At 64.8% G+C, this 230686-nt stretch carries 202 protein-coding genes, 2 tRNA genes, 1 other RNA gene and 21 pseudogenes (2 of these 226 cut by a window edge); 112 read left to right on the forward strand and 114 right to left on the reverse strand.

Going from position 1 to position 230686, the window contains the following annotated elements:
* The 3 genes from AADZ55_RS13860 to AADZ55_RS13870 form a co-directional block, all read left to right on the forward strand.
* Positions 1 to 722, forward strand: partial view of an adenylate/guanylate cyclase domain-containing protein gene (locus tag AADZ55_RS13860; protein ID WP_085324273.1) — the 3' portion only. It extends 415 nt beyond the left edge of the window; only the last 722 of its 1137 coding nucleotides appear in the window; its start codon lies beyond the left edge, outside the window; its stop codon occupies positions 720 to 722.
* A gap of 11 nt (positions 723 to 733) precedes the next feature.
* Positions 734 to 2287, forward strand: coding sequence for a leucyl aminopeptidase (locus AADZ55_RS13865; protein WP_085324274.1), 1554 nt, complete (start codon positions 734 to 736; stop codon positions 2285 to 2287).
* A gap of 74 nt (positions 2288 to 2361) precedes the next feature.
* Positions 2362 to 2709: an aminopeptidase gene (locus AADZ55_RS13870; RefSeq protein ID WP_085324275.1), complete on the forward strand. Its 348-nt coding sequence runs from the start codon at positions 2362 to 2364 to the stop codon at positions 2707 to 2709.
* Here the strand turns inward: AADZ55_RS13870 and AADZ55_RS13875 are convergent.
* Entirely contained in the window at positions 2706 to 4490 is a 1785-nt protein-coding gene (locus AADZ55_RS13875) for an SDR family oxidoreductase (RefSeq protein ID WP_085324276.1), read from the reverse strand. The two genes, AADZ55_RS13870 and AADZ55_RS13875, sit on opposite strands and share 4 nt — an antisense overlap.
* Before the next feature lie 267 nt (positions 4491 to 4757).
* On the opposite strand from AADZ55_RS13875, the gene sucB reads away from it, so the two are divergent.
* The 6 genes from sucB to AADZ55_RS13905 all read left to right on the forward strand — a co-directional run bounded on the left by sucB (position 4758) and on the right by AADZ55_RS13905 (position 11090).
* On the forward strand, positions 4758 to 6533 hold the full coding sequence (sucB, locus tag AADZ55_RS13880; protein ID WP_085324277.1) for a 2-oxoglutarate dehydrogenase, E2 component, dihydrolipoamide succinyltransferase: 1776 nt from the start codon (positions 4758 to 4760) through the stop codon (positions 6531 to 6533).
* Positions 6533 to 7444, forward strand: a complete 912-nt coding sequence (locus AADZ55_RS13885; RefSeq protein ID WP_085324278.1) for a TIGR01777 family oxidoreductase — start codon at positions 6533 to 6535, stop codon at positions 7442 to 7444. The genes sucB and AADZ55_RS13885 overlap by 1 nt, the downstream gene beginning before the upstream one ends.
* Before the next feature lie 323 nt (positions 7445 to 7767).
* Positions 7768 to 8427, forward strand: a complete 660-nt coding sequence (locus tag AADZ55_RS13890; protein ID WP_085324368.1) for an RraA family protein — start codon at positions 7768 to 7770, stop codon at positions 8425 to 8427.
* Between the two features lie 145 nt (positions 8428 to 8572).
* The gene (gene lipB / locus AADZ55_RS13895; protein ID WP_085324279.1) at positions 8573 to 9349 is read left to right on the forward strand and encodes a lipoyl(octanoyl) transferase LipB; all 777 of its coding nucleotides are present in this window, start codon (positions 8573 to 8575) and stop codon (positions 9347 to 9349) included.
* Entirely contained in the window at positions 9346 to 10311 is a 966-nt protein-coding gene (gene lipA / locus AADZ55_RS13900) for a lipoyl synthase (protein WP_085324280.1), read from the forward strand. The genes lipB and lipA overlap by 4 nt, the downstream gene beginning before the upstream one ends.
* Positions 10312 to 10337: 26 nt before the next feature.
* A complete protein-coding gene (locus AADZ55_RS13905) occupies positions 10338 to 11090 on the forward strand; it encodes a DUF4191 domain-containing protein (RefSeq protein ID WP_085324281.1) in 753 nt (250 codons plus the stop codon).
* 204 nt (positions 11091 to 11294) lie between these two features.
* Here the strand turns inward: AADZ55_RS13905 and AADZ55_RS13910 are convergent, their stop codons facing one another.
* The gene (locus tag AADZ55_RS13910) at positions 11295 to 11717 is read right to left on the reverse strand and encodes an RDD family protein (RefSeq protein ID WP_085324282.1); all 423 of its coding nucleotides are present in this window, start codon (positions 11715 to 11717) and stop codon (positions 11295 to 11297) included.
* A 250-nt stretch (positions 11718 to 11967) separates the two neighbouring features.
* Here AADZ55_RS13910 and glnA point away from each other — a divergent pair, with 250 nt between their 5' ends.
* Complete coding sequence (glnA, locus tag AADZ55_RS13915; RefSeq protein WP_085324283.1) at positions 11968 to 13404, forward strand: type I glutamate--ammonia ligase; 1437 nt, start codon at positions 11968 to 11970, stop codon at positions 13402 to 13404.
* A gap of 129 nt (positions 13405 to 13533) precedes the next feature.
* On the opposite strand, the gene AADZ55_RS13920 is transcribed toward glnA, so the two are convergent.
* From AADZ55_RS13920 to AADZ55_RS13940, 5 genes are all read right to left on the reverse strand, one after another.
* Entirely contained in the window at positions 13534 to 14394 is an 861-nt protein-coding gene (locus AADZ55_RS13920) for a TIGR03619 family F420-dependent LLM class oxidoreductase (RefSeq protein WP_085324284.1), read from the reverse strand.
* Positions 14391 to 15017 carry a PaaI family thioesterase gene (locus AADZ55_RS13925; RefSeq protein ID WP_085324285.1) on the reverse strand — a complete coding sequence of 209 codons (627 nt, stop codon included), beginning with the start codon at positions 15015 to 15017 and terminating at the stop codon, positions 14391 to 14393. The genes AADZ55_RS13920 and AADZ55_RS13925 overlap by 4 nt, the downstream gene beginning before the upstream one ends.
* 18 nt (positions 15018 to 15035) lie before the next feature.
* Positions 15036 to 18020, reverse strand: a complete 2985-nt coding sequence (locus AADZ55_RS13930; protein ID WP_085324286.1) for a bifunctional [glutamine synthetase] adenylyltransferase/[glutamine synthetase]-adenylyl-L-tyrosine phosphorylase — start codon at positions 18018 to 18020, stop codon at positions 15036 to 15038.
* 48 nt (positions 18021 to 18068) lie between these two features.
* Positions 18069 to 19409: a glutamine synthetase family protein gene (locus AADZ55_RS13935; protein WP_085324287.1), complete on the reverse strand. Its 1341-nt coding sequence runs from the start codon at positions 19407 to 19409 to the stop codon at positions 18069 to 18071.
* Positions 19410 to 19503: 94 nt separating this feature from the next.
* On the reverse strand, positions 19504 to 21072 hold the full coding sequence (locus tag AADZ55_RS13940; protein ID WP_085324288.1) for an alpha/beta hydrolase: 1569 nt from the start codon (positions 21070 to 21072) through the stop codon (positions 19504 to 19506).
* A 629-nt stretch (positions 21073 to 21701) separates the two neighbouring features.
* Here AADZ55_RS13940 and AADZ55_RS13945 point away from each other — a divergent pair.
* Complete coding sequence (locus AADZ55_RS13945) at positions 21702 to 22289, forward strand: SRPBCC family protein (protein WP_165759351.1); 588 nt, start codon at positions 21702 to 21704, stop codon at positions 22287 to 22289.
* Between the two features lie 38 nt (positions 22290 to 22327).
* On the opposite strand, the gene AADZ55_RS13950 is transcribed toward AADZ55_RS13945, so the two are convergent.
* Complete coding sequence (locus tag AADZ55_RS13950) at positions 22328 to 23890, reverse strand: alpha/beta hydrolase (RefSeq protein ID WP_085324289.1); 1563 nt, start codon at positions 23888 to 23890, stop codon at positions 22328 to 22330.
* A gap of 31 nt (positions 23891 to 23921) precedes the next feature.
* The gene (locus AADZ55_RS13955; protein ID WP_423202311.1) at positions 23922 to 25364 is read right to left on the reverse strand and encodes a WS/DGAT/MGAT family O-acyltransferase; all 1443 of its coding nucleotides are present in this window, start codon (positions 25362 to 25364) and stop codon (positions 23922 to 23924) included.
* 103 nt (positions 25365 to 25467) lie between these two features.
* Here AADZ55_RS13955 and panB point away from each other — a divergent pair, with 103 nt between their 5' ends.
* The gene (gene panB, locus AADZ55_RS13960) at positions 25468 to 26313 is read left to right on the forward strand and encodes a 3-methyl-2-oxobutanoate hydroxymethyltransferase (protein WP_085324291.1); all 846 of its coding nucleotides are present in this window, start codon (positions 25468 to 25470) and stop codon (positions 26311 to 26313) included.
* A 182-nt stretch (positions 26314 to 26495) separates the two neighbouring features.
* Complete coding sequence (locus AADZ55_RS13965; RefSeq protein WP_085324292.1) at positions 26496 to 28064, forward strand: CYTH and CHAD domain-containing protein; 1569 nt, start codon at positions 26496 to 26498, stop codon at positions 28062 to 28064.
* Between the two features lie 13 nt (positions 28065 to 28077).
* On the opposite strand, the gene rnpB is transcribed toward AADZ55_RS13965, so the two are convergent.
* The 6 genes and pseudogenes from rnpB to AADZ55_RS13995 form a co-directional block, all read right to left on the reverse strand.
* An RNA gene (gene rnpB / locus AADZ55_RS13970) (RNase P RNA component class A) lies at positions 28078 to 28494 on the reverse strand.
* Between the two features lie 22 nt (positions 28495 to 28516).
* Positions 28517 to 29674, reverse strand: a complete 1158-nt coding sequence (locus tag AADZ55_RS13975; protein WP_085324293.1) for an FAD-dependent oxidoreductase — start codon at positions 29672 to 29674, stop codon at positions 28517 to 28519.
* Positions 29671 to 30606: a Gfo/Idh/MocA family protein gene (locus AADZ55_RS13980; RefSeq protein ID WP_085324294.1), complete on the reverse strand. Its 936-nt coding sequence runs from the start codon at positions 30604 to 30606 to the stop codon at positions 29671 to 29673. Before AADZ55_RS13980 ends, AADZ55_RS13975 begins: the two co-directional genes overlap by 4 nt.
* Positions 30606 to 31928 (reverse strand): UDP-glucose dehydrogenase family protein, encoded by a 1323-nt coding sequence (locus tag AADZ55_RS13985; protein WP_085324295.1) that lies wholly within the window; start codon positions 31926 to 31928, stop codon positions 30606 to 30608. Before AADZ55_RS13985 ends, AADZ55_RS13980 begins: the two co-directional genes overlap by 1 nt.
* A 7-nt stretch (positions 31929 to 31935) precedes the next feature.
* Positions 31936 to 32886: an NAD-dependent epimerase/dehydratase family protein gene (locus AADZ55_RS13990; protein ID WP_085324296.1), complete on the reverse strand. Its 951-nt coding sequence runs from the start codon at positions 32884 to 32886 to the stop codon at positions 31936 to 31938.
* Positions 32887 to 33137: 251 nt separating this feature from the next.
* Positions 33138 to 34370 (reverse strand): annotated as a pseudogene (locus AADZ55_RS13995) (MDR family MFS transporter); the annotation flags it as partial.
* Positions 34371 to 35200: 830 nt separating this feature from the next.
* On the opposite strand from AADZ55_RS13995, the gene AADZ55_RS14000 reads away from it, so the two are divergent.
* Both AADZ55_RS14000 and AADZ55_RS14005 read left to right on the forward strand, forming a co-directional pair.
* Positions 35201 to 35911, forward strand: coding sequence for a 2OG-Fe(II) oxygenase (locus tag AADZ55_RS14000; RefSeq protein WP_119184917.1), 711 nt, complete (start codon positions 35201 to 35203; stop codon positions 35909 to 35911).
* Positions 35912 to 36097: 186 nt separating this feature from the next.
* A complete protein-coding gene (locus AADZ55_RS14005) occupies positions 36098 to 37663 on the forward strand; it encodes a phospholipase C (RefSeq protein WP_085324297.1) in 1566 nt (521 codons plus the stop codon).
* Positions 37664 to 37746: 83 nt separating this feature from the next.
* Here AADZ55_RS14005 and AADZ55_RS14010 read toward each other — a convergent pair whose 3' ends face one another.
* Positions 37747 to 40620, reverse strand: a complete 2874-nt coding sequence (locus AADZ55_RS14010) for an RND family transporter (protein ID WP_085324372.1) — start codon at positions 40618 to 40620, stop codon at positions 37747 to 37749.
* Positions 40621 to 40634: 14 nt separating this feature from the next.
* The gene (locus AADZ55_RS14015) at positions 40635 to 41057 is read right to left on the reverse strand and encodes an MmpS family transport accessory protein (protein WP_085324298.1); all 423 of its coding nucleotides are present in this window, start codon (positions 41055 to 41057) and stop codon (positions 40635 to 40637) included.
* Positions 41058 to 41195: 138 nt separating this feature from the next.
* Here AADZ55_RS14015 and AADZ55_RS14020 point away from each other — a divergent pair, with 138 nt between their 5' ends.
* Positions 41196 to 41438, forward strand: a complete 243-nt coding sequence (locus tag AADZ55_RS14020) for a hypothetical protein (RefSeq protein WP_133056400.1) — start codon at positions 41196 to 41198, stop codon at positions 41436 to 41438.
* 142 nt (positions 41439 to 41580) lie between these two features.
* Here the strand turns inward: AADZ55_RS14020 and AADZ55_RS14025 are convergent.
* Positions 41581 to 42098: pseudogene (locus tag AADZ55_RS14025) on the reverse strand (transposase); the annotation flags it as partial.
* Between the two features lie 528 nt (positions 42099 to 42626).
* On the opposite strand from AADZ55_RS14025, the gene AADZ55_RS14030 reads away from it, so the two are divergent.
* The 6 genes from AADZ55_RS14030 to AADZ55_RS14055 all read left to right on the forward strand — a co-directional run bounded on the left by AADZ55_RS14030 (position 42627) and on the right by AADZ55_RS14055 (position 48473).
* Positions 42627 to 42845: a hypothetical protein gene (locus AADZ55_RS14030; protein WP_133056401.1), complete on the forward strand. Its 219-nt coding sequence runs from the start codon at positions 42627 to 42629 to the stop codon at positions 42843 to 42845.
* A 177-nt stretch (positions 42846 to 43022) separates the two neighbouring features.
* On the forward strand, positions 43023 to 44144 hold the full coding sequence (locus AADZ55_RS14035; RefSeq protein WP_165759352.1) for a hypothetical protein: 1122 nt from the start codon (positions 43023 to 43025) through the stop codon (positions 44142 to 44144).
* Between the two features lie 170 nt (positions 44145 to 44314).
* Entirely contained in the window at positions 44315 to 45370 is a 1056-nt protein-coding gene (locus tag AADZ55_RS14040) for a hypothetical protein (RefSeq protein ID WP_133056402.1), read from the forward strand.
* A gap of 38 nt (positions 45371 to 45408) precedes the next feature.
* Positions 45409 to 46803, forward strand: a complete 1395-nt coding sequence (gene tyrS / locus AADZ55_RS14045; protein WP_085324302.1) for a tyrosine--tRNA ligase — start codon at positions 45409 to 45411, stop codon at positions 46801 to 46803.
* A 3-nt stretch (positions 46804 to 46806) separates the two neighbouring features.
* On the forward strand, positions 46807 to 47499 hold the full coding sequence (locus tag AADZ55_RS14050; RefSeq protein WP_085324303.1) for an HAD family hydrolase: 693 nt from the start codon (positions 46807 to 46809) through the stop codon (positions 47497 to 47499).
* A complete protein-coding gene (locus AADZ55_RS14055; protein ID WP_085324304.1) occupies positions 47496 to 48473 on the forward strand; it encodes an alcohol dehydrogenase catalytic domain-containing protein in 978 nt (325 codons plus the stop codon). Before AADZ55_RS14050 ends, AADZ55_RS14055 begins: the two co-directional genes overlap by 4 nt.
* An 84-nt stretch (positions 48474 to 48557) precedes the next feature.
* Here the strand turns inward: AADZ55_RS14055 and AADZ55_RS14060 are convergent, their stop codons facing one another.
* From AADZ55_RS14060 to AADZ55_RS14085, 6 genes are all read right to left on the reverse strand, one after another.
* Positions 48558 to 49880, reverse strand: a complete 1323-nt coding sequence (locus AADZ55_RS14060; RefSeq protein ID WP_085324305.1) for an MFS transporter — start codon at positions 49878 to 49880, stop codon at positions 48558 to 48560.
* A 53-nt stretch (positions 49881 to 49933) separates the two neighbouring features.
* Positions 49934 to 51052 carry a bifunctional RNase H/acid phosphatase gene (locus AADZ55_RS14065; RefSeq protein ID WP_085324306.1) on the reverse strand — a complete coding sequence of 373 codons (1119 nt, stop codon included), beginning with the start codon at positions 51050 to 51052 and terminating at the stop codon, positions 49934 to 49936.
* Positions 51052 to 51786, reverse strand: a complete 735-nt coding sequence (locus AADZ55_RS14070; RefSeq protein WP_085324307.1) for a zinc ribbon domain-containing protein — start codon at positions 51784 to 51786, stop codon at positions 51052 to 51054. The genes AADZ55_RS14065 and AADZ55_RS14070 overlap by 1 nt, the downstream gene beginning before the upstream one ends.
* On the reverse strand, positions 51783 to 52922 hold the full coding sequence (locus AADZ55_RS14075) for a Nif3-like dinuclear metal center hexameric protein (RefSeq protein WP_085324308.1): 1140 nt from the start codon (positions 52920 to 52922) through the stop codon (positions 51783 to 51785). The genes AADZ55_RS14070 and AADZ55_RS14075 overlap by 4 nt, the downstream gene beginning before the upstream one ends.
* Positions 52919 to 53974, reverse strand: a complete 1056-nt coding sequence (cobC, locus tag AADZ55_RS14080) for an Rv2231c family pyridoxal phosphate-dependent protein CobC (protein ID WP_085324309.1) — start codon at positions 53972 to 53974, stop codon at positions 52919 to 52921. Before cobC ends, AADZ55_RS14075 begins: the two co-directional genes overlap by 4 nt.
* A gap of 150 nt (positions 53975 to 54124) precedes the next feature.
* Entirely contained in the window at positions 54125 to 54559 is a 435-nt protein-coding gene (locus AADZ55_RS14085; protein ID WP_165759353.1) for a hypothetical protein, read from the reverse strand.
* Here AADZ55_RS14085 and AADZ55_RS14090 point away from each other — a divergent pair.
* A pseudogene (locus tag AADZ55_RS14090) lies at positions 54462 to 54689 on the forward strand (PE family protein). The gene AADZ55_RS14085 and the pseudogene AADZ55_RS14090 sit on opposite strands and share 98 nt — an antisense overlap.
* Positions 54686 to 56095: a PPE family protein gene (locus AADZ55_RS14095; RefSeq protein WP_085324310.1), complete on the forward strand. Its 1410-nt coding sequence runs from the start codon at positions 54686 to 54688 to the stop codon at positions 56093 to 56095. The pseudogene AADZ55_RS14090 and the gene AADZ55_RS14095 overlap by 4 nt, the downstream one beginning before the upstream one ends.
* A gap of 49 nt (positions 56096 to 56144) precedes the next feature.
* Here the strand turns inward: AADZ55_RS14095 and AADZ55_RS14100 are convergent, their stop codons facing one another.
* Positions 56145 to 56987: an MlaE family ABC transporter permease gene (locus AADZ55_RS14100; RefSeq protein ID WP_085324311.1), complete on the reverse strand. Its 843-nt coding sequence runs from the start codon at positions 56985 to 56987 to the stop codon at positions 56145 to 56147.
* 558 nt (positions 56988 to 57545) lie between these two features.
* Between AADZ55_RS14100 and AADZ55_RS14105 the strand changes: the two genes are divergently transcribed.
* Genes AADZ55_RS14105 through AADZ55_RS14115 form a run of 3 tightly spaced genes read left to right on the forward strand, consistent with a single transcriptional unit; the run spans position 57546 to position 59567 of the window.
* Entirely contained in the window at positions 57546 to 58217 is a 672-nt protein-coding gene (locus AADZ55_RS14105; protein ID WP_242670021.1) for an HAD-IA family hydrolase, read from the forward strand.
* Positions 58218 to 58257: 40 nt separating this feature from the next.
* Positions 58258 to 58740, forward strand: a complete 483-nt coding sequence (locus AADZ55_RS14110; protein WP_085324374.1) for a low molecular weight protein-tyrosine-phosphatase — start codon at positions 58258 to 58260, stop codon at positions 58738 to 58740.
* 11 nt (positions 58741 to 58751) lie between these two features.
* Positions 58752 to 59567: an SURF1 family protein gene (locus AADZ55_RS14115; protein WP_085324375.1), complete on the forward strand. Its 816-nt coding sequence runs from the start codon at positions 58752 to 58754 to the stop codon at positions 59565 to 59567.
* Here AADZ55_RS14115 and AADZ55_RS14120 read toward each other — a convergent pair.
* Positions 59549 to 60502 carry a cobalamin biosynthesis protein gene (locus tag AADZ55_RS14120; protein ID WP_085324312.1) on the reverse strand — a complete coding sequence of 318 codons (954 nt, stop codon included), beginning with the start codon at positions 60500 to 60502 and terminating at the stop codon, positions 59549 to 59551. The genes AADZ55_RS14115 and AADZ55_RS14120 overlap by 19 nt on opposite strands.
* 49 nt (positions 60503 to 60551) lie before the next feature.
* Between AADZ55_RS14120 and AADZ55_RS14125 the strand changes: the two genes are divergently transcribed.
* On the forward strand, positions 60552 to 61367 hold the full coding sequence (locus AADZ55_RS14125) for an oxygenase MpaB family protein (RefSeq protein WP_207569043.1): 816 nt from the start codon (positions 60552 to 60554) through the stop codon (positions 61365 to 61367).
* Positions 61368 to 61428: 61 nt separating this feature from the next.
* Here the strand turns inward: AADZ55_RS14125 and AADZ55_RS14130 are convergent, their stop codons facing one another.
* The 9 genes from AADZ55_RS14130 to AADZ55_RS14175 form a co-directional block, all read right to left on the reverse strand.
* Positions 61429 to 61938, reverse strand: a complete 510-nt coding sequence (locus AADZ55_RS14130; protein ID WP_085324377.1) for a putative immunity protein — start codon at positions 61936 to 61938, stop codon at positions 61429 to 61431.
* Positions 61939 to 62096: 158 nt separating this feature from the next.
* Complete coding sequence (locus AADZ55_RS14135) at positions 62097 to 62234, reverse strand: hypothetical protein (protein WP_165759354.1); 138 nt, start codon at positions 62232 to 62234, stop codon at positions 62097 to 62099.
* Positions 62235 to 62589: 355 nt separating this feature from the next.
* Positions 62590 to 63723: an epoxide hydrolase family protein gene (locus tag AADZ55_RS14145; protein ID WP_085324313.1), complete on the reverse strand. Its 1134-nt coding sequence runs from the start codon at positions 63721 to 63723 to the stop codon at positions 62590 to 62592.
* Positions 63724 to 63755: 32 nt separating this feature from the next.
* Complete coding sequence (locus tag AADZ55_RS14150) at positions 63756 to 63950, reverse strand: hypothetical protein (protein WP_133056403.1); 195 nt, start codon at positions 63948 to 63950, stop codon at positions 63756 to 63758.
* A gap of 132 nt (positions 63951 to 64082) precedes the next feature.
* Positions 64083 to 64364: a hypothetical protein gene (locus AADZ55_RS14155; protein ID WP_119184918.1), complete on the reverse strand. Its 282-nt coding sequence runs from the start codon at positions 64362 to 64364 to the stop codon at positions 64083 to 64085.
* 341 nt (positions 64365 to 64705) lie between these two features.
* Positions 64706 to 64780 (reverse strand) — tRNA-Val (locus tag AADZ55_RS14160).
* A gap of 48 nt (positions 64781 to 64828) precedes the next feature.
* Positions 64829 to 65299 (reverse strand): peroxiredoxin, encoded by a 471-nt coding sequence (locus AADZ55_RS14165; protein WP_085324315.1) that lies wholly within the window; start codon positions 65297 to 65299, stop codon positions 64829 to 64831.
* On the reverse strand, positions 65299 to 65721 hold the full coding sequence (locus AADZ55_RS14170; RefSeq protein ID WP_085324316.1) for a DUF3052 domain-containing protein: 423 nt from the start codon (positions 65719 to 65721) through the stop codon (positions 65299 to 65301). The genes AADZ55_RS14165 and AADZ55_RS14170 overlap by 1 nt, the downstream gene beginning before the upstream one ends.
* Positions 65722 to 65802: 81 nt before the next feature.
* On the reverse strand, positions 65803 to 66393 hold the full coding sequence (locus AADZ55_RS14175; RefSeq protein ID WP_085324317.1) for a hypothetical protein: 591 nt from the start codon (positions 66391 to 66393) through the stop codon (positions 65803 to 65805).
* Between the two features lie 152 nt (positions 66394 to 66545).
* Between AADZ55_RS14175 and aceE the strand changes: the two genes are divergently transcribed.
* From aceE to AADZ55_RS14215, 8 genes are all read left to right on the forward strand, one after another.
* Complete coding sequence (gene aceE, locus AADZ55_RS14180) at positions 66546 to 69338, forward strand: pyruvate dehydrogenase (acetyl-transferring), homodimeric type (protein WP_085324378.1); 2793 nt, start codon at positions 66546 to 66548, stop codon at positions 69336 to 69338.
* Positions 69339 to 69413: 75 nt separating this feature from the next.
* Positions 69414 to 70658: a PucR family transcriptional regulator gene (locus tag AADZ55_RS14185; RefSeq protein ID WP_085324318.1), complete on the forward strand. Its 1245-nt coding sequence runs from the start codon at positions 69414 to 69416 to the stop codon at positions 70656 to 70658.
* A gap of 271 nt (positions 70659 to 70929) precedes the next feature.
* Positions 70930 to 71838: an ACP S-malonyltransferase gene (locus tag AADZ55_RS14190; RefSeq protein WP_085324319.1), complete on the forward strand. Its 909-nt coding sequence runs from the start codon at positions 70930 to 70932 to the stop codon at positions 71836 to 71838.
* A 75-nt stretch (positions 71839 to 71913) separates the two neighbouring features.
* Positions 71914 to 72261 (forward strand): meromycolate extension acyl carrier protein AcpM, encoded by a 348-nt coding sequence (acpM, locus tag AADZ55_RS14195; RefSeq protein ID WP_085324320.1) that lies wholly within the window; start codon positions 71914 to 71916, stop codon positions 72259 to 72261.
* Positions 72258 to 73508: a 3-oxoacyl-ACP synthase KasA gene (kasA, locus tag AADZ55_RS14200; RefSeq protein ID WP_085324321.1), complete on the forward strand. Its 1251-nt coding sequence runs from the start codon at positions 72258 to 72260 to the stop codon at positions 73506 to 73508. Before acpM ends, kasA begins: the two co-directional genes overlap by 4 nt.
* Before the next feature lie 26 nt (positions 73509 to 73534).
* A complete protein-coding gene (gene kasB, locus AADZ55_RS14205; protein ID WP_207569044.1) occupies positions 73535 to 74788 on the forward strand; it encodes a 3-oxoacyl-ACP synthase KasB in 1254 nt (417 codons plus the stop codon).
* 30 nt (positions 74789 to 74818) lie between these two features.
* Positions 74819 to 76240 carry an acyl-CoA carboxylase subunit beta gene (locus AADZ55_RS14210; RefSeq protein WP_085324323.1) on the forward strand — a complete coding sequence of 474 codons (1422 nt, stop codon included), beginning with the start codon at positions 74819 to 74821 and terminating at the stop codon, positions 76238 to 76240.
* A 128-nt stretch (positions 76241 to 76368) separates the two neighbouring features.
* Complete coding sequence (locus AADZ55_RS14215) at positions 76369 to 77256, forward strand: hypothetical protein (RefSeq protein WP_207569045.1); 888 nt, start codon at positions 76369 to 76371, stop codon at positions 77254 to 77256.
* Between the two features lie 68 nt (positions 77257 to 77324).
* Here AADZ55_RS14215 and AADZ55_RS14220 read toward each other — a convergent pair whose 3' ends face one another.
* Together AADZ55_RS14220 and AADZ55_RS14225 are read right to left on the reverse strand one after the other, a co-directional pair.
* The gene (locus tag AADZ55_RS14220) at positions 77325 to 78887 is read right to left on the reverse strand and encodes a glycerol-3-phosphate dehydrogenase/oxidase (protein WP_085324324.1); all 1563 of its coding nucleotides are present in this window, start codon (positions 78885 to 78887) and stop codon (positions 77325 to 77327) included.
* Entirely contained in the window at positions 78887 to 79456 is a 570-nt protein-coding gene (locus tag AADZ55_RS14225; RefSeq protein WP_085324325.1) for a TetR/AcrR family transcriptional regulator, read from the reverse strand. The genes AADZ55_RS14220 and AADZ55_RS14225 overlap by 1 nt, the downstream gene beginning before the upstream one ends.
* Positions 79457 to 79503: 47 nt before the next feature.
* Here AADZ55_RS14225 and AADZ55_RS14230 point away from each other — a divergent pair, with 47 nt between their 5' ends.
* From AADZ55_RS14230 to AADZ55_RS14240, 3 genes are all read left to right on the forward strand, one after another.
* Complete coding sequence (locus AADZ55_RS14230; RefSeq protein WP_085324380.1) at positions 79504 to 81093, forward strand: FAD-binding oxidoreductase; 1590 nt, start codon at positions 79504 to 79506, stop codon at positions 81091 to 81093.
* Complete coding sequence (locus tag AADZ55_RS14235; protein WP_085324326.1) at positions 81090 to 82043, forward strand: diacylglycerol kinase; 954 nt, start codon at positions 81090 to 81092, stop codon at positions 82041 to 82043. Before AADZ55_RS14230 ends, AADZ55_RS14235 begins: the two co-directional genes overlap by 4 nt.
* A 66-nt stretch (positions 82044 to 82109) precedes the next feature.
* A complete protein-coding gene (locus AADZ55_RS14240; protein ID WP_085324381.1) occupies positions 82110 to 82631 on the forward strand; it encodes a hypothetical protein in 522 nt (173 codons plus the stop codon).
* Between the two features lie 6 nt (positions 82632 to 82637).
* On the opposite strand, the gene AADZ55_RS14245 is transcribed toward AADZ55_RS14240, so the two are convergent.
* The 3 genes from AADZ55_RS14245 to AADZ55_RS14255 all read right to left on the reverse strand — a co-directional run bounded on the left by AADZ55_RS14245 (position 82638) and on the right by AADZ55_RS14255 (position 85185).
* Complete coding sequence (locus AADZ55_RS14245) at positions 82638 to 83150, reverse strand: DUF3145 domain-containing protein (protein ID WP_085324382.1); 513 nt, start codon at positions 83148 to 83150, stop codon at positions 82638 to 82640.
* 126 nt (positions 83151 to 83276) lie between these two features.
* Positions 83277 to 84113: a serine hydrolase domain-containing protein gene (locus AADZ55_RS14250; RefSeq protein WP_085324327.1), complete on the reverse strand. Its 837-nt coding sequence runs from the start codon at positions 84111 to 84113 to the stop codon at positions 83277 to 83279.
* Positions 84114 to 84126: 13 nt separating this feature from the next.
* Complete coding sequence (locus AADZ55_RS14255; RefSeq protein ID WP_085324328.1) at positions 84127 to 85185, reverse strand: class I SAM-dependent methyltransferase; 1059 nt, start codon at positions 85183 to 85185, stop codon at positions 84127 to 84129.
* A gap of 62 nt (positions 85186 to 85247) precedes the next feature.
* Between AADZ55_RS14255 and AADZ55_RS14260 the strand changes: the two genes are divergently transcribed.
* On the forward strand, positions 85248 to 86333 hold the full coding sequence (locus AADZ55_RS14260; protein WP_085324329.1) for an S-(hydroxymethyl)mycothiol dehydrogenase: 1086 nt from the start codon (positions 85248 to 85250) through the stop codon (positions 86331 to 86333).
* Complete coding sequence (locus AADZ55_RS14265) at positions 86333 to 86956, forward strand: MBL fold metallo-hydrolase (RefSeq protein ID WP_085324330.1); 624 nt, start codon at positions 86333 to 86335, stop codon at positions 86954 to 86956. Before AADZ55_RS14260 ends, AADZ55_RS14265 begins: the two co-directional genes overlap by 1 nt.
* Positions 86957 to 87030: 74 nt before the next feature.
* Here the strand turns inward: AADZ55_RS14265 and AADZ55_RS14270 are convergent, their stop codons facing one another.
* Together AADZ55_RS14270 and lnt are read right to left on the reverse strand one after the other, a co-directional pair.
* A complete protein-coding gene (locus AADZ55_RS14270; RefSeq protein WP_085324331.1) occupies positions 87031 to 87747 on the reverse strand; it encodes an SHOCT domain-containing protein in 717 nt (238 codons plus the stop codon).
* Positions 87740 to 89248 (reverse strand): apolipoprotein N-acyltransferase, encoded by a 1509-nt coding sequence (gene lnt, locus AADZ55_RS14275; RefSeq protein ID WP_085324383.1) that lies wholly within the window; start codon positions 89246 to 89248, stop codon positions 87740 to 87742. Before lnt ends, AADZ55_RS14270 begins: the two co-directional genes overlap by 8 nt.
* A 105-nt stretch (positions 89249 to 89353) precedes the next feature.
* On the opposite strand from lnt, the gene AADZ55_RS14280 reads away from it, so the two are divergent.
* The gene (locus tag AADZ55_RS14280; RefSeq protein ID WP_085324332.1) at positions 89354 to 90346 is read left to right on the forward strand and encodes an SDR family oxidoreductase; all 993 of its coding nucleotides are present in this window, start codon (positions 89354 to 89356) and stop codon (positions 90344 to 90346) included.
* Here the strand turns inward: AADZ55_RS14280 and AADZ55_RS14285 are convergent.
* Together AADZ55_RS14285 and AADZ55_RS14290 are read right to left on the reverse strand one after the other, a co-directional pair.
* Entirely contained in the window at positions 90305 to 92140 is a 1836-nt protein-coding gene (locus AADZ55_RS14285) for an Hsp70 family protein (RefSeq protein WP_207569046.1), read from the reverse strand. The genes AADZ55_RS14280 and AADZ55_RS14285 overlap by 42 nt on opposite strands.
* A gap of 131 nt (positions 92141 to 92271) precedes the next feature.
* Positions 92272 to 93381 (reverse strand): dihydrodipicolinate reductase, encoded by a 1110-nt coding sequence (locus tag AADZ55_RS14290; RefSeq protein ID WP_119184919.1) that lies wholly within the window; start codon positions 93379 to 93381, stop codon positions 92272 to 92274.
* Between the two features lie 72 nt (positions 93382 to 93453).
* Between AADZ55_RS14290 and AADZ55_RS14295 the strand changes: the two genes are divergently transcribed.
* The 5 genes from AADZ55_RS14295 (at position 93454) to AADZ55_RS14315 (ending at position 98401) form a co-directional block, all read left to right on the forward strand.
* Entirely contained in the window at positions 93454 to 94683 is a 1230-nt protein-coding gene (locus tag AADZ55_RS14295; RefSeq protein ID WP_085324333.1) for an MFS transporter, read from the forward strand.
* Between the two features lie 50 nt (positions 94684 to 94733).
* Positions 94734 to 95183 (forward strand): MmpS family transport accessory protein, encoded by a 450-nt coding sequence (locus AADZ55_RS14300; RefSeq protein WP_085324385.1) that lies wholly within the window; start codon positions 94734 to 94736, stop codon positions 95181 to 95183.
* A gap of 78 nt (positions 95184 to 95261) precedes the next feature.
* Positions 95262 to 96548, forward strand: coding sequence for a cytochrome P450 (locus AADZ55_RS14305; RefSeq protein WP_085324334.1), 1287 nt, complete (start codon positions 95262 to 95264; stop codon positions 96546 to 96548).
* 46 nt (positions 96549 to 96594) lie between these two features.
* Positions 96595 to 97959, forward strand: a complete 1365-nt coding sequence (locus AADZ55_RS14310) for a flavin monoamine oxidase family protein (protein ID WP_085324335.1) — start codon at positions 96595 to 96597, stop codon at positions 97957 to 97959.
* Position 97960: 1 nt separating this feature from the next.
* Positions 97961 to 98401 (forward strand): hypothetical protein, encoded by a 441-nt coding sequence (locus AADZ55_RS14315; protein ID WP_085324336.1) that lies wholly within the window; start codon positions 97961 to 97963, stop codon positions 98399 to 98401.
* A gap of 2 nt (positions 98402 to 98403) precedes the next feature.
* On the opposite strand, the gene AADZ55_RS14320 is transcribed toward AADZ55_RS14315, so the two are convergent.
* Positions 98404 to 99039 carry a class I SAM-dependent methyltransferase gene (locus AADZ55_RS14320; protein ID WP_085324337.1) on the reverse strand — a complete coding sequence of 212 codons (636 nt, stop codon included), beginning with the start codon at positions 99037 to 99039 and terminating at the stop codon, positions 98404 to 98406.
* A gap of 105 nt (positions 99040 to 99144) precedes the next feature.
* Between AADZ55_RS14320 and AADZ55_RS14325 the strand changes: the two are divergent.
* From AADZ55_RS14325 to AADZ55_RS14345, 5 genes and pseudogenes are all read left to right on the forward strand, one after another.
* Positions 99145 to 99560 (forward strand): annotated as a pseudogene (locus AADZ55_RS14325) (hypothetical protein).
* 61 nt (positions 99561 to 99621) lie between these two features.
* The gene (locus AADZ55_RS14330; protein ID WP_085324386.1) at positions 99622 to 99972 is read left to right on the forward strand and encodes a hypothetical protein; all 351 of its coding nucleotides are present in this window, start codon (positions 99622 to 99624) and stop codon (positions 99970 to 99972) included.
* A 130-nt stretch (positions 99973 to 100102) separates the two neighbouring features.
* On the forward strand, positions 100103 to 100609 hold the full coding sequence (locus tag AADZ55_RS14335) for a hypothetical protein (protein ID WP_085324338.1): 507 nt from the start codon (positions 100103 to 100105) through the stop codon (positions 100607 to 100609).
* Positions 100610 to 100772: 163 nt separating this feature from the next.
* Complete coding sequence (locus tag AADZ55_RS14340) at positions 100773 to 101141, forward strand: YidH family protein (RefSeq protein ID WP_085324339.1); 369 nt, start codon at positions 100773 to 100775, stop codon at positions 101139 to 101141.
* Entirely contained in the window at positions 101138 to 101464 is a 327-nt protein-coding gene (locus AADZ55_RS14345; protein WP_085324340.1) for a DUF202 domain-containing protein, read from the forward strand. The genes AADZ55_RS14340 and AADZ55_RS14345 overlap by 4 nt, the downstream gene beginning before the upstream one ends.
* Positions 101465 to 101483: 19 nt before the next feature.
* On the opposite strand, the gene AADZ55_RS14350 is transcribed toward AADZ55_RS14345, so the two are convergent.
* Entirely contained in the window at positions 101484 to 102218 is a 735-nt protein-coding gene (locus tag AADZ55_RS14350; protein ID WP_085324341.1) for a potassium channel family protein, read from the reverse strand.
* Between the two features lie 301 nt (positions 102219 to 102519).
* On the opposite strand from AADZ55_RS14350, the gene AADZ55_RS14355 reads away from it, so the two are divergent.
* The 3 genes and pseudogenes from AADZ55_RS14355 to AADZ55_RS14365 form a co-directional block, all read left to right on the forward strand.
* Complete coding sequence (locus tag AADZ55_RS14355; protein WP_119184920.1) at positions 102520 to 105552, forward strand: ATP-binding protein; 3033 nt, start codon at positions 102520 to 102522, stop codon at positions 105550 to 105552.
* A gap of 196 nt (positions 105553 to 105748) precedes the next feature.
* The gene (locus tag AADZ55_RS14360) at positions 105749 to 105886 is read left to right on the forward strand and encodes an excalibur calcium-binding domain-containing protein (protein WP_341286312.1); all 138 of its coding nucleotides are present in this window, start codon (positions 105749 to 105751) and stop codon (positions 105884 to 105886) included.
* A gap of 91 nt (positions 105887 to 105977) precedes the next feature.
* Positions 105978 to 106161 (forward strand): annotated as a pseudogene (locus AADZ55_RS14365) (serine/threonine protein kinase); the annotation flags it as partial.
* 404 nt (positions 106162 to 106565) lie between these two features.
* Here the strand turns inward: AADZ55_RS14365 and AADZ55_RS14370 are convergent.
* Both AADZ55_RS14370 and AADZ55_RS14375 read right to left on the reverse strand, forming a co-directional pair.
* Positions 106566 to 107291, reverse strand: coding sequence for a DUF6338 family protein (locus tag AADZ55_RS14370; protein ID WP_085324344.1), 726 nt, complete (start codon positions 107289 to 107291; stop codon positions 106566 to 106568).
* Positions 107292 to 107768: 477 nt separating this feature from the next.
* Positions 107769 to 108306, reverse strand: a pseudogene (locus AADZ55_RS14375) (LLM class flavin-dependent oxidoreductase); the annotation flags it as partial.
* Between the two features lie 88 nt (positions 108307 to 108394).
* On the opposite strand from AADZ55_RS14375, the pseudogene AADZ55_RS14380 reads away from it, so the two are divergent.
* A pseudogene (locus AADZ55_RS14380) lies at positions 108395 to 109047 on the forward strand (transposase).
* A gap of 170 nt (positions 109048 to 109217) precedes the next feature.
* On the opposite strand, the gene AADZ55_RS14385 reads toward AADZ55_RS14380, so the two are convergent.
* The 3 genes from AADZ55_RS14385 to AADZ55_RS14395 form a co-directional block, all read right to left on the reverse strand.
* Entirely contained in the window at positions 109218 to 112121 is a 2904-nt protein-coding gene (locus AADZ55_RS14385; RefSeq protein ID WP_085324345.1) for an RND family transporter, read from the reverse strand.
* Positions 112118 to 112555 (reverse strand): MmpS family transport accessory protein, encoded by a 438-nt coding sequence (locus AADZ55_RS14390; protein WP_085324346.1) that lies wholly within the window; start codon positions 112553 to 112555, stop codon positions 112118 to 112120. Before AADZ55_RS14390 ends, AADZ55_RS14385 begins: the two co-directional genes overlap by 4 nt.
* Positions 112556 to 113504: 949 nt before the next feature.
* The gene (locus AADZ55_RS14395) at positions 113505 to 113693 is read right to left on the reverse strand and encodes a hypothetical protein (protein WP_133056404.1); all 189 of its coding nucleotides are present in this window, start codon (positions 113691 to 113693) and stop codon (positions 113505 to 113507) included.
* Positions 113694 to 113852: 159 nt separating this feature from the next.
* Between AADZ55_RS14395 and AADZ55_RS14400 the strand changes: the two are divergent.
* The 3 genes and pseudogenes from AADZ55_RS14400 to arr all read left to right on the forward strand — a co-directional run.
* Positions 113853 to 115226 (forward strand): annotated as a pseudogene (locus AADZ55_RS14400) (MFS transporter); the annotation flags it as partial.
* 218 nt (positions 115227 to 115444) lie between these two features.
* Positions 115445 to 116600, forward strand: a pseudogene (locus AADZ55_RS14405) (IS256 family transposase).
* A 144-nt stretch (positions 116601 to 116744) separates the two neighbouring features.
* Positions 116745 to 117200 (forward strand): NAD(+)--rifampin ADP-ribosyltransferase, encoded by a 456-nt coding sequence (gene arr, locus AADZ55_RS14410; protein ID WP_423202312.1) that lies wholly within the window; start codon positions 116745 to 116747, stop codon positions 117198 to 117200.
* Between the two features lie 1308 nt (positions 117201 to 118508).
* Here the strand turns inward: arr and AADZ55_RS14415 are convergent.
* Positions 118509 to 119387, reverse strand: a complete 879-nt coding sequence (locus AADZ55_RS14415) for a glycerophosphodiester phosphodiesterase family protein (protein WP_165759357.1) — start codon at positions 119385 to 119387, stop codon at positions 118509 to 118511.
* Between the two features lie 96 nt (positions 119388 to 119483).
* Positions 119484 to 120196: pseudogene (locus tag AADZ55_RS14420) on the reverse strand (IS5 family transposase); the annotation flags it as partial.
* A 106-nt stretch (positions 120197 to 120302) separates the two neighbouring features.
* Between AADZ55_RS14420 and AADZ55_RS14425 the strand changes: the two are divergent.
* Positions 120303 to 120662: pseudogene (locus AADZ55_RS14425) on the forward strand (MaoC family dehydratase); the annotation flags it as partial.
* Between the two features lie 66 nt (positions 120663 to 120728).
* Here the strand turns inward: AADZ55_RS14425 and AADZ55_RS14430 are convergent.
* Positions 120729 to 121030: pseudogene (locus AADZ55_RS14430) on the reverse strand (hypothetical protein); the annotation flags it as partial.
* 111 nt (positions 121031 to 121141) lie between these two features.
* Between AADZ55_RS14430 and AADZ55_RS14435 the strand changes: the two are divergent.
* The 7 genes and pseudogenes from AADZ55_RS14435 to AADZ55_RS14465 all read left to right on the forward strand — a co-directional run bounded on the left by AADZ55_RS14435 (position 121142) and on the right by AADZ55_RS14465 (position 128913).
* Positions 121142 to 122527 (forward strand): FAD-binding oxidoreductase, encoded by a 1386-nt coding sequence (locus AADZ55_RS14435; protein WP_085324351.1) that lies wholly within the window; start codon positions 121142 to 121144, stop codon positions 122525 to 122527.
* A 187-nt stretch (positions 122528 to 122714) separates the two neighbouring features.
* A pseudogene (locus AADZ55_RS14440) lies at positions 122715 to 122957 on the forward strand (alpha/beta hydrolase); the annotation flags it as partial.
* Positions 122958 to 123207: 250 nt separating this feature from the next.
* A complete protein-coding gene (locus AADZ55_RS14445; protein ID WP_341286319.1) occupies positions 123208 to 123477 on the forward strand; it encodes a hypothetical protein in 270 nt (89 codons plus the stop codon).
* A 304-nt stretch (positions 123478 to 123781) separates the two neighbouring features.
* The gene (locus tag AADZ55_RS14450) at positions 123782 to 125449 is read left to right on the forward strand and encodes an inorganic phosphate transporter (RefSeq protein ID WP_242670022.1); all 1668 of its coding nucleotides are present in this window, start codon (positions 123782 to 123784) and stop codon (positions 125447 to 125449) included.
* A gap of 273 nt (positions 125450 to 125722) precedes the next feature.
* Positions 125723 to 127402, forward strand: a complete 1680-nt coding sequence (locus AADZ55_RS14455; RefSeq protein WP_341286201.1) for a nitrite/sulfite reductase — start codon at positions 125723 to 125725, stop codon at positions 127400 to 127402.
* Positions 127403 to 127456: 54 nt separating this feature from the next.
* Positions 127457 to 128200: a phosphoadenylyl-sulfate reductase gene (locus AADZ55_RS14460; protein ID WP_085327233.1), complete on the forward strand. Its 744-nt coding sequence runs from the start codon at positions 127457 to 127459 to the stop codon at positions 128198 to 128200.
* On the forward strand, positions 128197 to 128913 hold the full coding sequence (locus AADZ55_RS14465) for a sirohydrochlorin chelatase (RefSeq protein ID WP_085327232.1): 717 nt from the start codon (positions 128197 to 128199) through the stop codon (positions 128911 to 128913). The genes AADZ55_RS14460 and AADZ55_RS14465 overlap by 4 nt, the downstream gene beginning before the upstream one ends.
* A gap of 11 nt (positions 128914 to 128924) precedes the next feature.
* Here the strand turns inward: AADZ55_RS14465 and AADZ55_RS14470 are convergent, their stop codons facing one another.
* Positions 128925 to 129863, reverse strand: a complete 939-nt coding sequence (locus AADZ55_RS14470; RefSeq protein WP_085327231.1) for a LysR family transcriptional regulator — start codon at positions 129861 to 129863, stop codon at positions 128925 to 128927.
* A 120-nt stretch (positions 129864 to 129983) separates the two neighbouring features.
* Entirely contained in the window at positions 129984 to 130415 is a 432-nt protein-coding gene (locus tag AADZ55_RS14475; protein ID WP_242670356.1) for a cupin domain-containing protein, read from the reverse strand.
* A 313-nt stretch (positions 130416 to 130728) separates the two neighbouring features.
* Here AADZ55_RS14475 and AADZ55_RS14480 point away from each other — a divergent pair, with 313 nt between their 5' ends.
* Positions 130729 to 132096: an FAD-dependent oxidoreductase gene (locus tag AADZ55_RS14480; RefSeq protein WP_085327230.1), complete on the forward strand. Its 1368-nt coding sequence runs from the start codon at positions 130729 to 130731 to the stop codon at positions 132094 to 132096.
* Positions 132097 to 132128: 32 nt separating this feature from the next.
* On the forward strand, positions 132129 to 132455 hold the full coding sequence (fdxA, locus tag AADZ55_RS14485; RefSeq protein WP_085327229.1) for a ferredoxin: 327 nt from the start codon (positions 132129 to 132131) through the stop codon (positions 132453 to 132455).
* 8 nt (positions 132456 to 132463) lie between these two features.
* Here fdxA and AADZ55_RS14490 read toward each other — a convergent pair whose 3' ends face one another.
* Positions 132464 to 132832 carry a ClpX C4-type zinc finger protein gene (locus AADZ55_RS14490; protein ID WP_085327228.1) on the reverse strand — a complete coding sequence of 123 codons (369 nt, stop codon included), beginning with the start codon at positions 132830 to 132832 and terminating at the stop codon, positions 132464 to 132466.
* A 129-nt stretch (positions 132833 to 132961) separates the two neighbouring features.
* Between AADZ55_RS14490 and AADZ55_RS14495 the strand changes: the two genes are divergently transcribed.
* On the forward strand, positions 132962 to 134263 hold the full coding sequence (locus tag AADZ55_RS14495) for an alpha/beta hydrolase (RefSeq protein ID WP_085327227.1): 1302 nt from the start codon (positions 132962 to 132964) through the stop codon (positions 134261 to 134263).
* Positions 134264 to 134302: 39 nt separating this feature from the next.
* Here the strand turns inward: AADZ55_RS14495 and AADZ55_RS14500 are convergent, their stop codons facing one another.
* A complete protein-coding gene (locus AADZ55_RS14500) occupies positions 134303 to 134995 on the reverse strand; it encodes a DsbA family protein (RefSeq protein ID WP_085327226.1) in 693 nt (230 codons plus the stop codon).
* 50 nt (positions 134996 to 135045) lie between these two features.
* Entirely contained in the window at positions 135046 to 135456 is a 411-nt protein-coding gene (locus AADZ55_RS14505) for a protease inhibitor I42 family protein (protein WP_423202314.1), read from the reverse strand.
* A 117-nt stretch (positions 135457 to 135573) separates the two neighbouring features.
* Here AADZ55_RS14505 and AADZ55_RS14510 point away from each other — a divergent pair, with 117 nt between their 5' ends.
* A complete protein-coding gene (locus AADZ55_RS14510; protein WP_085327224.1) occupies positions 135574 to 137034 on the forward strand; it encodes a MauE/DoxX family redox-associated membrane protein in 1461 nt (486 codons plus the stop codon).
* 106 nt (positions 137035 to 137140) lie between these two features.
* Complete coding sequence (locus AADZ55_RS14515) at positions 137141 to 138733, forward strand: Na+/H+ antiporter (protein ID WP_085327223.1); 1593 nt, start codon at positions 137141 to 137143, stop codon at positions 138731 to 138733.
* Here the strand turns inward: AADZ55_RS14515 and AADZ55_RS14520 are convergent.
* Together AADZ55_RS14520 and AADZ55_RS14525 are read right to left on the reverse strand one after the other, a co-directional pair.
* Complete coding sequence (locus AADZ55_RS14520; RefSeq protein ID WP_085327222.1) at positions 138707 to 139993, reverse strand: cytochrome P450; 1287 nt, start codon at positions 139991 to 139993, stop codon at positions 138707 to 138709. The genes AADZ55_RS14515 and AADZ55_RS14520 overlap by 27 nt on opposite strands.
* Complete coding sequence (locus AADZ55_RS14525; protein ID WP_085327221.1) at positions 139990 to 140556, reverse strand: TetR/AcrR family transcriptional regulator; 567 nt, start codon at positions 140554 to 140556, stop codon at positions 139990 to 139992. Before AADZ55_RS14525 ends, AADZ55_RS14520 begins: the two co-directional genes overlap by 4 nt.
* Before the next feature lie 471 nt (positions 140557 to 141027).
* Here AADZ55_RS14525 and AADZ55_RS14530 point away from each other — a divergent pair, with 471 nt between their 5' ends.
* From AADZ55_RS14530 to AADZ55_RS14540, 3 genes are all read left to right on the forward strand, one after another.
* The gene (locus tag AADZ55_RS14530; protein ID WP_119185087.1) at positions 141028 to 141813 is read left to right on the forward strand and encodes a CDP-diacylglycerol diphosphatase; all 786 of its coding nucleotides are present in this window, start codon (positions 141028 to 141030) and stop codon (positions 141811 to 141813) included.
* Between the two features lie 164 nt (positions 141814 to 141977).
* Positions 141978 to 142493: a lipoprotein LpqH gene (locus AADZ55_RS14535; protein WP_085327220.1), complete on the forward strand. Its 516-nt coding sequence runs from the start codon at positions 141978 to 141980 to the stop codon at positions 142491 to 142493.
* A 47-nt stretch (positions 142494 to 142540) separates the two neighbouring features.
* A complete protein-coding gene (locus AADZ55_RS14540; protein WP_085327219.1) occupies positions 142541 to 143392 on the forward strand; it encodes a sulfurtransferase in 852 nt (283 codons plus the stop codon).
* Positions 143393 to 143598: 206 nt separating this feature from the next.
* Here the strand turns inward: AADZ55_RS14540 and AADZ55_RS14545 are convergent, their stop codons facing one another.
* Positions 143599 to 143925 (reverse strand): hypothetical protein, encoded by a 327-nt coding sequence (locus AADZ55_RS14545; protein WP_133056459.1) that lies wholly within the window; start codon positions 143923 to 143925, stop codon positions 143599 to 143601.
* 1874 nt (positions 143926 to 145799) lie between these two features.
* Here AADZ55_RS14545 and AADZ55_RS14550 point away from each other — a divergent pair.
* The 6 genes from AADZ55_RS14550 to AADZ55_RS14575 all read left to right on the forward strand — a co-directional run bounded on the left by AADZ55_RS14550 (position 145800) and on the right by AADZ55_RS14575 (position 152852).
* Positions 145800 to 147014: a PPE family protein gene (locus AADZ55_RS14550; RefSeq protein WP_085327235.1), complete on the forward strand. Its 1215-nt coding sequence runs from the start codon at positions 145800 to 145802 to the stop codon at positions 147012 to 147014.
* A 107-nt stretch (positions 147015 to 147121) separates the two neighbouring features.
* Positions 147122 to 148222: a PPE family protein gene (locus AADZ55_RS14555; RefSeq protein WP_085327218.1), complete on the forward strand. Its 1101-nt coding sequence runs from the start codon at positions 147122 to 147124 to the stop codon at positions 148220 to 148222.
* Positions 148223 to 148410: 188 nt separating this feature from the next.
* Complete coding sequence (locus AADZ55_RS14560) at positions 148411 to 149712, forward strand: M23 family metallopeptidase (RefSeq protein WP_278248631.1); 1302 nt, start codon at positions 148411 to 148413, stop codon at positions 149710 to 149712.
* Positions 149713 to 149733: 21 nt separating this feature from the next.
* Entirely contained in the window at positions 149734 to 150726 is a 993-nt protein-coding gene (locus AADZ55_RS14565; protein ID WP_085327216.1) for an alpha/beta fold hydrolase, read from the forward strand.
* A 148-nt stretch (positions 150727 to 150874) separates the two neighbouring features.
* Positions 150875 to 151570 carry a M15 family metallopeptidase gene (locus tag AADZ55_RS14570; protein ID WP_085327234.1) on the forward strand — a complete coding sequence of 232 codons (696 nt, stop codon included), beginning with the start codon at positions 150875 to 150877 and terminating at the stop codon, positions 151568 to 151570.
* A gap of 67 nt (positions 151571 to 151637) precedes the next feature.
* The gene (locus tag AADZ55_RS14575) at positions 151638 to 152852 is read left to right on the forward strand and encodes a MalY/PatB family protein (RefSeq protein ID WP_085327215.1); all 1215 of its coding nucleotides are present in this window, start codon (positions 151638 to 151640) and stop codon (positions 152850 to 152852) included.
* Positions 152853 to 152861: 9 nt separating this feature from the next.
* Here AADZ55_RS14575 and AADZ55_RS14580 read toward each other — a convergent pair whose 3' ends face one another.
* Together AADZ55_RS14580 and AADZ55_RS14585 are read right to left on the reverse strand one after the other, a co-directional pair.
* Positions 152862 to 153119, reverse strand: a complete 258-nt coding sequence (locus tag AADZ55_RS14580; RefSeq protein WP_085327214.1) for a DUF7218 family protein — start codon at positions 153117 to 153119, stop codon at positions 152862 to 152864.
* Positions 153120 to 153197: 78 nt separating this feature from the next.
* The gene (locus AADZ55_RS14585; RefSeq protein WP_085327213.1) at positions 153198 to 154370 is read right to left on the reverse strand and encodes a TetR/AcrR family transcriptional regulator; all 1173 of its coding nucleotides are present in this window, start codon (positions 154368 to 154370) and stop codon (positions 153198 to 153200) included.
* A gap of 139 nt (positions 154371 to 154509) precedes the next feature.
* On the opposite strand from AADZ55_RS14585, the gene AADZ55_RS14590 reads away from it, so the two are divergent.
* Positions 154510 to 156285 (forward strand): acyl-CoA dehydrogenase family protein, encoded by a 1776-nt coding sequence (locus AADZ55_RS14590; RefSeq protein WP_085327212.1) that lies wholly within the window; start codon positions 154510 to 154512, stop codon positions 156283 to 156285.
* 3 nt (positions 156286 to 156288) lie between these two features.
* Here the strand turns inward: AADZ55_RS14590 and AADZ55_RS14595 are convergent, their stop codons facing one another.
* Both AADZ55_RS14595 and AADZ55_RS14600 read right to left on the reverse strand, forming a co-directional pair.
* The gene (locus tag AADZ55_RS14595; RefSeq protein WP_085327211.1) at positions 156289 to 157473 is read right to left on the reverse strand and encodes an acyl-CoA dehydrogenase family protein; all 1185 of its coding nucleotides are present in this window, start codon (positions 157471 to 157473) and stop codon (positions 156289 to 156291) included.
* Positions 157474 to 157491: 18 nt separating this feature from the next.
* On the reverse strand, positions 157492 to 158280 hold the full coding sequence (locus AADZ55_RS14600; RefSeq protein ID WP_242670355.1) for an SDR family NAD(P)-dependent oxidoreductase: 789 nt from the start codon (positions 158278 to 158280) through the stop codon (positions 157492 to 157494).
* 314 nt (positions 158281 to 158594) lie between these two features.
* On the opposite strand from AADZ55_RS14600, the gene AADZ55_RS14605 reads away from it, so the two are divergent.
* Positions 158595 to 161243, forward strand: coding sequence for a helix-turn-helix transcriptional regulator (locus AADZ55_RS14605; RefSeq protein WP_085327209.1), 2649 nt, complete (start codon positions 158595 to 158597; stop codon positions 161241 to 161243).
* Between the two features lie 107 nt (positions 161244 to 161350).
* Here the strand turns inward: AADZ55_RS14605 and AADZ55_RS14610 are convergent, their stop codons facing one another.
* The 11 genes and pseudogenes from AADZ55_RS14610 to AADZ55_RS14660 all read right to left on the reverse strand — a co-directional run bounded on the left by AADZ55_RS14610 (position 161351) and on the right by AADZ55_RS14660 (position 166442).
* Positions 161351 to 162256 carry an ESX secretion-associated protein EspG gene (locus AADZ55_RS14610; protein WP_341286313.1) on the reverse strand — a complete coding sequence of 302 codons (906 nt, stop codon included), beginning with the start codon at positions 162254 to 162256 and terminating at the stop codon, positions 161351 to 161353.
* Positions 162257 to 162320: 64 nt separating this feature from the next.
* A pseudogene (locus tag AADZ55_RS14615) lies at positions 162321 to 162455 on the reverse strand (WXG100 family type VII secretion target); the annotation flags it as partial.
* A complete protein-coding gene (locus AADZ55_RS14620) occupies positions 162416 to 162703 on the reverse strand; it encodes a PE family protein (RefSeq protein ID WP_423202400.1) in 288 nt (95 codons plus the stop codon). The pseudogene AADZ55_RS14615 and the gene AADZ55_RS14620, both read right to left, overlap by 40 nt.
* A 371-nt stretch (positions 162704 to 163074) precedes the next feature.
* Entirely contained in the window at positions 163075 to 163986 is a 912-nt protein-coding gene (locus tag AADZ55_RS14625; protein ID WP_341286314.1) for an ESX secretion-associated protein EspG, read from the reverse strand.
* A 64-nt stretch (positions 163987 to 164050) separates the two neighbouring features.
* A pseudogene (locus AADZ55_RS14630) lies at positions 164051 to 164173 on the reverse strand (WXG100 family type VII secretion target); the annotation flags it as partial.
* 27 nt (positions 164174 to 164200) lie between these two features.
* On the reverse strand, positions 164201 to 164332 hold the full coding sequence (locus tag AADZ55_RS14635) for a hypothetical protein (RefSeq protein ID WP_423202316.1): 132 nt from the start codon (positions 164330 to 164332) through the stop codon (positions 164201 to 164203).
* A 56-nt stretch (positions 164333 to 164388) separates the two neighbouring features.
* The gene (locus AADZ55_RS14640; protein ID WP_242670338.1) at positions 164389 to 164859 is read right to left on the reverse strand and encodes a hypothetical protein; all 471 of its coding nucleotides are present in this window, start codon (positions 164857 to 164859) and stop codon (positions 164389 to 164391) included.
* On the reverse strand, positions 164843 to 165310 hold the full coding sequence (locus AADZ55_RS23585) for a PPE family protein (RefSeq protein WP_423202317.1): 468 nt from the start codon (positions 165308 to 165310) through the stop codon (positions 164843 to 164845). The genes AADZ55_RS14640 and AADZ55_RS23585 overlap by 17 nt, the downstream gene beginning before the upstream one ends.
* A gap of 113 nt (positions 165311 to 165423) precedes the next feature.
* A pseudogene (locus tag AADZ55_RS14650) lies at positions 165424 to 165534 on the reverse strand (PE domain-containing protein); the annotation flags it as partial.
* A 150-nt stretch (positions 165535 to 165684) separates the two neighbouring features.
* Positions 165685 to 165846: pseudogene (locus AADZ55_RS14655) on the reverse strand (PPE domain-containing protein); the annotation flags it as partial.
* A gap of 161 nt (positions 165847 to 166007) precedes the next feature.
* The gene (locus AADZ55_RS14660; RefSeq protein ID WP_085327040.1) at positions 166008 to 166442 is read right to left on the reverse strand and encodes an SRPBCC family protein; all 435 of its coding nucleotides are present in this window, start codon (positions 166440 to 166442) and stop codon (positions 166008 to 166010) included.
* A gap of 65 nt (positions 166443 to 166507) precedes the next feature.
* Between AADZ55_RS14660 and AADZ55_RS14665 the strand changes: the two are divergent.
* From AADZ55_RS14665 to AADZ55_RS14680, 4 genes and pseudogenes are all read left to right on the forward strand, one after another.
* Positions 166508 to 167108, forward strand: a pseudogene (locus AADZ55_RS14665) (CbrC family protein).
* Positions 167105 to 167725: a class I SAM-dependent DNA methyltransferase gene (locus AADZ55_RS14670; RefSeq protein ID WP_242670341.1), complete on the forward strand. Its 621-nt coding sequence runs from the start codon at positions 167105 to 167107 to the stop codon at positions 167723 to 167725. The pseudogene AADZ55_RS14665 and the gene AADZ55_RS14670 overlap by 4 nt, the downstream one beginning before the upstream one ends.
* A 9-nt stretch (positions 167726 to 167734) precedes the next feature.
* The gene (locus tag AADZ55_RS14675) at positions 167735 to 168640 is read left to right on the forward strand and encodes a haloalkane dehalogenase (protein WP_085327042.1); all 906 of its coding nucleotides are present in this window, start codon (positions 167735 to 167737) and stop codon (positions 168638 to 168640) included.
* 81 nt (positions 168641 to 168721) lie between these two features.
* The gene (locus AADZ55_RS14680; RefSeq protein ID WP_085327043.1) at positions 168722 to 169183 is read left to right on the forward strand and encodes a hypothetical protein; all 462 of its coding nucleotides are present in this window, start codon (positions 168722 to 168724) and stop codon (positions 169181 to 169183) included.
* Between the two features lie 21 nt (positions 169184 to 169204).
* On the opposite strand, the gene AADZ55_RS14685 is transcribed toward AADZ55_RS14680, so the two are convergent.
* Positions 169205 to 170041 (reverse strand): hypothetical protein, encoded by an 837-nt coding sequence (locus AADZ55_RS14685; protein ID WP_085327044.1) that lies wholly within the window; start codon positions 170039 to 170041, stop codon positions 169205 to 169207.
* A gap of 13 nt (positions 170042 to 170054) precedes the next feature.
* Between AADZ55_RS14685 and AADZ55_RS14690 the strand changes: the two genes are divergently transcribed.
* On the forward strand, positions 170055 to 170999 hold the full coding sequence (locus tag AADZ55_RS14690) for a helix-turn-helix domain-containing protein (protein WP_119185075.1): 945 nt from the start codon (positions 170055 to 170057) through the stop codon (positions 170997 to 170999).
* Between the two features lie 64 nt (positions 171000 to 171063).
* Complete coding sequence (locus AADZ55_RS14695) at positions 171064 to 171561, forward strand: hypothetical protein (protein WP_085327077.1); 498 nt, start codon at positions 171064 to 171066, stop codon at positions 171559 to 171561.
* A 3-nt stretch (positions 171562 to 171564) separates the two neighbouring features.
* Here the strand turns inward: AADZ55_RS14695 and AADZ55_RS14700 are convergent, their stop codons facing one another.
* Together AADZ55_RS14700 and AADZ55_RS14705 are read right to left on the reverse strand one after the other, a co-directional pair.
* Positions 171565 to 172272 (reverse strand): YoaK family protein, encoded by a 708-nt coding sequence (locus AADZ55_RS14700; RefSeq protein ID WP_423202318.1) that lies wholly within the window; start codon positions 172270 to 172272, stop codon positions 171565 to 171567.
* A 67-nt stretch (positions 172273 to 172339) separates the two neighbouring features.
* Positions 172340 to 173119, reverse strand: coding sequence for an SDR family oxidoreductase (locus AADZ55_RS14705; RefSeq protein WP_085327045.1), 780 nt, complete (start codon positions 173117 to 173119; stop codon positions 172340 to 172342).
* Positions 173120 to 173223: 104 nt separating this feature from the next.
* On the opposite strand from AADZ55_RS14705, the gene AADZ55_RS14710 reads away from it, so the two are divergent.
* The gene (locus AADZ55_RS14710) at positions 173224 to 174213 is read left to right on the forward strand and encodes an aldo/keto reductase (protein ID WP_085327046.1); all 990 of its coding nucleotides are present in this window, start codon (positions 173224 to 173226) and stop codon (positions 174211 to 174213) included.
* On the opposite strand, the gene htpG is transcribed toward AADZ55_RS14710, so the two are convergent.
* Positions 174196 to 176139 carry a molecular chaperone HtpG gene (htpG, locus tag AADZ55_RS14715; RefSeq protein WP_085327047.1) on the reverse strand — a complete coding sequence of 648 codons (1944 nt, stop codon included), beginning with the start codon at positions 176137 to 176139 and terminating at the stop codon, positions 174196 to 174198. The genes AADZ55_RS14710 and htpG overlap by 18 nt on opposite strands.
* Positions 176140 to 176203: 64 nt before the next feature.
* On the opposite strand from htpG, the gene AADZ55_RS14720 reads away from it, so the two are divergent.
* From AADZ55_RS14720 to AADZ55_RS14730, 3 genes are all read left to right on the forward strand, one after another.
* Entirely contained in the window at positions 176204 to 176563 is a 360-nt protein-coding gene (locus AADZ55_RS14720) for a hypothetical protein (RefSeq protein ID WP_085327048.1), read from the forward strand.
* A 59-nt stretch (positions 176564 to 176622) separates the two neighbouring features.
* A complete protein-coding gene (locus tag AADZ55_RS14725) occupies positions 176623 to 177315 on the forward strand; it encodes a cutinase family protein (protein ID WP_085327049.1) in 693 nt (230 codons plus the stop codon).
* A 106-nt stretch (positions 177316 to 177421) separates the two neighbouring features.
* Complete coding sequence (locus AADZ55_RS14730) at positions 177422 to 177664, forward strand: DUF1918 domain-containing protein (RefSeq protein ID WP_085327050.1); 243 nt, start codon at positions 177422 to 177424, stop codon at positions 177662 to 177664.
* A gap of 23 nt (positions 177665 to 177687) precedes the next feature.
* Here the strand turns inward: AADZ55_RS14730 and AADZ55_RS14735 are convergent, their stop codons facing one another.
* From AADZ55_RS14735 to AADZ55_RS14755, 5 genes are all read right to left on the reverse strand, one after another.
* Positions 177688 to 178611, reverse strand: a complete 924-nt coding sequence (locus tag AADZ55_RS14735; protein ID WP_085327051.1) for an amidohydrolase family protein — start codon at positions 178609 to 178611, stop codon at positions 177688 to 177690.
* Positions 178608 to 178799, reverse strand: a complete 192-nt coding sequence (locus AADZ55_RS14740; RefSeq protein WP_133056453.1) for a hypothetical protein — start codon at positions 178797 to 178799, stop codon at positions 178608 to 178610. The genes AADZ55_RS14735 and AADZ55_RS14740 overlap by 4 nt, the downstream gene beginning before the upstream one ends.
* Positions 178800 to 179713: 914 nt before the next feature.
* On the reverse strand, positions 179714 to 180313 hold the full coding sequence (locus AADZ55_RS14745; RefSeq protein WP_085327054.1) for a class I SAM-dependent methyltransferase: 600 nt from the start codon (positions 180311 to 180313) through the stop codon (positions 179714 to 179716).
* A 203-nt stretch (positions 180314 to 180516) separates the two neighbouring features.
* A complete protein-coding gene (locus AADZ55_RS14750) occupies positions 180517 to 181848 on the reverse strand; it encodes a hypothetical protein (protein WP_085327055.1) in 1332 nt (443 codons plus the stop codon).
* Positions 181841 to 183952, reverse strand: a complete 2112-nt coding sequence (locus tag AADZ55_RS14755; RefSeq protein WP_085327056.1) for a hypothetical protein — start codon at positions 183950 to 183952, stop codon at positions 181841 to 181843. Before AADZ55_RS14755 ends, AADZ55_RS14750 begins: the two co-directional genes overlap by 8 nt.
* Positions 183953 to 184083: 131 nt before the next feature.
* Here AADZ55_RS14755 and AADZ55_RS14760 point away from each other — a divergent pair, with 131 nt between their 5' ends.
* Positions 184084 to 184812 carry a ribonuclease T2 family protein gene (locus AADZ55_RS14760; RefSeq protein ID WP_085327079.1) on the forward strand — a complete coding sequence of 243 codons (729 nt, stop codon included), beginning with the start codon at positions 184084 to 184086 and terminating at the stop codon, positions 184810 to 184812.
* A 94-nt stretch (positions 184813 to 184906) separates the two neighbouring features.
* Entirely contained in the window at positions 184907 to 185707 is an 801-nt protein-coding gene (locus AADZ55_RS14765) for an SDR family NAD(P)-dependent oxidoreductase (protein ID WP_085327057.1), read from the forward strand.
* A gap of 42 nt (positions 185708 to 185749) precedes the next feature.
* Here the strand turns inward: AADZ55_RS14765 and AADZ55_RS14770 are convergent, their stop codons facing one another.
* The 5 genes and pseudogenes from AADZ55_RS14770 to AADZ55_RS14790 all read right to left on the reverse strand — a co-directional run bounded on the left by AADZ55_RS14770 (position 185750) and on the right by AADZ55_RS14790 (position 191846).
* A complete protein-coding gene (locus AADZ55_RS14770) occupies positions 185750 to 186595 on the reverse strand; it encodes an alpha/beta hydrolase (RefSeq protein WP_085327058.1) in 846 nt (281 codons plus the stop codon).
* A complete protein-coding gene (locus tag AADZ55_RS14775) occupies positions 186596 to 189412 on the reverse strand; it encodes a DUF4349 domain-containing protein (protein WP_085327059.1) in 2817 nt (938 codons plus the stop codon).
* Positions 189409 to 190023 carry a MerR family transcriptional regulator gene (locus AADZ55_RS14780; protein WP_085327060.1) on the reverse strand — a complete coding sequence of 205 codons (615 nt, stop codon included), beginning with the start codon at positions 190021 to 190023 and terminating at the stop codon, positions 189409 to 189411. The genes AADZ55_RS14775 and AADZ55_RS14780 overlap by 4 nt, the downstream gene beginning before the upstream one ends.
* 74 nt (positions 190024 to 190097) lie before the next feature.
* A pseudogene (locus AADZ55_RS14785) lies at positions 190098 to 190211 on the reverse strand (VapC toxin family PIN domain ribonuclease); the annotation flags it as partial.
* Positions 190212 to 190235: 24 nt separating this feature from the next.
* Positions 190236 to 191846, reverse strand: coding sequence for a PE family protein (locus tag AADZ55_RS14790; RefSeq protein ID WP_085327061.1), 1611 nt, complete (start codon positions 191844 to 191846; stop codon positions 190236 to 190238).
* A 150-nt stretch (positions 191847 to 191996) separates the two neighbouring features.
* Here AADZ55_RS14790 and AADZ55_RS14795 point away from each other — a divergent pair, with 150 nt between their 5' ends.
* Positions 191997 to 193064, forward strand: coding sequence for a zinc-binding metallopeptidase family protein (locus AADZ55_RS14795; RefSeq protein ID WP_085327080.1), 1068 nt, complete (start codon positions 191997 to 191999; stop codon positions 193062 to 193064).
* Positions 193065 to 193153: 89 nt separating this feature from the next.
* The gene (locus tag AADZ55_RS14800; protein WP_133056454.1) at positions 193154 to 193378 is read left to right on the forward strand and encodes a hypothetical protein; all 225 of its coding nucleotides are present in this window, start codon (positions 193154 to 193156) and stop codon (positions 193376 to 193378) included.
* Positions 193379 to 193407: 29 nt separating this feature from the next.
* On the opposite strand, the gene AADZ55_RS14805 is transcribed toward AADZ55_RS14800, so the two are convergent.
* The 3 genes from AADZ55_RS14805 to AADZ55_RS14815 form a co-directional block, all read right to left on the reverse strand.
* The gene (locus AADZ55_RS14805) at positions 193408 to 194340 is read right to left on the reverse strand and encodes a L,D-transpeptidase (RefSeq protein WP_085327081.1); all 933 of its coding nucleotides are present in this window, start codon (positions 194338 to 194340) and stop codon (positions 193408 to 193410) included.
* Between the two features lie 441 nt (positions 194341 to 194781).
* Positions 194782 to 195135 carry a hypothetical protein gene (locus AADZ55_RS14810; RefSeq protein WP_085327063.1) on the reverse strand — a complete coding sequence of 118 codons (354 nt, stop codon included), beginning with the start codon at positions 195133 to 195135 and terminating at the stop codon, positions 194782 to 194784.
* Between the two features lie 73 nt (positions 195136 to 195208).
* Complete coding sequence (locus AADZ55_RS14815; protein WP_085327064.1) at positions 195209 to 196576, reverse strand: PE family protein; 1368 nt, start codon at positions 196574 to 196576, stop codon at positions 195209 to 195211.
* A gap of 813 nt (positions 196577 to 197389) precedes the next feature.
* Between AADZ55_RS14815 and AADZ55_RS14820 the strand changes: the two genes are divergently transcribed.
* Entirely contained in the window at positions 197390 to 198412 is a 1023-nt protein-coding gene (locus tag AADZ55_RS14820; protein WP_165759447.1) for a NucA/NucB deoxyribonuclease domain-containing protein, read from the forward strand.
* A gap of 5 nt (positions 198413 to 198417) precedes the next feature.
* On the forward strand, positions 198418 to 198984 hold the full coding sequence (locus AADZ55_RS14825) for a hypothetical protein (protein ID WP_085327067.1): 567 nt from the start codon (positions 198418 to 198420) through the stop codon (positions 198982 to 198984).
* Positions 198985 to 199060: 76 nt separating this feature from the next.
* Here AADZ55_RS14825 and AADZ55_RS14830 read toward each other — a convergent pair whose 3' ends face one another.
* Together AADZ55_RS14830 and AADZ55_RS14835 are read right to left on the reverse strand one after the other, a co-directional pair.
* Positions 199061 to 200074: an ABC transporter substrate-binding protein gene (locus AADZ55_RS14830; protein ID WP_085327068.1), complete on the reverse strand. Its 1014-nt coding sequence runs from the start codon at positions 200072 to 200074 to the stop codon at positions 199061 to 199063.
* A gap of 89 nt (positions 200075 to 200163) precedes the next feature.
* Positions 200164 to 200355, reverse strand: coding sequence for a hypothetical protein (locus tag AADZ55_RS14835; RefSeq protein WP_133056455.1), 192 nt, complete (start codon positions 200353 to 200355; stop codon positions 200164 to 200166).
* 3 nt (positions 200356 to 200358) lie between these two features.
* Between AADZ55_RS14835 and AADZ55_RS14840 the strand changes: the two genes are divergently transcribed.
* Both AADZ55_RS14840 and AADZ55_RS14845 read left to right on the forward strand, forming a co-directional pair.
* Positions 200359 to 201993 (forward strand): acyl-CoA synthetase, encoded by a 1635-nt coding sequence (locus AADZ55_RS14840; RefSeq protein WP_085327082.1) that lies wholly within the window; start codon positions 200359 to 200361, stop codon positions 201991 to 201993.
* On the forward strand, positions 201990 to 202796 hold the full coding sequence (locus tag AADZ55_RS14845; protein WP_085327069.1) for an enoyl-CoA hydratase: 807 nt from the start codon (positions 201990 to 201992) through the stop codon (positions 202794 to 202796). The genes AADZ55_RS14840 and AADZ55_RS14845 overlap by 4 nt, the downstream gene beginning before the upstream one ends.
* A 23-nt stretch (positions 202797 to 202819) precedes the next feature.
* Here AADZ55_RS14845 and AADZ55_RS14850 read toward each other — a convergent pair whose 3' ends face one another.
* From AADZ55_RS14850 to AADZ55_RS14865, 4 genes and pseudogenes are all read right to left on the reverse strand, one after another.
* Positions 202820 to 203074, reverse strand: a complete 255-nt coding sequence (locus tag AADZ55_RS14850) for a hypothetical protein (protein WP_207569155.1) — start codon at positions 203072 to 203074, stop codon at positions 202820 to 202822.
* A gap of 65 nt (positions 203075 to 203139) precedes the next feature.
* Positions 203140 to 203403 carry a hypothetical protein gene (locus AADZ55_RS14855; RefSeq protein WP_085327070.1) on the reverse strand — a complete coding sequence of 88 codons (264 nt, stop codon included), beginning with the start codon at positions 203401 to 203403 and terminating at the stop codon, positions 203140 to 203142.
* Positions 203400 to 204053, reverse strand: a pseudogene (locus AADZ55_RS14860) (hypothetical protein); the annotation flags it as partial. The gene AADZ55_RS14855 and the pseudogene AADZ55_RS14860, both read right to left, overlap by 4 nt.
* A 369-nt stretch (positions 204054 to 204422) precedes the next feature.
* Positions 204423 to 204713, reverse strand: coding sequence for a hypothetical protein (locus AADZ55_RS14865; RefSeq protein ID WP_085327072.1), 291 nt, complete (start codon positions 204711 to 204713; stop codon positions 204423 to 204425).
* 669 nt (positions 204714 to 205382) lie between these two features.
* Here AADZ55_RS14865 and AADZ55_RS14870 point away from each other — a divergent pair.
* A pseudogene (locus AADZ55_RS14870) lies at positions 205383 to 205538 on the forward strand (nucleotidyl transferase AbiEii/AbiGii toxin family protein); the annotation flags it as partial.
* Positions 205539 to 205651: 113 nt separating this feature from the next.
* Here the strand turns inward: AADZ55_RS14870 and AADZ55_RS14875 are convergent.
* Positions 205652 to 205725: transfer RNA gene (locus AADZ55_RS14875), tRNA-Ile, on the reverse strand.
* 142 nt (positions 205726 to 205867) lie between these two features.
* On the opposite strand from AADZ55_RS14875, the gene AADZ55_RS23590 reads away from it, so the two are divergent.
* Positions 205868 to 206197 carry a DUF6545 domain-containing protein gene (locus tag AADZ55_RS23590; RefSeq protein ID WP_423202401.1) on the forward strand — a complete coding sequence of 110 codons (330 nt, stop codon included), beginning with the start codon at positions 205868 to 205870 and terminating at the stop codon, positions 206195 to 206197.
* The gene (locus tag AADZ55_RS14880; RefSeq protein ID WP_085327143.1) at positions 206194 to 207573 is read left to right on the forward strand and encodes a cytochrome P450; all 1380 of its coding nucleotides are present in this window, start codon (positions 206194 to 206196) and stop codon (positions 207571 to 207573) included. Before AADZ55_RS23590 ends, AADZ55_RS14880 begins: the two co-directional genes overlap by 4 nt.
* Positions 207574 to 207607: 34 nt before the next feature.
* On the opposite strand, the gene AADZ55_RS14885 is transcribed toward AADZ55_RS14880, so the two are convergent.
* Genes AADZ55_RS14885 through AADZ55_RS14910 form a run of 6 tightly spaced genes read right to left on the reverse strand, consistent with a single transcriptional unit; the run spans position 207608 to position 213574 of the window.
* Complete coding sequence (locus AADZ55_RS14885) at positions 207608 to 208474, reverse strand: SCO6745 family protein (RefSeq protein WP_085327142.1); 867 nt, start codon at positions 208472 to 208474, stop codon at positions 207608 to 207610.
* A complete protein-coding gene (locus AADZ55_RS14890) occupies positions 208471 to 208992 on the reverse strand; it encodes a nitroreductase family deazaflavin-dependent oxidoreductase (RefSeq protein WP_207569158.1) in 522 nt (173 codons plus the stop codon). Before AADZ55_RS14890 ends, AADZ55_RS14885 begins: the two co-directional genes overlap by 4 nt.
* A gap of 37 nt (positions 208993 to 209029) precedes the next feature.
* Positions 209030 to 209782, reverse strand: a complete 753-nt coding sequence (locus AADZ55_RS14895) for a hypothetical protein (protein ID WP_242670351.1) — start codon at positions 209780 to 209782, stop codon at positions 209030 to 209032.
* Positions 209779 to 210645, reverse strand: a complete 867-nt coding sequence (locus AADZ55_RS14900) for a carboxymuconolactone decarboxylase family protein (RefSeq protein ID WP_085327141.1) — start codon at positions 210643 to 210645, stop codon at positions 209779 to 209781. The genes AADZ55_RS14895 and AADZ55_RS14900 overlap by 4 nt, the downstream gene beginning before the upstream one ends.
* A gap of 41 nt (positions 210646 to 210686) precedes the next feature.
* Positions 210687 to 212060, reverse strand: a complete 1374-nt coding sequence (locus AADZ55_RS14905; protein ID WP_085327140.1) for a TldD/PmbA family protein — start codon at positions 212058 to 212060, stop codon at positions 210687 to 210689.
* Positions 212057 to 213574 carry a TldD/PmbA family protein gene (locus tag AADZ55_RS14910; RefSeq protein WP_085327139.1) on the reverse strand — a complete coding sequence of 506 codons (1518 nt, stop codon included), beginning with the start codon at positions 213572 to 213574 and terminating at the stop codon, positions 212057 to 212059. Before AADZ55_RS14910 ends, AADZ55_RS14905 begins: the two co-directional genes overlap by 4 nt.
* Before the next feature lie 34 nt (positions 213575 to 213608).
* On the opposite strand from AADZ55_RS14910, the gene AADZ55_RS14915 reads away from it, so the two are divergent.
* Genes AADZ55_RS14915 through AADZ55_RS14925 form a run of 3 tightly spaced genes read left to right on the forward strand, consistent with a single transcriptional unit; the run spans position 213609 to position 216614 of the window.
* Complete coding sequence (locus AADZ55_RS14915; RefSeq protein ID WP_085327138.1) at positions 213609 to 214481, forward strand: carbohydrate ABC transporter permease; 873 nt, start codon at positions 213609 to 213611, stop codon at positions 214479 to 214481.
* Positions 214468 to 215295 carry a carbohydrate ABC transporter permease gene (locus AADZ55_RS14920; protein WP_085327137.1) on the forward strand — a complete coding sequence of 276 codons (828 nt, stop codon included), beginning with the start codon at positions 214468 to 214470 and terminating at the stop codon, positions 215293 to 215295. The genes AADZ55_RS14915 and AADZ55_RS14920 overlap by 14 nt, the downstream gene beginning before the upstream one ends.
* Positions 215292 to 216614: an ABC transporter substrate-binding protein gene (locus tag AADZ55_RS14925; protein ID WP_085327136.1), complete on the forward strand. Its 1323-nt coding sequence runs from the start codon at positions 215292 to 215294 to the stop codon at positions 216612 to 216614. Before AADZ55_RS14920 ends, AADZ55_RS14925 begins: the two co-directional genes overlap by 4 nt.
* 7 nt (positions 216615 to 216621) lie before the next feature.
* On the opposite strand, the gene AADZ55_RS14930 is transcribed toward AADZ55_RS14925, so the two are convergent.
* The 4 genes from AADZ55_RS14930 to ddaH are packed head-to-tail and all read right to left on the reverse strand — an operon-like array spanning position 216622 to position 221028.
* On the reverse strand, positions 216622 to 217500 hold the full coding sequence (locus AADZ55_RS14930; RefSeq protein WP_085327135.1) for a universal stress protein: 879 nt from the start codon (positions 217498 to 217500) through the stop codon (positions 216622 to 216624).
* Entirely contained in the window at positions 217497 to 218927 is a 1431-nt protein-coding gene (locus tag AADZ55_RS14935; protein WP_085327134.1) for an amino acid permease, read from the reverse strand. Before AADZ55_RS14935 ends, AADZ55_RS14930 begins: the two co-directional genes overlap by 4 nt.
* 29 nt (positions 218928 to 218956) lie before the next feature.
* The gene (gene rocD / locus AADZ55_RS14940; protein WP_085327133.1) at positions 218957 to 220180 is read right to left on the reverse strand and encodes an ornithine--oxo-acid transaminase; all 1224 of its coding nucleotides are present in this window, start codon (positions 220178 to 220180) and stop codon (positions 218957 to 218959) included.
* Positions 220177 to 221028: a dimethylargininase gene (ddaH, locus tag AADZ55_RS14945; protein ID WP_207569157.1), complete on the reverse strand. Its 852-nt coding sequence runs from the start codon at positions 221026 to 221028 to the stop codon at positions 220177 to 220179. The genes rocD and ddaH overlap by 4 nt, the downstream gene beginning before the upstream one ends.
* A gap of 144 nt (positions 221029 to 221172) precedes the next feature.
* Between ddaH and AADZ55_RS14950 the strand changes: the two genes are divergently transcribed.
* Complete coding sequence (locus AADZ55_RS14950) at positions 221173 to 221619, forward strand: Lrp/AsnC family transcriptional regulator (RefSeq protein ID WP_085327145.1); 447 nt, start codon at positions 221173 to 221175, stop codon at positions 221617 to 221619.
* Between the two features lie 1013 nt (positions 221620 to 222632).
* Positions 222633 to 222839 (forward strand): AMP-binding protein, encoded by a 207-nt coding sequence (locus AADZ55_RS14955; RefSeq protein WP_085327131.1) that lies wholly within the window; start codon positions 222633 to 222635, stop codon positions 222837 to 222839.
* Positions 222840 to 222885: 46 nt separating this feature from the next.
* On the opposite strand, the gene AADZ55_RS14960 is transcribed toward AADZ55_RS14955, so the two are convergent.
* Positions 222886 to 223734, reverse strand: a complete 849-nt coding sequence (locus AADZ55_RS14960; RefSeq protein WP_085327130.1) for an energy-coupling factor transporter transmembrane component T family protein — start codon at positions 223732 to 223734, stop codon at positions 222886 to 222888.
* The gene (locus AADZ55_RS14965) at positions 223731 to 225722 is read right to left on the reverse strand and encodes a DUF2232 domain-containing protein (RefSeq protein WP_207569159.1); all 1992 of its coding nucleotides are present in this window, start codon (positions 225720 to 225722) and stop codon (positions 223731 to 223733) included. The genes AADZ55_RS14960 and AADZ55_RS14965 overlap by 4 nt, the downstream gene beginning before the upstream one ends.
* A gap of 195 nt (positions 225723 to 225917) precedes the next feature.
* Between AADZ55_RS14965 and AADZ55_RS14970 the strand changes: the two genes are divergently transcribed.
* The gene (locus tag AADZ55_RS14970; protein ID WP_085327128.1) at positions 225918 to 226406 is read left to right on the forward strand and encodes a MarR family winged helix-turn-helix transcriptional regulator; all 489 of its coding nucleotides are present in this window, start codon (positions 225918 to 225920) and stop codon (positions 226404 to 226406) included.
* 17 nt (positions 226407 to 226423) lie between these two features.
* The gene (locus AADZ55_RS14975) at positions 226424 to 228643 is read left to right on the forward strand and encodes an ATP-binding cassette domain-containing protein (protein WP_085327127.1); all 2220 of its coding nucleotides are present in this window, start codon (positions 226424 to 226426) and stop codon (positions 228641 to 228643) included.
* Here the strand turns inward: AADZ55_RS14975 and AADZ55_RS14980 are convergent.
* A complete protein-coding gene (locus tag AADZ55_RS14980) occupies positions 228615 to 229736 on the reverse strand; it encodes an esterase-like activity of phytase family protein (RefSeq protein ID WP_085327126.1) in 1122 nt (373 codons plus the stop codon). The genes AADZ55_RS14975 and AADZ55_RS14980 overlap by 29 nt on opposite strands.
* A 59-nt stretch (positions 229737 to 229795) precedes the next feature.
* Between AADZ55_RS14980 and AADZ55_RS14985 the strand changes: the two genes are divergently transcribed.
* Positions 229796 to 230686 carry the start of an acyl-CoA dehydrogenase gene (locus AADZ55_RS14985; protein WP_085327125.1) on the forward strand. 1050 nt of this gene lie beyond the right edge of the window, so the window shows 891 of its 1941 coding nt (coding positions 1-891); its start codon is at positions 229796 to 229798; its stop codon lies off the right edge, out of view.

Raw genomic sequence — 230686 nt, forward strand, 5'->3', positions numbered from 1 at the left:
AGTCGACGATGATCCGCGCCTCGTCACCGAACATCCAAATGACGCACACCCACAACGAACTCGCCACGGCACGGGCGTATCGCACCGCCGCGGAGTTCGTCCCCCGGATCGGGGCCCTGATCGACACCGTCCACCGCCACCACCTGACTAGCGCACGAACGTACTTCGAGGGCGTCATTCGCGACACGTCGGCAAGCGTGACGTGCGGCATCGGCTTTGCGGACCTGTCCAGCTTCACGGTATTGACCCAGGCGCTCACCCCAGCGCAGTTGCAGGACCTGCTCAACGAATTCGGCGCCGCCGTCGCGGACGTGGTGCATGCCGACGGCGGCCGGGTGGTGAAATTCATCGGCGACGCCGTGATGTGGGTGAGTTCGTCACCCGAGCGGCTGGTGCGGGTCGCGGTGGATCTCGTCAATCATCCGAGCGCGCACGAGGCCCAAATGCAGGTCCGTGCCGGTCTCGCGTATGGCACGGTGCTGGCCATCAACGGGGACTACTTCGGCAACCCGGTCAACCTGGCCGCGCGACTCGTGGCGGCCGCAGCACCGGGGCAGATCCTTGCCGCAGCCGAACTCCGCGGCAAACTGCCAGACTGGCCCGCGACCGCCCATGGCCCGTTGCCGCTGAAGGGCTTTAATGCCCCAGTGCCGGCCTTTGAGCTGCACCACAACCCGCATTCGAAGGACACTGACGAGCCAGCCACCACCCGCAGTGATTAGGGTGGTTGCCCGTGACCACCGAACCGGGTTACCTATCCCCCTCCATTCACGTCGCCACATCGATACCCAAACGCGGGGTGGATTCTGCGGTGCTGATCGTGCCGGTCTTTTCGACCGGCGACGACGATCGGCCCGGCGCGGTCCTCGCCTCGGCCGAACCCTTCTTGCCCGCCGATGCGGTCGCTGAAATCGAGGCCGGCCTGCGGGCGCTGGACGCCACCGGCGCCAGTGAACAGGTGCACCGGCTGGCGGTGCCGTCGTTGCCGGTGGGCAGCGTGCTGACGGTCGGCCTGGGCAAACCCCGGTACGAGTGGCCGGCCGATACCATCCGTCGCGCCGCCGGTGTGGCCGCGCGGGCACTCGGCAGTTCGGAGGCGGTGCTCACCACGCTGACCGGATTGCCTGGTGACGGTGTCTGCTCGGCCACCGTTGAGGGCCTGATCCTGGGCAGCTACCGGTTCAGCGCCTTCCGCAGTGACAAGACGGCGCCGAAAGACGCTGGACTGCGCAAGATCACCGTGCTCTGCAGTGCCAAAGACGCCAAGAAGCAGAGCGCGCACGGTGCGGCCGTCGCGGCCGCGGTCGCCACCGCACGCGACTTCGTCAACACTCCCCCAAGCCACCTGTTCCCCGACGAGTTCGCTAAGCGTGCAAGGGCTTTAGGCGAATCAGTCGGCCTCGAAGTGGAGGTTCTCGACGACAAGGCACTGAAGAAGGCCGGTTACGGCGGCGTGATCGGTGTCGGCCAGGGCTCGTCGCGGCCGCCACGACTGGTGCGGTTGATCCATCGGGGATCACGGCTGGCCAAAGCCAAACAGGCCAAGCAGGCCAAGAAGGTGGCGCTGGTCGGCAAGGGGATAACCTTCGATACCGGCGGGATCTCGATCAAACCGGCAGCGTCAATGCACCACATGACCTCGGATATGGGCGGTGCGGCCGCGGTCATCGCGACCGTGTCGCTGGCGGCGCGACTGGAGCTTCCGATCGACGTCATCGCCACGGTGCCGATGGCCGAGAACATGCCGTCGGCGACGGCGCAGCGTCCGGGCGACGTGCTGACTCAGTACGGCGGTACGACGGTCGAAGTGCTCAACACCGACGCGGAGGGCCGGCTCATCCTGGCCGACGCCATCGTTCGGGCTTGCGAGGACAACCCGGACTACTTGATCGAGACGTCCACGCTGACCGGTGCTCAGACGGTGGCGCTGGGTGCCCGCATACCGGGCGTGATGGGCAGCGACGAGTTTCGCGACCGGGTGGCTGCGATCTCGCAGCGGGTGGGTGAGAACGGCTGGCCCATGCCGCTACCCGACGAACTCAAGGACGATCTGAAGTCCACGGTGGCCGACCTGGCCAACGTGAGCGGGCAGCGCTTCGCCGGCATGTTGGTGGCCGGGGTGTTCTTGCGTGAGTTCGTCGCCGACTCGGTGGATTGGGCGCACATCGATGTGGCCGGCCCGGCCTACAACACCAGCGGCGCCTGGGGCTACACGCCCAAAGGGGCTACCGGCGTGCCGACCCGCACCATGTTCGCGGTCCTCGAGGACATCGCGACGAACGGATAGGCGGCTGCCACCAGGTTTAAGCCGACCGTGTCACGGCTAACCCCTTACAGATTGAAAGTACAGGGAGGCAAGTTGTGACTGTGCGAAGGTTGATCATCGCGATGGGGGCCTTGCTTCTGCTGGCCGGTGTGATCGGGCTATTGGTGCCGGTGTCGGTGTCCGACGGCGATCGCGGTTCGGTTTCCTGCGGAAACGGGATCGCTGTGGATCTTTCGGCGGCACGGAACGCCAACGATAAGAGCGTGGCCAACATTCCGATCCTCAACCAACTTATCCCCCATACCGACTTTGTGGCTCAGTGCCAGTCGGCGGTGACCAGCCGGCGCACGTGGACCATACCGTTGACGGTCATCGGGGTAGTCGTGATCGGCGGGGCGCTGCTGGCTCGACGGACCGAAGGAGCGCCGGCGGGGACGGGTTAGATCACCCGCATGCGCGCGGTGCTGCGCAGTGCCTGCGGCAGCACCCGGGAAACGCCGTAGAGCGCATATGCCTCCGGCGCGACCGGTCGGATCGGTTTGTTCTTCTTGACCGCCGACACGATCGCGTCGGCGACCTTGTCCGGCCCGTAACGGCGCAGCGCGAACATCCTGTCGAGCTGCCCCCGCCGGCCGTCCACCTTTTCATCGTCCTTCCCGGGCGCGTGAAAGCCGGTGGTGGCGATGATGTTGGTGTTGATGACACCGGGGCAGACCGTGGTCAGTCCGACCCCCGCGGCATCGAGTTCGGCCCGCAGGCAGTCAGAGAACATGTAGGTCGCTGCCTTGGAGGTGCAGTACGCGCTGAGCGACTGCAGCGGCGCGTAAGCGGCCATCGACGACACATTGACGATGTGCCCGCCGGTCCCGCGCTCCACCAAACGCCGGCCAAAAGCCCGGCAGCCATTTACCACGCCGCCAAGGTTGACATCCAACACCCGGTTGAACTGTTCGGCCGGGGTGTCCAGGAACCGCCCGGCCTGCCCGATGCCGGCGTTGTTGACCACGATGTCCGGGATGCCGTGTTCGGCGCTGACCCGCTCGGCGAAGGCCTCGACCGCGTCGGGGTCGGACACGTCGAGCACATAGGCGTGCGCGACGCCGCCGCGGGCGGCAATTTCGGCCGCGGTGTCCTTGACGGTGGCCTCGTCGATGTCGCTGATCACGACCTCCGCGCCGTCGGCCGCGAAGGCAATCGCGGTCTCTCGGCCGATGCCGCTGCCCGCCCCGGTAACCGCCACGAGGGTGTCGCCGAAGTACCCGCGGGGCCGGCCGATCTGCGCGCGCAGCAGTGCGCGGCTCGGCGGGCGGCCTTCGGCCAGGTCGGCGAAGTCGTGCACCGCGGCCGCCATCACCTGCGGGTGTGACATCGGCGAAAAGTGGCCAGCTCTGATGTCACGCCGCCACAGCCGTGGCACCCAGCGCGCCGTCTCGTCGTATCCGTAGGGCCGAACGTAGGGATCGTTGGTGTTGACGATGAGCTGCACCGGCACGTCGACAATCTGAATAGCGCCGCTACGGCGTCGTTTACCGGAGAATGCACGAAAGTAGTTGGCGGGGTAAGTCTTCACCGCGTGGGCGGCGTCGCTGGCCAGCTTGTTCGAGTGATGGATCTGGTGGGCGGGGATGTTGTCGACCATGTTGCGCCGGACGGCCGCGCTCGACAGCGCCACCCGAAGCAGCAGCGGCGTCAGCACGGGTATCGAGAACAATGCCATGTAGCTCAACCGCAGTGCCTGGCTGATCGACCGCACAAAGGTTCGCGGACGCCAGGGCCGCCGCAGACCGCCGTACACGTAGTTGACCAAGTGGTCCTGACTGGGCCCCGACACCGACGTGAACGAGGCGACCCGATCGCTGGCACCGGGCCGGGTCAGGTACTCCCACACCCCCACCGAACCCCAATCGTGGGCCAGCACATGCACCGGCTCACCGGGACTCAGCTCGCCGATGATCGCGGCGAAGTCGTCGGCGAAATGGGCCATGGTGTAGGCCGACACGGGTTTGGGCACCGACGAGCCGCCGACACCACGGTTGTCGTAGCGAACGATCCGGAACCGGTCGGCCAGCCGCGGAACGACACCGTCCCACAGCACATGCGAGTCCGGAAACCCATGCACCAGCACGACGGTCGGGCCCTCGGGGTTGCCTTCTTCGTACACCGCGAGGCGAACGCCATCCGGGCTGTCGACGAACCCCTGGGATATCTGTTGTGTTGCCGGCATCGGACCTCCGCCCACCCGCGACTTAGATGTTGCTACCAGTCGCCCAAACCGTAGCAAGGGCGGTCGACTGCCCCGATTTCCCTGCTGGGCTATCGGCGGCGGCCGCCCAGCCCCCCAACCCGCCGCGCCCTGGATGCGGGGCGCCCCGAGCGCAGTGACAGGATAGGTTTTCGACATCTAACCGGGTCCCCCGCCCGGTGTACGTGCGCGTGATAAAGCCCTAGGTCGACTTGTGCCGACCGACGACCGATCCAGGAGTCAACAGAGATGGCCTTCTCAGTCCAGATGCCGGCACTCGGTGAGAGCGTCACCGAGGGAACGGTAACCCGCTGGCTCAAACAAGAAGGCGACACGGTCGAACTCGACGAGCCCCTCGTGGAGGTGTCCACCGACAAGGTCGACACCGAAATCCCGTCACCGGCCGCGGGTGTGCTGACCAAGATCGTCGCCCAGGAGGACGACACGGTCGAGGTCGGCGGTGAACTCGCCGTCATTGGCGACACCAAGGATGGCGAGGAGGAGGCGGCCCCGGCAGCCGAGAAGGAACCTGAGGCCCGGGCTCAGCCGACGTCGCAGCCGAAGCCGGAGGCCCAGCCCGAGCCCGAACCCGAAGCAGCGCCGGCCCGAGCGGCAGCCGGAGCGCCTGCTGGTGGCGATGCGAAACCGGTGCTGATGCCAGAGCTCGGCGAGTCGGTGACCGAGGGGACGGTGACTCGGTGGCTGAAGAAGGTTGGGGATTCGGTTCAGATTGACGAGCCCCTGGTGGAGGTGTCCACCGACAAGGTGGACACGGAGATCCCGTCACCAGTTGCCGGGGTCCTGGTCAGCATTACCGCCGATGAGGACGCCACGGTCCAGGTCGGCGGCGAGTTGGCCCGGATCGGTGCCGCTGCCGACAGCAGCGCCGCGCCTGGCCCCAAGCCCAAGCCCGAGTCCCAGCCAGAGCCCGAACCGAAACACGAGCCCGCGGCCAAGGCGGCTCCCGCAGCCAAGCCCGCACCCGAGCCGGCGCCAGCCGGCAAGACCGAACCCGCACAACCCCAGCCGGCGGCCCGGCCAAGCGGTGCAGCCGAGGGCGCGCCGTACGTGACGCCGCTGGTACGAAAGCTGGCCTCCGAGAACAACATCGACCTCGCTGAGGTGACCGGCACCGGCGTGGGGGGTCGGATCCGCAAACAGGACGTGCTAGCTGCCGCGGACCGAAAGAAGCGGCAGAAAGAAGGCGTTGGGAAGGCACCCGCCGACGCACCATCTGGCGCGGCCCCCGCCGCTGCGCCGGCTCCGAAAGCGCCGCCCACCCCTGCGCCAGCGATGGCGCATCTGCGGGGAACCACGCAGAAGGCCAACCGGATCCGTCAGATCACCGCCAACAAGACCCGCGAATCTCTGCAGGCCACCGCACAGCTCACCCAGACCCACGAAGTCGACATGACCAAGATCGTGGGCCTGCGGGCCCGGGCCAAGGCGACATTCGCCGAGCGCGAGGGCGTGAACCTGACCTTCCTGCCGTTCTTCGCCAAAGCCGTGATCGACGCCCTCAAGATTCACCCGAACATCAACGCCAGCTACAACGAGGACACCAAAGAGATCACCTACTACGACGCCGAGCACCTGGGATTCGCGGTCGACACCGAGCAGGGCCTGCTCTCCCCGGTCATCCACGACGCAGGCGACCTGTCACTGGCCGGCCTGGCGCGTGCCATCGCCGATATCGCGGCCCGTGCCCGGTCGGCCAACCTGAAGCCCGACGAATTGTCGGGCGGCACCTTCACCATCACCAATATCGGCAGCCAGGGCGCGTTGTTCGACACCCCGATCCTGGTTCCGCCGCAGGCCGCGATGCTAGGCACCGGCGCCATCGTCAAACGGCCCCGGGTGGTCGTCGATGACAGCGGCAACGAGTCGATCGGGGTGCGCTCAGTGTGCTACCTCCCGCTGACCTATGACCATCGACTCATCGACGGCGCCGATGCCGGACGTTTCCTGACCACGATTAAGCACCGCCTCGAGGAGGGAGCGTTCGAGGCCGATTTGGGACTGTGATGGCCAAAGCCGTTGTCGCGATAGCGGGTTCGTCCGGCCTGATCGGTTCTGCTCTGACCGCGGCCCTGCGTGCGGCCGACCACACGGTACTGCGCATTGTGCGCCGGGCACCTGCGAATTCCGAAGAACTGCATTGGAATCCCGAGAGCGGCGAGTTCGATCCGCACACGCTGACCGATGTCGACGCCGTCGTCAACTTGTGCGGCGTCAACATCGCCGAGCGTCGGTGGTCGGGGGCTTTCAAGCAGAGCCTGCGAGACAGCCGGATCGGACCCACCGAGGTGCTGTCCGCCGCGGTCGCCGACGCCGGCGTCGGTACTCTGATCAACGCCAGCGCGGTGGGCTACTACGGAAACACCAAGGACCGTGTGGTCGACGAAAACGACTCGGCGGGAACAGGTTTCCTTGCCCAGCTGTGCGCGGACTGGGAAGCCGCCACGCTGCCGGCCCAATACAGCGGTACCCGCGTGGTGCTGGCCCGCATCGGGGTGGTGCTGGCCCCGGTGGGGGGTATGTTGCGGCGCATGCGGCCCCTTTTCTCGGTGGGCTTGGGCGCGCGGCTGGGCAGCGGCCGCCAATATATGTCGTGGATCAGCCTTGAGGACGAGGTGCGGGCACTACAGTTCACGATCGCGCACCCCACCCTGTCCGGCCCAGTGAACTTGACCGGGCCGGCACCCGTCACCAACGCCGAGTTCACCACCGCCTTCGGCCGCGCCGCCAACCGCCCTACCCCGCTGATGTTGCCAAGCTTCGCGGTACGCGCGGCGTTTGGCGAGTTCGCCGACGAGGGGTTGCTCATTGGCCAGCGCGCCATCCCCTCAGCGCTGGAGCAAGCCGGATTTCAGTTCCACCACAACACCATTGGCGAAGCACTCGGCTACGCCACCACGCGGTCCGGCCACGATTGACCGAGTCTGCCGGAGCCGACTGCCGTCTCAACACAGGAGAAAACGCGTGGCATTCTCGATATTCCACCAGATGAAGCGGGAAGGGCCTCTGTACGCGCTCTTTCTGAACTGCACCCTGAAAAAGGGACCGGAAGTCTCGAACACCGAGGCGCTCTGCGATCTGCTTGTCGACCGGCTAAAGGCCCATGAGCCGGACATTGAAACAGAGGTCGTCCGGGTAGTCGACTACGACGTCAAGCCTGGAATCCGAAACGATGAAGGTGATGGCGACGAATGGCCATCAATCCTAGAAAAGGTCAAGCGGTGCAAGGGTGGACGAACACATGCAACTGGTGGAGCTAGTGAATGGCCTGGGCGTCGCCGACGTCGTCGACGCCATGATGATGACGCACGCGCATCGCGCGCACATCGTCGAACTCGACAGCCCAGACCCGAAGCGGGTACTCATCGGTCCGGCGCTGACCATTTCCTTTTTGCCAGTGCGCAAAGATCTGATGGATCCACAGAAACACAGCCTCGGTCCAGCGATTTATCGCGCCATCGACGAGCGTGACCCGAAAGGCGCCGTGCTGGTGATGGCGTCCAACGGCTACAACCGGACCTCGCTGGGTGGCGGAACGAAGCTCAGCCGCGTCGAAAACCTTGGCATGGCAGGCATTCTCGCCGACGGCATGCTGCGCGACTACGAGGAACTGAACAGCTACGGCTTCGCAACCTACTGCCATGGGGAGACGGTGCACGGGGGCGGCAACGAGATCCAACCCTATCTGGCCGATGTTCCGGTTGCGGTCGGCGGCGTCACCGTGGTTCCGAACGATGTGATCTTCGCCAAAGGCTCGACGGCCGTTGTAATCCCGGGCGCCGAAGCCGAGGCGATCTTGACCAAGGCGCGCTACCTAATGGCGAAGATGGACCAGATCAAAGCAAGCCTGAAAACGGAAGACCCGGAGACAGTCCTTCGCCAGGGCAGCGGTGAGCTATGAGCGCGCCGGCCGACACCAACTGCCAAGCAGGGCCATCTGATCGCTACGCTGCGCGAGATCAGGCGGCCGCGGCGGGCGCGGTGCTAGATGGGGTCGGTGGACTGCGGTCAGCTGCTGACCTCCGGTGCCCGGTAGCCTCGTCGGTATGACGGGTTCTATCCGGTCAAGCCTGGCCGCGGTCGAGATTCGCCAGCTGGGGACGGTCGGCTACGGGGCCGCTTGGCAGCTGCAGCGAGAGCTCGCCGACGCCAGGGTCGCCGGCAGCACCGACACGCTGCTGCTGCTGGAACACCCCGCGGTCTACACCGCTGGACGGCGGACCCAACCGCATGAACGACCGACCGACGGCACCCCCGTCGTCGACACCGACCGCGGCGGCAAGATCACCTGGCATGGTCCAGGGCAACTAGTCGGCTATCCGATCATTGGGCTGGTCGAGCCCCTCGATGTGGTCAATTACGTTCGGCGTCTTGAGGAATCGCTGATCGCGGTGTGCACAGACCTGGGCCTGGACGCCGGCCGGGTCGACGGCCGGTCAGGCGTGTGGCTACCGGCCTGCGCCGGGCAGCCGGCACGCAAGGTCGCCGCCATCGGTGTGCGGGTGTCGCGGGCGACGACGCTGCACGGGTTTGCGCTCAACTGCGATTGCGATCTGAGCGCGTTCGCCGCCATCGTGCCGTGCGGCATCGCCGATGCCGGGGTGACGTCGCTGTCCGCCGAACTCGGACGCACCGTTTCCGTCGCCGAGGTCCGCTCCGCGGTCGCCGACGCCGTCTGCGCCGCACTGGATGATGTCCTGGCAGTCCGAGACCACGTACCCGGCGCTCCCCCGCGAACGGGCGGCGCCCCCACCGTCCGCCGTTCCGGCGCACCTCGCCGCCAAACGGAGCATCCCGTCGCCCGCGTAGCATCAGCGCTGTGACTGTCGCTCGGAAGCCCGATGTCGCCGGCCCTGCGGCTCCGTCAGGCCGGCGTTTGCTGCGCCTGGAGGTGCGCAATGCGCAGACCCCGATCGAGCGCAAACCGCCGTGGATCCGTACCCGAGCACGGATGGGACCGGAGTACACCGAGCTGAAGAACCTGGTCCGGCGAGAGGGCCTGCACACCGTCTGCGAAGCGGCCGGCTGCCCCAACATCTTCGAATGCTGGGAGGACCGCGAAGCCACCTTCCTGATCGGCGGTGACCAGTGCACCCGCCGCTGCGACTTCTGCCAGATCGATACCGGAAAGCCCGCCGAGCTGGACCGCGACGAGCCACGCCGGGTCGCCGAGAGCGTGCGGACGATGGGCCTGCGCTATGCCACCGTCACCGGTGTCGCCCGCGACGACCTGCCCGACGGCGGGGCCTGGCTGTACGCCGCGACCGTGCGCGCCATCAAGGAACTCAACCCCTCGACCGGCGTCGAGCTGCTGATTCCCGACTTCAACGGCGAGCCCACCCGGCTGGCCGAGGTCTTCGAGTCCCACCCGGAAGTATTGGCACACAACGTCGAAACCGTGCCCCGCATCTTCAAGCGAATCCGGCCGGCCTTCACCTACCAGCGCAGCCTGGGTGTGCTCACCGCGGCGCGCGACTTCGGCCTGGTCACCAAGAGCAACCTCATCCTCGGCCTGGGTGAAACCCCCGACGAGGTGCGCACCGCCCTGGCCGAGCTGCATGATGCCGGCTGCGACATCATCACCATCACCCAGTACCTGCGGCCGTCGGCACGCCACCACCCCGTCGAGCGCTGGGTCAAGCCCGAGGAGTTCGTCGAGTTCGCGCAATTCGCCGAGGGGCTGGGCTTCGCCGGAGTGTTGGCCGGGCCCCTGGTTAGATCGTCATACCGCGCGGGCCGGCTCTACGAGCAGGCGCGTACCTCACGAGCCTCGGCCGCCCGCTAGCCAGCGTTTACGTATTCTTGAAGATTATGGCGAAACCCCGAAATTCCGCTGAAAACAAGGCCGCCAAAGCGCAGGCAAACGCCGCGCGCAGGGCTGCCGCTCGCCAACGCCGCAAACAGCTGTGGCAGGCGTTCACCTTGCAGCGCAAGGAGGACAAGCGCCTGCTGCCCTACATGATTGGTGCTTTCTTGCTGATCGTGGGCGCGTCGGTGGCGGTCGGCGTGTGGGCTGGCGGGTTCACCACATTCACGCTAATCCCGCTGGGTGTGTTGCTGGGCGCGCTGGTGGCGTTCGTCATCTTCGGCCGGCGTGCCCAGCGAACGGTCTACCGCAAAGCCGAAGGCCAAACCGGCGCGGCCGCCTGGGCGCTGGAAAACCTGCGGGGCAAGTGGCGGGTGACGCCCGGTGTGGCCGCCACCGGCCACCTCGACGCCGTGCACCGGGTGATCGGACGGCCCGGTGTAATCTTCGTCGCCGAGGGATCGGCCGCCCGGATCAAACCCCTGCTGGCCCAGGAAAAAAAGCGCACCGCGCGACTGGTCGGGGACGTACCGATTTACGACGTAATCGTCGGCAACGGCGACGGCGAGATTCCGCTGGCCAAGTTGGAGCGCCACCTCACCCGCCTTCCGGCCAATATAACCGCCAAGCAGATGGACGCACTGGAGTCTCGACTGGCCGCGCTGGGTTCGCGGGCCGGGGCGGGCGTCATTCCGAAGGGACCGCTCCCCACCACCGCCAAGATGCGCAGCGTTCAGCGCACGGTCCGCCGCAAGTAGCGCCATACCGACGCGCCGGCGACGATGCAGCCCGCGCAGCGGGCTGAGGAGAAGCGGCGCAAAATTGGACCGCCGGCGACGATGCAGCCCGCGCAGCGGGCTGAGGAGAAGCGGCGCAAAATTGGACCGCCGGCGACGATGCAGCCCGCGCAGCGGGCTGAGGAGAAGCGGCGCAATACCGACCCGCCGGCGACAATGCAGACGTCAGCGTCGCACCACCGCCGTGCCGGTAAGCCGATCGTGCAAACCGCGCCCGTCCGAGTCGGTGAACAGCGGCGGGACCACCAGCCCGATCAGCAGGCCCCGCGCCACCAAGCGGCCGATCCCCACCGGCAGCCGGCCGTCCACCGGCACCACCACGAGACCCAGCACCAACTGGCCGGGTGTGAATCCGAACAGGCGCACCGCCGCCACCCCGAGCACCAGCCAAATCACCAGGATGACCGTCGACAGCATGGCCGCCGACAAGACGCCGAATTTCACGCCCAGCAACGCCAGACCGTAGGCGATCAGCCAGTCGATCAACAATGCTGCCAGCCGGCGCCCCATTGCAGCCAGCGAACCCGGCCCCTGGTGCGGTAGGCCAAGCTCCTTGCCGGGATACCCGGTAGGTGATTGCGCGGTCATCGTCCTGGTCCGACGGCCCGGCTCGGCTTGCCGTCCCACGATCTACGGGACGGCCTACGGGACGGCCCCCAGGGCCCCAATCGCCCACCAGTTACGATTTTGCCGACCATGGCCCCACAATAGGCCCGGGGGTGACCCGGCGACGGCCGTGGGCGGCATGGTCAGTAACGTCTGCGCAACACGGGGTTGACTGACGGGCAATATCGGCTCCATAGCGTCGGCCGCGGATCACCAAGTAAAGGAGCATTCTGTGACGGAAAAGACGCCCGACGACGTCTTCAGGCTCGCCAAGGACGAGAAGGTCGAATACATCGACGTCCGGTTCTGTGACCTGCCCGGCATCATGCAGCACTTCACGATTCCGGCCTCGGCGTTTGACCAGAGCGTGTTCGACGACGGCTTGGCCTTTGACGGCTCGTCGATTCGCGGGTTCCAATCGATCCACGAGTCCGACATGCTGCTGCTTCCCGATCCCGCCACCGCGCGCATCGACCCGTTCCGTGAGGCGAAGACGCTGAACATCAACTTCTTCGTGCACGACCCGTTCACCCTAGAGCCGTACTCCCGCGATCCGCGCAACATCGCCCGCAAGGCCGAGAACTACCTGATCAGTACCGGCATCGCCGACACCGCATACTTCGGCGCCGAGGCCGAGTTCTACATCTTCGACTCGGTGACCTTCGACTCGAGTGCCAACAGCTCGTTCTACGAGGTGGACGCGATCTCGGGGTGGTGGAACACTGGCTCGCCGACTGAGGCCGACGGTAGCCCGAACCGGGGCTACAAGGTCCGCCACAAGGGCGGGTACTTCCCGGTGGCCCCCAACGACCAGTACGTTGATCTGCGCGACAAGATGCTCACCCACCTGATCAACGCCGGCTTCATCTTGGAGAAGGGCCACCATGAGGTGGGCAGCGGCGGGCAGGCCGAGATCAACTACAAGTTCAACTCGCTGCTACATGCGGCCGACGATATGCAGCTGTACAAATACATCGTCAAGAACACCGCGTGGCAGAACGGCAAGACCGTCACGTTCATGCCCAAGCCGCTCTTCGGCGACAACGGGTCTGGGATGCACTGCCACCAGTCGCTGTGGAAGGACGGCAGTCCGCTGATGTACGACGAGACAGGCTATGCCGGTCTGTCGGATACGGCCCGCCACTATATCGGCGGCCTGCTGCACCACGCGCCGTCGCTGCTGGCCTTCACCAACCCGACGGTGAACTCCTACAAGCGGCTGGTTCCCGGCTACGAGGCCCCGATCAACCTGGTCTACAGCCAGCGCAACCGGTCGGCGTGTGTGCGCATCCCGATCACCGGCAGCAATCCGAAGGCCAAGCGGCTCGAGTTCCGCTGCCCGGACGCCTCGGGCAACCCGTACCTGGCCTTCTCCGCCATGCTGATGGCGGGCCTGGACGGCATCAAGAACAAGATCGAGCCGCAGGCGCCGGTCGACAAGGACCTCTACGAGCTGCCGCCGGAAGAGGCCGCGAACATCCCGCAGGCCCCGACCTCGCTGACCGCGGTGATCGACCGGCTGGAGGCGGACCACGAATACCTCACCGAGGGAGGCGTGTTCACCAACGACCTGATCGAGACGTGGATCAGTTTCAAGCGCGAGAACGAGATCGAGCCGGTCAACATCCGGCCGCACCCGTACGAGTTCGCGCTCTACTACGATGTTTAATGACGTTTAGGAACGTCTAGACCGGGTGCAGCAACCCGCTTGGCGATCATTTCACCGATCACCGAGCGGGTTGTCTGTTTCATGCGCCGTTCTGCTTTTCGGCGTGTTATCGCCGACGTGCGCCATCGGCTAGCCGTCCGGCGCGAGGTTCTTGCGAAAGCGCCGCATGCCGTCGATCTTTTCGGCCAAGGTAGCCCCCGGCCCGGCATAGAACATCCATGGCATGGTGAGGACGCCGGTGATACCCGCCTTTTCGGCGCGCCGATAGTCGGCGACGTTGAAGGCGTCGGTGAGCGGCACCAGAATGGTGAAACCTTCTAGTGGCAAACCGTTTTCCAGGCGCAACTCACGGAGCCGGCCGGCCGCCGCGATGGCGCGATCGGTCTTGATCAAGTCCCCGATCCAGCCGTCATGGCGGGCAGCACGGCGCAACGCGATATCGCTGAGCCCACCGACATAGATCGGTATCGGCGGCGGGGTGGGCTGCATCTCCAGCCGCGGCGTCCGGTAGAACTCGCCGTCGAATTCCGTCCAACCCGGTTCCCACAGCGCCCGCATCAACTCGACAATCTCGTCCGTGCGTTTCCCGCGGGCCGTGAACTGCTCGCCCATCAAGGCGAACTCCTCCTGGCACCAGCCGACGCCGATACCGAGCTCCACCCGGCCATGGGCCAAGACTGCCGCGGTACCAATCGCTTTCGCGGCCGAGTATGGGTTGCGCATCGCGGGAATGTAGACGGTGGTAACGAACCGCAGCCGCGTGGTGAGCTGGGCAAGCGCGCCGACCATCACCCAAGGATCGGGCCAGTCGGTGAAGGGCTGCCACCGTCGTTGCCCGTCCTTGGTGTAGGGATACGGGGTGGTTAGGGTCTCCAGATTGACGACGTGGTCGGGTATCCCGATGCCGTCGTAACCGAGATCGTCGGCGGCCTTGGCGATCTCGATGATCTCGGAGGTGTTCAGGAAGGCGCTGCTGATGTAGAACTTCATTCGACATTCCGTGCCCACGCCGGCTTGATGAAGACCCCCTCCGCTTCGACGGTGACCCCCGCTGCGTCCGAGAGATGGCCGCGCGCAAAGGCCTTGACGCCATCGATGCGTTCGACAAATGCTTCGGCGCGAATCGGTCCCAGCGGAGTGCCGCGCAGGTATCTACCCGTGAGGGTTCCGGTGAACAGCGGTTTGGTCAGGCCCTGACTGGCCGCCTCGCCCAGCATGTGGTCAAGCACCAGAGCACACACACCGCCGTGCACCAGGCCAGGCGGACCTTCGTAGGGCACGCCCAGGGTGAACTCGCTCCAGCACCGCCCGTCCTCTTCGTGATGGACAACCAACGGTGGGGCTATCGGGTTGCATTGGCCAGCCGCGGCGTTGCCCAATGGCAACGGACGGCCGTCAACGTGATAGCTCACGCCGAGGGGCCGAACCCGTTGACTGCGCAGTGATCGGGTCACCGCTTCGATCGCGGTCGTCGCGTCCCGGACGACATCATCGTCAGCCTGCGTCCTGATGGTGGCTTCAATGAGGTCCCGAACTGCCTCGGTCAACGGGGCATAGGACGCCATCACCCGGCCGAGCTCCGCTTCGCTTAAGGCCTCGAACGTGGCGTCCAAGCAAACCAGCCTCCTGACTCAGCTCCCGAACACTTTGCGCACGACCGCCTTTGCGCGCCGCGTCACCCGCAGATAGTTGTCCAGGAACTCCCCACCGTCGTCGCTTCGCCAGCCCGCGGCGACCGCGACCGCATTGAGCTGGCGTCCGGGTCCCGGCAGCTGGTCGGTGGCTTTGCCGCGGACCAACACCAACGCGTTGCGGGCCCGGGTGGCGGTCAGCCAGGCCTGCCGGAGCAAGTCCACGTCGGCCGCCGGAACCAGGTCGGCGGCGGCGATGGCATCCAGGGATTGCAGCGTCGAGGTGTTATGCAGCGTCGGAAGCTCATGCGCGTGCCGCAGTTGCACCAGTTGCACGGTCCATTCGATGTCGGCCAGTCCCCCGCGACCCAGTTTGGTGTGGGTGTTGGGGTCGGCGCCGCGCGGCAACCGCTCGGACTCGATGCGGGCCTTGATGCGGCGAATCTCGTGCACCGCCTCTGCGGACACGCCGTCGGGCGGATACCGCGTCTTGTCGACCATCAGCAGGAACCGCTGGCCCAGGTCGGCATCACCGGCGACCGCGTGTGCGCGCAGCAGTGCCTGGATCTCCCATGGCTGTGCCCACTGCTGGTAGTACGCGGCGTAGGACCCGAGCGTCCGGACCAGCGGACCGTTACGGCCCTCGGGACGCAGGTTGATGTCGAGCTCCAACGGCGGGTCAACGCTGGGTGTACCCAGCAGTGCCCGAACCTGCTCGGCGATCGATGTCGACCATTTCACCGCCTGCGCATCTTCGAAACCGCTGGCCGGCTCGCAGACGAACATCACGTCGGCATCCGACCCGTAGCCCAACTCGGCACCACCCAGCCGGCCCATGCCGATGACCGCGATGACCGCCGGGGCGCGACCGTCGTCGGGGAGGTTGGCCCGGATCATCGCGTCCAGCGCGGCCTGCAGCACGGCCACCCACACCGACGTCAACGCCCGGCACACCTCGGTGACCTCGAGCAAGCCGAGCAGATCCGCCGAAGCGATACGGGCCAGCTCGCGACGGCGCAGCGTGCGCGCGCCGGCAATAGCCCGCTTCGGGTCGGGGTAGCGGCTCGCGGAGGCGATCAGCGCCCGAGCCACCGCAGCGGGCTCGGTCTCCAGCAGCTTGGGGCCCACCGGCCCGTCCCCGTACTGCTGGATGACCCGCGGCGCGCGCATCAACAGCTCCGGCACGTACGCCGAGGTACCCAGCACGTGCATGAGGCGCTTGGCCACCGCGGGCTTGTCGCGCAGCGTGGCCAGGTACCAGCTTTCGGCGGCCAGCGCCTCGCTGAGCCGCCGGTAAGCCAGCAGACCGCCGTCGGGGTCCGGGGAATATGACATCCAGTCCAGCAGTCTCGGCAGCAGCACCGACTGCACCCGTCCGCGCCGGCCGCTTTGATTGACCAGCGCCGACATGTGCTTCAACGCGGTCTGCGGCCCCTCGTAGCCCAGCGCGGCCAGCCGGCGCTCCGCGGCCTCCAACGTCATGCCGTGGGCGATTTCCAGCCCGGTCGGGCCGATCGACTCCAGCAACGGCTGATAGAAGAGCTTGGCGTGTAGCCGGGATACGCGCACGTTCTGCTTTTTGAGCTCGTCGCGCAACACCCCGGCCGCATCATTTCGACCGTCGGGCCGGATATGGGCGGCGCGCGCCAGCCAGCGCACCGCCTCTTCGTCTTCGGGATCGGGAAGCAGATGGGTGCGCTTGAGGCGCTGCAACTGCAGGCGATGCTCGAGCAGCCTGAGGAACTCATAGGAAGCGGTCATGTTCGCGGCGTCCTCCCGCCCGATGTAACCGCCTTCGCCCAGCGCCGCCAACGCGTCCACCGTGGACGCCACCCGAAGCGACTCGTCGCTGCGCGCGTGGACCAGCTGCAGGAGCTGCACGGCGAACTCCACGTCCCGCAATCCGCCGCTGCCGAGTTTGAGTTCGCGGCCACGGACATCTGCGGGCACCAACCGCTCCACGCGCCGCCGCATGGCCTGCACCTCAACCACGAAGTCTTCGCGCTCGCAGGCCCTCCACACCATCGGCATCAAGGCGGCCAGGTAACGCTCGCCGAGTTCCGCGTCGCCTACAACTGGGCGTGCTTTCAGCAGTGCCTGGAACTCCCAGGTCTTGGCCCAGCGCTGGTAGTAGGCGATGTGCGACTCGAGCGTGCGGACCAGCTCGCCGTTGCGGCCCTCCGGGCGCAGGGCGGCGTCCACGTCGAAAAAGGCCGCCGAGGCCACCCGCATCATCTCGCTAGCAACGCGCGCGTTGAGGGGGTCGGCGCGCTCGGCGACGAAGATAACATCGACGTCGCTGACGTAGTTCAGTTCGCGCGCACCGCACTTGCCCATCGCGATGACCGCCAGACGCGGTGGCGGCTGGTGTCCGCACACGGTCGCCTCGGCCGCTCGCAGCGCCGCCGCCAGTGCGGCGTCCGCCGCGTCCGCCAGGCAGGCGGCCACCACGGTGAATGGCAACACCGGTTCGTCCTCGACCGTCGCGGCCAGGTCCAGGGCGGCCAGCACCAACATGTAGTTGCGGTACAGGGTGCGCAATCCGTGCACGTACGAGCCCGGCGTACCCGCCGATTCCTCGACGCACTCGACGAACGACTGCTGCAGCTGATCATGGGAAGGCAGCGTGACCTTGCCCCGCAGCAATTTCCAAGACTGCGGATGGGCGACCAGGTGATCGCCCAACGTCAGCGACGAGCCCAGCACCGCGAACAGCCGCCCACGCAGACCACGTTCGCGCAGCAGAGCCGCGTTGAGCTCGTCCCATCCGGTGTCTGGATTCTCCGACAACCGGACCAACGCGCGTAGCGCGGCGTCGGCGTCCGGGGCGCGCGACAACGCCCACAGCAGGTCGACATGCGCCTGATCGTCTTGCTGATCCCAACCCAGCTGAGCCAGTCGTTCACCCGCGGGGGGGTCGATCAATCCGAGCCGGCCGACGCTGGGCAACTTCGGTCGCTGCGTCGCGGGTTTGGCCACGAACACGACCGTAGCGCAAAGCCCGCCGAGGTCAGAGGATCCGGCAGATCTGGACTAGAGCGACAGGTAGGTGCTCAGCTCGTACGGCGTGACGTGGCTACGGTAGTTCGCCCACTCTCGGCGCTTGTTTCGCAGGAAGAAGTCAAATACGTGCTCCCCCAAGGCCTCCGCGACGAGCTCGGAGGCCTCCATCGCGCGAAGCGCGCTATCCAGACTCGACGGCAGTTCGCGGTACCCCATCGCTCGGCGTTCCTCGGGTGTGAGGTCCCATACGTTGTCCTCAGCCTGCGGGCCCAGCACGTAGCCTTTCTCCACCCCCCGCAATCCGGCAGCCAACAGCACGGCGAACGTCAGGTAGGGGTTGCACGCCGAGTCGGGGCTGCGCACCTCGACCCGTCGCGATGAGGTCTTATGCGGCGTGTACATCGGCACCCGCACCAAAGCGGATCGGTTGGCAGCCCCCCACGATGCTGCGGTGGGTGCCTCGCCGCCCTGCACCAGCCGCTTGTAAGAGTTGACCCACTGGTTGGTGACCGCGCTGATCTCAGAGGCGTGCTCAAGGATCCCCGCGATGAAGGATTTGCCCACTTCGGACAGCTGCAGCGGATCGTCATCGCTGTGGAACGCATTGACGTCACCCTCGAACAGGCTCATGTGGGTGTGCATCGCCGAGCCCGGGTGCTGGCCGAACGGCTTGGGCATGAATGACGCCCGCGCACCCTCTTCCAGCGCGACTTCTTTGATGACGTAGCGGAAGGTCATCACGTTGTCGGCCATCGACAGCGCGTCGGCGAACCGCAGGTCGATCTCCTGCTGGCCGGGGGCACCCTCGTGATGGCTGAACTCCACCGAGATACCCATGAATTCCAGGGCATCGATCGCGTGGCGGCGAAAGTTCAAGGCGGAGTCGTGCACCGCTTGGTCGAAGTAGCCGGCGTTGTCGACCGGGACGGGCACGGACCCGTCCTCGGGTCCGGGCTTGAGCAGAAAGAACTCGATCTCGGGATGCACGTAGCAGGAGAAGCCCAGTTCGCCGGCTTTCGTCAGCTGACGCCGCAGCACGTGCCGCGGGTCCGCCCACGACGGCGAGCCGTCCGGCATGGTGATGTCGCAGAACATCCGGGCCGAGTGGTGGTGACCAGAGTTGGTGGCCCAGGGCAGCACCTGGAAGGTCGACGGATCCGGGTGCGCCACCGTATCGGATTCCGAGACCCGTGCGAAACCCTCGATCGAGGATCCGTCGAAGCCGATCCCTTCCTCAAAGGCGCCCTCGAGTTCGGCTGGGGCGATGGCAACCGACTTGAGGAAACCCAGCACGTCTGTGAACCAGAGTCGAACGAAGCGGATGTCCCGTTCTTCCAGGGTGCGGAGGACGAATTCCTTCTGTCGATCCATAACTCGAACACTATGCAACACCTGTTAATTCCGTGTTACCGATGCCCGGCCGGAGCGTTGCGGCCTGCCCGAAGAAAGCAGCTGCGCGGCCGGGTCAGGACGCACAGCGCAGGCTCGCCGACGGCAAGGTCCCGTCGAGGAAATAGCGCATCACCGCGGAGTCCACACACTGGTTGCCGGCGAATACGGCGGTGTGTTGGGTTCCGTCGAAGGTGATCAGCGGGGCGCCCAGCTGACGCGCCAGGCCCAGCCCGGCCTGGAAGGGAGTGGCCGGGTCGTGGGTGGTGGACACCACGACGACCTTGCCTGCCGCGGCCGGCGCGGCCGGGTGTGGCGTCGACGTTGCCGGCACCGGCCACAGCGCGCACAGATCGCGCGGGGCGGATCCGGTGAACTGTCGATAGCTCAGGAACGGAGCGACCTGACGCATCCGTTGATCGGCACGGACCCAGGCCGCCGGGTCGGCCGGCGTCGGCGCATCGACGCAGCGAATCGCGTTAAACGCGTCCTGGTCGTTGCGGTAGTGCCCGTCGCGGTTGCGGCCTTCGTAGTCGTCGGCAAGCAACAGCAGGTCACCGGCGTCGGTGCCGCGCTGCAGCCCGAGCAGGCCACTGGTCAAGTACTTCCAGCGCTGCGGGGTGTAGAGCGCGTTGATGGTGCCCGTCGTCGCGTCGGCGTAGCTCAGGCCGCGCGGATCCGACGTGCGACCCGGCTTCTCGACCAGCGGGTCGAGAAGCGCGTGGTAGCGGTTGACCGCCTGCGCCGGGTCGGTGCCCAGCGGGCAGGCCGCCGAGCGTGCGCAGTCGGCGGCGTAGTCGTTGAAGGCGGTCTGGAATCCCGCCATTTGATTGATGTTCTCCTCGATTGGGCTGACGGTCGGATCGATGGCGCCGTCGAGCACCATCGCCCGCACGTGAGCGCCGAACCGTTCCAGGTAGGCGGTGCCCAACTCGGTGCCATAGCTGAATCCGAGGTAGTCGATCTGATCGTCACCCAGCGCCTGGCGGACCACGTCCATGTCGCGCGCAGCGGACGCGGTACCGATGTTGGCCAAGAAGCTGGAGCCCATCCGGTCAACACAGGCCTGGGCAAACCGCCGGTAGACCTGTTCGATGTGGGCGACACCGGTCGGGGTGTAGTCGACCATCGGATCGCGGCGGTAGTCGTCAAACTCGGCATCGGTACGGCACCGCAACGTTGGGGTCGAGTGGCCGACCCCCCGTGGATCGAAGCCCACCAGATCGAAATGACGGGTGATGTCGGAGTCCTTCATCGTGGGTGCCATCGCGGCGACCGTGTCGACCGCGGACGCCCCGGGCCCGCCCGGATTGACCAGCAGCGCTCCCATCCGCTGACCGGTCGCGGGGATGCGGATCACCGCCAACTTGGCTTGTGCCCCACCGGGTTTGTCGTAGTCGACCGGGACCGACACCGTCGCACATCGTGCTGTGGGAATTCCGCTGGTGTTGTCGATGAACTCGCCGCAGCCGTTCCAGTTCTGCTGCGGTACCGCGACCGGCGCCCCCGGACCCGGGGTTTGACCGGCATCGGGTTCCGGAGTCGCGCCGGCAACCGGCGGCGTTACTGCAGGTTGCCCGCCGAGCAGCAGCCCAAACGACAGCAGCGCCGAGCTCAACGGTCTCAGACGCAACATGGCCGCCATCGTCTCACCCCCGAATACCCGTGGCGGCGCAAAATGGTCACGCCTTGATTTCGTATCGCCCTTGGCGGCCCCGGATCGACGACCGGCACCGGTCCCGCGACGCGCCAACTCGCGAACAAGTTCCACAGGAGCGCCAGCGCCAAGAAAGCACGAATGAACACCCCCAGCGTAAAGACACGATTGAGCGTTTGCAGCAGCGGAGGCCTGATACTCTGCACACGGCGCGACATCCGAGAATCGTCCAGCAAGCAAGGGCCCGGCCGCCGCTCGTCTAGCGGATACACGGTCCGAAAATTGGCCTCAGCCGGCCCCCGACCGCTTTTTCTTTACCCAAGACTCGCGGTTCAACTCCAATTCGGTGACTCCTTTTGCGCAGTCGGTCCAGCTTCGCCCGCTAACCGCCATTGAGCACCGATAGGATGCATCATCGATCCCGCAGTCGTGCGAGCCGACTCCAATTTTCGCGGCGACACCGAGCAACCGGGCATACCCGGACCTCCATTGGGCCGGACCAGCACGGATTGCACATCGGATAGCATCGCCAGCACAAGCAAGCCGAACCTGCCCCAAGCCAATGTTGCACCGCACCTGGGGCGCCACCTGTTGCGCACAGCCAGCTGCCATCACCGGTGGGCGATCCGGTCGGGAGACCAGCAGAGAATCCCGCAATAGATACATATGAAAATTGGCCGGAACGAAATCGTCCCGAAAATGTGAAGGCCTACGTCAAGGATGAAATAAATATTGACGCCCCCAAAAGCACTGTTTGGTCACGGCTCTCACGCCCAGCATTGTATCCCCACTGGTACAGAGAATGGTCCAGAGTGCGTTTTCACACCGAAAAGGGCGCTCAATTAGAGCTGGGGGATGCCTTTGTTACCTACGTTAAGGACATCAGAAGTCCGATTGAAGTAATTGATATCGAGCACGAGGACACCCTAGCATGGACCGGGAAAAGATTTGGCGTTCGCGGAGTACACAGCTGGAGATTGATAGGAAGTGCCGGCGCGACTCTGGTTGTAACCGAAGAAACGCTTCGAGGTGTACTTCCGAACTTGTTTCCCAAGCCATTTATCAATGCGGGCCATCAGATGCATCAGCACTGGTTAAAGCAGTTGAAGACGATCTCCGAAATTACTGCCTATAATCCCGCTCTGTCGGTGGAAGATATTTATCAATTGTCCTATGTGCCGAAGCAAATGTACGGCAAGAGTTGATCAAGCCACCGGCTGGTTGCCCGGGCTCCACGCTGGCGCTAACACTTGGCGCCGCTCGGCGGCGTAGTGCCGCCGATCAGATACGCCGTCACGTAATCGTCGATGCAGCTGTCGCCCTGGAAGACCACCGTGTGTTGGGTGCCGTTGAAGGTCAGCAACGAGCCGCGCAGCTGGTTGGCCAGGTCGACACCGGCCAGGTACGGCGTCGCCGGGTCATGGGTGGTGGACACCACCACCGTCGGCACCAGGCCGGGGGCCGAGACGGCGTGCGGCTTGCTGGTTGGCGGCACCGGCCAGAAGGCGCAGGTGCCCAGCGGCGCATCACCGGTGAACTTCCCGTAGCTCATGAATGGTGCGATCTCCCGCGACCGGCGGTCCTCGTCAATGATCTTTTTGCGATCTGTAATCGGGGGCTGATCAACGCAATTGATCGCCACCCGCGCATCGGTGGCATTGGTGTAGTGGCCCTTCGAGTCGCGACGCATGTACATGTCGGCCAGGGCCAGCAGGGTGTCTCCGCGATGGTTGGCGAGCTCGGACAGACCGTCGGTCAGGTGGTGCCACAGGTTGGGTGAATACAGCGCCATGATGGTGCCCACGATCGCGTCGCTATAGCTCAGCCCGCGCGGGTCGCTGGTGTGCGCCGGCCTGCTGACCATCAGATTGGCCGGGTCGACCAGTGGGTCGACCAGGCTGTGGTAGACCTCGACGGCTTTGGCCGGGTCGGTGCCCAGCGGACAGCTCTCGTCCTCGGCGCAGTCGGCAGCATAGTCGTTGAACGCATCCTGGAATCCCTTGGCCTGGCGCAGGTCCGCCTCGATGGGATCGGCGTTGGGGTCGACCGCGCCGTCGAGGATCATTGCCCGCACCCGCTGCGGGAAGGCCTCCGCGTAGGCGGAGCCGATCCGGGTGCCGTACGAGTAACCCAGGTACGTCAGTTTGTCGTCGCCCAGCGCCGCGCGAATGAGATCCAGATCCTTGGCCACGTTGACCGTCCCGACATTCGCCAGAAAGTTCTTGCCCATCTTGTCGACACAACGACCAACGAATTGCTTGGTCTCGTCCTCGATGTGCGCCACACCCGCCGGGCTGTAATCAACCTGCGGCTCGGCGCGCAGCCGGTCGTTGTCGGCATCGGAGTTGCACCAGATCGCCGGCCGGGACGACGCCACCCCGCGTGGGTCGAACCCGACCAGGTCGAACCGTTCGTGCACCCGCTTCGGCAGTGTCTGAAAGACACCCAAAGCGGCCTCGATACCGGATTCGCCGGGTCCGCCGGGATTGATGACCAGCGAACCGATTTTGTCTCCGGTCGCGGGAAAGCGAATCATCGCCAGCGCGGCCACGGCACCGTCGGGGTGGTCGTAGCTGACCGGTACGGCGAGCTTGCCGCACAGCGCGCCGCCGGGGATCGTCACTTTCGGGTTTGAGGATCGGCACGGAGTCCACTCCACCGGCTGGCCCAGCTTCGGTTCAGCCATGCGAGCGCGCCCGCCGACCACGCGGATGCAGCCCGCGAGGACCAACGCCACGACGGCGAGCGCGGTCCAGATCAGCAGCAAGCGCGCGACCTTGTCGCGGCGAGACAGGCTCATGCCCACCTATGCTGCCAGAGAGGACCCCAGGTCCTGGTCAGCGGCCGTCACTGGGCGACCGGCCGACCGCTGCCAGCAGTTCTTCCATCCCAATGGCGAATTCGTCGGCCATTTCCCAAAGGTCCGGTAGCAGATCCGGGCAAGAGACCAACCCGACGTCCAGCGTGCCGTGCAGCGACATCACGGTGATGTTGAGACCCGAACCGTGAAAGATCGGCCCCAGCGGATACATGGCCTTGACCTCACAACCAAGCATGTACAGCGGGATCTGTGGCCCCGGCACATTGGAGACCACCAGGTTGTGCACCGGCAGGCTCTCGGTCAACCGGGTTCTGGCATAGACCCGCATCGCGACCCCGAAGACCGCCGGCGCGGCAAACTGCGACCAATCCTGCAGCAGCGTGGCACCGATGGCCGAACTATGTTGCTTGGCAACCGAATTCGCTTGCGCGATGGCTTTCAAACGCTCCACCGGATCTGCGATCTGGGTTGCCAGGCTGGAGAACATGCCCGAAACCTGGTTGCGCCCGGGTCGATCGGATTTGCCGTGCACCGACACCGGCACCATTGCCACCAGCGACGAGTCAGGCAACGAGTCGCGCTCGACCAGGTATTGGCGAAGCACCCCGGAAACCAAGGCCATCACCACGTCGTTGACCTTGACGCCGAAGTGGTTCTTCACCGTCTTGATGTCCTCGAGATCCAGCTGTGCGTAAGCGATGTTGCGCCGACCGCTGATGTTGGCGTTGAACACGGTTCGCGGCGCGGTGAAGGGACGCGCCATGGTCAGGCCGTCGCGGGCCCGTAGCACGGTTCCGACCACCGACGACACGGTGTCCGGCAGCACAGTGGCCAGCTGCAATGGCCGGCTGACGAACCTGACCAATCCACCCGCGGCGATCTGCCAGCTGCTGCCGCCGCCGACGCCGTCCACCGGATCCGGCGCGGGGGCGTCGGCTTCGGTAGTGCACAGCTGCGACATAAGGTTGGCGCCGGTCACCCCGTCCACGCCGGCATGATGCACCTTGGCCATCACCCCAAGGCGGCCTTTGCGATGGCAATCGGTGCCAGCCACCCCTTCGATGACCCACATCTCCCACAGCGGTCGCCTGCGGTCCAGCGGCAGCGATGCGATATGCCCGCAGATCTCCGAGAGTTCGGCCCGCCCGCCCGGAGTCGGCAACCCAATGCGATGCAAGTGACGATCGATATGGAAGTTCTCGTCATCCACCCAGACCGGGTGGTCAAGGTTTAGCGAACTGTTGGCGAGCTTTTCACGAAACTGCGGCATCGCCTTGATCCGGAGCGAAAACGCGTCGCGCAACCGGTCAAAGGTGTAGCCGCCCGGCATCGTCGACGTGTCCAACTCCATGATCGAGCAAACATGCATGGGCTGCGAGGAGGTTTCCAGATACAGGAAACTGGCGTCGAGACCACTGAGCCGCTGCATGCGCCGATGGTATGCCGATGAGGGGCCCATGGCGCATAGGAACAAAAGAAATGGCAGACTGTCAGGGTCAGACGAACCCGGGGACCCCGATGGGGCCACGAGGATCGACCCGACCACACCACTAAGGACAGTGATGTCTGCGCACAATATCTATGGGGCTACTGCCCCCAGAGTCACCGAGCAGCGCCCCCAGATCCGCACCCACCACCTGCAGAGATGGAAGGCCGAAGGCCACAAGTGGGCCATGCTCACCGCCTACGACTACTCGACCGCCCGGGTCTTCGACGAGGCCGGCATCCCGGTACTGCTGGTCGGCGACTCGGCCGCCAACGTCGTGTACGGCTACGACACCACCGTGCCGATCTCCATCGACGAGCTGATCCCGCTGGTCCGTGGCGTCGCGCGGGGTGCCCCGCACGCACTGGTCGTCGCGGACCTGCCGTTCGGCAGCTACGAGGCGGGACCCACCGCGGCGCTGACTGCCGCGACCCGGTTCATGAAGGAAGCCGGCGCGCACGCGGTCAAGCTCGAGGGCGGTGAGCGGGTCGCCGAGCAGATTGCGCGCCTGACCGCGGCCGGCATCCCCGTGATGGCGCACATCGGATTCACCCCGCAAAGCGTCAACACCCTCGGCGGCTTCCGGGTGCAGGGGCGCGGCGACGCCGCCGAACAAACCATCGCCGACGCGATCGCTGTCGCCGAAGCCGGAGCGTTTTCGGTTGTCATGGAGATGGTGCCGGCCGAGTTGGCCACCCAGATCACCGGCAAGCTGACCATTCCGACCGTGGGGATCGGAGCCGGGCCCAACTGCGACGCCCAGGTCCTGGTCTGGCAGGACATGACCGGACTCAGCGGCGGCAAGGCCGCCCGCTTCGTCAAACGGTATGCCGACATCGGGAACGAATTGCGCCGGGCCGCAATGCAATACGCAGAAGAGGTAGCCAGCGGGGTGTTCCCCGCTGACGAGCACAGCTTCTGACCAAGCCGGATCAGCCGGAAGCACCGGGCTTAGGCCCGGGCGCTGCCATGAAGCCACCGCGCACACCAGAAGGCGTAGCAGTCACTGGCATTCGCTGGGAGCCGGGTAAGCATGTGGCACTCTATGGGGGCCCGTCCACGACTAGCCACGACCGCGGCGAAGCAGTATGACCGGAGGCGAAGATGCCAGTAGAGGCGCCCAGACCAGCGCGCCACCGGGAGGTCGAGCGCAAGTTCGACGTCGTCGAGTCGACGGTGTCGCCGTCTTTCGAGGGCATCGCCGCGGTGGCTCGCGTCGAGAAATCGCCGACCCAGGAGCTGGACGCGGTGTACTTCGACACGTCGGCGCACGATCTGGCGCGCAACCAGATCACCCTGCGCCGTCGCACCGGCGGCCTCGACGCCGGCTGGCATCTGAAACTGCCGGCCGGACCCGACGAGCGCACCGAGATCCGAGCGCCGCTCGCCGCATCGGCCGGCGCAACCGGGGACGCCGTGCCAGGCGAGTTGCTGGACGTGGTGCTGGCAATCGTTCGCGACCGTCCGGTCGAGCCGGTCGCGCGAATCACCACCCACCGCGAAAGCCAGACCCTGTACGGCACCGAGGGCGACGCCCTGGCGGAGTTCTGCAACGACCACGTCACCGCCTGGTCGGCCGCGACATCCGACGCCGCCCATTCAGCGGACGGAGGCCCGGCCGAGCAACAGTGGCGCGAGTGGGAACTGGAGCTCCTCGGAACGGATGGGGAGATGCCTGAGACCGGCGATACCGAGCTACTGGACCGGCTGGCCAACCGGCTGCTCGATGCCGGCGCCGCACCGGCCGGCCACGGCTCCAAACTGGCGCGGGTACTCGGCGCGACCTCCACTCCTAGTGGGCCACCCGATGGCGCACAACCGCCCGAGGACCCGATACACCGCGCGGTAGCCGAGCAAGTTGACCAGCTGCTGCTGTGGGATCGGGCCGTGCGCGCCGACGCCCATGATGCCGTGCACCAGATGCGCGTCACCACCCGCAAAATTCGCAGCCTGCTAAGGGATTCCCAGGAGTCGTTTGGCTCGGAGGAAAGCGGATGGGTCATCGATGAACTGCGTGAGCTCGCCAGTGTCCTGGGCGTGGCGCGTGATGCCGAGGTGCTCGGTGAGCGCTATCAGCACGAACTGGACCGGCTGGCGCCGGAGCAGGTGCGTGGGCCGGTGCGTGAGCGCCTGGTCGGCGGGGCGCGGCGGCGATACCAGACCGGGCTGCGACGGTCACTGAATGCATTGCGGTCGCAACGGTACTTCCGCCTGCTCGACGCCCTCGATGCACTGGTGTCCGAACGAGCCGGTCCCAGTTCCGGCGAGGAACCGGCGCCGGTAACCATTGACGCGGCCTACAAGCGGGTCCGGAAGGCCGCCAAGGCCGCAAAGACCGCAGGCGACCAGGAGGTCGACCACGACCGCGACGAGGCACTGCACCGGATCCGCAAGCGCGCGAAGCGATTGCGCTACACCGCGGCGGCTACCGGGGCGGACCAGGTGTCGCAGAAGGCCAAGGTCATCCAGACGTTGCTAGGCGATCATCAGGACAGCGTGGTCAGCCGGGAACACCTGCTTCAGCAGTCCATAGCCGCGCACGCCGCCGGAGAGGACACCTTCACCTACGGTCTGCTCTACCAACAGGAATCCGATTTGGCCGACGGTTGCCGGGAGCAGGTCGACGCTGCCCTGCGCAAACTCAACAAGGCGGTGCGCAAAGCACGACGCTAAGCCCCGCGAAGGGCGGACGAGTTGGCCTGTAAGCCGGATTCTGTTCCACACCGCCGCGGCTTAAGCAACGGCGGCACGGCGGCGACCATCCATCTGGACACACCGTTGCCGGGTGCCTCGAGCGGCCTACCCGCAGGCTCGGGCGAGCAACCCTCAGGCGCCTGCGCGGCCGCACCTTTCGGTGTGGCCTTCTTGGCCTTGCTTCGGGTGGGGTTTGCCTAGCCACCCCGGTCACCCGGAGTGCTGGTGCGCTCTTACCGCACCGTTTCACCCTTACCACCCGAGGGTGGCGGTCTGTTTTCTGTGGCACTTTCCCGCGAGTCACCTCGGATTGCCGTTAGCAATCACCCCGCTCTGTGAAGTCCGGACTTTCCTCGACTCGTGACGGGCCTTTCGGACCAACACGAGCCGCGGCCGCCCGACCAACTCATCCGCGACGATCACGCTACCCGCTAGGCGATGTCGGGGCCACAACCGGTAATCGTTGCCTTCCGTGCAGCCCAAGCGGCTGAACTACAGGTGATTGTCTTGCCGAAACCCGGTTCGGTACGCGAACGCAACGCCGCAGCCACTGCTCGGCCGGCCGCCACCGCGGTCACGATCTTTCCTGAGAGTATCGACAACGTGGTTTCGGTGTGCCATTCAACGATGGTCGGCCGCTCATCGGTGCGATCCACGTCGGGCAGGACGGTTCGCACGCTAACCAGCGAACCGACGTATCGCGCGTGCCGCAGCCCTCTCACGAACCGCGACGCGGTGTCCAGCATTGCCGCAACGGCGCTGTCGGGCACCGGCACCGGTGCGCCACTGGCCAATGCCGCGGAGAATTCGTTGGGCGGCTCGAACACGGTCGAGACAGCGCGGTGCCGGACGCTGTGCTCCACGTCGTAGAGCAGGAACCGCCCGGTGTTGCGACCGTAGGGCGAGAGCGAAACGAACGGACCGTCCATCACCACGATGTCGGTATCGCCGACCTCGACGCCCTCCAGCACCGCCACCTCGCAGACCTCGAACTGCCTGCGCCGGACCGGAATTCCCAACCCGGCCAGCACCCCGTTGTTGCTGTGGTTGGCGGCCAGCACCACGAAGTCATAGCTGGCGGTCAGGCTAGCATCCGCCGGTGTGCCCGTGCGCACCCTGACTCCGGCGGCACGCAGCTTGGCGCGAGCGGTTATGGCCAGGCGCTCCGGATCGATCCGGGACTCCTTGGCCGACACCAACAATTCCACCGCGGACCGTCTGACGTTGGGATGATTCACCGTCTCCACGGGCAGGGCTGCCGCGGCGCAGTGGGCCAGAAACTCAGCACCGCTGACCAAGCTTTGTTGTGCTGCGATCGCGTACAGATGGTGACTGTCGTCGATTACCGCTTCGTTGTACTCGGCCCGGAAGGATCGCTCGCAGTCCCGGGATTCGACGGCGGTCGCCAGACTACGTGGATAGTGGTATCCGCGATGCAGCCGAAAGATGTTGCAGCCGGAGGCGCCCGTCAATACGTCGGGGCTGCGTTCCACTAGGTCGACTCGCCAGCCGTCGCGGGCCAGCGCCACCGCCGCAGACACGCCGAAGATGCCGCCGCCGACGACACAAACCGTATGCCGTCGAGTCACTCGAGCTCGCTCCGACCTGGCACCGCGGCCGCTAGTGCATCATCAATCAGCGTGGTAATCGCGACCGACCGATCGATCTCCTTCCGCACCGCCTCCGGATAGTGACGGTGGGCGAAGAACCACTCCACCTCGCGGCGCAGCGGTTCGGCCGGTCCGAACGTCGTGCGCCGCAGCGCTGTCTCGGGCGATTTCCGGTCGTAGCGCACCAGCTCGTGGTCGGTCCACTTCCAGACCTCGCCTGCGACGGTTCGCAATGCAACCGCCTTACGTTTGCTAATTCCCGCCCGGCCGTCGAGGCTGATCTCGATCCGCGTCCCGGCGGTGGATGTCCATCGGCAGCGGCACAGCTCGCCGTCCACATCGAGCGATACCGCCTGCGGCAACTCGCCGAGCAACACCGACGCGATGGCAAGCTCGTGCGGCAGCAGTTCCCACGCGGGCGGTCCCGCCAGTGCGGGCCGTGCCCAGGTGAACCTCACTTCGGCGAGGTTCTCCGTGGCCAGTGCGCGCCGCAATGCCACGACGGCGGGGTGATACAGATAGACGAACCCGGTGAACAGGGCCTTGCCCCGAACGCGCGCGCTAGCCGCCAGCGCGCGCGCCTCGACGGGATCGGTGCACAGTGGCTTTTCGACGAAGACGTCACAACCCTGATGGAGCCCGAACTGCGCCAACCGGCTGTGAGTCTCCGTTGGGGTTGCAACGACGACGACGTCCGCGTGGGTCCCAGCCAGCAGCCGTTCGGCGTCGGTGTCGACCGGAACGTGCGGATATTCGGCCGCCAGCCATTGCATCGTCGGATTCGATCGCACGACGAATCCCGCCGGGACGGCGCCATGGGCCAGGAAGGCCCGGATCAGTTTCCTCCCCCAGCGACCGGCGCCGCAGAAGATCACCCGCTCCGGAGCTCGTCGTGGCGCGCGACGCAACATCACTTGCACGACCGTCCGAACGCGATCCAGCGGAGACCGGCGTCGGCAAGGACATCGGGATCTAGCAAATTGCGGCTGTCGACGACGGTACGCCGTGACACCCCAGCGGCCGCCCGCGCCCACTCCAACTTCTGCAACTCCGGCCATTCGGTAAGTACCACTAACACCGCGACGTCCGCGCAGGCGTCGTAGGGAGAGTCGACGAGGGTCAGTGCGTTCACCCAGCCCGACGCCGGCGTCGAAACCGTTGGATCGTAGGCCCGCACCGGCGCTCCTTCCGCGACCAAGTGGTCGATGACGGCCAGCGCGGGTGAACAGCGAACGTCGTCGGTGCCTGCGTTGGAGGTCAGCCCAAGAACTCCGATCGCAGATCCGGTCAGGGTGTCACCGGCCGCCTCGCGCACCTTGTCCACCACCAACCGTGGTTGCCGGGCATTCGTCTCGATTGCGCCATCCGGCAGCGAGGACGCCGTCGCGACCGACCGCGCCATGCGACGCAGCGCCGCGGTGGCCTTGGGTAGGCATGAACCGCCCCAACCCGGGCCGGGACTCAGGTAGCCAGCACCAATCCGTGGGTCGCGCGCGACTGCGTCGAGAACCGCCACGGGCTCGGCGTCTAGGAACTCGGCGAGCTCGGCCATCGCATTCGCATCGCACAGCTTCAGGGCAAGAAAACCGTTTGCCGCGTATTTGGCCAACTCCGCGGTGGGCGCGTCGGTGAACACGACGTCACTGGCGATCCCGTCGTAGAGGGCGAGCACCCGCTGCGCCGCACGCGAATCGTCAGCACCGATCACGATCGTGGACGGGTGGAAGACGTCGAAGACCGCGCTGTCCTCGCTCAGGAATTCCGGATTGCTCACCGCCGCGAAATACGAGCGACCGATCAGCGCCGCGATGCGCCGTGCGGTGCCGACCGGCACCGTCGATTCGGTCACGACAACGCATTCGCCGGGCAACAACGAACCAAGTTCACGCACCACGGCCCATACCGCGGCCAGATCCGCGCCACCATCCGCGCCGATGGGCGTAGGCAGGCACAGGACGACGTCGCCCGCGTCGACGACTGCCGCTGCCAAATCGCTTCGCAATCGCAGATCCCCCAACGACATGCCTTGCTGAACCCGTTCCGGCAGCCCCTGCTCGACGATCGGCACCAATCCGGTGGTCAGCTCGGCGATTGTCACCTCGTCGATGTCGACGCAGTCGACCTTATGGCCCAACGATGCCAGGCACGCCGCCGTGGTGAGACCCACATAGTCCGCACCGACAACTACCACCTTGTCGCGCACGGAGGCGGATCCGAAACCACTACCGGTCATCGTGGTCCTATTTCGCGATTCGCAATGACGATTGGAACCAGTCAACGGTGCGGCTCAAGCCCTCGCGGAGCGCGATTTCCGGATTCCAGTTCAGCAGTTCGCGTGCGCGAGAAAGTTCCGGGCGACGCTGCGTCGGATCGTCAACCGGCAACGGCAGACACACCTTGGAGTTTCCAATGCCAGTGATGTCGCAAATCAGGATGGCAAGTTCGGCGATGGTGATCTCCTCCGGAGTGCCGAGATTGACCGGACCCAGTTCTCCAGTTAGCCGCGCGAAATCCAAGATCCCCCGAATCATGTCGTCGACATAGCAGAACGACCGGGTCTGCTTTCCGTCGCCGTAGACAGTCAGTGCGGCATCCGACAACGCCTGCCACACAAAGTTCGACACCACCCGCCCATCGCCAGGATTCAGTCTGGGGCCGTAGGTGTTGAAGATTCGCACGATGCCGCCGTCCAGCCCGTGGGCCCGGACATGGGCCGCGATCAGCGCCTCCGCGTACCGTTTCGACTCGTCGTAGACGCTGCGTGGGCCGATCGGGTTCACATTGCCCCAGTACTCCTCCGGCTGCGGATGCACGAGTGGGTCGCCGTACACCTCGCTGGTCGAGGCGTGCACCAACCTGGCGCCCTTATCTAGCGCCAAATCGATCACATTCTGGGTACCGACCGATCCGGTATGCAGCGTCTCGATCGGCCGCTTTATGTACTGCGGGGGCGACGCCACACACGCGAAATTCAGGACGAGATCCACCGGACCGTCCACCGTCCAGTCAGAACAGATGTTGGTGACCATCAGCTCGAAATAGGAACAACCCAAATGCTGCGTGAGATTCCGCGACGAACCGGTGGATAGATCGTCTACCACCACCACATGCCAGGAGTCCGAAACCAGCGCGTCTACCAGGTGCGAACCCAGGAATCCTGCCCCACCGGTCACTACGGCGCGTCGATTCATCGACTTAGGTTTCAGCATTCGTCTTCTCTCAATCACATGCGTTGGGTAGTGAGCGGGGGTGTCGACAACAGCGCCGAAAGGACCAACGGTGCGCCAGGTCTTGGACCCCGAGCAGATCCGTTGCGATCTGTGGATCGATTACCCCGACGCTGAGTCGATGAGCCTCGGGACCGTTCGAGCATTCCCATACTTGCCTTCAGCCTGATCATCGCCGCCGCCATCCGTCGGATGCAGGCGCTGGACGGGCGCGGCGATCCAGGGACGCGGTGTTCCAACCAATACAACCCTGCCGCTGCGACCAAACCCACGAGAATCAGTGCACCCCAGACGATTTCATCGGAATCGAAGCGGTGCGCGACGCTCATCAGCGATCCGACTCCAAGGTTTCCGACGAGCACTCCGATTCCCATGATGGTGCTGTAAAACCCTTGATGAGTCGCCACCAGCCGCTCATCCGACAGTGCGACGACGGTGCGCATCTCGAAAGGAAACATCACCGCCGAAGCGGCGGTAAGCAAAACCGCGGAGACTAACAATGCGGTTATGGCGGCCGCGGCGCCGAACCTCTCGCAGTTCGGCGCAAGCTCAAGTGGCACAAACGATCCAGCCATGACCATCGCTCCGACAACCAGGCTGCGGGTAGGCCCCCAGCGCGAGGCGAACCAGCGGGTGACGCGCAGCTGGGCGGTGACGGCCACCAGACCCGATAGCGCGAACATTCCTGCCACCAAGAAAGACTGGCGATCTGGCGCCAAGACCGACGCCTGGATCGGAAGTGCCATATAGACCTGGAACGACAGCACATAGCGCCCAGTCATCGCGGCGGCAAACCAAAGAAGAGATCGGTTGCCAACTACTATCCGCCAATCCTTCAGGACGGAGCGCCTTTTCGTGCTTACCGGATGCGGATCGGCTACGTGCTGGGGCAGCGCCAGCAGCTGCGCGACGGTCAATGCCGCGAAGACACCCGCGGCCCCCACGATGGCAATCCTGAAATTCAAGGCCAACAGCACCGATCCAACCAGCGGGCCGACCAGGATTCCCGCCTGGTAGAAGACGTTGAACACCGCGAACGCTTCGATCTTCCGGTCACCGGAATCAGCCGCAAGATAGGCGCGGACCGCGGGGCTGAACAGAGCCGAAGCCAATCCTGTTGCAGCCGCGGCGATCAACAAGCTGGGTAGCGAATGTGCGACTGTCAACAACGCGAAGCCGCCAGTTTGTATCAGACATCCGGCCACGATGGGTGGCTTATAGCCAAATCGATCGGCAATCGTGCCACCCACGAAGAACATGCCCTGTTGGGAAAAGTTGCGCACGCCCGTGACCAGACCCACCGCCCACACGGCCAACCCAAGTGGACCGTTCAGGTAGTCCGCCAGGTACGGCATCAGCATGAAGAAGCCGACGTTGATGCAGAAATGGTTGATCATCAGGACGCGACTCGGATAGTTGAAGCTGCGGAACTGAGCCAGTAGCGCCATCAGCGCGCCACCTCGGTTGCGCTCGCCATTGTGGTTTCGGTCGAGGCCAGCAACCAAATGCGTTTCACAACGCTGGCAACCGGAATCATTCTCATCCTCGCATCTCGCCAGCGGGTCACAAGATTGCCTGCTCGGCCGAGGGTTCCGACCACGGAGCTACCAGCCCCAGCGAAAAGCAATTAACCCGCAAGCGGAACCAAGCCGCCGTCGCTGGTCAGCATGCCTGCCGCAATTTTCGCTTCATGGTCGAGCATGCTTTTCCAACTGCCGTCGAAGCAAAATCCATGCCACGGCAAGTCAGCAATCAAGTTTCCGCAGAATTTTTCTCAGACTTGTGCAAATCCCCACGATGGGATCGGCACCTATGCCCAAGGTCAAACGACCACTTCCGCGTCGGTCCGTTGACGCACACCGGAGCTCTTATATGGCGCTTCCGATGCCCGGCCCGGTCCTCGCGACTGCCGCGTCGTCGACGTGCTCATCAGCATGGCCAAGAGCTAGAAAGAGCCCTTCCATCCGGACAGCACACGATCTCATGCGGCGCGTGGCGTTCACCACCTCTTCGTTGATAGTTGGTTTACTGACGCGAAAGATATTATCGGATAATACCCCCATAGGGTAGGTGACCTCGCATACACCGAGTGAAAGGATGTTGGCGCGGTTACACCTCTGCGGATATGTGACACCACTCACAGAAGTGGGCGTCCGACGAAGAGGTCGTCCACGGCGCTGTCACGCGGGCGGTCCTATCGTGGACAGCGCAAGCCAAGAGGCTCGAGAGATCGCAGAAGGACGCCGATGACGTTCGAGTACACCGTCGAGGCCTGCTGATGGCCCGGTGGGACAAACGCGTCGACTCCGGCGATTGGGACGCCATCACTGCCGGAATGAACGAGTACGGCGGTGCACTGCTACCACAGTTGATTACCCCCAGCGAGGCAGCCCGGCTGCGCAAGCTGTACGCCGACGACGGCTTGTTTCGCTCGACCGTCGACATGGCACCGAAGCGGTACGGCGCCGGGCAGTACCGATATTTCCACGCCCCCTATCCCGAGCCCATCGAACGCCTAAAGCAGGCGCTGTATCCCCGACTGCTGCCGATAGCGCGCGACTGGTGGGCCAAACTGGGCCGTGGGACGCCCTGGCCAGACAGACTTGATGACTGGTTGGCTACCTGCCACGCCGCTGGCCAGACCCGATCCACCGCGTTGATGTTGAAGTACGGCACCAACGACTGGAACGCCCTACACCAAGATCTGTACGGCGAGTTGGTGTTTCCGCTTCAGGTGGTGATCAACCTGAGCGATCCCGACACCGACTACACGGGCGGCGAGTTCTTGCTCGTCGAACAGCGGCCGCGTGCCCAATCCCGCGGCACCGCAACGCAACTTCCGCAGGGACATGGCTACCTGTTCACCACCCGTGATCGGCCCGTGCGGACTACCCGAGGCTGGTCCGCATCGCCGGTGCGCCATGGTCTTTCGACTATTCGGTCCGGTGAACGCTATGCCATGGGGCTGATCTTTCACGACGCGGCGTAATTACCGTCCCCAGCCCGGTGCGGCACGGTAAACGGGGGAAGTACAGACCGTGTCTTCTTAGCAATCGGCGAAACATCCAAACCGACACGCCGCGTGGCGTGCCGGGGTTAATCGCCTGCACAAGCATAGCGTGAGCTGAAATGCGAGATAGGAGGCATAGCGGTGAGCAAAGGCCCAATCGGCGGAATGTCACGCCGAGAGTTTTTGGCCAAAGCCGCCGCAGGCGGCACCGGGGCTCTGATGTCCTTTGCTGGCCCGGTAATAGAAAAGGCCTATGGAGCGGGGCCATGTTCCGGTCATTTGACCGACATTGAGCACTTTGTATTGTTCCTGATGGAGAATCGATCATTCGATCACTACTTCGGCACACTCTCCGGCACCGATGGATTCGACACCCCGTCGCTGTTATTCCAGCAAAAGGGCTGGAACCCACAGACGCAGTCACTCGACCCCGCTGGTGTCACGATTCCCTACCGTTTCGACACCACCCGGTTCCTCCTTGACGGCCAGTGCCTCAGTGACCCCGACCACTCCTGGAAGGCGATGCACGACTCCTGGAACGGAGGCGCCAACGACAACTGGCTTCCCGCGCAGATCGGCCACAGTCGAGTGCCGCACAACGCCAACGTCCCCGTGACGATGGGCTATCACACCCGCAAGGACATCCCGATCCACTACCTGCTGGCGGACACGTTCACGGTGTGCGACCGATACTTCTCATCGGTATTGGGGCCCACCCTGCCCAACCGGCTGTACTGGTTGAGCGCCAACCTCGGGGCCGATGGCACCCAGGGGGGGCCGCAGCTCACGAGCCCCCCCACCGACCCGATTGGTCAGTTCAGCTGGACCACGATGCCGGAGAACCTAAGCGCCGCCGGCATCAGCTGGAAGCTATATCGCAACAAGACACTCGGGCCAATCGTCAATCAGTACCTCAACTACACCTATGACGACATAGTGATGTTCTTCAAGCAAGCACAGGACCCACGCTCAGATTTGGCTCGCTTCGGCATCTCCCCGAGCTACCCCTTCGACTTTGCTGCCGACGTCAAAGCCAACAGGCTGCCGCAGGTGTCCTGGGTTGTTCCGAACACCCCCCAGTCCGAACATCCCGCATTCCCGCCGGCCGTCGGTGCCATCAGCATTGTGAACCTGCTAAGAATATTGCTTTCCAATCCGGCGGTATGGGAAAAGTCCGCGCTGATCGTCTCCTATGACGAGAATGGCGGTTTCTTCGACCACGTCACACCGCCCACCGCACCACCGGGAACCCCCGGCGAATATCTCACGGTGCCTGACATCAACTCCGTCTCGGGGTCCGCCGGCATACGCGGGCCGATCGGCTTGGGATTTCGGGTCCCGTGCATCGTCATTTCCCCATATAGCCGCGGCCCGCTGATGGTGCATGACGTGCTCGACCACACCTCACAGCTGAAGTTGATCAGCAAGCGGTTTTCGGTGCCGGTTCCCAACCTCAGCACCTGGCGCGATGGCACGGTCGGCGACATGACATCGACGTTCAACTTCGCCGTCCCGCCCAACCCTTCGCGACCCAATTTGAGTCACCCGGTACTTGACGCCTTGCCCAAACTGCCGCAATGCGTGCCCAACGTGTACTTGGGGACTATCGGATTGGATCCGAATCCGTATACCGGGTCGCCACAGGGAATCCCTTACCGAGTGCCCTTCCCACAGACGATGCCGACTCAGGAAACCACGCCCGCACGCGGAATTCCCAGCGGTCTCTGCTAACTTCGCAACACCGCGCAAGCAGCGCCACCTGGTCCACCAAGTGGACTCCGCGGAATGGCATCATATGGCACCGAATCCGGCGGCTACTCCGTTGTCCGGCTAGGACGTTGGCGAGGGTCCATCAGCAATGCGCGGACCAACGGTCTAGGCCCGACCGATCGAAGCATTTGACTGGCCGGGCGGGTGCGGACGATCTTGGGCCACCAGAACCACCGTCCCAGCAACGTGGCGATCGAGGGTGTGATGAGCGAACGGACCACGAGCGTGTCGAACAGCAAACCGATACCGATCGTCGTGCCGAACTGACCGACTGAGCGCAGGTCGCTGGTGATCATCGATCCCATCGTGAACGCGAACACCAAACCTGCGGCCGTCACCACCGGGCCGGTGCTAGCCATTCCTCGGATGATCCCGGTCTTGAGCCCGGCGCCGATTTCTTCCTCGAAACGAGAAACGAGCATCAAGTTGTAGTCGGAGCCGACTGCCAACAGCACAATCAACGCGAATACCAAAGCAACCCAGTGTATTTGGAAGTGAAAAACGTGCTGCCATAACAGGGTCGAGAAGCCGAAGGCGGCACCCAGCGACATCACAATGGTCCCGACAATGACAAGCGCCGCGACCAGAGCTCGTGTGATAAGAATCATGATGATGAAGATCAACGTGATCGCGGCAACCGCGGCAATCATGAAGTCGAATTTCGCCGCGTCCCTGATGTCCTTGAAAGTTGCTGCTGTGCCGCCAAGTACGATGTCGGCGTCCGACAGCGAGGTCAACTTCAATGCCTGCCGCGCCGCCTCGCGCTCGGCTTCGACGGTCGCGATACCCGCGCTGGTCGCGGGGTCGCCGTCATGCGTGATGATGAACCGGGCCGCTTTCCCGTCCGGCGAAACCATCAGGTTCAGACCGATCTGAAAGTCTGGATTGTTGAAGACCTCCGGAGGCAGGTAGAACGAGTCGTCGACTTTTGAATCGTCGAACGCTTGTCCGATGACGTAGTTGGTGTCCGTCATGCGATCCAACTGTTTGACCATGCTGTCGAAAGTGCTGTACATCGTCATCGTCGTGTTCCGTATCGACTTGGATGTGGCGATCATCGGCGGGATCAATGTGAGCATCTGGTGCGTGGCTAAAGCCGTGTGAGTGAGGTCCTCGGTGAGGTTGTGGAACTGCTCGGAGAGCTGGTCGAATCCGTCCAAGCCGTCGAACAGCGACCGGAATGACCAGCAGATCGGGATATCGAAGCAGTGCTTCTCCCAGTAGAAGAAACTGCGCATCGGTCTCCAGAAGTCATCGAAATCAGCTAGGTGATTCCGCAATTCGTCGGTGATGGCCGCCGTGGACGCCACCGTGTTGGCGCTGTCGTCAGCGGCATCGGCCAGGTGCTGAGTCACCGTGTACATGCGCTCCATGATGGAAATCAGGGTGTTGAGGTCATGAATGGTCTTCAGCATGTCAGCCATCCGATCATTGAGATACTGCAGGTTGTCTCTGATCGGGACGCTTTGCACGCTGAGCTGAAATGCCACCGACCCATGTTCGATGGGCGGACCGAGCGGTCTGGTGATGCTTTGCACGCGTTCGATGCCGGGCAACCGAAAGATGTTCTTGGCCACCCTGTCCAACACAAGTAGATCGGTCGGATTACGCAGATCGTGATCGGTCTCGATCATCAGCACATCCGGGTTCAGTCGGGCCTCGGCGAAATGGGCGCCGGCCGCGTCGTACGCCTTTTTCGATGAAACCCGACTCGGGAGGTAGTAGCGCTCGTTGTAGAGCGGCTGGAAACCCTCCAGCCCCAACGCGCCGACAATGGTGAGCGTGAGCGCGGTCGCCAAAATTGGGCCAGGCCAACGGACGATAGCGGTCCCGATACGGCGCCATCGCCGATAGTTGGACTCGCGCTTGGGATCAAGCAGACCGAAACGGCTCGCCACGGTGAGAACGGCTGGCCCCAGCGTAAGTGCGGCACCAACCAGCACGAGCAACCCGATCGAACACGGAACACCCAGCGAATTGAAGTAGGGCAACCTGGTGAAGCGCAGACAATATGTTGCGCCGACAATGGTCAACCCGGAACCCAAGATGACCTTTGAAACGCCGCTGAAAGTGTCGAAGTACGCGGCTTCGCGATCCATGCCGGTGCTTCGGCCTTCGTGGTACCGGCCAATGACAAATATTGCGTAGTCCGTCCCCGCCGCGATAGACAACGCCGTAAGCAGATTTACGGCAAATGTCGACAGTCCTATCAGGCCATGAAGTCCAAGGAACGCGATTACCCCTCGGCTGACGAAAAGCTCGACAAAGACAATGAACAACATGAGCAGCACGGTGACAATCGACCGATAGAAGAAAAGCAGCATGATCGTGATGACGATGATCGCGATCACCGTCATTCTGGCCATACTCTCGTCGCCGGCCTCGATCGTGTCGGCGGTCAGAGCGCCCTCGCCGGCTACATATGCCTTGACGCCCTTCGGCGGTTGTGAACGCTCGACGATCTTTCGGACTCCGTGTACGGACTTGTTACCCCGCGCCCCGCCCTGATTACCGACCAAGTTGACCTGAACATATGCGGCCTTGTGGTCAAAGCTCTCGACGCCGGACGCCGTGAAACGATGGCCCCAAAAGTCCAGCACGTGTTCAACGTCTTCTTTGTCTTGCCGCAGCTGACGAACCAAGCCGTCGTAGTACCGGTGAGCATCATCGCCCAGCTTGTTGTCACCGACAATAGTGACCAGGACGAGGTTGTCGGAATCATATTCTTTGAATTTTTCGCCGATTTTCTTCATTCCGGAAACCGACGGCGCCTCGACGGGCGCCAATGGAACCGCGTGCGCCGCCGCAATCTTTTCTAACTGCGGTACGAAAACGTTAAGAACGACGGCAAGCGCCAGCCAGATGAGAATGATTGGTATCGAAAACTGGCGGATCCTACGGGCTATGGACACCGACATCTCCTTGGTGTCGCTCACGCGGATTTATCTAAGCAGGAGGTCTGAGCGTTGTGATAATCGGCGCGCTGTTCGTCTACCAATTTGCCGTCGACGGTTATCCGACAACCGATGTAGTTGCTATTACCCTGCGCGACAACGTAAGCAAAGATTCCGGGCAGCCTGGCGGTGATCGTGCGCGACCAGGGCAGCGTTGAAAAATTCGCTTGCTGAGGTTTCGCGTTTTCGTCCATCCAGTTGACGACTCCGACCGTCCCGGGGGGCCCAAAGACCTCGTAGGTAGCGCTCTTGGCGGCGTAAGGCGGGGTCTGCGCCCGCGGATCAAGCTTTGACGGACTGGTGAGCGGAAAGAATCCATGAAGCCGCTCAACGGCAAATCCACCGACGCCGAGCGCCACAACAACAACCAATGGTATCCATGCCCGCCTGAGGATGTTCAATCGTTGACTCCCTCCTGGCCGCGCGCTACAGCCTGCACAACACCACCCCGTCGTGGGTGCCTTGCACGGTCACATCAGAATGTGATCTCCGGCGGATAAAGATCCACACCGACATGTACAGTACCTGGCATTTTCCCCGTGATTAAGACCGAAGAGATTTTAGAGTCCGGTGGCCCGATGTTGAGCTTGGCAGGGAGGATCAAACACATGGCTGCTCGCAACCACCGTTCCGCGGAGAACGTCGTGCGCAAGCGCCGCACGGATGTACCGGCTGCTGGAGAAGAAATTGGTGAAGAGATCGCCGTCGAGCTGGGGTCGCAGCAGCCACGGCGCACAACTGGCGGCGATGGCGTCCCGCGAAGCGGTGAACTGCGGACCTAGACGCGGTTCGCGCGCGCTGATCAACGAGTCATGTTGAATGACTAGGTGACTTGGTGTTGTTTGGCAAGCGCCGCTTGGGCGCCCTCGAGCCACGCCCCTTCCTCACTCTGGTTCTGGCCCAGCCCAACACTGGAGCAATAGTCAGCGCGCCGTCTCCAACGGCCAGTACCGAGGCGGTCATGCCGCGGCGGCGGCAGTCGCGCAGCAGGTCAGCCCACGACTCGGTTGACTCACGGTAGCCGTCGGTGATCGCGACCAGTTCCTTGCATCCGTCGGCCCGCACGCCCAGCATCACCAGCACGCACAGTTTCTGCTGATCCAGCCGGACCTTGAGATGGATCCCGTCGACTCACAGGTACAGGTGGTCGGTGCCCGACATATCACGCGCGGCTAACCTTGGCTTCGTGGTGCCACTGGCCGGTGTGCCGAGTAATCGTGGTCGCTGACAACCGGCCCCGAACCCAGGAACTGCTCCAAGACTGACCCAAAATCCCCGCTGGACAGCCCGGACAGGGTACAGCAACGGCAACATCTCGGCCATCTGCGCGACTTGCGCGCCCAGGCGGGCGCGATCGCCGAGGAGAACCGCTGCCGCTCACCGGAATCCGGGTCGACGTGTTTGTCGTTGACCCGCGGCGCAGTGCCCACATTCACGCCACCTCATCGAAGCTCATCCACAGGTTTCGATCATTCCTACCAACACTGTCAACAACACCCCAGGCCCCTTGAGCCGGTCGGCATCGCCCCGAAATCCCGATCACCACAGGGGGACATATTCCTGGCACTGTGGTCGCTCAGCCACCGGGCGGGCATCCGGTATACCGGCCACCCTTCCGCCGCGTGCAGTCCAATCACCGCCTGCCCGTGTGCAACCCCACTTCCGCTCGGACAAACGTCGCTAGGTGATCTTGAACACGTTTACTCATCAAGCAGTACACAATCCGTTCATCGCTCAGTGCACACTGCAGCACCGATCGCCATCGAGGTGTTCGCGGACAACACCGCCGGCGGCCGAGCACAGCATCCCAACCCGAAAGCCCGGGCCGCCCAAATCGCCACGCTCACAAACCGGTTCCCGTGGTCGATCAGCTCGGGTATGCCCAGCGCGGGGGCTATTCGATGACTCTCGGATGCGCGGCCGCGCCACACTGCGGACCGGGACAGGGACCAGTCCCGCCAGCTGCCCAAGTGAACGAGATGACCGAAACCTACGTGACCGTTACCTATACCTACGTAACCGTAGGTATTAGCAATTGCCAACAGTTGACAAATGCAACAGTCCATGACATGTATGGTTTGGAGCGCTTTGTGTTGCGCTGCTTCATGATTCGACACGAGCGTTGGGCCGAGCAGGTCGGCGCAACACCTGGGAGGGATATCAGTAGTGATGTTGCGCGTGGTGTCTGAAGGCTTGGCGGCGGCCAATGCGGCGGTGGAGCGCTGACCGCTCGGTTCGCTAACCGGGTGGACCATTTCTGGTGGTGATACCTGACCTGCTTGCGTCGCTGTTAGCAGCAAGTTCGACTCATTTGCCATTGTCAATCCCCAACAAGGAGTTTGGAAGTTATGATCGCTTGCACGCAGATGCCCCTTGTCCGACCGGATATCACCACGCAGCATGGTGTGCAAGGAGATGTACCGGTCGCGGTCCGGTCGGTGCTCGTGAAACTAGCCCTGCGCGAACGTATCCCGTCAACAGAGCTCGGCGAGGCATTCGCCGCGTGCCTCGAATTGCCGGTGCCTGTACGCGACGTTGTGATGGGTTCTGTCATGACGGCGGTCATGTTGACTGGTCCGGACGTGGATGCCGTCGAGACCCTGCTCCGCATCGCCCTGTCTCTAGATGGGCTTGCGGCAGAGCAGATTCCGCACGAGGGGATCAACCGTCCCATTATTGTCCTGGCAGGCAGCGGCAAAAAGGGCGAGCGCACCCTGAACGTATCGACGCCGGCGGCGCTGTTGGCCGCGGCTGCGGGAGCTGCCGTCGTCAAAGTGGGCTCGACCGCGACATCTTCGGCGCTGGGGTCACGGGATCTGATGCGATCGCTAGGGATCATCGAGGACGAGTCCACGACGGAGGTTCAGCGGAGCCTGCAAACGTGCGGGTTTTCCTTCGTCGCGATCGAGCCACGGATACCACAACTGGACCAGGTCTACGGCAGTCGGTTCTATGCGCCCAACCCGTTCTCGTTCGGGCTGGCCGCGTTGGTGAGCCCGGTCAGGGGCGATCTCATGCTGTTCGGGCTGGCTCATCCCCGCGTTGATGTCTCGGCGCAGGTACTTTACCGCTTCGGCCTGGATAACGTCGACGTCATCTCGACCCGCACGGCCGCCGGGCGCTACATTGATGAGCTTGGACCTGCTGGGCAGGTGCTCCTGGCTCGGGTGGACCGCGGCATACTTTCTGACGCACAGGCGATGCCGGCGCTATCGTTCACACGCCGCGGATTCGACGAACATCTACTGCCGGCGCCAGAAGATGCGGATACGGCCGTTGAGCGGACGCTGGACCTGCTGGCGGGTAACGGTCTGGCCAGTCACCGCCGGGTGGTCACGCTCAACGCCGGCTATCTGCTGACGCGTTCGCGAATCACCGCCACATTGCCCGACGGGATCGACCTTGCCGAAGAGGTGCTGCGAAGCGGAGCCGTCTCAGACCTTGTGCGACTCCTGGGAAGCGTTGACCGCCAAGAGCAGACGGCCTAGTCGATGACTCGGGCCCCCGACGATGCCGGTATGCGAGGCCCGTTCCGCACACCATGATCCAAAGCGGCTGGACGGCAACGAATCCAGCAAGATTCACAAAGTATCGCAAGCCCGGGCACAACGATGTGCGAGAGGCTTGCGCATGTATATAGCAGGGTGGAGGCCGGATAGTGACTGAGCCAGTATTGTTTTCAGAGGCGTATTACCAAAAGACGTTGGCAGAGTTTGGCTACAGCCCATTCGAACTGCGGAAATTCGACTTCCCGCTAGCCGGGATAGACACCGATACGCTCAATGCACGCTACCTGTGTAACTATCGCGGCGATCAGCACCTCAACTTTGCACCCGAACGCCGGATCATCACCACGGGATTCGGCATGTCTGGCGTTCCGCATCTCGCCACGGTCGCGCAGATCCTGAAAATTATTGAGCTGCAGCGCGGCGGGGAAAGGTGCCAAATCGTGCTCGGCGACCTCGACGCCTACAACGGCAAGGTTCGGTCGTTCAGCCAGGTCCGCGCGCTTGCCGACGACTTCGAGGAGTACGTGCTGCGTCTGGGGTTTGATCCCGCCCGCGGCACGGTCCGGGCACAAGACGGACACCATGCCGCGTTGGAAGCGATGTATCTCATCGGACGCTACGTCGACCAGCGGGATTTCGACCGGGCTGAGGAGGACAACCACTCCTACTATGCCGCCCAGGGTGTGGTCGACTCCTCGATGACGTTTCGGCGAGCGTTGTCACTTTGCCTGATGGCTGCCGATTTTATTGCGCTCGGGCAGACCCACGACGCCGTGCTCGTCACGCTGGGGATCGATGAGCACAAATATGTCCGGTTCGCCACCGACGTATGCCGGCGGCTGGACGAAGAATCGCCGCTCCGTACGGGTTTCACGATATCGGCGGCCTATACGCGAATGGTGCGTGGCTTCGGCGGTCATCCGAAGTTCTCCAAGAGCATCCCAGGGTCGGCCATCGATATGACTTCGACGGCCGATCAGGTCCGCACACAGCTGCTCGGCGAACCGCCTCTGCCGGCCGTGTCCGCCACGTACCAGCTAATGTGCGAACTGCCGTGCTACACGGTCGAGGACCTTCGTGACCTCCACAAATGGTGCATTGAGGGTGGGCGCGCCTGGCAACTGGCGGTGCTGGACCTCGCCGACTATGTGATCGACCTCATCGGCAAGTGGCCTGCAACTGCAACAGCACGCAACGGCGAATGATGTCGAACAAGATGGAGATATCTCCGCGAAAGGCGTGTATGAGCCGACTGGACCAATCCGTCAAGAGTGCGACGGACTTGCTGCGAGGCGCCGACCTGTCGTCGGATGAGGCCGTACGCACCTTGTTGGAAATCACGACCGCGCGTCGCCGGCTGGACCTCTCGGACCTGCCCCCACATGAGCAGGCGCAGCTGATAGCGTCCCGGTCCCAGCAGGTGCAACCCGCTAGGGAAGCTCTGGCGGAAAGGATCGCCAAGGCCACTAACGACGGCCGTCCATTCGTGGCGAAGTTCGGCATCGATCCGACCGGCAGCGAAGTCCACCTCGGCCATGCGGTGCCCATGCTGATTCTGTCCCGCATTCAGCGGATGGGTCACCACGTGGTGTTCATCGTCGGCGACTTGACGGCCAAGGTGGGCGATCCCACCGGCCGCTCGGACGAACGTCCGCTGCTGACCGACGAGGATATCGCGCGCAACCTCGCCACCTACCGGCACCAGGTCGCGCCATTCTTCGACTTCGCCCACGCGGAGTTCCGGTTCAACGGCGACTGGCTCGAGCGGATCACCCTGCCGCGGCTGCTGGAGGTCGCGTCCCACATTCCGATATCGATGCCGCTTCAGCGCGAGGACTTCCGCAACCGCCTTGAGGCCGGGCATGGGCTGTCACTGGCCGAGCTGCTGTATTCGGTGACGATGGCACTCGATTCAGTTGAGATCAACTGCGACCTTGAAGTGGGTGGCATCGACCAGTACCTCAATATGCAGATGTGCCGCAAGGTCATGGACATCTGCGGTCAAGTCCCAGAGTTGGTCGTTGCCACCAAACTGATCGAAGGTACAGACGGCACCGGCGCGAAGATGTCCAAGTCCAAGGGGAACTACGTCGCGATCGCTGCACCCGCGGGCGAGATCTACGGCAAGCTGATGTCGGTGGCCGATCAAGCCGTCGACTCGTACTACCTCGCCTTGACCGAATGGCTCGACAGCGAGGTGTCGATAGCCCAGACGCGACGCGCGGACGGCACGCTTCACCCACTGGACCTCAAGAAAATCCTGGCAGGCGAGATGACCGCTGCGATCTACGGCGTCGACACGGCGATGAAGGCGCGCGAGGAGTTCGCCGCGCAATTTGCGACGCGTCGTTTCGGCAATCTAGCAGATCTACCAATAATCACCGATCCGAGCAGAGTCGTGTTTGACGTGGTTAGGGAGCTGGGGTTTGCAAAAAGCAACAGCGACGTCCGCCGTTTGGCCGCACAACGGGCGCTTCGGTTGGTCGTTGAATGCGCCGAAGGCCAGCAGCAAGTCGTGCTCGCCGTTGACGACGTCTTCATGCCGCTTAATGCCGTCGCCGAGGTGAGTGGTCCGGACAGCTACTTCCTTAAGGCGGGACGAAAGCTCGCGCGGATCAAGCCACCGTCGTCTCGCTGACTCGTGAAGGCCATACCGAACGCGGTGGTTCTAGATTTGTTCGGGACCCTGGTCGGCGCGCCCGCGGCTGCCGATCGGCGTCGCGCGTCGACTCGACTGGCCCACCGTATCGGCTCGAGCCCGGGCCAGGTCGAGGATTATTTTCTGTCAACCTGGACGACGCGGCATGACGGCACGCTGCCGACGGTGTCCGCGCTTGCCGAACACCTTGTCCGATGGGTTGGCGCGTCGGCTGTTGACGCAGATCTCGTCGCCGACGAACTTCGGGCCATTGGCAGCGATCGGCTGGTTGCTGACGAATCCGTAGTCCAGACATTGGTATTGCTGCGGCAGATGGGCTTGAAAGTGGGTGTGCTCAGCGACGCGACCGCTGAGATCTCGGAATGCTGGGAAACCAGTTGCCTGGCACCGCTTGTCGACGCAGCGGTCTTCAGTTGCACAGCCGGAGCGACGAAGCCGGATCGACGGCTGTACCAAGCGATCTGCGAGCGACTTGGCGCAACCGCAAACTCCATCGTCTACTGCGGCGATGGGGGCGGCAATGAACTGTGCGGCGCGCACGACGCAGGCATGCAAGCACTCGGCGTCGTTCGCCGGGGCGGTCCGGATGCTCTCGTGTTCGGCGAAAAAGAGTGGAATGGTGCGCGGATCTCACGCATTGAGCGTCTTCCGACCTATGTGGCGTCCCTGGTATGAGGGCCTGGGAGTACTGCGACGGCGAGCTGCGACTGCGAACGGTCGATCCCCCTGAACCAGTCGACGACGAAATCGTCGTCGATGTACGTTACAGCGGCATCTGTGGCAGTGACATAGCTAAAATCCTTAATCCACAGCACTTTTCGCTTCCCACCCGGTGGCGCCCGGGCCACGAGGTGGTCGGCACAGACCAGACGGGGCAATGGGTTGCGATCGACCCACTCGTCGCGTGCGGTCACTGCGCGGACTGCGCCGCACGCAGCAACCACCTTTGTCGGGACCTGAAACGCCTGGGATGGGACATGCCGGGCGGGTTTGCTGAGCAGGTGAGCGTCCCGCTTGGGCAGATTCACCCGCTGCCTAGCGACCTCGATCCGCGAGTCGCTACCCTGGCCGACCCGGCCGCCGTGGCCATCCACGGCCTGCGCTGCACACCGCTCCACGCCTCCGGGCGGCTGGCGGTAATCGGTGCTGGGACGGTAGGGCTACTTACCGGGCTCTACGCGGCATCCGCGGGCTGGGATGTCACGGTGATTCACCGAAACGGAAAGCGCCCTGCGGCGGCCGCCTTCGCCGACATGCTCACCTTCCAGCCAGAAGCAACCGCCAGCGGGCCGGACCACTTCCAGGTCGTGGTCGACGCGGCGAGCGGGGCCACCTCAACGCCGCTAGAACAGGCGCTGCGACTCGTCGCCGATGGTGGATCGGTCGTCGTGGTCAATGCATACGCCCCTGCGGTCACGCTGCGAACCCCGTTACGCGACATCTTTCGACGCTCGATCCAGCTGATCGGGTCGTTCTCGTACTGCCGACGCAGCGAATACGGCGACTTCGTGGCGGCTCTTGGGCTGCTGCGCGCACATCATCATCGGCTTGAACTGCTGGTCGGCGAGGTTGGCGGCCTGGCGGACCTTCCGGCCGCGATTTCCGGCAACGCCATGTCGGGCACCCGACGGGTGATGCGGTGCGGCTGAAGCCCCGACGACAATTCGGTGTTCGTGTAGTCGTTATCGCGACGGAGCGCCTGCCCGGGGTCGGGTCTGCGGATCCCTCGGCGATCAGGTAGGCGCCGATCCGTCGTCGCGCACAGTGGCACTCGGCACCCGGTAGCGGATGAACGCCGGCGCAGCCAGCGAGACGGCCAACATCCCGACCACGACGAGCACCCCGCCGCCGGCCACGGCCGCGGACGTGCCGATCACGGCCCCCGCAGCGCCGTGTAGTGCGTCGGCCAGCCGGGGCCCGCCGGCGATCACCACGACCAGCACGCCCTGCAGCCGCCCAACCAATTCGGCGGAGGCCGCTTGCTGGCGGATGGTCTGCTTGAGCGCGACCGCCACCATGGTCGCCGCACCCCCGACAGCCAAGAAGGCCAGTGCCGCCCACAGCATCGGGCCCGCCCGCCCGTGGGCCTGCCCGCTGACCAATCCGAAGCCCACGATTGCCAAACCCCACGCGGTGATCGACGCGACGATCGCCAGTCCTTGACGCCGGATCCGCGGCAACCAGCCCGAGAACACGCCACCGATCATTGACCCGACCGCCATCGCAGCCGATAGCAACGCCATCGCGGTACCGCCGCCGAGCGGGCCGCCGAAACTGTCGTGCGCAATCTGCGGGAACAGCGCTCGCGGCAGGCCCAGGACCATGGCAATCAAGTCGACCACAAATGACATCAGCACGACGGTGTTGCCGGCCAGATAGCGGAACCCGTCCAGCACCGCGCGCACTCCCCAGCGCGACGTCCCGTCGGCGTCGGCAATATCGACGGCTGGGATGGGCGCCAGCCGAAACGTCGCCCAGATCGGCACCAGGCAGGTCAGGGTGTCGACCAGATACAGCGCCGACAGGTCAAGCCAGCGCAGCAGCACCCCACCGGCCAGTGCCGGCCCGAAAATCGCGCCGAACTGAACCAGAGTCATGTTCAGCGAGTTGGCGGCGGGCAACTGATCGCCGCTCAGAATCCGGGGAAACGCGGCTGACCGCGCTGGCGAGTTCACCGCGTAGCAGGCTTGCTGCAGCGACAGCAGGCACAGCACGACCCAGGCGTTGTTGAGTGCCAGCGCAGCCTGCAGCCAGAGCAACAGTGACGCCGCCACCAGGCCCCATGAGGTGACGATCAGGAGCGTGCGCCGGTCCATCGCATCGGCCCAGGCCCCGCCCCAAAGTCCGAAAACAACCACCGGTACCAGCGCAAACAAGCCGCTGAGGCCTATGTATGCAGAATTTTGGGTCAGCTCAAACAGCTGCACGGGAACCGCGAACACGGTCAGGTTGGCACCGATGACCGTGGGTATGCCAGCAAGCCAGAGCCTGCGGAAGTCTGGGGTCCGCAGCGGAGTGGTGTCGGCGAGAAGCCGCAAAGCCAAAGATCTACGCATTGGGGTGCTCACGAGAAAGCACCAGCTCACTGGTTGGGTGCATCGTGGCCGAGCTAGAGATAGCCCGTCTGGTTCACCAGCCGCACCGACGACGCTCCATCGGAATAGAACTCGGCGATGCTCAGCGATGCCAGATCAAGATGCAACCGGTACAGCACGCCCGCCCCGGCATCCAACGCGAGCTGCAGCACCATTTTGATCGGCGTCACATGCGACACCACAAGCACCGTCGTGCCTTCGTATCCGACGATGATCCGGTCCCGTCCCCGCCGAACCCGCTGCAGCACGTCGTCGAAGCTTTCCCCACCAGGCGGCGCGGTGCTGGTGTCGCGCAGCCACCGACGATGCAACTCGGGGTCGCGTTCGGCGGCCTCCGCGAACGTCAGACCCTCCCAAGCACCGAAGTCCGTCTCGACCAGGTCGTCATCGACGATCACCTCCAGACCCAGGGCCCTGGCGGCGGTCACCGCGGTGTCGTAGGCGCGCTGCAACGGCGAGGAGACCACTGCGGCGATCCCGCCGCGCTGCGCCAGATACCCGGCCGCCGCACCAACCTGGCGCCACCCCACCTCACTGAGTCCCGGGTTGCCGCGCCCGGAATAACGGCGCTGCACCGACAACTCCGTCTGCCCGTGACGTAACAAGAGCAGCCGGGTCGGTGTACCGCGCGCACCGGTCCAGCCGGGAGCTGTCGGAGACTCCGTCGCAACGATTTTCGCGGGCTCGGCAGCAACCGGAACCGCGGTTTTCTCCCCTGCGCGATTGGCGCGGGCGGCGGCGTCCATCGCGTCATTGGCCAACCGGTCTGCGTGGGAGTTCCGCTCGCGCGGAACCCAGGAATAGCCGATCCGGTGAAACCGCGAAGCCAGTGCTTGAGCCTGAGCATGTAGCTTCACCAGGTCTGGGTGCTTGACTTTCCATCGCCCAGACATCTGCTCCACCACCAGCTTGGAATCCATCAGCACCGCGGCCTCGGTGGCACCCAGTTTCACGGCGTCGTCCAAACCGGCTATCAAGCCCCGATATTCAGCGACGTTGTTCGTCGCCCGGCCGATCGCCTGCTTGGATTCGGCCAGCACGGTCGAGCGATCGGCGGTCCACACCACCGCGCCATATCCGGCCGGTCCGGGGTTGCCCCGCGACCCGCCGTCCGCTTCGATGACAACTTTCACTACTCAAATCCTTTGACCCGCAACAAGATCGCCCCGCATTCCGGGCAACGTACCACCTCATCTGCGGCGGCCGCCGAGATCCGGGCCAGCTCGCCACGGCCAATCTCGATCCGGCAGGCACCACACCGATGTCCCTGCAACGGCCCGGCCCCCGGCCCTCCCCCGGCCCGCTGTCTTTCGTAGAGCGCCGAAAGCTCGGGATCAAGTGTCGCGGTCAGCATGTCGCGTTGCGATGAATGCTGATGTCGGGCCTGGTCGATCTCGGCGACTGCGGCGTCCAAAGCCTGCTCGGCGCTGACCAGGTCGGCCCGCAACACGTCGAGCGCCCCCGACTCGGCGGTTTGTTGAGCCTGCAGTTCTTCGCGGCGCTCCAGCACCTCCAGCAGGGCATCTTCCAGACTGGCCTGACGGCGTTGCAAGCTGTCGAGTTCGTGCTGCAGGTCAGCCAATTGTTTGGCGTCCGTTGCGCCGGAACTGAGCATTGACCGGTCCCGGTCTTCTCGCTTGCGCACCGCATCGATCTCCGATTCGTAGCGTGACACCTGGGCGTCCAAGTCCTCCAACGCGATTCGCAGGGCTGCCATCCTGTCATTGGCGTCATTGTGCTCGGCCTGCACCCGCTGGAAGGCCTCCCGCTGCGGCAAATGAGTGGCCCGATGCGCGATCCGGGACAGCTCAGCATCCAGCTTCGCTAATTCCAGTAGCGACCGTTGCTGTGCTACTTCGGCTTTCATGTCCGATCACTCCCAGTCTCGTATTCAAGATTCCACGGGTCAGTGCGGATGGTGCACACACGCACCGGCAGCGACGCGCCGAAGCGTGACCGCAGCACGTCAGCGGCTTGGCCGCACCACGGGAATTCGCTCGCCCAATGCGCGACGTCGATCAAGGCCACTTGCGAAGCCCGGCAATGCTCGTCGGCCGGATGGTGTCGCAGATCGGCCGTGACATACGCTTGCACGTCCGCAGTGGCCGCGGTGGCGAGCAATGAGTCCCCGGCACCACCGCAGACCGCAACCCGCGACACGAGTGTGTCGGGATCCCCCGCCGCGCGCACGCCGCAGGACGTCCGCGGCAATGCGGCCCCGACGCGGGAGACGAAGGCGCGCAGCGGCTCGGGTTGTGGCAGTGTGCCAATCCGGCCCAATCCGGTGCCGGACGGCGGTGGCACCAGCGCGAAGATGTCGAATGCCGGCTCCTCGTAAGGATGCGCGGCGCGCATCGCCGCCAACACGGCGGCGCGCGCTCGGGTGGGCGCGACGACCTCGACCCGGTCCTCGGCCACCCGTTCAACGGTCCCAACGCTTCCTATTGCGGGCGACGCGCCGCCGTGCGCCAGAAACTGTCCGGTACCCGAGACCCTCCAACTGCAGTGCGAATAGTCGCCAATCTGTCCAGCACCGGCATTAAAGACTGCTTCTTGCACAGCTTCTGAGTTCTCGCGCGGCACGTAGATGACCCACTTGTCCAGATCGGCCACACTTGGCAGCGGGTCGAGAACAGCGTCAACTCTCAGCCCAAGAGCGTGTGCCAGCGCGTCGGACACACCCGGCGATGCCGAATCGGCGTTGGTGTGCGCGGTGAACAGTGAACGCCCACTTCGGATCAAGCGGTGCACAAGCGCACCCTTCGGCGTGCTGGCCGCGACCGTATCGACCCCACGCAACAACAACGGATGGTGAGCCAGTAGCAAGCCGGCCCCGGGAACCTCGTCCACCACCGCCGGCGTCGCGTCCACCGCGACCGTCACCGAGTCCACCACATCGTCAGGATCGCCACACACCAGGCCCACCGAATCCCACGACTGGGCAAGCCGCGGCGGATACGCCTTGTCCAGCACCTCGATGATGTCGGCCAGCCGCACACTCATCGGCGCCTCCCGTTCTGCACACCCGCAGTCGTCTGCGCGATGGCTTGGACTAGTTGCGGCCACTCCGGGCGCACGGCAGCCCGCAGATACCGCGCGTCCAGGCCAATGAACGTGTCACCACGCCGTACCGCAATTCCCTTGTTCTGTAGATGATTTCGGATCAGATCGGCGCCCGGCGCACTGAACAACACGAACGGGGCCCGGCCATCGACCACTGCGACACCCACCGATTCCAGACCGGACACCATCTCGGCGCGCAACGCCACCAACCGCACGGCATCCGCTGCGGCGTCGGCCACGGCCCCCGGTGTGCAACACGCCGCGATGGCCGCCAATTGCAGCGTGCCCACCGGCCAGTGCGCTCGCTGAGCGGTCAATCGGGCGAGCACCTCTGGCGAGCCAAGGGCATAACCCACCCGCAATCCGGCCAGCGACCACGTCTTTGTCAAACTACGTAGCACCAGAACGTCAGGCAGCGAGTCACCGGCAAGCGATTCGTTCTCGCCGGGAACCGAATCGGCAAACGCTTCGTCGACCACAAGAATCCGCCCCGGTCGGCGCAACGCGAGCAGCTGCTCACGGGTGTGCAGCACCGAGGTGGGGTTGGTCGGATTGCCCACCACGACCAAGTCGGCGTCGTCGGGCACTTGCGCGTGGTCGAGGCCAAACGGCGGCTCTAGCACGACATGGTGCACCGCGATTCCGGCCGCGCCTAACGCTGCGGCCGGCTCGGTGAACGCGGGCGCGACAATTGCGGCCCGCACCGGACGCAGATTGGACAACAACGCGAACCCTTCTGCCGCCCCGGCGAGCGGCACCACTTCGTCGCGGGTTCTGCAGTGGCGTTCGGCGACCGCGTCTTGCGCCCGCTGCACATCGTCGATGCTCGGGTACCGGGCCAGATCCGGCAGCCGTGCCGCGAGCTGCCGGACCAACCACTCGGGGGGTCGGTCATGACGGACATTGACAGCGAAGTCCAGCATGCCGGGCGCGACGTCCTGATCACCGTGGTACCGCGCCGCCGAAAGCGGGCTCGTGTTCAGACTCGCCACAGCGTCAAACAGTAGTAGTCCGACGCGTTAGCCAGGAAACCAGAGCGCTATCGCATCAGCTGAGCACTCGAACGGGATGCGTTTATGGGCGGCCCACTCGCCGCGCGGCAATGTGGTGGCACATCTACCACCGCACGTGCAGCAGGCGAATCAGGGCCCGCGTGTCTGGTGCGTGCATGGCGAACCGCTGGCGATCAACAGATTTCGATCAAAGTTGGTTGGCCGAATAACCTCTGGACCTAAAATTCCGAACGTCAGATCGTCGCTGTCATACTTTCGGATTGCAGCAACGCGCCCACCCGGCATGAGCAGTTTGCACCAAATGTTCAAACGCAGCCCGCATTTTAGTTGCCAATAGCTGCAATTTCCACACGCAATGTTTTGTCCAGACGGATTTTTTGGTTGCAGAGCCATGGCGGGAATGCGAATGGTGACGTTGCCGGCGGTTTCTGAGGTTTTCGTATGGACGAGTGCGGCGGCGAAAACATTGACGGCTCGACCGGCCCCGGCGCATGCTGCGACGGCGCCGGCGATCACGACGGTAGTTGTTCGGCCGGCGGCTAATCCGATGCCGTTGCGGAGCATGGCGGGGTAGCTCCCGAAAGGAGTTGAGCAATTGGGTAATTCCGAGGCTGGCGTGGGCGAGTCCGGCGACACGTATGCCGCTGGCGATGGTGCGGCGAGGGCAACCTACACCGTCTGTGGTCTGTTATGACGACGCCGGTGTGGTTTGCCTCGCCGCCGGAGGTGCATTCGGCAATGCTGAGCGCCGGTGCCGGCCCTGGCCCAATGGTGGCGGCTGCCGAATCGTGGCGATCGCTGGGTGCTGCCTATGCCGAGGAGGCCGAAGAACTCGGTGCGCTGTTGGCCGAGGTACAGGCCGGGGCGTGGCAGGGGCCCAGCGCGGCCAGTTTCGCCGCCGCATATGGGCCTTATCTGGCGTGGCTGACGCAGACCAGCGCTGATTGCATGGCGGTGGCTTCAAGGTTGGAGACCACCGCAGCGGGACACGTCAGCGCGTTGGCGGCGATGCCGACGTTGGTGGAGTTGGAAGCCAACCACGTCATTCATGGGGCGTTGTTGGCGACCAATTTCTTTGGCATCAACACAATCCCGATCGCGCTCAACGAGGCCGATTACGTTCGGATGTGGATCGAGGCCGCGACCACGATGGGTGGCTACGACGCCGTCAGCGCCGCAGCCCTGGCCACAGCACCACACACCACGCCGGCCCCACCGATACTCAAATCCGGGGTCAGCCAGGTCAGCAGCCTTCCTCCGCCTCCGAATCCGCCTTGGTGGAGCATAATGTGGCACCTCCTCGAGGCGGTGGCGCAAGTGCTAAGCCAGGCCGTCTCCCAGCTGGTCAGCGAAGTGTTCCATTTCGCGTGGGAATTCATCTACGACTTGCTCCAGCTCGTAGTGGCATACGCGGTCCTCGTGGCCGGCTATCTGCTTCAAATGATGAAGATACTGAACCTACTGATCGCCGACCTGCTCGTTTTGCTGTTGGACCAAGTTCAACTCGTGCTTGAATTTCTGTACATCACGCTGCGTGCGACTATCGCATTGGGCACGCTGCTAGCCCAGTTCTTGGGCAAGGTGCTAGAAACGCTGAGTTGGGCGGTCGAGCAGACAATTGCGGCGATAGCTCAGGCGATACGCGAGCTGCTGGGGGGTGCGGCTATTGCTGTGGAAATGGTGGGCATTTCGCCCGTTTTGCCGCAAGCCGGTGTGGCAAGTTCTGTCCCGGTCGGCGAAATCGCCACCGCTCCAGTCGCGCTGCCGGCCGGCGTCGCCACGGCTGCCAGTCCCACCGCGAATACAGCTATTGCGGTAAACACCGTCCAGCCACAACCCGGTGATGCTTCAGCCATGTTGCCGCAAACAAGATTGGTTTCTACCGTAGGGGCCCCCTCGGGCGGCTCGATGGCCGTAGCCCCCGAGCAAGGCGCTGATGTGCTGGGATTTGCCGGGACCGCGCCCACTTCGGCAATCGGGTCGCCCGCCGGATTGTCGATCTCAAGTGGCAGTGACTTTGGGAGCAACCTGCAAGTGCCGATGTTGCCCGCTAGCTGGGACGCTAGTGCACACCTTGGGACGCTGAGCACGCCCAGATAGGTTCGTAGGTCGTAGTCGGCCAGCCTGACACGTTTCGTCTGCGAGTGCGCTAGCCCGAGAGGTTGAAGTTGCCGGACGCGCCGTAGACAGCGAGCGAGATGACCAGGGTTATGAGCACCACGACCACCAGCGAGGTCCGCACGGCCTGCCCGACCGCGACACCGACACCGACCGACCCGCCGCTCGCGTTGTAGCCGTAATAGGTGTGCACCAGCATCACCGCGATAGCCATCACGATGGCCTGCAGGAACGACCACAGCAGATCGGATGGGACGAGGAAGGTGTTGAAGTAGTGGTCGTACAGGCCCGCGGACTGCCCGCTGACAAACACCGTGGTGAAGCGGGCCGCGAAGAACGCCGCGAGCACCGACAGCGAATACAGCGGAACGATCGCGACCAGGCCCGCGAGCAGCCGGGTTGACACCAAGTACGACATCGAGTGCACCGCCATGCACTCGACGGCGTCGATCTCCTCGGAGACCCGCATGGCGCCCAGTTGCGCGGTGGCGCCGGCGCCGACGGTGGCCGCCAACGCGATGCCAGCATTGACTGGCGCGACTACACGCACGTTGAGGAACGCCGACAGGAACCCAGTGAACGCCTGAGCACCGATATTGCCCAGCGAGGAGTAGCCCTGCACGGCGAGCACCCCGCCGCCCGCCATAGTCAGCAACGCCGCGACCCCCACCGTGCCGCCGATCATGACAAGCGCTCCCGAACCCAGTGCCATCTCGGCTACCAGCCGAATCGTCTCCTTGCGGTAGCGGGTGATGGCATTGGGGAGGTAGCGAATGGTTTCGCCGTAGAACAGCGCCTGCTCGCCGAAGCTGTCGACCGGCCCCCACAACCTCGCCATCATCCTGCGGAACTGAGTAATGATGATGTAGCTCATCACACACTCACCATCGCTCGCTCACTAACACTCATTTTCGTTCTGAGCGGCTTCTGGCAAACTAGCCGTGCGCATCATGGAACGATTGATATGTCTGGCCCGATCGCCTTCATGGCTAAGTTCCTCCCATCCAGTCCCGCATCGTCAAGCGCCCCGAGTCACTCCCGAGAAGCCTAGCCCCACGACACTGAAAGTAGCTACTAGCCAAGTTTGCGGCACCAGTCCAGGCTGGCACATTAAAGTCATTTGACCACAGTTCGCCTTGAAGCACCCACAAGCGAGTTGGGAGATTGCTGAACGTGGTTTGTAAATATTTTTGACAAAGCAGGTGAACGATTGCACCGGCGTTACCGTGGCAAAAATCACCCACACAATTGCGATTAGATGAAACAAAATGCCCGCAGTATCGATCGCCTATGCGAAATTGCCGCCACCAGCCGATGTGAGGCGGTACCCGATGGCATCAATGAGGTTGCCCGGCGCAAACCCGCGCTCGGACAGACCGGCGCTGAGATGCCTCACAGTTTGTCCAACCGCTCCATCAACGACAATGGAATCGTGACCGATACGACCGCGAGCCGGACCGACCGCCCCCAGCTGGTGATCTTCGATCTGGATGGCACGCTGACCGACTCGGCCCGCGGGATCGTGTCCAGCTTCCGCCATGCGCTCGACCACATCGGTGCCGCCGTACCCGAGGGTGATCTGACCGCCCATATCGTCGGACCGCCCATGCACGACACGCTGCGCGGCATGGAACTCGGCGAATTCGCCGAGGAGGCCATCGCGGCATACCGAGCTCACTACAGCGCCCACGGCTGGGCGATGAACAATTTGTTCGACGGGATCGAGCCACTACTGGCCGACCTGCACGCCGCCCGAGTCCGGCTGGCCGTCGCCACCTCCAAGGCAGAGCCGACCGCACGGCGCATCCTCAATCACTTCGGAATCGAGCAGTACTTCGAGGTCATCGCGGGCGCCAGCACCGACGGCACGCGCAGCAGCAAGGTCGACGTGCTGGCCCACGCACTCACGCAGCTGCAACCGCTACCCGATCGTGTGCTCATGGTCGGCGACCGCAGCCATGACGTCGACGGCGCGGCCGCGCACGGCATCGACACGGTGGTGGTCGGCTGGGGATACGGGCGGGCCGATTTCACCGACAAGACCCCCTTCACCGTCACGCATACCGCGACTATCGACGAGCTGCGCGAGGCGCTCGGTGTCTGATCCGCTGGCCTCCTCGAATCGTCACGAGAGCGAGAATGCGCTGCACGTCACATTCGTCTGTTCGGGCAACATCTGCCGTTCGCCGATGGCCGAGAAGATGTTCGCCCAACAGCTCCGCCGGCGCGGCCTGAGCGACGCGGTGGTGCGGGTGACCAGTGCGGGCACCGGCAACTGGCATGTAGGCGATTGCGCCGACGAGCGGGCGGCACGGGTGTTGCGGGCCCACGGTTACCCTACCGACCACCGGGCCGCACAGGTCGGCACCGAACACCTGGCGGCAGACCTGTTGGTGGCGTTGGGCCGCAATCATGCTCGGCTGTTGCGGCAGCTGGGCGTCGAAGCCGCCCGGATACGGATACTGCGATCATTCGATCCTCGCTCGGGGGCCTATGCGCTCGACGTCGAGGATCCCTACTACGGCGATCACGATGACTTCGAGGCGGCCTTCGCCGTGATCGATTCCGCCCTCCCCGGCCTGCACGACTGGGTGGACGAACAACTCGCGCGGAACGGACCCGGCTGATGCCCCGGCTCCTGCCCCGCTTGGCGTTCCTGCTGCGGCCGGGCTGGCTGGCGTTAGCCCTGGTCGTCATCGCGTTCACCTACCTATGCTTTACCGTGCTCGCACCATGGCAGCTGGGCAAGAATACAAAAACGTCGCGAGAAAACCACCAGATCGAGTATTCCCTCAACACCCCACCGGTTCCGTTGAAAACCGTGCTACCGCAGCAGGATTCGTCGGCTCCTGAGGCACAGTGGCGCCGGGTGACGGCAACCGGGCGGTACCTTCCGGACCTGCAGGTGCTGGCTCGACTGCGGGTGGTCGAGGGCGACCAGGCGTTTGAGGTGCTGGTTCCATTCGTCGTCGACGGCGGACCAACCGTGCTGGTCGACCGAGGCTACGTGCGGCCGGAGCCGGGCTCTCACGTACCGCCGATCCCCCACCCGCCGGTGCAGACGGTCACCATCACCGCGCGGCTCCGCGACTCCGAACCGACCATGGCGGGCAAAGATCCGTTCTCCAGAGACGGTTTCCAGCAGGTGTATTCGATCAATACCGCACAGGTCGCCGCACTGACCAGAGTCCCGCTGACCGGGTCCTATCTGCAATTGATCGAAGACCAACCCGGCGGGCTCGGCGTGCTCGGCATTCCGCACCTGGATCCCGGGCCGTTCCTGTCCTACGGCATCCAGTGGATCTCGTTCGGCATTCTGGCACCGATCGGACTGGGCTATTTCGCCTACGCCGAGATCCGTGCCCGCCGCCGAGAAAAGCCGGGGTCACCACGGCCGGACAGGCCGATGACGGTCGAGGAGAAACTGGCCGACCGCTATGGGCGCCAGCGGTAGACAAGCATCCCAGCCAATACCGCGGCCCCCGTCTGCACCACCCGCGATAGCGCTACAGCGCGGCGTAGATCGGCCACCGTGGGCTGGCGACCGTCGCCCAAACTGGGCCGGATCTGCAACTCATGCTGGTACCGGGTCGGCCCGCCCAGCCGCACGTCGAGTGCCCCGGCAAAGGCCGCCTCCACGACACCGGCATTGGGGCTGGGATGCCGGTTCGCGTCGCGGCGCCACGCCCGTAACGCACCGCCCGGAGAGCCACCGATGATCGGTGCGCAGATCACCACCAGCGCCGCCGTCACCCGCGCGCCAATGTAGTTGGCCAGGTCATCCAATCGTGCCGCTGCCCAGCCGAAACGGTGATAACGCGGCGAGCGGTATCCGATCATCGAGTCCAAGGTGTTGATGGCGCGATATCCCAGCACCGCGGGTACGCCGCCCGTCGCCGCCCAGAGCAGCGGCACCACCTGGGCGTCGGAGGTGTTTTCGGCCACCGACTCCAGCGCGGCACGCGTCAGGCCCGGCCGGTCGAGCTTGGCCGGATCGCGCCCGCACAGCGACGGCAGCAGCCGTCGCGCCGCCTCGACGTCGTCACGCTCCAACAGTTCCGACATCTGTAGGCCGGTGCGCGCCAGTGAAGTTCCGCCAAGTGATATCCAGGTGGCCGTTGCGATGGCCGCGACAGACCCACGCCTGCCGGCCAGCAGCTGCAAAACCGCGCCCAGTAGGCCCACCGCCCCGACGAGCAGGCTCACGTGTACCGCTCCGGCCACCCTGGTATCGCGGTACGTCATCTGCTCCAAGTTGGCTGCCGCTCGGCCGAACACCGCCACGGGATGACGTCGTTTGGGATCGCCCAACACGACGTCGACCAGGTAGCCGGCCACCGCGCCGACGATCCGGGTCCGCCGAGTCCGCGTAGAGAACCCCGCAAACACCCCGGCAGCGTCTCACACGTGGTTCACTCGATCCCATGGGGCAGGATCCATGAAGCGGCCCGCGACCCGGGTCGCCGACCTGTTGAACCCGGCGGCGATGTTGTTGCCGGCCGCGAACGTCATCATGCAGCTGTCGTTGCCGGGCGTCGGGTATGGCGTGCTGGAAAGTCCGGTGGACAGCGGCAATGTCTATAAGCATCCGTTCAAGCGGGCCCGCACCACCGGTACCTACCTGGCGGTGGCGACCATTGGGACCCAGTCCGACCGCGCGCTGATCCGGGGTGCCGTGGATGGCGCCCACCGGCAGGTGCGGTCGACGTCGTCGAGCCCGGTGTCCTACAACGCCTTCGATCCGAAGCTGCAGCTGTGGGTAGCCGCCTGCCTGTACCGCTATTTTGTGGACCAGCACGAATTCCTGCACGGCCCACTCGAAGACGCCGCCGCCGACGCGGTCTACCAGGACGGCAAGCGGTTGGGGACCACGCTGCAGGTGCCGGAGGGAATGTGGCCACCCGACCGGGTCGCCTTCGACGAATACTGGAAGCGCTCGCTTGATGAGCTGCAGATTGATCCGCCGGTGCGCGAGCATCTTCGGGGGGTGGCCTCGGTGGCGTTTCTACCGTTGCCGTTGCGTGCGGTGGCGGGGCCGTTCAACCTGTTCGCGACGACGGGGTTCTTGGCACCCGAGTTTCGCGCGATGATGCGGTTGGACTGGTCGCTTGGCCAGCAGCGTCGCTTCCAGTGGCTACTTTCCGCGCTGCGGCTAGCCGACCGGCTGATTCCGCATCGGGCCTGGATCTTCGTCTATCAGCTCTACCTCTGGGACATGCGGTTCCGCGCACGACGCGGGTGGCGAATCGTCTAGCACTGAGGTTCTTCGGGCCGCCGCCGGGCGTGTTCGTCGAGTCGCGGCGGAGGGGGCCGCTTCACTGAGTCGCGCGTAATGTTAAGTCCAATGTCGTCATGAGTTGCGCGGTACGGCTTTTGCCCGCTGGCGCTTGCGGATATCGACGCAGGACGGCGATCAACGCCGGGGTGGCAAGCTGGCACGCCCGTTGGATCGCTGCTTGAGCCGCCGCTGCGGGCACGGACGGGGCACTGATCTCGGCTACGCGTGCCGCGTTGGCGGCGGCGCGCAAGATGTGGCCGACCTGGTGGGCTTTGGCGATGGGATGTAGATAAGCTGCGGAGGCGGCGTCGCCAGCTGCTTGCGCGGCCAGGCGAGGCGCTTCGGCGGGGGCTGCCGTCGCGGCGCGGTGTGCGTCCATCGATGTGATCCGCTGAAGTCTGGTCCGGGGCGCACCGTGCACGAACTCCCATGCTGCCGCCACGGCCGTTCTCGGGCGCGGATCGTCTGGGCATGCGAGTTCGAAAATTGGAAGCAGACCGTCAGCCAGCTCGGCTCCATATCGGGCGACAATGCGTAGTTCGTCCATGTCCAATACGAAGTCGGCGGTCACCGCCGCTGTGTGGTCAGAACTCACCGAACGCCTCGCTGTCCACGAATCTTATAGGGCAATCGCCATTTGGGAGATCGAGCGGTTCAGACCGGCCGATACCACCGATGAGTTCGTGCAGTGGAGCATAGGTCCACTTAAGCAGACAAGCAGTACATGTGTTCGATTACCGCTCCGGTGGAGGTGGCCGCCGCGTTCGACGCGCTGGATGCCGCGGTGACAGCCATCGGCGAGCTGAACTTCCAGCGCCTGGAGCCGGCCGTGCGACTGCGCACGCTGCAGCGCCTAGAAACCGCACGCCGACGCCAAATCGCAGTCGGCCACGACGTGATCGCCGGGCTGGGGTGCGAGGATCCCGCCCGCGATCGGCGGGCCGGCCCACAGGTGATCGCCGATTGGCTACCGATCAGCTGTGGCCAGCGGCCGGCAAACCAACATCGACAAACTCACCTTCCCCTGCACACCCAACCACCAACTCGCCGCAAAAGGCTGGCACACAAGCAAACTCCCCAACAGCCAAACGCATGGATCCCCCACCACACCTCGACCACGGCCAACCCCGCACCGACAGCTACCACCACCCCGAACGCCTCTTCCACAACAACGAACGAGCCGGACCCTAGCTCGCGCCTAACGCGCTCCCCGCACTGTCGCAAAGAACTCACGTACGTCCTCGACGAACAGCTCCGGTTGTTCGAATGCGGCAAAGTGCCCACCGCGCGGCATGGTCGTCCAGTGGGTGATGTTGTAGTTCGGCTCGCACCACGTCCGCGAGGCGCGCAGGATCTCCTTGGGGAAGGACGCGACCCCGGTCGGCACTTCGACACGGCCCGTCGGCTCAAAGCTCTTCATGCTTTCCCAGTACAACCGGGCTGAGGAAGCGGCGGTGCCGGTCACCCAATACATCATCACGTTGTCCAGCAGCTCGTCCCGGCTGAGCACATTCTCGGGGTATCCGTCGCAGTCCATCCACGCCCAGAACTTCTCGACGATCCACGCCAGTTGGCCCACCGGCGAATCGACCAGGCCGTAGCCCACCGTCTGCGGCCGAGTGGATTGCAGCTTGGAATAGCCGGTGCCCCACTTCCGGTGGTAGGCCAACGCGGCCAGGGCCTGTTGCTCCTCCTCGGTGGGATTGTTGAGGGCCTCGGGCGTGGGCCAGGCGATCGGCATATTCAGATGAATTGCTACGCAGTGACCGCCGTTGCGGCCAATCTGGGTGGTGACCGCGGCGCCCCAGTCGCCGCCCTGGGCACCGTAGCGCTGGTAGCCAAGGCGCAGCATGAGCGTCTCCCAGGCCTGCGCGATCTTTTCGACGCCCCACCCCGTCCCGGTGGGCTTGCCGGAAAAGCCGTACCCGGGCAATGCCGGACAGATGACGTGGAAGGCGTCTTCGGCACGTCCACCATGGGCCGTCGGATCGGTCAGCGGCTCGATCACCTTGTGGAATTCCACGATCGAACCAGGCCAACCGTGCGTGATCAGCAATGGGAAAGCGTTCTCGTGAGCGGACCGCTGGTGGATGAAATGGAGGTCCAATCCATCGATTTCGGTGATGAACTGGTCGAAACGGTTCAGCGCGGCCTCCCGCGACCGCCAGTCGTATTCGTTGGCCCAGTACGCGGCCAGCTCGCGGGTATAGCCCAATGGGACGCCCTGGCTCCAGTCGTCCACGCATTCGGCTTCCGGCCACCGAGTGCGCGCCAAACGCGAATTCAGGTCGTCGAGAACGTCGTTGGGAACGTCGATGCGAAACGGCCTCATCCGCTCATAGTGCCGCGGTGTGGGCCGAAACCCTATTTCTGGGTCGACTCCCGAATCAGGGTGCTGATCTGGTCGAGCAGCTCACGCATATCGGCGCGCATGGCATCCACCGCGGCATACAGGTCGGCCTTGGTCGCCGGCAGCTGGTCCGACGTCGTTGGCCGCACTGGCGGTGTCGCCCGTCCCGTCGCAGCGCGGTCGCTTGGTAAACCGGATGGCTTGTCCACGCCCACACACTGCCATACCAGCCCATGACCGACAACGAAGGGCGCTGACTCCCCGCAGTTGTGGCCCGATCATGCTGAAATCAATCGCAAGCAGGCCCGAAGAGGTCGCCGGCGCAACCGCGGCACTGTCGCTCAGCGCGTTGGCCGGCAGGCGCGCTTCAGGCCTGAGCGAATCTGTTGCGGGCCGGCCTGAGATGATGCCCTCGCGGCGGGCGCACCGCTCGGATCGCGCCATCCCTCCTGATAGGCGACGGTCGGATTGAATCCGAGGACATCGCGAGCCTTGCCGTTGGAGACGACGTAGCGGCGATTGAGCATGTGCACCAGCGCCGGGCCCAGCTCGCTCTTCATGCCGAGCCGACGCTGCACGCGGCCGCTAGCGCCCAGGGCTGGCGTGCCGATGCGGATCGGCACGCCGTGGTGAACTTTCCGTCGCCGAACGTGTACCCAGTGCGGAAAAATCGCTAAAACTTCGCCCTGAGTGCACGCTGGGCGTGCATCACATGGTCCCGACGAACTCGCGGCAGCCACGAAGTCCAAGATGGCGGCCTGCATCGCCGACGCTTTCGAAAAGGAGCTCGATCTGTTGAAGCAAAGCGTTGCAGGGCAACAAGACCGTGCACGCGCGGCGAGCAGCGCAAAAGTGAGACGGCTCAGCAGCGTTGACGCCCAATTCCTCGCGATCGAGCAGGGCCGAAACCTGCAGGCACCGCGCAATCCCGGCCAAGCCCTCGACAAGGCTAGCGCTCGCCGACTGGTGGGCGCGGACGGTATCGAACCGCCGACCGCTGGTGTGTAAAACCAGAGCTCTACCACTGAGCTACGCGCCCCATGCCCGCCGCAGGCTACACCGCCGAGCGCCAACCTCCCAAACGCCCTCAGGCCCGTAGCGCCACCAGCGCGTCCGTCCACAGCCGCTGGTCGCGAACTTCACCCGGCTGCTTCATCTCGGCGAACCGAATGATCCCCGACCGGTCGACCACAAAAGTGCCACGGTTGGCGATGCCGGCCTGGTCATTGAACACGCCGTAGGCCTGGCTGACCGCGCCGTGCGGCCAGAAGTCCGATAGCACCGGAAACGTGAATCCGCTCTGGGTGGCCCAAATTTTGTGAGTGGGCGGCGGGCCCACCGATATCGCCAGCACCGCACTGTCGTCGTTCTCGAATGCGGGCTGGTGATCCCGCAACTGGTCCAGCTCGCCCTGGCAGATGCCGGTGAACGCCAACGGGAAGAACACCAGCAGCACGTTCTTGGCGCCCTCAGCGCCCCGGTAGCCGCTGAGCGTGACGTGCTGCTGATTCTGGTCACGCAGCGTGAAGTCAGGGGCGGTGGTTCCCACGTCCAACATCAGCGTTTGCCGGCCCGCGATTTCGGCTGTACCAAGCGGCTGGCGCTCCAGTTACCGAGGTTGACCGATGAGGTCGGCATCAGCCCGGCGGTCGGGGCCGCTTCGGCGATCTCCGCGGGCAGGACGTGGCCGGGCTGGCCGGTCTTGGGAGTCAGCACCCAAATGACACCGTCCTCGGCGAGCGGGCCGATCGCATCCATCAGTGTGTCCACCAAATCGCCGTCGCCGTCACGCCACCAGAGCAGCACGACGTCGATTACCTCGTCGGTGTCTTCATCGAGCAACTCGCCCGCGCATGCTTCTTCGACGGCTACGCGGATGTCGTCGTCGGTGTCTTCGTCCCAGCCCCATTCCTGGACAACTTGGTCTCGTTGGATGCCCAGTTTGCGGGCGTAGTTCGAGGCGTGATCCGCCGCGACCACCGTGGAACCTCCTTTAACCAGCCGCACAACGTGCGATGGGCATTATCGTCGCACAGCCAGAACCCGGTCCGACCGCCCGCCTCAGAAGGCGGCCAGGCACATTTTCAATGCCTGCGTCTTGGTGTCGTTGAGCTCATCGACCCGCCGGTTGAACTCCGCTGTCGACGCGTGGGTGCCGATGGCACTTGCTACCGCCCGGGCCGCGTCGATATACGCGTTGAGCGCATCCCCCAGCTGCGATGACAACGCCCCGCTCAAACTGCCCGAGACCGCCGAGGCGCTGTCGTTGAGCGCATCAATGGCCGGGCCTTCGGTGGGGCCCGTGCTGCGGCCCTGATTGAACGCCGCCACAAAGGCGTTCACCTTGTCGATCGCGTCCTTGCTCGTGGTCGCCAGCGCATCACATGAGGTGTGAATCGCCTTGGTCGTCAGCGATTGTTGTCGCTGCGACTCCCGGATACTCGACGTCACCGACGAAGCCGACACGGACGCAGACACCGACGATCGGTAGGCCGGTGCGACGTTGGTGTCGGGCGTGGCCGTACCTCCGGTGACGGTGCTACATCCGACGATCCCCATCAACAGCACCGCGATACAGCCGAGCGCCAGGGCGCCTCGCCTGGGGAACTCCCCCCCGTGCCTGCGAGGGACGGCACGCCATCCGATGAGCACGACATGTGACGTTACCGGGTCGCGGGCGCGACCGCGCTGGCCGCACCCGACCCGACCGCGGCTATCCGCCCGCAAACACGGTGCGGCACGATAGAGAGACGATCATCCAAACAGCACCCAAGTGGAAGCCCGCCAACTACAGGAGTAGTGCGTTGACTACCGATTTCGCCCGCCACGATCTGGCCCAAAACTCAAACAGCGCAAGCGAACCCGACCGTGTTCGGGTGATCCGCGAAGGCGTGGCGTCGTACCTGCCCGACATCGATCCCGAGGAGACCTCGGAGTGGCTGGAGTCTTTCGACACGTTGCTGGAACGCTCCGGGCCGTCGCGGGCCCGCTACCTGATGCTGCGGCTGCTGGAGCGGGCCGGCGAGCAGCGGGTGGCGATCCCGGCATTGACGTCGACCGACTATGTCAACACCATCCCGACCGAGCTGGAGCCGTGGTTCCCCGGCGACGAGGACGTCGAGCGTCGGTATCGGGCGTGGATCAGATGGAACGCGGCGATCATGGTGCACCGCGCGCAACGGCCGGGTGTCGGCGTCGGTGGTCATATCTCCACCTATGCCTCGTCTGCTGCCCTCTATGAGGTCGGTTTCAACCACTTCTTCCGCGGCAAGTCGCATTCCGGCGGCGGGGATCAGGTGTTCATCCAAGGCCACGCCTCCCCGGGCATCTACGCGCGCGCCTTCTTAGAAGGTCGACTCAGCGCAGATCAGCTTGATGGCTTCCGCCAGGAGCACAGCCACGCCGGCGGCGGGTTGCCGTCCTATCCGCACCCCCGGTTAATGCCCGACTTCTGGGAGTTCCCCACCGTGTCGATGGGTCTGGGCCCACTCAACGCCATCTACCAAGCACGGTTCAACCACTACCTGCATGACCGAGGTATCAAAGACACCTCCGACCAGCACGTGTGGTGCTTTTTGGGCGACGGCGAGATGGACGAGCCCGAGAGCCGTGGGCTGGCCCACGTCGGGGCACTGGAAGGCCTGGACAATCTGACCTTCGTGATCAACTGCAACCTGCAGCGCCTCGACGGCCCGGTGCGCGGCAACGGCAAAATCATTCAGGAGTTGGAGTCGTTCTTCCGCGGGGCCGGCTGGAACGTCATCAAGGTGGTGTGGGGCCGCGAATGGGATGCCTTGCTGCACGCCGACCGCGATGGCGCGCTGGTGAACTTGATGAACACAACCCCCGATGGTGATTACCAGACCTACAAGGCCAACGACGGCGGCTACGTGCGCGACCACTTCTTCGGCCGCGACCCGCGCACCAAGGCGCTGGTGAAGAACATGAGCGACCAGGAGATCTGGAACCTCAAGCGTGGCGGCCACGACTACCGCAAGGTTTACGCCGCCTACCGCGCCGCCGTCGACCACAAGGGACAGCCGACGGTGATTCTGGCCAAGACCATCAAGGGCTACGCGCTGGGTAAGCATTTTGAAGGCCGCAACGCCACGCACCAGATGAAAAAGCTTGCGCTGGAAGACCTTAAGGAGTTTCGCGATACACAGCGGATTCCGATTTCGGATGCTCAGCTCGAAGAGAACCCGTACCTGCCGCCGTACTATCACCCCGGCCCGGACGCCCCGGAGATCCGCTATCTGCTCGACCGGCGTCGCGCCCTCGGCGGCTTCCTCCCCGAGCGCCGGACCAAGTCCAAGGCGCTGACCCTTCCTGGTCGCGACATCTACGCACCACTGAAAAAGGGCTCCGGAAACCAGGAGGTCGCCACCACCATGGCGACAGTGCGCACGTTTAAAGAAGTGTTGCGCGACAAAGAGATCGGCCCGCGGATAGTCCCGATCATTCCCGACGAGGCGCGCACCTTCGGGATGGACTCCTGGTTCCCGTCACTGAAGATCTACAACCGCAACGGTCAGCTGTATACCGCGGTCGACGCCGACCTGATGCTGGCGTACAAGGAGAGCGAAGTCGGGCAGATCCTGCACGAGGGCATCAACGAAGCCGGATCGGTGGGCTCGTTCATCGCGGCCGGCACGTCCTATGCGACGCACAACGAGCCGATGATCCCGATCTACATCTTCTACTCGATGTTCGGCTTCCAGCGCACCGGCGACAGCTTCTGGTCCGCGGCCGACCAGATGGCTCGCGGGTTCGTGCTCGGCGCCACCGCCGGGCGCACCACGCTGACCGGTGAGGGCCTGCAACACGCCGACGGCCACTCGTTGCTGCTGGCCAGCACCAATCCGGCGGTGATCGCCTACGACCCGGCCTTCGCCTACGAAGTCGCCTACATCGTGGAAAGCGGACTGTCCAGGATGTTCGGGGACAACCCGGAGAACGTGTTCTTCTACATAACCGTCTACAACGAGCCGTACGTTCAGCCGCCGGAGCCGGAGAACTTCGATCCCGAAGGCGTGCTGCGTGGCATTTACCGGTACCACACCGCCACGGAGCAGCGCGTTAGCAAGGCACAGATCCTGGCCTCCGGGGTGTCGATGCCCGCTGCGCTGAAGGCGGCACAGATGCTGGCCGCCGAGTGGGACGTGGCCGCCGATGTGTGGTCGGTGACCAGTTGGGGCGAGCTGAACCGCGACGGGGTTTCCATCGAGACGCAGCGGCTGCGCCACCCCGACCGGCCGCCCGGCGTCCCGTACGTAACGCAGGCCCTGGAAGGGGCCAGCGGCCCGGTGATCGCCGTCTCGGACTGGATGCGCGCGGTCCCCGAACAGATCCGGCCGTGGGTGCCCGGCACGTATCTCACACTGGGCACCGACGGGTTCGGATTTTCCGACACCCGGCCCGCTGCTCGTCGCTACTTCAACACCGACGCCGAATCCCAGGTTGTCGCGGTACTCGAGGCACTGGCCCGCGACGGTGAAATTGACCCGTCCGTGCCGGTCACGGCGGCCCGGCAGTACCGGATCGACGACGTGGCGGCCGCACCCGAGCAGACCACCGATTCCGGCCCCGGGGCCTAAACCCGGCGGGCCGACTGGACAACTCGCGGGACACCTTTGGCGGATACTTCCAGAAATCTGGCGTAGCTTTTAGGGGTGAACGACAACCAGTTGGCTCCACTTGCCCGCCCGCGGTCACCGCTCGAACTGCTGGACACGGTGCCCGATTCGCTGCTGCGGCGGTTGAAGCAATACTCCGGCCGGCTGGCCACCGAGGCGGTCTCGGCCATGCAAGAACGGTTGCCGTTCTTCGCCGACCTGGAAGCGTCCCAACGCGCCAGTGTGGCGCTGGTGGTGCAGACGGCCGTGGTGAACTTCGTTGAGTGGATGCACGAACCGCATAGTGACGTCAGCTATACGGCGCAGGCATTCGAGCTGGTGCCCCAGGACCTGACCCGACGAATCGCGCTGCGCCAGACCGTGGACATGGTGCGGGTCACCATGGAGTTCTTCGAAGAGGTCGTGCCCCTGCTCGCCCGTTCCGAAGAGCAGTTGACCGCCCTCACCGTGGGCATTTTGAAGTACAGCCGCGACCTGGCATTCACCGCCGCCACGGCCTACGCCGACGCGGCCGAGGCACGTGGCACCTGGGACAGCCGGATGGAGGCCAGCGTGGTCGACGCGGTGGTACGCGGCGACACCGGTCCCGAGCTGCTGTCCCGGGCGGCCGCACTGAACTGGGACACCACCGCACCGGCAACCGTTGTGGTGGGAACTCCGGCACCCGGCCGAAACGGCTCCACCAACAACGGTGACAGCGATCGGGCCAGCCAGGATGTCCGCGATATCGCGATGCGCAACGGCCGCGCAGCGCTCACCGACGTGCACGGCACCTGGTTGGTGGCCATCGTCTCCGGCCAGCTATCGCCGACCGAGAAGTTCCTCAAAGATCTGCTGGAGGCGTTCGCCGATGCTCCGGTGGTCATTGGGCCGACGGCGCCCATGCTCACCGCGGCCTACCACAGCGCGAGCGAGGCCATCTCCGGGATGAACGCCGTCGCCGGGTGGCGCGGAGCGCCACGGCCCGTGCTGGCCAGAGAACTCCTGCCCGAACGCGCCCTGATGGGCGATGCGTCGGCGATTGTGGCGCTGCACACCGACGTGATGCGGCCACTGGCCGATGCCGGACCGACGCTCATCGAGACACTGGACGCCTACCTGGATTGTGGCGGAGCGATTGAGGCCTGTGCCAGAAAGTTGTTCGTTCATCCAAACACGGTGCGGTACCGGCTCAAGCGGATCACCGACTTCACCGGGCGCGATCCCACCCAGCCACGCGATGCCTACGTCCTGCGGGTGGCGGCCACCGTGGGCCAACTCAACTATCCGACGTCACACTGAAGCGTCGGGCGCACCGCCATCCCTCCGGTTCCCCTGCCGGTCAGAGGGGGTCCATCAGGGGGCCCAGAAAGGACCCAGAAAGGTACCAGAAAGAAACCAGAAAGAAAGTAGTGGCCCCGCCGGGCAGAAAGTGATCCAGACGACAGATCGCGGGACGATCTCAAACACATAGCTTACGGACCTGTTTTGTGGGGTGTATACAAAAACCTAAGACGAGGTTCATAATCTGTTACACCGCGCAAAACCGTCTTCACAGTGTTCTCTTAGACACGTGATTGCGTTGCTCGCGCCCGGACAGGGTTCGCAGACCGAGGGAATGCTGTCGCCGTGGCTGGAGTTGCCCGGCGCGGCGGACCAGATCGCGACGTGGTCGCAGGCCGGTGGGCTGGATCTGGCCAGACTGGGCACCACGGCTTCGACCGAGGAGATCACCGACACCGCGGTCGCTCAGCCATTGATTGTCGCGGCAACTCTGCTGGCCCACCAGGAACTGACGCGGCGAGGCCTATTCGCCGGTGAGGATTTCATCGTGGCCGGCCACTCCGTCGGCGAGATCGCCGCCTACGCGATCGCCGGTGTGATGGCCAGCGACGACGCCATCGCGCTCGCCGCCACCCGCGGTGCCGAGATGGCCAAGGCCTGCGCCACCGACCCGACCGGCATGTCTGCGGTCCTCGGCGGCGACGAGACCGAGGTGCTGGCGCGCCTCGAGCGGCTCGACCTGGTTGCGGCCAACCGGAACGCCGCCGGCCAAATCGTCGCCGCCGGCCGGCTGACCGCGTTGGAGAAGCTCGCCGAAGACCCGCCAGCCAGGGCGCGGGTGCGGGCACTGGGTGTGGCGGGAGCATTCCACACCGAGTTCATGGCGCCCGCACTCGACGGCTACGCCGCGGCGGCCGCACGCATCGCAACCGCCGAGCCCACCGCCACACTGCTGTCCAACCGCGACGGCAAGCCGGTGGCTTCCGCGGCAGCCGCGATGGACACCCTGGTCTCTCAGCTCACTCAACCGGTGCGATGGGACCTGTGCACCGCCACCATGCGTGAGCACAATGTCACGGCGATCGTGGAGTTCCCGCCCGCGGGCACGCTTAGCGGTATCGCCAAACGCGAACTTCGGGGGGTTCCGGCACGCGCCGTCAAGTCACCCGCAGACCTGGACGAGTTAGCAAACCTGTAACCGCGGGCTCGGCCAGAACAACCTCATACCCGTCAGTTCGATTTGTACACAACATATTACGAAGGGAAGCATGCTGTGCCTGTAACTCAGGAAGAAATCATTGCCGGTATCGCCGAGATCATCGAAGAGGTGACCGGCATCGAGCCGTCCGAGATCACCCCGGAGAAGTCGTTCGTCGACGACCTGGACATCGACTCGCTGTCGATGGTCGAGATCGCCGTGCAGACCGAAGACAAGTACGGCGTCAAGATCCCCGACGAGGACCTCGCTGGTCTGCGTACCGTCGGTGACGTTGTCGCCTACATCCAGAAGCTCGAGGAAGAGAACCCCGAGGCCGCTCAGGCACTGCGCGCCAAGATCGTGTCGGAGAACCCCGAGGCTGCTGCGAACGTTCAGGCGAGGCTCGAGGCTGAGTCCAAGTGACCAAGCCTTCCACTGCTAATGGCGGTTTCCCCAACGTTGTGGTGACCGCCGTCACAGCGACGACGTCGATCTCGCCGGACATCGAGAGCACGTGGAAGGGTTTGTTGGCCGGCGAGAGCGGCATCCACGTACTCGAAGACGAGTTCATCACCAAGTGGGACCTGCCCGTCAAGATCGGCGGCCACCTCAAGGAGCCGGTCGACAACCATATGGGCCGACTGGACATGCGGCGCATGTCGTACGTCCAGCGGATGGGCAAGTTGCTCGGCGGACAGCTATGGGAGTCCGCCGGCACCCCGGAGGTCGATCCGGACCGGTTCACCGTTGTCGTCGGCACCGGTCTGGGTGGAGCCGAGCGAATTGTCGAAAGCTACGACCTGATGAACGAGGGCGGGCCCCGTAAGGTGTCCCCGCTCGCCGTCCAGATGATCATGCCCAACGGCGCCGCGGCGGTGATCGGTCTGCAGCTCGGCGCGCGCGCCGGAGTGATCACCCCGGTGTCGGCGTGTTCGTCGGGCTCAGAGGCGATTGCCCACGCGTGGCGTCAGATCGTGATGGGCGACGCCGACATCGCCGTCTGCGGCGGTGTCGAAGGCCCCATCGAGGCGCTGCCCATCGCGGCGTTCTCCATGATGCGGGCCATGTCGACCCGGAACGACGAGCCCGAGCGGGCGTCACGTCCGTTCGACAAGAATCGCGACGGCTTCGTGTTCGGCGAGGCCGGGGCTCTCATGGTCATCGAGACCGAGGAGCACGCCAAGGCCCGTGGCGCCAAGCCGTTGGCGCGGTTGATGGGGGCCGGGATCACCTCGGATGCCTTCCACATGGTGGCGCCCGCGGCGGACGGCATTCGTGCCGGTAGGGCGATGACGCGGTCGCTGGAGTTGGCCGGCCTGTCACCCAAGGACGTCGACCACATCAACGCACACGGGACGGCGACACCGATCGGCGACACCGCGGAGGCCAACGCCATCCGGGTCGCAGGCTGTGAGCAGGCGGCGGTCTACGCGCCGAAGTCTGCCCTGGGCCACTCGATCGGCGCCGTTGGCGCGCTCGAGTCGGTGCTCACCGTGCTGACGCTGCGCGACGGCGTCATCCCACCAACATTGAACTACGAGACACCAGATCCCGAGATCGACCTCGACGTCGTCGCGGGCGAACCTCGCTATGGCGACTACCGCTATGCGGTCAACAACTCGTTCGGGTTCGGCGGCCACAACGTGGCGCTCGCCTTCGGGCGTTACTGAACACGGAAGGAACGTTCGGAAGACCAATGACGGAGCTGGTTACCGGGAAAGCTTTTCCCCATGTGGTCGTCACCGGCGTCGCCATGACGACCGCACTCGCAACCGACGCGGAGACTACGTGGAAGTTGTTGCTGGACCGCCAAAGTGGAATCCGTACGCTCGACGACCCATTCGTCGAGGAGTTCGACCTGCCAGTTCGGATCGGTGGGCATCTGTTGGAGGAATTCGACCACCAGCTGACGCGGATCGAACTGCGCCGGATGGGATACCTGCAGCGGATGTCCACCGTTCTGAGCCGGCGCGCATGGGACAGCGCTGGTTCGCCCGAGGTGGACACCAACCGATTGATGGTGTCCATCGGCACGGGGCTGGGCTCCGCTGAGGAACTCGTCTTCAGTTACGACGACATGCGCGCTCGCGGGATGAAGGCGGTCTCCCCGCTAGCCGTGCAGAAGTACATGCCCAACGGGGCCGCCGCGGCGGTCGGGTTGGAACGGCACGCCAAGGCCGGGGTGATGACGCCGGTGTCGGCGTGCGCGTCCGGCTCTGAGGCCATCGCACGCGGGTGGCAGCAGATCGTGCTTGGCGAGGCCGACGTCGCCATCTGCGGCGGTGTGGAGACAAGGATCGAGGCTGTCCCCATCGCCGGGTTCGCCCAGATGCGCATCGTGATGTCCACCAACAACGATGACCCTGCCGGTGCCTGTCGCCCGTTCGACAGGGACCGCGACGGCTTCGTGTTCGGCGAGGGCGGCGCGCTGCTGGTGATCGAGACCGAGGAGCACGCCAAGGCCCGTGGTGCCAACATCCTGGCCCGGATCATGGGGGCCAGCATCACCTCCGACGGCTTCCACATGGTGGCGCCGGACCCCAACGGGGAACGCGCCGGGCATGCGATGACTCGGGCGATTCAGCTGGCGGGCCTGGTTCCGGCCGACATCGACCACATCAACGCGCACGCCACCGGCACCCAGGTCGGCGACCTGGCGGAAGGCAAGGCCATCAACAACGCCCTAGGCAGCCACAAACCGGCGGTGTACGCCCCCAAGTCCGCCCTCGGCCACTCGGTCGGTGCGGTCGGCGCGGTGGAATCGATCCTGACCGTGCTCGCGTTGCGCGATCAGGTAATACCGCCGACACTGAATCTAGTAAACCTCGATCCAGAGATCGATTTGGACGTGGTGGCGGGTGAACCGCGACCGGGTAATTACCGGTATGCGATCAACAACTCGTTCGGATTCGGTGGCCACAACGTGGCGATCGCCTTCGGGCGCTATTAAACCCGAGCATCACGCGACAGGAGACCTGCGATGACAATCATGGCCCCCGAAGCGGTTGGCGAGTCGCTCGACCCCCGCGATCCGCTGCTGCGTCTGAGTAACTTCTTCGACGACGGCAGCGTGGACTTGCTACACGAGCGTGACCGCTCCGGAGTGCTAGCCGCGGCGGGCACCGTGAACGGTGTGCGCACCATCGCCTTCTGCACGGACGGCACCGTAATGGGCGGGGCCATGGGCGTCGAGGGCTGCGCGCACATCGTCAACGCTTACGACACCGCCATCGAAGAGCAGAGCCCGATCGTGGGCATCTGGCACTCGGGCGGTGCCCGGCTCGCCGAAGGTGTGCGGGCGCTGCACGCGGTCGGCCAGGTTTTCGAGGCGATGATCCGGGCGTCCGGTTACATTCCGCAGATCTCGGTGGTTGTCGGCTTCGCCGCCGGCGGCGCCGCCTACGGCCCGGCGCTGACCGACGTCGTCGTCATGGCGCCGGAGAGCCGGGTGTTCGTCACCGGGCCCGACGTGGTGCGCAGCGTCACCGGCGAGGACGTCGACATGGCCTCGCTCGGTGGTCCGGAGACCCACCACAAGAAGTCTGGGGTCTGCCATGTCGTCGCCGACGACGAACTCGACGCCTACGAACGCGGCCGCCGATTGGTCGGATTATTCTGCCAGCAAGGGCATTTCGACCGCACCAAGGCCGAGGCCGGCGATACCGACATCCATGCGCTGTTGCCCGAGTCCGCTCGGCGAGCCTACGACGTGCATCCGATCGTGACCGCGATCCTCGACCAGGAAACGCCGTTCGACGAGTTCCAGGCCAATTGGGCGCCGTCCATGGTGGTCGGACTGGGCCGGCTGTCCGGCCGTACCGTCGGCGTACTGGCCAACAACCCGCTGCGACTGGGCGGCTGCCTGAACTCCGAAAGTGCGGAGAAGGCGGCGCGTTTCGTGCGACTCTGCGACGCGTTCGGAATCCCGTTGATTGTCGTTGTCGATGTTCCTGGCTACCTGCCGGGGGTCGATCAGGAGTGGGGCGGCGTGGTGCGCCGTGGCGCCAAGCTGCTGCACGCTTTCGGCGAGTGCACCGTTCCGCGCGTCACGCTGGTCACCCGAAAGACATACGGCGGGGCCTACATTGCGATGAACTCCCGCTCGTTGAACGCGACCAAGGTGTTCGCCTGGCCGGACGCAGAGGTAGCGGTGATGGGCGCCAAGGCGGCCGTCGGCATCCTGCACAAGAAGAAGTTGGCCGCCGCACCCGAGCATGAACGTGAAGCACTGCACGACGAGCTGGCCGCCGAGCACGAGCGGATCGCCGGCGGTGTCGAAAGCGCCATCGACATCGGAGTCGTGGACGAGAAGATTGACCCGGCGCACACTCGCAGCAAACTCACCGAAGCGCTGGCTCAAGCGCCAGCACGCCGCGGCCGGCACAAGAACATTCCGCTGTAATCGCGCTTTCGCGCGAGCAGACAGAGAATCGCACTACCAAGGCCTCCCACGTGCGATTCTGTGTCTGCTCACGCGGTTGTCCCCAGGGGTGACTCGCGGATGCGACTTGGCGCCCGCATGCTTTCGCGGTGCATGCCGATGGGCTCAAGCTCCTGGACAGGGCCGGCGGTTTCGCCACCACCGCGCAACTGCTGACCGTCATGACGCGTCAACAGCTCGACACCCAAGTCAAAAACGGCGTGCTCGTTCGCGTCTGGTATGGGGTCTATGCAGCCGAGGAACCAGATCTGTTGGGCCGCTTGGCAGCACTCGACGTCTTCATGGGCCGGCCAGCTGTGGCATGCATGGGCACTGCCGCCGCGTTGTATGGGTTCGACACGGAAAACACCGCTGCCGTTCACGTGCTCGATCCTGGAGTACGGATGCGTCCCGCGGTCGGTCTGATGGTTCACCAACGCATCGGTGCCCGGCTCCGGCGGGTGGCGGGCCGTCTCGCGACCGCACCGGCATGGACCGCCGTCGAGGTCGCAAGGCAACTGCGCCGTCCGCGAGCACTGGCAACACTCGACGCCGCAATGCGTTCAATGCAGTGCACCCGCAACGACATTGAAAGCGCCATCGCTGACCAGCGAGGACGTCGAGGCATCATCGCCGTGCGCGAACTCTTGCCCTTCGCCGACGGACGTGCGGAGTCCGCGATGGAAAGCGAGGCCCGGCTCGTCATGATCGACAACGGGTTGCCGCTTCCGGAGCTCCAATATCCGATCCACGGTCGTGGTGGCGAGCTGTGGCGAGTCGACTTCGCTTGGCCTGAAGTGCGTCTCGCAGCCGAATACGAAAGCATCACCTGGCATGCAGGGCCGAGCGAAATGCTTCGAGACAAGATGCGCTGGGGCGGGATCCAGGAGCTAGGGTGGACGATTGTTCCGATCGTCGTCAATGACGTAAGGCGGCAGCCTGACCGCCTCGCCGCGCGAATCACCACCCAACTGGACCGCCTGCGCATAGCCAGCTGACGCTGGCGAGCAGACACGGAATCGCACATGGCCGCCGTGCGGCGTGCGATTCTGTGTCTGCTCGACGACTAACTCACTCCCGCGAGAAATTCCTCGGCCACGGAAACTACCCGCTCTCGATCGCGCGGTACCAGACCGATCCGGGTCCGGCGATCGAGGATGTCGTCGACATCCAGCGCGCCCTCGTGGGTCACCGCGTATTCGAACTCCGCCCGGGTCACGTCGATGCCGTCCGCGACCGGCTCGGTGGGCCGCTCACAGGTGGCAGCGCGGACGACGCTGGCTGCCTCGGCCCCGTAACGCGCGACCATCGACTCGGGCAAGCCAGCGCCCGATCCCTTCGGTAGCTGACCTGCCGGCCCGGGATTAGCCGGCGCCCCGATCAGCGGCAGATTACGCGTCCGGCATTCTGCGGCGGGCAAGTGCCGCAGGCTGATGGCGCGATCCAGGACGTCCTCCGCCATGTAGCGGTATTCGGTCAGCTTGCCACCCACCACACTGATCACTCCCGAGGGCGACTCAATCACGGCGTGGTTGCGCGAAACATCGGCGGTACGGCCCTCGAAACCAGCACTGCCGGTGTCAATCAACGGCCGCAGGCCGGCGTAAGCGCCGATGACATCGGAAGCTTGCACCGCGGTCCCCAACGCGGTGTTGACCGTGTCCAACAGGAACACGATCTCCTCCGCAGACGGTTCGGGCACATCGGGAATCGGGCCGGGCGCATCTTCATCGGTCAACCCTAGATACACCCGGCCCAGCTGCTCGGGCATCGCGAACACGAAGCGGTTGAGCTCGCCAGGAATCGGAATAGTCAGCGCCGCAGTAGGATTGGCGAAGGCACTGGAATGGAAGACGAGATGGGTCCCGCGGCTGGGCCGCAACTTCAGCGAACCGTCGATCTCGCCCGCCCACACGCCTGCGGCGTTGATGACGGCGCGAGCCGACGCATCGAACGATTGTCCGCTGCGCTGGTCGGTCAATCGCACCGAGGTGCCGGTCGCTTCGGAGGCGGCCACGTGGGTGAGGATCCGGGCGCCGTATTGTGCCGCGGTGCGCGCAACCACAGTGACCAGTCGGGCGTCATCGATCAATTGCCCGTCGTAGGCGAGCAAACCACCATCAAGGCCGTCCCGCTGCACGGTCGGAGCCATTTCCAGGACGCGCTGGGCTGGAATTCTGCGCGACCGCGGCAGCGTCGCGGACGACGTGCACGCCAGCATTCGCAAAGCGTCGCCAGCCAGAAATCCGGTGCGCACCAAGGCGCGCTGGACGCGACCCATCGACGGCAGCAACGGGACGAGTTGTGGCATCGCATGAACGAGGTGAGGGGCGTTGCGCGTCATCAAGATTCCGCGTTCAATAGCACTGCGCCGGGCAATTCCCACGTTGCCGCTGGCAAGATAGCGCAGCCCGCCATGCACCAGCTTCGAACTCCAGCGGCTGGTGCCGAACGCCAGATCGTGCTTTTCCACCAGCGCCACTCGCAGACCTCGGGACGCGGCGTCCAGTGCGATCCCGACCCCGGTGATTCCGCCGCCGATGACGACGACGTCGAGGTGCGCACCGTCAGCGATTGCGGCCAGATCGGCGGAACGGCGCGCGGCCGACAACGCGGTTGGATCGGGCATCAGGCCAGGTATCCGTTCAGCGAGTAGGTGAGTTCCTCGGCCAGCGCTTCGGAATCCAGGATCGAACTGACGATGTCGGCGGACTGGATGGTCGACTGGGCGATCAGCAACACCATCGTCGCGAGTCGACGCGGGTCCCCGGAGCGGACGCTGCCCAACTGCTGCGCAATCTTCAACCTGGCGGTCAACCCCGCGACCAGGAACTGCTGACTGGCCCCGAGCCGCTCGGTGATGTACACCTTGCCCAGCTCCGAGCGCATTACCGACATAATCAGTTCGTCACGCCGTAGCCGGTCGGCGACCGCGACAACCTGCTTTACCAGCGCTTCCCGGTCGTCCCCGTCAAGGGGCACATCCCGCAGCACGTCGGTGATATAGCTGGTCAGCAAAGCCGACATGATCGACCGGGTATCCGGCCAGCGGCGGTACACGGTCGGGCGGCTCACACCGGCGCGCCGGGCAATCTCAGCAAGCGTCACCCGGTCCACGCCGTAGTCCCGAACGCAGCTCGCGGCGGCCTGCAGTATGCGGTCTCCGGTGTCTGCACGAGCATTACTCATTGACAGCATATGTAATACTGTAACGCATGTCGCACCTCGAGGAACTCCTTCCGCCAATGAAGTGGAACGCGTGGGGAGATCCCGCCGCAGCCAAGCCACTTTCCGACGGAATCCGGTCGTTACTGAAGCAGGTTGTGGGCCTTGAGGATTCGGACGAGGCCGAACTCGACCCCGAGCAGGTAAAGCTGCGCCCGTCCGCCCTGTCACAGGCGGACCAAGCCGCGCTGGCGGAGATCGTCGGCGCGGAGTACTTCCGCGCCGACGACCGCGACCGGTTACTGCATGCCGGCGGCAAATCCACACCGGACATGTTGCGGCGCAAGGACTCCGGGGTGCAGGATGCGCCAGACGCGGTGTTGCTCCCCGGCGGTCCCGACGGTGAGGACTCCGTGGGCGCAATTCTGCGCTATTGCTCCGAACACGGCATTGCCGTCGTTCCGTTCGGCGGGGGCACCAACGTCGTCGGTGGGCTCGATCCCATCCGTGGCGAGTTCGGTGCCGTGGTGTCGCTGGATTTGCGACGGTTCAACCAACTCCTGACCCTCGACGAAGTGTCCGGTGCGGCCGAGCTGGGCGCCGGCGTCACCGGCCCGGAGGCCGAACGCCTGCTCGGCGAACACGGCTTCTCGCTCGGGCACTTCCCGCAGAGCTTTGAGTTCGCCACCATCGGAGGTTTCGCGGCGACCCGGTCGTCCGGCCAGGACTCGGCCGGCTACGGCCGGTTCAACGACATGATCCTCGGACTGCGGATGATCACTCCGGTGGGCGTACTCGACCTGGGCCGGGTGCCGGCCTCGGCGGCCGGCCCCGACCTGCGCCAGGTGCTGATCGGCTCGGAAGGCACCCTCGGCGTCATCACCCGGGTGCGGCTGCGGGTACACCGGGTGCCGGAAACGACCCGGTACGAGGCATGGTCGTTCCCCGACTTCGCCACCGGCGTTGCGGCGCTGCGTGCCATCACCCAGACCGGCACCGGCCCCACCGTCATCCGGCTTTCCGACGAGGCCGAGACCGGAGTCAACCTCGCCACCACCGAAGCAATCGGGGACAACCAGATCACCGGAGGCTGCCTGGGCATCACCTTGTTCGAGGGCACCCCGCAACACGCCGAGAGCAGGCATGCCGAAACTCGCGCATTGCTGGAAGCTCATGGCGGCACGTCGCTGGGTGAGGGACCGGCGCAAGCCTGGCAGCGGGGGCGGTTCGCCGCACCATACCTGCGCGACTCGCTGCTATCGGCAGGTGCGCTCTGCGAAACCCTCGAGACCGCCACCGAGTGGTCCAACATCGCGGCGTTGAAGACCGCTGTCACCGAAGCACTCACCACCTCGCTGACCGAATCGGGCACACCGGCGCTGGTAATGTGCCACGTGTCCCACGTGTATCCCACCGGCGCTTCGTTGTATTTCACCGTCGTCGCCGGGCAGCGGGGCAATCCGATCACGCAGTGGCTGGCCGCCAAGAAGGCCGCGTCCGACGCCATCATGGCCACCGGCGGAACCATCACCCATCACCATGCGGTGGGCGCCGACCACCGCCCGTGGATGCGCGACGAGGTGGGCGATCTGGGCGTGCAACTGTTGCGGGCGGTAAAGGCGACGCTGGATCCGGCCGGAATTCTCAATCCCGGCAAGCTGATTCCGTGACCCGAGACAACCCGACCGGCGGGCAACTGCGCCGACGCGAGATCGGTAAGGTCACCGCGCTGACCAACCCCCTGTCCGGGCACGGCGCCGCGGTACCCGCCGCGCAGGTCGCGATCGCCCGACTGAAGCATCGCGGTGTGGAGGTCGTCGAGATCGTCGGCGAGGATGCCGAGGATGCGGGCTATCTGGTCGCCGCGGCAGTCGAGAAGGGCACCGACGCGGTCGTTGTCACCGGCGGTGACGGCGTCATCTCCAACGCGCTGCAGGTGTTGGCGGGCACCGATGTTCCGCTGGGGATCATTCCGGCGGGCACCGGTAACGATCACGCCCGTGAATTCGGGGTTCCCACAAAGAATCCCGAGGCTGCCGCGGACATCGTGGTCGACGGCTGGACAGAAACCATTGACTTGGGCCGAATCAGCAACGGCAACGGCCGCAAAATGCGGGACAAGTGGTTCGGCACCGTGGCGGCAACCGGATTCGACTCGTTGGTCACCGATCGCGCCAACCGGATGCGCTGGCCACACGGACGACTACGCTATTACATCGCCATGGTCGCCGAATTGATGCAGCTGCGGCCGTTGCCGTTCCGGCTGGTGCTCGACGGCGCCGAAGAAATCGTCGCCGACCTGACGCTGGCGGCCATCGGCAATACCCGCAGCTACGGCGGCGGGTTGTTGATCTGTCCCAACGCCGATCACCGCGATGGCCTGCTCGATATCACCGTGGTGAAGGCGGGATCCCGCACCAGGCTGCTCCGCTTTTTCCCCACCGCGCTCAAAGGCACCCATACCGAGCTGGACGAGGTGATCACGGCACGCGCCAAGACCATCGTTGTCGAGTGCCCCGGTATCAACGTGTACGCCGACGGCGACTTCGCCTGCCCGCTGCCCGCCGAGATCTCCGCTGTGCCGGCCGCGCTACAGGTTTTGCGCCCGCACCACTCGTAAGCCGTCGTGTAACGACCGGGTCACGAAACGCGACATCAATTCAAACCCGCTCTACGGGAGGAAATGATGTCCGGGCACCCTAAGAATGCAATTCTCGCCTTGGCGGCTGCGGCGCTAGCGGGTTCGCTATCACTTGCACTCGCGCCGACGCTGGCCCCGAAGGCGATAGCCGCCGAGGAACCGTCCTGGAACGGGCTGTACCTCCTGACGTTGTCGGCCAATGAGAAGACCGGCACCAGCATGGCGGCCAGCCAACCGGAACCTTCGCACATGATGAGTTACACGTTCAGCTCGAGCTGCTCATCAGGCGCGTGTATCGCGACGGTGATCGACCCGCCGCCGCCCAAACACGAGTTCATTCCGCGGCCAATCGAATACACCTGGAACGGGTCTGAATGGGTACGGGAGATCAGTTGGCAATGGGACTGTCTGCTGCCGGACGGCAGCATCGAATACAACCCCGCGGAATCCGTCACGGTTTATACACCCGGGCCTGGTGGGATCCTCACCGGCAGCTTCCATACCGACATTTCCAGCGGCGCCTGTAAGGGCACTGTCGAAATGCCGGTTTCTGCCCGACCGGGATAACCCTTCCTAGCCAACTCCCCGGCTCAGCCAAGTCACCTCACCGGCGTCGCCACCGTCGCGATACACCTCGAGCGCCTCGTCCCAGGCCGTACCCAACACCGAATCCAGTTCGGCGGCGAGTGTGTCGGCGCCTTGGGCCATCATCGCTCGCAGCCGCATCTCGCCCACCATGATGTCGCCGTTGGCGCTCATCGAACCGCTCCACAACCCCAGCTGGGGGGTGTGGCTGAACCGCTGGCCGTCGACTCCGGGACTGGGATCTTCGGTGACCTCGAACCGCAGCACCGACCAGGAGCGCAGGGCGTTGGCCAACCGGGCGCCGGTGCCCACCGGCCCTACCCAGTTGGTGACCGCCCGCAACTGGCCGGGCATCGCCGGCTGCGGCGTCCAGATCAGGTTCGCCTTGGCCTGCAGGGTCGACGACAACGCCCACTCGACATGCGGGCACACCGCCGCGGGCGAGGCGTGGATGTACACCACGCCGGACGTCACGTCGGCGAATTGATTCGACGCACGCATCTGCTGCTCCTTCGGTTCCACGAGGGACGTCTTCCCCAACGACCTGGTGAACCCGACAAGCAGGATGCTCGCAATGAAAATTATGTGTCGTGCGTGTCTATTGTGCCTTGTGATACCCGTGTTGCGCTAGTGTGCAGTTCCATTTCGCGTGTACTCAGCTAGAACCGAGTCGGAAATCGCGGGCCACAGGTCCAACGCCCACTCGCCGAAATCGCGCTCGGTGAGGACCACCAGGGCCAGGTCCGCCTCGGGATCCGCCCAGATGAAACCACCTGATTGGCCGAAATGGCCGAAGGTGCGCGAGGAGTTGCGCTCGCCCGTCCAGTGCGGCGATTTCGCGTTCCTGATCTCAAAGCCCAGCCCCCAATCGTTGGGCCGCTGCACGCCGTAGCCGGGCAACACACCGTCCAGGCCGGGAAACTGCACCGCGGTCGCATCGGCATGCATCTGGGCCGAGACCGTCGACGGACGCAGCAGATCACCCGCGAACGCCACCAGGTCCGCAATGGTCGAGGTCGCGCCGAACCCGGCTGCCCACGCACCGTCATCCAACCGGCTGGCGGCCATGCCCAGGGGTTCGAACACGGCCTCGGTGAGGTAACCAGTGAACTCGATGCCCGACTCCCGCTGCACCGTCTCCGCTAGCACCCTAAAGCCGTAGTTGGAATACATCCGGCGGACGCCGGGCTTCGTGAGCCTGTGATTCGAATGCATCGCCAACCCCGATGTGTGCGCCAGCAGGTGACGGACCGTGGAGCCGGACGGGCCGGCCGCGGTGTCGAGGTCGACGACGCCTTCCTCGACGGCGATCTGTGCGGCCCGGGCCACCAGCGGCTTGGTGACCGACGCCAGCGCGAACGGCCGCGCAGTGTCGCCGTGGGTGGCGAGCACCCCGGTGGGTCCGATAATCGCGGCGGCAGCAGCCGGAACCGGCCAGTCGTCAAGCACCTCGAGAGCGGTCATCGGGTCGGGCGCGTCACTTCCGGGCGACGTAGTAGTTGTTCAACACATCCGACTCGATCTCGGCCACCGTCACCTCGTCAAAGCCGGCGTCGCCGAGCATCGAGGCGGCCAACTGCTCACCCCACACCGTCCCCAATCCGACGCCGTCCAGCGCCAAGGACACCGTCATGCAGTGCATCATCGAGGTCGTGTACAGGTAGGTGCTCAGCGGGACGCCGACATTGTCTTCCAGCCGGCTCGATGCCTTGATGTCGACCATCAGCAGCACACCACCGGGTCGCAGTGCGCGATAGATGTTCTCCAGGACACGGGCAGGCTGTGCCTGATCGTGAATGGCGTCGAATGCGGTGATGACGTCGAAAGCCTCGACCTTGTCCAGCGTGCTGAGATCATCGCGCTCGAAGGTTGCGTTTCCTAGGCCCAGCCGAGCTGCCTCCTGGGTCCCGGTCGCGACGGCCTCGTCGGAAAAGTCGATGCCGGTGAAGCGACTCGCCGGGAACGCCTGCGCCATCAGGTTGACCGCATGGCCGCTGCCACAACCGAAATCGGCCACGTCCGCTCCGGACCGCAGGCGGTCCGGAAGGCCATCGACCAGCGGTAACACCACGTCGATCAGGGCACTGTCGAACACCATTCCGCTCATCTCGGCCATCAGCTTGTGGAAGCGTGGGTATTCGCTGTAGGGGACACCGCCGCCTTCCCGGAAGCAGCGGATGACCTTTTGTTCGACCTCACCGAGCAGCGCAACGAACTGGGCTATGGCCGCGAGGTTATGCGGCCCTGCCGCACGGGTCAGCACCCCCGCGCGGTGAGCAGGCAACGAGTAGGTCGCGGTCTCGGCGTCGTACTCGACGATCTGCCCGGTAGTCATGCCGCCCAGCCATTCCCGGACGTAGCGCTCATCCAGGCCCGCGGCGTCAGCGATCTGCGTGCTGGTGGCCGGCGGAAGCCCGGCCATTGTGTCCAGCAGACCGGTCTGGTGTCCAACACTCACCAGGATCGCCAAACCGGCACTGTCGATGGCCGCGACAAAACGGTTGCCGAATTCTTCGGTGGTCTCGAGTGCCGTCATGCCCAGCGACGCTACACCGGGGTCAGCTGGCCGCGAAGACGCCCGACAGTAGGTTGGAGCCCATGAGTCAGACAGTGCGCGGCGTGATCTCACGAAAAAAGGGCGAACCCGTTGAGCTGGTGGACATCGTCGTCCCGGATCCCGGTCCCGGTGAGGCCGTGGTCGACGTCACCGCCTGCGGGGTGTGCCACACCGACCTGACCTACCGCGAGGGCGGCATCAACGACGAATACCCGTTCCTGCTCGGCCACGAGGCCGCGGGCACGGTGGAAGCCGTCGGGCCCGGGGTGGGGGCGGTCGCGCCGGGCGACTTCGTGATCCTGAACTGGCGCGCCGTGTGCGGCCAGTGTCGGGCCTGCAAACGGGGCCGGCCCCGCTACTGCTTCGACACCTTCAACGCCGAGCAGAAAATGACGCTGGCCGACGGCACCGAACTCACCCCGGCGCTGGGCATCGGGGCGTTTGCCGACAAGACGCTGGTGCACTCCGGTCAATGCACCAAAGTCGATCCCGCGGCCGATCCCGCCGTCGCCGGCCTGCTGGGTTGTGGAGTGATGGCCGGCCTGGGCGCCGCCGTCAACACCGGTGCTGTCACCCGCGATGACACCGTCGCGGTGATCGGCTGCGGCGGCGTGGGCGATGCCGCGATCGCGGGCGCCGCGCTGGTCGGCGCCAAGCGGATCATCGCGGTCGACACCGACCACACAAAACTGGACTGGGCCCGCAAGTTTGGTGCCACCCACACGGTCAACGCGCGCGAACTCGACGTCGTCAAAACGATCCAGGACCTCACCGGGGGGTTCGGCGCCGACGTGGTGATTGACGCCGTCGGCCGGCCGGAAACCTGGCAGCAGGCCTTCTATGCGCGCGACCTGGCCGGAACCGTCGTGCTGGTGGGTGTACCGACCCCCGATATGCGTTTGGACATGCCGCTAGTGGACTTCTTCTCGCACGGCGGCGCGCTGAAGTCGTCGTGGTATGGCGATTGCCTGCCCGAACGCGACTTCCCCACCCTGATCGACCTCTACCTGCAGGGCCGGCTTCCGCTGGAACAGTTTGTCTCCGAACGTATCGGGCTCGACGGCATCGAGGAGGCATTCCACAAGATGCACGACGGTAAGGTGCTGCGTTCGGTGGTGGTGTTGTAGTGGTCGCGATCGACCGGGTGATCACCCATGGAACCTTCGAACTCGATGGTGGCAGTTGGGAAGTCGACAACAACATCTGGCTGGTTGGTGACGACACCGATGTCCTGATTTTCGACGCCGCCCACGACGCGACGCCGATCATCGATGCCGTGGATGGTCGCAACGTGGTTGCGGTGGTATGTACGCACGGCCACAACGATCACGTGTCGGTGGCACCCGAGCTCGGTCAGGCGCTCGACGCGCCGGTGCTGCTACACCCCGGCGATGCTGTGCTGTGGCGGATGACCCATCCGGACAAGGACTTCCGTGCTGTTTCCGACGGTGACACATTGCGCGTGGCCGGGACGGAGTTGCGCGCGTTGCACACACCGGGCCACTCCCCCGGATCGGTGTGCTGGTACGCCCCGGAGCTGAACGTGGTGTTCAGCGGCGACACACTCTTCTCCGGCGGGCCGGGCGCGACCGGGCGCTCGTTCTCCGATTTCCCGACGATACTGCGGTCGATATCCGGGCGGCTCGGGACGTTGCCCGGCGACACCGTCGTGCATACCGGCCACGGCGACAGCACCACCGTCGGCGACGAGATCGTCCACTACGAGGAATGGGTCGCCCGAGGGCACTAGGTCTCCCGGTGCGCGAGCGCGCACAGAATGTCAGTCATATCGGCGTGTCGACGTACAAGCACGCGCCCTCGGGGTCAATGGTCCAGGATTCGGCGCTTCTCGGTCTGGAACTCTTCCTCGGTCAGTGCCCCGGAATCCCTAAGCGCCGTTAGGGTTTTCAGTTGCTCCACCCTGACTCCCTGGCCGGTGGATTCGTAGGGCGCCACCGACACACTCGGCGACGCGGCAAGGTAGCGTTTCGCGGCGACCGTCCGCCGCGAGCGGGCCATCCACATCACCGATAACGCCACATCGATCAGGCCGACGACGAATAGGGCTACGAACATCCAGACCAGATAGCCGTATGAACTCTGGTGACCGAAAGCCAGTCGCGGATTGATGTATCCGCCGACCTGTCCGTCGGTCGTGATGTGGTAGGTACCGTCGACGGGGATCTGTACCATCCACAACCGCACATGCGCGTCGTTGTTGACGGTCGTTGTGCTGCCGATGCTTTCCGCGACCACTGGTTGCGGCACACCCTCGGGCGGGTCGATCGAGATCCCAAGTGGCGGCACCGGCAGGCCACCCCCATTGGGGCGGCCGATGATCAAGGTGTGCAGGCTAACGGTGACCTCACCCGCGGGCAACTGCAGGCTGCCCGATCCCGGGATGGGCACCTCGCCGTAGGCGTTGTATTTGTCCAGGAAGAAGGCGTTGAGCACCAAGGTGATGAGGAAGCCGGCCACCGACACTACCAACATCACGACGGCGGCGGCCAGCGAAATCTTGGCGAGCCGTGCGCTACTCATCAACGCAGTCTGTCACGCGAGCGAAGCGCCGGCGCAGCAAAACGGCAAGGCCGGCGCCCAGGACCACCAACGCCGTCACCGGCACCCAGTCACCCAACCGTTGGTAGAGCGTGACATTCGATCCCAACGCAACGTTGACCACGGTGGCACCGCTGAAGTCCGAGGGGCACCACACCAGCCGGCGGCCCCGGGCATCGAAGGCCGAGCTGTCGCCGGACAAGCCAACGTGCACCGCCGGGAGGCCCACTTCCACGGCCCGCACCGCGGGCTGGGCGGCCAACTGCGGCTGCGCCCAACTCCCCTGAAATGTCGAGGTGGAACTCTGGTACACCAATAGCGCCGCCCCGAGCCGCGCTTCGCGGCGGGCGAGATCGGGGAAGGTTGTTTCGTAGCTGACCAGCGGCCCAATATCCAGGGAGTTCACCGACAACACCACCGGCCCGGTCCCGCGCTGCCGATCCTGGGCGGCCGCCTTGCTGAAGCGGGTGACCCAGCCCAAAAGCGGCCGCAGCGGCACATATTCGCCGAACGGAACCAGGCGGGTTTTCCGGTAGCTGCCCACAGCTCCGTGCGGGCCGATGAGCACCGCCGACTTGTAGATTCCCCCGCTCGGCGCCGGCGCGTCGACGTTGACCAGCAAGTCCGCGCCCACCCGCCCGGACAGCTCGGCCAGGCGAGCCAGGACCTCGGGGTGGCTGGTCAGGTCTTGTCCGACGCTGCTCTCTCCCCAGATCACCAGGTCCGGCCGCTGGGCCGCGACGGCCGCGGTGATGGCTTCACCGGCCGCCAGCCGGGCAGCCGAATCGGCGATTTCGCCGATCTGTACCAGCGCCACGCGCACCGTCGGACCTCCGGCCGGCACCGGACCCAGCAGGTGCCAGGCCGGGCCGAGTCCCGCGCACGCGACCGCACAGCCCAGCGCGACCAACCGGCCGCGCAGTTCTGGGCACACGATCACGCACGCGACAGCGGTATTCGTCGCCACCAGAAGGAAACTCGTCAGCCACACCCCACCCAAGGAGGCCGACGCCAGCGTGACGGGCTGGTTCCATTGCGAGGCGCCCAGCAGCGCCCACGGACCGCCCAGTGACGGCCAAGACCGCATCGCTTCGGCCGCCACCCACGCGCTGGGCAACATGACCAGGGCGGCAACCGCACGCCCGGTGGTGACCGGCACCGACAACAGCCGCTGCGCCATCCACCCCCACGGCAGCCACAGCACTCCCAGGCCGGCGGCGAACAGCACCAGCATCGGACCAATGCTGGTCGCCAGCCAGTACTGGGTGATCAGCACAAATCCGCCACCACCCGCCCAAGCCCGTAGCGCACCCTCCGACGGCGTGGGCGCGGCCCGCACCACCAAGAGCAGCGGGATCAGGCCGAACCAGGCCAGCCACCACCACGATGGCGCGGGAAAGGCGAGCGCGGGTAACCCGCCGAGGACCAATGCCACGGCACAACCGACGACCCGTGGTAGCCGGGCACCGGACTGCAACGCCATGCCGACCAGAATGCCGGTCGGATACGCCGACGGCGAGGCAAAGAGCACACTGGGACGAGGCCAGTCCAGGCCCGCGGTCTGAACCACCGGAAAGGAGTGATCTGCATGGCCAACGATCTCGTCGCCACGGTGCCCGATCTATCCGGGAAACTGGCAATCATCACCGGCGCCAACAGCGGTCTGGGATTCGGATTGGCCCGGCGGCTGTCGGCGGCCGGCGCCGACGTCGTCATGGCGATCCGTAATCGCGCCAAGGGCGAGGCGGCGATCGAGAAAATCCGCACGACGGTTCCCGATGCGAAGCTGACCATCAAGGCCCTCGACCTGTCGTCACTGGCGTCGGTCGCCGCTTTGGGTGAACAACTCAACGCCGACGGGCGTCCGATCGACATCCTGGTCAACAACGCAGGTGTCATGACCCCACCGGAACGCGATACCACTGCCGACGGCTTCGAGTTGCAGTTCGGCAGTAACCATCTCGGACACTTCGCGCTGACCGCGCACGTGCTGCCGCTGTTGCGGGCGACGCGACGCGCGCGCGTCGTCTCGTTGAGCAGCCTGGCGGCCCGCCGCGGCCGCATCCACTTCGACGACCTGCAGTTCGAGAAGTCGTACGCCCCGATGACGGCCTACGGCCAGTCGAAGCTGGCGGTCTTGATGTTCGCCCGTGAGCTGGACCGCCGCAGCCGCGCGGCCGGCTGGGGCGTCGTTTCCAACGCCGCGCATCCCGGCTTGACCAAGACCAACCTGCAGGTCGCCGGACCGTCCCACGGCCGCGACAAGCCGGCACCGATGGAGCGCCTGTACAAGACGTCCTGGCGTTTGGCGCCCTTCCTCTGGCAGGAGATCGAAGAAGGGATCCTGCCCGCGCTGTACGCAGCCGCCACGCCGCAAGCCGAGGGTGGCGTGTTCTATGGCCCACGCGGCTTCTACGAGGTCGCCGGCGGCGGCGTGCGAGAGGCCAAGGTGCCCGCACGAGCCCGCAACGACGCTGACGGCACCCGGCTATGGGAGGTCTCCGAGCAGCTCACCGGTGTCAGCTACCCGAAATTGAACTCACTGCCCGATCCCGGGAAACTGGGGCATCCCGGGGACTGAGCCAACCCCGGGGATCTGCGGTATGTCCGGAATCGGCGGAATCGGCGGGATCGGCGGGATCAGCGGCGGACTGGGGGAAGTAGGCGCGGGCGGCTGGGTGGTCGCCGGTGGCGTGGTGGTCAGCGGCGGCTGGGTGGTGACTGGCGTCGTCGTGGGCGTCGGTGGCGGGCTCGTGACGTCAGTCGTGGTGGGCGGTGCATTCGTTGCCTGCGGCGGCCGGGGCGGGGGCTGGGCCGGCGGCGCGGGCTCACCGGTAGCCGGCGCTTGCGGCGCCGGTGCGGGTTCTGGTGCTGGGGCATCGGATGTGGGCGCCGGGGCAGCGGGCGGTGCCGGGGTGGTGGTCACCCTTGGCTCCTGCTGCTGCCCCGGTGCCGTCGGTTTGTCGCCCGAGGACAACGCGATGGCCACAGCGGTGCCCACCAGCAACACCGCCACCGTCGCGCTGATGATGATCACCGCCGGCAGGCGATACCACGGGATCGCCGGGGACTTGGGCTCCGGCTCCGGGTGGGCATCGTGGTCGAATGTCAGCTGCGGGCGGGCCGCCGTGAAGCCCGTGCCGACCGGCAGAATTTGGGAGTCGTCGTCGGCCTCTGACCAGGCCAAAGCGGGCGGTAGGCCCGATACCGGCGAGCCGGCCATTGCCGTTGGGACCGATTCCTGCGCCGGCGCCGCCGGCGCGGCCACGGTTGCCGACGCGGCCGGGGTCAGCACCGTTGGGCTGGTGTCGCCCGGTCCGCGTGCCGCCCGCAACGCGCCGCCGATAGCGGCCGTCAATTGCGGGCGAGGCGTCGTGACCACCGGTACACAAAAGCGTCCGGACAGCGTCGTGGTGACCGCCGGGATGTTTGCTCCGCCGCCCACGGAGACGATCGCAGCCAAATCCGCCACGCGGATTTCGCGGCGCGCCAATGCATGTTCCAAGGCCTTACCCAAGTCGTCCAGCGAGGCGCGGATCGCGTCCTCGAGTTCGTTCCTGGTGAGCCGGATGTCGCCGTGCATCCCGGGCAACTCGTCGGTCAGCGTGGTCACGGTGGTCGACGAGAGCTGCTCCTTGGCCTTGCGGCAGGCCGTCCGCAGCCTGGTCAGCGACCCGATCGCCGAGGTGCCGGACGGATCGAACGACCCCGTGCTCGGCAGTTCGGACATGACGTAGCTCAACAGCGACTGATCGATCAGATCCCCGGAGAAATCGTGATGGCGCACCGTAGCGGCCACCGGCCGATACTCGTCTGCGGCGTCGACCACGGTGATGCTGGTCCCGCTGCCACCGAAATCGCACACCGCGATGATCCCGCGGGCCGGTATGCCCGGGTTCGCCCGCACCGCGTACAACGCGGCCGCGGAGTCAGGGATCAGCGACAGTGGCGCCGCCTTGTCCGAGGCCCCGTGCGACCACTCCGACACTCGGCGCAGCGCGACACCCAACGCGTCCACCGCAGCTGACGCCCAGTGGGCGGGATAGGTTACCGCGACACCTTCGGGTAGCGGGCGACCGCCGGTGGCCGTGTAGGCGAGCGCCCGCAATGCATCGGCGACCAGCGCCTCGCTGCGGTGCACCGAGCCGTCGGCGGCCACGATTCCGATCGGATCGCCCACCCGGTCCACGAAGTCGGTGATCACCAGGCCAGGCTCGTCCAGCCTCGGGTTCTCCGACGGCACACCGACCTCGGGCGGGCGCTGCCGATACAGCGTCAATACGGGTTTACGCGTGATGGATTGACCGGCAGTCACGGCAGCCAGATTGGTGGCACCGATCGACAAGCCCAGTGCCGGCCTCGCCCCTTCTGCCATGTGATCCAATCCCCGTGTCCGGCGGCTCGCCGCACCCGCCTAGCTCGAATTGTTTCGGGTATACCTATAGCCAATCTCTACGCCGGCTATGCGTGGGCTGCATGTCGACACTTGCCGCAATATCCGGCCGGTCAGCGAATGGTGCCCGCGCCGGCGATCAAAGGCAGGTCCAGCGCGGTAACCCAGCCCGGCGGCAAGTCGTTGACCGCCGGGACCGCGTTGAGCGCCCGCATCCCGGTGGCCAAGCACCCGGCCGTGGCCGCATCCCGGCCCGAACCGTCGGTGAACCGGAATGCGGTTTCGGACGAGATGCTCGGGGTGCCTTCGATGTCCACCCGATAAACGTCGTCGTCGGTGCCCGACGGCCAGTCGGGGGCGGCGTCGTGGCCGATCCGGTTGACGTGTTCGAGCTGGATTCGCGTCTCGCCCTGATAGATCCCATTAATGGTGAACCGGACCGCAGCGACGTGTCCGGACTTGATGACACCCTTCGCGCTGCTGCGCTCGGTGGGCGTCACCCATTTGTCCCAGGTGGTGGTGATCTCGTCGAGAAGAATGCCGGCGGCGTGGGCGATCATCGGGACGGTGGCGCCCCACGCGAAGATCAACACGTCGCGGTTTTCCAGCATCGGGCTGAACTCGGGCTCGCGACCGATACCCATCTCCTTTTCGTAGTCGCCCTCGTAGTTGGTGTAGTCCAGCAATTCCGACGCACGCACCCGCCGTACCTCCGAACACAGGCCCATCAGAGTCATCGGAAACAGGTCGTTGGCGAATCCGGGGTCGATACCGGTGGTGAAGCAGGACGACTCCCCCAACTCGCAGGCTGCCGTGATGGGCTCGATCCACTGCGGCGGGTTGAGGTGCATCGTCGGCCAGACCCACGGTGTCATCGCGGTCGAACACACGTCGATACCGGCCCGCAGGAAGCGGGTGATCAGCGAGATATTGTCCGTTGCGTGCATGGCTGTCGGGCCGTAGTGCACCAAAGCATCGGGTTCCAGCGCGATCAGGGCCTCGACGTCGTCGGTGGCGGTGATGCCTACCGGTTCGGCCAACCCACAGATGTCGCCGACGTCGCGGCCGACCTTGGCGGGGTTGCTGACGCCTACACCGACCAACTCGAACAGCGGATGCTTGACGATCTCGGTGATCACCATCTTGCCCACGAAGCCGGTACCCCAGACAACTACCCGTTTTGGAACCCGCCCTGCGCCATGTTGTGAAATGAGTTCGGCCATCACCCCAGCAACCTCCCACTCAGCAATCCCGGCTTCACCCTAAACGTGGCGGCGGCAGGCACCTAGCATCTGTTGGGTGCGAACGGTGATGTCGCGTTGAGCCGCACCGACTCCGCCCGTCCGGCGTTGAGCGCGTGGCGGTTCGTCACGGTATTCGGCGTGGTCAGCCTGCTGGCCGACGTCGTGTACGAAGGTGCCCGATCGATCACCGGGCCGCTGCTGGCCGCGCTGGGAGCGACCGGCCTGGTGGTCGGGGTGGTCACCGGAGTCGGCGAGGCCGCCGCGCTGGGTCTGCGGCTGGTGTCCGGGCCGATGGCCGATCGCACCCGACGGTTTTGGGCCTGGACCACCGGCGGCTACGCACTGACCGTGATAACGGTTCCGCTGCTCGGCATCGCGGGCGTCCTGTGGTTGGCGTGCGCGCTGGTCATCGCCGAACGGGTCGGGAAGGCGGTGCGCAGCCCCGCCAAGGACACCCTGCTGTCGCATGCGACCAGCGTGACCGGCCGAGGCCGCGGTTTCGCCGTGCACGAGGCTCTGGACCAGGTCGGGGCGGTGATCGGCCCGCTCGCCGTTGCCGGGATGCTCGCGATCACCGGGAACGACTATGCGCCCGCGCTCGGTGTGCTGGCCCTACCCGGAGCGGCCACGCTGGCTCTGCTGGTGTGGCTGCAGTTTCGGGTGCCCCGCCCGGAGCGCTACGAAGACTATCCCGCTGACTCCGACAATCCTTCGGCGCGGCTCCTCTGGGCGCTGCCGGCGAAGTTCTGGCTGTACTGCGGGTTCACCTCGATCACCATGACCGGCTTTGCCACGTTCGGATTGCTGTCGTTTCACATGGTCACCCACGGCGCACTGACCGCCGCGGCGGTGCCGGTGATCTATGCGGCCGCCATGGCCGCGGATGCGCTGGCAGCGTTGGCCTCAGGCTGGACCTATGACAGGTTCGGCGCGAAAACCCTTGCCGCCCTGCCGATTCTATCGATGATGGTGGTGCTGTTCGCCTTTGCCGGCAACGTCGCGATGGTGGTTATTGGCGCGTTGCTATGGGGCGCGGCGGTCGGAATACAGGAGTCCACGCTACGCGGGGTGGTCGCCGACTTGGTCGCCGGCCCGCGACGGGCCAGCGCCTACGGCATGTTCGCCGCCGGGCTGGGCGCCGCGACCGCGGCCGGCGGCGCGCTCCTTGGCTGGCTGTACGACATCTCCACCGGCACGCTCGTCGCAGTGGTGGTCGCTATTCAGCTGGTTGCGCTGGTGACCATGTTCGCGATCGGGCTACCACGCACAGCTGCTAGCTAAGGACCGAAAAAGCCCCCGCCGGCCGTCTTCCTGGTGTCACGATGAATACCATGACCAGTCCAGTGAACGCCGAGCCAACCCCGCGCAAGCAGCTGCGCGGCCCCTCGATCCTGGTTGCTATCTGTATCGGGTTCGCGGCCACATGCGGTGTGATAACCGGCGGTATGGCGCACGCAACGAACGATCCGCCGCAGGTTCGCTACGAGGTGAGCGGCAGCTCCGGCATCGCCGAATACCTCTCGTACCAAACTCGCGGCGGTCAGCGGCAAGAGGCCAACGTGACATTGCCATGGTCGACGCAATTCACTGGCTACGAGGGTGAAGTGCTCGTTCTCAGCGCACAGGGCGACGGCACGATAGCCTGCAGAATCCTGGTCGATGGCGACGTGGTGAAAGATGCGACAGCGGCCGGGCAGCCCGGCAGAACCGTTTGTTCATACACGAAAACGGGCCTGACCCGCACGCCAACCAGCCCGACTGGCGCGCCGCCGCCCCGGTGACGAGCGGGCCGGGTGCCGTCAACGGTCTAGGCTCGCCAGTAGCACCCTTCAAGGGCGAAGCGGGACGGGAGGGTCTAGATGGGCCTCAAGACGGCGATTGCGACTCGGGTGAATGGGACGGCTCCGCCGCAGGTTCCACTTGCCGATATTGAACTGGGCTCACTGGATTTCTGGGGGCTCGACGACGATATTCGCGACGGTGCCTTCGCCACCTTGCGCCGCGAGTCGCCGATCTCGTTCTGGCCCGAGGTCCATATGTCCGGGTTCAGGTCAGGCAACGGGCATTGGGCGCTCACCACCCACGACGACGTCTTCTACGCCAGCCGTCATCCGGACATCTTCAGTTCCAGCCCCAACATCACCATCAACGAGCAGGCCCAAGAGGTGTCCGAGTACTTCGGCTCGATGATCGTGCTGGACGATCCGCGCCATCAGCGGCTGCGCTCGATCGTCAGCAGAGCCTTCACCCCGAAGGTGGTCGCCCGCATCGAGGCAGCTGTGCGCAAGCGGGCCCACCGACTGGTCGCATCCATGATCGCCAACCATCCCGACCGGCAGGCCGATCTGGTCAGCGAACTCGCCGGGCCACTGCCATTGCAGATTATTTGCGACATGATGGGGATTCCCGACGAGGACCATCAGCGGATTTTCCACTGGACCAACGTGATTCTCGGCTTCGGCGACCCGGATCTGGCCACCGATTTCGACGAGTTCATCCAGGTGTCGATGGACATCGGCGCCTATGCCACGGCACTGGCCGAAGACCGCCGGGTCAACCACCACGACGATCTGACGAGCAGCCTGGTGGAAGCCGAGGTCGACGGCGAGCGGCTGTCGTCGTCGGAGATCGCCTCGTTCTTCATCTTGCTGGTGGTGGCCGGCAACGAGACAACGCGCAACGCGATCAGCCACGGCGTGCTGGCATTGTCCCGGTATCCCGAGCAACGGGATAGGTGGTGGTCTGACTTCGACGGCCTGGCGCCCAGCGCGGTCGAGGAGATCGTGCGGTGGGCCTCCCCGGTGGTCTATATGCGCCGCACCCTGACCCAAGACATCGAGCTGCGTGGCACCAAGATGGCCACCGGAGACAAGGTCTCCCTGTGGTACTGCTCGGCCAACCGGGACGAGGCAAAGTTCGCCGACCCGTGGACCTTCGACGTGGCACGCAACCCCAATCCGCATTTCGGCTTCGGCGGCGGCGGCGCCCATTTCTGCCTCGGCGCGAATCTGGCGCGGCGGGAAATCAGGGTGGTGTTCGACGAGCTGCGCCGTGAGATGCCCGACATCGTCGCGACCGAGGAGCCCGCACGCCTGCTGTCGCAGTTCATTCACGGAATTAAGACGCTGCCGGTCACCTGGACATGATGGCCGAGCGTTGACTGCTCAACCGTTTGCCGGTAGGCCTGTCACCATGGCCGACGTCGACGTCTGCGTTGTAGGTGGCGGCTTTGCGGGTCTGACCGCGGCGCTTCGAGTCAAGCAGGCCGGCCACTCGGTGACAGTGCTGGAGGCACGGGACCGGGTTGGCGGCCGGACCTTCACCGTGGCGCGCGACGACGGGTCGTGGATCGACAAGGGTGGCGCCTGGGTCGGACCGACCCAGGACCGGGTCTATGCGCTGATGCACGAATTCGGCGTCAAGACCTTCAAGCAGTACCACGACGGCGAAGCCATGCTGGTTGTCGACGGCAAGCAGTACCGTTACGAAGGCACGATTCCGTGGACCATGAGCCCGTGGGCGTCGCTGAATCTGGGTGCGGCCTTCCTTGAACTGGGCCAGATGTGCAAGTCGGTCCCGCTGGAAGCGCCCTGGGAGGCGAAGAAGGCCCAGAAGTGGGACCGCATCACGTTGGCCCAATGGCTGGACAAGAACGTCAAGTCCAGGGCGGCACACGATCTGCTCGATACGGCGATCTCGGGCTGCTACACGTCCGCGGCCGCCGAGGTGTCGATGCTGTTCGTCCTATACCAAATGGGATCGGCCGGCGGCCCGAGCTTCGTGCTGGGCGGCAAAGGCGCGTCCCAAGACGCCCGGATCATCGGCGGGATGGGCGCGATCTACCAGCCGATGGCCGCCGAACTCGGCGACGCGATCCAACTATCGCGGCCGGTCCGGTCCATCACGCAGGACGCCGACGGAGTAACCGTACGGTCCGAACGCGACAGCATCCGGGCGCGTCGCGCCATCGTCACTGTTCCGCTTGCGATCGCAAGCCAAATCATCTATCAGCCAATGCTTCCCACCGATCGGTCATTTCTGCACCAGAGGATGCCGACCGGCGCGATTGTCAAGATCTCGATCGTCTACGACGAGCCGTTCTGGCGAGCCGATGGTCTATGCGGCCAAAGCGCAGCGCCAGGCTCGCTGGCAACGGTCACCATCGACGCGTGCACCGACACCGGCACCCCGGGCATCCTGTGTGTGATCATCGAGGGCCCTATCGCACGGCAATACGAACGCCTCGACAAAGACGGGCGCCGTCAGGCAGTCCTCAACGCCCTGGTGGAACGGTTCGGGCCCAAGGCCAGCAAGCCGCTCGACTACGTCGAGCAGAACTGGAGCCGCGAGCCCTACTCCGGGGGCGGGATGCTCAGCCACGCGCCGCCCGGTGTGCTCACCGAGTTCGGTCATGCGTTGCGCAGGCCGTGTGGGCGCATCCACTGGGCCGGCACCGAGAGCTCGGCCAAGATGTGCGGCTGGATCGACGGCGCCATTCGCTCCGGCGAACAGACCGCCAAGGAGGTCATGCTGCGCGAGGAGCTTACGGTGGCCTGAAATGAAGACGTTCGCACTAGGCCTGGTAGCAAGCACCGCGGTTACGGCCGCTACGTTGACGCTTTCACCAGTTGCCCAGGGGGACATGCTAATTGGCAACTATCTGCTCCAGACGAACAGGGATCCCGGCCACCAATGGATTTGGACGATTCGACCATGCAATCCGGATGCGCCAGGATGTGTCCACCTGCAAGCGATACCGCAACCCAACGGGCAAGCGGCTCCCTATGACGGAGATGCCTGGCTGACCAACGGCCGCTACACGATGGCCGTCGACGTGCCCGATGGTGTGCGCTGCGTGGTGTACTTCCTGCCCTCCCACGACGTCTACTCCTGGGATGCGGTGACGCTAGCCGGTTCGGTGGACTCCACGTTCGACGCGGGTTGCGGCGGCGCACCAGAGGGGACCAATAGCTACCCCTTCTCGCTGCAGCGGCTTTAGGCCTACCGCTGACCGCGTGTTTGCTCCGCGCCAACCTGGTAGACAAGCAAGACTCGCGGATATGGGGTAAACCATTCGGGCCGCTGCGGGATTCGCGCGACACAAGAAGCGTTGTCGCCCAGCCACTCCAAGGCGAACCGGTGGGTGCCGACGGGTGCCGGCCGGAATGGGTAGCGGTAGTAGCGCGCAAACAATTCGATGTGGAGGAAGAGGATTAGCTTGCCGAGGCGCCCGTCTGGCATGTCCTCGAACACGATAACGCTGCGACGCGCGACTCGGTGACATTCTTTGATCAACGCCATCGGGTCATGGCTGTGATGAAGTACCTCACTAAGTACAACGTGATCAAATGCATTGTGGGGAAATGGAATTGACGTGCCGTCAAACTGCCGGAAAGGGACCTGAGCCTGCCGGAAATCCTTGACGTCCACCCCACTTGGCTGTACCCCATACATCTGCCGGACACACACCGAGAGATGCCCGGTCCCGCATCCAACATCGAGGAGACTGTCGCCCCGCTTGAGATGGCCGGCAAGCGCTTCAGCTTGTACCCGCAGTCGGACCGCGGCCCGCAGGACGTGATGCGCTTCCGACAGGCGTTGCCGAATCTGAGCAACAAACGGTGGCGCAGCAATCATCTACATCCCCACTCGAACTAGGCCGGTGCCCCATAGCGTAGGTGCGCAGGATCGCCGGGCGCTGGAGCGGCGCGGGGCGCGGATCGTAGGTTTGCTGCCAAAGCCATCGAGCATAGGAACCATCGTGACCATCCGGCGTTTCCCTCCCCCGACGTACTGGCAGCTCGGCAGAAGCTTGTGCTAAGCACTTCCATAATGAGGTCCGCCATGACCGGGACGAGGTGTTGTCGACGTTCCCGCACCCCCGCTACCGGGGCTACCTGGGCAAGCTTCCGCCCACCGGCAGCAGATTCCGTGTCCGAATGACCGCGTACTTCGTCTTCGACGACACGGAAACGCTGATATGCGAACGCATCTACTTCGACCGACTCAGCATGATCAAGCACCTCCTCGGTGGCCTGGACATGAGGAAGCCGGCCAACTGGCTGCTGGCCACGCGCTGCCTGCGTGGTCTGCTGTCGATGTCGTCGGAAAAGCCGGGCCCGGCACTGACCAACACCGTGCCGCCGGCGTTCGCCTAACCGGGCCCAGCCTCGGGTGCAGACACGCGAATCTGCGCTGGGCTTCGTAGGCTCACAATCCGTGACACACGGACATATCGGCGCAGAGGTGAAGGCGATCGGGCAACCCGATAGGGCTGTTGAGTTCCTCGATGGCAGCGTGCGCGTCGCCATGGACTTGTTGGGCGCGGTCGTGGGGCATGGCACCTACCGGCCCGGCTGGAGGTGGTCGGCCCATGTCGCACCGATGACGGGTGGTGCCTCCGAGCACCACGTCGGCTACGTCTTAAGCGGACGTATGGCTGTGCGCAGCCGCGAGGGGCTCGAGATCGAGGTTGGTCCGCATCAGGCATTTGCCGCGGAACGGGGCCACGACGCGTGGGTGGTCGGTGACCAGCCCTGCGTCGCCCTTGATTGGGCGCCGACCGGCTAACTCGAAACGCTGGTGGGGCTGCGGACGGCGCGCGATTCGCCAGGACTGCCGTGACATGCGCGAAGGTGCTTCCTCGCCAGCCTCCGGATGCCTAGACTCGCCCGCGAGCCGATGCGATGAGGAGGCTTCGATGCGGATTCAAAGCCGGCAGGTGTGGTGTGGTTTATCGGTGGTCACCGTGCTGGCGGCCTGTGCCAGCAACGGTGCTCATACCGGCACCGCCTCGACGAACGTGCAGCCGACGACCGCACCCGCGACGACCGTCACCGCTGCGCAGGGCGCGCGGACCGAAAAGTGGATTGACCTTCAAGTCGGCGATTGCGTGGCCGACCTGCCACCGGCCGATCTCAGCCGGATAACCGTCACGATTGTCGACTGCGGGACAGCGCATTTGGCCGAGGTGTACCTGCGCGCTCCCATGGCAGTCGATACCGCCATCGCAACCGTCGCCAATCACGATTGCGCTGCCGGATTCGCCCCCTACACGGGGCAACCCGTCGATAGCAGCCCGTACTCCGTGACGTATCTGATCGACTCGAATCAGGACCGCACCGGGGCCAACCCCACCCCGAGCACCGTCATTTGCCTGCTCCAGGCGGCCAATGGAAAATCCCTGACCGGGTCGGCGCGTCGCTGACCTCAGTTGCGTTGAACGCGAACGCGACCGACCCCAAGCGTGACGCGTTCCCGCTGACCCGGGCTTGAGCGGCCGCTTCTGGTAGGCCACAAAGTTGGCTACACTCGGCCGACGTCGAATCGCCTGTCCCCGATACCACCGATACGAGCTGCGAGGTTGCCGCGTGGCTGATGACCCCAACAACACTACGACCGAGGTCGAACCCGACTACCGGTTCACCCTGGCCAACGAGCGGACCTTCCTGGCCTGGCAGCGCACCGCTCTGGGCCTGCTCGCCGCGGCGGTCGCGCTGGTGCAGCTCGTCCCGGAGCTGACGATCCCCGGCGCGCGCCGCGTGCTCGGCGTGGTGCTCGCGGCCCTGGCGATCCTCACCAGCGGAATGGGTCTTCTGCGCTGGCAGCAGGCGGATCGCGCCATGCGCCGCAACCTGCCATTGCCCCGTCACCCCACACCGGGATACCTCGCGGTCGGACTGTGCGTGGTCGGGGTTGTTGCGCTCGCATTGGTGATCGCCAAGGCGGTTGCCGGGTGAACCAGTCGACGGCGGCAAGCGATCGCGGACTACAGGCGGAGCGGACAACGCTGGCCTGGACCCGGACGGCGTTTGCGTTGCTGGTCAACGGCGTGCTGCTGACCATCAAGGATACGCACGGTGCCGACAGCCCGGTTGAGCTGATCCCGGCCGGCCTGGCCGCCGCCGCGGCGTCGTGCAGCTATGTAATCGCGCTGCAACGCCAACGAACCCTTGGGCACCGCCCGCTTCCGGTACGAATCACTCCCCGCCGCCAGGTCTACATCGTCGGAATGGCGGTGCTGGTGCTCATGGTCGTGACCGCGTTTGCTCAACTGGTCTAGTACCGAAACTTCCCTAAGCTCAGCCAACTCCGTTGGAATCGTCGTCCTGCAATTGCTCGGCCAATGTTCGAACTTCGGTCCGAAGCTCGTCGATCTGGGCGGCTGTGGCGGCCCGATTCGCGGAATCGGTTTCCGCTACCCGCTGCACAATCCACGACGCCAAGGACGCGGTGACCACACCGATGAGACTGATCCCGCCAATCATCAGCAATACCGCAATTACTCGCCCGGTGAAAGTTATCGGATACAGGTCGCCATAGCCGACCGTGGTTACGGTCGTGATGGCCCACCACACGGCCTTTCCGAAGGAGGTGATGTTGGCCCCCGGTTGGTCGCGCTCCTGATCGAGGATGGCCAGCGATGTCACGTAGATCAGCAGGGACACACCCGAGATGGTGTAGATGAGGATGCGGCCGCGAACGGCATTGCCGACGGCCTTCTGCAACGCTCCGACCAGGACGACCAACCGCAGGAGCCGCAGCGGTCGCATGAGGGGAAGCGCAACAATGAGCAAGTCGAACAGGTGACGGACGAACCAATGCCAGCGGTTGGGCGCCAGGATCAAACGAACCACGTAGTCGACGACGAATAGGCTCCAGGTGATCCAGGTCGCCGCCCACAAGATGCGCGCCTCGTCACCCTGTGGCTGATAGAGCACTTCCACCGAGTACATGACCAGGAAAGCGACCGCGACCATGGCGAGTGGCCACTCAGTGCGCTGCTGCCAAAGCTGTTCTTTAGTTCTCTTGGTCATGTGGGGCTAAGTCTCCGACTAGATCATTTCGTTGCTTATGCACTGAATTGCTGCCCGCTACAGGGTAGCGGGCCAGTCGGCCACCCTGCGTTTAGTCACAATGGCATGGCCCAATTCCGTTATTGTGAGGTTTCTTTCGGCTAGTACCGGCCCAGCGGCCAGCGTCCGCCGGTGTTGATCGGTTTCACCTGCGCCCTGGACTCGACAAGAGACTGGTTGTGGTAACCGGCAAGTTTTCCGTGGTGGTGGCTACCATGAGCCAACACGCGGAAATGCCGCCGCTGACTGGAGCGAGTTGGGCTTGAGTGAGTTGCTGCCGACCGGAACGGTAACGCTGCTGCTAGCCGACGTCGAGGGCTCGACGCGGCTGTGGGAAACCCAGCCCGAGCAGATGACCGCCGCGCTGGCGCGGCTGAACCAGACCGTGAACGACACCATTGCCGCTCATGAGGGCGTGCGCCCGCTCGAGCAGGGCGAAGGCGACAGCTTCGTGGCCGCCTTCGCGCGTGCCAGTACGGCGGTGGCGTGCGCGCTGGCGTTGCAGCGCGCCCCGCTGACCCCGATCCGACTGCGCATCGGGGTGCACACCGGCGAGATCCAGCTGCGCGACGAGGCCAACTACGCCGGCCCCACCATCAACCGGGCCGCGCGACTGCGCGATCTCGCCCACGGCGGCCAGACAGTCCTTTCCGGCGCCACCGAACAGCTGGTCGTCGATCACCTACCCGGCGATGTTTGGCTCACCGAACTGGGCACCTACCCGCTGCGTGATCTGCCACGCCCGGAACGGGTGGTGCAGTTGTGCCATCCCGACCTGCGCAACGAGTTCCCGCCCCTTCGCGTTCGCAATGTTGGTGCGTTGCATAATCTTCCGACTCAGTTGACGAGCTTTGTCGGGCGACAATCCGAGCTCGCGGAGCTGCGTCCGATCGTCGCGGGCAATCGGCTGGTCACCCTGACCGGAACCGGGGGTGCGGGTAAGACGCGGCTTGGGGTCGAAGTCGCTTCGCAACTCAGCAGCGAGTTCCCCGATGGGGTGTGGTTCATCGGACTGGCTCCGATCACCGATCCAGTTGTGGTACCCGTGACCATCGCACGCACGTTGGGACTGCCCGATCAGCCCGGACGCTCCCCCACCGACACCCTGCTGCGGTTCATCGCCGACAGAAGGATCTTGCTGCTGCTCAACAACTGCGAGCACCTACTTGATGCGTGCGGAAGCCTGGTCGCCAAGCTGCTCAAGGCCTGCCCGCGGTTGACGATCCTGGCCACCAGCCGTGCGCCGATTGGAGTGCCCGGTGAGTTGACGTGGCGGGTGCCGTCGCTGTCTCCGGCCGACGAGGCCGTCGAGCTGTTCATCGACCGCGCCCGGCACGCCCGGCCGGATTTCGTTGTCGGCGCGGACAACCTTGCGCTGGTGGAAGAGATCTGCCAGCGCCTCGACGGCATGCCGTTGGCGATCGAGCTTGCCGCAGCACGTGTTCGGGCGCTGTCGCTATCGCAGATCGTGGGCAGCCTGCACGACCGGTTCCGGTTGCTCACCGGCGGCGCGCGCACCGCGGTAGAGCGCCAGCAGACGCTGCGTGCGTCGGTGGATTGGTCCCATGCGCTGCTCACCGAACCCGAGCAGGTCTTGTTCCGCCGACTCGCGGTGTTCGCCGGCGGGTTTGATCTCGACGCCGCCCAAGCGGTCGGCGCCAGCAGCGAGGTGGAGCGCTACCAGCTGCTAGATCAACTGAGCCTCTTGGTGGACAAGTCACTGGTGGTCGCCGACGACACCCGCACCGGTATGCGATACCGGCTGCTGGAGACGGTGCGTCAATACGCGCAGGAAAAGCTGGACGAGTCCGGTGAAGCCGACGAGGTGCGCACCCGGCATCGGGACCACTACACGGCCACCGCCGCGGAGCTGGAATCACACGGCCACTCGCGCGACGAGCAGCTGCTGGACTGGGCACGGACCGAGATCGACAATCTGCGGGCCGCATTTGCGTGCAGCCTTGCGAACTCCGACCTCGAGACAGCCCTACGGCTAATTTTGTCGCTGCGGCCGCTGTGGTTACGGGGCGGTCGAGTGCTGGAGGCACTGGCCGGGTTGGGCGCCGTCCTGACCGACGGGCGTCACCCGGAGATGGCGCCGGCGCTATGGGCACGCGCGGTGGCACAGCGCACCATCCTCGCCGCGTGGATGGGAGTTCCGGCGGACCTAGGCCAAACACAGGAGGCGCTGGCCATCGCGCGCAAGCTCGACGACCCGGCACTGATCGCCCGAGCCCTGATCGCTTGTGGAATGCTCGCCTCCTACAGCGCCGAGGCGTCACAGCCCTACTTCGCTGAAGCGATCGATCTGGTCCGCGCGGCCGATGATCGGTGGAGTCTGTGCCAAATCTTCAGCTATCAGGCGACCGCGGGCTCTTTCGCCGGTGCACCGATCGAAGCAGGCGCGGCCGCCCGGGCAGGTCTTGACCTCGCCGACGCGCTGGGCGACCGGTTCTTCTCGCGGGACTGCCGGGCCTGGCTGGGATCCGCACTGATGATGCAGGGAGATCTCGCGCACGCTAGCCGCGTTCTCGGCGCCCTGGCCGACGAGGCGGAAGAAGCCGCCGACCACACCATGACGGTCTTTGGTCATGTTGGTCACGCCGCGGTGCTCTCCTATCAGGGGCACGCGGACGCTGCGCACGCCGCTGCGCAGGCCGCCCTGGCGGTCTCCGAGGCCATGGGCGGGTTCTCCGCAGACACGGTGAACGCGGTTCTCGCGCGAGCCGCTTTGGCCGGTGGCGACGCCGCCGCGGCCAGGCAGGCGTGTGACATGGCTTGGAAACATACTCACCCCCTGCGCGAAGCCCTCACCAGAAGCGTCACCCCGATGGCCGAGGCGGCGTTGGCGGGCGGTGATCTGGCCGCCGCCCGGCATTGGGCAGACGACACCGTCGCGGTTGTCCCGGGTTGGCACCACATGGTCGCGCTGACCGTGCGTGCCTTTGTCGAGATCGCGCAGGATGAGCCGGAACAGGCCGAGCGCGACGCCCACAATGCCCTGACGGTCGCCGCCCGCACCCGGGGACATCTCGGGGTGGCCGACACCTTGGAATGTCTTGCGGCTCTGGCGGCCCATGGTGACAAGCACTCGCACGCGGCGCGGCTGTCGGGCGCAGCGGACAGCATCCGACAGCGGATGGGGCATGTCCGGTTTCCGATGTATCAAACCGGCTATGACGCGATGCTGGCCTTGATTCGGAAATCATTGGGGCAGAACGGTTTTGATACCGCATGGGCCGAAGGTGCTGTTTTGTCCACCGAGGAGGCGATCGCGTACGCGCAGCGGGGTTAGGCGCCAATAGCCATTGTGCGATCAAGCGGACCCGGCGTACACTCCGCGACACGGGTCAGGCCTCCTGGTAAGGAGCGGATCAACGATGATTCGTGCACTATTGGCCGCGGCAGCACTCACGACCGCTACTTGGGGTTTCGCCGTCGGTGTCGCACCAGCGGGAAACGCAGAACCGACCGAAGCCAATTGCACCGAGATGAGTTCATCCGGAAGCTGCGTCTATCGCAACTGCACCGACGCCAAGGCACATGGCAGATGCAACATCCCTACCGATGACCCCGCGTACTGTCCCAAGCAGGACCGCGATAACGACGGCCTCGCCTGCGAGTGCTGACCGGTTTCACGTCCGCTGGATCAAGCCCACTGAAGACAAGGCTTCCTGGTGCCGCGGATACTGACCACAGCGAAGAAGGGCAGGGCACGCCATGGAATCGCTCGTCGGCGGGACGTTTGGCAAGTACGAAGTTCGACGCCTGCTGGGCAAGGGCGGCATGGGCGAGGTGTACGAGGCGTACGACACCGATAGGGGCCGAACCGTCGCTTTGAAGCTACTCACAGCCAGCTACGCCGACGACGAAACCTTTCGTGCGCGGATTTCTACGGGAATCGACCTTTCGGGGTTACCGTCCACCTCCGCGCTCACCGTCGCCAGACGGCGGCTGTGCGCCGCGGGCCACGGGCTGGTGCCCGCCGAATGCTCCCCCGGACTGCGACTCTGCGTCGTTTGCCGAGGACGGATACGCGCAGCCGGTCAATGCTTCGCGGTCAGCGCTCATTGCGATTCCCGGGAACGACGCCTCCCGAACCCTCGGGCGGGGTGACGGTGGACGTCGAGCTTGCACGGGAACCGGCGGACTGGCTGAACTCGCCGCCCGGTCGGTAGCCGCCCGTTCGCGGCGCTATCCAGTGCCTCCGGGAGGAATTTCTCTGCTCTTCATTTTCCGGCATGACGTTCGCCTTCCCCGTGCCTGTCACGTCCCAGTATGCCTGAATGATCCGCAGGGCGACGGTGATTATTGCTCGGCTGACGGGGGGTTATCAGTGGGCGGCGGAGCAATCTGCATGAGCACCGCGTCACCACATCGAACCCATTGCCCGGTGGGGCCGGGCAGCGCCGCCCCGAATTCACCTTGCTCGTCGATGCTCCAGGCTTCGTCGATGAAGACGTCGCGAGGTTCGGGATAGCCAGTGAAGAACGACGCGGCTCCGGTGACCCGTCCGCCGATCCACGTCCCGTCTGCGTTGAGAATGCGGACGAAACTGCCCGGCTCGACATCCTGGGTTGCGAAGTCCCAAGCGGTGGGGATCGGGGAATAGTCGGTTTCCTGGCTGAACAAAGCCCTTATCCAGGTCAGCTCACCGTCTGATCGCGCGCATCTTAATATCGTCCCCCAAAACCCCGTCCGGTTGTAACGCTGGCGGGTAGTGAAACTTGCGGTCACATGGCCGGCGAGTGCGGGTATCACGAACACCAACAAGATGCCCCCGACTGCGACAGCCTGGAGGTTGTCCAGGTTGTCCTGCGGGTGAATCAGCCTGGTGGTCAGTTTGTCGCCGAGGCACAGTAGGTAGACGAGCGAGAAACCGACGGATACGGCGAGTGCGCGGATGAACCGCACGGTCAGTTCGCGATCCTCGGGCGACGGCCCGATCCTGTTGCGGCGGACCCCCTGAAACACGAAGCCTGGGATGAGAACAGCGACCAGCGTCAACGCTTGCTGCCAACCGCTGATCAGCACTAGATCACCTCCGTGTCAAAGATGCGCCGTGAGCGTGAACCTACCCGGCTGGTTCGCGCGCATCGCGTCAGCCGCCGCCTCGTGTCCCATCGGTACAGACCGCCTGGCCTAGATTCGGGGATGGCTGATCGGTTTCCAGAGCAGATTGCCGAGACAATCGGACAGTTTGAGGTGATACCGCGTTCTTCTGCTCCTGGCGGAGCCGAGCAAGTTGATGCGCCGTGGCGCACCGGTGTGTTGCGTCTCAAGGACAATAGGTCGAACTCGAAGCGAGTCCCGGGTTCGACCCGGTGGCGTCCTGGACTCAGCCGGGGCCGGGTTCGTGGGCCAGTAGCCCGCCGGAGGAACGCATCACCGACGACGCCGTTGTTCTCGGAGCCATCGCCGGTAAACCGGGGGAGGCGTCGCTGCGGGGATTGCGCAGCGTTCGCCGGGCAAAGACTTCGTCCGATGCGTTCAGCCCGCCGATCTTGATCATTGGGGAGTCGAGCGCCTCGTCAACGTCGGCGCGGGTGCGGCCTGTGACAACGGGCAGCCACAGGGCGGGGGTGATCGACATGGGGTCACGGCCCGCGTCGGATGCGGCGGAGCGTACGACTTCCAAGCGTTGCGCGTACTCCTTCGGCTGGTGTGGAAACCCGGGATACCACGCGTCGGCGTAGCGCCCGGTGGCCCGCAGCATTCGCGGGCCATGCGCAGCGATCCAGATCTCGGGCCACTTACCCCGGTAAGGCGGGAGGTCGAATAGGGCGTTGCGCAACAAGAAGAATGGCGAATCGCGGTTGACCAGTTCTCCGCCAGAGTCCCACAGCGCCCGGATGGTGGCCATCGCTTCTTCGAACCGCGCGACCGGCTTTGACCAGTCCACTCCATAGGGCTCGTTGCCCTCGCGTTCGCCAGTTCCAATGCCCAGTATCGCGCGTCCACCACTCAGCTGATGCAGTGTCGCGGCAGCCTGTGCGGTGACGGCAGGATTACGCCGACCGGTATCGGTGACGCTGACGCCCCTGTGGAGGGGTGTAGACAAGCGAAAGTGCCTGTCCGGCAAGGGATAATTGGACTTCTCCAGGGTTCAACCATCCTGACGGGAAGGCACTTCGCGGGTGAAGAATTTCGCGGTGTCACCACGGGTGAAAGTTTCCACCGACGGCCATGGCGTTGTGTCGCACGCCGGGATGGGCATGCTGCGTGAGCTCGCCGACCGGACGGGCCTATCAGCGCAGGTCACCGCCGCGTTGGCCGATACCTATCGCGGCCCGTGGGTGTATGCGCCCGGGGAGGTGTTCGCGGATCTGGCGGCCGCGGTCGCCGACGGCGCCGATTGCATCGACGGGGTCGGCCAACGCTGCGCTGGTGGTCAGCATGTCTTCGGTGCCGCGGCGTCGACGACCACGATGTGGCGGCGGGTCGATGAGCGCATCGACTCCGCGCACCTACCCGGGGTGCGGGCGGCGCGGGCCGCCGCGCGTGCAGCGGCCTGCGCAACCTGCCCTGCCAGTCCTTCTGGACGAATGCCGCCTGGCTGGAAATCGTGCTGGCCGCCGCCGACCTGGTCGCCTGGACCCGCCTCATCGGCTTCGCCAACCACCCTGAGCTGGCCCGCGCCGAGATCACCACATTCCGCTACCGGGTCCTGCACGTCGCCGCCCACATCACCCGCGGCGCCCGCCAACTGCGCCTGCGCATCGATGCCACCTGGCGATGGGCCGCCCAGATCGCGGCCGCCTGGCAACACCTACGCACCGCCTTCGGATAAGCCCCAACCCCTCTGACCCGCCGACGAGGAAAGACCCACCGGCTCCAGGAAAGCCCGCCCCACCCGGCGACACGGGACCGATCAACCACGCCACCACCCGGAAACCACTACCCAGCAAGATAATTCGACACAAGCCCCAGCCAACCCCAATCATCACGAAAAATCGAGGCCTAGGACTGATTTCCGGTTGGCGAACCACGGTCCGGGGTAAGCAACATGGCGCGCACCAAGCTACGGGGTCCGGCGGAGCGAAGCATCTGGCTAGCTGGGCGTGGGCGTACCCGTTGCGGCCACCAGAACCAGCGTCCAAGCAATGCAGCAATGGACGGCGTCATAAACGAGCGCACGATCAATGTATCGAACAACAGGCCCAAGCCTATGGTTGTGCCGATCTGGCCGATAATTCGCAAATCGCTGAACACAAACAGGGACATTGTGACGGCAAATACCATGCCGGCGGCCGTCACTACCCCGCCCGTCCCGGCCATCGCCCGGATAATCCCGGTATTCAAACCGGCGACAACTTCCTCTTTCATCCGGGATACCAGCAGCAGGTTGTAGTCCGATCCCACGGCCAAGAGCAGGATCACCGACATCGCCAACACCATCCAATACAATTGGATGCCGAGAATGTCCTGCCAGACAAGCACAGAAAGCCCGAAAGAAGCACCCAGTGACAGCAGCACCGTCCCGACGATCACCAGAGAGGCAACCACACTGCGGGTGATGACCATCATGATGATCAATATCAGGCCGATTGCGGCCAATCCAGCGATAAGCAGATCATAGGTGGCGCCTTCTCGAATGTCTTTGAATGCCGCTGCGGTTCCACCAACCAGGATCGTTGCACCCTGCAATGGTGTTCCCTTCATAGCTTCTTCTGCAGCCTGCTTGATCGGATCGACACGTGAAATGCCCTCGGGTGTCGCTGGATCTCCTTTAAGGGAGATAATAAAGCGAGCCGCTTTGCCATCCGGAGACAAGAACATCTTGAGACCCCTCTGGAAATCCGGGTTTCCGAAGGCTGACCTTGGAAGATAGACCGAGTCGTCGACCTGGGCGGCATCAAAGTCCCGGCCCATTTCGCCGGGGTCTTTGGTATTCATCTCCATCTGCTCATATATTGCGGTCATTGTACTGTGGTAACCGAGTAACCGGTTCCGCACTATCGCCAGCGTTGACATCATCGGCTGGAGCTGCGCCTGCGTCTGCGGCAAGAGGAGATCTAGAACACCCATATCAGCGGCGAGGTACTCCAGCTTTTCACTCATCTTGTCGACATCGTCAAACATGTCGAATATCGATCGTATGGACCAGCATATAGCAACGTCGAAGCAATGTTTCTCCCAATAGAAATAGCTCCGGATCGGCCGGAAGAAATCCTCGAAGTCCGCGAGATGGTCCCTTAAAGACTTCGTGATGTCCGACAAGTCATGCGTCAGCGCGGACATGTCGTGAGTATTAGCAGATATCTCGCCCATAAGAACATAAGTTCGTTGCATCGCGGCAATGGATACTTCCATTGCATCCGTCTGCGTGATAATTTCCGCAATTACTTTCTGCATGTAGCCTAAGGTCTCATTTAGCGTCGTGTTTTGCATGCTGATGACAAACGGTATTGACGTATGTTTGATGGCAGTTCCCAAGGGTCGGGTAATCGCTTTGACTTGTTCAATACCGGGGCTGTGAAAAATGCTTCTGGCCACTTTGTCCAACACCAGTATGTCCACCGGGTTGCGCATATCGTGATCGGTTTCGACCAACAGCACCTCGGGGTTGAGCCGAGCCCGCGAGAAGTGTCGACCAGCCGCCGAGTCGCCGACATTGGATGGCATGCTGGCAGGCATGAACGCACGCAGATCGTAGGTTGTTTTGTAACTCGGCAAAGCCAGAAGGCCAACCGAGGCGATCGCGCAAGTTGCGGCAAGGACCGGCCCAGGCCAGCGAACGATCGCTGTTCCCACCCGGCGCCACCGTAGGGTGTTTGGCTTTCGCCTGGGGTCGAAGAAATTGAAGAAACTACCGACGGTTAGAACGGCCGGACCGAGAGTGAGCGCGGCGACGACTGCGACAAGCATGGCGACAGCGGCGGGAGCGCCAAGCGTTTCAAAATACGGAAGTCGGGCAAAGCTGAGGCAATACAGGGCGCCGGCAATGGTCAGCCCGGAGCCCAAGATCACGTGCGCTGTCCCATGAAACATCGTGTAGAACGCCTTTTCCCGATCTTCGCCCGCGTGACGCGCTTCCTGGTAACGACCGAGCATAAATATTGCGTAGTCTGTGCTGGCCGCGATGGCCAGGAGCACGAGCAGGTTGGTCGCGAAGGTCGAAAGATTGAAAAGGTTGTGGTAGCCGAGAAATGCTACGATTCCTCGGATTGCACCTAGCTCGATTCCAACCAAGACTAGGACGAGAGCCACGGTAACTATAGAGCGGTAGATAAAGAACAGCATCACTGCGATCGCCAGGCCGGTAATCGCGGTGACCCGAGCGATACTTTTGTCTGCGGCCTCGGATTGATCGGCGTTGAGCGCCGACGGTCCCGTGACATAAGCCTTGATCCCGGGCGGTGGTGACGTAGTTTCCACGATATGCCGCACAGCTTGGACTGAGTCGTTAGCTACGGTTTCATTGTCACCCCTCAGGTAAACCACAACGTAAGCAGCTTTATCATCCGCACTTTGCGAACCCGCCGCGGTCAATGGATCACCCCAGAAGTCCTGAATATGCTGGACATGCCTGCTATCAGCTGAGAGGTTGCGCAGCAATTCGCTGTAAAATCGGTGAGCTTCGTCGCCGAGAGGATTATCCCCTTCCAATACGATCGTCAGCGTCGAATCGGAATCAAACTCGTGGAATACTTGTCCAACGCGCTTTATCGCTTGAATCGAAGGAGCGTCACTCGGGCTCATCGATACCGAATGCGATTTTCCGACCACTTCTAATTGCGGTACGGCGATATTGACGACGGCCGTAAGCCCCAACCAGAACAGCACTATCGGCACCGCGAGATTGCGGACTATCCTAGGCAGAGACGGTGGAATCAATGTCGTCGAAGCAGCACCCTTGCTCATGCGGATGTCACCTGACAGAAGGTCAGTGCTCGCTGTCCGGTCATAGATCTTTCATCCTTGACCGTGCCGTTCACGATGATCCGGCAGCCGATGACATCGGCGCTACTTTGCGCAAAAACGTTGACACTGACCGCGGGCAGGCTCGTTGTGACCGTGAGGGACCACGGGAGAGGCGTGTTGTCCAGTCTCCGTACCTGGACATCAGGATCCAAGTACGCGATATCTGAAGTCTTTGCGGGGCCAAACACTTCATAAGTTACCCGCTTGGGGTTGAACTGCGGGCCATCTAAATCAGGTGTGATCATAACACTTTGGGGCTCGTGAACACCGAAGATCCGGTGCAGCCTATAAATACCAAGCCCCACGACAACGGCTACAACAATGACGGCAAGGAGCAACCATGTTCGCCTCACAACTCCGCCGACCGGAATCATCGTTTCCCTTCGATATGATGCGCAGAGTCAGTCCGTGGGGCTACCGGCAGTTCCACTGCCGGGTGAACGGCGAATCAGACGTTGCCTTTGCCTGCGGCGGGGCCCGTGGAGGCTCGCGGGGCAAGGGTGGCCGTACGACACCGAGGCGTCAGAGGCGTCGCGGTTGCCTGCATTGATCAGACCCAGCGGGCACGAAACCCAGTTTGAGTCCGGAACGGCGAAGCAGGCGGCAAGGTCTAGATAGGCCGACAATAAGCCCGGTTCGTGAATTGAACCGCCGCTCAAGGCTTCGGAATACATCATGACGTGTACCGGTTTCAGATCCCGGCCCACGAGGTATGGAGCCAGGTTGTGGATGCTTCCAGTTCCAGTTGATTTCGCAAGGCACGGCACGATCGTGGTGACGGCATTTTGCGAGCGTACCTTGCGGAAGCTGGCCTCGGTTTTTCGCCAGGGTAGGTGATGATGGTGTTCGGTCGCGGGTCAGCGTTTGTCGATAGCATTTTCGGTTCAGCGCGCTGTGAGTTCTCAGGGGCGCCGGGCGGGAAGGCTTCCTCGAGTCCACTGGGCCCAAGGACCCGACACAATCATTTTCTTGCAAGTCAACAGTAGTTTCGCAGGGGCCGCAACGGCGACGGCTTAGTGGCGCAAGGGCTTTGCGATGTCATCGTGTCCATGATGTGGCAGTACACAGGGGTACCATGACCGCAGTCCGTTGCCAGGACGGATTTCAGGGCGGTCTTCGGCCTGGCAGGCATCGTGCACCCGGTGCAGCTTGTTCTCGATCCCATAGGCTCGCGAGAAGCTTTCTCAACATGCATGTATTTGGCCTTAGCTCCGTCAACCAGCTGGGCACTGCACCATTTCGTTGGCCACAGCCCGGGCAGCAAGCGATCGGGTCCGTCCGGAATCCAATGTAGGTGGCGGTCCGCCCAGCCTCGATTGAGTTCTAGGCATTCTGTCGACGATGTTGCTGCGAAGGAACGTCCTCGACCGCCATCACCTGCGCGCCGGTGACGAGCTGCCCATGGCAATCGCCATCTGGATCGACCGGACCTATCAACGCTGTCGCAGAAAAGCGCGCCCGGGTCGATTGAGTCCCGCCGAATTCGAAGCCATCGTCACCAAGAACGGCCAATCAGGCGCATGAAAAACTGTATAGGATCCCTCAATAACCACAACCCCATAGAGGCGGAAGGACCGACTCGCCACTCGCCGGAACGCAGGTGATCGCGTGGAAACGAGAGCCGCCAGCAATCGGGCGCTCGAAGTGCGGTCATGGCGCGCCTTGTGGGCCATGATGATCGGCTTGTTCTTGGTCCTCATCGACACCACAAGCGTGACTGTGGCACTGCCGCAGATCATGGCGCAAATGAGGACAGGTTATGCCGCGGCGATCTGGGTGAACAGCGCTTATTTGCTGGCCTACGCGGTGCCACTGCTGGCCGCGGGGCGGCTCGGTGATCACTTCGGACCGAAGAAACTCTACTTGGTTGGCCTGGGTGTGTTCACTACAGGCTCGTTGTGCTGTGGGTTGGCCGGCTCCATCGATATGCTGATCGCCGCACGGGCGGCACAAGGACTAGGAGCCGCGGCGGTAGCACCCCAGACGTTGTCCATCATCATCCAGATCTTTCCGCCGGAGCGCCGTGGCGTGGCGGTCAGCATCTGGGGCGCCAACAGCGGTCTCGCCACCGTCGCGGGACCGCTGATCGGTGGTCTGCTCGTACAGCATTTTGGCTGGCAATGGATCTTCTTAGTCAACCTGCCAATCGGTGCGGTCGGATTCATCCTGGTGGCCGTGCTGGTCCCGGCGATACCCACGCACAAGCAACACTTCGACCTCTTGGGGGTGACGCTGTCGGGCATCGCATTGTTTCTAATTGTGTTCGCCCTGCAGGAAAGCGACGCTAACGGGTGGGCGCTGTGGATCTGGACGATGATCGCTGCCGGCGTGGTCACATTGACGGTTTTTGTCTATACGCAGTCGGTGAAAGAACGCGAACCGTTGGTACCGCCACGACTATTCCTCGACCGCAACTTCTCGCTTGCGCTCGCCGGTGTCGCGGTAGTGAGGTTCGTTGTGACCGCGACGCTCTTGCCGCTGATGTTCTATGCACAGTTGGTCTGTGAATTGTCACCCGCCCGAGCGGCGGTGTTGATGGTGCCCATGGGCGTCGTCAACCTGCTGCTCGCGCCGGCGGCCGGCCGAATTATCGACCGCAGTCATCCGCGGCCGGTTGTGGGATTTGGGTTCTCGACGCTGGCAATCGCCTTGACCTGGCTGTCGATCGAGGCCACGCCGACTACACCGATCTGGCGGTTGGTGTTGCCGATAGCCACCATCGGCGTCGGCACCGCATTTCTCTGGGCGCCACTAGCCGCCACCGCCACCCGGAACCTGCCGGCGCACCTCGCCGGCGCTGGATCCGGGGTGTTCACGTCAGTCCGCCAGGTGGGTGCGGCACTTGGCAGCTCCAGCATGGCGGCCTTCATGACCACTCGAATATTCGCCGAAAACCCCATGCTAGCAACCGAACAACGACATAGTGAAGACGCGCAAGTGGCGCTACCGACAACCCTCCATGACCCGTTCGCCGCTGCGATGTCGCAATCGATGTTGCTCCCCGCTTTCGTCGCACTGCTCGGCATCACCGCGGCGCTATTCTTGCGCGACACAAATCGGCCTGCGGCGGCGGTGTCTTAGCGTCATCGCGGCCAGTGACATTGTTGGGAACCCCGACGGTAATGGGAGCAGTGATCAGAACTTGTGGATGGCCCTTGGTGAGGGCGGCCTGAAAGTGGGCGCACCTTCCCGAGGATGATCTGAAGTTCACGTAGGTCTGATCAAGAGCCGGCGTTGGCGCGCTGGTCCGGGACGGTACGCCCTTGCTCACCGTAGTTCACGATGCCCAGGAGTCCAACGACAAGGCAGCTGGCCATCGGTCGTTGCTTGACCAGATCGTGCGCGATGGCGCCCGCCAGATGCTGGCGCGGCGCTGAAGGCCGCGGTCGCCGCCTGCGTTGAGCAGTTCGCCGACCAGCGCGACGAGAACGGCCGCCGCTTGGTGGTGCGCAACGGCTCTCACCAGGCGCGTGAGGTGCTGACCGCGGCCGGCGCGGTCGAGGTCAAAGCGCCGCGGGTCAACGACAAGCGGATCGACGCCGATACTGGTGAACGACAACGGTTTTCCTCGGCGATCCTTCCGGCGTGGGCGCGCAAGTCCCCGCAGATGTCTGAGGTACTGCCGCTGCTTTACCTGCACGGGCTGTCCAGCGGCGACTTCGGGCCGGCCCTGGAGCAGTTCCTCGGCTCGAGCGCCGGGCTCTCGGCCACGACGATCACGAGGCTCACGGCGCAGTGGCAGGACGACGCCAAGGTCTTCGGAGCTCGGGATCTGTCGGGCACCGACTACGTTTACCTATGGGTCTATGGCATCCACCTCAAGGTGCGCCTGGAACAGACCAAGCTGTGCCTGTTGGTGATGATCGGTGTCGGCGCCGATAGCCGCAAGGAACTCGTCGCGATCACCGACGGCTATCGCGAATCCACCGAGTCATGGGCCGATCTGCTGCATGACGGCAAACGGCGCGGAATGACCGCCCCGGTCCTTGCGGTCGGCGACGACGCACTCGGGTTCTGGAAGGCCATGCGGGAGGTGTTCCCGGCCACCCGTGAGCAACGCTGCTGGTTTCACAAGCAGGCCAATGTGCTTGCCGCGCTCCCGAAATCAGCACATCCGTCGGCGTTGGCGGCGATCAAGGACATCTGCAACGCCGAGGACATCGACAAGGCCCAGGTCGCGGTCAAGTCCTTCGAGCTCGACTTCGGCGCCAAGTACCCCAAGGCGGTCGCCAAGATCGTCGACGACTCATCGACGCCGCCCAGGCCCGATGGCGCAAAGTCAACGCCCCCGAACTCGTGGCGCTGGTCCGCGCCGGCGCGCTGTTCCACAAAGGCAAAATGCTTGAACGACCCGTCGACATCACCCCGGCTGATCCGACCACCGCCGAGGCCATCACGGCCAAAACAGAGGTCGCGTAATACATCCCCATCCGCAGCGCGAGCGGGCCGATTAGTCGGCGACGATGATCGGGAAAGTCCTCTTATGATTTCTCCCAGTCTCACTATATAGCCGAGAGAGGGGCTTGCGGCAAGGCCCCTGACCTACTGCACAATCGTCCGACCATGCATTGCAACGGACGGGGAGATGTTGTGGCGAGCACGCCGGTACCTTTTGAAGTGCACGAGTCGGGTGCGCTGCTTCATGGCACGAAAGCCGCTCTCGCGGTAGGCGATCTGCTAACGCCAGGACGCGAATCGAACTTCGAGCAGGGCCGCATCATGAATCACGTCTATGTGACGCGGACATTGGATGCCGCGGTATGGGCAGCTGAGCTGGCCCAAGGAGACGACCCGGGTCGCATCTACATCGTCGAATCAGACGGCGCACTCGAGGACGACCCGAACGTGACGGACAAAAAGCTCCCCGGGAATCCGACCCGCTCCTACCGCACCCGGGAACCCGTGAAAATAGTTGGCGAGATCACCGATTGGGCCGGGCATTCACCCGAACAGCTTCAGGCCATGCGGAACCTCCTGGCTGACCTCAAGCGCCGAGGACTTGCCGTCATCTACGACTGAGCCGGAACCGCCGCATTGAGCCCGATCCACAAGTCTTGACAATTCCTCCAAACCGCAGAACATCCTTGTCACGCCAGCAGATTTCGCGTACTTGGTGGACTTTGGTATCAGCCGAGGCAAGAGGTGAAACACATCTTCACGATGGCCGGTTATCACGTCGGCAGCTGGGACTACATGGCGCCGGAACGTTTCCGCGACCAAGAAAGCAACACCGGCGGTTGATATCTACTCGCTGGCGTGCGTCCTCTACGAAGCTTTGACGTGCCGCCGGCCGTTTCCGGGGCGCAGCGAGCAGACCGTCGCGGCTCACCTGTCAGCGCCGCCGCCGCAGCCCAGTGCCGTGAATGCCGGCATTCCGAGGTCTTTAGACGGCGTCATCGCTCACGGCATGGCGAAGGAATCCGATGACCGTTATGGCAGCGCCGGAGCGCTGGCGCGCGCAGCCAAGCGCGCTCTTTCAGCGGAAACCTCCGTGCCGCCGCACGCGAGCACGTTGCATGCTCCCCAAAATGTGACGCCCTCCAGTGGCCCTCCGCCCATTTGCGCTCAACCCAGCTATCCGCCATTCGGCGCGCGACCGAGCTACCCGTCAGCCGGTCCGGGGGTTGTGATGAGCCCCCATGACCCTAGGGACCGCTCGGAAAGGTTTCTGGTACCGGCCGTTGTCGCAATCGCGGCGGTAATGCTCTTGGTCGTTGTCGGGGTAGTTGTTGGTGTTCTTGCCAGCCGAAACTCTGAACCGGGCAACGCATCGCCGACAACGGCCTACCCCATCCCCGGAGTAACCCCGCGTCCAACGGAGTCGTCCTCGGCAAGGTTGTCGGCCCCCGTACCGACCACGGCGATCTCCAAACCCCAGGATCCTGAGCAACAGCTGCGACAAATCGCGAATAGCGACCGCTCGTTCGTATCCGCGCAACTTGCTGACCACTGGGTTCCACAACTCAGTTCCAAGCGCCCCGGCATCGTCGATGACGGCGTCGTATGGGATAACGCGAGGATGCTGCAGGAGCACTTACAGCTCAGGCAGCGATACGGGGCCAGACTCCTTTGGTCGGGCGACTGGTCAACCTTCTCCGCACCAAAGTTCTGGGTCACCGTGGCGGACATTACGTTTCCCAATTCCACTGGCGCGCTGGCATGGTGCAGAAACCAAGGAATTGATCGGGACCACTGCATCGCCAAGATCATCAGCACCACGCGTCCTGTCGCGGGGAGCACGGCTTACAACTGATTTTGCGAGTGGAAACGGTCGCCGGGGAGCCTGCAAGGGTTTCAGCGAAACAGATGCCGCGCCGACCGAAGTTGTTAATGACGCCATTGCTGGGCCGCACGAGGAGAGTCCACAAGTACGGCATCGAGTCCGATTTTGCGAGCCAAGCGGTAGTCGTCGACCGTCTTCACGGCAAACCCCATGACTTTCATGCCCGCTTGCGATCTGAAGCACTCGACCGAGGCCGCGTCCCACACCTCAGCGTTCACCGCAGAGATTCCGGACCCCAACGTGAATTGTTCGGTGACGGTGACATCGCGATGCAACTCAAACCCTGCCCACTTCCCCGGATCAGGCGGCGGATCGCAGTGATGGTTCAACGCCACGTTGAAAAGGCGCTGGCGGGTGAGGTCACGACTTTCGGCGACCCGCAGTCCCCCCTCCCGAACGGCCGCATCCGTGATGTCAGCATCGGTGGAGTAGACCGTCGACCGCCCGGCAGCGCCCGTGCTGGTCAGCACCTGCGCTACCGCTGAAACCAGCGGCTGCGCCGGAACCTGCTTGAGGTCAAGGAACAGCGGCATATCGGGCGGAGTCGCGGCAATGGCTTGCTCCAGCGTCGGTATCGGCGTCGCCTGCTGTCGGTACGGGTAGCCATCAACGCCCGGGGCGGTGAAATTCCAGCCCGCGTTGAGCTGCTCCAGTTGCTGGACCGTCTTCGAGTTCACGGGTCCCGCGCCGTCGCTCAACGTCGCCAGATCCGACGGGCGATACAGCACCGGCACTCCATCGCTGCTGGCCTGGACGGTCAGCCAGATGCCATCCACACCGGACGCAACCGCGTTCGTTATCGCCAGGACGGTGTTCTCGGGGAAGTCGCCGGTGCCCCCACGATGCGCGATGATCAGCGGTTCGCCGGTGTGACCAGGCGGCGACGCATCCGCCACACCGCAAGTCCCTGCCAAGGCGATCATCAGCGCCGCGCTCAACACAGCCGTCTTCACCGTCGGTCCCTTCACGTTGGCCACCAAGCACAGCAACTTACGCGATGCACCCCTACCCACCGGCGGCTAGGGCGTGTCTCCCAACTTGGGGGTTCCTACGCGGGTGTGGATGACGGCGCAGGCCAACAGGACGCCGCCGAGGTAGGTCAGGGCGTACTTGTCGTAACGGGTAGCGATGCCGCGCCATTGTTTGAGTCTGTTGAAGCCGCGTTCGATGGTGTTGCGTAGCCCGTAGAGTGTGGCGTGGAGTGCTGGTGGCCGCCCGCCGGCAGATCCTTTGGCCTTGCGTCGGTCGATCTGATCTTGGCGTTCGGGGATGGTGTGCTTGGTCTTCTTGTCCCGCAGTGTGGTGCGGGTGCTTGGGTGTGAGTAGGCCTTGTCGGCGAGCAGCCGGAAATCCATGCCGTCCAGGCCGTATGGGGTGCTGGCCTGGCGATAGCCCTCGAGCAAGGGCAGTGGTTGCGGGTTGTCGCCGGCCTGGCCTGCGGTCAACCGGATCTGCACGGGTGCTTGCCGTTGATCGGTGAGCGCGGGATTTTGGTGGTCAGTCCGCCCCGTGATCGGCCGATCGCATGATCGTCGGGCTCCTCAGCGGATTTCTTGTAATTCGACGTGCCCCCCGTGACCAGCGTGTCCGAACGGGCTCCCGCCGAGTGCTGATGGGCCCGTACGTTCGTTGAATCGACCGACATCAGCTGCTCGACGTCCCCGACCATCTCGGTGGCCAGTCCGAACACGGCCGCAACGTGGGCGAACATCTCGTCGTAGGTGCCATCCAATTCCTCCTGCTCGCACCCGGGCCGGTGATCGGTGCGGTGGCGATGGCAGCCCTTCGGCCGCGTGACCTACACAACCCACAGAAGGAGAAATCTCGTGAGTACCAACATGATTCACAGGCTTCCGGTCGTCGGCCAGGTCGCGGAACTCTCGCGCACCATCGGTGCGGATGACATAGCGCTGTTCACGCTCATCAGCGGCGACCGCAATCCCCTGCACTACGACGAAGCTGCCGCCAAGGCCTCCCGGTTCGGCGAGATCGTCGTTCAGGGCGGTGTCACCAGCGCGATCCTCAACGCCGTTGTGGCCGAGAAGTTGCCCGGCCCCGGAACGGTGTTCCTCAACGTCAACTGGTCTTTCCGGGCGCCGGTACGCCCGGGCGACACGATCACCGGCCGGGTCGAAGTCATCTCGGTCCGTACCGATAAGCCGATCACCCAACTCAAGACCACGGTGCTCCGCGACGACGGCACCGTCGTGCTCGACGGCACGGTCCCGGATCATCGCCGATCACGTCGACACCGTCGTCTCGTCGACCACCACTCCCCCGATCCGCGCCACCCGCTCGAGGACGCCGTCGGAGAACAGACGCCGAAATATGCTTCAGCCCAACTTGATCCATGACTCGCTGCGGCCCCGGAGTGAACTTGACGCCCCGAGTATTCGAGCAGCTCAAGCACCAACCCGTCGCGAACCAGATGCGTCGCATGCAGTCCGACCGGCGCTTCTGGCTGCAGCAGTTGGTCGGCGCCCTCGTCGGGTGCGTCGAGTTCCCACCAGAACTGGAACCGTAGCCGAATGAGTGCCGACGCGACCCGGCCACTTTCGCGCACCACCCAAAAAGCGCGATTCCCAACCCAACGAACTAGGAGCGCTGCCCAGCGCGGGCGGCGTTAAAGTAGTCGCGGTCCGGCACGCGGCGCAGCGTTGGAAAGTGAGGCCCTTCGGTGAGCGACATGGCGGCGCGGTTCTCAGAAATCGTCGGCAACGCCAACGTGCTGACCGGCGACGCGATCCCCGAGGACTACGCACACGACGAAGAGTTGACGGGACCGCCGCAGCAGCCGGCGTACGTCGCCAAGCCGGCGACCGCACAAGAGGTTGCCCAACTGCTAGTGGCCGCCTCGGAGAACGGCGTGCCGGTGACGGCCCGCGGGTCCGGGTGCGGCTTGTCGGGGGCGGCGCGCCCGCGGCAGGGTGGGCTGCTGATCTCTTTCGAGCGGATGAACGCGGTGCTTCAGGTCGATACGGCCAACCAGGTCGCCGTTGTCCAGCCCGGGGTGACCCTGAGCGACCTGGACGCCGCCACCGCCGACTACGGGTTGGGATACATGGTCTACCCGGGCGAGCTGTCGTCGAGCGTCGGTGGAAACGTCGGAACCAACGCCGGCGGGATGCGCGCGGTCAAGTACGGGATAGCCCGCCAGAACGTGCTTGGGTTGCAGGCGGTGCTGCCAACCGGTGAGATCATCCGAACCGGCGGCAAGATCGCCAAGGTGTCCACCGGCTACGACCTGACCCAGCTCATCGTCGGCTCGGAGGGCACCCTGGCCTTGGCCACCGAGGTGATCGTCAAGCTGCATCCGCGACTCGACCATAACGCCAGCGTGCTCGCTCCGTTCGCCGACTTCGACCAGGTCATGGCGGCGGTACCCAAGGTGCTCGCCAGCGGGCTGGCACCCTACATCCTCGAGTATCTCGACAACACCACGATGGCCGCACTCATCTCCACCCAAAACCTGGAGCTGGGCATTCCAGACAAGATCCGCGACGGCTGCGAAGCGTATCTGCTTGTGGCGCTTGAGAACCGCACCGCGGATCGGCTGCTCGAGGACGTCGAGACCGTCGGCGAGATGCTCGCCGAGTTGGGTGCGGTCGACGCGTACGGGCTCGAAGGAAGCTCGGCGCGCAAGCTGATCGAGGCGCGCGAGAAGGCGTTCTGGGCGGCGAAGGCGCTGGGCGCCGACGACATCATCGACACCGTCGTCCCGCGCGCGTCGATGCCGAAGTTCTTGAGCACCGCACGCGGACTGGCCGCGGCGGCCGGCGGGGCCGCGGTCGGTTGCGGACATGCCGGAGATGGCAATGTGCACATGGCCATCGTCTGCAAGGATCCGGCGAAAAGAAGGCAGCTTATGGCCGACATCTTCGCGCTAGCAATGGAATTGGGTGGCGCAATCTCCGGCGAACACGGCGTCGGCCGGGCCAAAGTCCCATACTTCCTGGAACTCGAAGACCCGGTCAAGATCAACCTCATGCGGCGAATCAAGTCCAGCTTCGACCCGGCGGGCATCCTCAACCCCGGTGTTGTCTTCACGGCAGACGAAGGATGAGCAAGGCTACGGGTCCATTATTTCGGAATGGCTTTGGATCGGGCATCCAGCCGAGGCGTTAGCAAACCGATGTGGCTGAACGATCCGTTCCGGTTGCCACGCGTGGCAACCGCGCGCGGAATCCGCGTGCTACCTCCCCGACGGTCGGCGCATCGGCTACGCCGAGTACGGCGACCTCGCGGGCCCGGTGCTGCTCTGGTTCCACGGCACGCCGGGCGCACGCCGCCAGTTCCCGCTACCGGGTCGGCGCACCGCCGGCAAGCTCGGCCTGCGCGTGGTCGTCGCCAAGCGGCCGGGCTCAGGCCTGTCCGATGCCCACCCCTATGGCGCGATCGCCGACTGGGCCGCCGACATCGCTAATCTGGCCGACAACCTCGGCGCGCAGCGGCTCGGCGTTGTGGGCCTTTCCGGCGGCGGCCCCTATGCCCTGGCCTGCGCCGCGGTGCCCCCGCTGGCCACTCGGGTGGACGCGGTGGCCGTGCTGGATGGCATCGTCCCCGCTGTCGGGTCCGACGCCATCGCAAGTCGCGTCGGCGACCTTGCCCGCCGCTATACCCCGATACTCTCGGGACTGCGTCGGCCGTTGGCCGCACTGAGCAGCGGGCTACAGCTACCTCCTCTGCTCGAGACTGGCGCCCGAAGGCGACCAACGGGTACTGGCCGACTCCGAGGCCGAAGCGATGTTCGTCGACGACATCGTGCTTATCATCCGGGGCGGCTGCCGATCCCCGATCGACGATCTTCGCTTGTTCGGCCAGGACTGGGGTTTCCGGTTGGCCGACGTGCGGGTGCCGGTGCGGTGGTGGCACGGCGACACCGACCAGCTCGTGCCCCTCGCCGCCCAAGCGGCGGTCTCGCGCCTGCCCGACGCCGAGCTCATCCTGCGAGGGGCGACAGTCACCTCGGCGGCTTCGCCAGGGTCGTCGAGGTGCTCGAGTTCAGTCCTCTGAAGGCGGCTATTCGATCACCGGTTCGGCAGATTTTCCGGAATTGGCGGAGTCGACAATTCTGACCAATGCCGCTACCGCGCCTTCCCTACCGCTGTTCGGCTCACGGCATTTGCGCTGACGCTGAACCGCGACGTGCCAACCGTCGTGTCGGCGCATGCTTTCGGCTATTGTCCAAGCACGCGTGTACGCGATCAATCGGGGCGTGGCGAACTACTCGCACGATCATTTTGTTCACCTGGCCTTAGCCGGTCGCTGGCCGCTGTGTCGTAGCCTGCTGACGCTCGATTTGCCAACACAACCCGGCGTGAGCAAACAACAGAAAAAGACCAAGGACGGGCATTTCGTGGCTAGCGGACTTCAGAATCCCCCAGCGCCGACACCCCAACACGACGGCTTCGTCGGGTTCCTCGGGCCGGATCGACAGTTGCACCTCTCGTTCAGTTTGTTGCTGGCAGGGTCGTTCCTGCTGTTCTCCTGGTGGGCAGTCGACTACGTAGGGTCCGGCGCCAACAAGGTCATCCTGGTGTTCGCCACCGTCGTCGGCATGTTCATGGCCTTCAACGTCGGCGGCAATGACGTCGCCAACTCCTTCGGCACCAGCGTCGGCGCGGGCACGCTGACCATGAAGCAGGCGCTTCTGGTCGCGGCCATCTTCGAGGTCAGCGGCGCGATGATCGCCGGCGGCGACGTCACCGAGACCATTCGCAGCGGCATCGTTGATCTGTCCGGAGTCTCCATCGGTCCAACCGACTTTCTGAACATCATGATGTCGGCGCTATTCGCGGCAGCGCTTTGGCTGTTGTTCGCCAACCGCATGGGGTACCCGGTGTCGACCACGCACTCGATCGTCGGCGGCATCGTCGGCGCCGCGGTCACGCTGGGGTTTGTCAGCGGACAAGGCAGCACAGCCCTCGGGATGGTCCAGTGGGATGAAGTCGGCCAGATCGCGGTGTCGTGGGTGCTGTCACCGGTTTTGGGCGGGGTGGTGTCGTACCTCCTCTATGGCGCCGTCAAGCGGCACATCCTGCTGTACAACGAAGAGATTGAGCAACGCCTACTGGAAATCAAGAAGGAGCGAATCGCGCATCGCGAGCGCCACAGGGCGGCTTTCGAGCGGCTCAACGAGATCCAGCAAATCGCCTACACCGGCGCGCTCGCCCGCGACGCCGTCGCGGCAAACCGCAGGGACTTCGACCCCACTGAGCTGGAGTCCGACTACTACCGCGAACTCCACGAAATCGATACCAAGAAGTCGTCGATCGACGCGTTCCGCGCCCTGCAGAATTGGGTTCCGCTGTTCGCTGCTGGCGGATCGATGGTCATCGCCGCGATGCTGTTGTTCGAGGGATTCAAGCACATGCACTTGGGCCTGACCACTATGAACAACTACTTCATCATCGCGATGGTCGGTGCCGCGGTGTGGATGGCCACCTTCATCTTCGCTAAAACGCTTCGGGGCGAATCACTGTCGCGGTCGACGTTCTTGATGTTCAGCTGGATGCAGGTCTTCACCGCCTCGGGTTTCGCCTTCAGCCACGGAAGCAACGACATCGCAAACGCCATCGGCCCGTTCGCGGCAATCCTGGACGTGCTGCGCACCGGAAGCATCGAAAGCAAAGCCGCGGTACCGACCGCGGCCATGCTCACCTTCGGAATCACATTGTGCGCGGGGCTGTGGTTCATCGGACGCCAGGTCATCGCGACTGTCGGGCGCAACCTCACAACCATGCACCCCGCCTCGGGGTTCTCCGCCGAATTGTCCGCGGCCGCAGTGGTTATGGGCGCCACCATTTTGGGCCTTCCGGTTTCCAGCACGCACATTCTCATCGGCGCCGTCCTCGGCGTCGGCATCGTGAACCGGGCCACCAACTGGGCCCTAATGAAGCCGATCGCGCTGGCATGGGTCATCACGTTGCCCTCGGCGGCGATCCTCAGCTCGGTCGGTCTTGTCACGCTAAGGGCGATCTTCTGACCTGAACTCCCGCCCATCGGTCACCGTCCGGGTCACAACAAAACGTTGTGGCGTCACAACATCAAGACCTCTGCCGCCGGCCTCGCCGACGGTGCAACATAATCACCACGACCCGTAGGCCCAGTGCAGTACCTATGGCGACCTCTCGGCGACTAACAGCATCTTTGCCCGCATTGCCCCGGGCCCATGCCGCCGGAGGGGAATTTCCCGGTGATGCGCGCAGAGCAGGCCCCCAGTCCAGGCGCCTGCGGTGTTCGCGAAGGAGTACGCTACATGACCACAGCCCACCCCGTAAAGACTCCCGGCAAGACTCGTAGCGAGGGTCAATGGGCGCTCGGAGAGCGTGAGCCGCTCAACGATTCCGAGCAGATCAAGCACGATGATGCCCCACTCAATGTGCGTGCCCGCATCGAAAACATTTACGCCAAACAGGGTTTCGACAGCATCGACAAGACGGATTTGCGAGGGCGCTTCCGCTGGATGGGTCTGTACACGCAACGTGAGCAGGGTTACGACGGCACCTGGACGGGCGACGAGAACATCGACACCATCGAGGCCAAATACTTCATGATGCGCGTGCGTTCGGACGGCAAGCCGATGTCGGCCGCCACGCTGCGCACGCTAGGCCAGATCTCAACCGAGTTCGCCCGCGATACCGCCGATATCGGTGACCGCGAGAACGTCCAATACCACTGGATACGAATCGAGGACGTCCCCGAGATCTGGGACCGGCTCGAGTCGGTCGGTCTTACGACCACCGAGGCCTGCGGTGACTGCCCACGCGGGATCCACGGTTCACCGCTGGCCGGCGACTCGCTCGACGAGGTGCTCGATCCCTCACCGGCGATCGACGAGATCCTGCGGCGCTTCATGAACAATCCCGAGTACGCCAATTTGCCCCGCAAGTACAAGAGCGCGATATCGGGTCTGCAGGACGTCTCCCACGAAACCCACGACGTCGCGTTCGTCGGCGTCAACCATCCCGAGCACGGCCCAGGGATGGACCTGTGGGTGGGCGGCGGCCTGTCGACCAACCCGATGCTGGCCCAGCGGGTCGGTGTCTGGGTTCCGCTCGACGAGGTCCCCGATGTCTGGGAAGCGGTGACCAAGGTGTTCCGCGACTACGGTTACCGGCGGCTACGCGCCAAGGCCCGGCTGAAATTCCTGATCAAGGACTGGGGTATCGCGAAATTCAGGGAAGTTCTCGAAACCGAGTACCTCAAGCGTCCGCTCCTCGATGGCCCGGCCCCCGAACCGGTCAAGCATCCGATCGATCACGTCGGCGTGCAGCGGCTGAAGAACGGGCTCAACGCGGTCGGGGTTGCCCCGATTGCCGGACGGGTATCGGGCACCATCCTCTCGGCGGTCGCCGACCTCATGGAGCGGGCCGGCTCGGATCGGGCCCGGTTCACCCCCTACCAGAAGCTGGTCATCCTCGATGTTCCCGACGACAAGCTCGACGAAATGATCGCCGGGCTGGACGAGCTGGGGTTACCGTCACGGCCGTCAACGTGGCGAAAGAACATGATGGCCTGCACCGGTATCGAGTTCTGCAAGTTGTCATTTGCCGAAACCCGGGTCCGGGCACAGTCTTTGGTTCCCGAGCTGGAACGCCGGATGGAGGACATCAACTCGCAGCTTGACGTACCGATCACGGTCAACATCAACGGCTGCCCGAATTCCTGCGCGCGAATTCAGATCGCCGACATCGGGTTCAAGGGCCAGATGGTCGACGATGGAGATGGGGGCTCGGTCGAGGGGTTCCAGGTGCATCTGGGCGGCAGCCTCGGCCTGGACGCCGGCTTCGGCCGAAAACTGCGCCAGCACAAGGTCACCAGCGACGAACTCGGCGACTACCTCGACCGGGTGGTGCACAACTTCATCAAGCAACGGCGGGACGGCGAACGGTTCGCCACCTGGGCGCTGCGCGCCGAGGAGGCCGACTTGCGATAGGCCCCAAAGGGGGAACCAATCTGAGCGCTGACGCGATGACCTGAGGACGACGAGATGAGCGATCTGGTGAACGATTTCACCGAGGCGCAGCTGCGCGAGCTAGCGGAGCGCGGCGCGGCCGAGCTGGATGGCGCTAGCGCCACCGAGTTGTTGCGTTGGACTGACCAGCATTTCGGTGGGATCAACGGCCCGCGTGGGTGGGCCACTTGCCGCTACGTGGTCGCCTCCGCCATGCAGGACGCCGTGCTGGTGGATCTGGCCGCCAGGGTGCGTCCGGGCGTGCCGGTACTCTTCCTGGACACCGGCTACCATTTCGCCGAAACCATCGGCAGCCGTGACGCGATCGAAGCCGTCTACGACATCCGGCTGCTCAACATAACCCCCGAACACACCGTGGCCGAGCAGGACGAGCTGCTGGGCAAGGACCTGTTCGTCCGCAGCCCCAACGAGTGCTGCCGGTTGCGCAAGGTCGTCCCGCTGACCAAGGCGCTGCGTGGCTACTCGGCGTGGGTCACCGGGCTGCGCCGGGTCGACGCACCCACCCGCGCCAACGCCCCGCTAATCAGCTTCGACGAGACGTTCCATCTGGTGAAGGTCAACCCGCTGGCCGCATGGACCGACCCGGATGTGCAGGACTACATCGAGAAGTACAACGTGCTGGTCAATCCTCTTGTGTACGAAGGCTACCCGTCGATCGGCTGCGCGCCGTGTACGGCCAAACCGGCCACGGACGACGATCCACGCAGTGGACGCTGGCAGGGGCAGACCAAGACCGAATGCGGGCTGCACGCCTCATGAACACGCTCGTCCTCACCGCACACGGCAGCAAAGATCCACGATCAGCCACCAATGCACGAGCCGTCGGGGCCAGCCTAAAGCGCATGCGGCCAGACCTGGACGTGCGCGTCGCATTCTGTGAACAGAATGCGCCGAACCTCATCGACGTTCTGGCGGGATTGCCGGATAGCCGCCGGGCGGTGGTCGCTCCCCTACTTCTTGCCAGCGCGTACCACGCCCGCGTCGACATCCCCAAACAGATCACCCGCGCCGGCGCGCACGGTGTACGACAGGCCGGCGCACTCGGTGAAGACGATCGGCTGGTGACGGTGCTGCGCGAACGGCTGGCCGAGGTGGACATTTCCCCGCTCGACCCCGACCTCGGCGTCGTGGTGGTCGCGATCGGGTCATCAAACACCGCAGTCAACGCGCGCACCGCGCAGGTTGCCGCCAAGGTGGCGGCCGGCACCCGATGGACCGGGGCAACGATTGCCTTCGCCACCCGACCCGAGCCGTCGGTCGCCGACGCGGCCAGTCAGTTGCGGCGCCGCGGTGCGCGCCGGCTGGTGATCGCGCCATGGTTCCTGGCTCCAGGAATCATCACCGACCGGGTGTGGACCTATGCGCGAGACAACGGCATTCCGATGGCGCCACCGCTGGGCGCACACCCCCTCGTCGCCGCGACCGTGCTCGACCGCTACGACCAAGCGCTGATCGACCACGCCGCAGCTTGACTCGCGCAGTCCTACTTGCTGCGGGAAGTGATGTGGCTGAGCAGGTCTCGTATTGCGCCGGCCGGCGGGGTGCGCCCGCCGACCCAGATTGCCCGAAGCTGGCGCCGCAGGTTCAGCGCGGGGATGTCAACCGCGCTCAATCGACCGAACGCCAGGTCATCGGCTATCGCCAATCGGCTCATCGCCGCCGGTCCCGCGCCAGCCAACACCGCGGCGCGCATGGCCGCGGCCGACGTCAGTTCGAGCACCGGTTGCGCTTGCTGCATGTCCTCCCCGAGCGCCTCACGTAACGCCGCTGTGAGTGAATCGCGGATGCCGGAGCGCGGTTCGCGAGTTACCAGAGGTGTCTGCGCGAGTTCGCGGGCACTCACTACTCGTGACCGCCGGGCCCACTTGTGACCCGGCGGCACGACGACGACCAGTTCGTCGCGTGCGACCACGCAGCTGCCTAACCCCGTAGGAGAACCGGGGTTTTCGACGAAGCCAAGATCGGCGGTGCCGTCACGAACGGCGGCGATGGCATGCTCGCTGTTGGTGGCGGTCAGGATCACCTGGGGGGCGGTGCCGCGGTGGCGCAGCTCGGCTGCCCGCAAGGACAGCAGCCAATGCGGCATGAGCTGTTCGGCTATCGTCTGGCTGGCCACCACCCTGATCCGCTGGCGGCCCTTGGTACGCAGCGAGCCGAGGCCGGCATCGACCTCGTTGGCGACTTCGAGCAAGCGGGCTGCCCATTCGGCGACGACGACGCCCGCGGGCGTAAGTTGTGAGCCACGAGTCGTGCGGACTGCCAACCTCACCCCGATCTGGGCCTCCATCGATGCGAGCCGCCTTGACACAGCTTGTTGGGTCAACCCGAGTTCACGCGCGGCGCCGCCGAGACTGCCTGCCTCAGCGATGGCCAGAAAGATCTCAAACGACGTGAGCTCGGGCATGCGGGAACTGAGCGGCATGCTTGATCAAATCACAAATCGCCCGTGCCATGCCCTGGTCAGGGCCGTAGGCGCCGGGTACACCGCACGGACGCTGGAGCTGTCGATACCACGTGAATCAGCGAGTTGGGCAAGGCCCGATCAAGCATATCCGCAGCCAGGGTCAGGCGCGTCCCTCGATAGGGGGGTATGGGGTGGGTCGATGTAGACCACCTCCATTACCACCGGAGTAGCTCCCAGGTTGCGGCCAATATGGACGTGATCGGGGCCGCCGGGTTCGGCGATCGCCTCACCCTGGCTATAGATCCCGTCGGTACTGCAGTCTGCGAGATTGTGGGTGAGCGTGCCCTGCCTGATGACGCCGAAGAGGTTACCGTCGTGCCAATGCCAGCCGGTGCTCCCGCCCGGGTCGATAGTGATCTCGCGAAGGATGTAGTCCTGGGAGTCGCGCATGGTCTGCGACAGCAGCACGCCGCTTACCCCATGGCCAGGTGTCGCGGACGCGACGGGCGTCCACATTGCCGCCGCTAGCGTCACGATCGCAGCCGGGGCCAGTCCAAGAAGGATCCGCACGGCTCGCCATTCAATCACATGACTCAATCGCGCGCCCGGTACGACTAGGGGCTGGCCCCGATGACCGACTCTGGCGGTGTGGTTTGCCATCGGTGCCGTCGTAGAAGTGGGTGAAGCAGGCAAACTGCAATGGTTCTCGAGTCGGCGCCGTCGGCGCCACAACGAGACATTGTGACAACACAACATGGGAACCTCTAGCGACGGTTCATCGCAACGAGAACGATGAAAGCATGACCCGTCCCAGCAAAGAAGCAGCGTGACCCGGACTGCGCCGGAATAACCGCAGCGTTCACCGCTCCAGGAGGCTTAGAGTATGCGTCCCTACCACGTCGCGATTGTGGGTTCCGGTCCATCGGGGTTCTTCGCGGCGGCGTCGCTGCTGAAAGCAGCGGACGCCCACGAAGATTTCGAGGTCGCGGTGGACATGCTGGAGATGCTGCCGACGCCGTGGGGCCTGGTCCGTTCCGGCGTCGCACCCGATCACCCCAAGATCAAGTCGGTGAGCCATCAGTTCGAAAAGACGGCCGAGGACCCGCGTTTCCGCTTCTTCGGCAATATCACGGTCGGCAAACATGTCGAGACCACCGAACTTGCCGCGCGCTACGACGCGGTGATCTACGCCGTCGGCGCGCAATCGGACAGGTTGATGAAGATTCCCGGCGAACAATTGCCCGGCAGCGTCGCGGCGGTCGATTTCGTCGGCTGGTACAACGCGCACCCGCATTTCGAGCAGATGTCGCCGGACCTGTCGGGCGCCCGTGCCGTGGTGGTGGGCAACGGCAACGTCGCAGTCGACGTCGCCCGCATGTTGGTGACCGATCCCGACGTCCTTGCACTTACCGATATCGCCGACCACGCATTGGAGTCGTTGCGCACCAACACCATTGAGGAGGTGCTGATCATCGGTCGGCGCGGCCCGCTGCAGTCGGCCTTCACGACGTTGGAGTTGCGCGAGCTGGGCGAGCTTGACGGAGTCGACGTGGTGGTCGATCCAGCCCAGCTGGCCGACATCACCGACGACGACGCGGCGGCTGCCGGCAAGACCGCCAAGCAGAACATCAAGGTGCTGCGCGACTACGCCAACCGCGCACCCCGGCCCGGGCACCGTCGAATCGTGTTGCGATTCTTCACGTCTCCGATCGAGATCACCGGCGATGGGAAGGTAGAGCACATCATGCTCGGCAGCAACGAGCTGGTCTGTGACGCCGGTGGGCGGAAGGTCGCCAAGGACACCGGCGCACGCGAAGAACTCGCCGCGCAGCTGGTGGTGCGCTCGGTCGGCTATCGCGGCGTACCCACACCGGGGCTGCCGTTCGACACCGCAAGTGCCACCATCCCCCATGCCGATGGCCGGGTGGCCGGCAGTCGCAACGAGTACGTCGTCGGCTGGATCAAGCGTGGACCGACCGGAGTGATCGGCACCAACAAGAAGGACTCCCAGGACACCGTCGACACTCTGCTCGACGACCTGGCCCGCGCAGCGGACAACGGACGAGCCGGCTGCCAGGAGGACCGGGCCGGCAAACTCGCCGAGTGGCTGGCCTCCCGCCAGCCGCAGCTCGTCACCACCGCGCACTGGCAGGCCATCGACCGCTTTGAACGCCAGGCCGGCCAGCCACAAGGGCGTCCCCGGGTCAAACTGCCCAGCCTGACCGAGCTACTTCGTATCGGACACGGCTAACACCGCGACAGCTACCAGGAAAGGAAACGCTCGTGGCCTACGTGATCGCCGAACCCTGCGTCGACATCAAGGACAAGGCATGCATCGAGGAATGCCCCGTCGACTGCATCTACGAGGGCGCTCGGATGCTCTATATTCACCCCGACGAGTGCATCGACTGCGGCGCCTGCGAGCCGGTGTGCCCAGTGGAGTCCATCTACTACGAAGACGATCTGCCCACCGAGTACGCCGAGTACAGCCAGATCAATGCTGACTTCTTCGTCGACCTCGGCTCACCGGGTGGCGCGTCGAAAGTCGGCCCCACCGAAAACGACCCCGCTGCCGTCAAGAACCTGGAGAGCAAAGCGGAGGTGGTGTAGGTGGAGCTCTATTCCTTTCCGGAGAATCGCTCCCATGCTGACTGCCGGGTGATACCAAGGGCCGCACCAATTCTCGACCATGTAACGCCGCGGCAACGAAGCTCCCGCACCCAAGACCGCAGGTCGGTCTCGACTTGATGGGCGACGACCGCCATGCGCGGGATATGGCTGAGCATCTGCCGATCGCTCATCGGCTCCCACATCGGCAGCCGAACCTCATGCGGCTTGTCGCGATACTCCTTCATGATCCGGTCGGCGATCGCAACACACTCGTTGCAGATCTGCACCCCCGGACCTGCTACAAGCTTGTCGACCTCGGTGTTCGACTTCCCGCAGAACGAACACCAAATCTGTGCGATTTTGGCACCGGGACTCATCGCCCCTCCCACTGTCAGGCTTTCCCTTACAAGATAGAACGTCAGGCTCAGCCTGACAAGGGGTTAGGAGGCGATGCTGAATTTTCTGCTCGCCGTCCGCGGGCTTTGATCACCTCGTAAGGTGGCCGCATGCAGACAGCCCGAATCACCCACATCCTGCGACAAATCGGGGCCTTGGCGGTAGCGGCTATTACCGCCGCTGCCACGCTCAACGCATATAGGCCGCTGGCGCGCAACGGATTCTCGTCAGTGTGGTCGTGGTTTTTTGGTCTGGTGGTCACGGAGTTCCCCGTTTCGACACTGGCTAGCCAGCTCGGCGGGCTGGTGTTGACAGCCCGGCGCCTGACCGCACCGGTGCGTGCGGTTTCCTGGTTGGTGGCCGGCTTCTCAACGCTGGGGCTGCTGAACTTTCGGCGCGCGGGCCACCAGGCCGATGTTCAGCTCACCGCCGCACTGGACAGCGGCCTGGGCATCGATCGCCGCACCGACTCGGCCGCTCTGTGGTGCCGCCCGGCCGGCGGTGGCACCGCCAAGACCCCCGGACCGCTGCGGATGCTGCGGATCTACCGCGATTACGCCCACGATGGCGACATCAGCTACGGCCCGTACGGCAGCGCCAATCACCTCGATATCTGGCGACGTCCCGATCTCGATCTGACCAGAAGGGCGCCCGTGCTCTTCCAAATCCCCGGCGGCGCATGGACGACCGGAAACAAACGTGGACAGGCGCATCCATTGATGAGCCACCTCGCCGAGCTAGGCTGGATCTGCGTCGCGATCAACTACCGGCACAGCCCGCGCAACACCTGGCCCGATCACATCATCGATGTCAAGCGTGCCCTCGCATGGGTAAAGACCCACATCACCGAATACGGCGGCGACCCGGACTTCATCGCCATTACCGGTGGTTCGGCTGGTGGACATCTGTCGTCGCTGGCCGCGCTGACGCCGAATGATCCACGCTTCCAGCCCGGATTCGAAGACGCCGACACCCGGGTGCAGGCAGCCGTGCCGTTCTACGGCGTGTATGACTTCACCCGTCTACAGGACGCGATGCATCCAATGATGCTGCCGCTGCTCGAGCGAATGGTTGTCAAACAGCCCCGTGCGGCGAACATGCAGTCCTATCTCGACGCCTCACCGGTCACCCACGTTTCCGCTGACGCTCCCCCATTCTTCGTGCTGCATGGCCGCAACGACTCGCTGGTTCCCGTGGAGCAGGCGCGTGGCTTCGTCGATCAGCTGCGGCAAGTCAGCAAGCAGCCTGTCGTATACGCCGAATTGCCGTTTACTCAGCATGCTTTCGACATGCTCGGCTCGGTCCGCGCTGCGCGCGCGGCGATCGCCGTCGAACAATTCCTAGCCGAGACGTATGCGGAGCAACACCGGCTAGCAGCGCCAACAAGCAGCGAATCTATTGCAGCAGAATAGAATTCGTAACGGTGGGCAGCAGCTCGGTCGCCTCGTCACTCAGGAGCGGCCGGCCAGCCGGTCGATATCGACGATTTCCCCGCGATTGATGCTGACCCAATCGCGTCCGTCGAGGTAGGGGCGTAGCTGCTCGGCAATGAGTTGCGCATCGGCCGGTGACTTCGGCCGCTGAAGTTCGTAAACGTGTGGCAGCTCGGCCATGCCGGTGACAACGCTCCACAGTGTCAGGGCGGCCGGTCCAGTCGGCGGATCCACCAGAACCGGTCCAAAAAGGCATTGTCCGTCGATAAAGAGCGTCGGCACACCGTAACCGCCCGCGCCGACGACCCGCTGGTGCTCGGCGCGAACGTCGTCGTGGGTCGTCGTATCGTCCAGCGCCGCATCCAAAGTCGCCGCATCGACGCCGATGTCGCTCAGCAGGCGCCGCGCCACCTCGGGATCGTGCGGTTTGCCGCCCAGGGTGTGTAGTTCGTGTCCGATCGCTGCATACCATCGGTCGAGCAACGACATGTCGGTTCGACGCAGCAGCGCACCGATCCGCATCAACGACCAGCCATAGGACCAGTCCCGCTCCCACGGGTGTTTCTTGCCCGCTTCGAGGTTGATCTCCTCGAGGCTGAAGAACCGCCAGTTGATCTCGATTCCCAATTGCGCGCGGACGTCGCGAATCCACACCGAAGTCTGATAGGCGAATGGGCACATCGGGTCAAAGTGAAAATCCACTGCGGTCATCGGGCCTGACTCCTCCGGCTCATCGAGTTGATGCCTATATGACATTGTGCCTAATGCACGGTCACCTTCGCCGTGAACGTACACACTGGTGCGGTATCGCTGCCGACGACGCTGGAGTACTCCGTGACGATCGTCGTCGTCCCGGCCTGCAACGCTGTGAACAGCCAAACCTCGGTGCCAGGCGCCCCCATCCGATCGGTGTTCGGCCGCACATACTCGTGACCGGTTTGCTGCAAGATGGCGGCGTCGCCGACCTTCGGGTCGGCCGTCCAACGGTAGGCAGTGGTGCGATTCGAACCCAATGCCACTTTCAGCGTGTCACCGACCGACAGCGTGACGTCCCGGGTGATTGCGCTCTGCGTCAGCACATCGTCGATGGGGACGTCGATGGCGTTGTTCGCCGCACGGCTTGAGGTGCAGCCCAACACCGCCAAGAAGACGAGCAGGACGAGGGTCACCATGGGCCTGACCTTCATGGCCACCAGCCTGCCACAAGGGCCGGTGCGAACCGAGCGGACCAACCGAGGTTTTGCTCCATAGGATTCACGATGGGCGACGAGCACCGGAGGTGAGCGCAGATGATCGTGTTGGCCGCGCGACTGCTTCTGGGGGGAATGTTCGCTATCGGCGCGACGGCGAAGTTGGCAGATCGAGACGGTGGGCGACAAGCAGTCGCGGCATTCGGTGTGCCGAGGTCCGCCGCCGCAAGCGCAGGGCTGGCAATAGTCGCCACCGAGTTCGGCATCGCAGCGCTTCTAGTGGCGGCGCCCAAGTTTGGCGCGTTGGCGGCCCTGATCGCGCTGGCAGGATTCAGCGCGGTGGTGTTGGTCAGTCTCGCCCATGGCCGCCGGCCGGAATGCCACTGCTTCGGGCGACTGTCCGCCGCGCCGCTCGGGTGGCCGACGCTGGCCCGGAATGGATGCTTCGCGACACTGGCTGCGATCGTCGCCATTGACGGTCAATTCTGCTGGGCCTTAACGGCTTTGGCGATCGCAATGCTTGCCCTGTGGATTGGCCCCGCGGCGCACCGGCGCCGGACCGCGCGCGCCGGGACAACGGTCGCAGGGCTGGCGTTGCCCGACCGGGCGGGCCGGACCTGGACGCTGGACCGACTACGGGTGGGGCACAAACCGCTGGTGCTGATCTTCGGTCAGCCCGGCTGCGGAGCCTGCGATGCCCTGCTGCCCGAGGTGGCCCGGTGGCAACACAACCTGAGCGGGCGGGTCACCGTCGCACTCATCAGCGCCGGCGCTGCTACCCACGATGTACCGCTCGAGCTCGTCGATGAGCGTCGGGCCGCGTTTGCCGCCTACGACATCAGGGCCACGCCCAGCGCGGTGCTGATCGACGACGGTCAACGGCCGGTCACCGCGCGCGGAGCGACTGCAATCCGGGAACTCGTCGACCGGACCGCCCAGGTCTCGGAAGGGAACAAGTTCACCCGGCGGGGACTGCTTCGCCGCGCATCCGCCGGCCTGGCCTCCGCGGGCGCCGTCACGGTGGCCGCCTGCGACACCCCCAGCAAGAAGCCCGACACCTTGGCACTGAAAGTCGACGGTGCCTGGCTGTGCAACCAAACGTTCGCGCTGTGCACCACCGCACCGTGCGTGCCGTCACCGACAGATCCCGACATCTCGGTGTGCGATTGCGTTGTCGTCAACGGCTACTCGATCGGATTCAAGACCTGTTCCGAGCGAGCGCAGTCGGGGACCAGGGTGCGGTCGGCGTTCTCGACGGTGAACGTCAACGCCAACTTCGGCGTGCTGAGCTGTCCGTCCGGAGTCCCATGGGCGAATTGCCTCGACGTGGAGTGCGAGATCGATACGACCAACCCTGCCGTGGCGAAATGCCGCTGCCTGACCGTGAAGACGGGCGAATCGGTGACCTTCGGCGGCGGGTGCGATGCCGCCACCTGCACCTCGACGATATGGTCGGCCGCCACCCCGGACCTACCGGCCACGGCACAGTACCGCAAAGGCCTGCAGCAGCTCGGCCAACCCATGGTCGACTTCCCGAAGACCTGCCCCGCGCCCAAGTAGCCGCACGGTTTCACGCACCTTCACCGAGGCACCCGGCCAGCAAGAACCCGTCGCGTTGCGAAACCCGCTGGCCGCGACCTGACCCGACGTACGGGAGGATGGGCTGGTGTTTGGGCTCGTCGTTATCGTTGCGCTGGTTGCCACCGTGGTCGTGGGGACGGTCCTGGGCCACCGCTATCGCGTGGGTCCCCCGGTGTTGCTCGTCGCGCTTGGCGCCCTGCTCGGTCTGATCCCCCGGTTCGGTGACGTTCAGATCGATGGCGAGATCGTGCTGCTGCTGTTCCTGCCCGCGATCCTCTACTGGGAAAGCATGAACACCAGTTTTCGCGAGATCCGCTGGAACCTGCGCATCATCGTCATGTTCAGCGTCGGTCTGGTGATTGCCACGGCAGTCGCGGTGTCGTGGACGGCACGAGCGCTCGGCATGGAGTCACACGCGGCGGCCGTCCTGGGTGCCGTGCTTTCTCCCACCGATGCTGCCGCGGTGGCCGGGTTGGCCAAACGGTTGCCGCGCCGGGCGCTCACCGTGCTGCGGGGCGAGAGCCTGATCAACGACGGGACCGCGCTGGTGCTGTTCGCGGTGACCGTCTCCGTCGCGGTCGGCGGCGCGGAGATCAGCCCGGTCGCCCTGACCGGCCGGTTCGTCGGCTCCTACCTCGGCGGTATCGCCGCGGGCCTAGTGGTCGGCGGGTTGGTGACCCTGCTCCGCCGCAGGATCGACGCACCACTCGAGGAGGGGGCACTGAGCCTGCTGACGCCGTTCGCGGCGTTTCTGCTCGCCCAGACGTTGGAGTGCAGCGGCGTCGTCGCGGTCCTGGTGTCGGCGCTGGTGCTCACCTACGTTGGGCCGAAGGTAATCCGGGCCCGTTCCCGCCTCCAGGCGTACGCGTTCTGGGACATTGCCACGTTTCTGATCAACGGCTCGTTGTGGGTGTTCGTCGGAGTCCAGATCCCGGGTGCGGTGGAACATATCTCCGACGCCAACGGCGGCATTCGCCGCGCGACATTGCTGGCGCTGGCCGTCACCGGTGTCGTCATCGCGACCCGGATCGCCTGGGTAGAAATCACCACTGTGTTGGGGCGGGCGGTCGATCGGTGCATGAAGAAGCCCACCCGTCACGTCGACTTCCGTCAGCGTTGCGTCACCAGCTGGGCGGGATTCCGCGGCGCCGTGTCGCTGGCCGCAGCGCTGGCGGTCCCGCTGACCACGCACAGTGGCGCGCCATTCCCAGATCGCAACCTGATCATTTTCGTCGTCTCGGTCGTCATTCTGGTGACCGTGCTGGTCCAAGGGAGTTCGCTGCCGGCCGTCGTCCGGTGGGCCCGGATGCCCGAAGACGTCGCCCATGCCGACGAGCTGGCGCTGGCCCGTGGCCGCAGCGCCGAAGCGGCGCTGCAGGCCCTGCCAACCGTCGCCAGCGAACTCGGGGTCGGCCCGGAGCTACTGAAGCGCCTGACCAACGAGTACGAAGAACACGCCGCGCTCGTCATGGCCGACGGCGACACCTCGGCACCCAACGATCTGGCCGCGCGAAACGATCTGCTCCGGCGGGTGCGCCTTCGCCTACTCGAACACCAGCGCCAGGCCGTGACGGCGCTGCGAAACCAAAATCGCATCGACGACATCGTGCTGCGCGAGTTGCAGATGGAGATGGACCTTGAGGAAGTGCAACTACTCGACCCCGTCGACACCGAATGAACCGATGCTGCACGGCAACCGTTTGATCCCGTGGAAGAACGAGGAACGTAGCCGGTCAGGCGGACCAGTGACGGCCAGGCCGGGCACGCGCGCGTACAACTCTTCGAACATCACCCGCATCTCGAGGCGGGCCAGCTGAGCGCCGAGACAGAAGTGCACTCCCCCGCCACCGAAGGCAACATGACCGGCCGCCGAACTGCGGGTGACGTCGAACTCGTCGGGCCGCTCGAACACCTCGTCGTCGCGGTTGGCTGAGAGGTAATGCAGCAGCACCCAGTCGCCGGCCGGGATCAGTTGCCCGCGGATCTCTACATCACGGGTGACGGTGCGGCGGAAGTGCATCACCGGTGTCGCCCAGCGCAGCAGTTCCGCCACCGCCGGCTTGACCGCTTCGGAATCTCGGGCCAGCAGGGCCTGTTGTTCCGGGTGCTCGGACAGCGCCAAGATGCCGTGACTGACCGTGTTACGGGTGGTTTCGTTGCCGGCGATGGCAAGCAGCAGAAAGAACTCGTTGAGCTGGTCACGGTTGAGCCGGTCGCCGTCGACCTCCGCGGCCAGCAGCGCCGACAAGATGTCGTCGGTGTGGCCATGTTTGCGCCGATGCGCGACCAACTCGCCGCAGTAGGCGAACATTTCGGCCGCCGCCTGCCTGACGGCCTGCGGTGTGGGAGCGTAGTCAGGGTCCTCTATGCCCAGGCTTCCGATCGCGTTGCTCCATCGGAAGACCTCCATTCGGTCTTCCACCGGCACCCCAAGTACCTCGGCAATCACCTGCAGTGACATCTCCGCGGAAATGTCTGCTACCGCATCGAACTCGCCCTTGGCGATGATGTTGGCGACGATGTCGCGCGCGACCTTGCGCAGCTGCGGTTCCAGCTGTGCCACGTTGCGGGCGGTGAACGCTTGGTTGATCAACTTTCGGTAATGAACGTGACGCGGCGGATCGATTCCGGGCAACATCGCCGAGTTCGACCCCGCCTCGACCTCGACCAGGGTGTTGCCCTTGCTGCTGGTAAAGGTCTCGGTGTCGTGGCTGACCAGGCGCACGTCGGCGTACCGGGTCAACAGCCACGTCCTGGGCAATCCGGGCAGCTGCACCGGATGCACGGGCGAGTTCACCCGTAGCCGGGCCAACGCATCGAAGGGAGCGCCAACGAGGAAAGTGTCCGGATTCAACACCGTCGCCGCGTCGCGGTCGGCGGCGCTGTCCTGGTTCGCAGGGATCAACGAGAGGATGGACCCCAACTTCGGAATGCTCATCGGTGTTGTGCAGCTGCCTTGATACCGGCGGTGATCACATCCAGTCCGGCACGATAACGTGCGGCAGCCTGACGTTTGCCACGGGAGCCGGCAACTCGGCGCGACTCCTCCAAAGTCACCGAACCAAGCAGATATGTGTACAACACCGTATGAGCTGCGGCGGCAACGCCTTTCACCAAACCGGCTTCAGCCAGAAGTGAGCGGCTAAGCCGATCCAGGCGGCGGGCACGTTCCCCGCCGCCGTTGGTCTGCAGTATGCCGGCGATGCCGGGTACGTCCAAAATCACTTCACGTGCGGCACAGTAGATTTCGATGAGGCGGGTTTCCCACGGGCCGGCCTCGGGTACAGGAATGCGGGCCAGCACCGACTCGGCGAGCAGATCCAGGGCCGCTTGCTTTCCCGGGACGTGGTAGTAGACCGAGGGTACGGCCGCGCCGAGCTCGGCTGCGAGCTCACGCATCGTCACCTGTTGCACTCCGACGCGCCGTGCCAAATTTTGCAGGGCGGCCAACACCTGCGCGCGGTCCAGTTCGCCGTATGCCCGGCGCATCGTGGAGGTCATCGCGCCACCTAGTTTCCCGTTGTCGCCATGCTATCGGCGGCAAGATTCGATCCTTGTTCGAAATTATTCGATCACCGTTAGAATCTATCGCGCTGAGCACCGAAATCGCAAAGCGGTCGATCGCCACACCCGTGCGCCGCAGACTCCCGCGTGAAGTCACTCCCGCCGAGGCCAGGGGAGCGACAGCCGGACTAGATGCTGCCGCTGAATCCGCCAGTAACGGGTCAGGTTTTCGCCATTGCTTTCACAGCCCCAATCGGCGTTTCATTACACCAACCGAAGCGCGATTGAGGCTGGCGGACAACGTTCTTGGCATGTACGCGAAGGTGGTGCGATGGAGACCTGCTGCCGCAAGACACCCCGCGCATGCACGGCCGCCGCGCCGATAGCGTAGAACATAGTGCCATGGGAGGAACGACGCGAACCGGGCTGGGCGCCCGTTGGTTGGCGCTACGAACTGTCGGCCGCAAGGTGGCGATGAGCCGCCGACAAGTAGGTCGACGTGTCTTGATAGGCGCGGTGCTAGCAACACTTACCGGGGCGTTGATTTTCGCCAGCATGCCGGCGCCGCCGAACCGCCCCACAGCCGATCGTGATGCACTGTGGAAAATCGTGCACGACCGCTGCGAATTCGGCTATCGCCGTACTGGCGCCTACGCCCCCTGCACATTGGTGGATGAAGACTCCGGGACGGCCTTGTACAAAGCGAATTTTGATCCGTACCAGTTCCTGCTACTCCCGCTTGCTCGCATCACCGGAATCGAAGACCCCGCCCTGCGGGAGCCGGCGCGTCGCAACTACCTCTACGACGCGTGGGCTGCCCGGTTCCTGGTTACCTCGCGGCTGAACAACTCACTGCCCGAATCGGACGTAGTCCTGACGATCAATCCCAAGAACGCGCGCACCCAGGATCAGCTGCACATTCACATATCGTGTTCGTCAACGACGACCTCGGCGGTCCTTAAGCAGGTTGACGCGTCCGAGTACAGTGGTTGGAAGCAGCTCCCCAGCGATCTTGGTGGTCACACGTTTCAGGGTTTGGCGGTCAGCACGAAGACGCTCGAGTCCAAGAATCTATTCGGGGACATCTACCTGAAGGTAACCGCAGACCACAAGAAGATGGAGAACGCGTCGGTTGCGGTTGCGCATCTCGCGCAGGACCGATTCCTGCTGCTCTTGGCTGAGGGAACCGAGGACGAGCCCGTTGCCGCCGAGATCCTGCAGGACCACGACTGCTCCATCGCCAAGCCCTGGTAGCAACAGTCATCCTGGCGCTTTCGTGGCCCCGGAGCTCACCGAGCGCGCAGCGAGCGAACCCGCACACGCCGGCAGGCCAAGGCAGGCCGTTGCCGGCATTTCGCTTACACCGGAGGGGCAATCCGGCCTATATTTCTCCTGGCCTGCGAATTGAGGGAGCCGGGATGACCAATCCGCGCCGCACCGTCGCCACCGCTGTCTGCGCTGCCGCGCTCGGCGTGACGGTGCTCGGGGCAAGCGTGCCGGCCTGCTCCACCAAGAGCGGACCGGGTTCTCCCCCGGGTTCGAGTTCAGCTCCCGCACGCGCGACCGTCATGGTGGAGGGACACACGCACACAATTTCCGGCGCGGTCGAATGCAGCACCTCACCGGCGGTACGGACCGCGACACCGCCAGAGTCGGGGACTCAAACCACCCGGGTCAGCGCACGCGACGACTCGGCCTCGGTAACACTGTCCCTGTCCGACTCCACCCCGCCAGACGTCAATGGCTTTAGCATTTCCCTCAAGTCGGGAAACACCAAATACCAGATGCCTTATCAGCCGGTAGAGTCCCCAACCCAGGTCGAAGCGACCAGACAGGGCAAGAGCTACACACTGACCGGGACGGGCCACGCGGTGATCCCAGGCCAAAGCGGCATGCGTGAGCTGCCGTTCGGAGTACATGTAACCTGCCCCTGACCACACTGGTTGTGCGACATGCCATTCCATTGAGACGGAGGTAACCGGTGCAAGCACGCGATCGGGTCCTGATCACCGCCGACGAATTGACCGGGCTGATCCAGGCGGGCGACCCGCTGTCGATCCTGGACGTGCGCTGGCGCCTTGATGAACCCGATGGGCGTGCGGCCCACCTGCGGGGTCACCTACCGGGAGCGGTATACGTCTCACTCGAGGACGAACTCAGCGACCACACGATCGCCGGCCGCGGCCGCCACCCGCTGCCATCGGGGTCCGGCCTGCAGGCCGCCGCCCGCCGATGGGGTATCCGCCACGATGCACCGGTCGTGGTGTATGACGATTGGAATCGAGCCGGTTCGGCGCGAGCGTGGTGGGTATTGACCGCGGCCGGGATTGCGAATGTACGCATTCTAGACGGCGGGTTGTCCGCGTGGCGGTCAGTCGGCGGGCGGATCGAGACCGGACCGGTCAGCCCACAGTACGGGAATGTGACTGTGCTGCACGATGATTTGTATGGCGGAGCGCGACCCACCCTGACCGCGTCGCAAGCCGGCGCGGGCGGTGTGGCGCTGCTCGATGCCCGCGCACCGGAACGCTTCCGCGGAGATGTCGAGCCCGTCGATCCGGTAGCCGGTCACATCCCCGGCGCGAAAAACGTTCCCAGCGGCGCTGTCCTGGCCGACGACGGCACGTTCCTCAAAGCCGGCGCCCTTCGCCAACTACTGTCCGACCACATCGATACCGGCGGCCGCGTAGGTGTTTACTGCGGCTCGGGTGTCAGCGCAACTGTCACCGTCGCGGCACTTGCAACGATCGGCCACGATGCGGCGCTATTCCCAGGGTCATGGTCCGAGTGGAGTTCGGATTCGACCCGTCCCATCGGCCGCGGCCCGGAATAGTCAGCCGCCGGCTAACGGGACGCCGTGCGCGTCGTGAAGCAGCGGGTGTTGCCTCAAGCCAAGCCGCGGCAACACCCGCTGTCACTCCGAAAAGCTTTGGGGGGAAACGCAAGTAAGTTTACGAAGAAGACCGTGCGTGTCCCCCCAAAGCGCCTTAGGCCAGGCTCGATGCCGGCTCCATGTGGAAGCAGTGCACCGGCCTAGTGCTAGTGGTTGTTGGGGCGCGGCTGGATCTGCACGTGCTGCGGGGGCTGTGGAGCTGGCGGGTTCGCCGGAGCCGGCAGGTGCAACGGCGGTGGGTTGTTGGGGGGCGCTGGCATCGGCCCCAGCCGCGGCGCAGGCGGCGGTCCCGCCGGCGCAGGCGCCGGCCCCACGTGGATTGGCGGCGGCGGTGCAGGCGATGGCACACCCGGCGCCGCCGGTACCGGCACATTGCCCGGCGCAGCGCTGGCTACTCCGGCAGCCACGCCAGCACCACCTATCCCGAGCGCGCTAGCCAACAACAGACCAGCAAACACCTTCTTGACCTGCATAGCTACACCTTTCTAGAGCAACGATAACGAGTTCAATGCACTTCAGTTGCAATCGAAAACGGTATCAATAGGTACCCTATGTTTCTTTGTGGACCGGCTGTGTCTTTGCTGTGCAGCGGGAAGAGTCATATACCCGCGCTAGCTCCGCGCCGATCTTGGCAAGCCATCCGCACCCGCCAACGCACCCGACATCTGTCAACCAGCTGCAAACACGCAGAGAAGGATCGTGGATTGGCCAATGATCCGCTCATCATGATTCGTACTTTGGCCTGAGCAAAATCGGCACATCGCCTGGCCCAGCATGCAAGTTACGCTATCCGCAAATTCCCCTGCCACAGACCCGAACTGGCGTGGCCCGTTCTGGCGAGCGGAATGTCGTCGCGCAGAAATTTGGCTGCTACGCAACGACTGCCAACCACGACTATCCCAGTAGATTTGACACGTCTGCCACTAACACGTATATCAGTGCCGATACGGACCGCCGCGGAGTTAGCCGACGCTCAAAGTCGATCTCGCACACGACACCCAACCGGATATATTGACGCTCACAAAATATTTGCTAGATTCCCGGCCCCAGCGGTCAGTACGCATGCCACACGCGATAGGACCGCCGATACGGATAGACGCCTACGGCCGACTAGGACAGTTGCCAAGATCGCTTTCGGCGAGTGGATCGAGCAAGACCACGACCGGCGCAGACGTCACACGGCCATCCAAACGGACTCAACCCAGACGTACATGAAGCAGTGGGGGTTGCCTCAAACCAAGTCGAGGCAACCCCCACTAATCAGTCCGAAAGCCGATGGGGGAAAACGCAAGTCGACTCACCAAACCTGCGCATCCCTGCTAGCACACGTTACGGGCCCCAGCTGCAACGGGCCCATACCGTTGAGAGCTGGCACCGGCCGTTGTGTACGTTGGCTATCAGTTCTGCGGCGGGCGTGGCGCTTGCGGCGGGCGTGGCGCTTGCGGCGGGAGTTGCAACGGCGGTGGGTTGTTGTTGGGGGGCGCTTGCACCGGCCCAAGCCTAGGCGCCGGGGGTGGCGCCTGTGGCTGTGGCTGTGGCTGTGGCCGTGGCGGTGGCGGTGGCGGTGTCGAATTGTGGGGCGCGGCGCTGGCTATGCCAGCAGTCACGCCAGCACCACCTATCCCGAGCGCACCAGCCAACAACAAACCAGCAAACACCTTCTTGACCTGCATAGCTACACCCTTCTAGAGCAACGCTAACGACTTCAATGCCTTCAGTTGCAATCGGAAATAGTATCAATAGATACCCTATGTTTTATTGTGGACCTACTGTGCGTTTGCTGTACAGCGGGTAGCGTCATCGACATGGGCTAGCTCCGCGCCGATCTTGGCAAGCCATCCGCACCCGCCAACGCACCCGACATCTGTCAACCAGCTGCAAACATGCAGAGAATTGTTGCGGTTCTGCCAATAATCTGATCATCATGATTTGTACTTTGGTCTGAGCTACATCGCCGCACCGCCCGGGCCAGCGTGCAAGTTGCGCTGTCCGCAAATTGCGTTGTGACCAGGCCTTAACTGGTGTTGTCCGTCCTGGCGAGTGGAAAGTCCTCGGACAAAAATATGACTGCTACGCAACGACTGCCAACCACGACTATCCCAGTAGATTTGACACCTCTGCCATTAACGCGTATAAGCGCGCCGATACAAGCGGCCACGGGGTTAGCGGGCGCCCACCGCCGGTCTCTCACACGACAACCACCCGGATATATTGACGTTCCTGAAATATTTGCCGGCTCTCCCTTTGGCCGGTCGTCGCTGCGCAGGCCACACGCGATGAGACCGCCGACATCGCCACACCCACGTCGCAACGCACACCCACGTTAGAAAGGCATTTAGCAATGTTCATGGATTTTTCGCTGTTGCCACCGGAGATCAACTCCGCGCGAATGTATTGCGGCCCCGGCTCGGGGTCACTGCGGGGGGCCGCAGCCGCCTGGGACGAGGTATCGGCAGAGTTGCAGTCAACTGCTGAAACCTACAGTTCAGTGCTCTCGGATTTGACCAGCTTTGAATGGCTAGGCCCGTCATCGGAAGCGTTATCCGCCGCCGTCACCCCATATATCGAATGGCTGAACATAACCGCCGCACAGACAAAACAGACAGCAACGCAAGCGAGCGCGGCCGCCACCGCATTTGACCAGGCACTCTCGATGACGGTTCCCCCGCCGGCGATCACGGCCAACCGCGCCCAACTCGCCTATCTGATAGCAACGAACTTCTTCAGCCAAAACACTCCAGCAATCGCAGCCACCGAAACCGCCTACGCCCAAATGTGGGCGCAAGACGCTACCGCAATGTTCGACTATGCGACCACCTTGACAGCGGCAAAGACACTCACACCATTTACCCCCCCGCAACAGGACACCAACCCTGCCGGTCTGGCCGCCCAAACCGCCGCCGTTACCAAAGCCGCTACCCTCGCCGGCGATAGATGGCTAGGCAATCTCTTCATTAACATTGGGAATGCCCTAGTACAGGTTGGTGAGTTGTTGATGCCAGAAGCACCCGAAGTGGGCATCATTCTCGTCACGCTGGGAGATATCCTAAAACTATTGGGCCAACTTATAAATGCCCTCCCAAGTAATGTCATCTTCAAGGAGGGTTTCACCGTCATGGACGCGGTGCTCGGCTTTTTTCAATTGATTTATGCAACCGACACCGTAAACGGAATGGTCACCGGGGCGATTGGCGCGGAGAAAAGCCTGGGCATCTTGCCCAATCTGGGGCCGCCGACGGGCCCACCCCAGGCTCCGCTAGAGTTGGTCGCCCCACTGAACTCCATTGCCCAAGCGCTCAACGGAGCTCACGCGGGCCTCGAGCGCCCGGTCTCAGCCACCCTGGGCAGCGCCGATTCGATCGGGTCAATCTCAGTGCCCCCCAACTGGAAAGCAACGGCGCTCAAGGGCTCGCCGCTGTCCACGTTGCCGGCTCACGAAGCCGCAGCGATAGGGATGCCCGGACCGCCCGGCATGCGTTCGTCGGGAACGGAACGTCCCCGAGTTGCGCCCCGGTACGGGTTCAAGCTCAACGTCATGTCACGCCCACTCGTCGCAGGATAAGGCCAAGAGGTGCCGCCTCGACAACACCTCTTGAGGCAGATTCCCACCGCCGATGGTGCCAGTGGAATACGTCGCAACGCACACCCACGTTAGAAAGGCATTTAGCAATGTTTATGGATTTTTCGCTGTTGCCACCGGAGATCAACTCCGCGCGAATGTATTGCGGCCCCGGCTCGGGGTCACTGCGGGGGGCCGCAGCCGCCTGGGACGAGGTATCAGTAGAATTGCAGTCAATTGCTGAGACCTATGGTTCAGTGCTCTCGGATTTGACCAGCTTTGAATGGCTGGGCCCGTCATCGGAAGCGTTATCCGCCGCCGTCACCCCATATATCGAATGGCTGAACAAGACCGCCGCACAGACAAAACAGACAGCAACGCAAGCGAGCGTGGCCGCCACCGCATTTGACCAGGCACTCTCGATGACGGTTCCCCCGCCGGCGATCACGGCCAACCGCGCCCAGCTCCGATCGCTGATACCAACAAACTATTTCGGCCAAAATTCCCCAGCCATCGCAGCCACCGAATCCGCCTACGCCCAAATGTGGGAAAAGGACGCTACCGCAATGTACGACTACCATGCGGGCACCTCGATGGCCGCAAAGACACTCACACCATTCACCGCCCCGCAACAGGACACTAACCCTGCCGGTCTGGCCGTCCAAAGCGTCGCCGCTACCAAAGCCGCCACCAAGTTGGGCGCTACGCCAATCTTGAACTGGATTGTCAGGGAAGACTTCACTCTCCTCGATGGCATGTTCGCCATTTTTGCAACCATGAGCGCGATCAGCACGGTCGAAGGGATGATTACCGGGGCGATTGGTGCGGAGCAAAGCTTCGGCGTTTTGCCCTATCTGGGTCCGCCGACCGGCCCACCCCAGGCCCCTCCGGAGTTGGTCGCCCCCATCGACTCCATAGCCAAGGCGTTGACGGGCGCTGGCGCGGACGTTGAGCGCCAGGTTTCAGCCACCATGCGCGGCGCGGGTCTGATCGGGCAAATGTCCGTGCCTGCCACCTGGAACGCACCGGTGGTTGCCACGGCCAGGGCGTTCGAGGGCACGCCCTTGATCACGTTGCCCCCCGAAGACGCCGCGGCCGCCGGAACGCCCGGGCTGCCCGGCATGCCGCTATCGGGGACCGCACGCCAAGGAGCGGGACCCCGATACGGGGTAAAGCTCACCGTCATGTCACGCCCACTCGCCGGAGGATAGGGGCACGACCGAACCAGACAGGTGTCGTGCGTATTTCCTTGTGAGGGAAGAAAATTGGCGCGATGATGATCGGATACGGCGAGAACACCTGGGTGCGCCAGCCCTCAGCCCCAGCTGGCACGCCTCCACCAAGGTAGCGGGCAGAATGCTAGCCTGCACCCGTCGCTGAACGAGGAGGCACACCGAAATTGACGGACGGGCAATCGCGGTGGCAAGGACTCGGTCAGTTCTGCAAAGCCCTGACTGTCATCGTGTTAATGCTCGTCGTTGCCGCGTGTACGGTCCCGGCCAGAAACGACGCAATGGCGGGCGTTACCGTTCCCGACGCGTTCACCCCCCTGACCGTGGCGCCGATCAGCCAGGCAACGTTCCCGTTCCCCGGCACCGATGGCAAATACCACCTGGCCTTCGACATGCAGCTCACCAACGCCACGTCGGTGCCCGCCAGTCTCACCGCCGTCGACGTGGTCGACGGCCGAAACCCGACGAACGTGCTTGCCTCGTTCGACGGCCACCAATTGGTCGACCCCGCTTGCAACTACGGCAACTGCAATCGGCTCCGGCTGCTACCCGCCAGGCCCGCCCCCGACTTCGCGATCCCTGCGCAAACATCGCGGTCGCTGCTCATCGATTTCTCGCTGGACACGTTTGGACAGTTCCCGAAAGCGGTGATGCTGCGTTTGCATGGCACCGGGGCGGCCGGTCCGGCAGCCAAAGATCCCAGCCCGATCAATACCCTGGGGGCTCCGTTCGACATCTCGGCCGACACGCCGCGCGTCATCGGCCCACCGCTGCGAGGCAACAACTGGGTCGCACTCAACGGGTGCTGTGATCCGGGGTGGGGGCACCGCGACGCAATCCTTCCGGCGAACATGAAGCTCAACAACAGCCAGCGTTTCGCGATCGATTGGATGCGCACCAACGACCAGGGGCAGTTCTACACCGGAGACCGGACCAGGAACGAGAGCTACGTCGACTATGGATCCCCGGTGTATGCCGTGGCCGACGGCACCGTTACCGCGACGCTGGATGATCTGGCAGCCAACGTGCCCGGTATCCTGCCCGCGTCCGACCCCACCCTCGCCGCGAAGCTGACCGTGCAGAACGTCGACGGTAACCACGTCATCCTGGACATCGGCGGCGGTCTGTACGCCATGTACGCCCACTTCCTCAAGGGGTCATTGCTGGTGAAGCCCGGCGACAAGATCAAAAAAGGCCAGCAGATCGCGAAACTGGGCAACACTGGCAACTCCAACGCCCCGCACCTGCACTTCCAACTGATGAACGGTCCCTCGCTGGTTGAGGCGGATGCCGTGCCCTATGTGCTGGACAACTTCAGCTACCAGGGCCAGGTCAGCCGAGAGTCGATCTGGAACGCCGACAACTACCTCAGCGGATCGTTCTTCGGTCCGGACCGGCTACCGACACCGCAACCGCGGACCAACGAACTGCCCGTTCTGTTGGCGATCGTGAACTTCCCTGAGAACTAAACCGACTGGGAGGCTGGCATCTTGGACATCTTTACGGATTGGCAGAGCGGCGGGACGCAATTGCGCTGGCGGTCGTCCACCGACGCCAACGACGGCGCGGAAGTCACGGTCTTCAGCCGGCGATGCGGCACGCCGGGGGCACCCCCGCTGGTGTGCGTACACGGCTTCCCGACGTCAAGCATCGATTTCTTCGCCTTGGCGCGAGAACTGGGCGCAGAGTTCGACATCTTCCTGCTGGACTTCCCGGGCTACGGATTGTCCGACAAACCACCCGCGCCGTATGTCTATTCGTTGTACGACGATGCGCGTCTGCTGGTGCACGCGATCACCCAGGTGTGGAAGCTGACCGAATTCCGGATGCTTACCCATGATCGCGGCAGCAGCGTCGGCATGATCGCTCTGAGCATGTTGGCCGCCGCCGATCCACCGGCCCTGCCGGTCGACGTTTTCGTGACCAACGCCAACATCTACCTTCCGCTGGCCAACCTCACCGCATTTCAAACCGCACTTCTCAACTCCGCAACGGCACGAGCCACGGCCGCCTCCGTAACGCCGGAGCTGCTGGCGGCCGGCCTGGGAGCGAACACCTATATTCCGCGCCGCACAATGGAGGATCCCGAGATCGCCGCGGTGGCCAAGTGCTTTGCGCACAACGACGGAATCCGTGTGCTGCCAGACACCATTCAGTATCTGCATGAACGCGCCGCGGATGAAACTAGTTGGCTCAAAGCGCTTTCCAAGATTCGCGTGAACACCACGCTGGTGTGGGGACTGCACGACAACGTCTCGCCACTGCGCGTCGCGAACCATGTCTGGCAGGCGTACCTCAGAGACATGCCCGGCCGGAGCCGTTACTGGGTCATACCCAGCGCCGATCACTATCTGCAATGCGACGCTCCTGCGCAATTGGCGCACATCGTACGGCTCACCGCCGGTGGCGAGGACATCTCGCTTCAGACACTCGAGGACCGACCCGACGGTGCGGTGCTGGTGGACCAGCTGAATCGTGGGTAACCGACGCTTGATCGTAGCCATCCGCGGGCGATTCGAACTTGCGCTGGCACGGTCGGCCGTGCGCTTGCACATCCTGGCCGTCGTAGTCGCGTTCGTTTCCGCCCTTGGGGCCGGTGTGGCCTCGGGGCAGCCGGAATCCGTTGCGCCGATGGATTTTGTGGCCCTGCGGGAAGTCGATCCGACAATCTTGCAAGACATCCGATACTTCACGCCGCACAACTTCACCGGCGACCCGGTTGATGGGTACCTCGCGCCGGTGTGCATTCTCACGCGTGAGGCGGCGCAAGGACTCAAACGCGCGCAAGAGCGGCTGGTGGAGCGCGGCTACGCCCTGAAGGTGTACGACTGCTACCGTCCACAGCGGGCGGTCAACGATTTCGTCGCCTGGGCCGAGGATCGCAGCGATGCGCGGATGAAGGCCGAGTTCTACCCGCGCGTCGACAAGTCCACCCTCTTCCGCGACGGGTATATCGCCGATCGCTCGGGGCACAGTCGCGGCAGCACCGTGGATCTCACCCTGGTGAAGCTCCCGGCCGTACCGACTCGGGCGTACGTGCCGGGCGAGCCCCTGGTTGATTGCACCGCCCCCGCCTCGGCGCGCTTCCCCGACGATTCCATCGACATGGGAACCGGCTTTGATTGCTTCGACACCCTCGCCCACACACTCGACCCGCGGATCCAGGGTGAGCAACTGAAGAATCGGCTGTTTCTGATGGAGGTTCTGCAATCACAGGGCTTCGTGAACTACGAAAACGAGTGGTGGCACTACACCTACCAACCGGAGCCCTTTCCCGACACATACTTCGACTTCCCCATCGAGCAATCGTCGCTTGCGCAGCGATAGTGGATGCCCGCGGGCGAAGGCTCACCTGGTGAGTCAGGACCAACCGGCCGCGGCTTAACCTGCCGTAGTGACACCAAACCCACTCGAACAGCCGACACTCGAGCAACTGCGCAGCCAGCGCACCAGCATGAAGTGGCGTGCGCACCCCGCTGACGTCTTGCCCCTATGGGTCGCGGAGATGGATGTGCAGCTTCCGCCGACGGTGGCCGAAGCCCTTCATCGAGCTGTCGACAACGGCGACACCGGATATCCATACGGAACCGCGTATGCCGAAGCAATCAGCGAATTCGCCTCCGACCGTTGGCAATGGCACGACCTGGACGTCAGCCGCACGGCCGTGGTTCCCGACGTCATGCTGGGCATCGTCGAGATGCTGCGGCTGGTCACCAATCGTGGCGACACCGTTGTCGTCAACTCACCGGTATACGCGCCGTTCTACGCCTTCGTGTCGCATGACGGCCGACGGGTGGTCGAGGCGCCGCTCTCCGGCGACGGCCGGATCGATTTGGACGCGCTGGAGGAAACGTTCTCGCGTGCCCGTGGCTCGGGCGGCAAGGTCGCCTACCTGTTGTGTAATCCGCACAACCCAACGGGGTCGGTGCACACCGCCAACGAACTGCGCGGCGTCGCGGAACGCGCCAGACGGTTCGATGTCCGGGTGGTCTCCGACGAGATTCACGCTCCGCTCATTCTGCCCGGCGCACATTTCACTCCCTATCTGAGCGTCCCCGGCGCGGAAAACGCGTTCGCGCTGACGTCGGCTTCCAAGGCGTGGAACCTGTGCGGACTCAAGGCGGCCCTGGCCATTGCCGGACGCGAGGCGGCGACCGACCTTGCCCGGATGCCGGAGGAGGTCGGCCACGGCCCGAGCCACCTAGGCGTTATCGCGCACACCGCGGCATTCAAGACCGGTGGCACCTGGCTCGATGCGCTGCTGCGGGGTCTAGACGGCAACCGAACGTTACTGGGCGCTCTGGTCGACGAGCATCTTCCCCGGGTGAAATACCAATGGCCACAAGGCACTTACCTTGCGTGGCTAGATTGCCGAGAACTCGGCCTCGACGACGCGACCACCGACGAGATGGCCAACGACCTGGCGGTGGTCTCCGATCTGTCCGGGCCGGCCCGCTGGTTCCTCGACCACGCCCGGGTCGCGCTCAGTTCTGGCCACGTCTTCGGGACCGGCGGCGCCGGGCACGTGCGCATCAACTTTGCGACCTCCCGCGCCATTCTTACCGACGCCGTATCGCGGATGAGCCGGTCGCTACTCGACCTGCGGTAGCGACCGAATTCAGTGACGGCGCAGTTTGGTGATCAGCTGGTCTTTCGTCAGGCTCGAATACCCAGACAAACCTAGCTCTTTGGCGCGCTTCTTCAGCTGTGGCACCGTCCAGTCGGCATACGACCCGGCCTTACCGCCTTTCCGGCCGACCGCGGACTTACCGCGCGCGGCAGCCGCGTTGGAGATTCGGGCAGCCTTCTGCGCCGAGTTGCCCTCCCTGCGTAGGTCCCGGTACAACTTTTCGTTCTTGATCGACGGGTTCGGCACGTCGTCACCTCCTGTGCGCGATGGAACGCCGCTCTAGTGATGCCCCGGCCGGCGCGGGTCCAAACCTGGGCTCGGCCGTCAACGTCCAAGAACGGCCAACGTCAACGCGGTCAGGTCTTCGGTCACACCTTCGCACGCCGCCAGTCGGTCGTTGTGGATAACTTCGCTGACAACGGAATATGCGGCTCGCGCCCGAGCCTTGGCCGACGCCGACGGGATTGACGGATCGGCTTCAGACAATACGAAAGCCAGCTCGTCCGCGTAGGCACGCTGTCGCTTGCGCCGCTCCTGCCGGTCCTCCGGCGGCAAGTTGTGGGTCTCAAACATGTTGAGGCAAACCAGGTCACGACTGCCGACAGCAGCCGCGACGTAGCTCGAGACCATGTCCTCTACGGCGTCGGAAGGTTCGCTCGCGTTGGCCAGCGCACGGTAGATCACGGCCCCAATCTGATCGCCAAGCCGCGAGAACGCCGCTGCCAGGAGTTTCTCTTTGCTACCGAATCGCCGGTTGACAGCCGAGCCGGTAACGCCCGCTGCCGAGCCGATGTCAGCTAGTGAAACGCCGTTGAAGCCACGCTGATGGAACAGACGTGCCGCTTCGGCCAGGATCGCCTCTGGCCGGAAGGCTCGCGCCGCCCTCGCGCGAAGGTCCGCTCGCGCGGGGGGAGTCACGATCGTCGACCGTGGTGGCAATCCGACATCGAGGATACTGCGGAAGATGTCGACGCCCAGTGCCGGCAAGTTCAACTCGGCGGGGCTTTTCGCGAGGGCTAGGCTTACCATTGCGCCGCCGATCGCATAGGCGCGCAGGTGACGTCGATTGTCTTGTGCGCCATGGCTGTTGACGGCGGAAACTAGTGCCTGGCACCTCGCCTCGAGCGGAGCCCGCATGTCGAGGTCGAGATAGTCGAGCTGGCGGAGACACACCGCGAGGCAGTCTGGAGCGGCCAGGGCCGCGGCGATCGTTCTCTCGACCGGCCCTGTCCGCGGATCCGCCAACGCCTCGGTATCGGCGGCCCACTCGAGGTCCGTCAGGAGCCGGTCGATGATCCCGGAGAGCAGACCCTGCTTGCTCGGGAAGTAGTGGTAGACCGCGGGGCCGCTGAGTCCGACCGCCGCCCCGATGTCGTCGATTCCGACCCCGGTGAACCCCCGACGCCGGAACAGGGTCGCCGCGGTGGTGAGCACCAGATCGCGGCGCAGGTCGGTACCGGTCTGCGATCTGGCTCGCGTTCCCACCACCCGGGCCACCCCCTGATCTTAACGCATGTGCACTTTTGTTGACTTCTACGAAGAAAGGTTGTACCACGTAATAGAGGACTAGATTGAACGATGAAGAACTTGTGCATACCGAGCGGAGGACGCTTTGACTACGATCGAAACTAGCCCGATGAAAGCGCCCGCTCCGGTCGGACACATCGCCAACGACACCACGGGCATGAATTTCTGGCGCTCCGACCGCGCCTTCCAAGCCCTGCTGGCCCGCTATCTCTCCCCTGAGCTGCTCGATCACCTTGAGCCGTACTTCGACGCACTCGGCGAGCTGGCCGGCGGCAGGCTCGATGACCTGGCCCGCATCGCGGACCGCCATCCGCCGGTGCTGCATCCGCGCGATCGATTCGGCCGTGACGAAGACTGGATCGAGTACGACCTCGCCTATCGGGAGATGGAGAAGATCGCCTACGAAGACTTCGGCATGCATGCGGTCAGCCATCGTGCCGGGGTCCTGGGGTTCGGTGGCACGCTGCCACCGAGCGTGAAGTTCGCGCTGCAGTACCTGTTCGCTCAGGCCGAGTTCGGCCTGACCTGTCCGATCAGTGCCACCGATACCTCCGCGTATGTCATCCAGAGATTCGGCAGCCCGGCGCTAAAGAGCCATGTCCTTCCGCACATGCTGTCGCAGGACCCGTCCACCATGTGGAAGGGGGCCCAGTTCATGACCGAGAAGGCCGGTGGCTCCGATGTCGGCGCGAGTGAAACGATCGCCGAGCACGAGGGCTTCGATGCGAACGGACTCGATCGGTGGAAGTTGTACGGTGACAAGTGGTTCTGCTCGCATACCGACGCCGACATCGTGATGATCCTGGCCCGGCCGGTGGGTGCCGGCAGCGGAACCAAGGGACTGGGTCTGTTCGCCATGCCCCGCTGGCTCCCGGAGGGCGGGCGCAACAGTTACCGGATCGTGCGGCTGAAGGACAAGCTTGGGACACGGTCGATGGCCAGCGGTGAACTCCTGCTAGACGGTGCGACGGCGTACCTGGTGGGCGACGTCGACCGCGGCTTCGCGCAGATGATGGATCAGGTCAATCTTTGCCGTCTCTCCCAGGGCGTACGCGCGGCGGCGATGATGCGCCGCTGTCTGAACGAGGCGATGGTCATTGCGCACAGCCGAATTGCATTCCGCGAGTGGCTGATCGACAAGCCGCTGCTGCGTCGTCAGCTGCTCAAGATCATGGTGCCCACCGAGCAGGCGCTGTCGATGGTGAACTACGCCGCTCACCTGTGCGATACCGAAGACCATGCAACCCTGCGGCTGTTGACGGGGCTGGTGAAGTTCCGCGCATGCCGGGACAACATCAAGGTTGCCGCGGGGGCACTGGAAGTTCGGGGCGGCAACGGGTACATCGAGGAATTCGTGAATGCGCGCCTGGTCCGCGACGCCCAGCTCGGCACGATCTGGGAAGGGACCAGCAACATTAATGCGCTCGATATCGTTACCCGGGCGGTGCAGAAGGACAAGGGGCATGAGGCCCTCGATGCTGCCTTGCATGGCATCCTGGACCGCCAGCCCGGAATTCCGGCCGGTTTCCGCGGTGAACTCGCGTACTACCTCGACAAAGCGATCGAGTTCGTAGTCGAGGTGGCCGCCGACCCCCAATGCGAACAGGAATGCAGAACCGCAGCCACCGGTCTCTACAACGCAGCGAGCGCGGTGCTGCTCGCCGCAGAAGGCACCGACTTCGGCGAGGCCGGAGCCGACTCACGCCGGCTGCTGCTCGCACGCCTGGTGATCAACCACCGACTCCGTCCGTCCGACCCGTTGGCCGCGCGTGGATCCAGCGCCGAGGACATGATCCACGACCGCTTGCTCGACGAGTCGCCGGTGTCCCTCGACGACGCCATCGCTTTGGTCGAGGCCGCCGCCCTAGCCAACCAAGTCGGGTGACCCTCAGAGTCCGAATTGGTCCTCGATGAGGCCGAGCCAGATCTGCGCCGAATCGATGGCAACCTTCTCACTGATGAACGCATGCTGCGTTCCGGTGTACATGTCTCGAAACGCGCGTTCGAGGCGGCTGCCCTCGCGGATCGAGCTGGTCCCGGCAACCAAATGGGCCCATTCGGCGCAGCTTCGGGCCACATCGGTGGCATAGACGGCGGCCGCGCGCATGTCCGCCCGCAACGCCGGGGTGAGGTCTGCATCGCCGGCAACGGCTGCCTCGGCGGCGGCAAAGGCATCAAGCACCAAGAGACGAGCGGCGCGCCACGCCGCGACGTGGTGCGCAAGCCCCTTCTGGAAGGTCGGGCGACTGGCCAATGACGCCATATCGCTCATTCGGTACTTGGTAGCGGCCAACTCGGCGACATCATCAAGCATGCTCTTGGACACCCCGAGTGCCCACGATGCGTGACCGGCGGCCGTCACTGGCATTAGGCCCATCCGAGTAGCCGGCGAGCTACCCCGGTACGGCACGCGGGTGAACAGCGGAAATGTCCGATGAAACGGCACGAACACATCCTCGGCGCTGTAATCGTAAGATCCAGTTCCCTTGAGCCCCTGCACATACCAGCCGTCGTTGAATTCGATGTCTTCCCGCGGCACCACGGCCACCCGCATGTCGGGGATGCCTTCGCTGACCCAACGCATCTGGCCATCGTCCATCGGAAAGAACCCGGCGGCGATGTATTGCGAATGACCGATGCCTGAGCCGAAACTCCACGATCCGCTCAACCGGTAACCGCCGTCGACCGCGCTCCCCTGTCCGTTGGGAAAGAACTGGCCGCCCAGGGTGACTTGGTTGTCATGAGCACTGAACACCTCGGCAAAACCCTCGTCGGGTAGATACGTCGCGGCCGCGAACCTCGACGGCAGGTTAGCGATGCCGATCCAGCCGAAAGAACCATCCTGCCAGGCCATTTCGATCCAGGTCTCGATCATGTCGGCAAACGACGGCTCAACACCGCCGGCTGCGACCGGACTGATCGCCGCCATCAGCCCGCTCGCCCACATCTCATCGACAATCGCGTCGGTGAGGGTGCGTATCCGCTCGGATTCGGCGGCCTCGGCCCGCACCAGGCCGCGCATCCCCCTGGCCAAAGCAACGACTTGGCCACTCACTTCGGCTGTCGACGTCATTGCTGTTTCCTATCTACTTCACTGGGGAAAGCCAAAAAGCTGGACCACCCCGTGATCGCGGCCAGCCGTATAGCCGCCGTCGACGGCAATCGCCTGACCGGTGACGAAGGAGGCGTCCGCCGACAACAGGAAGGCCGCCATTGCCGCGACCTCGTCCGGCCGGCCCAACCGCTGTAGGGCATGTTCAGTGGTGATCGACGCCTGGGGACCCGCCATCCCGGGCATGCCGAAGACGCTCTCGGCCATCGGCGTTGCGATGAAGCCCGGGCAGATCGCGTTGGCCCGAATGCCGCTGGGCCCATAGTCGAGTGCAATGTTTTTGGTCAACAGCACCACACCACCTTTGGCGGCGTTGTATGAACTGCCGCCGGCGGTGCCTTCAAGCCCCTCGATGCTGGCCAGGGTCACGATTGAGCCACGTTCGCCGTCGATCCGGGATTGCTCGATCATCCTCGCCAGCGCCGCCTTGGCGACCAGGAATGTGCCGGTGAGGTTGATCGCGATGACCCGGTCCCATTCGGCCCGGCCGAGCAGATGGACTGGGCCGCCGCCGGCAACCCCGGCGGAATGGACGACACCGTCGAGCCGGTCGGGCACCGCGTCCATGACCGCGGCAACCGCGGCTTCGTCGGTCACGTCGGCGGTCACGAACGTGAACCGCGGGCCGAAGTCCGGCGCCGAGGCCAGGTCGGCGCCGACGACGGTGCCGCCTTCGTCCAGCAGGCGGCGGGCCGTGGCCAGGCCGATGCCCGACGCCGCACCCGTCACGACGAAGGTGCGCGAGCGGGCACGATCAGCACTTATCACGTCGGTCCCTTCTTGCGGCGGCCTTCGATTGCTCAGCCGGTACGACCGACCCCGCGCCGGCCGCATTGGATAGCCAAAGGAAGTCTGACACCGTAGCCGCCTCGTCGATCGCGTTTCGCTGAAGAATCGCACACGTCGGCGACTCAGCTCGGATTCTCTACCGCCCGCGCGCGGCAGCCGGGATCGGAAGAAAGCCCAATAGGTCGGTGAGACAGGTCTATTTCCATTGCGGCGCAAGGCAATTAGCGAAGTTGGTGATGTCGTCATGGGCAGAATCCGCGCTGGCGTGGGCGAAATGTGGGTAGTATCGGCCCATGGCGGGCGGTGTGGTTCCGCTTAACATGTCGTGGCCGTTGGTGGGACGTGAGGATGAGCTCGAGTGGGCGGCGGCCGTTCGGCGCAACAGGCGATGTCCCGGTTTGGTCGTCAGCGGCGCGACGGGGGTTGGCAAAACTCGGTTCGCGAGGGAGGTGATTGCCGCCGCGGCCGCGGATCGTCGCGTTACGGAGTGGGTCCAGGCCACGCAGGCCGCCGCGTCGGTTCCGTTCGGTGCGCTCGCCGCCTTGGTGCCTTCTAGTCCCCCGTCCCAGGAACGGATCCAGCTGTTTCAGCTATGCGCCGAGGCGCTGCGCGAGCGCGCGCGTTCGCAACGCCTCATCCTGGGCGTCGACGACGCGCATCTTCTTGACCCAGCTTCGGCGGCGCTGGTGCTGCATCTTGCGGTAAGCGGCACAGCGTTCGTGGTGGCCACCGTGCGCGCGGGCGAACGCTGCCCAGACTCGATTGTGGCGCTGTGGAAGGACCTCGGGGCGCCGCGTCTTGAGCTCCAACAGCTTGGCGCCGACCAAACAGCCGCGCTGATCGAGGCGGTCCTGTCCGGCGAGGTCGCACCAGACGTGAGCCGGTGGGCATACGGCATCAGTGACGGCAACGTCTTGTATCTACGCGAGTTGGTCAACGGTGCGCTGGCCAGCGAAGCGCTCGTGGCCGAGGGAGGGCTGTGGCGGCTGCGCTCGCGCCCGGAGCCGAGTACCGCGCTGGTGGATCTGATCTCGCGCAGCATCGAGGGGCTGGACAAGGCCGAGCTCGACACCGTTCGGCTGCTCGCGCTCGGCGAGCCGCTCAAGCTCGACACCGTGCTTCGTTGGGGCGGTGCCGGACAGCTGTCCGCGCTGGAAGCCAAAGGTCTGGCGGTGGTGGATCCGGCTACAACCGTGACCGGTGGCCACTACGTGCGTCTTGCCCACCCCCTCTATGGCGAAGTGGTGCGGGATGCGACGCCGACCCTGCGCGGCATGCAGCTTCGACTGCATTTGGCGCAGGCCGTACTTGCTGGCGGACTCTCCCGACCCGGGGACGCGCTCAGGGCGGCAACCTGGTTTGAGGATGCCGGCGCCAAGCCCGATGAGCCGCTACTTCTCGCGGCGGCGCGCGAAGCCAATGCCTGCGGCGATCCCGATCTCGCGCAGCGCTTCATCCACCGGACACCCGGCGCGCCCAGCGCGCAAAAATCGCTCATTCTGGCCCGCGCCCACGAGCTTCGACGCCGTTTCGGCGACGCGGAGGCGATCCTCGCCGACTGGGAGGGCAAGCTGGCGACCGAGGACCTTGCGGTCGACTACCTGCTGGAGCGGGCGCTTCGGGTCCAGCATCGCTGTCTGCGTCACACAGACCAAGCCCTGCGGCTGCTGGACCGGGCCAACGCGTGGTTCGGCGGTGCACAGTGGCGCGATCGGGTCGATTCGATTCGGCTGATGATCCTGGCGACTAACCGCGGTGCGGGACCCGCGCAGGTCATCCAAGCAGCCGAAAAGGTGCTCGACAACGACTACCTCGCTTCAGACATCCGCCGCCTTACGATGACGGCGTACGTACGCAGCTTGCACGACGTCGGTAGGTCGGCCGAGGCCCTGCAGCTGACCCAGCGACTCCATCGAACCATCCCGTTGCGCGACGACGCCGACGTCTACACATTCTGGGCCTGGACGTTGGTGCGTCTGGAGACCGGCCATGAGTGGACGCAGACCGAGCGGTGGCTCCTCGATGCCGACCACCACCTATCACGCGTTGACGATCCCGTGTCCCACGGCCAGATCGCGGTCGCGCTTAGCCTCTTTGCGTTGGCGCGCGGCCGGCCGCTGACCGCGATGCGCCGCGCACGCGAAGCGATCGCAGCCATGCCGCGGCCCGATCCGTCGCGCCGGGTACCGACACTGGCCTGGGTGTGCCTGGTCATCGGCGCCGCGATGCGCGGCGACGTCGGTGCCGCGCGCGAGGCGGAGGCGGGCTATCGCGAATCCATCGCCGGGGCACCAGTGGGTTTTTTGGCGCCCCAGGACATCAAAGCCCGGGCCGCGTTGGCCATCGCGGAGGGCGATCTGCGCGCGGCCTGCCGTATCCTGCTGGACGGCGTGGCCGCCGACGAGGGAATGCTGATCGACCAGGCCCACCTGCTCCACTGGGCGCTGCGCGCCGGAGTCGAACCCAAGACCGTCGCGGCGCAACTGGACCCGATCGCAACCACCGTGGGTGTACCGCTCGTCGGTGCCTTCGCGCTGCACGCCAGGGCTTTGGCCGCAGGTGACGCCGCGGGATTGCTGACGGCCGCCGACGCGTTCGCAGAGATCGGCGCCTGGCTCTGGGCGGCGGAGGCCTCCGGACACGCTGGGGTCATCGCGTTGCGCGAGGACAAGCGTGACTCGGCTCGCAGGGCGATGGCGCGAAGCGCACAACTGCGGGCCAAGTGTGAGGGCGCTCGGTCTCCGATCCTCGACGCCATCGACCTCGCGCCGGTCGAGCTCACCGACCGTGAGCGCGAGATAACTGCCCTGGCGTCGAACGGGGCGTCGAACGCCGAAATCGCCGAACGCCTGGTGCTCTCGGTGCGCACCGTCGAATCACACCTCTATCGCGCAATGCGCAAGCTCGGTGTCAGCAGCCGCGATCAGCTTCGACCCCGCTGAACACGACCGTATTCCCCGGCCGATGCTGCGATATCAGCAAGCCGAAATTCAGAAGCAGGCCAGCAAGACCCGCTCCCAGTCGGGAGCGCATCCTGTGGTCGGCCCTTTCACAGCTCCGCGCCCGAACGCCGCGCCAGGTCTCGCGCGGATCGAGTGACCAACCTCGGGTTGTGATCGGGGCCCGGAAACCACGGGCCGCCCGGTAGGTCAGTGGTCAATTGGTCGATCGCAGCGGCTATCGCCGACGGTGTTCCGGGGCGAAACGTCGAAATCCACTCGCCGTTCAACGCACGTGACGTGCTCACCAATACGCGGCCCTCGGTGGTGTCGACGATGCTAACGTCGACCTCCGCGGCGGCATACAGGTCTGCGTCGCAGCGGCAACCGACGACTATCTCGACGCATCTGCGCGGGCCGCCGAACACCGACTCCACCACCGATCGAGCCGATTCGGCAATATCCAAGTAATGAGCAACTTCCGCCACCGAGGCCCCGGCCTGAAACATCTCATCGGCCAGAGACCCCACTTCAGTCGGCAGACTCACCTCGTCGAACCGCGCCGGCGACCGGTCCACCAACCCCACACCGAGGACCGGAATCAGCGCCCCGGCGGCGCAAATGTCCAGTGCTGCCAAGGTGATCAGTTCCCCGTGGCGAAGCGCGACCACGGTCTCGGCACTGACATCGTCACAGCGCGCGACGACACCGCGGAGCAGCTCCCAAGCACCCGCGGCCGGGGCGCAAGCCACGTGGCGCAGATCGAGCCACCGGTCCGCAAAGCACACCACCCGGACCAAGTCAGCAACCGCCGGCTCGACCACACCGCGTGCAGACAGCACGCCCATCCGAGTCAGTTCCGCACTCTGGCACGCCGACCACGCCTTGTGTTCTGCGGTATCTTGATGCGGCGTCGTGATCGCCAGCACCGACGGAAAGCTGCCAGCCCCTAACGTTTCCGCGATGAAGCGGGCGTGATCGACGGTGAGCTCGACAACGTCGGGCTCGACGTTCATCACGCCCACCGACCCGCCAACCACGACGATCCCTTGGGCCGCTCTTGAACGCACGGTCACCGGACTAGGCACCCCATTTGGCGGCTTCGGCACAATCGCGGGCCAACATGGCCATGTTGTTGGACTCATGGCTGCCGGCCATCGTCCGATAGGCCCGCATCAGATCCGCCATCGCCTGATTCCACTGCGCCTGCCAACCGCCACGGCATCACCAACGGCATAACTGACACCGGACTCCGCCACACCCACCCCCGACCGACCCAGCTCCTCAACCCCTTCAGCCGCGATCGCCGCACGCTCGCTGCCCAGCGCACTAAACCCCACCGCGCTTTGCACCGACACCGGATCCGCCCCCGGCGCCACCACCGCCGCAATCACCGGCGCCAAACCCTCCGCAACCACGCGCAACGTCACCGCCCATCTCCTCCCCAGGCGCCTCAGCCGCAGAACATCACCGCAACCAGCGGAAAGATCCTGTTGACACCTGTCTTGACACGAGCCACGCAGCATTGAGCGACGCCGCACAGGATGCGTTCCCAACCACAAGCGGGTCTTGCGTGGCGCACTACTGCATTCCGGCTCGCTGCTATCGCAGTACGGCCGAGGCGAACGCAGTTCACGCTCGGCGAGGTCGAAACCGCTTGCGGCAGATGACGCCGCGCTGGCGATCGTGGGCCACCGGGGTGACTCGACGGCAGGGGAGCGCAGAGCTCATATAGTCCGAGGTCGGGAAGACCGGCCACATGACGAAGTGGCTCAGTTTGTTTCAGCAGCAACCAAGGTATGAGAAGGAGACACCGGTAGCTTGACGCTCCCAGTCACCCGCTCTTATGACATAGTGAAGCCCACAGAGCCTCAGGCGAATCGCCTGCTTCTCTCAAACCACCCACGGGGCGCCACCGAAACCACGGGCCGCCCGGTAGGTCAGTGGTCAATTGGTCGATCGCAGCGGCTATCGCCGACGGTGTTCCGGGGCGAAACGTCGAAATCCACTCGCCGTTCAACGCACGTGACGTGCTCACCAATACGCGGCCCTCGGTGGTGTCGACGATGCTAACGTCGACCTCCGCGGCGGCATACAGGTCTGCGTCGCAGCGGCAACCGACGACTATCTCGACGCATCTGCGCGGGCCGCCGAACACCGACTCCACCACCGATCGAGCCGATTCGGCAATATCCAAGTAATGAGCAACTTCCGCCACCGAGGCCCCGGCCTGAAACATCTCATCGGCCAGAGACCCCACTTCAGTCGGCAGACTCACCTCGTCGAACCGCGCCGGCGACCGGTCCACCAACCCCACACCGAGGACCGGAATCAGCGCCCCGGCGGCGCAAATGTCCAGTGCTGCCAAGGTGATCAGTTCCCCGTGGCGAAGCGCGACCACGGTCTCGGCACTGACATCGTCACAGCGCGCGACGACACCGCGGAGCAGCTCCCAAGCACCCGCGGCCGGGGCGCACGCCACGTGGCGCAGATCGAGCCACCGGTCCGCAAAGCACACCACCCGGACCAAGTCAGCAACCGCCGGCTCGACCACACCGCGTGCAGACAGCACGCCCATCCGAGTCAGTTCCGCACTCTGGCACGCCGACCACGCCTTGTGTTCTGCGGTATCTTGATGCGGCGTCGTGATCGCCAGCACCGACGGAAAGCTGCCAGCCCCTAACGTTTCCGCGATGAAGCGGGCGTGATCGACGGTGAGCTCGACAACGTCGGGCTCGACGTTCATCACGCCCACCGACCCGCCAACCACGACGATCCCTTGGGCCGCTCTTGAACGCACGGTCACCGGACTAGGCACCCCATTTGGCGGCTTCGGCACAATCGCGGGCCAACATGGCCATGTTGTTGGACTCATGGCTGCCGGCCATCGTCCGATAGGCCCGCATCAGATCCGCCATCGCCTGATTCCACTGCGCCTATCTGCGACATCACAAACTCTTTCAGAAACCGGTCGACGCGGCGGCGCCATCGGCGTCGGCCTGACCGATCGTGTGCCGCATCAACCCCGTGTTGGCGGCAAGCGCCGTGTGCGAGGCGATCAACCGCGGAATCTGGGCATCCAACAAACTCATAACGATCCTCTCGATTCGATTCTTCGGGTTACCTCTAGTTGCTGGCAATCACCTCGTTAAACCGATACCGAACCTCCATCATTGGGCGCGCCGACCAAACCGGTGCCCCAGCTGGCCGGCAGCATCGGTATCCGCGGACCGTCACCAAACTCATCACCGGCGAGCAGGGTCAACCCCGCGGGCTGCCCACCGGACTGCGTGCCTGAGGTCCCGGCGAACCCCAACGTCCCAGCACCCCGATCACAGGCCACCACGGAAACGAATCTTGCCGCCGGCATTGCCGCGCAAGCGCCGGCAAGGGGCGCTACGCTGCTTGCTGCTACTGCCCCCGCGGCCCCCACAGGTACTCCAGCCATGCTCGCCAGGGCAGTCGCGGCTGGAATGAGACTGGGCGGCAACGCGGCCACCAATGCGGTCGTAGCGCCTCCGGCCAGAGCCTCTGCCGGCGCTCCCCCCTCCGTCACCGTGTAGCCGGGCGTAAACATCATCGGCCCCCATTCGAACAGCGCGTCAACCGGATTGGTCATGAAGGCATCGACCATTGCTACCACGTTGCCGATCGGTTCGTGCGGGAACGGGGCATCCACTTTTTAAGAACCACAAGTTGAAGTCCAGGCGCGCCTCCGCCCCCACCTCGAGGAGCCCCAAATCATCGGGGGATATCCCGGAGCCGGATTGTGTGGTGCCAGCAACGTCGCCGGCAGGACCGACGCCGGGTTCGACGATGACCGGTGCTGGGCTGGTATGTGGTGTCGAGACCAACGCCGCATCCGTCACGGCCTCGTAGACGCTCATCGTGGTGGTGGCCTGGATCCAAATCCGCACATTCTCGGCCTTGTCTAGCGCGATCGGGATCGTATTGATCCCAAAGAAATTCGTCGCCACCAACATCGTATGCGTGATGTGATCGGCGGCCGTTGCCGCACTGTCGGCGCTGGCCTGGGCCAACCGGGCGACGTACGGCGCATACGCGGCCAATACGTCTCAGCGCTCGGGCCCAGCCACGCCCCTGCCGCCGGCACCGCGGCGACCATCTCGGTGAGTTCTTCGCCCGTTGACGGGCATTCGGCGCTCAGCGATGTCGACGCCGCAGCCGCCGGCGGCACCACCCCCGTAATCGGCGCCGCCGCAACAGCGTGCGCGGCCGCCAGCCGCGCGGTCAACGCCTCCACCGCCGCACCGGCCGCCGCCAAACCGTCCATCCCGCTCGCAGCGTCACCGCCGACACTCTTTCTTCCGAGGTGTTTCATCGGGCAGCGCTGCACGACCGAGGTCGAACCTAGGGGCAACTATCGCACATCCCAATTAATAAATCAAGCGTTCGTTTATATATGGCCTGTTGTCCCGAGGCATGCCTGAGCGGCTGTTTGACCAGCCACGGCCTGCAACGTAGCCACCATCGCGGTGAGTTCTTCTGCCGTCCAGGCGTATTCAGCGCTCAACGATGTCCACGCCGCAGCCGCCGCCTGCAGCCAACCCGGCCCCGGGCCACCGCTCAGCAGCGCCGAATGCAGGAGCTCCTCGACCCCTTCAGCCGCGACAGCCGCACGCTGCAGCCCGCGGTCACTCACGCGATCGCGAAAGTCAGCTAGCAGCAAGCATTCTCGGACTAGCGTCGAACACCATATGGTTCGCGTCGGGCCTGGCAAAGCCGCGCCCGATCGCGAAACCGCCGCTACCTCTCGAGCGCCTTCGCACAGGCAGACAGGATCGCGAGAAAGGTCGAGCGCAGCAGTCGACGGGTGACCGCCTCCATCAGCTTGCCTCCCGCACGAGCCGGGTGGCTGTAGTTGGTCAGCCAGTCGACGTGCGTGCCGTCACCCGATGGGGTGAAGGTCAGGGTGCCGCCCTCGTGATCGAGCGGCGGGAGGGAGCGGACGATGAGATAGGAGTAGCTGCGCGGCCGATCGTATGCCGTGATCTCCTCGCGGAACCACGCGCCAAGCCCAAATACCTCACGCACCGCGCCCGCGCCAGGCCCCGCCGAGCCTTTCGCGTACCCAGCCTTGACGGCCAGCGGCGCGGCAGCCAAATTGACCGGGTCGGCCAACCAGTCGAAGACTCGTTCCGGAGATGCGGCTATCGTCCTTTCCAAGTGGATCTCGACCATGCTGTCTCCCCTCGTGCAGCACCAGCGTTTTCCCCGGACATCCTAGACGCCGCCGACCGACCCGACTGGCGAGCACGGCGAGACGCAGGCGAAGATCATGAGATGCATGTCGAAGACAAGTCCGACTCCCAAGAGCTGCCCGAATTTCGTTATCATCCCGACCCCGTCGGCACCGGCTCGCTAGTCGCAGACCCTGTGAGTTGCGTGAGTTGCGAGCAACTCCGCCCCTACACCTATATCGGCCCGGTGTACGCGAGGGAGGAAATTGACGGCGCCATCTGTCCTTGGTGTATCGCGGATGGCACTGCGGCGAGTCGGTTCGATGCCACGTTCACCGACTCCATGTGGGCGGTGCCCGACGACGTTCCAGAGGACGCGTCGGAGGAAGTGCTGTGCCGAACACCCGGGTTCAGCGGCTGGCAGCAAGAGGAGTGGTTGCATCACTGCGGTGACGCCGCCGCCTTCCTCGGCCCGGTAGGCGCCAGTGATGTGGCCAAGCTCCCCGATGCCGTGGAGGCATTGCGCAATGAATACCGGGGCTACGACTGGCCCGACGCCAAGATCGAGGACTTTATCCAGACACTCGACAAGGACGGGCATGCGACCGCCTATCTCTTCAGGTGCCTTCGCTGCGGTGTCCACTTGGCCTACGCGGATTTCATGTGACCTCTGAGGCGAATGAGTCGACGGCGGCGGGCCGGGCCATCGATCTCTACCAGCGTCATGCTGATGCGTGGGCCGCCGATCGTGGCGATCATCTGCGTGAAAAGTCCTGGCTTGACCGCTTTTTAGCTCTGCTTCCGGACCATCCCACGGTGCTTGACGTTGGCTGCGGCCCAGGTGCTCCGATCGCGCACTACCTCATCCAACACCGCTGCCAGGTGACCGGCGTGGATGCCTCCAGCACGATGATCGCCAGGTGCGCGGCACGGTTTCCGGAACACGAATGGCACGTCGGCGACATGCGCGCGTTGGCTCTCGACCGCAAGTTCGACGGAATTATTGCCTGGGACAGCTTTTTTCATCTGCCGGGGGCTGACCAACGCCAAGTTCTTCCGCTCCTCCGGCGCCATGCGGCGCCGGGGGCAGCGCTGATGTTCACCAGCGGCCCATTCGCCGGCGAGCGGATCGGCAGGTACCTGGGTGAGCCCCTGTACCACGCGAGTCTCGACAGCGCCGAGTATCGGACGCTTTTGCACAACAATGGTTTCGAAGTGGCAACACACGTGGTGGAAGATCCCGATTGTGGTCTCCACACGATCTGGCTGGCGCGACTCAGATAGGAGCAGGTCATGGATGTCCTACGAACCCCCGACTCCCGGTTCGAACACCTGGTGGGCTACCCGTTCGCACCTCATTATGTCGACGTGGTGGCCAGCGATACCCAGCCGCTGCGAATGCACTACGTCGACGAGGGCCCTTCCGACGGTCCGCCGATCGTCTTGCTGCACGGCGAGCCGACCTGGAGCTACCTGTACCGAACCATGATTCCGCCGCTGGCCGCGGACGGGCACCGGGTGCTCGCTCCGGATCTGATTGGCTTCGGCCGATCCGACAAACCGACTCGCATCGAGGACTACACCTACCTGCGGCACGTCGAGTGGGTGACGTCCTGGTTCGAGAACCTCGACCTGCACGACGTCACGCTCTTCGTGCAGGACTGGGGATCATTGATCGGTCTGCGCATCGCCGCCGAGCACGGTGACCGGATCGCGCGGCTGGTGGTGGCCAACGGGTTTCTTCCCACCGCGGCGCGCCGCACCCCGCCCGCCTTCTATGCGTGGCGGGCGGTTGCGCGCTACTCCCCCGTGCTTCCCGCCGGCCGTCTGGTCGACTTCGGCACCGTCCGCAAGGTTCCCGCCGACGTGCGGGCCGGCTACGACGCGCCCTTCCCCGACAAGACGTATCAGGCTGGGGCCCGGGCGTTCCCGCGGTTGGTGCCAACCACACCCCATGATCCGGCGGTTGCGGCCAACCGTGCGGCATGGGACGCCCTGGGCCGGTGGGACAAACCATTCTTAGCCATTTTCGGATATCGCGACCCGATCCTCGGCCGAGCCGACCGTCCGCTGATCAAACACATCCCCGGCGCGGCGGGCCAGCCACACGCCCGCATCAAGGCCAGCCACTTTGTTCAGGAGGACAGCGGGCCCGAGCTCGCCGAACGCATTCATTCCTGGCAGCAGTCGATGCGCTAGGACACCACCCGTCACTCATGGCAGCCGGAGATCGGGAGCTCGGTCTTTGCGCGTCCGCCCTCGGGTGCGAGGATCTGGAGAATGGCAATGGAGATGGCGATGATGGGCCTGCTCGGCACCGTCGTGGGTGCCTCGGCCATGGGCGTAGCGGGCATTGTGCAGTCGATCGCAGATTCGTACTTCCCGGGAGCCGCGGCCGCCAAGGACCATAAACACCAGCTGAACGTCAATCTGCAGGCGCAGCGTTACGAGGCGGTGAGAATGTGGCGGTCGGGATTGTGCAGCGCGAGCAGCTCGTATCGGCAGTGGGAGACCGGGTCACGTGACAACGAACCGCCCAACGTGGTGGGCAACGAGTGGTTCGAGGGCTTGCGGCCACATCTGCCCACCGCCGGTGAAGCTGCGAAGTTCCGTACTGCGCGCGAAATCCATTGCGACAACCAAACCCTCATGGTCTTGTCGCTCGAGATCGGCCGTATCGAGAAGGACTGGATGGACGACGCGAACGGCCACAAGCGCCGGGCACGAAAGCGGCAGGGGTGACTGGCCGCGCCGTCGATCGGGTCAGCGGACTACCACAGTGGGATCGTCCGCAGCAACGGCGGCGCTGCTGCGGCGCCAATCCTCGTGTAGCAGCTTGCATCCGAGCCAGCCGAAGATGAGCGGGAAGACGAAGTACTGGTATTGCGTCCAAACCAGCGCTAGCAGGGTATCGGCAACGCCACCAGGCAGGTTCTGGAAGCCTCCGAACACCTCGCTGAACGAGAAGATGAACGTCGCCACAACCGGCTCTCCGGCTCCCAGGACTGGGATCAGATAGCGCATCGACGAGCGATTCTTGTTGAGCCGCCAGAAGGCCAGCGCGGTAGCGAGGTTGACGAAGGCGTAGATCTCGAGGGTGAAGAACGTCGAGTTGTGATTGACCGTGCGCAGATCGACCGAGCCAAACGATGCCAGGTCCCACCAGTACATATGCAAGACGTTCTCGCGCATCCACGAGGTATGGGCGATGACGTCATTCAGCGTATGGAGATCGTGAAAGACGTAGGGGGAGAACATGACCCACGGAATCTCCCAGAGCAGGTTCGTCATCACGTAGGAGACCATCCACAGCACCAGGCACTCGTGGAAGAGCGCCATGCGCGGGCGTTTGCGCGCCCCGGGGAGCAGCAACGGGATGAACCACCCGTTGAGCCAGATGCTGATCCCATAGAGGGAGGTTTTGGCGCTCGTCGTGAAGTCGAGCACGCCCAGATAGAAAAGGGTTGCGCAGACACCGGTCGCGCCCCAGAAGACCGCCGTCCAGATCCCGAAGGCTCGCCACGTTCGCGGCGACACCCGGCGCTCTTCGACGGCGACCGGCGCGACTTCGTCGACGTCGAAATTGGTCAGTGCGCTCATGGATAACCCTTGCATGTGTCGATATATCGACATATCGTTCGATATTGTGACGGAAAGGGTAGCCGCGGCGCCGGGCCCGAGTCAAGGCTTGTCGCCGCCGACCGAGCGGGTCGTCGCCGTGCTGGAGCTACTCGGCCGCAACCCGACCAAGCAGTTCTCGTTGGCCGAGATCTGCCGCAACCTCCACCTCAGCCGGGCCACCGGACATGCCATCCTCACCACATTGGCGGCCCGCGAATGGGCGATCAGGGATCCCGGCACGGCCCACTACACCTGGGGGCCGGCCATCGCCGCGCTGGCCCGGCCCACCGACGCCCAACTGCACCGGGCCGACCTGCAAGCGCTGGCCAAAACCACCGGCACCCAAGTTCTGCTTGCCCGCCGCGAGGGCGCCACCCTGGTGGTCATCGATAGCGTCGGCGAGTGCCTGCGCGGGCCCAGGATCGGCCGCGGGATGCGAACACCGTTCGTCGCCCCGATCGGTCGCGACTACGTCGCCTGGTGGGGCACCGATGCACAGAACCAGTGGCTGCAAGCGATCGGAACGCCAAGCCGCCAATTCCAGACGAGAATGGCATTGGTACTCAATGAAATTCGACAACGCGGCTTTGTCGTCGAACGACTCACTCACCAGTACGTGCGTGTCTACACCGCGCTGCGGGCGCTCAGCGCCGACGGCGAGGTCGACGAGATCACTACCCAACTGGCCCGCGCCTACGCCGATCTCGCCGTCATCGATGTCCTCGACAGCGAACTCGACAGCGGCACAACACACAGCGTCGCCACGATATCGGCGCCCATCCACAACGCCGATGACTCCATCACGATGACGGTCATGGCGGCGGTCTTCACCGCCCTCGACGGCGCCGCCATTCGCACGCTCGGTGGACAACTGCGCCACGCCGCCCACGGCATCGAACAACGCATCGTTCGCTACGGTGACGGGGCTTCCGCCTGAAGCGGCGTTCACCTGGCAGGTCATTCTCTACGCTGGCAGACATCCGCTTGGCGAAAGGACAGCCATGTCAGTGGCGACTCGGTTGGTAGCCATCCTCGCGCTGGGTTGGTCGGGCGTTGCGGCATGCGCCTCGCAGCAGCCGTCGCCACCGCAGGCATCTCCTCCGAGCTCGACCCAGCCACCGACGACCACCAGCCCGACCGGTTCGCCATCCACGTCAACCAGCACGCCAGAGTGCGTTGGACTATCAATATGTGCGCCGCCGCCACCGGATGCCGAGGGGAATCCGCCGTGCTTCTACTCCGATGGCTGGCAAGCTAGGTCATCTGGCGCCGGGATTGAGGTGTGGTATTTCCATGAGCCGCAGAACCTGTCGAAAGCCGAAAAGGTTACCGCGGTGGTTCGCAAGAAGGATGGCACCAACGAGTCCCAGGACGCGAACATCGAAGCCGGCCAACAAGTGCATCGCTTCGAGTTTCCGACCATCGATAAGTCCGCTGTCTCAGCAGTATTCCTCGACACCAGCAATGGCCGCTGCTTCGTGATCGGCCCGGGCAGCTAAGAGCTATTGACGCTGGGCGCGGCGGTCGCCATGAAAGTAGGTGTAACCGCTTGTCAGCGCGCATACCAGGGCAGCGACCGCCAACATCTGGCACCCACTCACGACCAAACTGATGCACCCGCCAACAGCGGCGCCGACGCCAAAGCTGGCCCACAAGATGAAATAGCCGAGCCAGTCCGCGACCTGTCCGCCGCTGATGTGTCGTTCAACGCCTTGACCGAGTTTGACCAGCGTGCCCGTCACATAGCTCAGCGGGGTGGCTACCTCGCCGTCCTTAACGAACGATGTGTTCAATGCGCCAATTCCCAAGGCAACAAACAGGACTGGCAGGAAGGAGACTTGGCTTGTTGACCATCCATCCACGCCGATGTCGACGGCAGCGGCGGTCACCAGACACAATGCGGTCAGCACCGTCGGACCGTGCGGATGGGCCAGCGACAGATGCCGTCGACACAGCGAGGCGATCACCACACCCGCGACGAACGACGCCAACAACGAAGCGGCCGCCAGCGAGAGCGACCGCTCGTTTCGGAAAAATCCCAGAATTGCGCGTTCGCTATTGCCCGTCATGAAGGTGACAAAGTACCCGGCGGAGTGGGTGAATGCCGCGGCGCCGACCAACCCCGCCACCGCGGCCAGCACCCACGACAATCGCGCCTCACGGCCGAAAATCTCGCGCATCGCGGGCGCAGACACCGCCGGCTGATCCATGGGAGTAACGTATGCGCATATTGTCATGATTGCAAGAGTTCCCGTGGCGCCACCGGCATGGCGCGCCCTAGCGCTGACCGGTGTCGAGCACCGCCCCAGTGCTCGCGGACGCACCTCTGGCAATCACGATCGGCATCGACGTCGCAGCGTCGGTACGCAGGATGGTGTGCACCACGTCGACGAGGTCCTCGACGGGCATCAGCCGGCCCGGCATGCAGCCACGTGACAACCACAGCGGGTACGCCCGCATAGCCAGCTCGCGATCCCAGCCGACGTTCATTCCCGTTTGCGCATCGCCCTCGCCGCCCGCGCACTCCCCAACAACGAGGCAGGTAAAGCCGACATCCGGGTGTTCGGCGCGCCAGGCCTCCACCAGCCTCTCCAGTGCCGCTTTGCTGACGCCGTACGCGCCGAGGCCGGGCCACGGTGGTCCGTACGTCCCCGCGTCGGAAGACAGGTAAATCGCCTTACCCCCAGAGGCCGTCAGGTGTGGCACCGCCGCCGCCGTCACCAGCGCCGCGCCGATGACGTTGGTAGCGAAGACGTTCCGCCACGTCTCGGCATCGGTATCGACCAGGCGGACCAGCGGACTGACGGCGGGAGTGTAGACGAGGTTGTCGATGCCACCTAGGGTCTCGACCACATCGTTGACGGCCGATCGGCACGATGCCTCGTCGACAACATCGCATTCGACCGCGATCGCGCTCGGCCCGGCTTCCGTCGCCGCAGCCTCGATACGTTCCCGGCGCCGGGCCAGCAACGCGACGTGATCGCCGCGCTGCGCAAGGCCTACCCCAATGCAGCGCCCCAGCCCACTCGAGGCTCCGATGACTACCGTTCTCGACATGTCCCGCCTTCAGAAACATATCTTAGGGGCCGGCGAATTCAGCCGGTGGCGTCGTCGATGATCGGATCGCGGTAGGCGTTCGCCCGCTCAGTACGGTGGGAGACATGAAATATCTGGACGTCGACGGAATCGGACAGGTCAGCCGGATCGGGCTGGGCACTTGGCAGTTCGGCTCGCGCGAGTGGGGTTACGGTGACCGGTACGCCTCCGGTGCCGCCCGTGACATCGTCAAACGAGCGCGGGCTTTGGGGGTGACGCTGTTCGATACCGCCGAGGTGTACGGACTGGGCAGAAGCGAGCGGATTCTCGGCGAGGCACTGGGCGACGAGCGCTCCGAGGTTGCCGTAGCCAGCAAGATCCTCCCAGTCGCACCGTTTCCGGCCGTGATCAAGAAGCGCGAGCGCGCCAGTGCGCGGCGGCTACGGCTGGACCGCATCCCGCTGTATCAGATCCACCAGCCCAACCCGGTCATCCCCGATTCGGTGATCATGCCAGGAATGCGCGACCTGCTCGACAGCGGCGACATCGGTGCCGCCGGTGTTTCCAACTACTCATTGGCGCGATGGAGAAAGGCCGACGCCGCGCTTGGGCGTCCGGTCGTCAGCAACCAGGTGCATTTCTCGCTCGCGCACCCCGATGCGCTCGAAGATCTGGTTCCCTTCGCCGAACTCGAGAACCGCATCGTGATCGCCTACAGCCCGCTGGCACAGGGACTTCTGGGTGGCAAGTACGGCCTGGACAACCGCCCCGGCGGCGTTCGCGCGCTAAACCCGCTGTTCGGCACCGAGAACCTGCGCCGGATCGAGCCGCTGCTGCAGACGTTGCGCGCCGTCGCCGCCGACGTCGACGCCAAGCCCGCACAGGTGGCGCTGGCCTGGCTGATCAGCTTGCCGGGCGTGGTCGCCATTCCCGGAGCGTCCAGCGTCGAACAGCTCGAATTCAACGTCGCCGCCGCCGACATCGAGCTGAGCGCGGATTCCCGCGACGCGCTCACCGACGCGGCCCGTGCGTTCCGGCCGGCATCGACCCCACGCTTCCTCGCCGATATGGTCCGCGAAAAGCTGGGAGCCGCTGACCTACACCGTGCGCGCTAGCCGGTCGGCGAGCAGCTCGGCGAACCGTGCCGGATCTTCGAGTGCGCCGCCTTCCGCAAGAAGTGCTGTGCCGTAAAGTAATTCGGCGGTCTCGGCGAGTTGGGATTTTTGGGCATCGTCAGGGCAATCCTGGTGCGCTTGGCGCAGGCCGGTGACGAGCGGATGGTTCGGGTTGAGTTCCAGGATCCGTTTCCCGACCGGAACCTCCTGCCCCGACGCCCGGTAGATCCGCGCCAGCGCCGGGGTGATGCCGAAGGCGTCGGTGATCAGGCAGGCCGGCGACTGGGTCAGGCGGGCGGACAACCGCACTTCCTTGACGTGGTCGCTCAGGGTCTCCTTCAACCAGCCCAGCAGGTCGGCGAATTCCTTCTGCTGCTCCTCGCGCTCGGCCTCACTTTGGTCCTGTTCGGAGTCCAGGTCCACCTCACCCTTGGCCACCGACTGCAGCGGCTTGCCGTCGAACTCGGTCACCGTTCCCACCCAGACCTCGTCGACCGGGTCGGTGAGCAGCAGAACCTCGTAGCCCTTGGCCTTGAACGCCTCCAGGTGCGGTGACTTCAGCAATTGCTGGCGCGTCTCGCCGGTGGCGTAGAAGATCTGGTTCTGACCGTCCTTCATGCGCTCGACGTATTCGGCCAGCGTGGTGGGTTCCTCATCGCTGTGCGTGGAGACGAACGAGGAAATGCCCAGCAGGGTCTCCCGGTTGTCGAAATCCGACAGCAGGCCCTCCTTAACGACCCTGCCGAACTGGGTCCAGAACGTGCGGTAGTCCTCTGGCCGGCTGGATTGTAGATCCTTGATCGTGGACAGGACCTTCTTAGTCAGACGACGACGGATCGCGGTGATTTGCCGATCCTGCTGCAGCATTTCGCGCGAAACGTTGAGCGACATGTCCTGTGCGTCGACCACACCCTTGATGAACCGCAGGTACTCGGGCATGAGCTGGTCGCAGTCGGCCATGATGAACACGCGCTTGACGTACAGCTGGACCCCGACATGGGCGTCGCGGTTGAACAGGTCGAACGGGGCGTGGGACGGGACGAACAGCAGGGCCTGGTACTCGAAGGTGCCCTCGGCCTTCATCGAGATGACCTCGAGCGGGTCGTCCCAAGCGTGCGCGATGTGCTTGTAGAACTCCTTGTACTCCTCCTCGGACACCTCGTCTTTAGGCCTGGCCCACAGCGCCTTCATCGAGTTGAGGGTCTCGGTTTCCTTTGTGACGACCTCCTCGCCGCCCTCTTCTTTGGCAGGGGTCCGTCGTTCAACCTCCATCCGGATGGGCCAGCCAATGAAGTCGGAATACTTCTTCACCAGGTTTCTGATCACCCACTCCCCGGTGTAGTCGTGCAGCTCGTCTTCGGTGTCCTCGGGCTTGAGGTGCAGGGTGACCGACGTTCCCTGCGGGGCGCCCTCGACGGATTCAATGGTGTAGGTGCCCTCACCGCTGGATTCCCACCTGGTGGCCACGCTCTCGCCTGCCTTGCGCGTCAGCAGCTCAACCTTGTCGGCGACCATGAACGACGAGTAGAAGCCAATGCCGAACTGACCGATCAGTTCCTCGGAGGCGGCCGCGTTCTTGGCCTCCCGCAGCTGCTGACGCAGCTCGGCGGTGCCCGACTTGGCCAGGGTGCCGATCAGATCCACCACCTCCTCGCGCGTCATACCGATGCCGTTGTCACGAACGGTAAGAGTCCTTGCACCCTTGTCTACGTCGATCTCAATGTGCAGATCGGAGGTGTCAATGGTGTTCGGGTCCAGGTCCTTGTTCCGGAGTGCTTCAATCCGAAGCTTGTCCAGCGCATCGGAGGCATTGGAGATCAACTCCCGCAGAAACGAGTCCTTGTTGGAGTAGACCGAATGGACCATCAGATCCAGCAGTTGCCGAGCCTCTGCCTGAAACTCCAACTGCTCGACATGCGCGTTCATGAGATTCCTTCCGACGAAATGGCGTCTCGAGTGTAGATATCGTCCACGACCCTATGCTCAAGGCATGGCCAGAGTGGATCCCGACGACGACAGCATTCAACGTTGGGTCGTCTACCACTACCGCTACGACCCTGACCGCAGCGAACGCAGAAATGTCGCCGTAGCCGCCTTCGACGACCCGCACGAGTTCCACGCCGAGCTCGAGACGAGGTCTGCGCAGCTCCGCGCTCGCGAGGAGTCTGCTAGCGACGTCGACGCCGCCGAACACATATCCGGGCAGATCCACCAGCCAGGCTATCGACGCCTGCAGCAGAACGCGCGCCTGCTTCGGCGCGCCATCGAGCATGGGGTCATGCCCCCACACATCGAGGACCTGGATTTGCCACTCAATGTGGCGCTGAGCCGAGCCGAGCGTTCTCGTTAGTGACGCCGACTGGGCAAACTGCCCGCGCGCCCGCGGCCGCTGGTCGCTACCATCCCACTGTGACTGATTTACTGAGCCGCCGATTTCTGACCGCGGGCGCCGGGTTAGTCCTGCTGACCGCGGTGCTGTTGACCGCCCCTGTGGTAATTCCCGCCGGCTACCCCGGGGCTGTTGCGCCGGCCACCGCGGCCTGCCCCGACGCCGAAGTGGTGTTCGCCCGTGGCCGCTTCGAATCGCCCGGGATTGGCACGGTCGGCAACGCGTTCCTCAGCGCGCTACGCTCGAAGGTCAATAAGAACATCGGCGTCTACGCGGTAAAATACCCCGCCGACAATCAAATAGACGTGGGCGCCAACGACATGAGCGCCCATATCCAAAGCATGGCCAACAGCTGCCCGAACACCCGCCTGGTGCCTGGCGGCTACTCGCTCGGCGCGGCCGTCACCGACGTGGTGCTCGCGGTCCCCACTCAGATGTGGGGCTTCACCAATCCCCTACCGGCGGGCAGCGACCAGCACATCGCCGCCGTCGCGCTGTTCGGTAACGGCAGTCAATGGGTTGGCCCCATTACGAACTTCAGCCCGCTTTACAACGATCGGACCATCGAGTTGTGTCATGGTGACGACCCCATCTGTCACCCGGCCGATCCCAACACCTGGGAGGCCAACTGGCCGCAGCACCTCGCCGGCGCCTACGTCTCGTCGGGAATGGTCAACCAGGCTGCTGACTTCGTCGCCGGAAGGCTGCAGTAACTTACCGCGCCCGAGCGCGGGTCATCACTGCACGCTTTCGCTGGGCGACAAACGCGCGCACGATGGAGGGGTCCGTGGTCATACCAAGACGAGAAGGGACTAGACGATGCAAGCGAAAGTCGGCGACTACCTCGTGGTGAAGGGCACAACCACGGAACGGCATGATCAACATGCTGAGATCATCGAGGTGCGCACCGCAGACGGCTCGCCGCCATATGTGGTGCGTTGGCTGGTAAACGGGCACGAGACGACGGTGTACCCCGGGTCTGACGCGGTCGTCGTCACCGCCGCCGAGCACGCGGAGGCCGAAAAGCGCGCTGCCGCGCGGGCCGGGCACGCCAACCGCTGAGCTTCACGCGCGCAGGCAGGGTCTTACGTGTCGAGCCCCAGCAGATTGGTGGCGTTTCGCCACAGCCAATCCTGCAGAACGTCGCGATGGACCGGCAAGGCGCGCATCTCGTCACACAGTTGCCGGTGAGGGCGGTTGATGAGGAATCCGCCGGTGCCGTAGATGATCTTGTTGCGGATTGTCGTCTGACCGAAACGCATCAGCGGCTCCCACCCAGCGCCGGACGAAGCAAAGTATTTGGGGCGGTGCGCGGCCAATTCGAGATAGACGTTCGTGTGTTTCCAAGCGATTAGGCATGCCTCAAGCACCCACGGGTAGCCGCCGTGGCTCATCAGGATAGTCAGCTCGGGAAAGCGACAGGCCACCTCATCGATATGGCGGGGGTGGCCGAGATCGCTTGGCCGTGTCCGGGTCCAGTTGGCAGAGGTGTGGATGGAAAGGGGAACACCGAGCTCCACGCATTTGGCGTAGAAGGGAAAGTAGGCGGGATCGGTGGCTGGCCGTCCAATCATGAACGGACGCAAGCTCAGACCCCAGAAGCCGTGCTCAACTATCCAGCGTTCGAACTCGTCGAGCGCTCGGGCGCCGGCCATGACGTCTGCGCCGGCAAAGGGTATGAACCGGTCGGGATAGCGGGCCGCCAGTGCGGCCACCGGGGCGTTGTTGACGAAGGTGACACCGCACGTCGACTTTTCATCGAATCCCGTGATCAAACTGCGGGTGATTCCGGCGTCGTCAAGGGAGTCCAGGATTTGGTCGTCGGTCCTGCGCAGGGACGCTGCGTAATCGCTGAACTGCTCAGCGCTGATCGGCGTCTTGGTGAAAACCTCGAAATACGGCAGCAGCTCGGCGGGAAACCCGGCCAGGAGATCCTCAACGACCTCAGCAGACGGAACGAACGGTGCCCACATGTCGATCACGGGCACCCGAGGTTCGGTCTGGGTCATGGGGTGCTCCGGAGGCCGACCGAACCCCGCAGGAAGTCATCGAAAACAGCGTCGTGCTCCACGAGGAAGGCCTGCTCGAACGTCGCACTGGTGCGACTGATCAGGTGGCACCTTGGGTACTTGAGCAGCCGCTTGGGTCCGCGATCATCGGCGGCCCAGCTTATCGTCGGGTCGGCGAGTCCGGTCATCGGCACCATCGCTAGCACAACGCCTCATCATTGCAGTGGTCATGTCGGTTCTCCCACATCAGGAAAGCTAACCGATAGGCGCGGCCATACTGCCGAGCCCCCCGGACATATCACCAGCACCCCCGGACATATCACCAGCACCCCCGGGCATATCACCAGCACCCCCGGGCATATCACCAGCACCCCCGGGCATATCACCAGCGCCCCCGGGCATATCACCAGCGCCCCCGGGCATATCACCAATGCCCCCGGGCATACCGCCATCCATCGGCGGTGGCGGTGCCAGAGGCGAAGGGTCCACAGCCGACGGTGGCGCAGCTGGCGGTAGCGGCGCAGCAGTGTATGGGCTGCCCTGGCACTGGGCTAGGTCGGGAAAGACCCCGCAACGGGGATCATTCGGGTTGTCGGGATAAGGCCAGGTGGGATCGGGGGCGTTTCCGGCGCCGTGGCACTGGCCTGCCTCGGGGTCGGCCGCGCAGCGGGGATCGTCCGGGTTGGTGGGAGGGCTACCGGGGTTGGGGCCCCGGAGAGGAACGGGTATACCGGGCATGTCTGCGACGCGGGGCGTCGCATTCGTCGGAACGGTCGCACCCGCAGCGGCTACTCCAATGAGTGCTACGGTCACAGCTGTTCTCGTCATCGCGCCGCGGATTGCCGCAACCACCGCCCAAGTCATCCATCGCTCCTGACGTGCGGGACCCAACGAGCCGCACCAACGTTTGCCGCTACCGACGCATCGCCGCATATGGTCGCATGCCCGCTTCCCATACGCCACGCGAAACAGCTATGACGCCCGTCTGGCCGGGCAGCAAAGCTTGAGGTTGGGGGTTTGAGGTTGCGGGGACGTGTCCGGCCCAGCGGATGAGTGGACGGCGTCGGTGCGCCCGCTCGCACATCCGTCCCTAGTGCTCGCTTCAGTTCGGACGATCGACCGACGCCTTGCGACGTAGCTGATACCAGCGTGCGTTGTCGATGGTGAAGCGGCGACCAAAGCGCTTGCCCACGAACGTCTTGCTGGCGGTGTGCTCGATGGTGAAGTTTGTCGAGAATCGCTCGGCGATTTCGTTGGGCCGCATCCGAATGCCTTCCCACATAACCAATAACGCCCCGGGCTTGGCCACCGCGGCGAGTTCACGCGCCAAGGCCTGTTTGCCGTCATCGGGCAGGGTGTGATAGCAGCCGTTGTCGATGATCAAGTCGAACGGTCCGGTGATGCCCTGCGCGGTCAGCTTGGTCACGTCGCCTTCGATGAAGCTGGCGCCCGACACCTCTGCCGCGGTGGCCTCGGCCTTTTTGATTGCGGCGGCCGAGAAGTCCACGCCGGTGGCTTGCCAGCCGTGTCGAGCCAGATACGCCACGTTGCCGCTGGTGCCGCAGCCGACGTCCAACGCTTTGCCGGGCGGGAGGGCGTTCGGGCCGTCGGCCAGGGCACGGATTTCGTCGGGGACCGGGGTGTCCCAGATCGGTCGGCCCACCCGGTACATGGTGTTGAACAGTGCTTTCCGCCACGACATTTGCAGGTTTCCTTGTCTGTGCTGAGACCCACAGTAGAGGTGACGAGTCCGGCGTCAAAGGGCAGCATGAGATCCGTTGACGAGGGCGCGGGGAAAAACAGAAAAAGTGAGGGATCGAAAGCCGCAGCCTCTGTGACCCCTCGCAGTTACCGCATGAAAGCGGGGTCCGCGCCCTCTTGACGATCGAACCGCACGCCCCGCGGTCAGCGCAAGTTCCGCAGGTGTACCAGCGACACTAGGCCCATTTCGCGCCGCAGCACCGCGGGCGGCAGCTGCCGAAAGCCGCGCACGCCCGCTTGCCCCGTTGCCGCCTGCACGATCTTTCGCGTGATCCGGAAGTCCACGTCCTTGAGCACCCCCCGGTCGGTCGTCGTGTCCAGGAGTGCGGACAAGCCAGCAACCGCAAACGGATTCGTCGGGTCGAGCATGACGTTTGTGGCCACCACGAGATGGCGCGCTCGCTGGCTGGCTGCCAATCGCGAGAGCGCAGCCGCTGCCGCATCGATGCGTGTCGCAATGCGTCCGACGAAGCGGCGCAGCCGATGCGGCGCCAAGGCCATGGTGCCGGCATGGCCGACCGACATGCCAAGGCAGTCGATCCGGTTGCGCCCACGATAGGCGGGGTCCTCGGCGGAGGGTTGGCCCGTTGCGCTCAGGGCGGTGCGCAGCTCCTTCTCCAGTTTCCGTTTGACGCCCAGGTCATCGAGGAGTGCATCGATCCGGGCATCCGCCTTGTGCAGCGCGGCGAGGTCAGGATGGGCGATGATGAAGTCGTCGTTGTATCGGGCGTAAAACACGCCTTCGATGCCGACGATTGCCCTGTCCATCGGTGCGACCGCCAGATTTCCCAGCACCGGGACAAGAGGCGTTCCCATGGCGACGCCGTAGCGCCGGGTGAACTGCGCACCGTCGGGATCTCGCACTACGGGTCGGACGAGGGCGGTGATGAGATTCCATGCGTCCGGCCCGATGTCGCCGCTCGGGCTGCCAAGCGCCGCCACCTCGCGCAGGGTGCGCCACAGGGCCGCGTTGGGGCCGACCGGCAGATGGTCTCCGTAGTGTTCGAAATCGGATTGCAGGACATAAAGCGGCGGGCCTTTCACCCCCACCCGCTTGCGATGGGCGCGGACGAATCCGGCGAGCGCCCGCACCGCGGCCACGTTCGTCGAACCGGGCAGGTAGGAATAGACGCCGGGAAGGCCGTAGCAGCGCGCGTTGTGCGTAAGAAGCTGAAAGAGTGCCGATCCGACTACGTGGTCGATGAATGCGGGCGCATGGGCGGCGCGAAGCTTGCCGTCGGTTTCGAGAGACCAGAGGTCAACCGGCTGTGGCCGGTATTGGCCGGTGGTGATGCTGCGGGCGATTGCCCGGGACAGGGTTCGGCGTTGGTTCGCGGTGCTGAAATAGGTGACACCGCCGCCCACCTCGCCGAAAGCCGATCCGTGCTGCCTTTTTTTGGCGAAGATCCGCAGAATCGTGTCTTCATACGTTTTCGGCTCCGCCAGTCGTCGCGCTATGTCGATGGGTTCAGTCATGGCGGGCAGACCCCACGGTGTCCATGCAACCCCAGCTGAAACGCCAAGCCTGCACGGTTTGCAACCAGCGTTTGAATACTGCGGGTTCGGGATCAGGCGGCAAAAGAAAGAGTTGGCGCAGTCTTCCGTCGTGATACAGCGGAGTGAGCAAGCGGCCAGCCAACGGAACAACGATCGCGCCGCTTTCCAGGCTTGTTACCGCCGCTGGCAATGCCGCCGCGAGAACGGCTTGCTCGAGGGTGCGCATGTCGCGTGATCCGTCGCGCGTTTCCAGGTCGAAGACGATGCCATCGGCAAAAAGCGTACGAAATTCGGAGGTCAGAGCTTCCACATCGCCCCCCTGCGGCGATACGTCATTAATCGGGCGTATCCACTTCTCGGCGATGAGCCGATCTAGCGCCGCACGTCCGCTCGCCGTCGGCGTTCCCAGGGCGTTGCCGCGGTTCGCGGCGCCACCCGTGCTCGCTTGCAGCGCCAGATGAGCGTCTTGCTTCCAATCACCGTTTGCGCATCGGTCGCGATAGACCCGTCGTTCGTAATAGACAAGTGTCGTTGCCGATCGGAACGCGAAATGCCCCTTGCCGCCAAAGGTTTGCAGCATCAGTTTCACCGCGGCGGATCTCTGCTTCGACGCGATCGAGTCCGGGATCGCGATGCTGCCGACAAGCACCGGCCCGGGCTCTCGGGCGAGCGCGCGCATCCAGTCCCCCAACATCAGCAGCGTCGGGGGCGGGGGCGGTCGGCGGTCTTGAAGATGCTGCGCGTTGATCAGCACGATGAGTTGGGTGATCATCGCCGCCGTGATCTCAATGAGGTCGGAGGCGGGATTGCGGTCGATCCAGACAAGCCACAACAACACGGCCAACAGCACGATGCTGGCCAGGTGTGTGCCGAAATGGCCCTCAGCGAACAGGCGAATCTGGTAGATGCCAATCACACTGCGGACGACAAAGAGCGGCAGGATGGCGAGCAGGAAGCTCGGCGGTACGTCGTGCAGGACGACCAGCCCGAGCGCGGCGGCAAGAGACCAAAAGAACAGTGCGATGACCGGCGCCATCCACAGGGTCCTATGAAAGTAGAAGACGCGAAATTCCCGAAGGGCCGGGATGCCGCACAGCCGGACGAAATCGAAATAGAAAAGGCCCGCGCCCTCGTATGCGCCACGGAACAACGGCAGAACCAGATAGAAAAACTGGAACGTATCGACTTGCCGCCAGGCCGAAGCGCCGGCGGTGAGGTCGAAGGACCGAGTGCTCGTCCCGTATATGCCAACGATCCCAAGAACGAGTGCGGCGTCCATGCGCAGCGCAAGCCCCGACAGGATCGTCTGCAAGCCTAGCCAGGGTGGAATCTGCGGAAGCTGCCGCCAGAAGGCGTAAGCGGGTGCCACGAGTCTCGGCCAAAGTCCGGTCAGCCGATAGACCTCGAGCGTGTAGCGCACGGTGATCCAGATGCCGATCGCATTCGACGCGATGATCGCAATGATGATCGCGGCAGTCGGGTAGAAGTAAAGGCCGACGCTGAGCAATCCCAGCTGCACGACGGTCGGCGCGAACATTAACGAAATGGGCCGGTATACCCGCCGTGTGGCGTATATCCCGGAATGAACCACCCGGACGGGAAAGCCCAGCGCAAGCTCGAGGACGACCAGGAACGCATAGAGGTGCGCGACCGGATCGTGGCCGGATGGACGCAGGAGCGCCAGCACAACACCGGCAATGATCATCAGAATCACCGCCACGATCACCGAGAGGACAAGCCAGCAGCCGATCTCACGTTCGGCCGCATCCCGTTCCCCGGACCGTGCGAACGCCCTCAGCCGCTGCCGCATTACCTCCAGCAGCCCCCACCACCCGCCGCCGACGATCAGGCTGCCGATCCGCAGCACCATCACGGTAAACGCCGCCAGGCCGCCAAGACTGGAGAGAAGAATCAGGAATTCGATGACGTGGACGGCGAATCGTGTCGTGTCGAGCAGCAGCGCATACCGCAGCCGGTAGCGGAAGTACTTGAAGATCCTGCCGGTGAGCAGGCTCGTATACAGGGAGACCGTGCGGTGTTCCCGGCGCCGGATGCGCTCGAACCAGCGGTCGATCTCGTTCACTGGACAGGTTCTCCGCGAAATTCACCGCCACGGCGTGAAAGGCTGTACTCCGTTAATCGTTTAGGCGAGTGTGGTGGAGCGTGCAACGAGGCGACGTAACCGTATTCTCCATTTCGGCCGGACTGGCGGCGATGGTCGTCGCGGCCGTCTCCTTCAGCCTGCTCGTCACCGATCGCGCGCCGCATTCGTCCGGGAACCAATCCGGAAGCAGCACGTCGAGCTTGCTTGTTGTGACTTGGGGCCCCAGCCTTTGCAAGGTTGAGCCGTCCAACCCGGGATGCACCTCCGGGCATGTTGGCGACATGGGGCGGACATTGATTCTTCACGGGCTTTGGCCCCAGCCGCCTTCCGAACAGTCCTGTGGGGCGCCAAAGCGGGTCGACGATCGGGCCCATGGCCTAGAAGATGCCGACATGTCGTCCCTGAATCTGCCGGAGGACGTGCAATCGAGGTTGCAGTCGATGATGTCGGACGTCGCGGTGATGGTGCCCCACGAGTGGCGTACCCATGGCACCTGTTCCGGTGTCACACCGGCCGAGTATTTCGGCGATGCCGTTGCACTCACCGACCAGGTCAGCAAGATTCTCGATCCGGTGTTCCGCAAGCATGAGGGTGGGCGATTGTCGCTTGGCGCGGTGCGTGACCGGTTCGATGCCGAATTTGGCGCGGGGACGGGCGATCGTGTCGGTCTGACCTGCCGCGACGTCGACAACAGGGAGATCGTCGTTTACGAGGTGCACCTGTCGCTTCCTCCCGTTGTCGATTTGCGGACCGCCGAGAACACGTTGTCGCTGGGGCACTTACTCGTCAAAGGCCCAACGATATCCGGCGGGTGTTGGCTCGGGCGCGTACCCCAATGACCGACGCGTCGTTCATCGGGTGCGGGCTCAAGCAGCCCCGAGCCGGCGGATTCGGTCTAGGCTGGCTCCACCCAACCAGCAAAGGATACTGGTCATGACGGGGCGGCTTGCCCAAAAGGTCGCAGTGATCTCCGGTGGCGGAACCGGCATCGGCGCGGCCATCGCAAAGCGGTTCGCCGCAGAGGGGGCTCGAGTGGTGGTCGCGGGCCGGCGGCCCGAGCCGATCGAGGCCGTCGCCGCCGACATCGGCGGGGTGGCCGTCGCCGCCGACATCAGCGTGACCGACCATGCGACGGGCGCCATCGCCGCCGCGCTGACCCACTTTGGCGGGCTCGACATTGTTGTCGCTAACGCCGGCGTCACATCGGGCGGCGATGTGTTGTCGGTTCGCGACGACGATTGGCAGCAGCTGTTGGATGTGAATGTGACTGGGGCGATGAAGCTCGCCCGGGCGGCCTTGCCGGCGCTCATCGACCGCGGCGGAGGGTCCATCGTCAATATCTCGTCGGTGAGCGGCTTATCGGCGTCTCCCGCGCATGCGGGCTATGGCGTGAGCAAATCGGCGTTGCTGGCGCTGACCCGGTCGATGGCCTATGACTATGGCCGCCAACGCATTCGAGTGAACACGGTGTGCCCCGGCTGGGTGCGCACGCCGATGGCCGACCAGGCGATGGATGCCTTGGCCGACACGAAAGACATCAGCCGCGAAGAGGCGTACCGACTGGTCGCCGCGGATCTGCCGCTGGGGCGGGTGGCGAGCCCAGAAGAGATCGCACACTGCTGTTTGTTTCTCGCCTCCGAGGAGGCTTCCTTTGTCACGGGCGCGGTCTTGGTCGCAGATGGCGGCGCTGAGATCGTCGGCGTGGGCACGCTGGCATTCGTCGACAACGGTTGACCCGCCTCCCCTGGTCGCTGGGCCGCGCCGACGCATCCGTGTTCAGTGTCCAAGCACCGGCGTCTCCGCCAAGAAACCCCGGATCGCATCGAGCAGCTCCCGTCCGTCGAGCAGTTCTGGGTCGTTGTGGCCCACACCGGGAACCACGACGTAGCGCTTGGGCTCGCCGGCCGCTTCGACCAGCCGCTCGCTGAGCGCGGCGGGGACGATGTCGTCGCCGCTGCCGGCGATGACCAGTACCGGCGCGTCTACTGAGGCGATGCGCTCGACCGACGGGTAGCGGTCCAGCAGCAACCGGCGCACCGGCAGCCACGGGTAGTGCACCGCGCCCACATCGGCCAGCGACGTGAACGGCGAACGCAACACAAGCGCCGCCGGGGCCCGCTGCACGGCCAGCGCGACGGCCACCGCCGCGCCGAGGGATTCGCCAAAATATGCGATTCGTTTGGGGTCAACGTCGGCCTGGCCGGCCAGCCACTCCCGCGCGGCCCCAGCGTCGGCCGCCAGCCCCTGCTCCGACGGCCGACCCGGGTTACCGCCATACCCGCGATAGTCAAACAACAACACCGATAAACCCATGCGATTCAGCGCGACGGCCAGCCCCGCACGCATCGACCGGTCGCCGGCGTTGCCATTGCACACCAGCACCGCGGGCCCGCTACCGCCCGAAGCACGCGGGAAATACCAGGCGCCCAAGCGCATTCCATCGGGTGTTTCGACCACGACGTCGCGGCCGGCGGGCAGAACGGAGGAAGCGTGCGGCACCGGACCCGGCGATGGGAAGTAGATCAGCCGACGCTGCTGCGACCATATGAATGCCAGCACGCCCGACGCCACCAGCGCGACGATAGCGACAATCGACAACGCGCGACGCCTCTTTCGCGACATCTAGCTGGACGACTTGCGGCGCACCAGCCAGATGACCACCACGACCAGCACGGCCAACGCCGGTAGCCACGGCAGCAGGAAACCAACCCCCAGCACCACGCCATGCACGGTGGACATCAACGACTGCCACCCGCTTGCAAGCGCACCCAGGAAACCGCCGCGGGTCACCGCCGGTTCGGCTGAGAGCCTGACATTGATTGTCGCATAAGCAATCTCGTCGCCAAGAGCGGCGCGCTGTGCCCGCAACGAGTCCAACTCGGCCTGCCGTTGGGTCAGTGACGACTCCGCGGCGAGCAGGTCGGCGACGCTACCCGCCCGGCCCATCAGCTCCAGCAGTCGTTTGACCGAGGTTTGTAGTGCATCGATACGGGCATCGAGGTCGACGCGCTGCGAAGTGACGTCGGTGTGACCGATCGACATCGACTCAACGACCCCGAGCTTCTTGGCGCCAGCCAGGACACCGTCGAGCTTGTCCGCGGGAATCCGCACCACCAGGTTGACCGTCGGCGATGACGTCGAGGAGGCCCCAGAACGCTCCGATCGCGCGTCCACTCGCCCGCCGGCAGCGGTGACCGCGGAGACGAGCTGGTCGGCCGCCTGGGTGGGGTCGGCAACGACCATCTGCAGCGATCCGGTGGTGACGACGTCGCGTTGGTAGGTACGGTCCGGAGGGGCCTTTGGTAATGGTGCCTGCGGTGCCGCGAGCGTGTTCTCGCCAACCCCGCCCTTCGTCTCGAGACCGCTGCTTGCATCCGCCGTTTCTGGCTTGCCCGCCACTACTTGATCGCGCGTCGAGGCGGACAAACCGTCCCGACTGAGCGACCACATCCAGCCGACGCCGACCAGCAACGCGCTGACCAGCCCAACCGCAACTACATTGCGTAGCTTGACCATTCGCGCCTGCGGCGGCCGGCGGTCACCGCGCTGGGACTGCGGCGCGGGGATCGGCGTCTCGACGGGTTGCATCACCCGGTGCTGCAGCACGCCCGCGGCCACCACCCGGCCGTCGAGGGCGACGTATGCGGTGAACCTGCACAACACGCCGAACCGCAGTGACGTGTCGACGATCCGCTGCTCCAAATCCGCCCTGGAACCGCCCGACGCCAAGCGATCCTCGAGGTCGCGCAGGTGGGCTCGGGCCCACTGCGCCGTCACCGCCGGCGCCGCGCGGCGCTGTCCGGTGACCGTGGCCGACCAGTCGGCACCCTCGCGCGTCGTGCCGCTCAAGGCGAGCGAGCCGGTCGCGCTTCCCCGATACCGCCCAGTCACCACCAGCGGCACCCCGGGGACCAGGTCGGGCAGCCGAGCCGGGCTGGCGGTGTCCTCGATGGTCGCCAGCCCTTCGGCGCGCAGGGCCAGCGAGTATGCGAGAGGTGCGCCGATGCGACGAAGAATGGCGCGCATTGCGTCATCGAGGCGGTCCTCGCTTTCGATCAGCTCGCAGCGCCCCCCACCGACGGTGGCAAGGCGGTCCAGAAATCCGGCGTTGACGACCTGGTCAATGCCGATCGTGTACACCCGGGCTCGGTGCAGGTCGCCGGATAGCTCCCGCAGGAGCTGGTCCTCGTTGCCGACCTGCCCGTCGGTGACCAGAATGAGCACGGCGTCACGGGTGTCCCGGACGTGTGGATCCCGCGCGCGCAATAGGGCGAGGGCGTGCCGCAATGGCGCGAGCATTTCGGTGTCGCCCCGTGCGTCGACGCGAGCGAGGTGCTCGACCGCCCGAAAGCGATGCCGATCGCTGGCCTCGACCAACCCATCGGGCAGACCCGCGGGGCCCTCGATCCGGTCGTCGAAGGTCAGCACCGCCAACCGGTCATCGCTGGTGAGCGTGTCCACGATGCGCGCGGCGGCGCGGCGCGCGGCCGCCATCTTCCACCCGGCCATGCTGCTGGAGCGGTCCAGCACCAGCACCAGGTCACGGGGGCGCGGCGGCGCAGTTGATGCCGGCGGCAGCACGGTGAGCTGATAGGTCCCCTCGTCGCCGTCCGCATCGGGAACCAGCACGAGCGAGTCGGTGAGGTCTTGCGCGCCGTAGCGGAGCCGCAGGACGAAATCCCGGTTGGCCCGCGCACCGGGTTCTACCCGTATCCGACCGTCGTCAGTCGCCACCGCGTGCAGGTTTGACCGCACCTCCGACAGGGTGAGACCGGCCGGGTCGATGCCGACGTCGATGGCCAGTGGAACCGGACGCGCGAAGCCGGCCAGCAGCACCGGCGGGGTGATGCGCGACGCGTCGGGGACCGCGTCCGTGTCGTCGGCGTAGCCGTCGCCGACCGCGGCATCGGTAAGGGGGCTGCCCGGGATATACCGCGGCGCAACGGTAAGCGGGAAGCGGAACGTCGCCTCGCCATCCGCGTAGGCCAGCGGGTTGACCAGCGTGAGCGCGACACTGACCCGCTGACCGGGCAAGATGTTGCCAACCCGCATGGTAAATACGTCCGGCCGCTCCTCCTCGATGACACAGGCTCGCCGGCCCGACGCGATGGCCTGGTCATAGGTTCGGCGGGCAGCCTCCCGCTCCCGGAGCTCGGCGTCCAGGACCCGCCCGTCGGCGGCTATCCGCATTCGCGTGACCGCGCACCGATCGGGCAGTGGAAACACGTAGGTGGCTTCCAGGGATTCATCACAGGCGTTGACGAACTGCTGCGTCAGCTCGACCCGGCTGGTGAGGCCCGCGATGTCCACCCGCACGTCGATCCGATCGAGTGGCAGATTGCCCCGCTCGGTGCGCAGCGCACCCAGGGCAGCCTCGTCGTCCGCGGCGGCGGGACTGGTCGCCTCCGCGTCGGTCATCGGCGTGATCCGCACGGTCATGATGGGCTCCGTTCATCGAGGGACAGCAAGCCACGGTCGGCCAGCAGGTCGAGCAGTGGCCGAGCGGCCGTACGGATCGCGTGGATGTCGCCTTCGTCGGGTCGGCCGCGGTGATCGACAGGCAGCATTAGCAGTGCCCCGCCGGGCAAACTTACGGCGGTCAGCTTGGTGACGGTGTCGGCGCCGCCGCCGTTCGCCACCGGTTCGGCGGCACCTGGAGGATCGGCCCAGAAGCGGCTCCGGCGCGCCGCCGCTGGTAGCTCCTGCGCCGGCTCGGCCGCGATGACTTCGTCGGGGACGGCGGCGACCCGGCGCAATGTTTTGTCGGTCGCTCCGGCCAATTCGGCCTGGATCTCGGCGAGCGAGCGGCCTTCGGCCTGGCGGCGTTTGACCGCGACGATCTGCAGTAGGTGCCGGGTGCCGTATAACGCCGTGCGCCCCCGCAGCGCCGGCCGGTCGACGAGTCCGGTCGTCGTATACCACCGCACCACCCGCCGATCGGGCAGCTCCCGGACGCGTCCGTTGGGCGCTCCCGGGTAGCCGGGAGCGGCCAGCCCGGCGGCAACCCGCCGCACCAGCTCGTCCAGGGTCCAGGACGCCTGTTCGGCCATGGCTCGATATTGACACTGTCATACTGACACTGTCAATGTTTGCCGGTTGGTTAGGCCAGGCGCGTGATCCGGTTTTCCACCACGCCAAGGATCGCGTCACACGCCGGCTGAATCGCCTCGCGCCGGTTGATCGCCGCGTACCGATGGCAGATCTCCTGCAGCACCTCGGCGTCGGCGACGAACTCCTGCAGCATTAGATGCTCAAAGGTCGACTATTCGGGTGATATCGCTTCAGCGACCTGTGCGGGTATGACGTTCACCAGCGTGGGAACGACACCCGCGACTTGCATTCCGGGAACGGTGATGTCGAGCGGGGCGGGGGTCCCAAGGCCGGGCACTTCTATGGTCGCCGTAATCGGTTGCGGCGGAGCGAGAATCCCGACGAAGGGCATACGGACCAGGACCGGTGTGTTGGCGCCGATGACGATAGGGGGCAGCGGGGGGATCAACGGGATAGTGACCGTCGCGCTCACCGGTATCCTCAACTCAACGACGGTCACGCCATTGAGGAAGCCGTTCAACACGTAAGCCGGCATATCAATGAGGGCGCCGATGGCCCCCACACCATCTCCGGTCTGCATCGCGGCGTCCAACACCGTCAGGCCCGTCGCGAGCCCGTCCAATGTGGCGATCGGCGGACCAACCACCGCAAGCCCTATCGAGTCCGTGACCGTGTTGACCGCGTTGAATCCGTTCTGCACGATCTGCGTCAGAATGGCGCCCGAGGGAAGCAGGTCGATGAGGTCCTGCTGCATCTGCGCCGGGAGGGACATCAGCGGCAGTAGCTCGCCCGCCGGGCCCTCCACGTTGATCTCCGACAAGTTGTTGATGTTGATCCCGCTGACGAAGAGATCCACCGTCGCTTGTGGAAGGTAGTGCACCGCGCCGTGATAGTCGCCCATCATCAGCGCTTGGTTGGCCTTCTCGAGGTCGGCCCAGAAGGTCGGCAATGTCTGCGGTAACTCCGCGCTCGCGTTCTGCAGCGACGTGATGATTGCCTGGCCGTAGCCAGCTTGCTTCACGACGTACGCCTGCACCGCAGCCGGGAACGCCGCAGCGTTCTGGATGGCAAGTTGGATGTTCGTTGGCAAGTTCGCCACCGTGGTGGGGAGGTCCTGCACGGCGGCAGCGAACTCATTGCCGATGCTCTGCGCGTAACCGGTCTGGTTCGCGATCACCTGCTGCAGAACCGGGAACGGGTGGGCAGCCCAGTTGCTGTAGATGGTTTGCAGATTGGCGCCCGTAGTGGCGAAGAGGGTTTGCCACGGACCGCCGGCGGGAGCGGGCGCGCCGGTAGTGGGAGCGAACGGGCCGGGCCCGAACAGCCCCGGCAGGAGCCCGCCCCCGCCGCCGCCTAGAGCGGATACCACAGCGCCGAGTTCTTGGCGGGCACCGTTGAGGATCTGGCCCACCGGCCCGCCGCCAGTGATCGAGCTCAATTCGTTGGGGGCCGAGTTCAAGCCGCCGAGCAGGGGGGCGGCGACCGCGGCCGCGCCGGTGGGAGCGGGCGCATTCGCCGACTTCGCTAGGCTCTGCCCGACGTTGGCGACCTCGGTGTCGAGGTATGCCGCCGCGCCGCCGTTCAACAGACCGACAAATTCGGTGTGAAATGCCGCCGCTCGGGCGCTGTATGCCTGAAATTGCTTGCCGTAGGTGCCGAATGTCTCCGAGATGGCGATCGACACGTCATCGGCGGCCGCGGCCGTGACGCTGGTTGTGGGACCGGCCGCCGCTGCGGTCGCCTGTTCGAGCGTCAAGCCGATACCCGCCAAATTCCCGGCCGCGGCCGTCACCATGTCCGGCGCTGCGAACACAAACGACATTGCGATATCCCCTCGACTCGCAGCACCAATTACCCGACCATCTTCACAAGTGAGCGGCCTTCGCGTCGGCGAATCCGCCAGATAACCAGCCCTCGGTGTGATCGCCCGAGCACAGTACCCAGCGGGCATCCCATGTGCCACCATGACACCGTGCGCGCGTTCGCCTGCCCGGTGTGCCACGGTTTCGCACCTTTCGAGTCGCGCCGATGCCCGAACTGCCTCGCAGAGTTGGGATTACACGTTCCAACTCGCACGATGGTGGCGACCTCGTCGGGCAGTGCGGTCATCGATGGCCAGCGCTGGATCGCGTGTACGAGGGCGGCCAGCCTGGGCTGCAACTGGTTGGTGCCCGACGAGCAGGAGTTCAAGGACCAGCGGGGGCGCTGTCTGGCCGATTCGTTGGTGCGCCGCGAACCCGACGCCGACGACACGATCGCCGTGGAAAAGTTGGCGGCTACGACGACTGCGCTACGGCGGTTGACCTATCAGCTCATCGACATCGGTCTGCCGGTCGAGCCGTTCTGGCGCCGTGACGGCGGCGTTGCTTTCGACCTGGTGTCCAGTTACAGCGGCGGCGAGCGGGTGCTGATCGGGCATGCCGGTGGGGTCATCACCATCGACTTGGTCGAATCGCTGGACGACTACCGCGAGTCGCTGCGGGTTAGCCTCGGGGAGCCCTATCGCACCGTGCTCGGCCACTTCCGCCACGAGATCGGCCACTACTACCAGAACATCCTGGTGGAAAACGATCCTGGCGCCACTCGCTATCTCCACGAGTGGCGGGAGCTGTTCGGCGACGAGCGCGCCGACTATCAGGCCGAGATCGCACGCCATTACAAATTCGGTGCGCCGGCGAACTGGCGTCAGTCCTTCATCTCTGAGTACGCGACCATGCACCCCTGGGAGGACTTCGCCGAGTGCTTCGCGCACTACCTGCACATCACCGACACCATCGAGACCACCCGAGAGTCGGGAATAGTGGTGCAGGCCGACCGGGTACGGTTTTCACTTCCCCGTGACATTGCCCCGCTCGAGTCCTACGACGACGCCCCGATCGAACGGCTGCTGTATGACTGGAAGTGGTTGTCGCTGTTCTTCAACCGGGTGAACACCTCAATGGGGAAAAACCCGCTCTACCCGTTTGAGATCCCGCCGCCGGTGATCCGCAAGCTCGGGTTCGTGCACAAGCTGATTCGAGAAGCAGCGTGCCGCCCGTGACACCATGAATCGACCGTTGCCAGGAGGGTGCCTTTACGCAGCCCGATATGCCAGCGGCGGCCAGGCCAACACGCTGTTCGTCAGCGAAGGTGCCCGTCTCGGTCCGCATGCTCTACCCAGAAGAGGAGCGCCCGTTGCACTTTGGCGACGACACGACGGTGGTCGTGTCGGAACCGCTCACCGGCCTGCCCGGACTCTGGCGTGAGGCGCGTGCGGGCACCGCTCTCATAATCGACAACGATATTGACGAGCGAGCCTTCGTACCGGTCGTTCCGCGCGTTCGTGGGCGCCCAGAGGGACAGGCCGACCAATGACGCGGGGTCAAACAATGCTGTCGTCGGGGTCACAGACCTGTGTGCACGGGGTCAGGACCCGCACGGTCAGGAACCACAGGGTCCGGAAGCGCAGGGGCAGGCAGCACGGGGTCAGGATCGGCCGACTTTTCTGGCGGCGGAACCCCTTCCTGCACGATTACCGGATCACCGACTTTGACCGTGTCGAAGTACCACTCGGCGTCGGCGGGGCTCAGGCTGATACAGCCATGGCTGATATTCTCAACCCCCATTGATCGTGTCGCCCACGGAGCCGAATGCACATAGAGGCCACGGCTGGTGATACGGACGGCGTAATCCACCGGAAGCCGGTAACCATCGGGATCGTCGACGGGGATGCCGACGCTGCTCGAATCCATAATCACCGAGCGGTCTTTGGACAGGACGGTGTAGGAGCCGACCGGCGTCGGGAAATCCGCCCTCCCCATCGAGGCGGGGATCACCCCTTCTTCTCCAAAGTGAGGCCGGTGGTGCGGCGCTGGTAGTCGAGGCGGCGGTTCCGCCTGGACTCCGTCGATGGTCACGGTGAACGTGTGATTTGAGATATCGGCAACACCGATGACCTCTGCACCGGTTTTGAAGTCGGTGGACCGACCGCCCACCGACAGCGCCACCGTGCTGTGCGCCGGCCAGTATCGGTCCGGAACCCACTGCACGACGTCGTTGTCGAGCCACTGATACTTGCCGGTCATCGTGGGTGCGGATTTGACGTCAACGGCGCGTTCGGCCGCGTGCCGGTCGGCTGAGTTGGTTATGGGCGCTCTGAACGTCACCACCACGGGGTGCGCGACACCCACTACCTCGCCCCGCGTGGGTAGGACCGATGCGATGGCAAAGTAGCCCTGCGACCGGCTCAGCGCTGCCAGACGCACGTCACCTGGCCCCGCGACCACTGTCGCAGCGATCCCGATCACCACCAGAACAGACCGAACACCTGCTCGCATCGCCTCTATCACCCTCTGAGATGGCCAAACTGTCGTTGTCGTGTCGACGATGTTAGGGGTGCCATGGCGGGCGGGTGTGCAAGCGCGCGCCGGCGGCGTGATCAAGTCTTTGACAAGATTTGGTCACAGCTAGCCAATACCGCGGATGTTCTCCCCACCGCTTCACGACGTGAACGCCGCAGCCGTGATCAGCGCGCAAAATCGTTGCGCCCCTGCGATTCCTGCTGGCAAGTGCCGTTTCGAACATCGGCGGGCTCCCGAATCGGCGCAACGTGGCCAACGCGCAGCGACGCGGCGCCTGCGTCCATGCACTCGCGGCACCAAGGCCTGATGTGCGTCGAGGGACGAAGTCAACCGAAGACGAAGCAGCTGTCAAGCATCAGCCGAAACACCGCATTTTCGTACCGCCTCGTTCAGTTCCGGCAGAATTTCAACTCGATCTCACGCGGCCCCGCCACAAGAGCCAGGAGGAGCTAGTGGTGGCACGGGACCACCGTCATGAAGGACACACGACAAGGTAAGTGTCGTACCAACAAACGGCGCTGGTACCCGCACTTGATGCCAATAGCTACCGTCCGGGTATTTGATTCCGTCACAATATCCCCACCCGGTAATGCCACCGAATCCACCACCAGGGCAATACCCCATCGCACTATTCGGCATGTACGGGTCCTGTCCGGGAGGTGGCGCGGGTTCGGCGTTGGCGGAAACCGTAGAAAATTCAACTGCCATAATTACTGTACCGATTGTGGCGGCAATACTTTCCTTGTGCATTTTCGCACCACCTGAATTCATTCGTGCGGGGAAAATTTTGAGCGGTCTGCACCCGGTGCAGGAACGCGCGCGGCGGGCCGTCCATCGGCCGAGTTCATGCTGGCGTCACCCCGCTTGCTCCGATCGGGCCGAAAAGGAGTAACCCACCGAAACCACCGGGGCCGCCAACGCCCGGGGTCGCCCCGATGCCGCCATGGCCGCCGGCGCCGCCGAGGCCGAAGAGGATGCCACCGTAGCCGCCCTGACTGCCGTTACCCCCGAACGCCAAGTCGGCCGCGCCGTAGCCATTGCCGCCCGCGCCGCCGAGGCCGAAGAAAATGCCGCCGATGCCGCCGATGCCGCCGGTACCGCCACGGCCACCGGCATCGGCAGCCCCGCCGTCGCCGCCGGCACCGCCGATCCCGAAGTAGGCACCGCTGTCGCCGCCGAATCCGCCGACCCCGCCGGTGCCGCCGCCGGTGTTGGCGCCGCCCGCCCCACCGTGGCCGCCGAGGCCGAAGAACAGGCCCTCGGCGTAGCCGCCCTGACCGCCCTGGCCGCCGATGTTGTTGAGACCGACGGCGGTCCCGCCGGTACCACCGTCGGCCCCGATGCCGATGAGGTTGAAGAGGATGCTGCCGCTGCCCCCGAGCCCACCGATGCCTGCGATCCCAATGTTGCTGGTGGCCGCCCCGCCGGCGCCGCCGACGCCGCCCATGCCGTAGAGCAGGCCGGTGCCGTAGCCGCCGGCGCCGCCCCAGCCGGCAACGACGTTGCTGGTCCCGCCGGCCCCTCCGGCGCCGCCGTAGCCGAACACGATCCCGCCGTCCCCGCCGAAGCCGCCGTCGCCGGCGATGCCATTGGGACAGGCCCCGCCGGTCCCGCCGATGCCGCCGTGGCCAAGAAGTCCGGCGGCGTGGCCGCCGTTGCCGCCGTTGCCGGCGAAGCCGTTGTCAATGGCCCCGCCGGTTCCGCCGACGCCGCCGTTGCCGAACAAGAACCCGCCGCTCCCACCGTTCCCACCGGTTTGGCCGGGTGCGCCCGACCCGCCGTTCCCGCCATTGCCCCACAACACCCCCCCGTTCTGGCCGTTGGCGCCGGTTCCCGGGGTACCGTCGGCACCGTCGCCGACGAGCGGACGCCCCAGCACCGCCTCGAAGGGTGAGTTCACTATGTTGAGTAGTTCCTGCACAGAACTGGCATTGGCGGCCTCGGCAATGGCGTAGGAGTTCGCACCCGAATTCAGAAGCTGGACAAACTGCTGATGAAATGCCGCCGCCTGAGCGCTGATCGCCTGGTAGGCCTGCCCGTGCACGCCGAACATCCTCGCGACGGCCGCGGACACTTCATCGCCGGCCGCGGCCGGCACGGTCGTCGTCGGGGCCGCCGCCGCCGCATTGGCCGCCCTGATGCTGGAAGCGACATTCGCCAGATCCGAAGCCGCCGCCGTCACATATTCCGGTGCCGCGATTACGAACAACATCCCGACCTCCGAACGACCCGGCGACCGTCCGAGAAACCACCGAGTAGCAAATTTTATCGCCCCAGTTGACACGTCGTCATGCGGCGGAGCTATGCGCAGGCCAAATTCATATCAGGGCCATAGAGCGGACCTGAGCCATCGACCCGGTGGCAATGTTCGTGGCGAGCGACCCGCGCCGGTGGCCGACCTCCTGCCGCGCGGCCATCGCGAGCCTCCAGCGCTGCGACGAGCCATTCAAGGTGGCGCAGGCCTTGGCAGAGGGCGCATCGCACGCCGCATTGTCGGTGATGGTAGGCCGTGGCCGGCTGAAACGCCTTGCCCATGGTGTCTCCCGGGTGCCGCAGGCCGCCCCGCGTCACAGGCGATCCTTGGTTCTCTATCGTGATCAGTCACCGTTTGCTCACCGCTTTGGTCGCCGTTTGGTTGAGGAGATCGGCCACCACCTTTTCCTCTAACCCCTTGTGTTTGAACTCTTCTGATGCACACATCGACACTCCCTTCCCGGAAGTTGCGCCAATGCCGCAGGGTGGCAGTTCCGCGAAAATCCGCTGACCCGGCGCTTGACTTTGGTCCTCGAACACACTGTGGCGGAGGTACTTTCGATGGGATTGTGGTGCGAAGGTGAATCCAATGCCGACCCCGGTCTTGATCGGAGCTACGGGACCTTCAGATCGTTCCTCGGGAAGGTGCGCCCACTTTCGCCCCGCCGCACCGAGGTTCATCCCCACGTTCTGCTCACGGAGGGCGTATCTTGTCTTCGATCGAGTCTGCCCAGTCGTTGACTGGGCAGCTTGCTGGGGGGAGATAGTCGGTATGCGATATGCGGGAGCGTTGATCGCTGCGGTGATGCAGGCCTGCGCTGCTGGGCTTGGTGGTGTCCCATTGGCGGTGGCCGCCCCCGCCATCCGAGCCACGTTGACAACCAATGTTGTTGAAGGGCCCCTCACCTCGGCGCCTACGCCGCAGGAGGGACAGACAGCGGCAGCGACCACTATGCCGTCTCAGTGCGGTAGCGGCTCGTCCCGCACCACCATCTGCGTCGGCCAGCAGTTGACCGTGCAAACCATCGATGAGCAAGCCAAAGTGCTCAGTTCGGCGGTGTATCAGCGGAACTACGCAGTACAGCTAGACCCGAGGTCATTAGCGATCAAAGTCGATGTGAGCCTGCGGCAGCTGACAACGACCGGCACACCGGTTGGCACACTCAAGATGACATTTGCCCCGGCGACCGCGCCTGAGGACTCGCAAGACATCGTGGTGCCTATCGCAGCAGACACCAAATCGCCATCGATCCGGTCCGTCGACCTCACCGGTAAGCCCGACACACAGCAAGTCCATCTGCATGTGGTATCGACTTTCACTGCGCCAAACGGCAAGCCGGTCAAGATCGGCACCACAACCTTTGCATCCACCTACCGCTGCGACAATCAATTCACGTCAAAACCGGGTTGTGTCAACACTTCCTACACCCCGACGATCACCAGCCTGGTTGGCCTGGGAGACCTCACCAAAAATATCCGAACCGGCCAATCCCATGGACTGCCCGGCGCGCCCGGAACCACACCACTAACCCGACTCGCCGATAAGCAGGCCATAAAAAGGAACCGCGAGGCCGCGTGCGGCACTGCGCGTACGCGCGAACTCGGACCACGACCATTGAGTATCAGGAACCCCAGCTGTGACGAGTACCCGTTCGCCAGCACCTACCAAGGCGGAGCCCACACCAGCATCGCCTGGGTATCTGTCGAGGAAAACAGCCGCGGGGGTGGCAACCTCAGTCAGTTCTACCAAGATAACCATGTCCTTGATGGTGATGCGTACTTTGTGAAGGTCTAGCAGCCATGATCGAGGCCGAATACTACGGAGCGATCGACCCTTGGTACGGGCAGTTTTGGCTTATCGGATTGGGTGACCTGGCATTTGAGGGTGATCTCAAAAAGTGGGTCTGGGCTGGGAGAAAGCCTGGCGATGCACTCGGTTTGGTGGGGACAACCCCGGGGGCCGTAGCCTTCCTCTGCTCGAGCGACCTGCACCGAGTAGGGCTGCGGCTATGTACCCATCTCAGCCCGGTGCCCGCGGATCGTGAACAGTGGGAATCGATCGGGGAAGTATCGGTCACCTTCGACACTCCCCCCAGGCTCACGAACCCAGAGGATTTTGAACCGGACGAAACGTTGCGGTGTTTGCGCATCCCCGCAGGTACATATCGGGTGCGGGCTGCTGCCCGAGGTGGTGACGCCATTCGGAAACACCAGAATCAAGAAAACCATGACATGAACTGCCCGCCCCTAGACATCCGTGACCGGACGGCTCCTAGCGATCTGATTGAGCAACTACGTATCGACCTGTGGCCCACTACCGGGATCGAAGAACCTAGCACGCTCAAACCACCTCCGGCCGTGCAGTAGCCGGCCGTGGTGTGGCTTACCCACGATCGACCAACGGCCAAAAATCGCTCCCGGTCGCGGCGCTGAGATGCGGCGCTCACGTTCGACGAAGTGGCCGATCAACCAGCACTCGCTGTCCGTCTCGCCACTGAACGACGCGAATTTGGTGACCGGTTTGCACGCCAGTGATCGGGTCGACACGAAACCGACCGAACAAGGTAGTGGTATCGAGTCGTTGTGCAGCCGCTAGGACCGGCACGGATTCAACAGTGCCGGCTTCCTTCACGCAGCGCTGCCAAACGACACCCGCGGCGAACGCCGCAGCAGCCGGATAAGGCGGCTCAGTACCGTTGGCATCCCGATAACACTGGCTGAACCACGCGCTGCCGGGTCCGTCCGCGGGATGGTCTATCCCGTCGAACCACTGGCACGGTCCGTAAAGCCGCTCAACAAGATCCCCGATGGCGTGCCGGAGTTCATCGACCCCCGCCGCGACCAATCCAACTGCACGCCAACGGCGTCCGCTGTCCCACTGTGCGATGGCGACATCATCGTCGAAAGAGCCGGCCGTCAACAGCACATCGCCCGCCGGAACCTGCGCCAGCACGTCTCTCGCCCGGCCTGGCCGAAAAGTGACCGACCGCCACCGGAGACCGAGCTGCCGCGCCGTCATCACCGCGCCTTCGGCCGCCTCGCGGCCGAATCCCGTATCACTGTGCATCATCACTACCTCCGACCCCTCATTAAGGCCCTCGGCGACAAGGGTTTCGAGGATTGCGGCGAGATAGTGGTAAGCGGGAGACTCCACGTTGACCACACGCGGATATGCCGGCCGAGCCAGCCGGAGGGTAGCGCCGCCGTGGTTCCAGACAACCCCTTCGCTAGCGGCCACGGCAGCAAGTGCGGGCCCCGAACCGTAGGGCCCGAACACCACGTCGGGCCGGCTAGCCTCGGCGGCCCGTATCGCGGACGCCGCGGAAGGGTACGCGTCGATGACCTCCAGGCTTACTTCCGAATGGTCGGCCCAGAGAGCAAGGGCGCTTGCCCCTGCTTTCCCAAATCTGGCAAGCGGCCCGGACAGAGGGGTAACCAGGACGGCGCGAGCTGCCATGCCCACAACATAAGCGAGTCGAACAACCGCCCGACTCTCCGGGGATGACGGCGGGCCATCGGCCGCGGCGGGATCGTGGCGCGCCGATATCAGCAAACTCGTAGCGGGGCTTTATGCCGCAAATCACGGCCGGCAGCACGACCCATGATGCCCAGCACCAGCGCGGCGATCGCGAACCCGCTGACCGGACGCCACGGTTGGGTATAGGGCAAGGCCACGCCAGCGAACGTCGCGCGGTGCGCGTCCAGGTGGCACGCCCAGTCGCCAGGGCTATACTGCACGAAATGCGCCGTGCCAGTTCCAAATTCGAGCAGGACCTCGACAAGACCCCGGCAAACTTCGTGCCGTTGACTCCGCTGTCGTTCATCGAGCGCGCTGCAGCCGTCTATCCGCACCGCCTGTCGGTGGTCTACAACGCACAGCGCTACACGTGGCAGGAAACGTACGCCCGGGCGCGGCGCCTCGCGTCGGCGCTGTCGCGGTGCGGAGTCGGCGTTGGCGACACCGTGGCGGTGATGCTGCCCAATACGCCGCCCATGTACGAGGCGCATTTCGGTGTTCCGATGTGCGGCGCGGTGCTCAACGCCCTCAACACGCGGCTCGATCCGCAAGCCGTCGCGTTCATGCTCGAGCACGGCGAAGCCAAGCTGCTGATCACGGACACGGAGTTCTCCCCCGTGATCGACAAGGTCAAACCGTCAATTCCGGTGATCGACGTTGAGGACACCGAGTTGCAGGGCGGCACGCGGCTGGGCGACATGGAGTATGAAGCCTTCCTGGCGACCGGGGATCCCGAATTCGAGTGGCGCTGGCCGGAAGACGAATGGGAGGCGATCTCCCTCAACTACACGTCGGGTACCACCGGCAATCCGAAGGGGGTCGTCTACCACCACCGCGGCGCGTACCTCAACGCCGTGTGCAACATCGTCACCTGGAGCATGCCGCAGCATTCGGTCTACCTGTGGACGCTGCCGATGTTCCATTGCAACGGCTGGACCTTCCCCTGGACGATGGCGGCCAACGCCGGGACGAACGTCTGCCTGCGCAAGGTCGACGCGCAGAAGATCTTCGAGCTGATCAAGGCGGAGAAGGTGACGCACTACTGCGGCGCACCGATCGTGCACTCTATGCTGATCAACGCCCCCGAGGAGCTTAGGCAGGGCATCGATCACAAGGTGCACGCCATGGTCGCCGCCGCACCGCCGCCGGCGGCGATGATCGAGGGTATGGAACGGCTGGGATTCGACATCACGCATGTCTACGGCCTGACCGAGGTCTACGGGCCGGCGGCGGTCTGCGCCAAAAATGAGGCGTGGGAGTCGCTCGACGTCTCCGAGCGCGCGCGGCTCAACGGCCGACAGGGCGTGCGCTACCTGATGGAGGACGGGCTGGCGGTGATGAACCCGCAGACAATGCAGCCGGTGCCCGCCGACGGCGAGACCATGGGCGAGATCATGTTTCGCGGCAACATCACCATGAAGGGCTACCTGAAGAACGCGGAGGCGACGCGTGAGGCGTTCAGCGGCGGCTGGTTCCACTCCGGCGACCTGGCGGTGCGGCAGCCCGACGGCTACGTCAAGATCAAGGACCGGTCCAAGGACATCATCATCTCGGGTGGCGAGAATATCTCGTCGCTCGAGGTTGAGGACGTGCTTTACCGTCATCCCGCGGTGCTGGCCGCGGCAGTCGTGGCGATGCCCGACGAGAAGTGGGGTGAAACACCCTGCGCCTTCGTGGAAACCAGGCCCGACGCACAGCTGACCGACAAAGAGATCATCGAGTTCTGTCGGCGGCATCTAGCCCCGTTCAAGGCGCCGCGCGCGGTGGTGTTCGGCGAGCTCCCGAAGACCTCGACCGGAAAGATCCAGAAGGTCGTGCTGCGCGAGAAGGCGAAATCCACGACGGCGATCCAGACATGAGCGCGATCCGGCAACACGGTCCGTCGATTCTGCTGCGCGAAGACCGCGGCGGCGTCTGCACGCTCACGATGAACCGTCCACTGCAGATGAACCTCCTTACCACCGAGATGATCGAGGCGCTGCAGAAGGCTTTCGATTCGCTGATGGACGACGCCAGCATCCGGGTCATCATCCTGGCCGCGGCGGGCAAGGGCTTCTGCGCCGGGCATGACCTCAAGGAGCTCCGCGCGCTCACGGAGCTGCCGAGGATCGAAGAGTTGTTTGACCGCTGCAGCGCGATGATGCAGACCATTACGGCGCTGCCGCAGCCGGTTATCGCCCGGGTGCAGGGCGCAGCGGCGGCGGCCGGTTGCCAGCTCGTCGCGCAGTGCGATCTGGCGGTGACCTCCGCGGCGGCGAAGTTCACCACGCCCGGCGTAACCTGGGGCTTCTTCTGCTCGACCCCGGGCGTGGCGGTCGGCCGCAATGTATCGCGCAAGCGCGCGATGGAGATGCTGCTCACGGGCGACATGGTGGATGCACACCAGGCACTCGACTGGGGGCTGGTCAACCGCGTCGTGCCGGCCGAAGATCTCGTTGCGGAGACCGACAGGCTAGCAAGGCAGCTCGCCGAGAAGCCGCCGGTGCAGCTCGCGGCCGGCAAGCGTGCCTTCTATGCGCAGGTGGATCTCGGTGTGGCGCAGGCCTACGAGCTCGCGTCGGGGGTGATTGCCGCGAGCTTCGCCCACCAAGAGGGACGGGAAGGCATGGATGCCTTCATCGAGAAGCGCGACCCACCCGGTCGGTCACGCCCGCAACGGTAGCGCCGCGAAGGTGGCGACGCCGGTCAGCCTCTCCGGGCCGCGCGTTCGGCGAAAGCGTCGAGCGCGGCGAGCACTTCAGCACAACGCCACACTCGGTTGCGGGGTCCGCTGGTCGTCTCGACGAGGACGCCCACCTCGGTGAGCGGGTTGAGGTAGCGGTGAGCGTTGGTGGACTCGATGCCCAGCTCCTGCGCCAGTAGCACAGCGTTCACGACCGGGCGGCAGGTCAACAAATCGGCGACCTTCCACACCGCCGAATCGGACCGCGCGGTAATCACGTCGTTCCAGGTCCTCCGGGTGTCCGACGCTCGCCGTTTCCGTAGCTGACGGGAATGAGCGCGACCTACAGCCCTTCTTCGTTCATCCGACTTCGCTTACGTTCAGCTCTGCGGTGATTGACCACCACCAACGGAGGGCCCAGCGCCAACAGAAATGCCACCGAAATGGCCATCAATGTTTGCCCGGTCACCACCAGCAGCCCAATCAGCGCCAGCCCCACGGTAGCGGCCGCCAGGTAGGACGCCGCACGGTAGCGCGGGCGCCAGGCGCCCCAAAACGCTAGTACGAGCGCGCCAGCCGCGACCCCGGCAGCCAGTACGTCCATCATTTGCTCCCTACCAGGCATCGGAGCAGACCCTCGCCCGCCACGGCCGCACTGACACCACCGGCCCCGACGGCCACTAGCCCAGCACCGGTCTCTGCGGTCAACGCGCCGATACCGAAGACCAGGGCGCCCGAGGCGAACCGGGCGGTCCGGTCGATCCAGTCACTAGTACTGCAATGGGTGCGGGCGTACTCGACATCGGCGACCTGCGCCTGCAGATCGGCAACCTGACTGCGTAACCACGCGGTGCCGGGGTCGTTTTCGGGCAGCGACTGCACGAACCGTTGCACGTTGTCCACAAGGCCCTGGCCGGTCAAACTAGCTGGATCACCGCCGAGGAGCATCTGCTGCAGCTGAGGACTCAGGCCCGCCCCCGGCGGCTCATCGGGGGCGTCCCACGGCGCAAACGGAGGCGGGGGGCTAGTTGCGCCGTCTCGTTTAAGGTCGACCACCTGGACCCCACCGTCGCGTTTGCCGTCGCTGATGATGGCGTCGTCGATGCCCGGTGTGCCCGGGAAGACGGTGGCGGCGATTCCGGCTGTCGCGGCGGTGATTTTGGCGGCAAATTCGTGTTCGAGCCCGATGAGTTGTGTTGCGCGTTGGCGGATCTCGGTGGCGAATGCTTGCCCCTGGGCTTGGCGAGCCGCCAGTTCGCCGGTGGTGTTGCCGATTCGGGTATCGGTGACCGAGAAGTCTTCTCCGACAGTGAAACCCGCGTTATGGGCGTCCTCGATGGCATAGATGACCCTGCGTTGGGTGGCGCCGATAGTTCCCGCGCCGTCGCGGGCGATCTTGCTGGCTTGGCGTAGTTGGTCGGCTTTGGCGCTGACGACCGCGAGGTCAGCACCGGTTCGGGTGCGCAGCCCATCACCGCCAGCACCTTCCCAAACGAGGGCGTGGGATTGGTTGCGCATCCGCACAAACACGTCTTCCCAACGATCGGCGGTCGTGGTCCAGTAGGTGGCGGCCTCGATCAGGTGATCGGTGCTCCAGGACCGGACTTGAGAAAGCGTCGACACCACCTACACCAACCCTGATCGCACGGCTGCCATCTCGGCCGCCGTCGCTTCATTGCTGACATACCGCGCGGCACCGTCCGCTACCGACGCGGTTGTTGCTTGGGCGCGGGCAATAAGCGCCGCAGCGGCGAGGTCAACCGCTACGTGGGCACCGCTCACCGCGGCTGTGGTGGGTTGAAACGGCTGGCCCGGTGAAGGTGGTTCCAGACCGTAGAGGTCAGCGCTTCCCACACCCCATTGACCGGCTGTGGCTGCTAGCTGGTCAACATCGATCTGCAGCTGGCCCGGTTGCATCCCCGGCAGTTTAATGGCCGCACCAGGGGAAGCAACTCACCGTTAGGCCGGCGCCACGACGTCTTGAGCACCTCGGGCATGCCAAAGTCTCGATGACACATGCCGCTACATGCCACGCGGACGCGTGCATACCGAGGTCGCCGCCGTGTTGGATCGCGCCACAAAAGACGAACAGAGACCGGATCATGCGAGTGGGACACCGACGCCAACGCCGTTCACACCGACGTCTCCGCCGCGCACCTTGCCCGGATTTTGATCGACGGGGCGCACGTCAGATAGTCACCAGTATGCATTTCATCGGCTCTTGGCCTATGAAATGCATACCCAAGGAGTGATCATGGCGCGAAAGCACAGCACGGCGGTCCCCGCCAGCCTGGCCGCGCATCCACTCGGCACGTTCCGCCCTGCGCAGGCGGAAGTGCCGCTGCACTGTACGAGCACAGCGACTAAGACCGCCTGCAAGCCTTGGCGACCGAGCAGCGACGCATCGCATCACTTCGGCGGGCGAGAGCCTGGATCCAGCAGTGAACAGCGACAAAAAGCAGCCGTTGCTGAGCAATTCGGCGTCGCGATCGAACAACTCGAACGCGATCACCTAATCTCCCATCTGCTCGCGGTCCTGAGCCCTTGGTTCAACGGTATGCCGATGCCCCCACCGCCGAGCTGTAGGTGCCCACCCTTCCCGTCTTCGCCGCCTCTAAGACTGCGACGTGGGTCGACCGACATGCCTCCCGCGATCTATGGGATCTCTGGGCGCTGAATCGCCTGGGCGCCATTGATGCCGCGGCCGAAAATATCTACCGACGCTACTGTCCAACCAACAAGCCGCCGGTACCGCGTGACTTCACGATGGTGCCGCAAATGAACGTCGACGACAAAAATCCAATCAAACCAACAGCCACTGAAGTGGGGCTGTTCAGAGTGGGGGCTGTTCAGAGTGGGGCGGGCGGGGCTCGAACCCGCGACCAACGGATTATGAGTCCGCGGCTCTAACCAACTGAGCTACCGCCCCTGGAACTAGCTAGCTGCGGATAAAGCTCCCATCACCGCATCGTCAACTGCAGAATACCGCAGTGATCCCGATCACCCTGCCCAAGGCATCGGCCGCACTCGGTAGATCGCCGCCGGACGAGTGCTACCTTGCCACGTTGAGTATGACTGGTAGTCAATCTGTTTCAGTGGCACCTTGCCCCATTTGGCGGGTGCGGGGTCCTTCACCAGCTGGCCCGTTGCTCAGGGCCCACTGCGTGCCAAACCGCGAACACGACGCCGCAATCCACGCTCTTTACCTGGCTCAAGCCGCCAGGACCAAAACCGCAGGCGCCCTACCGGAACCCCCCGACGTCACACCAGTCGTGAGATCCCGGTCCAGAACCCTCGACGAGGAAGTAGTAGAACTACTGAAACTAGCGAAATGGTGGATACCCGCCCACGCAACCACCGAACAATTCACCTCCGGTCCCAAAACGAAAGCGAGCACATGACCGCGGACAGCCCAACCACCACCAGCCAGCTAAACCGCTTTCAGTTTCCTATTATCGGCGATCTCAGCACCATCGACTTCAATAAACCCGTCCAAAAAGTAACCGACAAACTGACCAAACTCGGCAGCGGAATGATAGAGCAGCCCATCGGCCAACCAGTCATCTTTCTCGCCGACACCACCCTTATCGACGACGTCAACGACGAGACCCACTGGGAAAAACACCTTGGATCCGCGCTCCGCAGAGTGCGCTCTGTCCTCGGCGACGGCCTGTTCACCGCCTACAACCACGAACCCAATTGGCGCAAGGCGCACAACATCCTGATGCCAACCTTCACCAAAACAGCCATGAAGCTTTACCACGACACGATGGCCGAGACCATCCGCGAACTTGTCGACGTCTGGAACAGGAAGAGTGCTGTGCGAGCCTGGATTACCATCCCGGCCGACGCCAACCGACTCACCATTGAAATCATCGCCCGCGTTGCAATGGGCTACTCCTTCACTAAGCTCAGCGACTCGCGTGAAAACGCTTTCATCGCTGCCTTTCTTCGCGAACTCGCCTACGCCGACCGGCATACCGCGGATATCGCCCAGGAGCGAAAAGATCAACACAACAAAGACGCGACCCAGATTCGCCGACAGGTTGCGGACATTATTAGAGCGCGGCGCCTCAATTCCACAGCGGGCTCGCGTGACGACATGCTCGACATCATCCTGCACAGCACCGATCCCGACACCGGCGACCAACTCGACAACGACAACATCATTAGCCAGATCCTGACACTGCTCGTCGCCGGCAGCGAAACCTCGGCGAATGCCATCGCCTTTGCCCTGCACTTTCTGTCCATCAATCCCAACATCGCCGAGCAAGCCCGCGCAGAGATCGACGAACACTGGTCCAACGACACCTTCCCCAATATCCACTTCGACGACGTCGACAAGTTGAGGTACCTACGCCGCGTCGTCGACGAAACGTTGCGGCTGTGGCCGGTAGTACCGGGCTACTTCCGCCAGGCCCGCCAAGACACCACGATCGGAACGGGAAAGCATTTCTTCCGCGGCGGGGACTGGGTGTTCGTTCACTTGATCGCCGCCCACCGCTCCGACGCCTGGGGCCATGACGCCCATGAATTCAACCCCGACCGTTTCCTGCCCGAGAATCTACGCAAACTTCCACGACGCATCTACAAGCCCTTTGGCACCGGCGCCCGGGCCTGCCTCGGCCGCCGATTCGCCCTCCACGAGACCCTTTTGACCCTCGCGGCAGTACTTCATCAATACGACCTAGAACCCCGTCCCGGGTACTGCCTCTCGGCCTCCGAAGCCATGACGCTTAAACCCGTCGATCTGCAACTGCGGCTACACCGCCGATAGGAAGCCGCGTCAGCGAGCCAATAACACGACGCCGCTAGGCCCGAGTGCGCGCCGCGGGCATCCACTTCGGCCCGGCGGTGGCGTCGATACGCGCGAGCAGGCGCTCGCCCACCGGGGCGATGCAGTCGATGAGCCGCCGCGTTGTCGCCTCGCCGAGATGCTGCCACGGCAGCACGGTCAGGTCATCCAGGCGATCCTCAAGCAGCTGGCGGTGCTCGGTGCCGCGCCGGTTGACTTTCCCGTCGGTGACGAACCCGCGCCGGTCGAGCTCGTCGTACGCGTCGCGCAGCGCCGAGTCGTCGGCGCCCCGGCTGCGGGGCAGCCAGTCGTCATCGTAGGAGCGCCATGCTCCGTCGAGGATCCCCGACGCGATCGGCGACAGACCGTCCGCGATCTGGATCGCCCAGTGGGTGTCGCCGCGCCACTCGCGGATGCAATTGACCGCCAGCCACGCCGACAACAGTGGATCGTCCGGGCGAGGCCAGGCACGGTGGGCGGCGAACAGCGAACGCCCGCCGACGGGCAACGCATCGACCGCGTCCCATACCGCCGGCCCGAGCTCGGTGAGCGGATCGACGATCTCTGGCGCGTAGTCGCGTAGGCCCGACACCACAGCCGCATCGCGGGCAGCCGCGGCGGCGACGAACGTCGTGTGCTGGCGGCACAGATCGAGCGAATATTTGATGACGCCGGGGTGGATCGAGCCGAACACGGCAGCGACGACGGCGTCGCCGGCGGCCGCGAGCGGCGCAGCGCGTGTCGCGACGTAGTAGCCGACGCCATCGGGCACCCCGAGCGCCGCATAGTTGGAGACTCCGACCGGATCCCAGAAGATCCAGCCGATCAGCCGGTGCGACTCGAACGCGGCCCGGCGACTGAGGTCACGCCAGTCGGCGCTCACCTCGAGCCCTCGGCCACCGGCCGCAGCCGGAAGACCCTGATCTCGCGGGGCGCACAGGTGCCGCGGTAGCTCTCGTATCCGGCGAACCAGTCGACGGCCGTGGCCCAGGCCGAAGCGCGTGCGTCGCCGGTCAGCAGCTCGGCCCGGTACCGCCGCGGCGGACCCTTGAATTCGACCGTGCATTCGGGGTGCGCCACCAGGTTGGCCGACCAGGCCGGATGCTGCGGCCGCCCATAGTTGGACCCGATAGCGAGCAGGTCGCCAGAGTCTTTGAACAATGCCAGCGGATGGGTCCGCGGTTGTCCGGACTTGGCGCCGGTCGTCCTCACCAGCCCGACCCTGTCGAGCCCGGCCGAACTCAGCCGGCCGTTGGTCCAAGGAATCAGCAGTTTGTCGACACGCGGCGCGACGTGGAACAGGAACTGGTAGCCGACCCCACTCGTCAGGACACGCTCCAGCACCGCCTCGTAGAAACGCAACCGTCGCCGGCGGATCGGGCTTTCCCGCCGAAGTACCATGACCCGACGGTACCGGGTGCGCCGCCGCGGGCCCACCTCAGTACACGTAGACGACCGCGCCGTCTCCGCCGGTGCACACCACCAGTGATCCATTCGCGGCGCACGTCATCGTGTACGACTGGCCCGTCACCGGACTGACGGCGCTGATCTGCCGGGGCGTCGAGCTGGCGGGTCCGCTGGCGCCGTATGCGAGCCGTACCTGTTCGGCGAAAGGACAGGAAGTGCCCGGCGTCCCGACTGCGGACTGCGTGAAGCCGCCCGCGGGCCCAGCCTCGGTCGGACACACCTGGGCGCCCTCGGGCAGCCCCGCGGGCGTCGTTGTCGCCGTCGTCGTTGGCGTCGGAGCCGTCGTCGTGGCAGCGGCCGATGTCAGGGTCCAGATGGCGCAGGACTGCGTCTTGAATGCGGCGTCGGTCGGTGTGATCTGCACCACTTGCGGCCCGGTCCCGGCGCCGTTCGCGATGATGTCCGCGGTGGTTCCGCCGAGTCCCCTCAGCCGCTCCCAATAACAGCTATCACCGCCCTGCGACCGATACGTGCCGGGCTGGATGTCGACTCCCACCTGGTAGGTGCCGTCGCCGGGAATGGTGCTCGCCGGTGTCGCGCTTTCCTCAGACGGCGGAATCGACACCGTCGTCCCGGGGTAGATCGGCGGTAACAGCGACGAACTGCTCTCGTGGACCGTCGCCGGTCGCGAGGCGGATTTGCCGCCCGGCCCAGCGCAGCCGGCCAGACCAAAGGCCCAGGTCATGCCCACGACGATGGCGAACACCGCCCTGACCGGCGTCAACTGAACACCGTCTGGCCGTCGAGCCCGAGGCGATACCGCTGGGTGCCCCGCGTTACCGTCGGCGCGTCAGCAGCCAAAGACACAGCAATCTTGTTGCTCGCGTTACGCATGATGTCAAAAGTCAGCTCGACGGCCTCGGCGTCCGAGAACCGGGAGCGCACCTCGGCGGCATCGTCGACGGCGAGGTGCGCAGGGGTCCAAATTAACGCATCTGCATACATGATGCCGGCTTTTGCGCGATCATCGAGCAATATCGAGGTCTCGAAACGCTCGATCTCGCCGTATAACGTCTCCGAACCGCCCGCATCGAGTGCAGTGCTCTCACGCAGCGACTTGCACAGCCGGCAGTTGTGCTGGGCCGCTCCGCGCAGCCGTACCAGTTCGGCGGTGACCGGGTCCAGCGCCCGCATCCGGGCCACCGCGGGCAGAAAATCGTTGAACACCACATCGGCGGGATCGGTGGTGTGATCCCAGACGATCGGCCCCGTCACCCAGCCCAAATACTGCGCGCCAACGCCCAACGCTTCCAGCCCGGCACGCACCCGCGGCACAAAGTCGGCGATGTACATCGCCACAACGACGCCAAAAGTGGCGTCCCCCAGATGCTTCCACAGCCGGGATCGCTGCTCGCCGGTGATCGCTGAGACATCGACGCTGAACTGCTCGGCGAACTCGGCAACGACGGCCTCGGCCTGGGACTCCGGCTCGCCCACCGCAACCTCACTCGGCAACGGCGGAAGCGACAGCGCCCGCGCGCACACCCGCCGAACCAGCCCCGCGATCCGGCCGTCGCCCGGGGACAACGCCACCAACCGGGCCACCAACCGCGACAGATCGTCGCGAACCGAAACCGGAGCCGCCATTGCTCACACGGTAGAACCCGCCCAGGTCCTACAGCAATCTCCTAGCGGGCCTGGCTCACCGATGACATGTGGAAGTCGGGAATCCGCAGCGGGGGCATCGCGGTCCGGGTAACCCAATCCCCCCATTCGCGTGGCAGCGTCTTCTCGCTGACGCCCGCCTCGGTGGCCCGTCGCAGCAGGTCAAGCGGGCTTTCGTTGAACCGGAAGTTGTTGACCTCCGCGGTCACCTGGCCGTCTTCGATCAGGTAGACGCCGTCGCGGGTCAGCCCGGTGAGCAGTAGCGTGGTCGGGTCGACCTCACGGATGTACCAGAGTGTGGTCAGCAACAGTCCGCGCTCGGTGCCGGCGATCATGTCGGCGAGATCGACCGACCCACCGGTCATGACCAGGTTGTCGGCGGCAACCGCGACCGGGGCGTCGAACTTGGCGGCGGTGGCCCGCGGATAGGCCAGCGCATTGATCACGCCGTCGCGGATCCAATCGACCTGGCCGATGTCCATGCCGTTGTCGAACACCGACTGTGTCTCCGAGGAGTTGCTCACCGCGAGAAACGGCGTACACGCCAGACCCGGCGCGGCCGGATCGGTGAACAGGGTCAGTGGCAATTGGGTGAGTCGCTCCCCCACCCGGGTTCCACCGCCAGGTGCCGAGAACGCGGTGCGGCCCTCCTGTGCGCCGCGGCCGGCCATCGACCATCCCAGATAGGTCATCATGTCGGCCACCGTCGATGGCGGCATGATCGTCTCGTAGCGCCCGGCCGGCAGCTCGACGGTGCGTTGCGCCCACTGAAGCCGGGTCGACAGCCGCTCAAGCAACAGATCGATTGGCACATCGACGAAATCAGGTGTGCCGATCCCCGCCCAGGCGCTGGCGTCGCCGCGTTTGGCGTTGATCTCGATCGCCCCGGCGGGCTGGGTGTAGCGGCGCCGCAGTCCCGTCGACGACGCCAGAAACGTCGTCGAGACACTTTGGTGCGCGTAGCCGTACAAGCGATCCGCACCCCGGAAGCCGCGGCTCAGTGAGCCGGTGATACCGGCAAAAACCCCCGCCCCGGTGCCCGGAATCGGGGCGTCCCAGTCGTCGGGCTCACCGGTGTCGCCGAGCAGCGGTGCGGTATCACCGGCTTCGGGCGCGGAGCGGGCCGCGTCCTGGGAAGACACCACCAGCCCCGGAAGCACCGACGGGTCCACTTCGGCGGAGACCACGGTGCCGACAAAGGCGCTATCTCCCCGTCGCACAATCGAAATCACGGTGACGCTGCGGCTGACCGAAACGCCGTTGGTGGTCATCGAATTCCCCGCCCAGCGCAACGTCGCCTCGACCTTGTCGGTGACCAGCACCATGGTCTCGTCCGCCCGGCCGGATGTGGCCGCCTCCTGCAAAACGATGTTGACGACGTGTTGTGGCGTAATCATCGGCCACCCTCGGTACGAGTGTTGAGCACGTTGATGCCCCGGAACAACGCCGACGGACAGCCGTGGCTGACGGCGCCCACCTGGCCGGGCTGGGCCTTGCCGCAGTTGATCGCTCCGCCCATACGCCAGGTTGACGGGCCGCCCACGGCTTCCATCGCATTCCAGAAATCGGTGGTGGTCGACTGATACGCGACATCACGCAGCTGTCCGTGCAGCTGGCCGTCTCGGATGCGGAAGAACCGCTGGCCGGTGAACTGAAAGTTGTAGCGCTGCATGTCGATCGACCACGACTTGTCGCCGACGATGTAGATGCCGTCACCGACCCGGCCGATCAGGTCCGCGGTACTGAGGTCTTCGACGCCCGGCTGCAGCGATACGTTGGCCATCCGCTGGATCGGCACGTGATGCGGTGAGTCGGCATAGGAGCACCCGTTGGACCGTGGCTCCCCCAGCCGTGGTGCGAAAACCCGGTCGAGCTGGTAGCCGACGAACACCCCGTCACGCACCAGATCCCAGCTTTGCGCGGCCACTCCCTCGTCGTCGTAACCGATGGTGGCCAAGCCGAATTCGGCGGTGCGGTCGGCGGTCACGTTCATCACCTGCGAGCCGTAGCGCATGGTGCCGAGTTTGTCCGGTGTGGCGAACGACGTCCCGGCGTAGGCGGCCTCATAGCCGATGGCGCGGTCGTATTCGGTTGCATGGCCGATGGATTCGTGGATGGTCAGCCACAGGTTGGTGGGATCGATCACCAGGTCGGTGGGCCCCGGCATCACGCTGGGCGCCCGGACCTTCTCCGCCAGCAGCGACGGCAGCTCGGCGAGCTCATCGGTCCAGTTCCAGATCTCGTCGCCGGCCACCGCTTCCCAGCCCCGCGCCGTCGGCGGAGCCAGCGTGCGCATCGATTCGAAGCTGCCCGCCGCGGAATCGACGGTCACCGCGTCCAGCGATGGCAACAGTCGCACCCGCTGCTGGGTGATCGATGACCCGAAGGTGTCGGCATAGAAGGTCTGCTCCTTGACGGCGTTCAAGCTGGCCGACACGTGGTCGATGCCGTCGGCGTCCAGCAACCGCCCGGAGTAGTCCCGTAGCACGGCAATCTTTTCGGAGGCGGGAACGCCAAACGGATCGATCCGGTAGGTCGAGACCCACTCGGCGTCGGTGTACACCGGCTCGGGCGCCAATTTGACCCGCTCGGTGTTCAGCGCGGCCAGCATGGTGGCCACCTGCACCGCATGGCGCGCGGTTGCGGCCGCGACGTCCGGTGCCAATTCGGCGTGGGAGGCGAATCCCCACGTGCCCGCGACGATCACCCGCACGGCCAAGCCGACCTCGCGGCTGATCACCGCGGTCTCCAGCTCACCATCGCGCAGTTGGATGATCTCGGTACTGATCCGGTGAACCCGCAGGTCGGCGTGGCTGGCCCCGGCCGCGGTGGCCGCCGACAACGCGGCGTCGGCCAACTCGTGGCGCGGCAGGTCCAGAAAGTCGGCATCGATCCCCCGGTTCGGTGTCACGACTCCCACCGTAACGACCGGCTTTAATACACCCATGCGCGACGTGCCACGCCGGACCACCGCGCTGGCATATGCCCTGCTGGCACCCAGCCTGTTCGGTGTGGTCGCGTTCTTGTTGCTGCCCATCCTGGTCGTGGTCTGGCTGAGCCTGTACCGGTGGGACTTGCTGGGCCCACTGCACTACGTCGGCCTGGCCAACTGGCGGTCGGTGCTGACCGACTCCGACTTCGGCGACTCGCTGGCGGTCACGGCCATCTTCGTGGCGATCGTGGTCCCGGTGCAAACGGCACTGGGACTGCTGGCCGCGTCCCTGCTGGCGCGCCAGCTTCCGGGCACCGGCCTGTTCCGCACGCTCTACGTGCTGCCCTGGATCTGCGCACCGCTGGCGATCGCGGTGATCTGGCGGTGGATCCTGGCGCCCACTGACGGCGCGGTCAGCACGGTGCTCGGACATCGCATCGAATGGCTCACCAACCCCGATTTGGCCTTGCCGGTTGTGTCAGCGGTCGTTGTCTGGACCAACGTCGGCTACGTCTCGTTATCCTTCCTAGCCGGCCTGGTGGCCATCCCCGACGACATTCACAACGCCGCACGCACCGACGGCGCCAACGCCTGGCAGCGGTTCTGGCGCATCACCTTGCCCATGCTGCGGCCCACCATGTTCTTCGTCTTGGTCACCGGAATCGTCAGCGCCGCACAGGTTTTCGACACCGTCTACGCGCTCACCGGCGGCGGTCCGGAAGGCAGCACCGACCTGGTGGCCCACCGCATCTACGCCGAGGCATTCGGGGCGGCGGCCATCGGACGGGCATCGGTAATGGCGGTGGTGCTGTTCGTGATCCTCGTCGGCGCGACCTTGGTTCAGCATCTGTATTTCCGACGGCGGATCAGCTATGAGCTCACCTAACCGGGTCCTAACGCACACCGCGATCTACGCCGGCCTGGTGCTCGGCGCGATAATCACGTTGGCCCCCTTCTCGCTCGGATTGTTGACCTCGTTCACCTCGGCGCATCAGTTCGCGACGGGTACGCCGCTGCAGGTGCCGCGGCCACCCACGCTGGGCAACTACGCCGACCTCGCCGATGCCGGATTTGGCCGCGCGGCCATGGTGACGGCGTTGATGACGGCGGTAATCCTGTTGAGCCAGCTGACCTTTTCGGTACTGGCCGCCTACGCGTTCGCGCGGTTGCGGTTTCCCGGGCGCGACGCGCTGTTCTGGGTGTACATCACCACCCTGATGGTGCCGGGGACGGTGACCGTGGTGCCGCTGTATCTGATGATGGCTCAGCTGGGCCTGCGCAACACGTTCTGGGCGCTGGTGCTGCCGTTCATGTTCGGTTCCCCGTACGCGATATTCCTGCTACGCGAGCACTTTCGGCTCATCCCGGACGACCTGATCAACGCCGCACGCCTCGACGGCGCCAACACTTTGGATGTCCTCGTGCACGTGGTGATCCCGTCCAGCCGGCCGGTCCTGGCCGCCTTGACGATGATCACCGTGGTCTCGCAGTGGAACAACTTCATGTGGCCGTTGGTGATCACCAGCGGCCACAAATGGCGTGTCCTCACGGTGGCGACGGCCGACCTGCAGTCCCGGTTCAACGCCCAGTGGACGCTGGTGATGGCGGCGACCACGGTAGCGATCGTGCCGCTGATCGTGCTCTTCGTGGCGTTCCAGCGCCACATCGCCGCATCAATCGTCGTCTCGGGGCTCAAGTGAGCCGGCCCCGCTTTTCCACGCTGGCCGCCACCGCGCTCGTGCTGGTCGCGGTCCTGTTAGCGGTGAGCGCGGTGCTGTTGGGCCGATCCGGCGAACCGCGTGGCGGCAAGATCGTCGTGACGGTGCGACTCTGGGCGGAACCAATCGCCGCGGCGTATCGGCAGTCGTTCGAGGCATTCACCCGCGCCCATCCCGATATCGAGGTGCGCACCAACCTGGTGGCCTATTCCACATACTTCGACACGCTGCGCACCGACGTGGCCGGCGGCAGCGCCGACGACATCTTCTGGCTGTCCAACGCCTACTTCGCCGCCTACGCCGACAGTGGCCGGCTGATGAAGATCCAGGCCGATGCCTCGGGCTGGGAGCCGGCGGTGGTCGACCAGTTCACCCGGTCGGGTGTGTTGTGGGGCGTACCGCAGCTGACGGATGCCGGAGTTGCCGTGTTCTACAACACCGACCTGCTGGCTGCCGCCGGTATCGACCCCGCGGATTTGGACGGCCTGCGGTGGAGCCCGAGCGGCGACGACACGCTGCGCCCGCTGCTGGCCCGGCTCACCGTCGACGCCGATGGACGCAGCGCCAACACGCCAGGTTTCGACGCCGGACGGGTCCGCCAGTGGGGCTACAACGCCGCCAACGATCCTCAGGGCATCTATCTCAACTACATCGGCTCGGCCGGCGGCGTATTCCAGCGCGACGGCAAGTTCGCGTTCGATAACCCCGCGGCGATCGAAGCCTTCCGCTATCTGGTCGGCCTGATCAACGACGACCACGTCGCGCCGCCGGCCTCCGACACCAACGACAACGGCGATTTTTCCCGCAACCAGTTTCTCGCCGGCAAAATGGCGCTCTTCCAGTCGGGCACCTACAGCCTGGCGTCGGTGGCCCGCGATGCTCGCTTCCGCTGGGGTGTGGCGATGCTGCCCGCCGGTCCCGCGGGCCGGGTGAGCGTCACCAATGGTATTGCCGCGGCAGGTAATTCGGCGTCCAAACATCCGGATGCGGTGCGTCAGGTGCTGGCCTGGATGGGCAGCAGGGAGGGCAACGCCTATCTGGGCCGCCACGGTGCGGCCATCCCCGCGCTACTGTCTGCGCAGCCGGTCTACTTCGACTACTGGTCCACCAGGGGCGTCGACGTCACACCCTTCTTCGCGGTGCTGAACGGTCGGCGCATCGCGGCCCCCGGCGGCGCCGGCTTCGCCGCCGGACAGGAGGCCCTCGAACCCTATTTCGATGAAATGTTCCTCGGCCGTGGCGATGTCGCGACGATCCTGAGCCAGGCGCAAGCGGCGGCCAACGCCGCAGCGCAGCGATGATCGGGGTCTATCCCGGCAGGACCAGCACCGGTACCGGGCTGTAACGGATGATCTTGCCGCTCCAGGAGCCGAGGAAAACCCGGGCGATATCACCGGACGGCGAGGTGCCCAGTGCCAGGATCTCCCCGTCCAGCCAGTCCGCAGCGTCGAGCGCCTGCGCCCAACCATTCCCGGTGACCACTTGCAGCACGGCGTCTTCACCGACGACGCTGTTGATTTTTAGCTTTTCCAGCAATTCTTGCGCTTGCGCCGCCCACGCCTCCAGAACCGAAGCCTCGGCGTGCAGCCCCACCTCGGGCGGATACATCGTTCGGCCGCGGACCGCGAAGGTGACCACCCGCATCGGCACGTCGGACACCTTGGCCAGGTCGCGGCATCGCCGCACCACATCGGCCGACCCTGACGTCGCGGAATAGCCGCAGCTGAGCCGGGTCACCCGGTCGGTGTGGCAACGGTAGCGGCGGGGGGTGATCGCCACCGGTACCGGCGACGAATGCAACAGCCGGTCGGCGGTCGAGCCGATCAACACCCGTGCGCGCCGCCCGCTGGGGAACGAACCCAGCACCAGCACCTCGGCCTCGAGCTCCTCGACCACCTCGAGCAGACCAGCCGACACCGAGCGGTGCGCGCGATGGTGGTAACTGACCTCGATCCCGTCGGCCAGTCTGCGCAGGTAACGCTCGGCCTCCTGCGCCGAGTCGGCGGCCAGCCGATCCGACCAGTGCTCGTAGTCGGCATCGGTGCGCCCTAGTGGCCGCGTCGGCCAGGGCCTCGGCACGATGGTGGCCACCGTGAGCGACGTTTTGTACATCCGCGCGACGCGGACGGCCAGATGCAACGCCGAGGGACCGACTTTGCCGGCCAAGTAGCCGACGACGACAGTCACGGCACTTCCTCGTTGAGCGCACTGTGGTGCCGACCCCACGTCAGGTAGAAGACCAACGCCACCGCCACCCATCCGCTGAAGGCGAGCCAGGTGTACCAGTGCAAACTGACGAGGATGTACCCGCAGGCCAGCACCGAAAGGATCGGGGTCACCGGGTAGCCGGGCACCTTGAACCCTCGCGGCAGGTCGGGCGCACGCACCCGCAGGACGATCACACCCACCGCCACCACGCTGAACGCGGTAAGCGTGCCGATGGACACCATGTCCGCCAAGTTTTCGAGCGGTATGAAGGCGGCCAGCGTCGCCGCGAAGATCGCGACGATCACCGTGTTGGGCACCGGCGTCATGGTGCGCGGATGCACCTTCGCAAACGGGGTCGGCAGCAGCCCGTCGCGACCCATCGCGAACAGGATCCGGGTCTGGCCGTACATGGTGACCAGCGTGACGGTGAAGATCGAGATCACCGCACCCGCGGCCAGAATCGTGCTGGCCCATTCGCCGTGCGTAACGTTGTCCAAGATGGTGGCCAGCCCCGCGTTTTTCTGCTGTGCAAAGTTCTGCCACGGCTGGGTGCCGAGGGCGGCCAGCGCGACCAGAACATAGACACCGGTGACGGTGATCAGCGCCGCGATCAGCGCGCGCGGCACGGTCTTCTGCGGGTCGTTCACCTCGTCGCCCGCGGTTGAAACCGCGTCAAGGCCGACGTATGAGAAGAAGATCGTCCCCGCCGCCGAGCCGATGCCGGCGACACCGAATGGGGCGAAATCTTTGAGGTGGTCGGCGCTGTATGCGCTAAACGCAATGACCACGAACATGCCCAGCACGCAGAGCTTGATCAGCACCATGATCGCGTTGACCGTCGCCGATTCGCTGGCCCCGCGAATCAACAGCAGCGCGCATAGCCCGATCAGCACGATGGCCGGCAAATTCACCCAACCCGGATCCGTGTCCCACGGCGCGGCCGACAACACATGGGGCATCTGCAATCCGAACAGATTGCTCAGCAACTTGTTAACGTAGCCGCTCCAGCCGACCGAGACCGCCGCGGTGGCCACCCCGTATTCCAGCAACAGGCAGGCCGCCACCACCATCGCGACCGCCTCGCCCAGCGTCGCGTAGGCGTAGGAGTATGCCGATCCCGAAATCGGTACGGCCGAAGCCAGCTCGGCGTAGCAGAGGGCGGCCAGGCCAGCGGCGATACCGGCGATGGTGAACGAGACGATCACGCCGGGACCGGCCTCGGGCACCGCCTCCGAGAGCACGAAGAAGATGCCCGTACCTATCGTCGAGCCGACCCCGAACATGGTCAGCTGGAAGGTGCCGAAACTCCGCTTGAGGTTGGCCGCGGCCCCGTGGGCGATAGGGGCACCGCTCACTGGGCGGCGGCGCAGCATTGATTCTCTTAGGCTCATCGAAGTTGCCGGCAATTGCGCCTCCTGTTGGTGGACCAGGCTGATTATGAGCCTGCCTCCCGCAATGCGACAGCGAACTGGTGAACCGCCCAGTCGATCTCCTGCGCCGTGATCACCAACGGCGGCGCAAACCGCAGCGTGGCGCCGTGGGTGTCTTTTACCAACACACCGCGTTCGGCCAGCCGCGAGCTCATTTCCTTGCCGGTGGCCAGCGCCGGGTCGATGTCAACGCCGGCCCACAATCCCAGGCCACGCACCGCGACCACACCGTCGCCGGTCAATTCGACGAGCCGCTGATGCAGATGAGCGCCCATCTCGGCGGAGCGGGACTGAAATTCTCCCCGGGCAACCAGGGAAACCACGGTGCTGCCGATCGCGGCCGCCAACGGGTTTCCGCCGAACGTCGACCCGTGTTCGCCCGGATGTAACACGCCGAGGATTTCGCGGTCTGCGACCACCGCCGACAGCGGGACCACGCCACCGCCAAGTGCCTTGCCGAGCAGATAAATGTCGGGCACGACGCCCCAGTGGTCACAGGCGAACGTGTAACCCGTGCGAGCCAGCCCCGATTGGATTTCGTCGGCGATCATCAGCACGTTGTGTTCGGCGCACAGGGCACGCACGGCGGGCAGGTAGTCGTCGGGCGGGACGATGATGCCCGCCTCGCCCTGGATCGGTTCGAGCAGCACCGCAACGGTGTCGTCGTCGATCGCCTGAGCGAGCGCCGCTGCGTCGCCGAACGGCACCGAGCGGAATCCCGGCGTGAACGGCCCGAATCCGCGTCGCGCAACGGGATCGGACGAGAAGCTGACGATGCTGATGGTGCGGCCATGAAAGTTGTTGTCCGCCACAATGATATTTGCCCGGCCCGCGGGGACACCCTTGACCTCGGCTCCCCATTTGCGGGCCACTTTGAGACCGCTCTCTACCGCTTCAGCACCCGAGTTCATCGGCAGCACCATGTCTTTGCCGCACAACTCGGCAAGTGCGGTGCAGAAGGGCCCGAGTCGATCGGAATGAAACGCCCGGCTCACCAGGGTGACGGCGTCGAGTTGGGCGTGAGCTGTGGCGGTGATCTCGGGGTTGCGATGGCCGAAGTTCACCGCCGAGTACGCAGCCAGGCAGTCCAGGTAGCGTCGGCCATCGATATCGGTGATCCACGCGCCCTCGGCGCTGGCCGCGACCACGGGCAGCGGCGAATAATTGTGCGCCGCATGCCTTTCGACCAGTGCGATAGCGGCTTCGGTCGCGTCCACAAGAACTGTCATGGGTGTACCTCCAGCGTGCAGCACTTCACGGAACCGCCGCCCTTGAGCAGCTCGGACAGATCGACACCGACCGGCTCGAAGCCGGCCTCCCGCAGCTGCCCGGCAAAACCGGTGGCCGCGGCGGGAAGCACGACATGTAAGCCGTCGGACACGGCGTTGAGTCCGAACACGTACGCGTCGGCGCTGCCGACCGCGATCGCGTCAGGAAACAGTACCCGCAACTGTTCCTGTGCCGCCGTGCTGAACGCCGGCGGGTAGTAGGCAATCGTACGATCGTCGAGAACGGCCAGCGCGGTGTCGAGGTGATAGAACCTTGGGTCCACCAGCTCGAGGGAGACCACCGGCAGGCCGAGCACCGCGGCGATTTCGGCGTGTGCGCGCGGGTCGGTGCGAAAGCCGTAGCCCGCCAACACCGATTCGCCAACCATCAACAGGTCGCCCTGTCCCTCGTTAACATGACGGGTTGACACGGGCCGATACCCGACCGAGGACATCCACCTGGCGTAGGCCTTCGACTCGCCGGCCCGTTCGGTGAACCGGAACCGGGCGACCACGGCGATGTCATGCGCGATGAACCCACCGTTGGCGGCGTACACCATGTCCGGTAGCCCGGGTTCGGGCTCGATCAGATCCACGCTGTGGCCCAGCCGGACATAGGTCTGGTAGAGGTGTTCCCACTGCGCCAGCGCGACCTGGACGTCAACCGGCGCGGTGACGTCCATCCAGGGGTTGATCGCGTACTCGACGGCGAAGAAGGCCGGCGGGGTCATCGCGTACCGCCGCGTCCGCGGGGTGCGGCTGTGCGCTTCTGCCCCAAGACGGGCGGCGCCGAGGAAGGAATCTGTCATAAAGCAACGATATTTGGCCCTGATTACACAATCAAACGACGGATATTGCGCGTTTATGATCGATATGTTGCGCTAACGTGGGATTTGTAGCGATTCGTTGCGCGCTAGAACGAGGGGCGCGCTGGAACGGAGGGGGTGGTGCCGATGGACCACCTGGATGACACCGACGAGCGCATCCTCGCCGAGCTGGCCGAGCATGCGCGGGCCACCTTCGCCGAGATCGGCCAGAAGGTGAGTTTGTCCCCGCCCGCGGTCAAACGCCGCGTCGACCGGATGCTCGAGAGCGGTGTGATCAAGGGCTTCACCACCGTCGTCGACCGCACCGCGCTGGGCTGGAACACCGAAGCCTATGTGCTGATTTTCTGCCACGGCAGGATTGCGCCCGATCAGCTGCGCGATGCCTGGGTGGATATCCCCGAGGTGGTCAGCGCGGCTACCGTGACCGGCACGTCCGACGCGATCCTGCACGTGCTCGCTCACAACATGCGGCATTTGGAGGCAGCCCTCGAGCGCATTCGGTCCAGCGCTGATGTCGAACGCAGCGAAAGCATCGTCGTGCTGTCGAATCTCATCGACCGGATGCGCCCCTGACGCCCTCGGCCGCTGGGCCGGTAATCGACGCGCCGCCCGTTACGGGGCGTCGTCGTCATCGTTCCCGTCGCGTAGCAGCTATTCGGGGTGATGCAACGCCCAGGGTGTGTCACCCGATTGGGAAGGTGTTGATCGACGACGTGTGATTGTTGATCAGCTTGGGCGGCGGTCGAGTCGCTGATGCCCTCCGATAAGGCAAGCGGGGCAACAGATTCGGTGACCATCGTCTGATGTTGGAAGGTACCCTCACCTACCTCGGCGGCGTCCTACCGGCGGCGTGTAGTTGGTCACGGCCCGCGTGGGCTCCCCCCAAACTGGGCGACACAGGCCGGCCCGGCACGGGCAACCCCATTTGACGAACAAGCATGAGGTACTTCATCTCTCCTGGAGAAGCCCGTGCCGGCCGGACAGCGAAATGCCGCAAATATCAAGGCCCGTCACCGCGGGTCACAGCGCGTAAATCAACAACTCCGGACGCCCGTGGCCCTGGCGGGTCATCAGTGGCGTTGATTGTTCGGCAAGTTGGGCGGGTGGTTGGGCACCGGAGGAGGCGGGTGGTTGGGCACCGGTGGCCGGGGATTGTTCGGCAAGTTGGGCGGGTGGTTGGGCACCGGAGGAGGCGGGTGGTTGGGCACCGGTGGCGGGGGATTGTTCGCCCCCGGGATCCTGCCTCGCTCCATGGGAATCCTATCCGGAGGCGGAGGCGGATTGTTTCTTCCCCCAATGAGTGTCGGTGGATTTGGCGCGGGTGAGTCGTGCGGCGTGGCGCTGGCAACGCCAGCTGCCATGCCAGCACCGACAATACCGAGCCCACCGGCGAGCAAGCACCCAGCCAATACATTCCTGATCTTCATGCACCACACCCTTCGTAACAAGTGAGCAGATAACGTGGCCATGAAACAAGATGGAACACGGGCGAAGCTAGATAAGCCTATTGTGATATCGCTGTGAATCGCCTGGCGCAGCCGGGCTTAGCCTTGACGCGCAGACCGGCCGGGTGAGGTGTTGGGGAGATGATTTGGCCCGTGCGGATGGTCAGCTGGTCGTGGCTACTGGAAATGAAAGCTGATTTCATTAAGCCACAGGATAATTCGATGCACTACCTCGAATTCAATCCAGACGTCGACGCGACCATCTTCTACACCTCCTGCACTACTGGGAGGCCAAAAGGGACCATCGGAACCCATCGCAACACCGTAATCGTCGCATTCGCCTCGTGATTCGCCACGCGCGGCTCGTCGGGTAGCCCGGGTCTGCCGGGCTACCCTAGGCGTGCAACAACAGCACCTCTATGGCCACGGCCGAGCCGCTGGCCGCGGCGGTGACCGCCAGCGTCACCCAGTCGGCAAGTTTGGGCCGTACCGGATGCGCAGAAAGCTGGCCGGTGCCGCCACGCGCGGTGATTGCATCGCCCATCTCGTCGGCGCGCCGCAGGGTCACCGTAATGGCAGCGGCAAGCAGGTCGATCAGCTCGCGCGCGTGCCGTTGGCGCCGAGCCTTACGGCTCCGCGGAATCCGTTTGGGCCGCAGCCGGCGTGCAGCGTAGAGCACCTGGAATTCGTCGATCAGCATCGGGAAGGCGCGCAGCGCGAGCGCCAACGCCACCGCCCATTCGTCGACCGGGATCCGCAATGCCCGAAACGGCCGGCCCAAAGTGGCTACCGCAGGCCCGATTTCGGCGACATTAGTGGTCCAGGACACCATCGCCCCCAGCGCGAGGAGCACAATCGACAGCGCGGTGATCCGCAGGAAGTTCAACGCGCCGCCCAATCCGAGTTCGACTCCACCCAGCGAGACCACCGGAGTGCCGCCGGCGAGCGCAGCGGTCAGAAAGCCGATTGCCAGGACGATCCACAGCCAGCGCGGTACCGACGGCAGCGCACCGCGCGGAATGTGCGCGAGCCGGGCCGCGGCCAGCACCAATGCCGACATCATCCCGATCGTCAGCCATCCCGGATAGAACGTCAGCAACACCGAAATGCCGAAAACCACCAGCAATTTGGTGCCGGCCCACAGGTCGTGAATGGCCGAGCTACCGGGCACCGGAATCAGTAGCACGACCGGACGAGACGGGCGCCGGGTCCCGCTGCGTGCCGGGGCCGAAGTTGTGGTCACGATCTTCCCCCCGCCTCCGATGCCGCCCCCCTAGCCGCCGCTGTCGGCACCGTTTCCAGCACGCCGTCGCGCAGCTGCAGGGTGCGCGGGCAAAGCCCCTCCATCCCGACGAAGTCGTGCGAAATGACGACCACCGTCAGCCCGCGCGCTCGGCGCAGGTCTTCCAGCAGCCGCAACAGGCCGCGTTGACTTGCCGCGTCCAACCCCGCCAACGGCTCGTCGAGGATCAACGCGCGGGGTGCGCATGCGAGCAGCCCAGCCAGCACCACGCGACGCATTTGGCCACCGCTGAGCTGGTCGATGCGTCGCTTGCCCAGCGCGGGATCCAGCCCGACGACACCGAGCGCTGCCGCCACCCGATCCTTCTCGTTCGGCGAAAAGCCTGCTGCGGAAGCAACTTCGCGGTCCACCCGGCTGCGCATCAACTGCAGCCGGGCGGCCTGGAAAGACAACGCCACCGCTCCGACCTGCTCATGGGTGGGCCGGCCATCGAGCAGGCAGGCACCGGTGGTGGGGATCGTCAGCCCGGCCATGATCCACGCCAGCGTCGACTTCCCCGAGCCGTTGCCGCCGTGAATCAACACCCCATCTCCCTGCTCAACCACGAAGTTGACATCACGCAACGCGGTCTTTGCCCACGGCGTACCGCTGCCGTACTCATGGCCGACACCCACCAGCTCCAGGGCCGGCGCGTGGTGGGGGTGATCCATCCCCACAGCCGGGGCCGGCGCCGCTGCGGTTTGGACCATATCGGTGTTGTCCGGCGAATCGCTGAGGCTGATCACGCGGTCGGCGGAGTCGGCCTCGTTGTTGTAGTGCGTGATGTGCACCAAGGCGGTCCGGTGCCGCTGTGTCAGACCCGACAGCACGCTCAGCAGCGCGTCCCGGCCCTGCTGATCAACCATGGTGGTGACCTCGTCGGCGATGAGCATCGCCGGCTCCCGGGCCAACGCCGCCGCTAGCGCGAGGCGCTGCAGCTCACCACCGGACAGGCTTCCGGTGTCGCGTTCGGCGAGTGCTTGCAGGCCAACCTCGCCCAGCAACCGGTCGACGTCGACGTCGGTGCCCGGCGGCAGCCCCCACACCACGTCGTCGGCAACGCGGGTGCCCAGGACCTGGCTTTCCGGATGCTGCAGGACAACGGCGGTGCCGCCCAGCTTGCCCAACCCCACCGTGCCCGGACGATCCACGGTGCCCGACGTCGGTTCCCGGCCGGCCAGGATCAGCATCAACGTGGTCTTCCCGGACCCGTTGGCACCGGTGATCGCTAGGTGTTCGCCGACCCGGACGTCGAGGCTGACCTCGCGCAGCGCGTCCTGGCCGGCACGGGGGTAGCGGAAACGCACTTTGTCCAACCGCACCGGAACCGGCTGGATGGGGGCGTTCACCTCATCGCGTGGCGGTGCGTCCAGTTTGTGCACATCGGGGATTCCGCGCATCCGCTCCAGCAGGCGCGACAACGCCCACCACCCGATCAGCGACACGATCATGATCCCGATGGTGAAGTAGCCCAACATCACCCACTGCCAGTACTGCAGCCCCTCGGCGAAATACCGCTTGACGTCCGCGGCTGCCCCCTGCATGTGCATCCGGGCCATGGTGGCAGCGACCCCGTCGACGTTCGCGGTCATCACCTTGAAAATCAGGTGCCGCAGTCTGACCAGGACGGCCAGCATGCCGACCATCGCCGCGCCGAACGCAAGTCCGGCGATCAGCGACGAGACGATCACCGTTGGTGTGCCGCGGCCCTTGCGTTTGACGATTCCGGTCAGTCCACCGATGTAGGCGCTGTGGATCACCCCCATGAAACCACCCATCCCGGCGATCAAGAAGGCGATCATTCCCGCGGCAACCGTCGCGGCCAGCAGCACCCGGAGCCGGTAGCGGTAGGCCAGCAGGCCGGTGGGCACGGTGCCCAGCAGCGCCAGCCCCGCCGCAAACGGAACGACGACGGAGACGATCGCGGTCACCGCGCACAGTGCCGCCATCACCGAGGCCTGTGCCAATTCACTCGGTCGCAGCGGTCCGCTCCGTTTTTGCGCTGGAAGGGGGCCGGGCCGGGTCACTTCACCGATTCTGCCAGGCCCAGGCCCTAAAGCGCGGCAGCACGTCGATCCACGTGGGCTTTTGCTTGCCGTGCCCACGATTGGTCTCGCATAGCAAAGCTATGCAACGATGGAGGGATGAGTTCCTCCTCCGCCACTGCCAACCACACCGAGGTCGGCGGGCCCGTGCCGGGCCTAGGCGCGGACCTATTGGCGGTGGTCGCCCGGCTCAACCGCCTGGCAACGCAGCGCATCCAGATGCCGCTGCCGTCGGCTCAAGCCAGGTTGCTGGCCATCATCGAAGCCCAGGGGGAAGCGCGGATCGGCGACCTGGCCGCCGTCGATCACTGTTCGCAACCGACGATGACCACGCAGGTGCGACGACTCGAGGACGCCGGGCTGGTTACCCGAACCGTCGACCCCGAAGATGCCCGGGCGGTCCGCATCCGTATCACGCCGGAAGGGATCCGCACATTGTCCGCGGTGCGGGCCGACCGCGCGGCCGTGATCGAGCCGCAGCTGGCCCAGCTCGACCCGGCGGACCGCCAGGTGCTGGCGGATGCGGTCGAAGTATTGCGCCGTCTGCTCGAAAGTGCCGCCGCCGCACCGGGCCGCGCCACACTCTGAGCGCTGCGGGCATCCTGATGTCGAACGCCTTCCCGCTGACCGTATGGGTCGAATCGATGCGGTACGTGTTTCCCCCCGGCCGGGACGTGATCGTGGGCGGCGGCGGCCAGTGCGACATCCGCTTGGATCGGCTGGGCCCGGTTCACCGTGGGCCCGCGTGGCGATCGATCCCGGATCTGGTGCTGCGGTTTACCGGTACCCATTGGGTCGCCATCGACAGGAGCCGCACCGGCATTTACGTCGATGGTGCGCGCATGTCGACGGTCGACATCCGTGACGGCCAGGCGATCACGATCGGTGATCCCCAGCGCGGGCCGCGGCTGGTTTTTCAGATCAGCGGACCACCGCCGGCGCCGTCGCCACCCGAGCACTCCACCCTCGAGCGGCCGACCAAACCGATCCGGCTGCCGACGGCAGCTGGGTCCACACCACCGCCCCCACCAGACGACGAGCAGCAACCTAGCCGGAGCCTGGTCGAACGGATGACCGACGCGACGCGAAAGCTACTTCCCGCTCGCCCGGTCACCGAGGCCGGCGAGGTCGTCTCGCCAACCAATCGATTGCCGCTGAAGCCCGGCGCGCGCACGATCGGAGTGGCCGCATATCGGTTGGGGCTCAACATCGATGGGCACGAGCTGCTTTCGAATGTGTCGTTCACTGCGCAACCAGGCTCATTGATCGCTGTCGTGGGGCCGTCGGACACCCGCAACTCCGCCTTGATCGAGGTGCTCGCCGGCACCCGCCCCCGCAGCTCCGGGGTGCTGACCGTGGACGGCCACGACGCATACGCCGAGCCCGAGTCGATGCGATCCCGCATCGGGATAGTGCCACGTATCCACCGCCTGCACCCGCATCTGACCGTCGGACGCGTCCTGGACTACGCCGCCAGACTGCGGCTACCGCCAAACACCTCGCCCGACAATCGCCGCCGAGTGGTGAATCAAGTGCTCGACGAACTCGAGTTGACCCCGCACCGCAAGACCCGGGTGGCCAAACTGTCGCCCGAAGCGCACCGGTGCGCCGCGCTGGCGATCGAGCTGGTCACCAGGCCATCGCTGCTGGTGGTTGACGAGCCGAGCGCCGCGCTGGATGCGGCGCAGGAACACCACGTCATGGCGGTGCTGCGCCGGCAGGCCGACCTCGGCTGCGTCGTCGTGGTGGCCACCACGTCGCTGGTGCACCTGAACATGTGCGACCAGGTGTTGCTGCTCACCCCGGCCGGCACCATGGCTTTCGCCGGGGCCCCCGTGCAGATCGAGTCCGCGATGGGCACCACCGACTGGTCCGAGGTGTTCGCGCAGGTTGCCGCCGATCCCGACGGCACCCACCAGGCGTTCCTGACCCGTCAACAGGCGGTGCCGGCGGCGCCGGCGGTGGCGGCGCCCGAGCCACCCCCCACCGAACTCGCCTTGAAGCGGCAGTTCCGGTTGATTGTCCGGCGGCAGGCGCGCCTGTTGTTCGCCGACCGCCGCTACTTCCTGTTCTTGGCGCTCCTACCGGTCGCGCTGGGGGCGTTGACGCTGCTGATTCCCGGCGACTCCGGCCTCCGGGCCGACCCGTCCGGCACCAACCCCCACGAAGCGGTCGAAATCCTGGCCGCGCTCAACATCGCCGCGGTGATCCTGGGCCTCACGCTGACCATCCGCGACCTGGTTGGGGAGCGCCGCATCTTTTCGCGCGAGCAGTCCGTCGGGCTGTCGACGTTCGCCTACCTGGCCGGCAAGATCCTCGTCTTCAGTGTGGCCGCGGCAATCCAGACGGCCATTCTCACCACGATCGTCGTGGCCGGCAAAGGCGGACCCCCGCACGACGCTGTCCTGCTTCCCAATCCCGGCGTCGAGCTGTACGTGAGCGTGGCTGCCACCGGCATTGTCTCGGCGATCGCCGGCCTGGCGCTGTCGTCGCTGGGGTGTTCCCTCCGGGAGGTCCTGCCGCTGCTGGTGCCGGTGATTCTGGCATCCCTGCTGTTTGCCGGGGGCCTGCTTCCGCTGGTCGGCACGTGGGGCTTCGACCAGATCTCCTGGCTCATTCCGGCCCACTGGGGTTTCGCCGCGTCGGCTTCGACCGTCGACCTGCGCCGGGTCGACGACCTGGCCGCCGACGACGGGCTGTGGGCCCACTATGTCGGCTGGTGGGCGTTCGACATGGTGATGCTGGTCGTGTTGGGCGCGGCGCTGGCCGGGTTCGTCTGGTATCGGCTGCGCCCAGCTACAACGCAAACAACAAGAACTGCGTGACCAGGATGGGCAGGAAGTCGTTGTCGCTGACCAGGACTACGGATTGACGGCCGTCGGGCAACTTCGGGCCCAGCGTGATGCCTTCGATGTTGCCGACCGGATTGTCCGGTGCGACGGACAAGGCGGATAGATCCACGGCTAGCGATTTGCTCATTGGGGTCAGGACCGCGCCCTGCAGCGATGGCGTGGCTAAGACGTCGGTCGCGGCACCGATCTCGGCGCGGAAGATGCGGATCACCGGGGGGATGGCCGTGGACCGTTCCACTACCAGAAACGTCGTATCGGACAGCGCGACGAGATCTGAGACGCCGTTGCGCACGCCGGACCGGGCGGCCGGCTCCATCGGATAGGCGTACTGGGCGATGGGCGCCGTGGTCTCGACGTCGAATTTGGTGAATCGGGTCAGCACCTGATGGTCATCGGAGTTCGGCGGCTCGTCGCCGTAGCCAGGGTCCTCCATCGCGGCGTACAGCGACCGGCCGTCGGGGGTCAGCGCCAGCCCCTCCAGCGCCCGGTTGTGCCGCGGCCCGATGTCCGGCGCCGACATTCTCAGGTTGGGCGGCAGGGTGAACTGGCCCAGATACCCGCCGTCCGGGGCCGCGATCCGGATCCACGGGTCCGCGTGCACCGCCCGATCGGTGCGCCGTTCGCCCTCGGAGCACCAGTACAGGCGATGCCGGGCGGCGTCGAAGGCGATGCCCTCGGGGTCGGGGGAAACCACCGGTAACGAACTGTGCGGCGGCTGTAGCGGATGCACGCCGGTGACTACCACATCGCTAATCCCTTTGTCCGACAGCAAAATCCGCATGGTGTAGAACCGAGCGGGGTGGTCCTGGGAACGGTCGTCGCTGATCGCGTAATAGAGCTGACCGTCCGGGTCGTAACTGATGCCGGACAAGCCCCCGATGACCGTGCCGTGGAAGGTTGCGCCGGACGGAATCTGCGTCTGGCCGAGGTAGTTGAGCAACGGCCGCGGCGCATTCGCCGGTCGCGGAGGTTGCGCCGGGGCGCACCCGGCCAGACACAACGTCGGGCACAATATGCTCACCCACGCCAGCACGGCGACCGTGACCAACGTTTTCGGCTGGGGCATTGCGTTATCTAAGCCGATCGGACCGCCGATTGCGCGAGCGGCAGGTTACCGTCGGGGTTATGGCGCACGATATGACGAGGACTGCCGAACATCTGCGCAACGTGTTGGACGGGCGTTGGCGTGACGTGAGAATTCAAACGCGGGCCAAGCTCAACCATGAAGCATTCCGCCCGCATTACACCCCAAACACGGTCATCGCCCGCGCCAAGGTGGCGGAGCAAATGCGGATGATGGCCGACGCGGGGATCTCCGATGAAGGTTTCCGCAAGGAGCACGGCGGCACCGGCGATGTCGGTGCGGCGATCACGATGATCGAGATGCTGGCGATGTCCGACCTGTCCCTGATGGTCAAGGCTGGAGTGCAATGGGGCCTGTTCGGCGGTGCCGTCGAGAACCTGGGCACCGAACGCCACCACGAGGCGTACGTCCCGAAGATCATCAGCCTCGAACTGTGCGGTTGCTTCGCGATGACCGAGACGGGGCACGGTAGCGACGTTCAGGCGTTGGAGACGACTGCCACCTACGACGCCGACACCCAAGAGTTCGTGATCGACTCCCCCACCCCGACGGCCCGCAAGGACTACATCGGCGGTGCGGCCGAGACAGCAACCGTTGCAGCGGTTTTCGCGCAGCTGATCACTAGCGCGGACGGCAAGCCGGTCAACCACGGCGTGCATTGCGTACTGGTGCCGATCCGCGACGAAAACGGCAACGATCTGCCCGGGGTTACGACGTCGGACTGCCACTACAAGGGTGGCCTGCCCGGCGTCGACAACGGCCGCATCGTGTTTGACCACGTCCGCGTTCCGCGGGAGAACCTGCTGAACAAATATGGCGACGTCGCGCCGGACGGCACCTACAGTTCGCCGATCGACAACCCGAGCCGTCGGTTCTTCACCATGATCGGCACCTTGATCCGTGGCCGGGTCACCGTGGGTGGCAGCGCAGGC

Origin of the sequence: Mycobacterium decipiens, assembly GCF_963853665.1 — a bacterium.
In the GTDB taxonomy this organism is placed as follows: Bacteria; Actinomycetota; Actinomycetes; order Mycobacteriales; family Mycobacteriaceae; genus Mycobacterium; species Mycobacterium decipiens.

Excerpts from the sequence above, each read along its gene's own strand:
- AADZ55_RS13875 (WP_085324276.1), bottom strand. The coding sequence starts at position 4,490 with ATGCCGGCAACACAACAGATATCCCAGGGGTTCGTCGACAGCCCGGAT.
- sucB (WP_085324277.1), top strand. The coding sequence starts at position 4,758 with ATGGCCTTCTCAGTCCAGATGCCGGCACTCGGTGAGAGCGTCACCGAG.
- AADZ55_RS13885 (WP_085324278.1), top strand. The coding sequence starts at position 6,533 with ATGGCCAAAGCCGTTGTCGCGATAGCGGGTTCGTCCGGCCTGATCGGT.
- AADZ55_RS13890 (WP_085324368.1), top strand. The coding sequence starts at position 7,768 with ATGCAACTGGTGGAGCTAGTGAATGGCCTGGGCGTCGCCGACGTCGTC.
- lipB (WP_085324279.1), top strand. The coding sequence starts at position 8,573 with ATGACGGGTTCTATCCGGTCAAGCCTGGCCGCGGTCGAGATTCGCCAG.
- AADZ55_RS13905 (WP_085324281.1), top strand. The coding sequence starts at position 10,338 with ATGGCGAAACCCCGAAATTCCGCTGAAAACAAGGCCGCCAAAGCGCAG.
- AADZ55_RS13910 (WP_085324282.1), bottom strand. The coding sequence starts at position 11,717 with ATGACCGCGCAATCACCTACCGGGTATCCCGGCAAGGAGCTTGGCCTA.
- AADZ55_RS13920 (WP_085324284.1), bottom strand. The coding sequence starts at position 14,394 with ATGAAGTTCTACATCAGCAGCGCCTTCCTGAACACCTCCGAGATCATC.
- AADZ55_RS13935 (WP_085324287.1), bottom strand. The coding sequence starts at position 19,409 with ATGGATCGACAGAAGGAATTCGTCCTCCGCACCCTGGAAGAACGGGAC.
- AADZ55_RS13940 (WP_085324288.1), bottom strand. The coding sequence starts at position 21,072 with ATGGCGGCCATGTTGCGTCTGAGACCGTTGAGCTCGGCGCTGCTGTCG.
- AADZ55_RS13955 (WP_423202311.1), bottom strand. The coding sequence starts at position 25,364 with ATGGGCCCCTCATCGGCATACCATCGGCGCATGCAGCGGCTCAGTGGT.
- panB (WP_085324291.1), top strand. The coding sequence starts at position 25,468 with ATGTCTGCGCACAATATCTATGGGGCTACTGCCCCCAGAGTCACCGAG.
- AADZ55_RS13965 (WP_085324292.1), top strand. The coding sequence starts at position 26,496 with ATGCCAGTAGAGGCGCCCAGACCAGCGCGCCACCGGGAGGTCGAGCGC.
- AADZ55_RS13980 (WP_085324294.1), bottom strand. The coding sequence starts at position 30,606 with ATGTTGCGTCGCGCGCCACGACGAGCTCCGGAGCGGGTGATCTTCTGC.
- AADZ55_RS13985 (WP_085324295.1), bottom strand. The coding sequence starts at position 31,928 with ATGACCGGTAGTGGTTTCGGATCCGCCTCCGTGCGCGACAAGGTGGTA.
- AADZ55_RS13990 (WP_085324296.1), bottom strand. The coding sequence starts at position 32,886 with ATGAATCGACGCGCCGTAGTGACCGGTGGGGCAGGATTCCTGGGTTCG.
- AADZ55_RS14000 (WP_119184917.1), top strand. The coding sequence starts at position 35,201 with ATGGCCCGGTGGGACAAACGCGTCGACTCCGGCGATTGGGACGCCATC.
- AADZ55_RS14005 (WP_085324297.1), top strand. The coding sequence starts at position 36,098 with ATGTCACGCCGAGAGTTTTTGGCCAAAGCCGCCGCAGGCGGCACCGGG.
- AADZ55_RS14010 (WP_085324372.1), bottom strand. The coding sequence starts at position 40,620 with ATGTCGGTGTCCATAGCCCGTAGGATCCGCCAGTTTTCGATACCAATC.
- AADZ55_RS14035 (WP_165759352.1), top strand. The coding sequence starts at position 43,023 with ATGCCCCTTGTCCGACCGGATATCACCACGCAGCATGGTGTGCAAGGA.
- tyrS (WP_085324302.1), top strand. The coding sequence starts at position 45,409 with ATGAGCCGACTGGACCAATCCGTCAAGAGTGCGACGGACTTGCTGCGA.
- AADZ55_RS14055 (WP_085324304.1), top strand. The coding sequence starts at position 47,496 with ATGAGGGCCTGGGAGTACTGCGACGGCGAGCTGCGACTGCGAACGGTC.
- AADZ55_RS14060 (WP_085324305.1), bottom strand. The coding sequence starts at position 49,880 with ATGCGTAGATCTTTGGCTTTGCGGCTTCTCGCCGACACCACTCCGCTG.
- AADZ55_RS14070 (WP_085324307.1), bottom strand. The coding sequence starts at position 51,786 with ATGAAAGCCGAAGTAGCACAGCAACGGTCGCTACTGGAATTAGCGAAG.
- AADZ55_RS14075 (WP_085324308.1), bottom strand. The coding sequence starts at position 52,922 with ATGAGTGTGCGGCTGGCCGACATCATCGAGGTGCTGGACAAGGCGTAT.
- AADZ55_RS14085 (WP_165759353.1), bottom strand. The coding sequence starts at position 54,559 with ATGCTCCGCAACGGCATCGGATTAGCCGCCGGCCGAACAACTACCGTC.
- AADZ55_RS14095 (WP_085324310.1), top strand. The coding sequence starts at position 54,686 with ATGACGACGCCGGTGTGGTTTGCCTCGCCGCCGGAGGTGCATTCGGCA.
- AADZ55_RS14100 (WP_085324311.1), bottom strand. The coding sequence starts at position 56,987 with ATGAGCTACATCATCATTACTCAGTTCCGCAGGATGATGGCGAGGTTG.
- AADZ55_RS14125 (WP_207569043.1), top strand. The coding sequence starts at position 60,552 with ATGAAGCGGCCCGCGACCCGGGTCGCCGACCTGTTGAACCCGGCGGCG.
- AADZ55_RS14130 (WP_085324377.1), bottom strand. The coding sequence starts at position 61,938 with ATGGACGAACTACGCATTGTCGCCCGATATGGAGCCGAGCTGGCTGAC.
- AADZ55_RS14145 (WP_085324313.1), bottom strand. The coding sequence starts at position 63,723 with ATGAGGCCGTTTCGCATCGACGTTCCCAACGACGTTCTCGACGACCTG.
- AADZ55_RS14165 (WP_085324315.1), bottom strand. The coding sequence starts at position 65,299 with ATGTTGGACGTGGGAACCACCGCCCCTGACTTCACGCTGCGTGACCAG.
- kasB (WP_207569044.1), top strand. The coding sequence starts at position 73,535 with ATGACGGAGCTGGTTACCGGGAAAGCTTTTCCCCATGTGGTCGTCACC.
- AADZ55_RS14210 (WP_085324323.1), top strand. The coding sequence starts at position 74,819 with ATGACAATCATGGCCCCCGAAGCGGTTGGCGAGTCGCTCGACCCCCGC.
- AADZ55_RS14220 (WP_085324324.1), bottom strand. The coding sequence starts at position 78,887 with ATGCCCGATCCAACCGCGTTGTCGGCCGCGCGCCGTTCCGCCGATCTG.
- AADZ55_RS14225 (WP_085324325.1), bottom strand. The coding sequence starts at position 79,456 with ATGCTGTCAATGAGTAATGCTCGTGCAGACACCGGAGACCGCATACTG.
- AADZ55_RS14230 (WP_085324380.1), top strand. The coding sequence starts at position 79,504 with ATGAAGTGGAACGCGTGGGGAGATCCCGCCGCAGCCAAGCCACTTTCC.
- AADZ55_RS14240 (WP_085324381.1), top strand. The coding sequence starts at position 82,110 with ATGTCCGGGCACCCTAAGAATGCAATTCTCGCCTTGGCGGCTGCGGCG.
- AADZ55_RS14245 (WP_085324382.1), bottom strand. The coding sequence starts at position 83,150 with ATGCGTGCGTCGAATCAATTCGCCGACGTGACGTCCGGCGTGGTGTAC.
- AADZ55_RS14250 (WP_085324327.1), bottom strand. The coding sequence starts at position 84,113 with ATGACCGCTCTCGAGGTGCTTGACGACTGGCCGGTTCCGGCTGCTGCC.
- AADZ55_RS14255 (WP_085324328.1), bottom strand. The coding sequence starts at position 85,185 with ATGACGGCACTCGAGACCACCGAAGAATTCGGCAACCGTTTTGTCGCG.
- AADZ55_RS14260 (WP_085324329.1), top strand. The coding sequence starts at position 85,248 with ATGAGTCAGACAGTGCGCGGCGTGATCTCACGAAAAAAGGGCGAACCC.
- AADZ55_RS14270 (WP_085324331.1), bottom strand. The coding sequence starts at position 87,747 with ATGAGTAGCGCACGGCTCGCCAAGATTTCGCTGGCCGCCGCCGTCGTG.
- lnt (WP_085324383.1), bottom strand. The coding sequence starts at position 89,248 with ATGGCGTTGCAGTCCGGTGCCCGGCTACCACGGGTCGTCGGTTGTGCC.
- AADZ55_RS14280 (WP_085324332.1), top strand. The coding sequence starts at position 89,354 with ATGGCCAACGATCTCGTCGCCACGGTGCCCGATCTATCCGGGAAACTG.
- AADZ55_RS14285 (WP_207569046.1), bottom strand. The coding sequence starts at position 92,140 with ATGGCAGAAGGGGCGAGGCCGGCACTGGGCTTGTCGATCGGTGCCACC.
- AADZ55_RS14290 (WP_119184919.1), bottom strand. The coding sequence starts at position 93,381 with ATGGCCGAACTCATTTCACAACATGGCGCAGGGCGGGTTCCAAAACGG.
- AADZ55_RS14300 (WP_085324385.1), top strand. The coding sequence starts at position 94,734 with ATGACCAGTCCAGTGAACGCCGAGCCAACCCCGCGCAAGCAGCTGCGC.
- AADZ55_RS14305 (WP_085324334.1), top strand. The coding sequence starts at position 95,262 with ATGGGCCTCAAGACGGCGATTGCGACTCGGGTGAATGGGACGGCTCCG.
- AADZ55_RS14310 (WP_085324335.1), top strand. The coding sequence starts at position 96,595 with ATGGCCGACGTCGACGTCTGCGTTGTAGGTGGCGGCTTTGCGGGTCTG.
- AADZ55_RS14315 (WP_085324336.1), top strand. The coding sequence starts at position 97,961 with ATGAAGACGTTCGCACTAGGCCTGGTAGCAAGCACCGCGGTTACGGCC.
- AADZ55_RS14320 (WP_085324337.1), bottom strand. The coding sequence starts at position 99,039 with ATGATTGCTGCGCCACCGTTTGTTGCTCAGATTCGGCAACGCCTGTCG.
- AADZ55_RS14335 (WP_085324338.1), top strand. The coding sequence starts at position 100,103 with ATGCGGATTCAAAGCCGGCAGGTGTGGTGTGGTTTATCGGTGGTCACC.
- AADZ55_RS14350 (WP_085324341.1), bottom strand. The coding sequence starts at position 102,218 with ATGACCAAGAGAACTAAAGAACAGCTTTGGCAGCAGCGCACTGAGTGG.
- AADZ55_RS14360 (WP_341286312.1), top strand. The coding sequence starts at position 105,749 with ATGAGTTCATCCGGAAGCTGCGTCTATCGCAACTGCACCGACGCCAAG.
- AADZ55_RS14385 (WP_085324345.1), bottom strand. The coding sequence starts at position 112,121 with ATGAGCAAGGGTGCTGCTTCGACGACATTGATTCCACCGTCTCTGCCT.
- AADZ55_RS14390 (WP_085324346.1), bottom strand. The coding sequence starts at position 112,555 with ATGATTCCGGTCGGCGGAGTTGTGAGGCGAACATGGTTGCTCCTTGCC.
- arr (WP_423202312.1), top strand. The coding sequence starts at position 116,745 with ATGCATTGCAACGGACGGGGAGATGTTGTGGCGAGCACGCCGGTACCT.
- AADZ55_RS14415 (WP_165759357.1), bottom strand. The coding sequence starts at position 119,387 with ATGATCGCCTTGGCAGGGACTTGCGGTGTGGCGGATGCGTCGCCGCCT.
- AADZ55_RS14445 (WP_341286319.1), top strand. The coding sequence starts at position 123,208 with ATGTTCGTCGACGACATCGTGCTTATCATCCGGGGCGGCTGCCGATCC.
- AADZ55_RS14455 (WP_341286201.1), top strand. The coding sequence starts at position 125,723 with ATGACCACAGCCCACCCCGTAAAGACTCCCGGCAAGACTCGTAGCGAG.
- AADZ55_RS14460 (WP_085327233.1), top strand. The coding sequence starts at position 127,457 with ATGAGCGATCTGGTGAACGATTTCACCGAGGCGCAGCTGCGCGAGCTA.
- AADZ55_RS14465 (WP_085327232.1), top strand. The coding sequence starts at position 128,197 with ATGAACACGCTCGTCCTCACCGCACACGGCAGCAAAGATCCACGATCA.
- AADZ55_RS14470 (WP_085327231.1), bottom strand. The coding sequence starts at position 129,863 with ATGCCGCTCAGTTCCCGCATGCCCGAGCTCACGTCGTTTGAGATCTTT.
- AADZ55_RS14480 (WP_085327230.1), top strand. The coding sequence starts at position 130,729 with ATGCGTCCCTACCACGTCGCGATTGTGGGTTCCGGTCCATCGGGGTTC.
- AADZ55_RS14490 (WP_085327228.1), bottom strand. The coding sequence starts at position 132,832 with ATGAGTCCCGGTGCCAAAATCGCACAGATTTGGTGTTCGTTCTGCGGG.
- AADZ55_RS14495 (WP_085327227.1), top strand. The coding sequence starts at position 132,962 with ATGCAGACAGCCCGAATCACCCACATCCTGCGACAAATCGGGGCCTTG.
- AADZ55_RS14500 (WP_085327226.1), bottom strand. The coding sequence starts at position 134,995 with ATGACCGCAGTGGATTTTCACTTTGACCCGATGTGCCCATTCGCCTAT.
- AADZ55_RS14505 (WP_423202314.1), bottom strand. The coding sequence starts at position 135,456 with ATGGTGACCCTCGTCCTGCTCGTCTTCTTGGCGGTGTTGGGCTGCACC.
- AADZ55_RS14510 (WP_085327224.1), top strand. The coding sequence starts at position 135,574 with ATGATCGTGTTGGCCGCGCGACTGCTTCTGGGGGGAATGTTCGCTATC.
- AADZ55_RS14520 (WP_085327222.1), bottom strand. The coding sequence starts at position 139,993 with ATGAGCATTCCGAAGTTGGGGTCCATCCTCTCGTTGATCCCTGCGAAC.
- AADZ55_RS14525 (WP_085327221.1), bottom strand. The coding sequence starts at position 140,556 with ATGACCTCCACGATGCGCCGGGCATACGGCGAACTGGACCGCGCGCAG.
- AADZ55_RS14535 (WP_085327220.1), top strand. The coding sequence starts at position 141,978 with ATGACCAATCCGCGCCGCACCGTCGCCACCGCTGTCTGCGCTGCCGCG.
- AADZ55_RS14545 (WP_133056459.1), bottom strand. The coding sequence starts at position 143,925 with ATGCAGGTCAAGAAGGTGTTTGCTGGTCTGTTGTTGGCTAGCGCGCTC.
- AADZ55_RS14550 (WP_085327235.1), top strand. The coding sequence starts at position 145,800 with ATGGATTTTTCGCTGTTGCCACCGGAGATCAACTCCGCGCGAATGTAT.
- AADZ55_RS14555 (WP_085327218.1), top strand. The coding sequence starts at position 147,122 with ATGTTTATGGATTTTTCGCTGTTGCCACCGGAGATCAACTCCGCGCGA.
- AADZ55_RS14570 (WP_085327234.1), top strand. The coding sequence starts at position 150,875 with ATGGATTTTGTGGCCCTGCGGGAAGTCGATCCGACAATCTTGCAAGAC.
- AADZ55_RS14590 (WP_085327212.1), top strand. The coding sequence starts at position 154,510 with ATGAAAGCGCCCGCTCCGGTCGGACACATCGCCAACGACACCACGGGC.
- AADZ55_RS14595 (WP_085327211.1), bottom strand. The coding sequence starts at position 157,473 with ATGACGTCGACAGCCGAAGTGAGTGGCCAAGTCGTTGCTTTGGCCAGG.
- AADZ55_RS14605 (WP_085327209.1), top strand. The coding sequence starts at position 158,595 with ATGGCGGGCGGTGTGGTTCCGCTTAACATGTCGTGGCCGTTGGTGGGA.
- AADZ55_RS14610 (WP_341286313.1), bottom strand. The coding sequence starts at position 162,256 with ATGAACGTCGAGCCCGACGTTGTCGAGCTCACCGTCGATCACGCCCGC.
- AADZ55_RS14625 (WP_341286314.1), bottom strand. The coding sequence starts at position 163,986 with ATGAACGTCGAGCCCGACGTTGTCGAGCTCACCGTCGATCACGCCCGC.
- AADZ55_RS14635 (WP_423202316.1), bottom strand. The coding sequence starts at position 164,332 with ATGAGTTTGTTGGATGCCCAGATTCCGCGGTTGATCGCCTCGCACACG.
- AADZ55_RS14640 (WP_242670338.1), bottom strand. The coding sequence starts at position 164,859 with ATGACCAATCCGGTTGACGCGCTGTTCGAATGGGGGCCGATGATGTTT.
- AADZ55_RS14660 (WP_085327040.1), bottom strand. The coding sequence starts at position 166,442 with ATGGTCGAGATCCACTTGGAAAGGACGATAGCCGCATCTCCGGAACGA.
- AADZ55_RS14675 (WP_085327042.1), top strand. The coding sequence starts at position 167,735 with ATGGATGTCCTACGAACCCCCGACTCCCGGTTCGAACACCTGGTGGGC.
- AADZ55_RS14680 (WP_085327043.1), top strand. The coding sequence starts at position 168,722 with ATGGCAATGGAGATGGCGATGATGGGCCTGCTCGGCACCGTCGTGGGT.
- AADZ55_RS14685 (WP_085327044.1), bottom strand. The coding sequence starts at position 170,041 with ATGAGCGCACTGACCAATTTCGACGTCGACGAAGTCGCGCCGGTCGCC.
- AADZ55_RS14690 (WP_119185075.1), top strand. The coding sequence starts at position 170,055 with ATGTGTCGATATATCGACATATCGTTCGATATTGTGACGGAAAGGGTA.
- AADZ55_RS14695 (WP_085327077.1), top strand. The coding sequence starts at position 171,064 with ATGTCAGTGGCGACTCGGTTGGTAGCCATCCTCGCGCTGGGTTGGTCG.
- AADZ55_RS14700 (WP_423202318.1), bottom strand. The coding sequence starts at position 172,272 with ATGGATCAGCCGGCGGTGTCTGCGCCCGCGATGCGCGAGATTTTCGGC.
- AADZ55_RS14705 (WP_085327045.1), bottom strand. The coding sequence starts at position 173,119 with ATGTCGAGAACGGTAGTCATCGGAGCCTCGAGTGGGCTGGGGCGCTGC.
- AADZ55_RS14710 (WP_085327046.1), top strand. The coding sequence starts at position 173,224 with ATGAAATATCTGGACGTCGACGGAATCGGACAGGTCAGCCGGATCGGG.
- htpG (WP_085327047.1), bottom strand. The coding sequence starts at position 176,139 with ATGAACGCGCATGTCGAGCAGTTGGAGTTTCAGGCAGAGGCTCGGCAA.
- AADZ55_RS14720 (WP_085327048.1), top strand. The coding sequence starts at position 176,204 with ATGGCCAGAGTGGATCCCGACGACGACAGCATTCAACGTTGGGTCGTC.
- AADZ55_RS14730 (WP_085327050.1), top strand. The coding sequence starts at position 177,422 with ATGCAAGCGAAAGTCGGCGACTACCTCGTGGTGAAGGGCACAACCACG.
- AADZ55_RS14735 (WP_085327051.1), bottom strand. The coding sequence starts at position 178,611 with ATGACCCAGACCGAACCTCGGGTGCCCGTGATCGACATGTGGGCACCG.
- AADZ55_RS14740 (WP_133056453.1), bottom strand. The coding sequence starts at position 178,799 with ATGACCGGACTCGCCGACCCGACGATAAGCTGGGCCGCCGATGATCGC.
- AADZ55_RS14745 (WP_085327054.1), bottom strand. The coding sequence starts at position 180,313 with ATGTCGTGGCGGAAAGCACTGTTCAACACCATGTACCGGGTGGGCCGA.
- AADZ55_RS14750 (WP_085327055.1), bottom strand. The coding sequence starts at position 181,848 with ATGACTGAACCCATCGACATAGCGCGACGACTGGCGGAGCCGAAAACG.
- AADZ55_RS14760 (WP_085327079.1), top strand. The coding sequence starts at position 184,084 with ATGGTCGTCGCGGCCGTCTCCTTCAGCCTGCTCGTCACCGATCGCGCG.
- AADZ55_RS14765 (WP_085327057.1), top strand. The coding sequence starts at position 184,907 with ATGACGGGGCGGCTTGCCCAAAAGGTCGCAGTGATCTCCGGTGGCGGA.
- AADZ55_RS14770 (WP_085327058.1), bottom strand. The coding sequence starts at position 186,595 with ATGTCGCGAAAGAGGCGTCGCGCGTTGTCGATTGTCGCTATCGTCGCG.
- AADZ55_RS14775 (WP_085327059.1), bottom strand. The coding sequence starts at position 189,412 with ATGACCGTGCGGATCACGCCGATGACCGACGCGGAGGCGACCAGTCCC.
- AADZ55_RS14780 (WP_085327060.1), bottom strand. The coding sequence starts at position 190,023 with ATGGCCGAACAGGCGTCCTGGACCCTGGACGAGCTGGTGCGGCGGGTT.
- AADZ55_RS14790 (WP_085327061.1), bottom strand. The coding sequence starts at position 191,846 with ATGTCGTTTGTGTTCGCAGCGCCGGACATGGTGACGGCCGCGGCCGGG.
- AADZ55_RS14805 (WP_085327081.1), bottom strand. The coding sequence starts at position 194,340 with ATGCGAGCAGGTGTTCGGTCTGTTCTGGTGGTGATCGGGATCGCTGCG.
- AADZ55_RS14810 (WP_085327063.1), bottom strand. The coding sequence starts at position 195,135 with ATGAATTCAGGTGGTGCGAAAATGCACAAGGAAAGTATTGCCGCCACA.
- AADZ55_RS14815 (WP_085327064.1), bottom strand. The coding sequence starts at position 196,576 with ATGTTGTTCGTAATCGCGGCACCGGAATATGTGACGGCGGCGGCTTCG.
- AADZ55_RS14820 (WP_165759447.1), top strand. The coding sequence starts at position 197,390 with ATGCGATATGCGGGAGCGTTGATCGCTGCGGTGATGCAGGCCTGCGCT.
- AADZ55_RS14825 (WP_085327067.1), top strand. The coding sequence starts at position 198,418 with ATGATCGAGGCCGAATACTACGGAGCGATCGACCCTTGGTACGGGCAG.
- AADZ55_RS14830 (WP_085327068.1), bottom strand. The coding sequence starts at position 200,074 with ATGGCAGCTCGCGCCGTCCTGGTTACCCCTCTGTCCGGGCCGCTTGCC.
- AADZ55_RS14840 (WP_085327082.1), top strand. The coding sequence starts at position 200,359 with ATGCGCCGTGCCAGTTCCAAATTCGAGCAGGACCTCGACAAGACCCCG.
- AADZ55_RS14845 (WP_085327069.1), top strand. The coding sequence starts at position 201,990 with ATGAGCGCGATCCGGCAACACGGTCCGTCGATTCTGCTGCGCGAAGAC.
- AADZ55_RS14855 (WP_085327070.1), bottom strand. The coding sequence starts at position 203,403 with ATGATGGACGTACTGGCTGCCGGGGTCGCGGCTGGCGCGCTCGTACTA.
- AADZ55_RS14865 (WP_085327072.1), bottom strand. The coding sequence starts at position 204,713 with ATGCAACCGGGCCAGCTGCAGATCGATGTTGACCAGCTAGCAGCCACA.
- AADZ55_RS23590 (WP_423202401.1), top strand. The coding sequence starts at position 205,868 with ATGACTGGTAGTCAATCTGTTTCAGTGGCACCTTGCCCCATTTGGCGG.
- AADZ55_RS14880 (WP_085327143.1), top strand. The coding sequence starts at position 206,194 with ATGACCGCGGACAGCCCAACCACCACCAGCCAGCTAAACCGCTTTCAG.
- AADZ55_RS14890 (WP_207569158.1), bottom strand. The coding sequence starts at position 208,992 with ATGGTACTTCGGCGGGAAAGCCCGATCCGCCGGCGACGGTTGCGTTTC.
- AADZ55_RS14900 (WP_085327141.1), bottom strand. The coding sequence starts at position 210,645 with ATGGCGGCTCCGGTTTCGGTTCGCGACGATCTGTCGCGGTTGGTGGCC.
- AADZ55_RS14905 (WP_085327140.1), bottom strand. The coding sequence starts at position 212,060 with ATGATTACGCCACAACACGTCGTCAACATCGTTTTGCAGGAGGCGGCC.
- AADZ55_RS14915 (WP_085327138.1), top strand. The coding sequence starts at position 213,609 with ATGCGCGACGTGCCACGCCGGACCACCGCGCTGGCATATGCCCTGCTG.
- AADZ55_RS14920 (WP_085327137.1), top strand. The coding sequence starts at position 214,468 with ATGAGCTCACCTAACCGGGTCCTAACGCACACCGCGATCTACGCCGGC.
- rocD (WP_085327133.1), bottom strand. The coding sequence starts at position 220,180 with ATGACAGTTCTTGTGGACGCGACCGAAGCCGCTATCGCACTGGTCGAA.
- ddaH (WP_207569157.1), bottom strand. The coding sequence starts at position 221,028 with ATGACAGATTCCTTCCTCGGCGCCGCCCGTCTTGGGGCAGAAGCGCAC.
- AADZ55_RS14950 (WP_085327145.1), top strand. The coding sequence starts at position 221,173 with ATGGACCACCTGGATGACACCGACGAGCGCATCCTCGCCGAGCTGGCC.
- AADZ55_RS14955 (WP_085327131.1), top strand. The coding sequence starts at position 222,633 with ATGATTTGGCCCGTGCGGATGGTCAGCTGGTCGTGGCTACTGGAAATG.
- AADZ55_RS14965 (WP_207569159.1), bottom strand. The coding sequence starts at position 225,722 with ATGGCGGCACTGTGCGCGGTGACCGCGATCGTCTCCGTCGTCGTTCCG.
- AADZ55_RS14970 (WP_085327128.1), top strand. The coding sequence starts at position 225,918 with ATGAGTTCCTCCTCCGCCACTGCCAACCACACCGAGGTCGGCGGGCCC.
- AADZ55_RS14975 (WP_085327127.1), top strand. The coding sequence starts at position 226,424 with ATGTCGAACGCCTTCCCGCTGACCGTATGGGTCGAATCGATGCGGTAC.
- AADZ55_RS14980 (WP_085327126.1), bottom strand. The coding sequence starts at position 229,736 with ATGCCCCAGCCGAAAACGTTGGTCACGGTCGCCGTGCTGGCGTGGGTG.